Source organism: bacterium, from assembly GCA_035419245.1.
GTDB lineage: Bacteria > Zhuqueibacterota > Zhuqueibacteria > Residuimicrobiales > Residuimicrobiaceae > JAKPUX01.
Genome location: DAOLSP010000001.1, coordinates 236,787 through 467,472, shown reverse-complemented (window position 1 = coordinate 467,472; position 230,686 = coordinate 236,787). Strand labels below are relative to the sequence as shown.

General features: G+C 58.1%; 188 protein-coding genes (1 of these 188 running past the window's edge). 100 read left to right on the top strand and 88 right to left on the bottom strand.

The features are described 5' to 3' along the window. Positions 1 to 250: 250 nt before the first annotated feature. Positions 251 to 394: a 50S ribosomal protein L34 gene (gene rpmH, locus PLH32_01855; GenBank protein HQJ63336.1), complete on the bottom strand. Its 144-nt coding sequence runs from the start codon at positions 392 to 394 to the stop codon at positions 251 to 253. A 511-nt stretch (positions 395 to 905) separates the two neighbouring features. Between rpmH and dnaA the strand changes: the two genes are divergently transcribed. The 7 genes from dnaA to PLH32_01820 all read left to right on the top strand — a co-directional run bounded on the left by dnaA (position 906) and on the right by PLH32_01820 (position 10,394). Beyond that, on the top strand, positions 906 to 2,267 hold the full coding sequence (gene dnaA / locus PLH32_01850; GenBank protein HQJ63335.1) for a chromosomal replication initiator protein DnaA: 1,362 nt from the start codon (positions 906 to 908) through the stop codon (positions 2,265 to 2,267). A gap of 329 nt (positions 2,268 to 2,596) precedes the next feature. Further along, positions 2,597 to 3,757: a DNA polymerase III subunit beta gene (dnaN, locus tag PLH32_01845; GenBank protein HQJ63334.1), complete on the top strand. Its 1,161-nt coding sequence runs from the start codon at positions 2,597 to 2,599 to the stop codon at positions 3,755 to 3,757. Positions 3,758 to 3,771: 14 nt separating this feature from the next. Further along, positions 3,772 to 4,914 carry a DNA replication/repair protein RecF gene (gene recF, locus PLH32_01840; protein HQJ63333.1) on the top strand — a complete coding sequence of 381 codons (1,143 nt, stop codon included), beginning with the start codon at positions 3,772 to 3,774 and terminating at the stop codon, positions 4,912 to 4,914. Continuing rightward, positions 4,901 to 5,191 carry a DUF721 domain-containing protein gene (locus PLH32_01835; protein ID HQJ63332.1) on the top strand — a complete coding sequence of 97 codons (291 nt, stop codon included), beginning with the start codon at positions 4,901 to 4,903 and terminating at the stop codon, positions 5,189 to 5,191. The genes recF and PLH32_01835 overlap by 14 nt, the downstream gene beginning before the upstream one ends. 19 nt (positions 5,192 to 5,210) lie before the next feature. Next, positions 5,211 to 7,127, top strand: a complete 1,917-nt coding sequence (gyrB, locus tag PLH32_01830; GenBank protein HQJ63331.1) for a DNA topoisomerase (ATP-hydrolyzing) subunit B — start codon at positions 5,211 to 5,213, stop codon at positions 7,125 to 7,127. A gap of 30 nt (positions 7,128 to 7,157) precedes the next feature. Then, complete coding sequence (gene gyrA / locus PLH32_01825; protein HQJ63330.1) at positions 7,158 to 9,590, top strand: DNA gyrase subunit A; 2,433 nt, start codon at positions 7,158 to 7,160, stop codon at positions 9,588 to 9,590. A gap of 39 nt (positions 9,591 to 9,629) precedes the next feature. Beyond that, positions 9,630 to 10,394 carry a FecR family protein gene (locus PLH32_01820; protein HQJ63329.1) on the top strand — a complete coding sequence of 255 codons (765 nt, stop codon included), beginning with the start codon at positions 9,630 to 9,632 and terminating at the stop codon, positions 10,392 to 10,394. Here PLH32_01820 and PLH32_01815 read toward each other — a convergent pair whose 3' ends face one another. Then, a complete protein-coding gene (locus tag PLH32_01815; protein HQJ63328.1) occupies positions 10,395 to 13,097 on the bottom strand; it encodes a patatin-like phospholipase family protein in 2,703 nt (900 codons plus the stop codon). It lies immediately after the preceding gene. A 266-nt stretch (positions 13,098 to 13,363) separates the two neighbouring features. Between PLH32_01815 and PLH32_01810 the strand changes: the two genes are divergently transcribed. Both PLH32_01810 and PLH32_01805 read left to right on the top strand, forming a co-directional pair. Continuing rightward, positions 13,364 to 13,930, top strand: a complete 567-nt coding sequence (locus PLH32_01810) for a biotin transporter BioY (protein HQJ63327.1) — start codon at positions 13,364 to 13,366, stop codon at positions 13,928 to 13,930. After that, positions 13,923 to 14,894, top strand: a complete 972-nt coding sequence (locus tag PLH32_01805) for a BadF/BadG/BcrA/BcrD ATPase family protein (GenBank protein HQJ63326.1) — start codon at positions 13,923 to 13,925, stop codon at positions 14,892 to 14,894. The genes PLH32_01810 and PLH32_01805 overlap by 8 nt, the downstream gene beginning before the upstream one ends. Before the next feature lie 41 nt (positions 14,895 to 14,935). On the opposite strand, the gene PLH32_01800 is transcribed toward PLH32_01805, so the two are convergent. The 3 genes from PLH32_01800 to PLH32_01790 are packed head-to-tail and all read right to left on the bottom strand — an operon-like array spanning position 14,936 to position 17,249. Further along, on the bottom strand, positions 14,936 to 15,775 hold the full coding sequence (locus PLH32_01800; GenBank protein ID HQJ63325.1) for an LEA type 2 family protein: 840 nt from the start codon (positions 15,773 to 15,775) through the stop codon (positions 14,936 to 14,938). A gap of 13 nt (positions 15,776 to 15,788) precedes the next feature. Further along, positions 15,789 to 16,487, bottom strand: a complete 699-nt coding sequence (gene deoC / locus PLH32_01795) for a deoxyribose-phosphate aldolase (GenBank protein HQJ63324.1) — start codon at positions 16,485 to 16,487, stop codon at positions 15,789 to 15,791. 9 nt (positions 16,488 to 16,496) lie between these two features. Next, complete coding sequence (locus PLH32_01790) at positions 16,497 to 17,249, bottom strand: hypothetical protein (protein ID HQJ63323.1); 753 nt, start codon at positions 17,247 to 17,249, stop codon at positions 16,497 to 16,499. Between the two features lie 186 nt (positions 17,250 to 17,435). Between PLH32_01790 and gpmI the strand changes: the two genes are divergently transcribed. Next, a complete protein-coding gene (gene gpmI / locus PLH32_01785) occupies positions 17,436 to 19,064 on the top strand; it encodes a 2,3-bisphosphoglycerate-independent phosphoglycerate mutase (GenBank protein HQJ63322.1) in 1,629 nt (542 codons plus the stop codon). Between the two features lie 81 nt (positions 19,065 to 19,145). Here the strand turns inward: gpmI and PLH32_01780 are convergent, their stop codons facing one another. Continuing rightward, on the bottom strand, positions 19,146 to 21,062 hold the full coding sequence (locus PLH32_01780) for a transketolase (protein HQJ63321.1): 1,917 nt from the start codon (positions 21,060 to 21,062) through the stop codon (positions 19,146 to 19,148). A 197-nt stretch (positions 21,063 to 21,259) separates the two neighbouring features. Here PLH32_01780 and PLH32_01775 point away from each other — a divergent pair, with 197 nt between their 5' ends. Together PLH32_01775 and PLH32_01770 are read left to right on the top strand one after the other, a co-directional pair. After that, on the top strand, positions 21,260 to 22,012 hold the full coding sequence (locus tag PLH32_01775; GenBank protein ID HQJ63320.1) for an ATP-binding protein: 753 nt from the start codon (positions 21,260 to 21,262) through the stop codon (positions 22,010 to 22,012). A gap of 6 nt (positions 22,013 to 22,018) precedes the next feature. Further along, positions 22,019 to 23,383, top strand: a complete 1,365-nt coding sequence (locus PLH32_01770; GenBank protein HQJ63319.1) for a sigma-54 dependent transcriptional regulator — start codon at positions 22,019 to 22,021, stop codon at positions 23,381 to 23,383. Between the two features lie 30 nt (positions 23,384 to 23,413). Here the strand turns inward: PLH32_01770 and PLH32_01765 are convergent, their stop codons facing one another. The 6 genes from PLH32_01765 to PLH32_01740 form a co-directional block, all read right to left on the bottom strand. Next, positions 23,414 to 23,920 (bottom strand): hypothetical protein, encoded by a 507-nt coding sequence (locus tag PLH32_01765; protein HQJ63318.1) that lies wholly within the window; start codon positions 23,918 to 23,920, stop codon positions 23,414 to 23,416. Between the two features lie 318 nt (positions 23,921 to 24,238). Then, positions 24,239 to 25,678: an RtcB family protein gene (locus tag PLH32_01760; protein HQJ63317.1), complete on the bottom strand. Its 1,440-nt coding sequence runs from the start codon at positions 25,676 to 25,678 to the stop codon at positions 24,239 to 24,241. 60 nt (positions 25,679 to 25,738) lie between these two features. Next, positions 25,739 to 26,182, bottom strand: a complete 444-nt coding sequence (locus PLH32_01755; protein ID HQJ63316.1) for an archease — start codon at positions 26,180 to 26,182, stop codon at positions 25,739 to 25,741. A gap of 61 nt (positions 26,183 to 26,243) precedes the next feature. Continuing rightward, a complete protein-coding gene (locus tag PLH32_01750; GenBank protein HQJ63315.1) occupies positions 26,244 to 28,634 on the bottom strand; it encodes an ATP-binding protein in 2,391 nt (796 codons plus the stop codon). 23 nt (positions 28,635 to 28,657) lie between these two features. Then, entirely contained in the window at positions 28,658 to 30,019 is a 1,362-nt protein-coding gene (glmM, locus tag PLH32_01745) for a phosphoglucosamine mutase (GenBank protein HQJ63314.1), read from the bottom strand. A gap of 11 nt (positions 30,020 to 30,030) precedes the next feature. After that, on the bottom strand, positions 30,031 to 31,611 hold the full coding sequence (locus PLH32_01740; GenBank protein HQJ63313.1) for a glycosyltransferase: 1,581 nt from the start codon (positions 31,609 to 31,611) through the stop codon (positions 30,031 to 30,033). 214 nt (positions 31,612 to 31,825) lie between these two features. Between PLH32_01740 and PLH32_01735 the strand changes: the two genes are divergently transcribed. From PLH32_01735 to PLH32_01595, 29 genes are all read left to right on the top strand, one after another. Next, positions 31,826 to 33,118: a glucose-1-phosphate adenylyltransferase gene (locus PLH32_01735; protein ID HQJ63312.1), complete on the top strand. Its 1,293-nt coding sequence runs from the start codon at positions 31,826 to 31,828 to the stop codon at positions 33,116 to 33,118. Between the two features lie 129 nt (positions 33,119 to 33,247). Further along, on the top strand, positions 33,248 to 34,654 hold the full coding sequence (locus PLH32_01730; protein HQJ63311.1) for a hypothetical protein: 1,407 nt from the start codon (positions 33,248 to 33,250) through the stop codon (positions 34,652 to 34,654). Between the two features lie 40 nt (positions 34,655 to 34,694). Next, on the top strand, positions 34,695 to 36,509 hold the full coding sequence (locus PLH32_01725; GenBank protein HQJ63310.1) for a DegV family protein: 1,815 nt from the start codon (positions 34,695 to 34,697) through the stop codon (positions 36,507 to 36,509). 28 nt (positions 36,510 to 36,537) lie between these two features. Beyond that, positions 36,538 to 37,170, top strand: coding sequence for a glycerol-3-phosphate 1-O-acyltransferase PlsY (plsY, locus tag PLH32_01720; protein ID HQJ63309.1), 633 nt, complete (start codon positions 36,538 to 36,540; stop codon positions 37,168 to 37,170). A 15-nt stretch (positions 37,171 to 37,185) separates the two neighbouring features. Then, positions 37,186 to 38,079, top strand: coding sequence for a DMT family transporter (locus PLH32_01715; GenBank protein HQJ63308.1), 894 nt, complete (start codon positions 37,186 to 37,188; stop codon positions 38,077 to 38,079). Between the two features lie 78 nt (positions 38,080 to 38,157). Next, positions 38,158 to 40,164 (top strand): tetratricopeptide repeat protein, encoded by a 2,007-nt coding sequence (locus PLH32_01710; GenBank protein HQJ63307.1) that lies wholly within the window; start codon positions 38,158 to 38,160, stop codon positions 40,162 to 40,164. Between the two features lie 4 nt (positions 40,165 to 40,168). Continuing rightward, the gene (locus tag PLH32_01705; GenBank protein ID HQJ63306.1) at positions 40,169 to 40,981 is read left to right on the top strand and encodes a DUF4292 domain-containing protein; all 813 of its coding nucleotides are present in this window, start codon (positions 40,169 to 40,171) and stop codon (positions 40,979 to 40,981) included. A gap of 59 nt (positions 40,982 to 41,040) precedes the next feature. Next, positions 41,041 to 42,045 carry a glycosyltransferase family 2 protein gene (locus PLH32_01700; protein ID HQJ63305.1) on the top strand — a complete coding sequence of 335 codons (1,005 nt, stop codon included), beginning with the start codon at positions 41,041 to 41,043 and terminating at the stop codon, positions 42,043 to 42,045. Between the two features lie 48 nt (positions 42,046 to 42,093). After that, the gene (locus PLH32_01695; protein HQJ63304.1) at positions 42,094 to 43,077 is read left to right on the top strand and encodes a Gfo/Idh/MocA family oxidoreductase; all 984 of its coding nucleotides are present in this window, start codon (positions 42,094 to 42,096) and stop codon (positions 43,075 to 43,077) included. Between the two features lie 55 nt (positions 43,078 to 43,132). Beyond that, entirely contained in the window at positions 43,133 to 43,705 is a 573-nt protein-coding gene (locus tag PLH32_01690) for an isoprenylcysteine carboxylmethyltransferase family protein (protein ID HQJ63303.1), read from the top strand. A gap of 7 nt (positions 43,706 to 43,712) precedes the next feature. Further along, the gene (lpxB, locus tag PLH32_01685) at positions 43,713 to 44,864 is read left to right on the top strand and encodes a lipid-A-disaccharide synthase (GenBank protein HQJ63302.1); all 1,152 of its coding nucleotides are present in this window, start codon (positions 43,713 to 43,715) and stop codon (positions 44,862 to 44,864) included. A 51-nt stretch (positions 44,865 to 44,915) separates the two neighbouring features. Beyond that, positions 44,916 to 45,575, top strand: a complete 660-nt coding sequence (locus PLH32_01680; protein ID HQJ63301.1) for a lysophospholipid acyltransferase family protein — start codon at positions 44,916 to 44,918, stop codon at positions 45,573 to 45,575. Then, a complete protein-coding gene (lpxK, locus tag PLH32_01675; protein HQJ63300.1) occupies positions 45,559 to 46,599 on the top strand; it encodes a tetraacyldisaccharide 4'-kinase in 1,041 nt (346 codons plus the stop codon). Before PLH32_01680 ends, lpxK begins: the two co-directional genes overlap by 17 nt. A 112-nt stretch (positions 46,600 to 46,711) precedes the next feature. Next, a complete protein-coding gene (locus PLH32_01670) occupies positions 46,712 to 48,100 on the top strand; it encodes a sigma-54 dependent transcriptional regulator (GenBank protein HQJ63299.1) in 1,389 nt (462 codons plus the stop codon). A gap of 188 nt (positions 48,101 to 48,288) precedes the next feature. Further along, entirely contained in the window at positions 48,289 to 49,548 is a 1,260-nt protein-coding gene (locus PLH32_01665) for a hypothetical protein (GenBank protein HQJ63298.1), read from the top strand. A 99-nt stretch (positions 49,549 to 49,647) separates the two neighbouring features. Then, the gene (locus PLH32_01660; GenBank protein HQJ63297.1) at positions 49,648 to 50,292 is read left to right on the top strand and encodes a hypothetical protein; all 645 of its coding nucleotides are present in this window, start codon (positions 49,648 to 49,650) and stop codon (positions 50,290 to 50,292) included. Between the two features lie 157 nt (positions 50,293 to 50,449). Then, positions 50,450 to 52,639, top strand: a complete 2,190-nt coding sequence (locus tag PLH32_01655) for a response regulator (protein ID HQJ63296.1) — start codon at positions 50,450 to 50,452, stop codon at positions 52,637 to 52,639. 8 nt (positions 52,640 to 52,647) lie between these two features. Next, complete coding sequence (locus PLH32_01650; protein HQJ63295.1) at positions 52,648 to 53,733, top strand: DUF4388 domain-containing protein; 1,086 nt, start codon at positions 52,648 to 52,650, stop codon at positions 53,731 to 53,733. Positions 53,734 to 53,907: 174 nt separating this feature from the next. After that, positions 53,908 to 54,411, top strand: a complete 504-nt coding sequence (locus PLH32_01645) for a hypothetical protein (protein HQJ63294.1) — start codon at positions 53,908 to 53,910, stop codon at positions 54,409 to 54,411. Positions 54,412 to 54,426: 15 nt separating this feature from the next. Continuing rightward, the gene (locus PLH32_01640; protein HQJ63293.1) at positions 54,427 to 54,795 is read left to right on the top strand and encodes a hypothetical protein; all 369 of its coding nucleotides are present in this window, start codon (positions 54,427 to 54,429) and stop codon (positions 54,793 to 54,795) included. Then, a complete protein-coding gene (locus tag PLH32_01635; protein HQJ63292.1) occupies positions 54,795 to 55,868 on the top strand; it encodes a peptidase MA family metallohydrolase in 1,074 nt (357 codons plus the stop codon). The genes PLH32_01640 and PLH32_01635 overlap by 1 nt, the downstream gene beginning before the upstream one ends. Before the next feature lie 156 nt (positions 55,869 to 56,024). Then, entirely contained in the window at positions 56,025 to 56,951 is a 927-nt protein-coding gene (locus PLH32_01630) for a lysophospholipid acyltransferase family protein (protein HQJ63291.1), read from the top strand. Continuing rightward, positions 56,938 to 57,957 carry a lipopolysaccharide heptosyltransferase II gene (gene waaF, locus PLH32_01625; GenBank protein ID HQJ63290.1) on the top strand — a complete coding sequence of 340 codons (1,020 nt, stop codon included), beginning with the start codon at positions 56,938 to 56,940 and terminating at the stop codon, positions 57,955 to 57,957. Before PLH32_01630 ends, waaF begins: the two co-directional genes overlap by 14 nt. A gap of 13 nt (positions 57,958 to 57,970) precedes the next feature. After that, entirely contained in the window at positions 57,971 to 58,609 is a 639-nt protein-coding gene (locus tag PLH32_01620; protein ID HQJ63289.1) for an L-threonylcarbamoyladenylate synthase, read from the top strand. Continuing rightward, entirely contained in the window at positions 58,606 to 59,685 is a 1,080-nt protein-coding gene (locus tag PLH32_01615; protein ID HQJ63288.1) for a glycosyltransferase family 9 protein, read from the top strand. The genes PLH32_01620 and PLH32_01615 overlap by 4 nt, the downstream gene beginning before the upstream one ends. A gap of 2 nt (positions 59,686 to 59,687) precedes the next feature. Next, complete coding sequence (locus PLH32_01610; protein ID HQJ63287.1) at positions 59,688 to 60,464, top strand: DUF3108 domain-containing protein; 777 nt, start codon at positions 59,688 to 59,690, stop codon at positions 60,462 to 60,464. A 21-nt stretch (positions 60,465 to 60,485) separates the two neighbouring features. Continuing rightward, positions 60,486 to 62,762, top strand: coding sequence for a TonB-dependent receptor (locus tag PLH32_01605; GenBank protein ID HQJ63286.1), 2,277 nt, complete (start codon positions 60,486 to 60,488; stop codon positions 62,760 to 62,762). Further along, a complete protein-coding gene (locus PLH32_01600; GenBank protein HQJ63285.1) occupies positions 62,752 to 63,474 on the top strand; it encodes a DUF4249 family protein in 723 nt (240 codons plus the stop codon). The genes PLH32_01605 and PLH32_01600 overlap by 11 nt, the downstream gene beginning before the upstream one ends. Before the next feature lie 7 nt (positions 63,475 to 63,481). Then, positions 63,482 to 64,234 (top strand): hypothetical protein, encoded by a 753-nt coding sequence (locus tag PLH32_01595; protein ID HQJ63284.1) that lies wholly within the window; start codon positions 63,482 to 63,484, stop codon positions 64,232 to 64,234. Here PLH32_01595 and PLH32_01590 read toward each other — a convergent pair. From PLH32_01590 to PLH32_01580, 3 genes are read right to left on the bottom strand one after another with little or no spacing between them, the layout of a single operon-like run. Then, positions 64,231 to 64,986: an SDR family oxidoreductase gene (locus tag PLH32_01590; GenBank protein HQJ63283.1), complete on the bottom strand. Its 756-nt coding sequence runs from the start codon at positions 64,984 to 64,986 to the stop codon at positions 64,231 to 64,233. The genes PLH32_01595 and PLH32_01590 overlap by 4 nt on opposite strands. Then, entirely contained in the window at positions 64,983 to 66,176 is a 1,194-nt protein-coding gene (locus PLH32_01585) for a HAMP domain-containing sensor histidine kinase (GenBank protein HQJ63282.1), read from the bottom strand. Before PLH32_01585 ends, PLH32_01590 begins: the two co-directional genes overlap by 4 nt. Positions 66,177 to 66,223: 47 nt before the next feature. Then, a complete protein-coding gene (locus PLH32_01580) occupies positions 66,224 to 68,767 on the bottom strand; it encodes a YfhO family protein (protein HQJ63281.1) in 2,544 nt (847 codons plus the stop codon). A gap of 181 nt (positions 68,768 to 68,948) precedes the next feature. Between PLH32_01580 and PLH32_01575 the strand changes: the two genes are divergently transcribed. Next, positions 68,949 to 69,977: a glycosyltransferase family 4 protein gene (locus tag PLH32_01575; GenBank protein ID HQJ63280.1), complete on the top strand. Its 1,029-nt coding sequence runs from the start codon at positions 68,949 to 68,951 to the stop codon at positions 69,975 to 69,977. 39 nt (positions 69,978 to 70,016) lie between these two features. Here PLH32_01575 and PLH32_01570 read toward each other — a convergent pair whose 3' ends face one another. From PLH32_01570 to PLH32_01535, 8 genes are all read right to left on the bottom strand, one after another. Further along, the gene (locus PLH32_01570; GenBank protein ID HQJ63279.1) at positions 70,017 to 71,348 is read right to left on the bottom strand and encodes a glycosyltransferase family 4 protein; all 1,332 of its coding nucleotides are present in this window, start codon (positions 71,346 to 71,348) and stop codon (positions 70,017 to 70,019) included. Then, positions 71,333 to 72,139, bottom strand: coding sequence for a class I SAM-dependent methyltransferase (locus PLH32_01565; protein HQJ63278.1), 807 nt, complete (start codon positions 72,137 to 72,139; stop codon positions 71,333 to 71,335). The genes PLH32_01570 and PLH32_01565 overlap by 16 nt, the downstream gene beginning before the upstream one ends. 93 nt (positions 72,140 to 72,232) lie before the next feature. Further along, a complete protein-coding gene (locus PLH32_01560; GenBank protein ID HQJ63277.1) occupies positions 72,233 to 73,369 on the bottom strand; it encodes an AAA family ATPase in 1,137 nt (378 codons plus the stop codon). A gap of 29 nt (positions 73,370 to 73,398) precedes the next feature. Beyond that, positions 73,399 to 75,006, bottom strand: coding sequence for an L-aspartate oxidase (nadB, locus tag PLH32_01555; GenBank protein ID HQJ63276.1), 1,608 nt, complete (start codon positions 75,004 to 75,006; stop codon positions 73,399 to 73,401). A gap of 128 nt (positions 75,007 to 75,134) precedes the next feature. Continuing rightward, the gene (locus PLH32_01550) at positions 75,135 to 75,491 is read right to left on the bottom strand and encodes a response regulator (protein HQJ63275.1); all 357 of its coding nucleotides are present in this window, start codon (positions 75,489 to 75,491) and stop codon (positions 75,135 to 75,137) included. A gap of 83 nt (positions 75,492 to 75,574) precedes the next feature. Further along, complete coding sequence (locus PLH32_01545; protein HQJ63274.1) at positions 75,575 to 77,107, bottom strand: SpoIID/LytB domain-containing protein; 1,533 nt, start codon at positions 77,105 to 77,107, stop codon at positions 75,575 to 75,577. Beyond that, the gene (locus PLH32_01540; GenBank protein ID HQJ63273.1) at positions 77,100 to 77,927 is read right to left on the bottom strand and encodes a type II CAAX endopeptidase family protein; all 828 of its coding nucleotides are present in this window, start codon (positions 77,925 to 77,927) and stop codon (positions 77,100 to 77,102) included. Before PLH32_01540 ends, PLH32_01545 begins: the two co-directional genes overlap by 8 nt. Then, the gene (locus tag PLH32_01535; GenBank protein ID HQJ63272.1) at positions 77,917 to 78,720 is read right to left on the bottom strand and encodes an RNA methyltransferase; all 804 of its coding nucleotides are present in this window, start codon (positions 78,718 to 78,720) and stop codon (positions 77,917 to 77,919) included. Before PLH32_01535 ends, PLH32_01540 begins: the two co-directional genes overlap by 11 nt. Before the next feature lie 245 nt (positions 78,721 to 78,965). Here PLH32_01535 and PLH32_01530 point away from each other — a divergent pair, with 245 nt between their 5' ends. The 3 genes from PLH32_01530 to liaF all read left to right on the top strand — a co-directional run bounded on the left by PLH32_01530 (position 78,966) and on the right by liaF (position 81,365). Further along, positions 78,966 to 79,706: a Nif3-like dinuclear metal center hexameric protein gene (locus tag PLH32_01530; protein ID HQJ63271.1), complete on the top strand. Its 741-nt coding sequence runs from the start codon at positions 78,966 to 78,968 to the stop codon at positions 79,704 to 79,706. 85 nt (positions 79,707 to 79,791) lie between these two features. Beyond that, positions 79,792 to 80,727, top strand: a complete 936-nt coding sequence (gene trxB / locus PLH32_01525; protein ID HQJ63270.1) for a thioredoxin-disulfide reductase — start codon at positions 79,792 to 79,794, stop codon at positions 80,725 to 80,727. Between the two features lie 47 nt (positions 80,728 to 80,774). Continuing rightward, positions 80,775 to 81,365: a cell wall-active antibiotics response protein LiaF gene (gene liaF / locus PLH32_01520; GenBank protein HQJ63269.1), complete on the top strand. Its 591-nt coding sequence runs from the start codon at positions 80,775 to 80,777 to the stop codon at positions 81,363 to 81,365. Between the two features lie 91 nt (positions 81,366 to 81,456). On the opposite strand, the gene nfo is transcribed toward liaF, so the two are convergent. The 4 genes from nfo to PLH32_01500 form a co-directional block, all read right to left on the bottom strand. Continuing rightward, the gene (nfo, locus tag PLH32_01515) at positions 81,457 to 82,305 is read right to left on the bottom strand and encodes a deoxyribonuclease IV (protein HQJ63268.1); all 849 of its coding nucleotides are present in this window, start codon (positions 82,303 to 82,305) and stop codon (positions 81,457 to 81,459) included. A 96-nt stretch (positions 82,306 to 82,401) separates the two neighbouring features. Then, positions 82,402 to 84,282 carry a DEAD/DEAH box helicase gene (locus PLH32_01510; GenBank protein ID HQJ63267.1) on the bottom strand — a complete coding sequence of 627 codons (1,881 nt, stop codon included), beginning with the start codon at positions 84,280 to 84,282 and terminating at the stop codon, positions 82,402 to 82,404. 15 nt (positions 84,283 to 84,297) lie between these two features. Then, on the bottom strand, positions 84,298 to 85,788 hold the full coding sequence (gene rlmD, locus PLH32_01505) for a 23S rRNA (uracil(1939)-C(5))-methyltransferase RlmD (protein HQJ63266.1): 1,491 nt from the start codon (positions 85,786 to 85,788) through the stop codon (positions 84,298 to 84,300). Between the two features lie 38 nt (positions 85,789 to 85,826). After that, complete coding sequence (locus PLH32_01500) at positions 85,827 to 86,393, bottom strand: C40 family peptidase (GenBank protein ID HQJ63265.1); 567 nt, start codon at positions 86,391 to 86,393, stop codon at positions 85,827 to 85,829. 291 nt (positions 86,394 to 86,684) lie between these two features. On the opposite strand from PLH32_01500, the gene PLH32_01495 reads away from it, so the two are divergent. Genes PLH32_01495 through PLH32_01485 form a run of 3 tightly spaced genes read left to right on the top strand, consistent with a single transcriptional unit; the run spans position 86,685 to position 92,834 of the window. Continuing rightward, positions 86,685 to 87,620, top strand: a complete 936-nt coding sequence (locus PLH32_01495; GenBank protein ID HQJ63264.1) for an NHL repeat-containing protein — start codon at positions 86,685 to 86,687, stop codon at positions 87,618 to 87,620. A 50-nt stretch (positions 87,621 to 87,670) separates the two neighbouring features. Further along, positions 87,671 to 91,054: a hypothetical protein gene (locus tag PLH32_01490; protein HQJ63263.1), complete on the top strand. Its 3,384-nt coding sequence runs from the start codon at positions 87,671 to 87,673 to the stop codon at positions 91,052 to 91,054. A 13-nt stretch (positions 91,055 to 91,067) separates the two neighbouring features. Further along, entirely contained in the window at positions 91,068 to 92,834 is a 1,767-nt protein-coding gene (locus tag PLH32_01485; GenBank protein HQJ63262.1) for a BamA/TamA family outer membrane protein, read from the top strand. A gap of 45 nt (positions 92,835 to 92,879) precedes the next feature. Here PLH32_01485 and PLH32_01480 read toward each other — a convergent pair whose 3' ends face one another. The 11 genes from PLH32_01480 to PLH32_01430 all read right to left on the bottom strand — a co-directional run bounded on the left by PLH32_01480 (position 92,880) and on the right by PLH32_01430 (position 104,608). Continuing rightward, positions 92,880 to 94,586: an AMP-binding protein gene (locus PLH32_01480; GenBank protein HQJ63261.1), complete on the bottom strand. Its 1,707-nt coding sequence runs from the start codon at positions 94,584 to 94,586 to the stop codon at positions 92,880 to 92,882. Between the two features lie 54 nt (positions 94,587 to 94,640). Next, the gene (locus PLH32_01475; protein HQJ63260.1) at positions 94,641 to 95,771 is read right to left on the bottom strand and encodes a glycosyltransferase; all 1,131 of its coding nucleotides are present in this window, start codon (positions 95,769 to 95,771) and stop codon (positions 94,641 to 94,643) included. Continuing rightward, positions 95,768 to 96,775: a GHMP kinase gene (locus PLH32_01470; GenBank protein ID HQJ63259.1), complete on the bottom strand. Its 1,008-nt coding sequence runs from the start codon at positions 96,773 to 96,775 to the stop codon at positions 95,768 to 95,770. Before PLH32_01470 ends, PLH32_01475 begins: the two co-directional genes overlap by 4 nt. Then, positions 96,775 to 97,485 carry a nucleotidyltransferase family protein gene (locus PLH32_01465; GenBank protein HQJ63258.1) on the bottom strand — a complete coding sequence of 237 codons (711 nt, stop codon included), beginning with the start codon at positions 97,483 to 97,485 and terminating at the stop codon, positions 96,775 to 96,777. Before PLH32_01465 ends, PLH32_01470 begins: the two co-directional genes overlap by 1 nt. A gap of 62 nt (positions 97,486 to 97,547) precedes the next feature. Beyond that, positions 97,548 to 99,338, bottom strand: coding sequence for a M20/M25/M40 family metallo-hydrolase (locus PLH32_01460; GenBank protein HQJ63257.1), 1,791 nt, complete (start codon positions 99,336 to 99,338; stop codon positions 97,548 to 97,550). A 98-nt stretch (positions 99,339 to 99,436) separates the two neighbouring features. Next, the gene (locus tag PLH32_01455; GenBank protein HQJ63256.1) at positions 99,437 to 100,372 is read right to left on the bottom strand and encodes a hypothetical protein; all 936 of its coding nucleotides are present in this window, start codon (positions 100,370 to 100,372) and stop codon (positions 99,437 to 99,439) included. A gap of 4 nt (positions 100,373 to 100,376) precedes the next feature. Next, positions 100,377 to 101,510, bottom strand: a complete 1,134-nt coding sequence (locus tag PLH32_01450) for a KamA family radical SAM protein (protein ID HQJ63255.1) — start codon at positions 101,508 to 101,510, stop codon at positions 100,377 to 100,379. Positions 101,511 to 101,526: 16 nt separating this feature from the next. After that, complete coding sequence (locus PLH32_01445) at positions 101,527 to 102,000, bottom strand: GNAT family N-acetyltransferase (GenBank protein HQJ63254.1); 474 nt, start codon at positions 101,998 to 102,000, stop codon at positions 101,527 to 101,529. Then, positions 102,000 to 103,013 (bottom strand): ATP-grasp domain-containing protein, encoded by a 1,014-nt coding sequence (locus PLH32_01440; GenBank protein HQJ63253.1) that lies wholly within the window; start codon positions 103,011 to 103,013, stop codon positions 102,000 to 102,002. The genes PLH32_01445 and PLH32_01440 overlap by 1 nt, the downstream gene beginning before the upstream one ends. Further along, positions 103,010 to 104,026, bottom strand: a complete 1,017-nt coding sequence (locus tag PLH32_01435; protein ID HQJ63252.1) for a D-alanine--D-alanine ligase — start codon at positions 104,024 to 104,026, stop codon at positions 103,010 to 103,012. Before PLH32_01435 ends, PLH32_01440 begins: the two co-directional genes overlap by 4 nt. A 204-nt stretch (positions 104,027 to 104,230) precedes the next feature. Then, the gene (locus PLH32_01430; protein ID HQJ63251.1) at positions 104,231 to 104,608 is read right to left on the bottom strand and encodes an OsmC family protein; all 378 of its coding nucleotides are present in this window, start codon (positions 104,606 to 104,608) and stop codon (positions 104,231 to 104,233) included. A gap of 315 nt (positions 104,609 to 104,923) precedes the next feature. Here PLH32_01430 and pgsA point away from each other — a divergent pair, with 315 nt between their 5' ends. Further along, positions 104,924 to 105,514 (top strand): CDP-diacylglycerol--glycerol-3-phosphate 3-phosphatidyltransferase, encoded by a 591-nt coding sequence (gene pgsA / locus PLH32_01425; GenBank protein ID HQJ63250.1) that lies wholly within the window; start codon positions 104,924 to 104,926, stop codon positions 105,512 to 105,514. Between the two features lie 109 nt (positions 105,515 to 105,623). Here the strand turns inward: pgsA and PLH32_01420 are convergent, their stop codons facing one another. Next, positions 105,624 to 106,451 carry an HAD-IIA family hydrolase gene (locus PLH32_01420; GenBank protein HQJ63249.1) on the bottom strand — a complete coding sequence of 276 codons (828 nt, stop codon included), beginning with the start codon at positions 106,449 to 106,451 and terminating at the stop codon, positions 105,624 to 105,626. 271 nt (positions 106,452 to 106,722) lie between these two features. On the opposite strand from PLH32_01420, the gene nifJ reads away from it, so the two are divergent. The 5 genes from nifJ to rfbC all read left to right on the top strand — a co-directional run bounded on the left by nifJ (position 106,723) and on the right by rfbC (position 114,562). Continuing rightward, positions 106,723 to 110,310, top strand: a complete 3,588-nt coding sequence (gene nifJ, locus PLH32_01415) for a pyruvate:ferredoxin (flavodoxin) oxidoreductase (protein HQJ63248.1) — start codon at positions 106,723 to 106,725, stop codon at positions 110,308 to 110,310. A gap of 103 nt (positions 110,311 to 110,413) precedes the next feature. Next, a complete protein-coding gene (locus PLH32_01410) occupies positions 110,414 to 111,406 on the top strand; it encodes a dihydroorotate dehydrogenase-like protein (GenBank protein HQJ63247.1) in 993 nt (330 codons plus the stop codon). A 181-nt stretch (positions 111,407 to 111,587) separates the two neighbouring features. Continuing rightward, positions 111,588 to 113,303, top strand: coding sequence for an adenine deaminase (gene ade, locus PLH32_01405; protein ID HQJ63246.1), 1,716 nt, complete (start codon positions 111,588 to 111,590; stop codon positions 113,301 to 113,303). Beyond that, complete coding sequence (locus PLH32_01400; GenBank protein ID HQJ63245.1) at positions 113,290 to 113,919, top strand: class I SAM-dependent methyltransferase; 630 nt, start codon at positions 113,290 to 113,292, stop codon at positions 113,917 to 113,919. Before ade ends, PLH32_01400 begins: the two co-directional genes overlap by 14 nt. Positions 113,920 to 114,004: 85 nt before the next feature. Beyond that, positions 114,005 to 114,562, top strand: coding sequence for a dTDP-4-dehydrorhamnose 3,5-epimerase (gene rfbC / locus PLH32_01395; protein ID HQJ63244.1), 558 nt, complete (start codon positions 114,005 to 114,007; stop codon positions 114,560 to 114,562). A 3-nt stretch (positions 114,563 to 114,565) separates the two neighbouring features. On the opposite strand, the gene PLH32_01390 is transcribed toward rfbC, so the two are convergent. The 3 genes from PLH32_01390 to PLH32_01380 are packed head-to-tail and all read right to left on the bottom strand — an operon-like array spanning position 114,566 to position 117,474. Next, a complete protein-coding gene (locus tag PLH32_01390; protein ID HQJ63243.1) occupies positions 114,566 to 115,003 on the bottom strand; it encodes an SxtJ family membrane protein in 438 nt (145 codons plus the stop codon). Next, positions 114,990 to 116,807 carry a carbamoyltransferase gene (locus PLH32_01385; protein ID HQJ63242.1) on the bottom strand — a complete coding sequence of 606 codons (1,818 nt, stop codon included), beginning with the start codon at positions 116,805 to 116,807 and terminating at the stop codon, positions 114,990 to 114,992. Before PLH32_01385 ends, PLH32_01390 begins: the two co-directional genes overlap by 14 nt. A gap of 16 nt (positions 116,808 to 116,823) precedes the next feature. Continuing rightward, positions 116,824 to 117,474: an HAD-IA family hydrolase gene (locus tag PLH32_01380; GenBank protein HQJ63241.1), complete on the bottom strand. Its 651-nt coding sequence runs from the start codon at positions 117,472 to 117,474 to the stop codon at positions 116,824 to 116,826. A 179-nt stretch (positions 117,475 to 117,653) separates the two neighbouring features. On the opposite strand from PLH32_01380, the gene bshC reads away from it, so the two are divergent. Both bshC and bshB1 read left to right on the top strand, forming a co-directional pair. Beyond that, on the top strand, positions 117,654 to 119,273 hold the full coding sequence (gene bshC / locus PLH32_01375; GenBank protein ID HQJ63240.1) for a bacillithiol biosynthesis cysteine-adding enzyme BshC: 1,620 nt from the start codon (positions 117,654 to 117,656) through the stop codon (positions 119,271 to 119,273). A 23-nt stretch (positions 119,274 to 119,296) separates the two neighbouring features. After that, the gene (gene bshB1, locus PLH32_01370; protein ID HQJ63239.1) at positions 119,297 to 120,034 is read left to right on the top strand and encodes a bacillithiol biosynthesis deacetylase BshB1; all 738 of its coding nucleotides are present in this window, start codon (positions 119,297 to 119,299) and stop codon (positions 120,032 to 120,034) included. A 12-nt stretch (positions 120,035 to 120,046) separates the two neighbouring features. On the opposite strand, the gene PLH32_01365 is transcribed toward bshB1, so the two are convergent. Further along, positions 120,047 to 121,201: a homoserine O-acetyltransferase gene (locus PLH32_01365; GenBank protein HQJ63238.1), complete on the bottom strand. Its 1,155-nt coding sequence runs from the start codon at positions 121,199 to 121,201 to the stop codon at positions 120,047 to 120,049. Then, a complete protein-coding gene (locus tag PLH32_01360) occupies positions 121,201 to 122,502 on the bottom strand; it encodes an O-acetylhomoserine aminocarboxypropyltransferase/cysteine synthase (GenBank protein HQJ63237.1) in 1,302 nt (433 codons plus the stop codon). The genes PLH32_01365 and PLH32_01360 overlap by 1 nt, the downstream gene beginning before the upstream one ends. Positions 122,503 to 122,694: 192 nt before the next feature. Between PLH32_01360 and hutU the strand changes: the two genes are divergently transcribed. Genes hutU through PLH32_01340 form a run of 4 tightly spaced genes read left to right on the top strand, consistent with a single transcriptional unit; the run spans position 122,695 to position 127,720 of the window. Further along, positions 122,695 to 124,356 carry a urocanate hydratase gene (gene hutU, locus PLH32_01355; GenBank protein HQJ63236.1) on the top strand — a complete coding sequence of 554 codons (1,662 nt, stop codon included), beginning with the start codon at positions 122,695 to 122,697 and terminating at the stop codon, positions 124,354 to 124,356. Between the two features lie 15 nt (positions 124,357 to 124,371). Then, the gene (locus PLH32_01350; GenBank protein HQJ63235.1) at positions 124,372 to 125,568 is read left to right on the top strand and encodes a PP2C family protein-serine/threonine phosphatase; all 1,197 of its coding nucleotides are present in this window, start codon (positions 124,372 to 124,374) and stop codon (positions 125,566 to 125,568) included. Positions 125,569 to 125,571: 3 nt separating this feature from the next. Then, complete coding sequence (gene hutI / locus PLH32_01345; protein ID HQJ63234.1) at positions 125,572 to 126,792, top strand: imidazolonepropionase; 1,221 nt, start codon at positions 125,572 to 125,574, stop codon at positions 126,790 to 126,792. Beyond that, positions 126,773 to 127,720: a TIGR01212 family radical SAM protein gene (locus PLH32_01340; protein HQJ63233.1), complete on the top strand. Its 948-nt coding sequence runs from the start codon at positions 126,773 to 126,775 to the stop codon at positions 127,718 to 127,720. The genes hutI and PLH32_01340 overlap by 20 nt, the downstream gene beginning before the upstream one ends. Here the strand turns inward: PLH32_01340 and PLH32_01335 are convergent. From PLH32_01335 to PLH32_01295, 9 genes are all read right to left on the bottom strand, one after another. Continuing rightward, positions 127,702 to 129,225, bottom strand: a complete 1,524-nt coding sequence (locus PLH32_01335) for an N-acetylmuramoyl-L-alanine amidase (protein HQJ63232.1) — start codon at positions 129,223 to 129,225, stop codon at positions 127,702 to 127,704. The genes PLH32_01340 and PLH32_01335 overlap by 19 nt on opposite strands. 10 nt (positions 129,226 to 129,235) lie before the next feature. Beyond that, positions 129,236 to 130,060 (bottom strand): rhomboid family intramembrane serine protease, encoded by an 825-nt coding sequence (locus PLH32_01330; protein HQJ63231.1) that lies wholly within the window; start codon positions 130,058 to 130,060, stop codon positions 129,236 to 129,238. A 55-nt stretch (positions 130,061 to 130,115) separates the two neighbouring features. Next, positions 130,116 to 130,790: a hypothetical protein gene (locus PLH32_01325; protein HQJ63230.1), complete on the bottom strand. Its 675-nt coding sequence runs from the start codon at positions 130,788 to 130,790 to the stop codon at positions 130,116 to 130,118. 122 nt (positions 130,791 to 130,912) lie between these two features. Beyond that, complete coding sequence (locus PLH32_01320; protein ID HQJ63229.1) at positions 130,913 to 131,380, bottom strand: GAF domain-containing protein; 468 nt, start codon at positions 131,378 to 131,380, stop codon at positions 130,913 to 130,915. A gap of 4 nt (positions 131,381 to 131,384) precedes the next feature. Next, the gene (locus PLH32_01315; protein ID HQJ63228.1) at positions 131,385 to 131,885 is read right to left on the bottom strand and encodes a 3-isopropylmalate dehydratase; all 501 of its coding nucleotides are present in this window, start codon (positions 131,883 to 131,885) and stop codon (positions 131,385 to 131,387) included. An 11-nt stretch (positions 131,886 to 131,896) separates the two neighbouring features. Beyond that, complete coding sequence (locus PLH32_01310; GenBank protein HQJ63227.1) at positions 131,897 to 133,150, bottom strand: 3-isopropylmalate dehydratase large subunit; 1,254 nt, start codon at positions 133,148 to 133,150, stop codon at positions 131,897 to 131,899. A 192-nt stretch (positions 133,151 to 133,342) separates the two neighbouring features. After that, positions 133,343 to 133,813 (bottom strand): hypothetical protein, encoded by a 471-nt coding sequence (locus PLH32_01305; protein HQJ63226.1) that lies wholly within the window; start codon positions 133,811 to 133,813, stop codon positions 133,343 to 133,345. Positions 133,814 to 133,887: 74 nt separating this feature from the next. Continuing rightward, positions 133,888 to 136,629: a carboxypeptidase regulatory-like domain-containing protein gene (locus tag PLH32_01300; GenBank protein HQJ63225.1), complete on the bottom strand. Its 2,742-nt coding sequence runs from the start codon at positions 136,627 to 136,629 to the stop codon at positions 133,888 to 133,890. Between the two features lie 103 nt (positions 136,630 to 136,732). Further along, positions 136,733 to 137,971, bottom strand: coding sequence for a serpin family protein (locus PLH32_01295; GenBank protein ID HQJ63224.1), 1,239 nt, complete (start codon positions 137,969 to 137,971; stop codon positions 136,733 to 136,735). A 334-nt stretch (positions 137,972 to 138,305) separates the two neighbouring features. On the opposite strand from PLH32_01295, the gene PLH32_01290 reads away from it, so the two are divergent. From PLH32_01290 to PLH32_01210, 17 genes are all read left to right on the top strand, one after another. Beyond that, positions 138,306 to 139,166: a DUF1460 domain-containing protein gene (locus PLH32_01290; protein HQJ63223.1), complete on the top strand. Its 861-nt coding sequence runs from the start codon at positions 138,306 to 138,308 to the stop codon at positions 139,164 to 139,166. Between the two features lie 21 nt (positions 139,167 to 139,187). After that, positions 139,188 to 140,186, top strand: coding sequence for a lytic murein transglycosylase (locus PLH32_01285; GenBank protein ID HQJ63222.1), 999 nt, complete (start codon positions 139,188 to 139,190; stop codon positions 140,184 to 140,186). 32 nt (positions 140,187 to 140,218) lie between these two features. Continuing rightward, entirely contained in the window at positions 140,219 to 140,950 is a 732-nt protein-coding gene (locus PLH32_01280) for a ubiquinone/menaquinone biosynthesis methyltransferase (GenBank protein ID HQJ63221.1), read from the top strand. A 16-nt stretch (positions 140,951 to 140,966) separates the two neighbouring features. Next, entirely contained in the window at positions 140,967 to 141,878 is a 912-nt protein-coding gene (locus PLH32_01275; protein HQJ63220.1) for a prenyltransferase, read from the top strand. Positions 141,879 to 141,891: 13 nt separating this feature from the next. After that, positions 141,892 to 142,524 (top strand): type II CAAX endopeptidase family protein, encoded by a 633-nt coding sequence (locus PLH32_01270; protein ID HQJ63219.1) that lies wholly within the window; start codon positions 141,892 to 141,894, stop codon positions 142,522 to 142,524. An 82-nt stretch (positions 142,525 to 142,606) separates the two neighbouring features. After that, positions 142,607 to 143,779 (top strand): hypothetical protein, encoded by a 1,173-nt coding sequence (locus tag PLH32_01265; protein ID HQJ63218.1) that lies wholly within the window; start codon positions 142,607 to 142,609, stop codon positions 143,777 to 143,779. A gap of 30 nt (positions 143,780 to 143,809) precedes the next feature. Continuing rightward, positions 143,810 to 144,952 (top strand): hypothetical protein, encoded by a 1,143-nt coding sequence (locus PLH32_01260; GenBank protein HQJ63217.1) that lies wholly within the window; start codon positions 143,810 to 143,812, stop codon positions 144,950 to 144,952. Positions 144,953 to 145,082: 130 nt separating this feature from the next. Continuing rightward, positions 145,083 to 147,137, top strand: coding sequence for a hypothetical protein (locus PLH32_01255; GenBank protein ID HQJ63216.1), 2,055 nt, complete (start codon positions 145,083 to 145,085; stop codon positions 147,135 to 147,137). Beyond that, positions 147,134 to 149,683 (top strand): hypothetical protein, encoded by a 2,550-nt coding sequence (locus PLH32_01250; protein HQJ63215.1) that lies wholly within the window; start codon positions 147,134 to 147,136, stop codon positions 149,681 to 149,683. The genes PLH32_01255 and PLH32_01250 overlap by 4 nt, the downstream gene beginning before the upstream one ends. Positions 149,684 to 149,768: 85 nt before the next feature. Then, complete coding sequence (gene smc, locus PLH32_01245) at positions 149,769 to 153,353, top strand: chromosome segregation protein SMC (GenBank protein ID HQJ63214.1); 3,585 nt, start codon at positions 149,769 to 149,771, stop codon at positions 153,351 to 153,353. 9 nt (positions 153,354 to 153,362) lie between these two features. Then, a complete protein-coding gene (locus PLH32_01240; protein HQJ63213.1) occupies positions 153,363 to 154,808 on the top strand; it encodes a GWxTD domain-containing protein in 1,446 nt (481 codons plus the stop codon). Between the two features lie 23 nt (positions 154,809 to 154,831). Beyond that, positions 154,832 to 155,734 carry a geranylgeranylglycerol-phosphate geranylgeranyltransferase gene (locus PLH32_01235; protein ID HQJ63212.1) on the top strand — a complete coding sequence of 301 codons (903 nt, stop codon included), beginning with the start codon at positions 154,832 to 154,834 and terminating at the stop codon, positions 155,732 to 155,734. A gap of 10 nt (positions 155,735 to 155,744) precedes the next feature. Then, positions 155,745 to 156,197 (top strand): D-aminoacyl-tRNA deacylase, encoded by a 453-nt coding sequence (gene dtd / locus PLH32_01230; protein ID HQJ63211.1) that lies wholly within the window; start codon positions 155,745 to 155,747, stop codon positions 156,195 to 156,197. Then, positions 156,194 to 156,793 (top strand): Maf family protein, encoded by a 600-nt coding sequence (locus PLH32_01225; protein ID HQJ63210.1) that lies wholly within the window; start codon positions 156,194 to 156,196, stop codon positions 156,791 to 156,793. Before dtd ends, PLH32_01225 begins: the two co-directional genes overlap by 4 nt. Before the next feature lie 4 nt (positions 156,794 to 156,797). Beyond that, complete coding sequence (locus PLH32_01220; GenBank protein ID HQJ63209.1) at positions 156,798 to 157,670, top strand: helix-turn-helix domain-containing protein; 873 nt, start codon at positions 156,798 to 156,800, stop codon at positions 157,668 to 157,670. A gap of 13 nt (positions 157,671 to 157,683) precedes the next feature. Continuing rightward, entirely contained in the window at positions 157,684 to 159,093 is a 1,410-nt protein-coding gene (gene mpl, locus PLH32_01215; GenBank protein ID HQJ63208.1) for a UDP-N-acetylmuramate:L-alanyl-gamma-D-glutamyl-meso-diaminopimelate ligase, read from the top strand. Positions 159,094 to 159,123: 30 nt separating this feature from the next. Further along, complete coding sequence (locus PLH32_01210) at positions 159,124 to 159,588, top strand: R3H domain-containing nucleic acid-binding protein (protein HQJ63207.1); 465 nt, start codon at positions 159,124 to 159,126, stop codon at positions 159,586 to 159,588. 9 nt (positions 159,589 to 159,597) lie between these two features. Here the strand turns inward: PLH32_01210 and PLH32_01205 are convergent, their stop codons facing one another. The 13 genes from PLH32_01205 to PLH32_01145 all read right to left on the bottom strand — a co-directional run bounded on the left by PLH32_01205 (position 159,598) and on the right by PLH32_01145 (position 174,248). Continuing rightward, the gene (locus tag PLH32_01205; protein ID HQJ63206.1) at positions 159,598 to 161,235 is read right to left on the bottom strand and encodes a CehA/McbA family metallohydrolase; all 1,638 of its coding nucleotides are present in this window, start codon (positions 161,233 to 161,235) and stop codon (positions 159,598 to 159,600) included. Then, complete coding sequence (locus PLH32_01200) at positions 161,232 to 162,284, bottom strand: radical SAM protein (protein HQJ63205.1); 1,053 nt, start codon at positions 162,282 to 162,284, stop codon at positions 161,232 to 161,234. Before PLH32_01200 ends, PLH32_01205 begins: the two co-directional genes overlap by 4 nt. 15 nt (positions 162,285 to 162,299) lie before the next feature. Then, entirely contained in the window at positions 162,300 to 163,436 is a 1,137-nt protein-coding gene (locus tag PLH32_01195; GenBank protein HQJ63204.1) for a glycosyltransferase, read from the bottom strand. Between the two features lies 1 nt (position 163,437). Then, positions 163,438 to 164,220, bottom strand: coding sequence for a DUF3108 domain-containing protein (locus tag PLH32_01190; protein ID HQJ63203.1), 783 nt, complete (start codon positions 164,218 to 164,220; stop codon positions 163,438 to 163,440). Beyond that, positions 164,217 to 165,275 (bottom strand): radical SAM protein, encoded by a 1,059-nt coding sequence (locus tag PLH32_01185; GenBank protein ID HQJ63202.1) that lies wholly within the window; start codon positions 165,273 to 165,275, stop codon positions 164,217 to 164,219. The genes PLH32_01190 and PLH32_01185 overlap by 4 nt, the downstream gene beginning before the upstream one ends. Continuing rightward, entirely contained in the window at positions 165,272 to 166,426 is a 1,155-nt protein-coding gene (locus tag PLH32_01180; GenBank protein ID HQJ63201.1) for a glycosyltransferase, read from the bottom strand. The genes PLH32_01185 and PLH32_01180 overlap by 4 nt, the downstream gene beginning before the upstream one ends. A 5-nt stretch (positions 166,427 to 166,431) precedes the next feature. Then, on the bottom strand, positions 166,432 to 167,574 hold the full coding sequence (locus PLH32_01175) for a glycosyltransferase (protein ID HQJ63200.1): 1,143 nt from the start codon (positions 167,572 to 167,574) through the stop codon (positions 166,432 to 166,434). Positions 167,575 to 167,583: 9 nt separating this feature from the next. Next, entirely contained in the window at positions 167,584 to 169,158 is a 1,575-nt protein-coding gene (locus PLH32_01170) for a capsule assembly Wzi family protein (protein HQJ63199.1), read from the bottom strand. A gap of 103 nt (positions 169,159 to 169,261) precedes the next feature. Next, positions 169,262 to 170,410 carry a glycosyltransferase gene (locus PLH32_01165; GenBank protein HQJ63198.1) on the bottom strand — a complete coding sequence of 383 codons (1,149 nt, stop codon included), beginning with the start codon at positions 170,408 to 170,410 and terminating at the stop codon, positions 169,262 to 169,264. Then, positions 170,407 to 171,384 carry a lysylphosphatidylglycerol synthase transmembrane domain-containing protein gene (locus PLH32_01160; protein HQJ63197.1) on the bottom strand — a complete coding sequence of 326 codons (978 nt, stop codon included), beginning with the start codon at positions 171,382 to 171,384 and terminating at the stop codon, positions 170,407 to 170,409. Before PLH32_01160 ends, PLH32_01165 begins: the two co-directional genes overlap by 4 nt. Next, positions 171,359 to 172,372, bottom strand: coding sequence for a radical SAM/SPASM domain-containing protein (locus tag PLH32_01155; protein ID HQJ63196.1), 1,014 nt, complete (start codon positions 172,370 to 172,372; stop codon positions 171,359 to 171,361). Before PLH32_01155 ends, PLH32_01160 begins: the two co-directional genes overlap by 26 nt. Beyond that, complete coding sequence (locus PLH32_01150; protein ID HQJ63195.1) at positions 172,369 to 173,169, bottom strand: methyltransferase domain-containing protein; 801 nt, start codon at positions 173,167 to 173,169, stop codon at positions 172,369 to 172,371. Before PLH32_01150 ends, PLH32_01155 begins: the two co-directional genes overlap by 4 nt. Beyond that, positions 173,154 to 174,248 (bottom strand): glycosyltransferase, encoded by a 1,095-nt coding sequence (locus tag PLH32_01145; GenBank protein ID HQJ63194.1) that lies wholly within the window; start codon positions 174,246 to 174,248, stop codon positions 173,154 to 173,156. Before PLH32_01145 ends, PLH32_01150 begins: the two co-directional genes overlap by 16 nt. Before the next feature lie 155 nt (positions 174,249 to 174,403). Here PLH32_01145 and PLH32_01140 point away from each other — a divergent pair, with 155 nt between their 5' ends. Beyond that, positions 174,404 to 175,105, top strand: coding sequence for a transglycosylase SLT domain-containing protein (locus PLH32_01140; GenBank protein HQJ63193.1), 702 nt, complete (start codon positions 174,404 to 174,406; stop codon positions 175,103 to 175,105). 12 nt (positions 175,106 to 175,117) lie between these two features. On the opposite strand, the gene PLH32_01135 is transcribed toward PLH32_01140, so the two are convergent. The 9 genes from PLH32_01135 to PLH32_01095 all read right to left on the bottom strand — a co-directional run bounded on the left by PLH32_01135 (position 175,118) and on the right by PLH32_01095 (position 184,323). After that, a complete protein-coding gene (locus PLH32_01135) occupies positions 175,118 to 176,569 on the bottom strand; it encodes an MOP flippase family protein (GenBank protein HQJ63192.1) in 1,452 nt (483 codons plus the stop codon). A 151-nt stretch (positions 176,570 to 176,720) separates the two neighbouring features. Continuing rightward, positions 176,721 to 178,178, bottom strand: coding sequence for an ATP-binding protein (locus PLH32_01130; protein HQJ63191.1), 1,458 nt, complete (start codon positions 178,176 to 178,178; stop codon positions 176,721 to 176,723). Positions 178,179 to 178,181: 3 nt separating this feature from the next. Next, a complete protein-coding gene (locus PLH32_01125; GenBank protein ID HQJ63190.1) occupies positions 178,182 to 178,874 on the bottom strand; it encodes a response regulator transcription factor in 693 nt (230 codons plus the stop codon). A 146-nt stretch (positions 178,875 to 179,020) separates the two neighbouring features. Then, positions 179,021 to 179,677, bottom strand: a complete 657-nt coding sequence (phoU, locus tag PLH32_01120) for a phosphate signaling complex protein PhoU (protein HQJ63189.1) — start codon at positions 179,675 to 179,677, stop codon at positions 179,021 to 179,023. A 19-nt stretch (positions 179,678 to 179,696) separates the two neighbouring features. Continuing rightward, a complete protein-coding gene (gene pstB, locus PLH32_01115; protein ID HQJ63188.1) occupies positions 179,697 to 180,464 on the bottom strand; it encodes a phosphate ABC transporter ATP-binding protein PstB in 768 nt (255 codons plus the stop codon). Positions 180,465 to 180,484: 20 nt separating this feature from the next. After that, positions 180,485 to 181,357: a phosphate ABC transporter permease PstA gene (gene pstA, locus PLH32_01110; GenBank protein HQJ63187.1), complete on the bottom strand. Its 873-nt coding sequence runs from the start codon at positions 181,355 to 181,357 to the stop codon at positions 180,485 to 180,487. After that, positions 181,354 to 182,247, bottom strand: coding sequence for a phosphate ABC transporter permease subunit PstC (gene pstC, locus PLH32_01105; GenBank protein ID HQJ63186.1), 894 nt, complete (start codon positions 182,245 to 182,247; stop codon positions 181,354 to 181,356). The genes pstA and pstC overlap by 4 nt, the downstream gene beginning before the upstream one ends. Then, positions 182,247 to 183,131: a phosphate ABC transporter substrate-binding protein gene (locus tag PLH32_01100; GenBank protein HQJ63185.1), complete on the bottom strand. Its 885-nt coding sequence runs from the start codon at positions 183,129 to 183,131 to the stop codon at positions 182,247 to 182,249. The genes pstC and PLH32_01100 overlap by 1 nt, the downstream gene beginning before the upstream one ends. Before the next feature lie 34 nt (positions 183,132 to 183,165). Then, a complete protein-coding gene (locus tag PLH32_01095) occupies positions 183,166 to 184,323 on the bottom strand; it encodes a hypothetical protein (protein HQJ63184.1) in 1,158 nt (385 codons plus the stop codon). Between the two features lie 134 nt (positions 184,324 to 184,457). Here PLH32_01095 and PLH32_01090 point away from each other — a divergent pair, with 134 nt between their 5' ends. The 12 genes from PLH32_01090 to PLH32_01035 all read left to right on the top strand — a co-directional run bounded on the left by PLH32_01090 (position 184,458) and on the right by PLH32_01035 (position 203,879). Continuing rightward, positions 184,458 to 184,649 (top strand): phosphatase PAP2 family protein, encoded by a 192-nt coding sequence (locus tag PLH32_01090; protein HQJ63183.1) that lies wholly within the window; start codon positions 184,458 to 184,460, stop codon positions 184,647 to 184,649. 281 nt (positions 184,650 to 184,930) lie between these two features. Next, complete coding sequence (locus tag PLH32_01085) at positions 184,931 to 186,673, top strand: GNAT family N-acyltransferase (protein HQJ63182.1); 1,743 nt, start codon at positions 184,931 to 184,933, stop codon at positions 186,671 to 186,673. A gap of 153 nt (positions 186,674 to 186,826) precedes the next feature. After that, on the top strand, positions 186,827 to 189,097 hold the full coding sequence (locus PLH32_01080) for a hypothetical protein (protein HQJ63181.1): 2,271 nt from the start codon (positions 186,827 to 186,829) through the stop codon (positions 189,095 to 189,097). Between the two features lie 33 nt (positions 189,098 to 189,130). Beyond that, a complete protein-coding gene (locus PLH32_01075; protein HQJ63180.1) occupies positions 189,131 to 191,761 on the top strand; it encodes a FlgD immunoglobulin-like domain containing protein in 2,631 nt (876 codons plus the stop codon). 86 nt (positions 191,762 to 191,847) lie between these two features. Further along, a complete protein-coding gene (locus tag PLH32_01070) occupies positions 191,848 to 193,341 on the top strand; it encodes a hypothetical protein (protein ID HQJ63179.1) in 1,494 nt (497 codons plus the stop codon). 4 nt (positions 193,342 to 193,345) lie between these two features. Continuing rightward, positions 193,346 to 196,081 (top strand): TonB-dependent receptor, encoded by a 2,736-nt coding sequence (locus tag PLH32_01065; GenBank protein HQJ63178.1) that lies wholly within the window; start codon positions 193,346 to 193,348, stop codon positions 196,079 to 196,081. After that, complete coding sequence (locus PLH32_01060; protein ID HQJ63177.1) at positions 196,081 to 197,109, top strand: PorV/PorQ family protein; 1,029 nt, start codon at positions 196,081 to 196,083, stop codon at positions 197,107 to 197,109. The genes PLH32_01065 and PLH32_01060 overlap by 1 nt, the downstream gene beginning before the upstream one ends. Continuing rightward, positions 197,109 to 198,347, top strand: a complete 1,239-nt coding sequence (locus tag PLH32_01055) for a hypothetical protein (GenBank protein HQJ63176.1) — start codon at positions 197,109 to 197,111, stop codon at positions 198,345 to 198,347. The genes PLH32_01060 and PLH32_01055 overlap by 1 nt, the downstream gene beginning before the upstream one ends. A gap of 389 nt (positions 198,348 to 198,736) precedes the next feature. Then, the gene (locus PLH32_01050) at positions 198,737 to 202,024 is read left to right on the top strand and encodes a carboxypeptidase regulatory-like domain-containing protein (protein HQJ63175.1); all 3,288 of its coding nucleotides are present in this window, start codon (positions 198,737 to 198,739) and stop codon (positions 202,022 to 202,024) included. 133 nt (positions 202,025 to 202,157) lie between these two features. Beyond that, complete coding sequence (locus tag PLH32_01045) at positions 202,158 to 202,661, top strand: methylated-DNA--[protein]-cysteine S-methyltransferase (GenBank protein ID HQJ63174.1); 504 nt, start codon at positions 202,158 to 202,160, stop codon at positions 202,659 to 202,661. Further along, complete coding sequence (locus PLH32_01040; GenBank protein ID HQJ63173.1) at positions 202,658 to 203,434, top strand: hypothetical protein; 777 nt, start codon at positions 202,658 to 202,660, stop codon at positions 203,432 to 203,434. Before PLH32_01045 ends, PLH32_01040 begins: the two co-directional genes overlap by 4 nt. Positions 203,435 to 203,447: 13 nt before the next feature. Then, positions 203,448 to 203,879 carry a single-stranded DNA-binding protein gene (locus PLH32_01035; GenBank protein ID HQJ63172.1) on the top strand — a complete coding sequence of 144 codons (432 nt, stop codon included), beginning with the start codon at positions 203,448 to 203,450 and terminating at the stop codon, positions 203,877 to 203,879. Positions 203,880 to 203,974: 95 nt separating this feature from the next. On the opposite strand, the gene PLH32_01030 is transcribed toward PLH32_01035, so the two are convergent. Both PLH32_01030 and PLH32_01025 read right to left on the bottom strand, forming a co-directional pair. After that, a complete protein-coding gene (locus tag PLH32_01030) occupies positions 203,975 to 206,644 on the bottom strand; it encodes a putative LPS assembly protein LptD (GenBank protein ID HQJ63171.1) in 2,670 nt (889 codons plus the stop codon). Further along, positions 206,641 to 207,969 carry a replication-associated recombination protein A gene (locus PLH32_01025; GenBank protein ID HQJ63170.1) on the bottom strand — a complete coding sequence of 443 codons (1,329 nt, stop codon included), beginning with the start codon at positions 207,967 to 207,969 and terminating at the stop codon, positions 206,641 to 206,643. The genes PLH32_01030 and PLH32_01025 overlap by 4 nt, the downstream gene beginning before the upstream one ends. A 242-nt stretch (positions 207,970 to 208,211) precedes the next feature. Between PLH32_01025 and PLH32_01020 the strand changes: the two genes are divergently transcribed. From PLH32_01020 to larA, 7 genes are all read left to right on the top strand, one after another. Then, entirely contained in the window at positions 208,212 to 209,606 is a 1,395-nt protein-coding gene (locus PLH32_01020; GenBank protein ID HQJ63169.1) for a TolC family protein, read from the top strand. A 24-nt stretch (positions 209,607 to 209,630) separates the two neighbouring features. Further along, positions 209,631 to 210,761: an efflux RND transporter periplasmic adaptor subunit gene (locus PLH32_01015; protein ID HQJ63168.1), complete on the top strand. Its 1,131-nt coding sequence runs from the start codon at positions 209,631 to 209,633 to the stop codon at positions 210,759 to 210,761. Continuing rightward, the gene (locus PLH32_01010) at positions 210,758 to 213,898 is read left to right on the top strand and encodes an efflux RND transporter permease subunit (protein HQJ63167.1); all 3,141 of its coding nucleotides are present in this window, start codon (positions 210,758 to 210,760) and stop codon (positions 213,896 to 213,898) included. The genes PLH32_01015 and PLH32_01010 overlap by 4 nt, the downstream gene beginning before the upstream one ends. Before the next feature lie 247 nt (positions 213,899 to 214,145). Next, the gene (locus PLH32_01005) at positions 214,146 to 214,622 is read left to right on the top strand and encodes a hypothetical protein (protein HQJ63166.1); all 477 of its coding nucleotides are present in this window, start codon (positions 214,146 to 214,148) and stop codon (positions 214,620 to 214,622) included. A gap of 4 nt (positions 214,623 to 214,626) precedes the next feature. Then, positions 214,627 to 214,872 carry a hypothetical protein gene (locus tag PLH32_01000; GenBank protein HQJ63165.1) on the top strand — a complete coding sequence of 82 codons (246 nt, stop codon included), beginning with the start codon at positions 214,627 to 214,629 and terminating at the stop codon, positions 214,870 to 214,872. A 152-nt stretch (positions 214,873 to 215,024) separates the two neighbouring features. Continuing rightward, on the top strand, positions 215,025 to 215,489 hold the full coding sequence (gene bcp / locus PLH32_00995; GenBank protein ID HQJ63164.1) for a thioredoxin-dependent thiol peroxidase: 465 nt from the start codon (positions 215,025 to 215,027) through the stop codon (positions 215,487 to 215,489). A gap of 18 nt (positions 215,490 to 215,507) precedes the next feature. Then, the gene (gene larA / locus PLH32_00990; protein ID HQJ63163.1) at positions 215,508 to 216,779 is read left to right on the top strand and encodes a nickel-dependent lactate racemase; all 1,272 of its coding nucleotides are present in this window, start codon (positions 215,508 to 215,510) and stop codon (positions 216,777 to 216,779) included. Positions 216,780 to 216,825: 46 nt separating this feature from the next. Here the strand turns inward: larA and PLH32_00985 are convergent, their stop codons facing one another. Beyond that, complete coding sequence (locus tag PLH32_00985; protein ID HQJ63162.1) at positions 216,826 to 217,383, bottom strand: flavodoxin domain-containing protein; 558 nt, start codon at positions 217,381 to 217,383, stop codon at positions 216,826 to 216,828. A 117-nt stretch (positions 217,384 to 217,500) separates the two neighbouring features. Here PLH32_00985 and PLH32_00980 point away from each other — a divergent pair, with 117 nt between their 5' ends. From PLH32_00980 to PLH32_00970, 3 genes are all read left to right on the top strand, one after another. Further along, entirely contained in the window at positions 217,501 to 218,859 is a 1,359-nt protein-coding gene (locus PLH32_00980; protein HQJ63161.1) for a radical SAM protein, read from the top strand. A gap of 75 nt (positions 218,860 to 218,934) precedes the next feature. Next, complete coding sequence (locus tag PLH32_00975; GenBank protein HQJ63160.1) at positions 218,935 to 220,473, top strand: glutamine synthetase family protein; 1,539 nt, start codon at positions 218,935 to 218,937, stop codon at positions 220,471 to 220,473. A gap of 244 nt (positions 220,474 to 220,717) precedes the next feature. After that, positions 220,718 to 221,470: a hypothetical protein gene (locus PLH32_00970; protein HQJ63159.1), complete on the top strand. Its 753-nt coding sequence runs from the start codon at positions 220,718 to 220,720 to the stop codon at positions 221,468 to 221,470. Between the two features lie 91 nt (positions 221,471 to 221,561). On the opposite strand, the gene PLH32_00965 is transcribed toward PLH32_00970, so the two are convergent. The 10 genes from PLH32_00965 to PLH32_00920 all read right to left on the bottom strand — a co-directional run. Continuing rightward, on the bottom strand, positions 221,562 to 222,545 hold the full coding sequence (locus tag PLH32_00965; protein HQJ63158.1) for a polyprenyl synthetase family protein: 984 nt from the start codon (positions 222,543 to 222,545) through the stop codon (positions 221,562 to 221,564). A 122-nt stretch (positions 222,546 to 222,667) separates the two neighbouring features. Further along, complete coding sequence (locus PLH32_00960; protein ID HQJ63157.1) at positions 222,668 to 223,246, bottom strand: pentapeptide repeat-containing protein; 579 nt, start codon at positions 223,244 to 223,246, stop codon at positions 222,668 to 222,670. An 11-nt stretch (positions 223,247 to 223,257) separates the two neighbouring features. Then, the gene (locus PLH32_00955) at positions 223,258 to 223,596 is read right to left on the bottom strand and encodes an STAS domain-containing protein (protein HQJ63156.1); all 339 of its coding nucleotides are present in this window, start codon (positions 223,594 to 223,596) and stop codon (positions 223,258 to 223,260) included. A 27-nt stretch (positions 223,597 to 223,623) separates the two neighbouring features. Further along, a complete protein-coding gene (locus PLH32_00950; protein ID HQJ63155.1) occupies positions 223,624 to 224,850 on the bottom strand; it encodes an ABC transporter permease in 1,227 nt (408 codons plus the stop codon). Between the two features lie 21 nt (positions 224,851 to 224,871). After that, entirely contained in the window at positions 224,872 to 226,104 is a 1,233-nt protein-coding gene (locus PLH32_00945; protein ID HQJ63154.1) for an ABC transporter permease, read from the bottom strand. A gap of 12 nt (positions 226,105 to 226,116) precedes the next feature. Further along, positions 226,117 to 226,797 carry an ABC transporter ATP-binding protein gene (locus tag PLH32_00940; protein HQJ63153.1) on the bottom strand — a complete coding sequence of 227 codons (681 nt, stop codon included), beginning with the start codon at positions 226,795 to 226,797 and terminating at the stop codon, positions 226,117 to 226,119. 10 nt (positions 226,798 to 226,807) lie between these two features. After that, entirely contained in the window at positions 226,808 to 228,067 is a 1,260-nt protein-coding gene (locus tag PLH32_00935) for an efflux RND transporter periplasmic adaptor subunit (GenBank protein ID HQJ63152.1), read from the bottom strand. A gap of 36 nt (positions 228,068 to 228,103) precedes the next feature. Further along, positions 228,104 to 229,480, bottom strand: coding sequence for a TolC family protein (locus PLH32_00930; GenBank protein HQJ63151.1), 1,377 nt, complete (start codon positions 229,478 to 229,480; stop codon positions 228,104 to 228,106). Between the two features lie 40 nt (positions 229,481 to 229,520). Beyond that, complete coding sequence (locus PLH32_00925; GenBank protein ID HQJ63150.1) at positions 229,521 to 230,249, bottom strand: YIP1 family protein; 729 nt, start codon at positions 230,247 to 230,249, stop codon at positions 229,521 to 229,523. A gap of 69 nt (positions 230,250 to 230,318) precedes the next feature. Then, a protein-coding gene (locus PLH32_00920) for an HD domain-containing protein (protein ID HQJ63149.1) crosses the window boundary here: on the bottom strand, positions 230,319 to 230,686 show its final stretch. The gene runs 1,045 nt beyond the window's last position; only the last 368 of its 1,413 coding nucleotides appear in the window; its start codon lies off the right edge, out of view; the stop codon is at positions 230,319 to 230,321.

Below are 230,686 nucleotides of genomic sequence, written 5' to 3'. Positions count from 1 at the left end.
CAGATAGGGATCTGGAACTGCACTCGGCGCCATACTTCGCGTCCGAGGCGTCGCAGGCGGCATCTCTCCACTGCCTTGAGACCGCGTTTAGCGGAGAAGCCCATCCGGCGTTGAACGTTATCGCGATAAAAAATCGAGAAGCAGCTCCCCTGAAAGAGCTCGCCCCTGCGGATGATATCAGTAAACTCGGAGCTTTTTTTTATGATGGCTGCCCTGTCAAGTCTTGCGGTATGCGTAGGGGGCACGCGATTTATTCGTCGCTGACGCTAAGTTTCTTGCGGCCCTTGGCGCGTCGCCGCGCCAGAACGATGCGGCCATTTTTGGAAGCCATTCTGGATCGGAAACCGTGTTTGTTGATCCGCTTCCGTTTGCTGGGTTGAAAGGTCGGCTGCATGGGTCAAATCTCCTTTATATTTGGATATTAGCTTATATAATTACGAAATTTTATATAAAAAATCAAGGATTTATTTTCATTCGCTTTCACGCCGAGCCGGAGCAAGAGGGCGTGGCCTGTCGTTGTGGGAGTCCAACGCAGCCCCTGCGAGCCTCCCCGCCCTTCTCAAGGTACCCTTAAAAATATCAAATTTTGCTGTTGCAAATCATCGCGCTTTTGCTAAAATTAATAAGCGAGAGCAGCCTCTTGAGCAGATGTGGATAACTTGTAAAAGTCTTCCTTCTGGAGGGACTTGGTCTGGCGCTGTCACAAGCCCTGTGAAAAAACCATTCGTTGAAAATAGTACAATGTCTTGTATTTAAGAAACTTCTTCTCTATTATTCCTCTTCTGAATATGTGGATAACTTGATATCTATTGTGGATATCTTTCCGGAACACTCTTTTTTAGCATCCAGAGACGGGGCAGGACCATATGTTGACAAGTAACCCTCTATTACGCGACGGGAGTCCTATGCAGTACAATCATGTCGAAATTTGGGATAAGGTATTGGCCATCCTCAAAGAGGAGGTGCATCCCAATACCCTGCTCACCTGGTTTCGTCCCATCCGGCCTCTTAAAATGGATGAAAAATCTTTGACCATTCAGGTACCCAATCAGTTTTCCTATGAATGGATCGAGCAGCAATACGGTGTCATGATGAACCAGGCGCTCTCTCAAGTGATGGGCAACGGTTTTAAACTGGCCTATTCAATCCGTATGGATTCGCCGCTTCCCGCCGAACTCACGGTACCACCGCCTTCCTATACCAAACCGCTGCCGGTTGCCTCTGGGCCGCGCCATCCGGACAATCTCAATTCGCGCTACTGTTTCGACAGCTATGTCGAGGGCGAATGCAACAAATTTGCCAAGGCCGCCGCGCTGGCCGTGGCTAAATCTCCGGGTTCGACCACCTTCAATCCGCTGGTGGTTTATGGCGGCGTGGGACTGGGTAAAACCCATCTGATCCAGGCGATTGGCAACTATGCCAAGGAACAGAATCCGGCAACCCGGGTGCTCTATGTCGATAGCGAACGCTTCACGGCTGATTTCATCAATTCGATCCAGAAAAACAAGACCACAGAATTCAGCGGCCTCTACCGCAATGTGGATATTTTGATGATCGACGACATCCAGTTCTTCGGGAATAAGGAGCGTACCCAGGATGAATTTTTTCATACTTTCAATGCGCTCCATCAAAAAGGCAAGCAGATCATCCTCTCCTCGGATCGCCCTCCCAAGGATCTACTCGGCATGGAGGAGCGCCTTAAGTCGCGCTTCCAGTGGGGACTGGTTGTCGATATTCAGCCCCCCGATCTTGAGACGCGTCAAGCCATTCTCCAGAAAAAGGCTGAAGAGAGCAACATCGAACTACCACCGGAGATTTTTCATTTCATCGCCACCCATATCACCTCGAACATCCGTGAGCTAGAAGGGGCGATGATCCGCCTGCTCGCCTATGCCTCGCTGAATGGTATCGACATCACACTTGAAGTGGCCAAGAAGGTTCTGCGCGATGTTTGCATCAGCAAGACCAAAGCGATCAGTATCGAGTACATCCAGAAAATCACCGCTGAACATTTTTCCTTTCCGGATGATTTGTTGCGCTCCAAAACGCGTAAGAAGGAGATCGCCCAGGCCCGGCAGATTTGTATGTATCTTTGCAAGCTGCTCACCGACAGTTCTCTCAAAACCATCGGCCTTCACTTTGGCGGACGTGATCACAGTACCGTCATTCATGCCATCAACTGTACCGAAGAATTGATTGGCAGCAACGTCAAATTTCGTCAGGATGTTGAAGCCATTCGCAACCGGATCGAGATTTCCCAGCTCTAAGAGCAGGTGCACAAGATGTGCATGGCCTGTGGACAACGCTTTAACCGGTGTTGAAAAGTCTGGAGTAAATGGGAGTTGTTTTTTGCTCCGCCCGTATTTGTGGATAAAGAGCCCGTTATCACCACGGCATTCACAAGCGTTTGTTCAAAATTCCACAGCATTGCATGCCTTCTTATCCCTTGTTTTCACGGTGCGGCGCTGTATAAAGAGCGGGTTTGTGCACCGTTATCAACATATCCACGCCGCCTATTACTACAATTATCTTGATATATATTTTTTTATTATATAACTTAAATGATTAAACCAGCCTTTTTCGCATGGAGGGACACATGAATTTTTCGGTTTCTAAAAAGGAGTTCTTCGACGCCCTGCAGAAAGTGATCGGAGTGGTGCCGCCGAAAACGACGATTTCCATTCTCACCTGCATTCTGCTGGATCTTCGCAACGGCAAGCTCTCCCTGACGGGAACGGATCTGGAAATTTCGATTACGACGACTCTGGATGTAGACGGGAACGAAGAAGGGTCGGTAGCCATCCCTGCCAAGATCCTTGTCGAAATCGTACGCGAACTGCCCGATGTTCCCTTGAATATTTTTTCCGAAGCCGATAACAAAGTCACCATCAAGACCGATAAAGGCGAATACAAGCTCGCCACGCAGCCCCGGGAGGATTTTCCGCAGATCAGTGTCGAGGAGGGTGAACTGGTTTTTCAGCTCGATGCCGCCCTGCTTGGGCGCATGGCGGAACAGACCATGTTTGCCGTCTCCGCCGATGAACTGCGTCCGGCCCTGACCGGGATCAACATGGAATTGATACCCGGAGAGATTCGCTTCGTGGCCACCGATGGCCACCGCCTTGCTAAAATTACGGTCAGCAACGGCATGTTGAAGGAGGACGTCCGCCGCAATCTGATTATCCCCACCAAAACCCTGCATTTGCTGTTACGCAATCTCCAGGAGAATGCACCGGTAGGAATCCAGATCGGCGAGGATCACATTGTTTTCACTCTGGAACGCGCCGTGGTCTATTCGAAGCTGATCAGCGGCACTTATCCCAATTATGAACGGGTTCTACCCAAGGATAACGACAAAAGGCTCCAGGTCAACCGTGATCAGCTTATCGCCAGCCTCCGCCGCGTCGCTATCTTTTCCAGTTCGCTGACGCATCAGGTGCGGCTGATGATCGCCGCGGATGAGATGACGATACGCTCCGAAGATCTGGAATTCGGTGCAGAAGCCAAGGAGGTCATTCCGGTAGCCTTCAACGGGGAGTGGATGCAAATCGGCTATAACAGCACCTATTTGATGGATGTCCTGCGCCACCTTGAGGGCGAAGAGGTGGTTTTTGAACTCAAGGATGCCACCAGCGCTGCCATCCTCAAACCGATCGAAAAACGCGAGGGTGAAGAAATCATCATGCTGTTGATGCCAATCCGCATCAACGAGGCCGCACCGGCGACGGGAACGGAATACTCCTATAGTGCGGAGTAAGAATCGGATGGGCCATGGTCCTGCGCAGCCTAGTTATTGACGGTTTCCGTAATCTGGGTTTTCAGCGCCTTGAATTTTGCACTCATAAAAATTACCTTTTCGGCGAAAACGCTCAGGGCAAGACCAACCTGCTGGAAGTGATCTATCTTCTCTGTCTCTGCAAATCTTTTCGCACCAGCAGCGATGTCGAGATGGTTCGCACGGGAGCGGAGGGTTTCAGTATCACCGGCCATTTCAGCGGCGAGAAGGACATTGAGCACGAGATTCAATTGCGGTTTCAGACTGCATCCGGAAAACAGCTCGTCCTCGATGGCAAATCCGTGCATCAATTCTCACTCCTGGTGGGGCAATTTCCAGCAGTGGTTCTTTCTGTCGCCGATTATGACATCACGCATGGCTCCCCGCAGCAGCGCCGGCGCTTTTTCAATATTCTAGCATCCCAGTGTTCAGCCCGCTATCTGAACGATCTCAAAGAGTATGATAAAATCATCAAGCAGCGCAATCGCCTTCTCTGGCTTGCTCAAAGCGGCAAGACGCGGATGCGGGATGATCTATCGGTCTGGGATGAACAACTCATTGCCAGGGGGTCTGCCTTGATGCGCTTCCGCAAGGCTCTGGTCGAAGAGATGGCCGAGGTCCTCTCTGCACGGTATCAGCAGATTTCCGGCAGCGGCAGCGACCGCCTGACCATCACCTATCAACCCAATGTTGATTATCAAAATGGGACGGCGATCGAGGGGCTTTTCAGCGAGCAACTGCGTCGCTTACGCCACGCGGAAACTGCACGCGGCCTTTCTCTGGTGGGACCCCATCGTGATGAATTCCAGTTCTCTATCGGCGCGCGGCCGCTGCGGCACTATGGTTCCAGAGGGGAGCACAAAAGTGTCCTGATCAGCCTTAAGGCGACCGAACTGGAGGTGCTGCAGCGCCACTTGCACCGGACGCCTCTGTTGCTGCTCGACGATCTCTATGCTGAACTGGACCAGCGGCGCGGCGAGCGGGTCGTCGATCTCTTTTCCGAAGAGGGTCAATGTTTCATCTCCGGTACTTCCGCAGATTACGCGGCCGTGCAGCATCAGGTACACCGTGCGGAACAACAGCAGGTGTTTTTTGTTCGAGCAGGACAGATAGAACAGGCCGGCGATGGCCAAGGATAATACCCGGCATATCTCCCAGGATCTGGCGCAGCTGGTGCAAAAGCTGGGACTCGGCGAGCGGCTCCGGCAGCAGCGGGTGATCACGGAATGGCCGCGGCTGGTGGGGGAGCGCGTTGCCGCCATTTCCCACGCGGAACGATTACAGGATGGTGTACTCTTTGTGCGGGTTGCCTCCGCAACCTGGCGGACAGAACTGCTCTTTCAAAAAGCGCTGATACTGGAAAAAATACGCAGCACACTCGGAGAAAATCTCGTCAGGGAGATTCGTTTTATCTAAACTGGACAGTGCGAACAGCATGAACAATGCCAAAACCAGCAAATACGACGCCAGTCAGATTCAGGTCCTCAAGGGACTGGAAGCGGTGCGGATGCGGCCCGCGATGTACATCGGTGATGTCGCCGTGCGTGGCCTTCACCATCTGGTCAATGAGGTGGTAGATAACAGCATCGATGAAGCCTTGGGCGGCTTTTGTGATGAGATCGACGTGATCATCAACCAGGATGAGAGTGTATCCGTCATTGATAACGGCCGCGGCATCCCGGTGGACCTGCATCCGGAACAGAACCGATCCGCCCTCGAGGTGGTGATGACCATGCTGCACGCGGGCGGCAAGTTCGATAAAAAGGCCTACAAGGTTTCCGGCGGGCTCCACGGCGTCGGCGTCTCGGTGGTCAATGCCCTCTCCGAATGGTTGGTAGTCGAGGTCGCCCGCGATGGCAGCCTGTACCGACAGCGCTACCAACGCGGCGTCCCCGAAGGCCCCGTCAAGAAGGTGGGTTCGCGCAAGAGCACGGGTACCAAAGTGACCTTTCTGCCTGATGGTGAGATTTTTAAAAAACGCAAGTTCAGCTTCGAGATCCTCTCGGAACGGCTGCGCGAATTGGCCTTTCTCAATCCCAACCTGAAAATTTCCATTCTCGATGTCAAGAGCGGCAAAAGCAACAGATTCAAATATAAAGGCGGCCTGAGCGCTTTCATCGAGTACCTCGATCAGGGTCACAACACCATCACCAAGAGGCCCATTTTCCTGACCGGCGAGCGCGATAACATCCCGGTGGACATCGCCTTCTCCTATAATGATTCGTACAATGAGAATATCTATTCCTACGTCAACAACATCCACACGGTTGAGGGCGGGACGCATCTGGTAGGCTTTAAGGCGGCGCTGACGCGCACACTGAATAATTTTGCGGCCAAGAACAAGCTGCTCAAGAACGGTGATAATTCCTTGAGCGGCGAGGATGTGCGCGAGGGTTTGACCGCGGTCATCAGCGTCAAGATAACCGAACCGCAATTTGAGGGTCAAACCAAGACCCGTCTCGGCAACAGTGAAGTCAAGGGCATCGTCGAGGCCCTGGTCAATGAGCAGTTGGGCAAGTTCCTCGAGCAGAACGGTTCGATCGGTAAGCGCATCATCGAAAAATGTGTGGTGGCGGCGCGCTCGCGCGAGGCCGCCCGCAAGGCGCGCGAGCTGACCCGGAGAAAATCGGCGCTCGAAAACGACAGCCTCCCCGGCAAGCTGGCCGATTGCTCCTGGGCCGAGCCGGAGCGGACCGAACTGTTCATCGTGGAGGGCAATTCGGCCGGTGGCAGTGCCAAACAGGGACGGGACCGCCGATTCCAGGCCATCCTTCCCCTGCGGGGCAAGATTCTCAATGTGGAGAAGGCCCGCTTGGATAAAATGCTCTCCAACGAGGAGATCCGCACCATTGTCTCCGCCCTGGGCACCGGCATCGGCCGCGATGATTTTCAGGCGGAGCGGATTCGTTACCACAAGATCATCATCATGACCGATGCCGATGTTGACGGATCGCACATCCGCACTCTCTTGCTCACCTTCTTTTTCCGACACATGCGGCCGATCATCGAACAGGGGTATCTCTACATTGCCCAGCCGCCGCTCTACCGCATTGCCAGCGGCTCCGAGGAGCAGTACGCGTACGATGAAGAGGAAGTACAAAAGATCCAGGAAAAATACCGGCAGCAAAACAAAAATGCCGCGATTCAGCGTTACAAGGGGCTGGGCGAGATGAATCCGCCGCAGCTCTGGAAGACCACCATGGATCCGCAAAACCGCACGCTGCTGCAAGTAACGGTGGAGGAAGCCTTCGAAGCGGATCATATCTTCTCGATGTTGATGGGCGACGATGTCGATCTGCGCCGCCAGTTCATCGAGGAGAATGCCCGATACGTGCGCAATCTCGATGTTTGAGGCACCGTCCCATATAAATGACGAAAAGAGATGACACAATCTAGCGAAAAGATCCTCCCGGTATTTATCGAAGAGGAGATGAAGAGTTCCTACATCGATTATTCGATGTCGGTCATTGTCGCCCGCGCTCTACCCGATGTGCGTGATGGCCTCAAGCCGGTGCACCGCCGCGTGCTCTTTGGCATGCTCGGGCTCGGCATCCGCTCCAATTCAGCCTACAAAAAGAGCGCGCGTATCGTCGGTGAGGTGCTCGGCAAGTACCATCCCCACGGCGATACGGCGGTATATGACGCCATGGTGCGCATGGTGCAAGATTTTTCCCTGCGCTACCCCCTGGTCGATGGGCAGGGCAATTTCGGCTCGATCGACGGGGATGCCCCGGCGGCGATGCGGTATACCGAAGCCCGCCTGGCGCCCATCGCAGACGAGGTGCTGCGCGATATCGAGAAGGATACCGTCGACTTCGTCCCCAATTTTGACGATTCGCTCAAGGAGCCGCTGGTACTGCCGGCGCTGCTGCCGACGCTGCTGGTCAACGGGGCGGCGGGCATCGCCGTTGGCATGGCGACCAACATCCCGCCCCACAACCTTCGCGAGGTGGTCGATGCCCTGGTCGCGTTGATCGAGAAACCGGACTTGAAGCCGGAGGAGATCCGCAAGTTCATGAAAGGCCCCGATTTTCCCACCGGGGCCATCATCGCAGGTGATGAGGAGATCGCGGCTTATTTCAAGCATGGCCGCGGCAAACTGACGGTACGCGCGCGGGTTCATGTGGAAGAAGTCAGCGGCGGCCGCCATCGCATTGTCGTCACCGAGATCCCCTATCAGGTCAATAAGACCTCCCTGATCGAGCGCGTCGCCGAGATGGTGCGCGAAAAGAAGATCGACGGACTTTACGACATCCGCGATGAATCGGACCGCGATGGCATGCGTATTGTCTTCGAGTTGCGCAAGGAGGCGGAGGCCGAGACTGTGCTCAAGGATCTCTTCCGCTATACCCAGATGCAGACCACCTTCGGGGTCATCCTGCTGGCGCTGGTCAACGGGGAGCCAAAGGTCCTCAACGTCAAACAGATGCTGGCGGAGTTTCTTAAATTCCGCCATGAAGTGATCCTGCGCCGCTGCAAATTCGAATTGGAAAAGGCCGAGCAGCGTGCCCATATCCTGGAGGGGCTGAAAATCGCGCTCGACAACATCGACGCGGTCATTGCTTTGATCAAAAAAGCGAAAGATGTGGACACCGCACGCACGGGGCTGATGAAGAATTTCAGGCTCTCAGAAATTCAAGCCCAGGCCATCCTCGATATGCGGCTGCAGCGCCTAACCGGTCTGGAGCGCAAAAAGATCGAGGATGAATACAAGGAGCTGATCAAGCTGATCCAGAAGCTCAAATCCCTTCTCGCGAGTAAATCCCTGCGCATGCAGCTGATCAAGGAGGAACTGCTGCAGTTGAAAGAGCGCTATGGCGACAACCGGCGCACCCAGATTCTCAGCCGCAGTTCTGGCGGCGAGCAGTCGCTGCAGGAGATGGTCTCGGATGAAGAGTTCATCGTCGCCCTGACTCGGCGGGGAAGGATTGGCCGCTTCAGCCCGGCCGATTACAGTGCCGAAGCCGTAGCCGGCCTTCTCGCCGAAAAGGATTATCTCCGCTTTGCGCTGCGCGCACTCAACAGTCAGCTCCTGCTTTTCATCTGCCGTTCCGGTCGCGCCTATCTCTCACGCACCAGCTTTATTCGCCTTGCATCGGAGGCGGTCAAGGACGGAGAGATCGAACGACTGCTCCACTTCAAAGGGGCTGAAGAGATCATCGCCTGCTTCGAGTTGCCGAAACCGGAGGGGGAGCGATTTCTTTTTCTCGCCACCCGGCAGGGTCTGGTGAAAAAGGTCAATCTGGAGGAGTTGTTGCGGATCCGTGAGGGTGGCTTGCCGGTGATCGGGCTGCGTGAAGATGATGTATTAGCCGGAGCAGGTATGACAGACGGCAAGGCGCAACTGCTGCTGGCGACGCAGCAGGGCAAGAGCATCCGTTTCTCGGAGGAGGATGTCCGCGACATGGGAGCTGCCGCAGGCGGCATTAAAGGGATCGAATTGGATCAGAATGATCAGGTGATCAGTCTGGTGGTACTGCAGCACGAGGAGGCGGCGGTGATGAGCGTGACCCGTCTCGGTTTCGGCAAGCGCAGCGCGCTGGAGGAGTACAGCGTGATCAAGCGCGGCGGCAAGGGCATCGTCAACTACAAATGCTCGGAAAAAACGGGTGAGGTGGCCGGAGTGCTGGAAGCCAGGGCACAGGATCTTTTCCTTGTCGTGACCAAAAAAGGCAAACTGAAACGGATCAAGGGCAAAGAGATCAAGATGGGCAGCCGGTCGGCCCAGGGCGCCGCGCTGGTCAACATTGTCAAGGGCGACGAAATCGTCGAGGTTTTTGCATTGCCGGATCCGCAGGGCAAAAAGCGTTCCTGATCGGGGTTGTTCCTTTCACGCTTGTTTGGAGGTGTGAACATGGGAGGCACCACACGATGTGGCAGGATGGTGCGGGCCGGCCTATTTCTTCTGGCCGCTGCAGGGTTTCGCTTCGTCTTGAGCGGGGAGCAGCCCGTCGGCGCCGGGGTCGTTACGTACGTTGAAGGATCGGCCAAGAAGCAGAAGCGGGCGGAGAGCGACTGGTACAGTGTAATCAAGGATTCGCCGGTCGTCTCCGGGGAGCGGGTGCGCACCTTCGCCGAATCGCGCGCCGAATTGGAGATCGCGCACCTGGACCGGATCCGGATGGCGCCGCGCACAACGATCGATATCCTGAAGCTCTATGAAGAATCGCGGGAGCAGCAGCGCGAGTCGCAGATCCTGCTGCAATCCGGGGATCTGTGGGCGCACATCGGCAAGAAGGATGAAAAGCACGTTTTTTCCATAACCACCCCGGTAGCCGCCGCAGCCATTACCGGGACGACCTTGCGTCTCAGCGTTGCCGCCGACTCGAGCGCCGAACTTCGGGTCTACTCCGGAGAGGTGGTGTTGCAGCGGGTCGCGCCAGTGCGTGCGGCCGTGCAGGGAGGGGTGGCGCCGCAGCAGGTTCCCGGTCCGGTCGAGGTGGCAGCGCCGCACGCAGTCTCTCTGGAGGAATGGACGCTGATCGTAAGGAGCATGCAGAAGGTTCGGGTCAACAGTGGCGGGCAGGTGGTCCAGAACAGCGCTTTCAACCGCAGCGACGCGGATGAGCAGAGCGCCTGGGTGCAGTGGAACCTGGAGCGCGATCAGGCGCGGCGCTGATTAAAAGTTGTATCCCGCGGAAAAGTAGAAGCGTTTGCTGCCATTGCTGGCCCGGCCATAGGCGATGGAAATGGGCCCGACCAGGGTACGCGCGATTAGGGCCACACCGCGGCCAGAAATGAAGTCGCTGCCCTTGACATCGACGGAATTCTGCCAGACCGCACCGAAATCGAGGCGGGTGGCAAAGTAAATACTGAGGTAATTTTTCCACGGCAGCAGGTATCGATATTCCAGACTCCCCAAAATCAGATTACGCCCGCACCATTCCTCCTCCCTCAAACCATAGAAGGAGTTCTCCCCTCCGATTTTATACTGTTCTGAGAAGGGTGTGGTCAGATCCGCTGTAGACCAGAAGAGACGGGGTGAGAAGGTGCTGCGGCTATGCCAGGTCCAGTAGCTGGTGAACTGGTTCTGTACCTTGAAATAGGAGATATCGGAGCCGAGAAAGGTGCCGGAAGAGAGTTCATAGCTGAAGGAAAAATATTTACCCTGTTTGGGAAATAACGCCTGATCGCGGGTATCGACGACGCTGGTGAGACCTATGGAATTAACCAGCAGGCGACCGGAGGAGGGGCCGATGCCGGAGAGGGTGTGGAGATGGGTTTTCTCCAGGCGCATGAAACCGGAGAGCTGGCCGAGGCGGGCGAGCTGCATGCCCAAACTGAAGAAAGCGCCACGAGTGTGCCGTTCATACTCGCCGACGCCGGTGAAATTCAGATAATGAAAGCGCTTGGCGTACTCCTTCTTGATAAGGATCTGGCTGGTGAGATTGGATTTGAAGAGGCGGTTGGTGTTCAGCTGCAAAAATGTTTTTTGATCGCGCCCCCCGTACTGTCCGTGCCAGGTCAGATCATTGGCGGTACCGAAGATATTGTCGTTGGCGACTTCAACCAGCGCGCGGCCGTTGCGTTCCACATCATAGTGGCCGCCGAGCCGCAGGATGGTGTACTGCTTTTCTGTCAACCGCACGACGATCTCCCAGCCCTCAGGGCCGGATTGAGGCAGGAGGGTGACCGCGTTGAAGAGGCCCGTGCCGAACAGATTGTTGACAGCGACCTGTGCCTGCTCCCGCTGAAAGAGATCACCCCTTCTGACGGAAAAGTCGCGCTCAAGCACCCACGACTGGGTGACCTCGGCCCCTTCGAAGAGAACGCGGGCGATTTTCCCTTCGTCGATCCAGAGGTCGGCGATTCCGCTCGTTTCCTCAAAGCGGACCTTTTTCACCTCCGCCAGGGAATAACCGCCTTCGCGGTAGCGGTGGATCAGTTCTGTCAGGGCTTCACGTGCCTGATGCCGATTGAGCGGCCGGCCCATTTGCAGGGCGAAAGGGAGGAGGAGGAGACTGTCGGGCATGACCGTATTGCCATGGAGGCGGATCTCCTTGAGTTCCGGATAGGGCAGCAGGTCATAGATCAGGGTGGTGTCCGGACCATCGACCTGGATGCGCGCGGTCACATCGCGGAAATAGCCCGTTTCGTACAAGGTGACGAGGTTGGCCTGGATGTCCGCACGCGTATAGGACCGGCTGGTCCTGGTATCGATGAGTTCGGAATAGCCGAGCCGGAGAGTGCTCTCGAAAGCAATTTTGTTCAACTTGAACGAGTCGGCATCGGGCGGGGCCATGGCTTGGGCTTTTTTCTCGATCAGGCTTTGCAGCTGCGGAATGATCTCCAGAGTCTGGGCGCGCGCCTGTTCGTAAAGGAGCTTGATGGCCGCTTGGTGGGTCAGGGAATCGGGAAATTGGCGGAATGAAAGGACCAGATCGGCTTTATCGAGTTGTGCGAGATTGTGTTCCTGCTGCATGATGGTTGTGACCTGATCCAGCAGTTTCCATGGCAGTTTGATATCGTCGCGGCGGCGCAGGTTGGCGGTGCAATCGACGGCGAGAACGATATCGGCACCCATGGCGCGCGTTTCCTCGACAGGCAGGTTATCGAGCAGACCGCCGTCGACAAGGAGCGAATTTTCATATTCCACCGGAAAGAGCAGTAGCGGTACCGCGATAGAGGCGCGCATGGCCTCGATCAGATTGCCGCGCTGCAGGACGACCTTTTCGCCCTTGAGCAGATCGGTGGCAATGATTTTCAGAGGTACGCGCAGCCGGCTGAAATCGGATTGATGCAGCGGGGCGTTGAGGAGCAGATCGGATAAGGTATTGGTGATATTTTGACCCGGCGTTACGGCTTCAGGAAGGGTAAATTTGCCACCCGCCATTCGCAACTGCAGAAAGGCCCGGCTCTGCTTTTGCTTCTCTGCCAGAAATTGGCTGGAGCGGTTGGGAGTATCGTCGAGGAGATCGGCGATATTAAGGCCTTGAAGGATCTTCCATAACTCCGCAGGCGAGTATCCGGAGGCGTAGAGGCCGCCGATGATCGAGCCCATGCTGGTGCCGGCGATATAATCGATCGGGATGTTGTGCTCCTCGAGAACCTCCAGTACCCCGATCTGAGCGAGGCCGCGCAAACCACCGCCGCTGAGGGTCACTCCTACAGTCGGCCGGATTGGCCGCTCCTCATCGACAAAGGAGAAAGGCGAAAATGCGGCCTGCCGCTGCAAGGTGATGGTCGTCAGGGTTTGCGGCCAGACCGGCCCAGCGGCGAGGAACAGCAGGATGAAAAGACCCATAACGCGGCCCATCTCGCGAGCCGGTGACATTCCCGGCGCAGCATATCGACAAGGGCCGAGCAGTGTCATACCCATCATGCGGTCACCTGAGTGCGCTAAAAAAACCGGAGGAGTTCCGGCATCGTCTATTAATAAATAAGGTGCAAAGCCTTCCCCCGGGCTACAACCGTCCGGAGAATGCGCTGCACCTTGAACGTCCATTCATCGCTTGAGGATAATATATCAAAGCGGCGGGGTAAATGCAACAGCAAAATGGCTCAATGCCATTAAAACCGCACCGCCGGAGGCGCCCTGGCCCCGCCGGCACAGCGGGTCAGGAGGAGGGCTTGCGCGGGAGGAGACCCATGATTAAACCCTCGACGCGTACCCTGGCGGGGATGGCGTTTATGACCGCATTGACCTGCTTTGGTTCTTTGTTGCGCATCCCCTTTTATCCGGTGCCGGTATCGCTGCAGAGTCTCTTCCCGCTCCTGGCGGGCACTCTTTTCACCCCTGGGGCAGCGGCGGTGACGCAGGGGATCTATCTTTTGCTCGGCCTGATGGGCTTGCCGCTTTTCAACCAGGGAGGGGGTCCTTCCTACCTCTTGCAGCCCACTTTTGGCTATCTTGCGGCGATGCCGCTTGCGGCAGCCCTGGTGGCCACAGGCAGGGCCAGACTGAAGCGCGTCCATTTCTCCGCGCTCCTGCTGCTGATGGCAGCTACGACGCTTTTTTTGCTTGTCTTTGGGACTTTATGGTTGTATTTTTCTTTCAGGTGGTTCACAGGCAAGGCCCTGCCGTTTTCTGGTGCCTTGATGGCAGGAATGGTCCCTTTTCTGCCGGTAGAGGCGCTTAAAGTGGCCGCGGCCGCCCTGATCGGCTGCAAACTGGAGACACGGATCGAACGACAGAGGAGGGAGGGTCATGGCTAAACGGATCATCGGTTTGGACGGCGGCGGTACAGCGACCAAAGGCATTATGATCGATGCGCAGGGTAGGTTGCTGGCGCGCGCCACTGGCAAGTCGTCCAATATTCAGGCCATCGGTTTCGAGCGCCTCGGAGAGAACCTGGCCGCGCTGGTCCATAACCTGGCAGCTGCAGCTGGATGTAGTGCAGCGGAGGTCGATCATCTCTATGCCGGCCTGGCCGGCGCGGGCCGGCCGGCGGACCGCGAAGCCATCTCCCTCCAATTCCGCTCGCGAGGATTGGCCCGACATCACACCATCGACACGGACGCGGCTGCGGCTCTGGCTGGCGCCTTTGGTGGCGGTCCGGGAATTATTGTCATATCTGGCACGGGTTCCATCTGTTTTGGCAAGGACGAAAAGGGGACACTCTACCGCTGCGGAGGCTGGGGATTCAAGCTGGGCGATGAGGGAAGCGGCTATTATATCGGACAGCAGGCCTTGATCGCGGCGTTGAAGGATCTGGACGGCCGTGGACCGAAAACGGTGCTGCGGGAACATTACGAGAAAAAATATGGCTTGAGCAGCATCGATCTGATCATCTCGCAAATATACGCCGATAAAATCGACCGCACCGAGCTTGCCAGCAATGCGCCGGCAGTTTTTGCGGCCGCCGAGCAAGGGGATGTTGCAGCTCGGGGGATCATTGAAAGCGCCGGCCGTGAGATTGGCAGGTTGGTGGCAGGTGCTGCGAGGCGGATGGACCGCGAGGGTCGGGAAGTCGATGTAGCGTTGATCGGCAGCATCTTTCATCAACGCCAGGTCCTGCTGCCTTTCATGGAGGAAGAGGTTCTCAAGGTGGTTTCCAGCGTCCATTTTATTGATCCCCGCTTCGAGCCCGCTGCAGGCGCCTGCATTTTGGGGCTGCAAAAGGAGGAGATCCCGATCACACCCGAACTTCTGGAGCGAATGGAAAAGGCCCTCAAGTGAGGGCCTTTTTAATGTATGCTGTCTTGCGCGGAGAAAGTGCTCTATTTGAAAATGGTCACCTTTTGCGCGGTCTCGAGCGGGAGATTCAGCAGTCCGAAGGGGGTATTGAGGCCCGCCCCGCCGGAGATCGCGCAGTCGATGACGCCACCTGTCAGGGCATTCTTCAGCGAGGCAGCCGCTCCGGCGAAATCGATTTTGATGGGCAGAATGATCTCCCCCGATCCCTTTTGCGGGACCGAGACCATATTCTGGCTCACGCCTGATGCCACCAGCTGACGGGCGAGCTTGACGGCATAATTCAGCTTGCCGATATCAAAAGCGAAGGCGTTGGGATTTTTCATTTTTAGGGCGAGATTAAGGTCGATGCCGCTCAGGTCGAGCTTATTAACCGTGAGGCTGCCGAGCGATACTTCGGGGATGCGCAGATTCGGCATGGTGCCAGTCTTGGAGAAAGGAATGGACATGCCGGCCAGCAGGCCACCGGGATTAAGGGAGCCGCTGATATGGTATTTGAGCGAATCGAGAGATTTAGTATTCTGGGCCAGCCGGTAGATCTCGTTGAAATTAAGGGTGATCGGTATATGGGCGTGTCCGTCTCCTTGAGCGGGCACCGCAAAGCTGGAGGTGTTGTTACCTGAAAAAAGTTCCTTGTCCTCGAGGAGAAATTTGTAGCTGAAGCCCAGGAGGGAGACGCCGAAGGCGTTGGGATTGTGCACCTTGAGGTCGAAATCGAGGGTCACAGCATCGAAGGAAAGACTTTGCAGGCCGACGTTGGCGATGCTAACGCTGGGGGTACGAACCAGTTGCTGTAGTCCGGTGCAGGCCAACAATAGAGCGAAGGCAGGGATGATGAGACAGAGGACAAGTCTTATGGTCTTCATAATGGAGTTCCTGTTATGATTTCATGGCGGTGATGATGTCGATGCTCGCGCTGGCACCGATGCGGTTAGCGCCGGCGCCGATCATCGCCAGTGCGGTTTTCAGATCGCGGATGCCACCGGAGGCTTTGACTCCGAGGGCATCGCCGATGCAGCGGCGCATCAGCGCGACATCGGCGACGGTGGCGCCGGTCTTGCCAAACCCGGTCGAGGTTTTAACAAACCGCGCGCCTGCGGCGCGGCTCAGTGCGCACGCGGTTATCTTCTCCTCCTCGCTGAGCAGACAGGTCTCGAGGATAACCTTCACCGTATGGGGTGCGGCCGCGCGGACAACGCTGGCGATGTCGTTCAGCACCTGATCCTGGTATCCCGATTTCAGCCAGCCTGCATGAAGGACCATATCGATCTCTGTTGCCCCCTCCGCAATCGCTCGGTTGGTCTCCTCGACCTTGCTTTCGGTCTGGATGGCGCCGAGGGGAAAGCCGACCACGGTGCACACCGGTATGCCGGAACCGCTGAGACGTGCCGCACAAAAACGGACCCAGGAGGGATTGACACAAACCGAGGCGAAGCGATAGGTTGCCGCTTCGCGGCAGAGTTGTTCGAACTGAGATGCAACCGCTTCCGGTTTGAGCAGGGTATGATCGATAAGTCCGGCCAAGGTCGCCGGAGTCAGGGATTCGGGATGAGGTGGAAGATAGGAAGGGGTAGGCATGGGTTCCTCTCAAGAGGCGGGGGCCAATCTGCCGGCGCTACCGAGCAGCAGCGGCAGCAGCGCAGTTATCGGGAGTGACCCGAGCGCGCCGGTGCTGCATGCTATTTCATCGTAAGTTTGGACCATATCATATCGGGTCGTGCTGCTCTGGATCATCACCGGCACGGGATGCCAGCTGATCGATCCCAGGGCACTCGGACAGGAATGGTCGCCGCAGACGGCGAGTACCGCCGGCTCGGGTTGCAGCAGCTGTGAAACGCAAAGATCGAATTCTTCGATGGTTTTGATCTTTTCATAGTACCCGCCGAGGAGTCCCTCTTTTTCAGGGGCGGCGTAATGGATGATGATAAAATCCCGGCCGGCCAGTTCTTCACATCCGCGGCGGATCAACTCAGCGGGATCATCAGGCGTGTGCAGCGCGGTGATGCCCGCCCGGGAGAAGAGCTCAAGATAATCGGCGCGGGAGGAGATGGCGCAGGCCTGGAGGCCAAGTTCGCTTTTCCAGTCTGGGGCTTTTTCCCCCTGCCAGCCGAGCAGCCTTTTGAGGGCGGCGTGTGGTGCTGGGGTTATGCCCACGGCGACCGGATGAAGCAGGCCACACTGGGACTTGCGCGCCAGGGCATTCAGGTGCGGCCGGTGTGCCTGTTGCAGTTCGGTGAGCAAATTGGGGCCTGACTGGAGGCCGCCGATGCCGCCAAGAAGAAGCAGGACAATTTGCTGGTCACTGGGCTGAATGAGGGGAATCCATTCCGGATAGAGCATGCGGTAATTTCCCGTGGGCTGTTGGCCTGATCGATTGACTCCTCAAGATAAACTTTTTTAACTATTATATCAATTAATTTCTTGGGCGGACGACGGCGCGCGAAGAAGCGCTTTTACCTGAACAAAATTATTGTTATCTTGTACTTTCAATCCTGATCGAATGCAATGAAACGAGAGGTGAAAACCATGTCGCTCGAATTGAAGAAATTGGCCCATTTTAGCGGCCGGCCCGGTCCCCTCCTGCTGATCATCATGGATGGTATTGGTCTGGGGAAGCAGGATGAATCCAATGCCGTTTATCAAGCAAAAACCCCGCTTTTGGATCGGCTCTTCAGCAGTCGTTTTTTTACTTCCCTTAAAGCCCATGGTACGGCTGTCGGACTGCCGAGCGATGAGGATATGGGCAACAGCGAAGTCGGCCATAATGCCATCGGCGCCGGGCGGGTCTTCGCCCAGGGCGCGAAGCTGGTGGATGCCTCGATCGCCAACGGCAGGATTTTTTCAACACCCATCTGGCATAAACTGCTGGAGAGGGCGCATCACGGAGGCACCCTCCACTTCATCGGTCTGCTCTCCGATGGCAACGTCCATTCGCATATCAAACAGCTCTTTGCCCTTCTGGAAAATTGTGCCGCGAGCGGCGTCAAGCGGGTACGTTTACACATCCTTCTGGACGGTCGCGATGTTGGCGCCAAAACCGCACTGACCTATATTGAACCGACCGAAGCGCTGCTTAGCCGCCTTAATAGGCAATCGGGCTGTGATTACCGCATTGCTTCCGGGGGCGGGCGCATGGTAACGACCATGGATCGTTACAACGCCGACTGGAGCGTTGTCCAGCGCGGATGGGATGCCCATGTCCTCGGCCAGGGCCGCGGCTTCGTCTCGGCTGCTGCAGCGGTGGAGACCTTCTACCGCGAAGATGCCCAGATCACCGATCAGTATCTTCCAGCCTTTGTTATCGTCGATGAGGCTGGCAAGCCGGTCGGCACGATAGAGGATGGCGATGGAGTTGTCGATTTCAACTTTCGCGGCGACCGGGCGATTGAGATCTCGCGGGCTTTCGAGGAGAAGGATTTCTCGGAATTTGACCGCCAGCGTTACCCTGATGTCCTCTATGCAGGGATGATGGAATATGACGGCGATCTGCATATCCCTCGCAACTATCTGGTCTCTCCCCCCGAGATTGATCAGGTCCTCTCGGAGTACCTTTGCGCCAACGGGATTTCCTCCTTCGCCCTTTCGGAGACCCAGAAATACGGGCATGTTACCTACTTCTGGAATGGCAACCGCTCCGGTTACATCGATGACAAGCTCGAGAGATTCGTCGAGATCCCCTCGGACAAAGTCCAGTTTGACAAGGCTCCGAATATGAAGGCCTTCGAGATCACGGATGAGGCGGAGAACCTGCTGCGCAGCGGCCACTATCGATTCGGCCGTGTCAACTTTGCCAACGGCGACATGGTCGGCCATACCGGTGTGATGGAGGCGGCGATCACAGCCGTGGAGACCGTCGACCACTGCGTCGGCCAGCTGATCGAGGTAGTCCGGGCGCTCAAAGGGATCGCGGTGATCACGGCAGATCACGGCAACGCCGATGAGATGTTCACGGTCAAGAATGGCATCAAGTCCGTCAAGACCGCACACACGCTTAATCCGGTCCCCTTCGTGATCGTCGATCCCCTCTATGCCGGCGAGTATGAGATGGCTGCGGTCGCCCATCCCGGGCTCAGCAATATTGCGGCAACCCTCCTCAATCTGCTCGGTTATGAAGCGCCGGCGGATTACGATCCCGCGTTGATCCGCGTCCGGTAAAAATACCGCCTTGCAACGGCAAATATAAAAGCCTCTCCGATCCTGCACCGAAGAGGCTTTTTTAGTTTGGGACGAAGGCGGTTATTTCAGCGCCGTTCGGATGGTATGAGCGACGTTTTCCGGATCAAGACCTTGGCTTTTGTAGAGTTCATCAGGGATGCCGGAGCTGCCATAGCGGGAGATGCCAAGCTTGACGAGTTTGCAGCCGATTCCCGCGGCAGCAAGGCTGTTGGCCACGGCGCTGCCGAGTCCGGTATGGACATTATGGTCTTCATAGGTCACGATCAGCCCGCTCTTGGCGGCCAGGGTAATGGCTTCCAGATCGGGATCAGTCGGACAAGACATGGAGAAGACCATGATATCGATCCCTTCGGCCTGGAGGAGCTCCCAGGCCTTTACAGCGCGGCCGACCATCCCGCCCATGGCGATAATGGCGGCCTGAAGGCCATTGCGGATCAAGTCGGCCTTGCCGTATCTAAAGGTGTAGCCCTCTCCATAAAAAGGCTGGCCTGCTTCGTTGAGCACCATCCCCATTTTTGAACGCCCCATGGCGAGCAAGAAATTGCCCGGCGTGGCGGAGAGGTAACGGGTCGCCCGGTCGGTCTGGTTTGGATCGGCCGGGACGATGACCTTGAACCCGAAGAAATTCTGGAACGCCCCGACATAGTCGATGCTCTGGTGGGTTTTGCCGTCTTCCCCGACATCGAGACCGACATGGGTGCAGATCACTTTGTAATTGGCGCCATTGATGTCATTGAGGCGGTGCTGATTGAAGGTTTCCGCAACGCCAAAGACTCCAAAATCGGCGAAGTAGGTCAAGACTCCTTCGGCTGAGCAGGCTCCGGCGATGGCGGCGGTGTTGTGTTCCTGGATGCCGCCCTGGAAGAAAACATCCGGAAAGTTCTTGGCGATTTGCGTGGTTTTGACGGAAGGGCCCAGGTCGCAGTCAAAAACCGCGATCGGCAAGCGGCCGTGGTTGGCGGCGACGAGATCATCCAGGGCGCTGCCCCAGCCGCTGCGATTGTCGGTTTTTTCAGCCGCGCCATAGGTGCGGGGTGTGCCTGGATCCGCCGTCGCTGCCAAGTGGGGTCGCCGCGGCAGTACAACTGCCGGATTGTGCTCCTTGCGGCGCTGCGCCAGCATATCGAGATCGTCGGGCAAGCCGAGCAGTGCGAGGGCCTTGCGGCACTCCTCGAGGGGCAGGGCCTGACCGTGCCATTTGTGGTCATTTTCCATGAAGGGGACGCCCTTGCTCATCACCGTATGGGCGAGAATCATCACCGGCACCGGGAGGCGGTGCGCCTCGCGGAGGGCCTGATAGATGGCCTGAAAATCGTGTCCGTCGATCTCAAGAACGCGCCAACCATCCGCCTCCCAGCCGGCGCGGATGTGCTGGGGCATCACTTTTTCGATGGATCCGCTGATCTGCAGCCGGTTGTAATCGACGATAACCGTGGCGTTATCAAACCCGTATTTAACAGCAAAGCGCCGCGCCTCGGCGATCTGGCCTTTCTGTTGCTCGCCGTCGCCCATGAAGCCGTAAAGCCGGACCTGATGGCCCTGCAGGCGGGCGCCGAGGCCGAGTCCCAACAGGGCTGAGAGACCCTGACCGAGATTACCTGTGCCCCAATCGACGCCGGGGACCTCGCGTTCGACGTGGCCTTCAAAGGGGGAGTTGGTCTGCCGGAAATGGGCGACGGCATCCTCGATATGGAAAAAGCCGAGACGGCCCAGCGCGGAGAAGACGCCAGGCGAGGTATGACCGTGGCTGGTGACGATGCGGTCGCGCGCCGGTGCGAAGGGATCCTGCGGATCGACGTGGGCCATGGAAAAAACGGTCAAATAGAAATCGATCGAAGACATGCTGCCGCCGGGGTGGCCGCTAGCCGCCAGTGTCGTCATCTTGAGGATATCGCCGCGGCACTGACGGGCAAGTTCTTGCAGCTCCGCCAGCGTGGATGCTGAAAGGGCTTCCTGGTCAAAGGATCTCGGGATCATGGTGTTCTCCTGAAGAAAGTTGAAGATGCAAAGTATTAAAAAAAAGTATTTGTTGCAAGGTAAAAACGAGGAATCCGGCTTGGGCTCTGTGGCTCTTTTCAATTGCGAATCCGTGCGGTTTTCGCTAATTTATGGCACACCCAGCAATCAACTGCGATGAGACTGGAATGCTGTCAGAAGAAGGAGGATAATCGCGCATGTCCGATGAAGACCTGGATCACCACCAGCAAGGACTGCCGGTGCCGGACGACTATTTGCTGCAGGCCGAAAAGATGAGCCTTATAAGTCTGCTTGCGCCTGGATTGGCCCATGATGCCGGCACTCCCCTGATGGCCATCACGTCCATCACACAATATCTCAAAGAAAAGAGCGGTGATCCCATGCTGGCAGAAAAGCTCACACAGATCGAGCGTTCGGTGGACCAGCTGTCCCAGATTTTCAGGATCTTGGTTGAGGTAACGCGTCCGGTCCTTCCGGGACGCCAAAAACTCTATCTCAACAGCCTTATCCTCGAGGCCGTACGTATGATCAAGCATGACCGGCGCCTCAAATACCGTGAGGTGAAAACCGAGTTGATGCCGGAGATTCCGCAAGTACTGGCCAGTGCGGACCAATTGCTGCTGGTCCTTCTCGCCCTGTGCATGAATGCTGCCGATGGCCTTGAAGCGGTGCCGGAGGGGAGGGTGGTGATCAAATCCTGGCAAGAGGCGGACCGCGTCTTGGTTTCGGTTGCCGATAGCGGTGCCGGTATCAGGCGTGAAATCCAACCCCGTCTTTTCTCCCTCGGCGTCACGACTCGATCGTCGGGAGTAGGCCGCGGCCTTGGACTCCATGTCTGCCGGGCGATTCTGACTGCGCATGGCGGGACGATCGCGCTTTCCAGTGAAGCAGGACACGGGACGACCGTCACGATCGCCCTCCCGGCGCTTCTATCCGGATCGGAGGAGTAGGCCATTATGGCGCAACGCGTGCTGATTGTCGAAGATGACGATATCACCCGGCATCTACTGGCCGCGGTGCTGGCCAACCGTGGCTTCCGTTGCGATCAGGCGAGCAATGGCCGCGAGGCTCTGGAGATGCTGGGAGGGCAGGATTATGATGTCGTGATTACCGATATTGCCATGCCTATAATGAACGGCATCGAACTAATGGAAAAGAGCGCCGAATTGAATCTGCGCGCCTCGTTCATCATCATAACCGCTTTCGCCTCACTGGAGACTGCACTGGAGGCCCTACGCAAGGGGGCATATGATTACCTGCTAAAGCCCCTCAATTTTGAGGATGTGGCCATCAAGGTCAAGAAACTGCTTGAGCACAAGGAACTGGTGCAGGAAAACCAGGCGCTGCGTCAAGAGATCAACGCCCAGTATGATTTTTCGAATATTATCGGGAATAGTCCAGCCATCCGCAAGGTATTTGCCACCATCCGTAAGGTGGCAGACAGCGATAGTCACGTTCTGATCACCGGTAAAAGTGGTACGGGCAAGGAGTTGGTAGCCAAGGCCTTGCATTACAGCAGTCCCCGGCGCCGGGGGCGTTTTGTAGCGATCAATTGCGGAGCCATAACCGAAACCCTGATCGAGAGCGAGCTGTTCGGTCACAAGCGGGGGAGTTTCACAGGTGCGGTCACTGATAAGGAGGGGCTGTTCAAGGCAGCAGACAACGGGACGCTTTTTCTCGACGAGATCGGCGAGATGTCATTGACCGGCCAGGCCAAACTGCTGCGGGCGCTCGAGAACCGTGAGATCCTGCCGGTAGGAGCGACGGCCGTGGTGCCGGTTCACGTGCGGGTCATCGCCGCCACCAACCGCGAACTCTGGCAGGAGGTACAAGCCGGCCGGTTTCGCGAGGATCTCTATTTCCGGCTCAATATCATCGAAATTCATCTCCCCTCTCTGGCGGAACGGCGCAGCGACATTCCTCTTTTGGTCGATCATTTCATCGCGAAGTATAACCGCCAGATGAACAGGCACGTCAAAGGGGTTGATCCAGCGGTTCAGAGCTATCTCAGCAAGCGGGAATGGAAAGGGGAGGTGCGAGAGCTTGAGAATTACATCGAGCGTTTGATGATCTTTGCGCAGGGGGAGGTCATCCGGTTGGAGGATCTGCCGGCGGAGCTGCGGCCGGTGGAGCACACCGTCTGGCAGCCGGAAGCAGAGGAGAGCCTGAAAGGTGCTGTGGCCCATTTTGAGCGCGAGTACATCCGCGAGCAGCTGATCCGCAACGGTTACCACCGCGGCAGAACGGCGGCGGCTCTACAGATCGGCGAGGCGACTCTGTATCGCAAGATGAGTGATTATGGTTTGAACGATCTGGAGTAGCCCGAGTGCGGCTACTTCGGTAAGCGATAGTCACTGGTTGCCCAGAATAAGGCTTTCGCGCTCGAAGAGGGCCTGATTCATGGTGTCGATGAAATCGGCGATGTGTAAAAAGTGGTCTTCGATCATTTCTTTCCCGAGTTGTGTTTTCTGCAAGCTGATGACCTCCGCCTGAATGCCATCCAGTTTCTCGAGCATTTCCTGTTCATGATCGTAGATTCGCGAAAGACGTTTGTCCGCGATCTGCTCCCGAATGAAAAAATCTTGGCCCTCATAGGTGGGATCCTGCAGGCTGGCGCTGATGGTCGCGAGTTTGCGACGGGTGCTGTGTACGGCTTCCGCTAAAAGCCGCTGCTCCTCTTCCGGGGCAGGAGGGAGCGATGCCAGGCCGGCCAGAATGGTGTCAATTCTGGTCACCAGGTAGTTGCGCAAGTGCTGGTCCGAGGGTTTGCGGTCTTTGCAGGATTGATAGCCGCAGAATCCCCCCACCTTGGCTGAGAGGGATTCCAGCGCTGTTACCGGTGTTGAAGGCAGGGTCATGCTTAAAGCTCCTTGAACTGCATTGGATACGATCCCGCTGCCGTCCGGGCACAAGACTATGCGGGCATCAAGATCGCCTCTCAGGGATCAATATGAATAGGATGATCGATTATATGGACAGGGACCCTAGCGAAAGAATGGGGATTTCAGGCTTTATCATGAGCGAAACACGAAGCCTGATCTCTGCGAGCGTGTATATGGAATCGGCCGCCCGCCGGAAGGGATATTCCGAAAGCGTTGCGGCGATATGTACGCGGTCTAATAAAATATAGGGCGTTGTGGTGTAAAAGTCAACAGCTATTTCGTTTCACGCGGATATCAGCCTTTGACCACTGCCAGGGGTCGCAGTTTCGCCACTTTTTTGGCCAGTCCTGCGCCGACTACGGCATCGACTACTCGGGTGACGTCTTTGTAGGCTTCCGGAAGCTCTTCAGCCAGGGTCTCGGAACTGGCGGCGCGAATCTGGATGCCGCGATCCGCGAGCTCCCGCGTCAGCGAACGGCCTCTGGCGCTCTTGAGGGCCTGGGTGCGGCTCATCAGCCGCCCGGCGCCGTGACAAGCCGATCCGAAGGTTTGCTGCATTGCGCCCTCGGTTCCGGTGAGAACATAGGAGCAACGTCCCATATCCCCCGGTATAAGCACCGGTTGACCGATCTCGCGGTAGACGCTCGGGAGTTCGGGATGATGCGGGCCGAAGGCCCGGGTAGCCCCCTTGCGATGTACGCAGACCCTACGTGGTTGGCCCCGAACCAGATGCTTTTCAATTTTGGCAATGTTGTGTGCGACCTCATAGACCAGCTGCAGGTTGAGGGCACGCGGTGTAATCCCCAGCGCTTGCACCAAGGCCTCGCCCGCCCAGTGTGCGATCATCTGGCGGTTGGCGAAGGCGAAATTGACCGCTGCGGCCATGGCCGCCAGGTACCGCTGCCCCTCCGGGGAGGAGAGCGGCGCGCAGCAAAGCTGCCGGTCCGGCAGTTCGATCCCGTATCTGCGGGAGGCCTGTAGCATTTCCCTGATGGAATCTTCGCAAACCTGATGTCCGAGACCGCGGGATCCGGTATGGATCAGCAGCGTGATCTGGTCGATGTGCAGGTCCATGGCATCGGCCGCCGCGGCATCATAGATCTCCACGACCGCCCCCAGCTCAACAAAATGGTTGCCCGATCCCAGCGTGCCCAATTGCCCGCGTCCCCGCTCACAGGCGCGGGCGCTGACCTGATCGGGATCAGCGCCGGGCATCTCGCCGTTCTCCTCGATTTTTTCCAGAACCTCAATATTGCCGAAGCCCTTCTCTACGGCCCAGCGGGCGCCCTGCTGCAGGACGCGCCGTTCCTCTTTGTCGTTGAGCTTGAATTGGCCGGTGGAACCCACACCACTGGGAATGGCGCGAAAGAGCGCCTCGACAGCTGCCGGCAGCCGGGGGAGGATATCTTGGCGCTGAAGGTCGGTGCGCAGCAGCCGGACACCACAATTGATGTCATAGCCGACGCCGCCGGGAGAGATGATGCCCTCGTCGAGGTCAAAGGCGGCCACACCCCCGATGGGAAAACCATAGCCCCAATGGATATCCGGCATGGCGAAGGAGTAGCCGATGATGCCGGGAAGCCAGGCGACCTGTGTCGCTTGCTCAGCGGCCTTGTCCTTGAGAATGTCGGGAAGCATGGCCTCACTGGCATAGATGCGCGCCGGAACGCGCATCTTGCCGGTACGGGGAATCTCGAAGAGGTAGTCGGAGACCGTTTGCAGGGAGGAATTCATATGGCCCCTCCTGCCGCGGCAATCTGCCTCGGCCCGGGCAGATGGGGGCGGAGGGCGGGATCAGATATCGAAAAAGACCCGCCCCCGCCATTGGTTTGCGGTTTCATGGCGCACCTCGATGCGATGGTAGGTTACCGCTTTGATCTCTCCGCGCACCGTGTGGCGCAACGGATCGCAGCGTTCGCCCAGCACATCCGCCTGCAAAAAGCGATCGTGGATTTCGCGTACCTCGACCCGGGCTGTGAGGAAGCGCTGTACCTGGCAAAGGTAGTTCAGCTCGGAGAGCCAGTTGACCAAAAGTTCCTCGAGGTTCTCCCCGCATACTTGGAGGGCATGGGACTGAAGCGGTTTGATTTGGCAATGCGGGCAGATGAGGTGCATCAGGCCGTCGGCTGCGACGGTGAAGAGTTCCGGGAGAGAGCCGGCCTCGAACTCGAGGCCGACATCCGCTGTGTGGTCGAGGATTCGATATCCCGGGGTAAGAGAATCATGGATACTCTGCATACTCTGCCCTCGCAAAAAGGGTGTTGCTGCAAAACCGGCCTGGACTCCCTGAACGGCTGTACTACAGGTAACAGGGCTCCCGTTTGCCGTCACTGCTCTGCCAATAAGGCAACCATACCAGGGCCGTGAGACGGACGGTGATGTCACCTTTTTTCGGCCGCAGCGCGGTGGTCTCCAGGGGCTGCTGCATCGGATCGGTCTGCTCATCGATCTGAGCGATCTCCTGATTGAGCTCCTGTTCCATTTCATGCAGCCGTCCCTTGAGGACATCCAGGGATTCTTCGGCATTAGTGATGTCGCCATGTTCCTTGGCGGTACGCATGCCGCTGCGCATGGCGCTGCCGGCCCGGCTCAGGGTTGAGGAGGAGAGGCTCTTGCGGCCGAAGAAAGCCCCAAGGATGGTCGCCCCGACCGAGACGGCCGTGGACATGGTCTGAGCGCGGTAGTCGCTTTTTTCTTTTTCCACTTTTTGTTCCGCCCGCATGATGCGGTCCTGAAGGGCGGCCATTTTGCTCTCGTAGCGTTTGCGCAGCTGATCGACCGCTTCATCGCGCCGCTCCCGGGCGAGCTGGCTGATGCGGATGCGGAAATCGCGCTCCGATTCCCCGGGCTGGGAGGTCAGCTTGAGCGAGGCGCTGGTATAAAGATCGATCTTGGCTGTGCGGTAGAGGGTATCCGCGAAATTTTTGCCCCAGAGGGCATAATTCTCGGGTCGAGTTGCCGCGGCGGCCAACCGGGCAAATTCGGCCTTTTCCTCAGGCGATTTTTCAAGGTCATTTTCAGAAAAGGGGGTTTCGACCGCCTTCTCCCAATCAACCGGCACCGGCCCCTCATCGATCCAGGCGATACGGCCGACTCGCTGGGATTGACCCGGGGCGAAATTCACGTCCGCCAGGCCGAGCACACCCGGGCGGTAGATCAGGCGGGCGTCGGCCTTGAGGGCTCCGCGCAGGGGAGCGAAATACTCCACGATCTGCGGCGGCAAAGCCGGGCGTACCTCTGCATCGGGGCCGAATGTGGCCTTGGCTGAGGCCGCTGCCGGTGTCCGGGCATTGCTTGCAGGGGCTGCCAGTTTTTTGATCTGGGCCAGGGTCAACGGGCCGCGCAGATAGGAGAGCGCCCAACGCGACTGAAAGATCACCGGCTCGCTCTCATGGATGTTCTTCATGAGAAAAACCCGTTTGCCGAGGGCAGAAAGGGCTTTGCTCACCCGTGGATCGAGGTCTCCGGCGCCGCTGCGCAGGCCCTCAATCACCTTATCGATATCCTGTTGGGTCTGCAACCGGCCAATGAACCAGGTCCCGGTGTTGGAGAGGGCTTTGTAATCGAGATCGACGGGGTTCTGGGTGGCCAGCATCACTCCGACGCCGAAGGCGCGTGCTTGTTTGAGCATGACCATCAACGGTTTTTTGGAAGGCGGCGCCGCCACCGGGGGCAAGTAGCCGGCTACCTCGTCCATATAGAGGATGGCACGCAGGCTGGTGGTGCCGGGCTGGCTGCGCATCCATGAAACCACCTGATTGAAAAGAAGGGTGACGAAAAACATCCGCTCCGAATCGCTGAGATGGGCGATGTAAAAGATCGAGTGGCGCGGTTTGCCATCTTCGGCATAGAGCAGGCGGCCGATGTCCATGGGCTCACCCTCCATCCAGGTGGAGAAGCCGGGGGCGGCCAGCAAGTTGTTCAAGGCCAGGGCCAGCTCGAAGCGCTCCTTGGCCGGGAAAAAGGTATCCACTGCGAAGGCGCCCACCCGTTCGAAGGGGGGATTCTGGATGGCGGTGATCAGGGCCGCCAGATCGAGGTCCTTGCCATTCTGCCACGCCTGATTGAAGATGTTGGAGAGGAGAATGTGCTCCCGGCTCTTAACCGGATCGGCATTGATGCCGATGAGGCCGAGGAGGCTGGTGACAGTGGAGGAGATAAGGTCGCCGGTGGCTTCGGAATCGAGCAGGAGATCTTCGGCCGGCCGGGCGAAGCTGCTGAGGATGGAGATGGAGGTGCCGGCGGTGCTGCCCGGTGTAAAAATGGTGAATCGGGCGGCATCGCGCAAGCGTTGAATCCGCGCACCGTCTTCACCCCACTGGGCGAGACCGGTCTTCCAGAGCTCCGCCTGCGCCGCGGCATAGGCTTCCGGGGTCTGATTCTCGCGTCGGGCATCATCCTCATTGATCCAGGGGGCAAATTCAGCCGGCAGGAGCCCGGGGAAGGTAAGCAGCAGATTGGTCATGTCGCCTTTGGGATCGATGATAAGGGCGGGGATATTGTCGATGGCCGCCTCTTCCAGCAGCGAGATACAGAGTCCGGTCTTGCCGCTGCCAGTCATGCCGATACAGACGCCGTGAGTGACCAGATCTTTGGAGTCATACATAACCAGGGCATCGAGAAGCGCCTTTTTTTCGGGATCATACTCTTTGCCTAGGTAGAACATACCCAGCTTTTCAAAATCAGCCATACCAGATCCTCTCGTTCTCAAGCTTATAATGCAGCGAATTCCTGTTTAAGGGCCTCGACCCGCTCATGGGCTTCGGAATCGCTCCGGGCTTCGGCGATGACGCGAATAATCGGCTCGGTATTGGAGGCCCGGATATGGACCCAGGCGTGATCATAAAGGAATTTAAGTCCATCGGTTCGATCGATCCGTTCCCCTGCATGACGCGATGCGAGCCGGGCCACAAGGTTTCTGGCATCGGCGTCAAAGGGGAGATCGATCCGGTCTTTGACCATGACATACTGCGGCAGGCGGGCCTGCCGTTGAGAGAGTGTTTCATTATTTTCGGCCAGCAACTGCAGGATGAGGGTGATGCCGACCAGAGCATCGCGGCCGAGATGGAGCGCTGGATAGATCACCCCGCCGTTGCCTTCGCCGGCGATGACGGCGTGGACCGCCCGGGCTTGTGTCGCCACATGGATCTCCCCCACGGGAGTGCGGTGTACCCGGCTGCCATGTTGCAGGGCCGCTTCCTCGGTGGCCAGAGAGGTCGAGGCGTTGATGACCACATCTCCGGGCGTATGGGAAAGGACAAAGTCGGTCACCAGGGCCAGGGTGTATTCCTCACCGAGCGGAATGCCCTGCTCGGAGACTAGGGCCAGGCGGTCTACATCGGGATCAACGGCGATGCCAAGATCGGCGCCATGGGTTTTCACTGCTGCGCAGAGTTCGCCGAGGTTGGCTGCGACCGGTTCTGGACTGCGTGGAAAGCGCCCGTGGGGCTCGAGGTTGAGGAAATGGGTTTCACACCCGAGGCGTTCCAGCAGTTGCGGCAGAATGGTGCCGCCAGCGCCGTTACAGGGATCGGCGACCACCTTGAAGTGGCGACGGCGGATCAGAGCGGGATCGACCAGTGCGAGGCGCTCAATGGCATCGAGATGCTCGGCCGCCGCGGTGGTATGGGCAATGACCCGGCCCACCCGGTCCCAGGCGGCAAAACAAAAGTCCTGATTGCGGACCCGCTCCAGAATCCGAGCGCCCTCCTCGGAGCTAAGAAACAGGCCATCCGCTGCCAGCAGTTTCAGCGCGTTCCATTCGCGCGGATTGTGGCTGGCGGTGATGATGATGCCCCCGGCGTTGGCGTCGTGTCCCGTGGCCATGGCTGTGGTCGGAGTGGTGGTCATGCCGATGTCGACGACGTCACAACCGGTCGCCAGAAGGCCCGCCCACACCGCATACTTGATGAGATCGCCGGTGACCCGGGAATCGCGGCCAACGACAATGCGTCCGGGGCCATACTGGGAGCCGTAGGCCTGGGCAAAATGCAGGGCGACCGCAGGTGTCAGCCCGTCCCCGACGATGCCGCGCACCCCGGAAACCGAGATCATCAGGTTTTTCAGCTCGGACACGTCCCCCCTCCCTATACGGTTGGTTCAAGGCCATTCAGTTTCTGACGGCGCCGCAGTGCCACCAGACGCATGTAATCCTTGGCATTCTCGTTGACATCAATCGTCACCTGATCGATCATGTGGTCGGTGCCGCCGCTGTGGCGCACGACTTTGTAAATGGGATCCCAGACACGGCCGATCCGAAAGCGTTCAGCGCACTTGTTGACCAGTTCATAATCCTCGCCATAGTTGCGCGAGTAGGGGGCATCGTTCATTCCGAACCAGCCCAATTCCTTGAGAACCTTGATTTTAATAGAACGGGGAGCGCCGGCGCCGCCGATTCGCAAAAGGTTGTTGCGGCCGTTCTCTTCGGTCCATTCATCATGCGTCACTATAAAGGGCTTGCCGTCGACCAATACGGGTTCAATCCGGCCATCAGCCTTTTTTTCAAAGACCTGATAAGAGCCAATCACCATTCCGATCCGCTCGTCCTGGTCATACACCCGCAGGATTTTTTCGATGGCTTCTGGGAAGAGGAGATCATCGGAGTCCAGCTGGACATAGTATTTGGCACGGGAGGTTTGCAGGGCATCGTTGAAACAGAGCCCGAGGACATTCATATCGTGGATGATGAGGCGCACAGGCGGTTTGTGGGCCGAGTAGTGATCACCACCGGGCTGGTAGCGCCGGATTTCTGCGATGGTGGGGTCTTGCTCGCCTCCGTTGCAGACGACGACGATCTCGATATTCTGTACCGTTTGCGCCTGCACCGACTCGATCGCCGGACCGATGAACTCGGGGCGGTTGTAAACCGGGATCACGACCGCAGCGATGCAGGTTTTAAAGGTGGCCTCTTCCTCCGGGGTATACTCCACCTTGTGATAATGCGCTCCCGGGGCCAGGTAGGCCTTGATGCGTTTCAGATGTTCGGTGAGGATCTGCTCATTCTCCAGCTGCACCTCTTTGCCAGCCTTGAGGTAGGCAAAAACATCAAGTCCCTGTTCCGCGGCAAAGACGAGATAGGGGACGCCGTTAAATCGGTTGGAGATGTGCAGGATCTTGCCGGATTCCATGGCCTTGAAGCGGAGATCGTTGAGCGGATTGAAGCGATAGCGCTCATCACAAAATCCGGCGGACTCGAGAAACCGGCGGCTGTAGAGGAGGCAATAACCGGTGTCCCAGGCCTCGGTGAGGCGGCCAGGGTGCCACTCCTGCAGTTTGCGCTCCTTGTGAATACCCTTGTCGATCAGGTCATAATCAGAATAGAGCAGGCTGGTTTCGGGATGGCGGTCCATGGCCATGGCGTAGAATTTGGTCGCGGAGCGCTTGAATTCCAGGGCGTTGGTTTCATTGCTGCAAATTAGCACATACTCGCCCCGGCACTGGCGCAAGGCGACATTCAGGGCTTTGGCCTTGTGGTCGAGAACGGAGGGCAGGAAGGTATAGCCGGCCTTTTCGGTGATGGCGCGCGCGTCGGCGTGGTCGCCAAAAACGAGCACCTCAAAATTTTGCTCATACTGGTTCTGCAAGGAAACGATCATTCGGGCGAAGGCCGGGATCTCATAAGGCATCCTGGGATGGGCATAGAGGATGATGGAGAGTTTTGGCGTCATACCGGAGACTCCTTTAATGCGCTGCAGGCGGCAGCATGGGGCAAGCGTTATTTCCAAGTCTAATATAATGAGTACCTGTCATTCATTCAACCTTTTTTTAAGTTAACTGATAGCGCCGAAGCGGTTCAACTAGATATTGACATTGAGATGGCAAATGTGTAAGTTACTACAAATTGAACCGTTGCGCGAGGTCGTTTTGACTAGAGGGCCGATCATGCAAAGCGTCCTGGCCATCATTCTTGGTGGAGGAAGAGGGACCCGTCTTTACCCTCTAACCAAGATGCGTGCCAAGCCGGCAGTGCCCTTGGCCGGAAAATACCGGCTCATTGATATCCCGGTGAGCAATTGTATCAACTCCGGCATCCGGTCGATCTATGTCCTGACGCAATTCAACTCCGCTTCCCTTAATCGCCATATCAATCAGACCTATCACTTTTCCCTCCTGAGCGATGGTTTTGTCGAAATCCTCGCGGCACAACAGACACCCGAGCATTCCCAGTGGTTTCAGGGCACGGCCGATGCGGTGCGGCAATATGTGTCCACCATTCAGGAACAGAAAGTGGACGATATCCTTGTGCTTTCGGGGGATCATCTATACAGCATGGACTATGGACCTTTTCTCGAGGCGCACCGCTGCAGCGGCGCTGATTTGACGATATCAGTGGTGCCGGTTGCAGCGGAAGCGGCGCCCGGGTTTGGTATTTTACGGGTGGAGGGCAAGGGCCGGGTGGTTGAATTCCGCGAAAAGCCCAGAAGCAGGGAGGAGTTGGAGGGCATGTCCATGGCCGGCGGGGCGCCGGGACTGGCCGGTGAGGTTCCGGCCGCGACGCCGTATCTGGCTTCGATGGGTGTATATCTTTTCCGCAAAGAGGTACTGATCCGGTTGCTGCAAGAGAAAAGCGGTCTTGCGGATTTCAGCAAGGAGATTATTCCCTCCAAGGTGGATGAGCTGAACATTCAGGGCTATCTCTACAACGGATACTGGGAAGACATCGGCACGATAGAGTCGTTTTACCACGCCAATATGGCGCTGCTGGCGCAGCCACGCCCCAGTTTTGATTTTTTTGATGCCCGGCATCCGGTTTATGCCCGACCACGGTTTTTGCCGCCCACATCGATCGCACAAAGCACGGTTGAAAATTCGATGCTCTGTGAGGGCTGCCGCATCGCCGGTGCGCATATCATTCATTCTATCGTCGGCATCCGCAGCCAGATCGATGCCGACGTGCGCATCGAGGATTGTCTGCTGATGGGGGCGGATTACTATCAGACCGCGGAGGAGCGTGCGGCCGACCTGGCCGGCGGGAAGCCGCCGGTGGGCATCGGCGCGGGCAGCGTCATCAAGCGTGCCATTATCGATAAAAATGCGCGCATTGGCAAGGAGGTACGGATTGTCAACCGTGCCGGAATCAGTGAGGCAGAACGCGAAAGCGAAGGCATCTGGATCAGCAAAGGTATCATCATCATTATGAAAAATGCCGTCATCAAGGATGGTACGCAACTGTAAGGGGGACCTTCATCCTGGCCCGTTTTTCGTAGCGCCGTGCCCGGACCCCGGCTGAACCGGAAACTGAAGGCTTCCCGGTTTTGCCGGTCAGGTGCGTTAAATCTAACCGATAGGAGCGACAATCACGCTATGGCTGAAATGGTACTCCCTTCCGATCAGCTCCAATTTCAGCAGTCGTTGCAGAAAAATCTGGGAGGCATTTTTTCACCAAACCGGCCGCTCTTTATAGCGCGTGCACCCGGCCGTCTTGAGGTCCTCGGCCACATGGCCCAGCGGACCGGCGCAATGGTTCTGCACTATCCACTCGGCAAGGGCGTGATCGTCGCTCTCCAGCCGCGCACGGACCACCGTATCGTCCTTCGCAACCTCAACTTCGTCAAGGAGCGTGTGCTGACTGTCGAATATCGGCTTGATGAGATTCTCGATCCGATGCGGCGGAACGATTGGAGCAGCCTACGCGCGAATTTTGGGGCAGGCGAAAAGCGATGGCTCGGATACCTGCTCGCTGCCCTTGCCATGACAGATGCAACGCTGCAGGAGAGCCGTCCCATGCCGGGCCTCAGCCTGGCCCTTCAGAGTTCACTGCCGATTGGGGCGGGATTGGGTTCCTCGGCGGCCCTGGTTACCGCCCTGTTGTTGGCGCTGCGTGATGCCTTGAATCTTTCCCTGGAAGACCGGGAACTGGTCGCCATTGGCGGGCGCGTCGAGCATGAGGTCTGGATGCGCCGCGATGCGGAGGAAGATTTCCTGACGGCCTTGCTCGCGCAGCGGGAGCAGATTGCCCTGTTGCAAGGCCGCCCGGTCGCGATCACCGGGAGCCTGGCGTTGCCGCCGCAGCTCCAGTTGTTGGCCATCGACACCGGCGTGCGCCGCGTCGAAGATAGCCAAAGGCGGCAGGAACTTGAAACCGCGCTGGAGATCGGTGCCCAATTCCTCAAGGATGTTCTGAGCGAAGGGAATTTGCTGCCATACGGCAGCGTTAATCTGGAGCAGATCGCTAGTGAGGAGTGGCAGCGCCGTCTGAAAAAGAGGGTGCCCTATCGTTGCTCTGGGGCACTATTTTTGCAGAGCCACGCGGCGGAAGCGGGAAGTTTCATCGAACCGGATAGACGCTACCTGCCGCGCAACGTGCTGGAATTTTTCATCGAAGAGGCTGCGCGGGTGCAGGCTTTTATCCATATTCTGCAAGAGGGTGCCTTCAGCCATGAGGAGGAGAGTTTCCGGCGTCTCGGGGAACTGCTGATCGCCTCCCATGCGCACTACAGCCAGACCTGCGGTATGGTGAGCATGCAAGCCGAATGGCTTGTAAATGCGGTTTCCCTGATGGGGACGGACTCCGGCCTGTATGGTGCGCGGGCCATGCCGCAGGGCGAGGCGACTCCAGTGGTCGTCCTGGCCCGACGGAATGCAACCGACCGGTTGCACAACCTGCTAGCGCGATACGCGAGTCTCTTTGAGAATCCGGCGCGCCTGGTCGAACAGAGTTCGGACGGCGCTGCTGCCGCCGGTGTGATCAGAACCACCTTTGCCCTTTAATGCTTGTGTTTTCTTTCGTGCCGTTCTCGGAGTTGAGCCGATGCAAATCAAAATTCGATATATTGATGGCGGGCGCCTTAGACGCGCCATCATCGGCTCTGCCGGCCGCATCATTGAAATGCAGGAAAAACTTAATAATATCAATGTTTTTCCAGTAGCCGATGCCGACACTGGGACCAACATGGCCCTGACGATGAAGAGCATTGTTGCGAGCGCCCAATCCTGCGCCGAGTCCTCGCTGACGCAGGTATGCCGCTGCATTGCGGAGGGGGCAATGACCGGAGCGCGCGGCAACTCGGGAGCCATTCTGGCGCAATTTTTTCAGGGCCTGGCCGAAGGCGCACACGGGCGGGAACGCCTCGCTCCCGCGGAATTCGCGCAGGCCGTGGCGTTGGCCGCAATTCGCGCCCAGGAGGCGCTGGCGAATCCACGCGAGGGGACGATCCTCACGGTCATGCAGGACTGGTCTGAATTCCTCAAAGCGCAGGCGATCGGCGAGGAAGATTTTACACGGCTTCTGCAGAAAGGCCTAACTCGGGCGAAGGAATCGCTGGCGGATACGCCGAACAAATTGCAGGCGCTGCGAAAAGCCGGCGTGGTCGATGCAGGGGCGCAGGGATTTGTGCATCTGCTCGAGGGGCTGAGCGATTTTATTGACTCGGGCAAGGTTGCCGCACTCAGAGCCGGAAGTCATGTCGCCGAAAAGATCCGTCATTTTCATTTTCGCAAAACCGATGAGGAAATCCACTTCCGCTATTGCACGGAATGCCTCATCCAGGGTGAGGAGCTCGATCGTGCCCGCATCCAGGAGCAGCTAATGCCCCTGGGGGATTCGCTGATTGTGGTCGGCGGCGCGCACAAGGTTCGCATTCATATCCACGTCAATGATCCGCAGGCTGTCTTTGATCGAGTGGCTGCGTTCGGAACGCTGCTGCAGACCAAGGCTGAAGATATGAAAAAGCAGAACGAAGAGGCGGTCAACCTGGCGCCGCGCCGTGGAATAGCTCTGGTCACCGATTCCTCATGCGATCTGCCTCCGGCGTGGGTCGAAAAGTATCACATCCACCTGGTTCCGGTCCTGATCCATATCGGCGAAGAGAGCTACCGCGACCGCGACGAGATCAGCTCCCGTGATTTTTACAAACATCTTGAGAGCGGCAAGGTGCGCCTGCGGACCTCACAACCGCCTGTTGCGAGTTTCATCAACCTGTATAAAAAGCTGGCGGAGCAATACGAGTCGATCCTTTCCATTCATCTGTCCGAGGCGTTAAGCGGGACCATCCAGGGGGCGCGCCTGGCGGCGCGGGAGCTGGCCGCAGAGGTGCCCATTGCCGTGGTCAACAGCCGCACGACCTCTGCCGGACTCGGACTCGTTGTCCATGAAGCGGCGAGGATGATCGAATCGGGATTGTCCCTGGCGGAGCTCAAGGAAAGGATTGAGGAGGTAGCGCTCCGGGTGCGCTTTTTCGTCGCCATCCCCACCCTGAAGTATCTGGTTCGAAGCGGGCGCGTCCGCAAGAGTCAGGGTTTCCTGGGCACCCTGTTGCACATCAAGCCGCTGATCTCGTTAAACAGCGAGGGGCGGGTGGTGGAAGTCGCCAAGGTTATAGGCCGAAAGCGGATCGCCGAGAAGACGGTGGAGCTGACGTTGGCGTATGCGCGGCGGGTTCTCAATCCGCGCTTTATCGTGGTTCATATGCTGGCGCAAAACCTGGGCGAATCCATGCGCCATGCGATTGAGCAGGAATTCGCGGGGATCGAAATCCCGGTCCTTGATGCTTCTCCGGCGTTGGGACTACATGCCGGCGTCGGCGCGGCGGCCATCGCCGTTCTTGGCGATCCCCTGCCTGAGTAATCGATCCCTATCGGGAGAATCTGTGACTATGATTGTTGCGATCATCGTTCTGGTTTTGGCATATCTGATCGGTTCCTTCCCCACCAGCATCATCGTCGGGAAGCTGCTGCGCGGAATCGACATCCGCGAACATGGATCCGGCAATGCCGGCGGGACCAACGTATTCCGGGTGCTGGGTTGGAAACCGGGGCTTTTCGTCACTCTGGTGGATGTTCTCAAGGGGTTCATCGCTGCTTATGCCCTGCCGCATTGGATTACACCTGGTCATCCCCAGTTTCACCTGCTGCAGCTGGGGGCGGGCTGCGCCGCCGTGCTGGGGCACATCTGGACGCTCTTTGCCGGCTTTCGCGGTGGCAAGGGAGTGGGCACAGCCGCGGGCATGCTGCTGGCGCTCTTTCCTCAGGCCGCGCTCTATTGCGTCCTGGTCTTTGCCATTGTCCTGGTGACGACCCGTTATGTCTCTCTCAGCTCCATCAGTGCTGCGATCGCCTTTCCCGTCATTCTCACACTTTTCCGCTACCGCCTGCACCAGGAGGTGCCGCTGCCATTTTACCTCTTCGGCTTCTTCGCTGCGGGATTGATCCTCTATACCCATCGGGCCAATATCGGCCGGCTCCTCAAGGGCACGGAAAACCGCATCGGCCGGCGCAGGGCTTCATGAAGGGAGGGTGCTGCAATGGGTGACCGCCTGCGGCTGGTGGTCATCGGGGCGGGCCTGGTTTCAATCTCCCTGGCTTCAGTGCTGATCAAACTCTGCCCGGCGCCACCCTTCACGATCAGCAGCTACCGTTTATTTATTGCCGCCGTGATTTATCTGCTGTTCGCCTGCCTCCGTGGGCGGCCGGTTTGGGAAGCCTTTACCCCTTCCGGACGACGCTGGGCACTCTTGTCCGGCCTTTTCCTCGGGATTCATTTTCTCTCCTGGATCTCTTCGCTGCGATATACCTCGGTCGCTGTATCGGTGATCCTGGTGCAAACCTTTCCGGTCTTCGTCGTCATCGGCAGCTGGCTGTTTTTACAGGAACAGCCATCGCGGCGCACCGCGGTAGGTATGATTCTAGCACTGGCCGGCGGTGTGGTCATCACCCTGGAGGCTGGCCGGAGCGGAGAGATCCGGCTGGCCGGCAACCTGCTTGCCCTGACCGGTGCTCTCGGCGCGGCCGGCTATTACCTGATCGGCCGGAAGCTGCGCAGCGCGGTGGATACCGTTCCCTATGTCGGTTTTGTCTATAGCGTGGCAGCGGCAGTTGCCTTGACGGCAACGCTGGGCAGTGGCGCCCCGATGGCGGGATTTGCCCTCCGCACCTGGCTGCTGCTGATCGCTATCGCCCTGCTGCCGCAGGTGATCGGACATACCAGCCTCAATTGGGCGCTGAAGCACTATTCAGCCACAACCGTTTCGATCCTTACACTCGCCGAACCGCTCGGCGCCACGATTCTGGCTTTTCTCATTCTACATGAAAAGGTGGGCAGTCTAACGCTGTTTGGCGGGCTGATCATTCTGGCGGGAGTCGCACTCACCCTCCTCGCGGAGCATGGCCGCTCCGGCGGAAGGGGTAAAGTGGCGTGAGGGAACCGCCGGATTTTTCTCTTGTGATTAAGCCGGAATAACGTTAAATTTTATTTTTAATTTAATTGCGGTTTGAAAATGAAACGTATCACTTACCTATTAGCCTGGTTGAGCCTGGCCGGCGTCTTCGGATGCACCGGCAGCCGCGAACTCTCCGAACGTGCGCCGGAACTGCGCCACTATAATCGCGAGGCCATGCGCCATATCATCAATGGCACTATCGAGGATGTGCTGGGTGATCCCAAGAGCGCGTTGGTAGAGTATCATCAGGCCGCCGAGATTGATTCCGCCTCGACCGGGATCTATCTGGCGCTCGCAGAGAATTATTTTTTTCTCGAGGAATTCAACTCCAGTATCCGGATGGCCCGGAAAGCGCTGCTGCGGGATGACAAAAACCGCGACGCGCTCGAACTGCTCGCCGCCAATTATGAGAAGCAGCGACTCTTTAATGAGGCGGCTCAAGTTTATGAGCAGATGGACAAGCTGGTGCCCAACAACCTCGAAACCCTCTACAGCCTTACTACCCTGCAGATCATCAATAAAAACTATGACAAGGCGCTGCTTTCCTACCACCGTCTGGTCGCTGCCGGGCTGGTGGACCCCGAGTACCGGCTGCGCATCGGTCATCTTTTCTTCCAGCATCAGGCCTATGACCAGGCGCGCGCCATCTACCAGGATGTGCAGAGGAGCGATCCCGATTTTGAGGGCGCCTGGCTGGCCCTGGGCGCAGTGAGCACTGCAAAAAAGGATACAACGGAAACCATCCGCATCTACCGCAGCGCGCTGGAGCGGCAAAACGATTTTGAAGAGGTGAAGGCCGGATTGCAGCTGCTCTATGAGCGCAGCGGACGCCTCGACGAGGCCATCGCCCTGTTTCAGGACCTGGTGCGCCGCGATTCGACCAATCTAGGCGACAAGGTGCAGCTGGGTCAGTACCTGTTCCAGAAAAAGGACACTCTGGCAGCCGCCCAGTGGTTCGAAAAGATCGTCGCGGAGCATCCCCAGAGTGAACGAAGCTATCTGGCTCTCGGCGCCCTACGCCGCGCCCAGCGGGATACCGCCGCCGCCATCCAGGTCTATGAGACCGCCATCAAAACCAACCCGCTGTTCCTCGATGCCCGGCGCCGGCTCCGCGATCTCTATGTCGCTCGCAAACGCTGGCCGGAAGCCATCGCCCTCTACGAAGCCCTGACCAGCAATGACTCCACCTATGTGGGCGCGCGTATCGAGATCGCCAATCTCCTGGCCCAGAAAGGGGATACCCTGCAGGCAATCGCCACCTGTGAGGCGCTGGAAAAGGATCATGGCGAGGACTGGCGGGTCCCGGTCACCCTCGGCCGCCTTCTGATGGTGCGAAGCCAGAACAGTCAGGCCCGGCTGCGTTTCGAGAAAGCCCTGGCCCTGCGCAAGGATCTCTCTCTGATCTGGGTGCTGGCCGGTGTCAACCTGGCGCAAATGGACAGCCTGCAAGCTGCCGAAAAGCATTTCACAACCGCCGTCGGGCTTTTCCCCGAGGATCCGGAGATTAACTACTATCTCGGCTTCATCAGCAACCAGCTGGGAAAACGTGAACAGGCCCTCCGCTATCTGGAAAAGGCGCATGAGCTCGATGGCAATAACCTGCAGACCATGCTCGCTCTGGCCGCTCTCTACGATGAGGTACAGAATCCCGAGCGTGCCGCCAGACTCTATCAAGCCTTGCTCAAAGATAATCCCGAAAGCGCGATTGTCCTCAATAATTATGCCTATCATTTGGCTGAACGTAAATTGCAGCTGGATGATGCCCGCACGATGGCCGAGAAGGCCTTGTCGCTGGATCCCGAGAACGGCGCCTATTGGGACACGCTTGGCTGGATTCTTTTCCAGCAGGGGGATTTTGCTGGCGCGCGTGAAAAGGTGGAAAAAGCGGTCGCCCTTTCGCGTAAATCGGCAGAGGTTTGGGAACATCTCGGCGATATCCTTTCCCAGTTGAATCAGCAGGAATCCGCCCGCAATGCCTATCAGCAGGCCCTGGCTCTGGAGCCGGAGCGGCAGGAAGTCAAGATGAAACTGCAAAAGCTGGTGGTGCAGGAAGAGAAGCGCTGAGCCTATGGCTGTTTTCACCGGGAGCATTACCGGCACCGTCCTGGCCCAGGGGAGAGTAGGGATTCTCTTGGCCGCGATACTCCTTTGCAGCGGTTGTGCCGCACTGCGGCAACCCATGCTCTTTCCCGCCGACAGCGAAGCGCTGGACCTGGTACTGCGGACTCTGGAGAACAACTACGCCCGAATCGATCATTTCGAGGGCGAGGGGCGTCTCTCGGTCGCGATTCCTGGACGTTCGGTCTCCCTGATGGCCCACCTGCTCATCGATCGCCCTGACACGCTTTATGTACGCCTCGAAGCCCTTTTCGGGCTGGATGTGGGCTGGTTATTTTGCAACCGCCAACACTACCGGTTCTATATCCCGATGGAGAATCTCTACGGTGCGGGTCCGGTGGACTCGTTGCTATCCGGGAGCGCGTTCCGTCTGGTTCCCGACTACGATGAGCTGTTGAGCACCCTTTGCGGCCTAGAACGGGCCAGGGGGTTGACCGGACTCGAGATCAACCGTGTCGAGAGCCGGCTGATCCTCACTGGCGCAGGGCCGCTGGGACGGCACACCTACTGGATCGACCCGAAGCGCGGGGTTGTCCTCCAGGGTCAGGTTTGCGACAGCAGTGGGCAGGTTCTTCTCCGGCAAAAGTATGATCACTTCAAGCGCATCAATGGGGTGCATATTCCGCAAGCGATTCGTGTGGAGCGGCCGGCGGCACGAGAAACCCTGGCGCTCCGCTATGAAGCGGTTCGTATCAATAAAAAGTATTCCACCAAAGAGATAAAAACCAGAATTCCCGCGAGCGCACGCAAGGTCAGGCTTTGAAGGGTTGGGGCAGGGGGTTAAGACGATAGAACGCCGGGTCCATTCCTCTGAGGACGTCTATGAACGCCATTGCCAAATTACCAGCGGTCGATTTTTCACTGGTCATTCCCTGTTTTAATGAGGCAGAATCTCTCCCGGAGCTTTACCGGCAAATTACAGCGGTGATGGCCCGGATGCAGAAGGGCTACGAGATCATTTTTGTCGATGATGGCTCGACGGATGAATCCGCCCAGGTGATCGAGGCGCTGAACCGCAGCGATGACCGGGTCAAGCTGATCCAGTTCAGCCGCAACTATGGCAAGTCGGCCGCGCTGGCCGCCGGATTCCGCGCGGTCTCGGGGCGTTATGTGGTCACCATGGATTCAGACCTTCAGGATGATCCGGAGGAGATCCCCCGTTTACTCGAAAAGCTCGAGAGCGGCTTCGATCTGGTCTCCGGCTGGAAAAAGGTTCGCCATGATCCACTCACGAAACGTCTGGCCTCCAAGGTTTACAATTATTTCACCTCGATCTTCAGCGGCATCCGCCTGCACGATTTCAACTGCGGGCTCAAGATTTACCGTCGTGAGGTGATCGCCTCCATGCGGGTCTATGGCGAGCTGCATCGCTACCTGCCGGTGATCGCCTTCCGCAACGGCTTCCGCGTAACCGAACTGCCGGTCCGGCATCATGCCCGTCAATATGGCGTCTCAAAGTTCGGCATGGCGCGTTTTGCGCGCGGCGCCTTCGATTTGATGACCATCTCCTTTCTCACCCGCTACAAGATGCGGCCGCTCCACCTTTTTGGCGTGATTGGTTTTATTTGCTTCCTCGGCGGTTTTTTCATCTCACTCCTGTTGGCCTATGAGCGTTTATTCGAGAACAAATATCTCAGTAACCGTCCCCTGCTTTTTCTTGGGGTGCTGCTGATCATCGTCGGCGTCCAGTTTTTTTCTATAGGTCTTTTGGGTGAGATGATCACCTCGTTGCGCAAGGAGAGCGATGCCTTTCTGGTGCGGCGCTGCATTGGCTGCCCGGAAAAATTTACGCGAACGACGCTGGATGACCATTTTTTCGCGGCTTGAGCAACGCACGGCGGGAAAACCTGTCAATACGTGAACGTGGAGACCTGTATGGACAAGATCAGGATCGGGATTGCCGGTGTCGGCAAGCTGGGCACTTTTCACTGCAATACCCTGAGCCAAATACCGGAGGCCGAACTGACTGGCGTTTATGATATTGATCCCGGACGTGCCCGGGAAGGTGCGGACCGATTCCGCTGCGCCGCCTTCGGCTCTTTCGAAGTGTTGCTCGAGCAGGTCGATGCCGTTGGCATTGCTGTCCCGACGACCCTGCACCATGCCTATACTCTCCCGGCTCTGGAAGCGGGCAAGGCGGTCTTTGTCGAGAAACCCATCGCCGCGACGATAGCGGAAGCGGCGGAGATGGCGTCCTTGGCGGCGGCGAAAGACGCCATCCTGCAAGTGGGCCATATTGAGCGCTTTAATCCAGCGATCCGCGCCCTTGAGCATTTGATGCCCGATCCGCGTTTCATCGAATCGCACCGCCTGGCTCCCTTTGACCCCCGTGGCACCGATGTCGCTGTGGTTCTGGATCTGATGATCCACGACATTGATATCATCCTCAGCCTGGTGCCCAGCACGGTTTGCCAAATCGAAGCCAGCGGTGTCGCGGTGGTTTCCGAAGAGGTCGACATCGCCAATGCAAGGCTGCAGTTTGAAAACGGCTGCGTCGCCAACGTCACCGCCAGCCGGATTTCGCAGCGCAAGATGCGCAAGATGCGGCTGTTCCAACGCGATGCCTATATTTCGATCGATTTTCTGCAACGTCTCTCTGAGGTTTTCCGCATTGTCGCACCCGAGGAGGGGAGGCCCAGCACGGTGGTGCTGGGGCAGATCGACAAGGGGCTACGCAAGCGACATATCATTTATGAGCAGCCGCAGCCTCCCGAGGGCGATGCGATGCGTGCGGAGTGGCAGGCGTTTATAGCCGCAGTGCGCGATCATACGCGCCCGATCGTCAATGGCGAGGATGGTCTCAAAGCCTTGCAGGTGGCGGAGGAGATCACCCAGATCATTGCGCAGAATTCGCAGTAGCAGCGTGCCGGCGGACGGCACCATGGTATGAACTCGCATAAAGCAGGACAAAAACATGGCCTGGCGTGAAACCTTTTTCAAATATCGTAGCTTCACCCCGATTCCGTTGATCATTGCGGCCCTGATCCTGGCCGATACGAAGCTCTGGACCTTTTTTTCCGGTCTGTTGGTCGCCTTTTTCGGCGAAGGCATCCGTCTCTGGTCGGTCCGTTATGCGGGCAGCGCCACGCGTACCACTGGTGAGGTGGGCGCCGATGTTCTGGTGACCGACGGGCCCTATGGTCACCTGCGCAATCCGCTTTATCTGGGCAACTTTTTGCTCAGCCTTGGGATCCTGATCATGGCGTGGCCCTGGATGCCATGGCTGATGCTGATTTTTATCCTGCTCTTTGGGCTCCAGTATGGCGCGATTATCAGCCTGGAAGAGGACTTTTTACGTAACAAGTTTGGTGCGGTGTATGCTGAATATGAGCAGCATGTCCCCAGCATCTTACCGCGGCGGACGTCATGGGGTAAGGGCTTGCGCCAGCCCACCTCTCTGCGCAAGGCGCTGCGGACCGAACGCAATTCCCTGCAGAGCTTCACTGTGGTGACCATCCTGATCCTGCTGCGTTGGTGGCTGTTTTGAGGTTGCCATGCCGGCCAAGGTAATGCTGATAGCAGGGGAGGCTTCCGGAGATCTCCATGGAGGCAAGCTGGTCGCCGCCCTGCGGCAGCAGCAGCCGGACCTGGAGGTATTCGGGGTTGGCGGGGAGCGCATGGCTGCCGCCGGGATGGAGCTCTTTTATCATGTCAACGATCTGGCCTACATCGGTTTTGTCGAGGTCGCGCGCCACTATTTTTTTTTCCGCAAGGTCTTCAACCGGCTGCTTGAGGTAGTGCGGGAGCGCCGCCCGGATTTGGTGGTACTGATTGATTATCCCGGCTTCAATCTGAAATTCGCCAGGGCGGTCAAATCCTTGGGGGTTGGCACTTTCTACTATATCGCCCCCCAGGTTTGGGCCTGGGGCCAGGGCCGTGCCGCCAAAATGGCCCGCTTCATCGATCAGATGGCCGTTCTGTTCGATTTCGAGGTTGATTTTTTTTCCCGCTATCATATCCAGACCAGCTTCGTCGGTCATCCCCTGCTTGAAGGGATGGAGGTCCCTCTCAGCCGGGCAGAATTCATGGCCAAGCACCAATGGTCCGGGAGCGCACCTCTTCTGGCTTTAGTTCCCGGCTCCCGCAATCAGGAGGTAGGCCACCTTCTACCGGTGATGCTCGAAACGGCTGGCCGGCTGCGTCGTGCTCATCCCGAGTTGCAGGTGGCGGTGAGTCACTCCCCCACTATTGCTTCCGAACGGCTCATGCCGTTGCTCGCCGCGGCGCCCTGGGCCACGCCGGTTCGGGATGACTATTATCCGCTGCTGCGTTTTGCCACTGCGGGTATAGTCGCATCCGGCACCGCCACACTGGAGGCGGCCTGTTCCAATCTTCCCTTTGCCCTTGTCTACCGGGTTTCCCCCCTCTCCTTTGCGATCGGCAAGCGTGTCGTCCGTATTCCCCATATTGGCCTGGTCAACATCGTCGCAGGTGCGGAGGTCGTACCGGAATTTCTGCAAGACGAGGTTCAGCCAGAAAAATTGGCGCCGGCGATGGAGCCGCTGCTTTTTGATCCGCAGATAAGGCGGTGCATGCAGGACAAGCTGACCGGCGTGCGCCAGAGCCTGGGCGAGCCTGGCGCCTCGACGCGTACGGCCGCGCTGATCCTGAAGCAACTCGATTTGCATCAACTTGAGACAATTTAGGGTTGTGTGATTCTTCGCACAGGCGATCCCGCAAAAAATCAGTATACTCTTATGGATAAAAAAAACAAAGATAAAGTGGTTTTTTATCTGGCAACCCGGCTCGCCTGGCTGCTGCTCCTGTTCTTTGGAAATATCGGCCGGATCAGCGTGCGCAACCGCCGCTTCTGGAACCAGCTGGTGGCCAGCGGCGAGGGCTTCATTGCGGTTCCCTGGCATGGCAAGATGGTGGCGCCGCTGCTGCTGCACCGTGATCTCGGGGTTGTGGTTATGGTCAGCGAGCATCGCGACGGCGAGATGATCGCACAGACCGTACATCGTCTCGGGTACCGGACGGTGCGGGGTTCGAGCACGCGCGGCGGGCGGCAGGCTTTCCGGGAGATGCTCAGAGCGCTGCGCGACCGCAAGGTTTGCTGCATTCTTCCCGATGGTCCGCGCGGTCCGCGTCAGGTTCTCAAGAGCGGGGTGCTGGTGCTGGCCATGCGCAGCGGCTGCCCCGTATTGCCGATGACTTTTGCGGCATCCAGACCAATCGTCCTGCGTAGCTGGGACCGTTTCACGCTGTGGTGGCCTTTTTCGCGGGTTTGCCTGATCTATGGCAAACCCTTCCGGGTGCCAGCCGGTCTAGATGCAGAAGAATTAGAAAGGTTCCGGGTCGCCGCGGAGCATCGGATGCTGCAACTGGAGGAGGAGGCCGATGGCTTTTTTCGCTGAGCGCTGGCCCGCCGGCCTGCTCTGGCCGCTCAGCCGTCTGTATGGACGGGCGGTCAATCGCCGCAACCGCCGCTATGACAGCGGCGCGGCCCCCATCTGGCGTTTGGAGTGCCCAGTGATCAGCGTCGGAAACATCGTCACCGGCGGCACAGGAAAAACCCCTACCGTGATCTTTTTGGCGCGCTGGCTGCAGAAGAGGGGAAAAAGGATTTGCATCCTCAGCCGAGGCTACCGCCGGCGCAGCCGGGGGCGGGTGCTCGTCAGCGACGGCGAGCGGATCCAGGTGACAGCGGCTGAGGCCGGGGACGAGCCCTTGCTGCTGGCGCAACAGCTGCCGGGAGTAGCCGTTGTGGTCGAGGCGGATCGGGTCGCAGCCGGGCGCTGGGCCTTGGGCATGCTCGGACCCGATATCATCCTGCTCGATGACGGCTTTCAGCACCGCCGGCTGCATCGCGATCTGGACATCGTGACCTTCAAGGGATTGCAGGATTTCGGCAATGGTTGGCTGCTGCCGGCGGGACCGCTGCGCGAAGACCTCGCGGGTTTAAATCGGGCCGACCTGCTCTGGTTCAATGGGCCGGCAGCGGCGCTGCGCACGGGCCCCCTGGAGGCCTGGCAAGAGAAGCCGCAAGTCGAGGCCGGCCTCGCTATAACGGGGTGCAACAATATGGAAAACCGGGCGTTGGAGAAGACCGAGGGGGTGCGGGCGATTCTTTTCTGCGGTCTTGCCGATCCTGAGGGATTTCTCCAAACCGCCCGGATGACGGGGCTGCAGATCGTCCGGTTTTTCAGGTACCCTGATCACCATGCTTACAGGTATCGGGATATCTTGGAGTTGGAAGAAGCGAAGCGGACCCTTGAGGCGAAGGTGATCATCACGACCGACAAGGACTGGGTCAAGTTTCATCCCTCGTTTCAACTGCCCCCCTATTGGTATCGTCTTACCGTTTCTGTCCAGCCGGACGATCCCGTCCGGGCCGATGGCGTCCTGCAGGCGGTATGTTGCAGCAGCGGGATCCTCTAAGTGTCTCAAAGTAAGACAAAAATATCTTGCAAATTAGGGAAAATTTTGGTATGATACTCTAAGCAGCGCAAGATAAAGCATCTATACCTCTCAGCCAAGTTTGGAGAGTGGCATGGTGGATGAAAGCATGAGCAAAGCGACTATTCTTATCGTTGATGACGACAAGAATATTTGCAAGATGATTGAGGCCAGCCTTCGCAAGGAGAAGCGGTACGAAATAGAGACGGCACTGAGCGGTGAAGCCTGTCTGCGCATCATCAAGGAAAACCCGCCTGAATTGGTCCTTCTTGATATTCAGATGCCGGGCATCGATGGCATCGAAACCCTGCACAAGATCCGCGACGAGAATCCCTTTATCCCGGTAATCATGATGACGGCGCATGGCACGATCGAGCGCGCCGTACAGAGCATGAAGGCGGGGGCCTACGATTTTCTCACCAAACCCTTTGCTCGCGACCGATTGCTGGTAACCGTCAACAACGCCCTGATGAACAGCTCGCTGCGCCGCGAGGTGGATGAGCTGCGTTCGGAACTCAAGAGCAAATATGCCTTTGCCAATATCATCGGCCAGAGCGGGGTGATGCAGGATGTCTTCCGCGCGGTCGAGAAGGTATTCAGTAGCAATGTGACCGTTTTAATCCAGGGAGAGAGCGGCACCGGCAAGGAGCTGATTGCCCGGGCGATCCATTATAACTCCGCCGCGCGCGCGAGCAAGCCCTTTGTGGCGGTAAACTGTTCTGCGCTGCCTGAATCCCTGCTCGAAAGCGAATTGTTCGGCCATGAGAAGGGCGCCTTTACGGGCGCCCTGGGGCGGCGCATCGGCAAGTTTGAGCAGGCGAACGGCGGGACAATTTTTCTCGATGAGATCGGTTTGATGACGCCGGCAACGCAGTCCAAACTGCTGCGGGTTCTGCAGGAGCGCGAGTTCGAACGGGTTGGCGGCAACGAACTGGTCAAAGTGGACGTTCGGGTGATCTCCGCCACGAACAAGGATCTTGAGGAGGAGATGAAGAAGGGCGAGTTCCGCGAGGACCTCTATTACCGGATCTCGGTCTTTCCGATCAAGCTGCCCCCCCTCCGGGAACGCCGTGAGGACATCCCTTTGCTGGCCGGACATTTTCTACAAAAGTTCGCCCGGCAGGAGGGGAAGAGCATAGAAGGGATCACCCCCGATGCCCTGGATCTGATGATGGCCTATCATTGGCCGGGGAATGTGCGCGAGCTCGAGAATGCCATGGAACGAGCGACCGTCCTGGCCAACGGGACCGAAATTTCCGCGAAAGATCTTCCTGCAGCGGTCCGCTCCCTCGGGGAGAAGCGCATCTATGAATCGGACAACACTCTGGCCAGCTGGATTGAGAAGCTGGAGGAAGAGGCTTTGCGTCAGGCCCTGCTGGAGTGCGAGGGCAATATCTCGCAAACGGCCAAGAAGCTTGGCATCGGCCGGGCGACCATTTACCGCAAAGCCAAGAAATACGGGCTGCCCATGGTAAAGAGTTGAGCGATTTTATGCTTTTGTGACAAGGCGCACAGCAAAATTGCTGGGCGCCTTTTTTGTCTGTTTCATCCCGGCACAATGTCTCAGGCTGTCACATCCCTTTCTGCCATTTCCCCTGATTCCCCCGATTTTTACACAATAAATTCAATGGCTTACAAAAAGGCTGCCGCGTTAAATTCTTGGTACACGATTTGCGCAGGCTGTTTGAACCCTGGTACAGGCGTGTCCATGCCGGGGACTACCCCGGCCGTGCTTCGGGCGGGGTGATGATGCCCCTCGAAGACGGTGAGATCGCGGGCGGCATGGACGGTGGTGTGGCGGTTGGATCTTGGTGGCCAAGGATGAACAAGGAAGTGCGACGCGACTTTATGAAAAATGCAAATTTGACGCAACTCGTTTACAGCATTTGCGACGGGAGCTACACCCAGGAGGGATTGATCCATTACATTGACCTGGCGCAGAAGATCTCCCTGAGCTATCTCAAGTACCAGGAGATGTTGGGCAAGCGCATCAGCGGCGATGCCTGGGAGGCAGATCTCGAGCTGGCCGATTTGGCGATGGATTGCATTGCCGAACTCTTCGGCCGCGATGATTTCGGGCGATTTCCGCAGCTGAAAAAGTATTACGAGGGCAAATTCGCCGAAATGCCCTATATCAACGACGCCGAGGTGCTGATCCTAACGCGCCGGTTGATCGTGCGCAAGACCAAACAGGAACTCTCGCGCATTTTTCGCGAGCGCGATCCTGAGGGGGCCAAGATCGTCCGCAACATCAAGGTGGCGATTCGCATGGCGCCAGACCTGCACCTCTTCCGCGAATTGGGCAAGGAGTTCGTCTATCACGGTCCCCTGATCCAGGGCGACCAGAATAGCCCCGCAGACGACTCGCTGGCGCTTTATCTGCGCCGGTCCCAACCCCCGCTTCCCGAGGAGATCCTCCACAAGCTCTTTCTGGACAACTTTCATTCCGGTGACTCGGTTTCGGTCTCCATCCGCCGCCTGTTGGAAGCCCTGCATGAACGATCGGAGTATCAGAATTTCTGCGCGCTCGATGCCGTCGTCAAACTGGTACGGTATGTAAAATTCGATGTCTGCCGCGAACGGATCGCGGCAGGGGAATCGGTCAACACGCCCTTGGATGAACTCGAGAGCAAGGAAATGGAGGAATATATTGCGGTGGTGATGGACAGCATCTGGTTGCGGCTCGATTCGCAGTATCTGCGCACCCGCAAGCTCGCTCTGGACAAGGCGAGAATCTATCATCGCGCCTTGCGCGATGTCCTCTATGACCTCATTCAAAAACGCGACACCTCCTCCTATTATCGCAATCTCAAATTTTATATTCCCGAGCTGACGCAAAAGGAATACCGGCAGCGGGAGCGTTCAGTTTTTGAATACCTGGCCAAGCTGGCCAAGAAGGAATTCAGAAAATATTTGTGTGAAATGCTCTAATTTTTCCGTATTCGCTCGCCATTGTCTGTATGTTACATATTAGTAATAGGAGGGTGTAACAAACAGGGAGCCAGGCCTGAGCCTGGATAAGCACAGACCATGAGCGAGCGATACAGACCCGTCGGTTGCCCCGGCACCAGAGAGCTTGAGCTGTTTTGTATCGGAGGACTGGCCGCTGTAAAAAGCAGAGCGTTGCTGCAAGCCCACATCGAAGAGTGCCCCCGCTGCGCCAAGAGAGTACGTCATCTGCACCTCTTTTATTCCCTTTTCGCCAAAGAACTCGATCGTCCAGTTCGGCCGGCCCTGCTCGATTTCTGTAAGAAGCGCGCCTATCCTTCAGTAAAATATGGTCTTTTGGTTTGCCGCCCCGTTCCTGAGAAGGATCGGCGGACGGCGAAGGCGTACCTGGCCACGCTGGCCTTTTCGGCAAATGGAGACGGCAGCAAACGCACTCTAGCGGATTTCGAATTGAGCCGTGATCAGATTGGCGTCATGTTGTATAGCGACCCGCTGCGCAACCAGATTCTGCTGTTTCTCTGGGGTGAGGGGGATGGACGTGCTGCCCCCTGCACGCTCGAAGCGCCGGGACTTTTTGATAAGGCCGAGTTCACCCCCACCGGCGCGGCACGAATTCCCCTGACCAATTTTGAGTTTTTGAACAATCGTCTGCTCTATTTTGGCATGCAGGGCAGGAGCCGCAGCGGACGATCGATCCTCGCCCGGGTTCAGGAGCGGGTGGCTTAGAGGGTTTCAGTCAGCGAGCAGAACAGGGGTGGCTGGAGAGCCGGGATTTTCCCGGCTCTCTTTTTTATAGAAAAACCTTGACATAGGGCATATTTTTAGATAAATTTTTATCGGTTTAATATATGCTCACTGTAGCGGCAACCTGGAAAAGCAGCTCATGAATCCGCCTAGAATACTTCTCGTCGATCCTGACCCCAAGAATGTCCGCATCCTGCGCAATAACTTTCTCGATTTGCATTTTGAGGTGGATGCCGCTGCGAACAATACCGAAGCGCTTGACAAGATCTCCGGGCAGGCATTTGATGCCATCCTGGCGGAAGTGGCCGCGCCGGGTATCGATGGATATGCCCTCTTGGATCAAGCCCAGCAGTCCTCCCTCAACCACACCTGTGCGGTCATCTTTCTAACCCAGAAAAGCGATGTATGGAATCGAGTCAAAAGCTTCAAACTGGGTGCGAAGGATTACATCGTCAAGCCGATTCATGTACGCGAGATTGTTGGCCGCGTCCAGATGGTCCTCAGGCGGCGCGAACGCAATCGGCAGGCGAGGAAGCGCAGTCGCAACCGGTTCAGCGGCCGGTTGGCCGATCTCGGTGTCAGTGAACTGATCGAGGTCTTCGGGGCGGAACGCAAGAGCGGCATCCTTTCGATCCATAATGAGAATGGGGTCTCAGGGCAAATCCTTTTCGACCAGGGCGCGGTCGTCCGGGCATCGGTCGGCCGGCAGCGCGGCGAGGAGGCCGTTTTCAGGATGCTCGCCTGGGACAAGGGACGGTTCACCATGGTATTCGCTCCGGTGACGGAGCAGAGCGAAATCGGTGTCAGCAATATGGGTTTGTTACTGCAAGGAGCCAAAAGAATGGAACAACGCGAGGAGATTCTGCGGCATCTGCCAGCGCTTGAAACCGTGTTGGTGACCACGCAGAATTTTAAAAAGATCATCGCCCGGAAGGCTCTTGCAACCGATCTGGAGTACTTCGTCTCTCTTTTTGACGGCGTCCACTCCCTGGGACGCATCATCGATGAGAGCAAATACGATGAAATCACCACGCTGCAGCGGATTTTGAAGCTTTACGAACTGGGGTTCTTGCATGTGCTGCGGGATTTCGGCACCAGCGGCAGCGCGGCGGGCAGCACACCGCAAGCCGGCACCGGGACAGCGCCGATCATCACGGAAACGGCGGGGAGTGTCGACCGGCACCCATCCGCTCCTGCCGCACTCGAGCATGTCGAAAGCGCGCTCGGTGCCGCGAGTGCGGAGGATCTATTGCATGAGGAGATCGGTGCAATAGCTTCGGCCCCGATTGAACCCCCAATGACCGGGCTGCAGAAGCCGGAGGTGGAGGCCTCAAGCCCCGAGGCATCTATGGTAGAGCGACCGCTCCAGCCGGAGAGAAAATCGGCCTTGCCGCCGGTCCAGGAGCCGCCCCGGTGGGAGTCCGAGAGCAGTTTTGACCATGATCTCTTTTACGACCTGCGCCATGCCGGAACCGAAGAGCAGGATCTCTTCGGGGGCAGCAAGGGGGAGGATGGCGGATTGGTCCTGAGCGATCTCGGGCGCGTGATCCCGCAGCATCCCGCTGATGCGCTACTGAAGCTCGAAATGGAAGATGAATTGGCAGAAAGCCCCGGTCCGGAGGAAGCCTTTGGCGGCGTCATCGCCAAGACCGGAAACGAACCGCCCCCCGCGGTCATAAAAGAAGAGCCGCCGCTGTTTGCTCCTGCCGCGCACGAGGAAGCTGCGAACCGCGCCGAGGTCCAGGAACTGGAGCGTACCCTGCGGCTGCAGCAGCGCTTCCGTCGCGCGCACGGCGTCATCCTGGTGCTCGGCAATAACCGGGAATTATGCCGGCAGATGGTCGCAAGTCTCTCGGCCGAGCAGATTCAGGAAAAGAGCGCCTTTCAGCCGCAGGATTCGGATCTTCTCTTCGGCACGGCGGAATTCCGGGGAGGGCATCTGCTCAATCTTGTCGCCTTGTCACTGGAGCGCGAATTTGCGCCGGTCATCGATTTTTTCGCCGGTTCGCTTCTGGGCTTCGTCATCCTCATGGATGGCCGTCAAGTGGAATGGGGCTATCAGCGCTATCTGCAGAACGTGCTGCGGGCCAAGGCTGCACTGCCCCTGGTAGTGGTATTCGCTTATAATGAGTATCTGCAAAAACCGCTGGAGGAGCGGATTATCCGGCAGCGGCTGGGGCTGCGCGAACGCGACGGATTGCTGCTGGTAAGCGATCTATCTGTGGTCAATTCCCGCCGGATCATCTTCCGCCTTTTTGAGACGTTGTATCGTCCCAAATCCCGGCCAGGACAGCCGGCTGAAACCCTGCATCCGTCGACGATGAAATAGACCCCTCGATGATTGATAATCGCACTCAGAATCCCTTGATCCTCATTGTGGATGGTGATGGGGCTGCAACGGCCGCGCTCGCCAGCGCCTTGAACGATCATCATCTCTCTAGTCTGATCCTGCAGAAGAGCAGCGCTGCACTGGAGCGCGCTGTAGCCGACCACCCGGTGCTGATCCTCAGCGAAGTTGATCAGGAGGGGATAGACGGACTGGCTCTTTTTCAGCAGGTGCGCAGCCATCCCGCGCTTAAAGAAACGCCTTTTGTCTTCATGACCCGTCAGGTGGAGTTGGAAGAGCGGCTCAAGCTGCTGGCACTCGAGATCGACGATCTTATTACCAAGCCCTATGCACCGGAGGAGGTCGTTGCCCGCGTAGAGTCGATCTTGCAGGAGGGCGCAGCGGCCCTGATCGGCGAGCCCACCATGACGCAGGGATTTACCGGCAGCCTGGAGGAGATGTCCCTGATCGACTTGATCCAGACACTTGAGCTCGGTAAAAAGTCGGCCATGGTTCACCTGGTTCAAGAGCCCGAGGAGGGATTTGTCTATGTCGACCAGGGTCGTATCGTCGATGCCGTGCTCCGGGAGCAGGCCCCCGAGGAGGCGCTTCTGAACATGATGATCTGGTTGCAGGGCTATTTTGAACTGACCATACAGCCGGTCCAGCGAGAGATCCGGATTACCCGATCCAACGGGGACTTACTACTGGCCGGGGCGCAGCGTCTGCAGGAGTTCAAAAATCAGGCGGCCCAGCTCGCTTCGCTGGATCGCTATGTGGCCCGTGCGGAGGGGATCTCTTCCCCGGAGCTCAATGAAGCTGAGGCGCGGATCTGGACCCTGCTCGAAAAACCGCAGCCCCTGCGCTTGCTGATCGCGGCCATGCAGAAGGATGCGTTGCAAACGCTCGAGATCATTCAGGGCTTGATGGCCAACCATCGCATCGCCCTTGTGCCCGGAACGGCATCCGAGGCCGACCTCATTGCACAGGATATCTCGCTCAAGCGTGCGGCGGCGCAACAGGGGAGTGCCGACTCGTATTCGCGCATTGCGTCCTTTTTCACGCGCAACGGCAGCCAAAAAAAAAACCTCAACTGACTTCTGATGCAGCGGCCGTTCTAGCTGCCACCCCGGTGTTGGGGCCACACAGAATTTTTCTGCATCGGGCGGATCTTTTGCTCATAAGGCAGAGATTGACAGCCCTACGGCCCTGACCCTGCTTCGCGGGTTGCGGCAGCGCGGCGGAAAACCGGCATTTTGAAGGCTCCCCCTATGCACCGAACACTGGACGAAGGCGCTATTCAGCGCACAGCCGAAATTATTGTCCTTGGCCCTGGTGGAGCGGGCAACCGTGAGTTTCTTCAGGCCTTCTGCCCCGATCTCCGGCAGGGCTGCGGTGATCTGCTGCTGGGTTCACTCACTGTCCATCGCGAACTGGTGCTCTACTGCTACAGTATCGGCTTCGGGCAAGAGTTCGCTTGGGATCTGGTGGGCGGAAAGATCCTCGGTTATATTGCCCATTTTGACTGGTTCGATGGCGCTTCCTACAATGCCTGCCGCGATTTGGTTAATGATACCTCTTCCGACTTTACAGCCCCCTTTGTGGTCGCAGCCGACCTCGGACTGCAACCGCCGCCGGTTGTGGAGAGTGCGATCAAATTGGATATCGCCCTCTCCCCTTCCGCTCGCTTTCTTTTCTTCCAGAAGCACAAACCGGCCAGCGTCCGCAGGGTGGTCATCACTCTTCTGGATCTTCTGCTTGAGAAACTGGAGTGAGAAAGTAGGTCGATCATGGTGCTGCGGATAAATCGGAAACTGGATCTGGTTAGGGCGCTCCTGTCAGGTGACGGGCTGCAGGAGCTGCTTGGCCTGCTCTCGCCGCTGGAGTTGCTCGAGGCATATCGTTTTGTGCAGGAGAAGACCATTGAGTTTGGGGTCCGGGTGCGCGGAAAAAAATTTGCACAAGAGGAGATGCTGGCCGAACTGCGCGCCCTGGGCGAGGCCCATGCCGCCAGAACCTGCCCGGACCAAAACCGGCAGTGCCGGCTGGAACAGTGTCTGGAAGGACACCCGCAGTGTTTGAGGGAGGCGGCGGTCACCCAGATCCTGGCCATGGCCTCGGTTTGCCGCTCCTTTCTGCATCCGCAGGAGACGTCCTGATGCGGCGTCTTGCGCTCCCCTTCCTGATTTTGCTTTCCACGCTCGCCGGCGCCCGGACACCCTCTCCAGTTCTTGCGCGCCACTGTCAGGCGCGGATCTGCCTCTATGCCAGCGCAGAGGATGCACGATTCGTCGATGAGAGCCTCGCCGTGTTGCGGCAAGCACGCGAGGAGATCGAGCACGATCTGGCCCTCGTGCGGGAGGAGACGCTGCGGGTCATCATCGCGCCGAGCCGCGCCTGGTTCCGGGACTATCTTCGCGGTGAGCTGCCCGAGTGGACCCAAGCTTTTGCAATTCCCGCAGTCTCTACCATGATCGTCCGTTCGCCGCGATGGGACCGTCCGGAGTCTTCTCTGCGGCAGAGTTTGGTCCACGAACTGCTGCATCTTCTCCTGCATCAGCGTATCGGCAACCGAGAGCTGCCGCGCTGGCTCGATGAGGGGATGGCGGTGTTTTACGCCGAGCACGCCGACTTTGAGAACAAAAGCATCCTCTCTCGCGCGCTGGCCACTGGCTCGCTGATCCCTTTGCAGGATATCGATCGCGTGCTGGAATTTGACCCCAATCGCGCCCAGCTCGCCTATCAGGAAAGCTACTCCGCCGTCCGCTATCTGCTCGCCACCTACGATGCCGAGGCGCTACGCACCCTGCTCGCCGGTATTGCGGTAGGGGAGGATCTGGATCTCCTCTTCCTGCGCGCCACCGGCAGTACGGTTGCGGGATTCGAACGAGAATGGCACGGTTACCTGCAGCGGACACAGAGGTGGCTCTGGCTGAGCGAGATGGATGAGCTGATCTGGCTGGTGCTTCCCCTGCTCTTTATTCTGGTCTTTTTAATCATTCGTCACCGCAACCGCCGCAAGATGGCGGAATGGGAGGGTGCGCAGCCAGGGCTGGAGGCGGGAATGCCGGAGGAGGATCGCGAAGCGGACCTCGCCGGGACGCCCTGGGTGGCGCCTCACGTGATGCCGCGCCGCTCGCCTGCGGCGCCGGAGGAGTCGCCGTCCGGACCGGAGGAAAAGCAGGATGAAGAGGAGGAGGATGGCAATAACCTGATACCCCCAAAGACCTGAGTCCCACCCGGAGGCCATTCAGGGATATCCAGATTCGACTGAACCCGCTTATTTTTAGAGCGCCCGGCTTGAGGCGCCGGATGGGCCCCGGATTTTGGGGGTACCCGGAACGGAATCAAATCTTGAATTTCTCGCTGGATTGTTTTACATTGTAAGATGAAAAAGATCCAGAATGTCATTGAATATGTACTCGCCCAGCTTTTTGCCTTCCCGATCCGGCTGCTCCCGCATCGTGTCGCCCTGGGGATGGGTGCAGGACTGGGATATTTCGCCTATTATCTCGTGCCGATCCGCAAGCAAGTGGCACTGAGAAACATCGCCGCCGCCTTTCCGGAAAAGCCGTCGCAGGAGGTCCGCCGGATCGGTCGCCGCACCTACTGTAATTTCGGCCAGAACATTGTCGAATTCATCCGCATCCCCAAGATGGATGAAGCGTTCTATGCCCGGCACATTCAGGTTAACGGCGGAGAGCGGCTTGAGGCGGCGGGACGCGGCGGGCGCGGAGCGGTGTGCGTCTCCGGCCATTTTGGCAATTGGGAGCTTTTCCCCGCAGTCATTCATCGCATGGGATTTCCGATGGTGGGACTGGCGCGGGACCAGCGTAATCCCTTTGTCAATAAGATGATCAACCAAAACCGCGTTTCCTGGGGGGCTGAACTCGCCCGGCTGGGGATGGGGGTGCGCTCGGTCTTCCGCGCTCTGGCGGCCAACAAGTTCATCACCATCCTGGCGGATCAGGATGCGCATACTGAAGGGGTTTTTGTCGACTTTCTCGGCCGGCCTTCCTCAACCGCCGCAGGTCCGGCACTGTTCGCGCTTAAAACTGGAGCCCCACTGATCTTCGGCGTCGTGGTGCGGGGTGATAAGGGCAATCATAGTGTCATTCTCGAGGAAATCGACCATAGCGACCTCGAAGGGGTCACTCCGGAGAATATCCGTATCCTGACACAGCGCCATGCCAGCGCCCTCGAGACCTATATCCGCCGGTATCCCGATCACTGGCTCTGGATGCATAAACGATGGAAGACCCCGCCTCCCTCGACATTGGCAAGAGAGGATTCGCCCCCGGGTGTGCAAAACTGACCAGATACTGATCATTCAGACGGCTTACATCGGCGATGTTCTGTTAACAACGCCGCTGATCCAGGCCTGCCGCGATCATTTTCCGGATGCAGCCATCGATATCATGGTGATCCCGGCGGCGGGCCCGCTGGTTGAAACCCATCCAGCGTTGCGGCAGGTCATTCTCTATGACAAGCGCAAAAGCCAATCGGGCTGCCGGGGCGTCATCGCCATGGCCGGGCGGTTGCGGCGGACGCAATACACGCTGGTCCTGACGCCGCACCGCTCCCTGCGAAGTGCCGTATTGGCCTGGTGCAGCAGGGCCAGGATTCGCATCGGATTCGACACCAGCAGCGGGGTCCTCCTGCTGACCCACCGGGTGCGCTATGACCGGACGCGGCACGAAGTGGAGCGCAATCTCTCACTGCTGACGGCGCTGGGCATCGTCACCGGCCCGAAACGGCCACAGATTTACGCCACAGCGGCGGACTGCAAGGTGGTGGATCAACGCCTCGAAGGCCTGGCGGCGCCAGGGCAGCCCTTGATCGCCATCGCACCCGGGTCTATATGGGCGACAAAACGGTGGCCGGCAGCCTCGTTTCGTCAACTGGCTGAGCGCATCGTCGGGGCGGGCTGGCCGGTGGTCTGGATTGGCGGAACGGAGGATCGCCCGCTGTGCGAAGAGATCAGCCGGGGGCTGGCGGGCCGCTGGCTGAATGGCGCGGGGCAGTTTTCTTTTCGTCAGTCCGCCGAGGTGATCCGGCGGGCAGCCCTGCTGGTGAGCAACGACAGCGCCCCGCTTCATGCCGCCTCGGCGATGGGGACGCCAACCGTCGCGATTTTTGGCCCCACCGTCACGGAATTCGGCTTCGGACCCCTGAGCGAGGTTGCCACGGTCGTGCAGCGGGATCTCGCGTGCCGACCCTGCTCGATCCACGGCGGCCGTACCTGCCCCATCGGCACCCACGCATGCATGACGGGTATAACCGTTGAGCAGGTTTTTAACGAAATTGTGCGCATGGTTTAACGAAAGAGCGAAGATGAGTGAACTCCTCAAGATCGATCCCCGGCAGCCAGAGGACGATCTGATCAGTCGAGCCGTCCGCGTTTTGAAGCAGGATGGTGTCATCGGCTATCCGACCGAGACGGTCTACGGTATCGGTTCGAATATCTTTTCCTCCGCTGCTGTAGACCGAATTTACTCCCTCAAGAACCGGGACCATAGCAAGGCCTTGATCGTTATCACCGCGGACCTCATCCAGATCAGCGACCTGGTTGAGGAGATCCCGGAGTCGGCCGAGCGTCTCATGGAAAATTTTTGGCCGGGCCCGCTGACGCTCGTTTTTCGTGCGGGGAAAGGGCTGCAAGGTTCTCTTTTTTACCATTCGCGCACCATTGCCATCCGCATCCCGGACTGCCCCATCTGCCTGGCTCTGCTCAAGAGCAGCGGTTTTCCGATCATTTCGACCAGCGCCAATCGCAGCGGAGAACTGCCCGCGACTACGGCGGCGCAGGTGCAGGAGATGTTCGGCGACCAGCTCGATATGATCATTGATGGCTCCCGGACCCTGTCGACGACACCCTCCACCGTCGTCGACGTGACGCGCTTGCCGGTGCGGATTCTGCGCGAAGGCGCCATTTCCAAGCTGGAGATCGATACCGTACTGGAATCGGTTTGAGTACCCGAAAGTTGCCTCCCTCCTTTGAACCACAGCGGATCCTCGTCCTGCGGACCGACCGGATCGGGGATGTGGTCCTCTCCACGCCGGTGCTGACTGCCCTGCGCGGCCGCTATCCTGGTGCCCATATCGCCATGCTGCTGCGGCCTTATACTGCCGACCTGGTGCGCGGCCATCCCCACGTCGACGAGGTACTAACAGAGGAACGCACAGGGCTGCATGCCGGACTCAGCGGTTTTCTGCGGTTGCTGCGGGAGGTGCGCCGTCGCCGCTTCGACACGGCGCTCGTCCTGCATCCCTCTCTGCGTCTGGCGCTCCTCTGTTTCATGGCCGGTGTTGCCCATCGGGTCGGCACGGGGTACCGGGCCTACGCCCTGCTTTTTAACCATCGGGTCTATCAGCATCGCAAAGGATCGGGACGGCATGAACTTGATCTTAACCTCGATCTGGCTCGAGCGGTCGGTGCCGGATTGCAACCGGTTCGTTTTTACCTTGCCATACCCGACTCCGCCCGAAAACGGCTGCTAGAACTGCTGCAGCAGCGGGGGCTGAACCCGGAGGCGCCCTTTATTGTCCTCCACCCCGGCAGCGGCGGGTCAGCCCGGGATTGGCCGCTCTCCGGCTTCGCGTCCCTGGCAGACCGTATTCAGGAAGAGCTGGGCCTTCCGGTCGTGCTGACTGGAAGCCCGGCCGAAATTCCGCTCGTCGATGACCTGTGCCGCCGGATGCGAACCCAACCCGTGCGGCTGGATGGGCAGCTTAGCATCAAGGAATTGCTTGCCCTCCTCAGTCAAGCGAGGGTGCTGGTGGCCAACAGCACGGGGCCTTTGCACATGGCGGTGGCGGTTGGCTGCCGCGTCATCGGTCTATATTGTCCGCTGCAGGCCTGTGCTCCGGAACGTTGGGGTCCCTATGGGCAGCTGGACGCGGTCCTGTTGCCCCCCGTGCCTCCGTGCCCCGCCTGCACCGGGGCGCGCTGCCCGAGAGGCGAGTGCATGGAATTAATCTCACTCGATGAAGTGTTTGCGAAAGTAAGGCATCAGTTGCTCAATCGAAGAGAGTTTGAGGAGGGGTGACCATGCAGGGCTTGAAATGGATGGCCGGGATGGTGATACTGCTGGCAGGTGTGCTCCCAGCCGCGCGTGCGCAGGAGATCCCAGCGAAGGCGGTACCGCTGCTGCGCGAACTGGCCAACCATGAGATGCCGGTTGGTGAGTATCTCGAGTATTCGGTCCATTTCGGCAAGCTGAGCGCCGGCTGGGGGGCCTTGTCGCTGGAGGCAGGAGACAGTCTGAATGGCCGCGCTGTATATCTGCTCACCTCGCGGTTGTGGACCAATGATTTTTTTTCCGGTTTTTACAGGGTGGACGATGTTATGAAAAGCTGGCTCGATCGCCGCGGCGTCTTCCCCTGGCGTTATGAACGGACCTTGCGCGAAGGCAAATTCAAAGCGTTCCGCAAGGCGGTCTTCGATCCCCTGCACCAGTGCGCCTTCGAGGGCAAGGATACTCTTGCGGTTCCCGCATACAGTCAGGACCTCCTCTCGATTATTTATTATGTGCGGACTCTTGATCTGGAGGTCGGGAATATCATCGACCTCAACAGTTATGTGGATAAAAAGGTCTACCCCTTGCGCCTCACCGTGAAAAAAAAGGAGATGGTGAAGGTCCCGGCGGGGAAATTTGAATGTTTTCTTCTTGTGCCCGGCAAGCAGCCTGGCTCCAAACTAGAGCCCAAGGGTGAGATGTGGATCTGGCTCACCAGCGATCAGCGGCGTCTACCGGTGCGGATACAAAGCAAGGCCGAGCTGGGTTCGGTGACCATGTCTCTGGACATCATGAAGATCATCAAGTAGGATCGACTGTCAAGATATTGTATGAAGCGATCTTGTCTCTCCTTCGTTGCCGCTCTGCTACTGGCGGCGCTGTCGGCTGGCCCTGGATCGGGCAACACGACCGCCGCCAAGGAGATCTTGGCCTCCATCAGCGGTTTTGTCCGCGACGCCACCAATGGTGAGCCCCTCCCTTATGCCAATGTCTATCTGGCCGGGACAAAGCTGGGGACGCTTACTACCCTGCGCGGCTATTTTGTCATCCCCCATCTGGAGGCGGGCCGCTATCTCTGCACCGTCTCGCTACTGGGATATCAGCGCTGGCAAAGTGAAATTTTGCTGCGCGCCGGAGTGGACACGCTCCTAGCGGTTACCCTACTTCCGGGATCGATAGAGATGGGTGAGGTGACCAAGACGGCGCAGCGCGAGCGCTTCGAGCGGGAAGTTCACATTTCCACCGCCTCACTGACGATGCGTCAGCTGCAACTGGTGCCGATGCTGGCAGAAGCCGATGTCTTCAGAACCCTGCAGTTGTTGCCCGGGGTGGTCAGCCGCAGCGATTATTCCAGTCAGCTCTATGTGCGCGGCGGCAGTCCGGATCAGAATCTGGTTCTCCTGGATGGTGTCAGTGTCTATAATCCCTTCCATCTAGGCGGCGTCTTCAGCACCTTCAACGTGGATGCGATCAAGGAACTGGAATTTCTCAGCGGGGGATTCCCCGTGGAGTACGGCGGCCGACTCTCTTCCGTGCTTGCCATCACCAACCGGGAAGGAGACACCAAACACTATCGCGGCGCGGGCAGCATCAGCCTGCTGTCGGCCCGCGCCCTCGCCGAGGGGCCCTTACCCTCCGGCTCCTTCCTGATTGCCGGCCGCCGGACCTATTTCGATCAGGTCTTCAAACATACCCGGTATGCTTTCCCTTATTATTTTTATGATTTTCAGGGCAAAATCAATCTCGATCTTTCGCAGCGCCACCGCCTTACGCTGAGCGGTTTTTACGGCGACGATGTTCTCGATTTCTCCGCCGAAGGAGACGACGAATCCGAGGTGGATGTCGACCTCGACTGGACCTGGGGCAACAGGACCACCAGCCTGACCTGGCGCTGGATCATCCGCCCCGATCTTTTCAGCGAGACGATTCTATCCCGCAGCCGCTTTGACAACGACCTCGATGCCGCCGTGGAGGGCAGCGGAACCGCCTCGTTAACCCTGAACAACCACATCACCGACTACAGCGCCAAAGCGGATATCAACTATTTTGGCATCCACGGGCACAGCATTAAAGCGGGAATGGCCGCCTCCGGCCTGGAATTTCGTTATGGCATTGCCATTGATGAGTACCGACTGTTTGCCTATACCGCCCAGCCCGCGCTTCAGGCGTTCTATCTGCAGGACCACTGGCAGCCCCGGCCGCGTCTCCAGCTCAATACCGGGGTGCGTCTTGAACACTATACGCTCGGCGATCGCTGGAGCCTTGCACCACGTCTGGGGCTGCAGTATCAACTTGCCCCCAATCTCGCCCTTAAAGCCACCTATGGGCATTATGCCCAGTATCTTACGACGGTCGCCAGCGACGAACAGAATTTTTCGCTGATGGATCTGTGGATGCCCATCAGCAAGAACTACAAACCACAAACCGCCAACCACTATGTGGTGGGAGTGGAATGGTGGCTGCCGCACGATCTCCTCTTCACACTCGAGGGGTATTTGAAAACCTTCAACGGCCTGCTCGATCTCAACGAAAACGGGATTGCCTCTGATCCGTCCGACGATTACTTCGTCGCCGAGGGAACGGCACGCGGCATGGAGCTGTTACTAAAGCGGCAGCAGGGGCCCCTGCAGGGTTGGCTGGGATACAGTTGGGGCATCACCAAGCGCCGGATGGGCCAGCAGAGTTATTATCCCAAATACGACCGCCGCCACTCTTTTCATGTTGTTCTGAACCGGACCCTTGGCAGGAAATGGACCCTCGGAATGGTTTTTTCCTACGGCTCCGGGATGCCCTATACGCCCAAACCCGGTAAATATGTGCGGTACGAGTGGGATATCGAGCAGAATATGCTTTCGGGCCATCTGGTGGATCGTCCCGGTGCGAAGAACAGCGCCAGATTTCCGCTCTATCACCGCATGGATGTCAGCCTGCGCCGGGAGGGACGCCTCTTCGGCGTCTCCGCCTCCCCTTATTTGCAGGTCATCAACCTCTACAACCATAAAAATGTCTTTTATTACTTTTGGGACCATGACGCCAATCCCTCGCGATTGACGACGGTCTCGATGTTCCCCTTGCTGCCGACGCTGGGAGTGGATTTTGCCTTCTAGATTACCACTCGGGGTCCTGGCGGCCGCCCTGCTGCTGGCCGCATGTAGCAATGGACCCGATGTCAACGAATTCAATTACCAACCCGAGATCAACCTCTTCGGGCTGCTGATCTATAACTCCGGGCAGACGATCATTCGTCTGGAGGAGACCTATCGCGCGATGGATCGGGTGCCAGCGGACCGGGGCATAGCAGGGGCTCAGATGATAATCAGTGGGGCGGGTCAGGCAGTAACCTTCACAGACCGGGGCGAAGGCCGGTATGCCACGGAGGGACCGGACTTATGTTTGCAGGCGGGTGCGACCTACACCCTCTCCGTCCGACTGCAGGATGGCCGCCGGATAGAAGCGCACTGTACCATGCCAGCACCGCCGCGCTTGATCTCGCCAGCCGATCATCAGGTGGTCGCAGCCAACGCTGCGCTGCCGATCGCTTGGGAGCCGGGCACACCGGACAGCCATTTTCTGGTCAGTGTGCGCGGCAATGTCCATACCTACAGCGCCGAGATGTGGAGCGATTCCACGGCGACCAATTTCTATCCGTTTTATCTCGCCCAACCTGACATCTATGTGCTGAAGGTGACCGCATTGGATCGCAATTATTATAATTACTTGCTCATGCGCGACGACGAAGAGCCGGTCTGGCATATCCAGGGCGGGATCGGCGTGTTCGGCGCCATCGCGTATGATGAAAGAATTATCCTGGCGAAATGAGGAGAGGATGAACCAATTACTTCCCGGTGACTCGAACGCCGTCTATCTGGTTTTGTTTTTGGTCAGCCTGGTTGCGGCTTTTATCCTTTTGACCATCTTTGGCGGCAAAGGCGGCAGCAAGACGCCGGCGCGAAAAAAAAGATCCGGGTCGCTCTCTGGGCTGACGATGCTGCTGCTTACCCTTTCCGCCCTCCTCTTGGGGTATTTTATCATTTATCTTTATTACTTCAGTCCACTCCAAGGCGAAAGACCGGTGGCCCACGTCGAATTTCAGAAGAGCGGCGCCGCATCAAGCGGATTCAAGGTGATCGTGATCCCTTACGAAAGTGGTAAGCCCGGACCGGCAAAAAACTGTTCAGTGAAAGGCGACTGGTGGGCACTTCAGGGAGAAGTGCTGCAATGGAAAGCCTTTCTCGGAAAGGTGGGGCTGCGGACCATGTTTCGTTTGACTGCTGTTGAGGGGTATAGCCGTCAGGATGGTGCGATGCGCAAGGTGAGCTCGGTTGCGTTGGCCAGCAATACGGGGCAAATACTCTGGAAAGCGGCGCAGCGGCTCAATGGTCTTCTTGGATGGGCGCGAGTCGTTTCGTACCGCAGCGAACGTGCCGAACCGGTCTGGTCAGGGGGATACGACCTGGTTGCGGATGATACGGGCTTGCGGATCGCCAGCCGCCGGCCGGCTCAGCTGCCGGCCAAAAGTGAAGGCATTCCGGAACGGGAGCGGCGTTATCCGCGCCGTCCGGAGGAGGTGCGGCACTAAAGGCCCCAGCCGCCGCTGACGGGGATTTGGGCGCCGGTGATATAGGAGGCGGCCTCGCTGCAAAGAAAGGTCAGCGCCGCGGCGAGATCGGTACTGGTTCCCGGTCGTCCAGCGGGCACTTGTTGCGTTGCAGTCTGGCGGGCGGTCGTGTCGAGGGTTCCATTATCCATCAATCCGGGTGCCAGGACGTTCACGGTAATCTGGTGCGGAGCACCCTCTAAGGCCAGGGATTTGCTGAGGATGAGCACGCCGGATTTGGCGATGGCATAGGGCAGGATATTGCGATAAGCATGGATGCGGTCGCTGTTCGCGAGCCCAATATTGATGATGCGGCCCCATCGCTGTGCCACCAGCCCCGGCCAGAAGGCCTGACAGGTATAATAGACGCTCGTGAGGTTGCTCGCCAGCATCTCCTCCCATTCTGCCGGTGTGAAAGATCCCCAGGGTTTTTCGAAGAAAGTTCCCACATTGTTCACCAGAATGTCGAGGCGGCCGAAGTGTTCCAGCACGGCGGTGCGCAGATCGCAGACCTCCGCCCATCGGGTCACATTCGCTTGGAAGGTCGCCGCGGTCACTCCCTGATCTTGAAGTTCCTTAGCCAGCCGCTCGGCCGCTTCCCGGCTTTTGCGGTAGTGGATGGCAACAGCGGCGCCCTGTGTCGCCAAGGCGCGCACCATGCCCGCGCCCAGGCCGCGCGCGCTGCCGGTCACCAGGGCGATCCGGCCCTCCAGGGATTTACGGATCTCCGTCATAGAATCATCCGCATCGTGGTCCCCTTGCCGATATGGCTCTCCTTGATGATCAGCCGTCCGTGATGATACTCCTCGATGATCCGCTTGGCAAAGTTCAAACCCAGACCCCAGCCGCGTTTCTTCGTGCTGTAGCCCGCCTTGAAAATGTCGTTGCGCCTTTTGGCGGTGATCCCGGCGCCGTTGTCGCTGATGTCGATCACGATGCGGTTTTTGCCATTCAGGGGTTTCGTGATGATTTCGATGATCCCTTTTTTACCTTTTACGGCGTCAATGGCGTTTTTCAGCAGATTCTCGACCGCCCATTCGAAGAGCTCGCGGTTCAGGGGTACGGGTTTGCACGCCGCATAGGTTTCGATCAATTGAATCTGATTGCCGGTTTTAGGCAGGCGCTTGCGCAGATATTCGCAAACATCATGGAGGATCGGCTCTACCTCCTGCGGATCGAGCAAGGCTTCGGAACCGATATGGGAAAAACGTGCGGCGATTTTTTCCAGCCGCTTGAGATCGGTCTCCATATCCGTCAGGGTTTGCTCGCGCTGGGCGGCACCAAGATGGGGCATTTTGAGGAGCTCGAGCCAGCCCATCAGCGAGGAGATCGGGGTGCCAAGCTGATGGGCGGTCTCCTTGGCCATCCCCACCCAGATGAAGCGCTGCTCACTGCTCTTGATGCTGACGAAGCTGAGAAAGGCAGCCAGAACCAGGAGGCCGATGCCGCTCAGGGTAACCCAAGGCAGAAATTGGAGGCGGCTGATCAGGACCGAGTCGCCGAAGTAGAGATAACTGAGGACAATCTCGTCGTAGGTTATCGGGATGGGATCATTTTCCTGCCGCATCTTGGCCAGAACCTTGCGTACCTGTTTGAGGGCTTCTGGCGAGCGGGCGGTGTCCGGGACTGTCAGGCCTTGCCAGGAGCTGGGATTGCCCTGGCGGTCGGTCAGGATCAGGGGGAAGGTGGCACGGCTGATGATGTTGACGAAAAGCCAGTCGAGCACCTCCGGCTGGTCGGCGGCTACCGCCAGGCGCTGGTAGGTGAGGGCGTAGAATTCTGCAATATCGCGGGATTGTTTGCGCAAATCCTTGACCAGCCCCTGGACGTAAAAATTAATTCCGGCGATGCAAAGTATAACCACGACTACGAAGAGGTAGCGTAGGGTACCCGAGGACATGTAAAGCGTTTTGCGAAAAGACATAGGTTCTTTCTATCAAAAAAGGGTGGGCGAAAGGCCCACCCTTGAGATCAGGCAGTCGCCGGTGATTTGCGGCGGTTCCGGTAAACCATCCAGAGTGAGTGACCCAGGAGGCCGATCAGCAGGAGCAGCACTATCCCGGTGATCCACTCGCCGGCCTGGTATGAGGCGGGGTTGAATTTGAAGAGAATCTGGTGATCGCCGGCCGGGAGGAAGAGCCCGCGCAGAAGGTAATTGGTCTTGAAGATCTTGCTCTCTTTGCCGTCCACAAAGGCTTTCCAGCCGGCGGGGTAATAGATCTCGCTGAGCACCAGGATTGTCGGAGATTTAATCTTGGCGGAGATGACGATCTGGTGCAGGTCATACTTGACGATATCGGCCGTATTGCCGGTGGCGGCCGACACGGTAAACGGTGGATTCTCCTCGATCACGGCCACCCGGCGTGGGTTGAAACGGCCGCTCTTCATGTAGTCAAAAATGCTCTTGCGGCCTTTGAGGACGAGGACCGAATCGGCGAAAAAGGCGCGCGGCAACACCGTCGTATTGCGGTAAAGTGGAATCGTTTTTGGATCGCCTACCGGCTGGTAGCGCGGATCGTTGCAGGGCAACTCCATCTGAACCAGATATTTGACGTTGAGCATATCCAGCATGGCCGAATCAAAGGCCAACCGCTCCGGGGCGATTTGCTGCAGCGGCACATCAATCCATGCATAGCGATTACCCTGCATGCCCACCCGCCAGTACTTGGAGAGAAAACTGTTCAGGCCATAGCGATCCTGTGAACCGAAACCGGTTTCGTCGAGGAAATCCTGATAGAGGCGTAGTTTAGCGGCGCTGTAGCCGGAGATGTTATGAATGAAGTGGTACATGTACCAATTGCCGCTCTTGTCATCCAGCACTGGAAAGATGCGATAGAGCTCTTTGTCTTTCTGTAAAAACTGCACGGCAGGCGTCGCCGCAAAAAAGGCCTTTTCGTCGGACTTGTCCTGAGGCTGGATGATTTTGGCATCCACGGCCCACAGATCGAAAACTACCATGGCGCTCAGTAAAAGGGTCAGCGCCATCCGGGATAGGCTGTTTTTAAGGAACTGGAGGATGAGCACAACCGCGATGGCAACCAGCCCGATCGATTTGAGGCTGTCAAGGACCGCTTGGTTATAGGCAGCGACACGCTGGGCATCATTCAGGGTGTGGCCGCCGCTGCCAGCCATTTCCATATAAAGGGCTCGTCCCAAAAGAACCATCAGTCCCAACACCGCAACCACACCGGCAAAAGTATAGAGGAAGCGTTTCAACGATTTGATCCGGCGTGTGCGTTCAAGCGGTTTAAGCTGTGGCAGCTGGGTGCGCAGTTCGAACAGGGCTTGCAAGCCGATACCGGCGAGGACGAGCATGCTGATATCCAGAATGATATGAATCATGCTCGGGACGCGGAACTTGTTAAAGTAGGGCAGAATCTTGAACAGCGGGGCATAGAGCACACCGAAATGTTTGCCGAAGGAAACCAGCAGTGAAAAGAGCGCGACAGTCGTCATAATCCAGGTCGTGCGATCACGGCGTAGGGCGAGGGCGAGACCCGCCAGAAGAAAAACAACGACGCTGAAATAGAGCGGGTAATCGGTGAAGGGCATCTTGCCCCAATAGGTGGCGCCGCCAAAGCCCATGAAGGAGGGAATGAAGAAGGTCACCATCTCCAGAGGATGAAAGGACCAGTTGGCGGCGTAGTCAAAATCAAGTCCACCGCCTTCGGTGCTGCCGCCGCGGATGGAGTAGCGCTGGTAGTCGAGAACCGAGGTATAGAGAATCATCGAGAGGAGCACACCCGCGGCAATGGCGCCAGCGAGCAGCCCGGCGGAGTGCAGCAGCGGCTTGATCTCGCGGCTGCGGCGGAAATCGGCGATCTCCTTATAAAGGAAGTAGATTCCGAGAAGAATGAAGGTGTAGTAGGAAACCTGGATGTGCGCTCGCACCATCTGGAAGCCGATGGCGAGGGCGGTGAGGCTGAACCAGAGCCCGTTTTTCTCCTCCATCATTTTTTTGGCGCAGAGAAGGATGACCGGAATCAGCACTGCGGCAAGAAATTTGGTATTGTGTCCATAGGCGGTGAAGGCGACGAACTGGGGGATGAAGATGACCGCCAGCCCGGAAAAGAAAGCCGGGAGCGGCTCTACGCCCAGTCCGCGCATGAGCAGGAACATGAAGAGAGCGAAGAGCAGATAATTGAAGAAAATGAAGGTAAAATCCGGCAGAGCGAGAAGGCGGAAGAAGCCGATGAAGAAGTCATCCAATCGGTTCACATGAGGTGCGCTGAGCAGGGAGCCAAAAGAGGGCATGCCGCCGAAGATATAGGGACACCAGAGGGGCGTGATGCCGCGGGAGAGGGCTTCCTTGACGAAGGGGGCTGTGGCGCGCGCGCTTTGCTGATCCGGCATTTGAAAGGTTTTTCCGGCCAGCATGACCTGATTGTACAAAATGAGCAGGAGCAGGAAAGAGAGGACCAGGAGTGCGGCCAGGGGGTAGCGGGTGAGAAGCGTCTCTTTTTCCGCAGATGGCGGCGCCCAGCTTTTTTCCTGTGCGACTTTTTTCTTTTTCACGACAGCCTCGTTGCATGACAGGGTTGAAAGCAGATTATTGGTTATTATATGACAATTTTTTAAGAAAGTCCAGCGAATCTTTATACTTTTGTTTTGAAGTTTTTTGATCCTATTCGCGGATTATTTATATTGGTATCACTATGCCCTGATTCCATGGTCTGATTGTAGAGAGGGTTTCGTCATGCCACCACGGCCCGCGCAATTGCTTTTTATCCAGCCCAGCCAGGCGCCTTTTGTCCTTGCTGACGCCGATGGCTTGCGTCGACATTTTCGCTTGCGGATGCGTCGCTTTCATTTCAAACCCTTTCTGCGGCAGGCATGGGATCAATGGGCGCAGGGCTTCTGGCTGTTGCGCCATCTCCCCGGCTCGGCAGCGCTCTTCACCTGGTTCGCCGATTATCATGCGTTGGTACCGGTCGTAGCGGGTCGGCTCTTCGGCAAGCCGGTCGTCATCGTCGTGGGCGGCTACGATGTCGCCCGGATGCCCGACTATGGTTACGGCGCCCATCTGCAGGCGGTGCGCTCCTTTTGCAGTCGGATGAGCTTGCGCTATGCCGCCCTTTTGCTGCCGGTTTCAAAGGCCACAGCCGATGAGCTGGCGGCCTTCGCTCCGCACGCGCCGTCGCGGATTTTGTATAACGGCGTCGACACGGAATTCTTCGACGCGGAGACGGAGAACATGAGGGAGAGGGGGGTGCTTACGGTTTGCGGGGCTCGAGACCGGCGTGCGGCCGCCATCAAGGGCATCGGGTTGTTTCTGGATGTGGCGCGGGAGCTGCCACAGGTTCCTTTTGTCGCGGTCGGCCTGGAGGGTGAGGCGTTGGACTGGATCCGCTCACGGGGTGTGCCTGAGAATGTGCGTTTGCTGGGCCGCCTCGAACGCACGGCGCTGGCAGCCCTGTATGCGCGCACACCCGTCTACTGCCAGTTTTCGCACCACGAATCGTTCGGCATGGCCCTGGCCGAATCCATGGCGTGCGGATGCGTGCCGGTGGTGACGGCAACCGGAGCCCTGCCCGAGGTGGTGGGTGAAGCGGGCTGGGTGGTCTCCGAGCGTTCCGCTGCCCCGCTGGCTGCCGCAGTTGGACAAGCCCTACAAGCCGGCTCGGAACGGCGTCGGGCCGCACGACAGCGGATTGTAACGCTTTTTGCGCTCTGCAAGCGCCAATCCGGACTGGCCTCGCTCCTCCTTGACCTGGTGCAGGCCTGATCCGACAACGCTTTATTCCCCCGTTCGCCTACTCTACGCTCATTCCCTTTCATCTGGTTCAGCGATCATCTCGTCAAAAAGTGCGGCAAGCTGGCGGGTCTGCTCGCGACGCTCAAAGAGCCGCCGGGCGTCCTCCCCTTGCTCCTGATGACGCGGATATTCCTTGCGGAGCAACCTACGCAGGACAGCAGCGATCCCTTCACTGTCTCCAGGCGGTATACAGAAACCGAGGCCGTGGCGGCGGATGAGGGTGGAGGCCTCGCCTTCGGGCGCCAGGGCGAGAATGGGAAGGCGCGCGCCGATGTATTCGAAAAGCTTGCCGGTGAGAATGCCGCGGTTGGCCGGGGAATCGTCGATGATCAAGAGAGCGGCATCGGCGGCAAGGAGGTACTGCAGACTTTCGGCATGGGAGACGTAGGGGATATGGTCAAAGAAGCGGCCAGCTGGCGAGGCGGCGATCTCCTGCAGGATCGCCTCGCCGACCCGCCCCACCAGCCGGATATGGAGCGCCTCGAGGGGAGCGAACTGTTCTTCGACCAGCTGTTCGAGGGCGCGCAACAGCGAGCGGGGATTACGGTTGCCATAGAGTGAACCGGTATAAATCAGGGTGAATCCTGGCGCTTTGGGTTTGGGCGGAATGCCCGCCAGATCCGCAGCGTCGAATCCGTTGGGGAGGTAGCACCAACGTGTATCGCGTAAATCAGGATGGCGGCTCAGCAAGTCCTCTTTTACACCGGCGGAGACCGTAAGAATGTGATCTGCTTCTGTCAGAACCTGTTTTTCCATTCGGAACTCGAGCGCCCGGGCGGGCGCCGGCCGCCAATGCGGTGTTGAGAGCCAGCCAATCCAAGAATCGCGGAAATCGGCCACCCAAGGCAATCCGGAAGCGCGTTTCAGCCGGCGGCCGATGAGATGCGTCGTGTAGGGCGGGGCGCTTGAGAAGATCAGATCGATCTTCTCCGCGTTGAGGATCTTGCGGCCGAGATGAAGCGCTGGAAAGAACCAGGTCATGCGGGCATCGGGGACGAACAGGGCAGCGCGTATGCCCTCTGAAAGCCGTTCGCTCCATTTCCGGTCTTCCTGCGCATCCCGGGTCAGGGTGGCGATATCGGTGGCGGTGCCGGCCGGCTTGCCGGTGAACCAGCGGTAAAGACGATAGGGCTCGAAAAGTGGAGCCCGATAGATTTTTATCCCCTCCGGGATCTCCTGCAACAGGGTTTCATCGCGGGCTGGATAATCGGCATCCCGGGCGGTCAGGACGACCGGCTCCCAGCCGAATTCGCGCAGATATTTGACGAACTTGAGCGTCCGCTGCACGCCGGCGCCCCCGGCAGGGGGAAAATAGTAGGTGGTGATCAAGACTCTGGGCATGGCCTGCTCATCATAATGAGGGCGCCGGTGATGAGGAACTCGCGCAGTACCGGGATGTGGCCCAGGGTCTGCGCCCCGATCACCGGCCAGCCGTAGCGCAGTTGATAGCTGGGACGGCTGAGATAATAGCGCTCCCCCGAAACCGTCAGCTGGTACTTTTTTGCCAGCCGATGACAAAGGGCGATCGACATGCGGTGGTGGCGGAGTTTTTCCATTTCTTCGAGAAAGCGGGGATTGGGATCGTGCGCCACGATATATCGGGCTATGAGACGCCACAGGGCCTGTGGAAGGATATGGAACCAGGGGATGCGGCGGAGGAATCCGCCCAGCATCTGCTGGTGTCCCCCGAAAGGAGAATAAAAAGGAGGAAAGGTCAGAATCAGACGCGTTCCGGGTTGCATCAGGGCGGCCAGGGCGGCAAAGGCGCTGTTCTTGTCGGGCAAATGCTCGAAGACATCGCGGAGCAGGATCAGGTCAAAGCGGCCCTGTTCCTTTCTCAGGGGCATATGAAAAAAGTCGGCGGCAATCAGAGTCATCCTGGCTTGCTGTGCGGGTGAGGCAAAATGCCGGGCAAAGTGCAGGCGGCTGGGGCTCAGTTCCAACCCGATCGCGCGGCCGCCCGCCTCGGCGAAGGCGCAGAGGATGCCCGCCTCCGCACAGCCGATGTCGAGCATCCGGGCCCCCTCGAGGGGAACCCCCCATTCCATCAACAAGGGTAAAAGATACTGGCTCCCGAGTCGGTATTGGTAGAGCCAGTATTTTTCTTTGCCGGAGAGGTCGCCACTCAACATGCCTGGACTCCCGCAGGCGAGAAGGGGTGGCACTGCGCCCGTGAGAAAAGCCGCCGCCCGCTGCGGATATGGACCTTCGTTTCAGGCATATGGCTACTCGGATTTTGCCTTGAATTTTTCCAGGATCCCTGACTTGCGCGTGGGCAGTTCGACGATGATACTGGAATCACTGAAGAAGAAGAGATCGCCCACCTTGAGGCCGATCTCGTCGCGCAGGGGTTTCCAGTGCTCGCGATAGGCCTGATTGTCGATGCGAGTGCCGTTTTTGTCCTTGACCACGAGAATGACCCGCTCGGGAAACTGGCGGTTGATCATAAAGGGGGAGTGGGTGCTGAAGATCACCTGGTTTTTCAAGGCCAGGTCTTCGAGGACCTTCATCAAATCCTTTTGGCCGGAAGGATGAAGATGGATGCCGGGTTCATCGAAAAGAAAGAGATATTCGTTGGCTTGGGCTTCAAAGGTTTGGGCGAGAAAATTGACGTAAAAGGAGAGGTACCATCGGAACCCCAGGCTGCGGGATTCCGGGGTATCGAAGACGGTGGTGCTGTCGCTGAAATCGATATAGAGGGCGCGGCCGTTGACATTGAGTTTGACTTCGATGGTGGGTTCCTGTGACCAAACGCGGCGCAGCTGCTCGGTGATGATCCGGCCGGCCTCCTCAAGGGCGCGGCGGCCGCGAGCATTGTCTTCAAAGATGGTCTCGTAGCGATCGACCCCGCCGATCTTGAGCAGATTACGTTCAGTGGCGCACTCCGGCAGGTTGGCGATGAGATCGTCGTAATCGACGCGGTTTTTGAGCAAACGGATGTCGGGAAAATAGAGGATCTTGGGGAGAATGCGCAACAGCCGGGCCATATCGATCGACTCGACCGGATTGACATTGATCAACAGATGATAATCGTTGAGGGTTGGTCCCTCCTTGCGGATCTTGAAGCGCTCCACCTCCTTGAAGGACTCCGAGACCGCCTGCAGGAGGCGCCGATTTTCGTTGGTGAAACCGGAGAACTCCAGGGTCAATTCGGGAGGTTTGGCCATGTAATAATGGTTCGAGTACTGGCAGGTGAACGAGGCATCCAGGGCGACTTTTTCCCTGAAGGCTTCGAGCGCTTTGAGGATGTTGGATTTGCCGCTCTCGTTGGCGCCTATGAGCACATTGATATGCGGATCCAGGGGCAGTGCGAGTTCATAAATCGACTTGAAAGCGCGAATTTCAATCTTCGAGATGATCATCTGCGCACTCCATCGAAGTCAAGGGATCACTAGACAGCTGAATGTTCGATGAGGGTATCGTGGCGAAAGGCATCGTCGCTATTGGGATAGTCGGTTGTGTAATGGAGCCCGCGGCTTTCCCGGCGCATCATGGCGGACTGGATGATCAGCTGGGCCACTGTGGCCAGGTTGCGCAGTTCGAGCAGTCCCTCGGTGATCCGGGTGCGCTTGTAATAGTTTTCGATTTCTTGACGGATCAACCGGATCCGGCTCAGCGCCCGTTCAAGGCGGGAATTGGAGCGCACGATACCGACATAGTCCCACATGATGTTTTGAATCTCGAGGCGGTCATGGGAGATCAGGACCCACTCCTCCTGATCGAACGTGCCGGTATCGTCCCAGAGGGGAATGCCGCTGGGGATCGGTTTGCGCGTTGCCACAAAGCGGATGGCGGCCTGACTGGCTTCATGAGCGAAGACGACGGCTTCGAGCAAGGAGTTGGAGGCCAGGCGGTTGGCGCCGTGGACGCCGGTGCAGGTCACCTCGCCGCAGGCAAAAAGTCCGTTGATGCTGGTACGCCCCTGCAGGTCGGTCCGGACACCGCCGCAGGCATAGTGTGCCGCGGGGACGACCGGGATGGGTTCTTTGGTGATGTCAATTTTATACCGCAGGCAGTTTTCGTAAATATTGGGAAAACGGGCCCGGACGGCGTCGGCATCCAGATAACTGACGTCGAGATAGACGCAGGGGACGCCGCGTTTTTTCAGCTCGGCATCGATCGCGCGCGCGACGATGTCGCGGGGCGCCAAGGCCCCCATCGGATGGTATTTCTCCATGAAGGATTCGCCATCCTTATGGATGAGCTGGCCGCCGAAGCCACGCACCGCTTCGGAAATCAGGAAAGAATTGGCTTCGGGATGGTAAAGTGAGGTGGGGTGGAACTGCATAAACTCCATGTTGGCGATGGTGGCTCCGGCCCTGTAGGCGATCGCCATGCCGTCGCCCGTGGCGATCGAGGGGTTAGTGGTATGCAGATAAACCTGTCCGCAGCCGCCCGATGCAAGAATCGTCGCTTTAGCGATGAAGGGTTCGACCCTCTCGGCGTTGATATCCAGGACGTAAGCACCCCAGCAATTGATCGAGAGATCCGGAGCCAGGCGGGCACTGAAGACCTGGTGCTCGGTAATCAGTTCAACCGCCATGTGGTGTTCATAGATGGTGATGCGCGGATTGCTGCGCGCAGCTTCCAGGAGCGCGGCTTCGACGTCGCGGCCGGTGTGGTCCTTGACATGAACGATGCGGTTATGATGGTGACCGCCTTCGCGGCCGAGGTCGAACTGCCCGGTGTCGTTGCGGGTGAAGGGGACGCCCAGCTCGAAAAGCTCCCGAACCCGGTCAGGCCCTTGACTGACGATCAGGCGGACGGCATCTTCATGGCACAACCCGGCACCGGCTGTCAGGGTATCCTGGATGTGCTCTTCATAGGAATCGCCTTTATCGAAGACCGAAGCAATCCCACCCTGGGCATAATTGGTGTTCGATTCGGACTGGTGCTTTTTGGTGATGATAGCAACGGAGCCGTGGTTTGCCAGCTTGAGAGCTGTGGAGAGCCCGCCGATCCCGCTGCCGATGACGAGAAAATCGGTTTCTATGCTCATGCACCCTTCTTGTTTTTAGTAAAGTACATCATATCCATATAATTTGCAACAGGTTTGTTAATAAAAAGGCCGGCACGAAAGTGCCGGCCTGAAGCAAGGGCGTAAGCCCACCGTAATGAAACAGCCTGTTATTTTTCGATCAGTCCCAGCAGTTCTCGGTTCTTGATCGGCCGAGCGATCAGTTCGGCGATACCGCGGGCGCGCGCCTTCTCGGCCAGGTCCGGATTGTCCTGATCGTATATGCCGACCAGCTTGGTCTGAGGATGTTTGGCGTGGATCCGTTGGGCGATATCAAATCCGTCCAACGGCTCATCCCGGGACTCCGGGAAAGCGAGGTCGAGGATGGTCAGGTCCGCTGCGGCCTGATCCAGCATAGCAAAGAGATCATCCGCGTCGCGGGCGACGCGTACTTCGTGACGGTTGCTCAGCGCCAGATACATCTGCATGCCGGAGCGTAATTCGTCGTTATAAATGACTATTTTCATACCATTCCGCGGTCTCTCATCGGGCCTGCATTGTGTTAACCTGTTATAAGATAGTGGCAACAGGCCCGCTCTGCGGAAAGCTTTTAGTAGAGTTTTACCAGCTGGCTGTGTTTGTAATAATGCGCTAGAATGGCGGCATGGTCGTAGCCCTGCTGCGCCATGACAGTAGCTCCCACCTGGCACAGTCCGACCCCATGACCCCAACCGGCGCCGATCAGATGAAACCGCTCCACCTGGCCGGATGCATTCCGATCACGCTCGATATAAAAACAGGCGCTGTAAAGGTGACTCTCGGAGAGGGCGCGCCGGATGACCAACTCCTTGCCGATCCTGACGGTGCGCTCGCTGCCGACAATATCCAGGAAAATCAGGCGGCCGCCGGGCGCGCGATCTCCCGGCACAAGATCGACGAGCTCGCCAAACTGAATTCTCAACCGCCGGCTGATCAGCTCGCTCAACTCCCGGCGCGGATAAGAAACCTTCCAGCGGAAGAGATCCCGGGTGTTGTACGGCAAGGAGGAGAGGATAGCATATTTTTGGGTATTGCACCAGACATCGGGTGAACTGTCGATATAGGCACGCGTCTGCTCCTCGTCAGCTAGCGGGAAACTCAGCTTTTCGCGCCCATCCACACCCGGAACCAGATAGGGGACGTCGCGTTCATCCCAGATATGGGCGTAATCCTCCATGATCCCGCCGCAGATTTTGGCATAACGCGCATCGCAGACCCGCCCCTCATGCAGCAGGGTGACCCCTTCGGTCTCCACCGCGGCGGCCCGGGAGAATTCGGAGATGTTGGCCACGCCGTGGTAGCACTGACAGTGATCGTCGGAACAGAGGTGGAACTTTTCGTCGTAGTGATGTTTGCCCATGGTGGCGAGAATAGTGCTGCGCGCGGCGATGGTCTGAGCTTTGAGCAGCTCGACCGGATTATCCCGGGTCATCTCCGAAGAGTTGACGCTGATGAGATAGGTCTCGATGTCCAGCTCGTTGACCGCCAGCAGCCGCCCGGCATTGTTGAACCCGATTTCGAGAATCCCGGGCAGCACCTGGGTGCGCTGGTGCTGCCAATGGAACTCGATGCCGACCGTGACATCAAAGAGCTGAATGCGGGCCTTTGGATCCGCGGGGACAATCCGGCATCCATCGACGAAAGGCTGATTCATCAGCTGGAGCGTCCCAGAAGGCTTGCGGACGATTTCCTTGACCACAACGGCCTCGCCTACCGGCTCGTATTCCAGGGCGAACTGCTTCGCCGCCGCTTCATCCGCAAAGGCTTCCGTGACGATCCAGTATTCACGATTGTCCATGGTAAATCCGTGCAACGTCAGCACGACCCCCGGCCGCCACAGGGTGGTGGCTATACCCCGCGACTTGAATTTTCTTCGCCGCTTCTCAGCTTCTTCTTCGGTCAGGGCGATCGCCAAGCGCACACGATAGCGCACCCCGGCGGCTTCGGAGAACTGGATGACCGCCTCGCAGGGGGTGTTGGCTTTTCCATGAGCCATCCGGTTTCCCTGCAGATCGAGAACATCGAAGGCGCTCTCGCACTGAAACCGGATGGTTTCGGCCGACTGGATCATGCCGATACGGACCTGGGGTACAGGGTTATTCATGGTCTTCTCCTATCATGCGATCTTGCAGGCGTGCCGCCGCGGAGGTGTCGCACGCCTTGTGAAATCCAGAAAGTGCTGGAAACAAGAGGATGAGGGCGGCGGCAATCCAGATCCATTTGACATGGACTTCCCCGGCATACCAGCTTAGCTTCTCCGGCCCGGCATTGTTCACCAGGATGGAGAGCAGGTTATTGAGGCCATGCAGCATCACGGCGGGCCAGATGCTGCCGCTTTTCCAGGTGATGTAGGCTAATACCAGCCCGAGCAGGGTGATCTGAATCATCCACCAGATATTGAAATGGAACATGGCGAAGAGGATGGCAGAGAGGGCCATGGCCGTTGCAGCCTCATTGAGATGTTCCAGGGTGCGCTGGACCAGGCCGCGAAAAAGCATTTCCTCTGCAATAGCCGCAACGACGACGCCGTTGCCGATAATCAGCAGGGCATCGGTCAGGGAATCAATCGCCAGCAGATCGCCGACATCAAACCACGAGGGGAGGGGGAAGAAGAGGGCGATGATGCGGTCCAGTTCGTCGCCGAGGATCATGACCGGGATAGCCAGCAGCAAGGTGCAAAAAAGGATGGGCAGGGTCACCGGATTGAGGCGAAAGGTCCGCCGAAATGGCAGTTTGCGTTTCAGGACGTATAGAATGGCCGGAATGATGAAGAGGGTTTCAGCCAGCAGGCCCCATTTCGGGCCGCCCAGCAGGATCAGAAGCGAGCCGGCGAAGAGACTGAGGATGAACATGGCCAGCGTCCAAAGCAAAACCCTGGAGAGCTCTTTGCCATCTAGATAGAGATTGTCGTCATCAGGGCTCATGGGCACCCGTCTGCAAATGAGGAGTGGTCAGCTGATAGAGTACGATTGCGGTAGCGATGGCTGCATTGAGCGATTCCGCCCCCCCTCCGGGTATGGTGATTCGCCGGTCAATCAACTCCTGCAGGGGGGTTACCAAGCCGTGGGCCTCGCTGCCGATGAAGAGCAAGTCGCGTCCTCCGGCGGCGAGCGTAAACGATGGATCGCCGCCGGCCGCTTCAGCGCTGAGCAACCGCCAGCCCGTAGCCCGAGCTGCAACGGCCGTCTGCAGCAGATCGTGATCCTCATACACCCGCAGCCGGAAGAGACTGCCCATGCTGCTGCGTACCACCTTGGGATTGTGCAGTTCCACGGTGGCCCGGCTGAGAAGAATCGATCGAACGCCAAACCATTCTGCCGTACGCAAGATGGTGCCCAGATTACCGGGATCGGCGAGGCCATCGATGGCCAGGATCAGCGGGTCCCTGCAGGCGGCCGGATCGAAAGCGGGCAGCTGTTTTTTGCGCACGAGAGCGGCGATCCCCTGGGGCGCTTCGGTCTCGGCCAGCAGGGAGAAGGCGGCGTTTTCCATGAGCTCGAGCGGAACATCGTGCCGGGAGAGCTCCTGCAACAACAACTGGATACGCCTGTTTCGCGTGGCCTCTGGCGTATGAAAGGCGCGCACCAGAGCGGCTTCCGCCCGGAGGGCCTCCTCGCAGAGCCGGACGCCTTCAATCAGAAAGGCCTGCTCCTGCTCGCGGAATTTTTTCAGCCGCAGGCGGCGCAGCGCCCTGAGTCGCTGCTTCGAGATGGGCATGAGAGGATTTCCGGAACCGGCTGAGATCGGCGGGCGCCCACCTGGTGGATGTCGCCGCAGCCATGCGTGTGAATTGCCTTCAATATAGGACAAAATGGTCATAATGACAAATGCTTTTTAGCCTGATGGTGATGATCGGCCCGCCTTACACCCTGCCCCCACTGCTGATGATTTTTCTTGCGTTTCAATTCTTGCGCCCTATATTACGGGAGACAAATCACCCTGTAAATCCTCGAGAGGTCACCATGGTCCTGCGTGAAGAATTGGTCAGCTATCTCGACGACTATCTGGGCGTAAGGTTGATCCCCGATTACGGTCCCATGGGCCTGCAGGTCGAAGGTCGAAGGCCGATCGGGCGCATCGTCACCGGTGTCTCCGCCTGCCTCGAACTTTTCGAGGCGGCGGTGCAAAAGGAAGCCGATCTGGTCATAGTCCACCATGGCCTGCTCTGGGACCGGGACAGCCGGGTTGTGCAGGGGCCCCTCCGCCGACGCCTTAGGTTTCTACTTGAGCATGATCTCAATCTGCTGGCGTATCATCTCTGCCTTGATGTGCATGAGGAGGTGGGTAATAATATTCTGGCGGTCAAGGCCTTGGGCCTGCACAACATTGCGCCGCTGGGCCGGATCGGTCTGATGGGTACGGCCGAAGAGATGGAGTATACGGAACTGGTTGAACTGGTCCGGTATACATTCGATCGCGAACCCTTCGCATTTTCCTTCGGACCGGCCAGGATCCACCGCATCGGCTACTGTTCCGGAGGGGCTCCGGACGACCTCGCTCTGGCCATTGCGGAGGGGCTCGATGCCTATATCACCGGAGAGGTGCAGGAAAAAACCATGCACATGGCCAAGGAGGCGGGAATTCATTTTATTGCCGCTGGTCACTACGCGACGGAACGGCTGGGCATCCGCGCCCTGGGCGAACATCTGGCGCACAAAATGGCCGTGGAGGTGGAATTCGTCGATATCCCCAATCCCGTCTGAGATGGAACGGATAAAGTTTGAATACTTTATGGAGTTGGTGAATCTAATTGAATAAAAAAACGTAAGAGAAGACAGGAAAATAACCATGCGTGATGTGATTATCATCGGCTCGGGTCCAGCCGGATTGACGGCGGCGATCTACGCCGGCCGTGCCAATCTGAAACCACTGCTGATCAGCGGAATGGAACGGGGGGGACAAGTCACCCTGACCAATGATCTGGAAAATTTCCCCGGCTTTCCGGAAGGATTGAGCGGTTTTGAAATGTACCAGTTGTTTGAAAAGCAGGCCCTGCGCTTCGGGATGGAGGTCATCTACGATGTGGTCGTAAGTGTCGAACTGGAGGGACCCGTCAAGCGCGTCCGGACGCCTACCCAGACACATGAAGCGCGGTCGGTGATCATTGCCACCGGCTCGACCCCGAAACGGCTCGGCGTCCCCGGAGAAGAACGCTACATCGGCAAGGGGGTTTCCTACTGCGCTACCTGCGACGGTTTTTTCTTCAGCGGCAAGCAGGTGGTGGTAGTGGGTGGGGGCAACAGCGCACTGGATGAGGGCCTCTTCCTCACGCGTTTTGCGGAGAGAGTGACCATCATTCATCGCCGCGACCGGTTGCGGGCCGACGCCATTCTCCAGGAGCGGGCGCTGCATCACAACAAGATGGCCTTTATCTGGGATACGATCGTGGAGGAGATTGCTGGCAGCACGACGGTGACCCATTTGCGGCTGAAAAATGTCAAAACCGGGGCCTCGTCGGAGTTCCCGGTCGACGGGGTATTTGTCTTCATCGGCCACAAACCCAACACCGAACTCTTTGCAGGCCAGGTCACGCTGGATGGCGGCGGCTATATCGAAACGGATCGTCGCACGCGCACCAATTTGCCTGGTGTTTTCGCCTGCGGGGATGTCCAGGATTCCATCTATCGCCAGGCGATTACCGCTTCCGCCTCCGGCTGCATGGCGGCCATTGAGGTCGAGAAATACATTGCAGAACTCGAGGGCAAGGCTTACCCCGGGCGATGAGTGAGGGCTGCGCCGAATCGGGCGCAGGATTAAGATACAGGAGGACTATGGATTCTCAATCAAATCGCGGTTCGACCCTGTTGGGGGTGGTCCTGGTCGTTATTGGCTGCCTGCTCCTCTTCAATGGGCCCTCGTTGTTTGACATCATTCGCTGGTTCTTCCGCTTCTGGCCGGTCGCTCTGATCGGGCTGGGTCTCTACCTCGTGCTGGGAGGGCGGCGTGGGGACGAGCAAACGCCCGGCACCCTTCATGAGGACGAACCCGAATTTGCGGGGACGCTGTCGAGGGACTCGGCCATCGGCGACCTGCGGATCAAGCTGCCGGCGCGGGGCTTCAACGGTGGCAGCGTCAAGACCCTTGTGGGTTCGGTGGTGATTGACGCCTCCCAGGTAGCGATGGAGCCGGGGGAACATCGTCTTTATCTGCGCAGCGGCGTGGGGGATGTGCACGTCGACTTGCTGCCGGGGCTGCCCGTGAAGGTCAAGGCCAGGGTGTCGTTGGGGGATATCAAGGTTTTCGATCAGAAGGCCGAGGGATTCAATCAGGCGCTGTTTTACCAGACGCCCAAATACGAAGAGATGCCCGCCAGGCTGCTATTGATCTGCAGTGTCGGGTTGGGGGACATCAAGGTCTTTTGAGAGGCATTCGGTTCGGATTTCAGCGCCGGAGGAGCTGCCGCAGTTCCTCCGGCGCTTTTTTTTATGGCAGAACGCGGTCTGTGTGCGCAGGTTATTCTGCTGCGGCGAAAGTGTAGAGAAGACGGATCTCATCCGCCCAGCGGTCGGGTTCCGGGGTTTCGAGGATGAGGGGGAGATCGTCCAGTCGGCTATCCTGCATCAGGAGCCGGAAGGCATCGAGGCCGAGAAGGCCATCGCCGATGGGGGCATGCCTGTCGACACGGGAGCCCAGTTCTTTCTTGGCGTCGTTGAGGTGGATCCCCCGGAGATAGGAAAAGCCGACCGTCGCATCGAAGAGACGCATGGTCTCGGCATAGGCTTCGGGGGTGCGTAAGTCATAGCCGGAGGTGAAGAGATGGCAGGTATCGAGGCAGATGCCGACGCGGCTTTTATCCTCCACCGCCTCGATGATGGCTGCGAGCTGTTCGAAGCTGCACCCTACATTACTGCCCTGTCCGGCCGTATTCTCGATGACAGCGATCACCCCGTTGGTCCGCTCCAGGGCGAGATTGATGGAAGCTGCGACGCGCTGCAACCCCTCTTCCAAAGCGATCAGTCCGAGATGGGAGCCGGGATGGAAGTTCAGCATTTTCAAACCAAGCTCCTCGCAGCGTTTCATCTCGTCGATGAAGGCGGTTTGAGATTTGGCCAAGCCGGCCGCTTCAGGATGGGCGAGATTGATCAGATAGCTGTCATGGGGCATGATATAGTCCGGCAAGAAGTGTAGCTCTTCGCAACGGACCTTGAACCGGTCGATCTCAGCGGTGTCGAGGCTTCTGGCCAGCCATTGGCGTTGGTTTTTGGTAAAAAGGGCGAACGCCCGCGCGCCAATGGCGCGGGCGTTTTCGGGCGCATTTTCCAGACCGCCTGCAGCGCTGACGTGAGCTCCAAGGAATTTCATGGCGCGAAGACCTTTCGTTGAATGCAAAGCCGGAGGCTCCGCAGCATGGATCACAGGGCCTCCGGCGCTATCGATTGGATCCGGCTGAGGGTTGTATCAGGAACGGCTGCCCGGTCGGCGGTGGCGGCCGCCGCGACGCCGCGGCCGGTTGTTCCGCGGCGGCTGGTCCTCGTTGCTCTCCGAGCGCTTCTCCACCAGCACGTTGGCTGTGGTCGGCACTGGGGCATGGAGGGTCTGTTGATAGAATTCGTCGAGCAGCATGGCGATGACATTGTTCAGGTCGTCATTGTCTGCAAGGCTCTGGGCCAGAGGCTGAAAGCGGCGCAGCCGTTCTTTTTCGACATTGTCCTTTGCGCGATATTTAGCCTCGAGCAGAGCGGTGACGCGCTCGGTGACCAGCGCCGCAACGTCCTCGTTCTGCGGCAGGACGTTCTGGATCAGGGTAAGGTTGAATTTCCGGGCGATGCGGTCGAGATCGATCTGCTCCACTTCGGTGACCAGCGAGATCGCTTCACCACTGGCGCCGGCTCGGCCGGTGCGTCCCGCTCGGTGGATATAGGCCTCCGGGTCCTCGGGCGGTTCATACATGATCACCACAGGCAACTGCGGAATATCGATGCCGCGCGCGGCCACATCGGTCGCCACCAGAAAGCGCAGACTGCCATCGCGAAGGCGCGCCATCACCTTCTCACGCGCATTTTGCGGCAGATCCGAGGAGAGTTCATCGGCATTATAGCCGAAGCGCTGCAGGACGATGGCCACATAATGGACCTGGGAGCGTGTGTTGCAAAAGATGATCGCCTGAGCCGGGTTTTCCATTTCGATGATGCGGACCAGAGCGCGGTCTTTGTCCATGGGAGGGACGACATAGAAGGAGTGCTCGGTCTCGGCGACATAGACCTGGTCGCCGCTCAGGCTGATGAGTTCCGGATCGTCGAGGAACTCAGCGGCCAGATGGAGCACGAAGGGGGGAAAGGTGGCGGAGAACATATAGGCATTGATGCCTTGCGGCAGATACTGTTGGACCTCCTTCATGTCGGGATAAAAGCCCATGGAAAGCATGCGGTCGGCCTCATCGAGGATGAGCAGCTGCAAGCTGCGCAGGTTCAGCGATCCTTTGAGGAGATGATCGAGGATGCGGCCCGGGGTGCCGACCACCAGATGGGCGCCGGCGCGGAACGCGTCGATCTGGCTGCCATAGCCGACGCCGCCGTATACCGCTGCGACGCGCAAACCCGAATCACCAAAGAGGATTTGGGCTTCGCTGCTGACCTGTTTGGCCAGTTCGCGGGTAGGTACCAGGACCAGGGCCTGGGTTTCGGGCAGGGATGCATTGAGACGTTCGAGCATTGGCAGGATGAAGGCACCGGTCTTGCCGCTGCCGGTGCGCGATTGGACCATCAGGTCGCGGCGGGCCAGCAGATAGGGGATGGTGCGTGCCTGAACCGGCATCAGATCTTCCCAGTTCGTGCGGGCGAGTCCAGCCAGCAATGCGGGGGAAAGCTGGTCACGGGAGATTTCCGGTAGCGGTTCCTTGGGAATGCGAATTGGCGTCTCGATTGCGGGCGCCGGCGTCTCGCGGGGTTCGCTGATGGCTTCAGGCTTGATCTCCGGCGCAGACTGCGCGGCAACCTGCTGCTGGAGATCCGGCTGCGGCGGGCGGCCCTGGGGGTGGCGGGATCTTCTTCTGCGGCGCGAGCGCGAGCTGCCGCCCTGGGGCCGCCCTTCAGCGCTTTCCTGGGGGCGCGCATCCGGTCGGGCGGGCACACTGCTCTGCGGCCGCGGCGGTTGGCCGCCGGGACGCTGCGGCGAGCCCCCCTGCGGTCTGGGCCCTGGGCTGCCTCCAGGGCGCTGATTCTGCTGATAACGGGAGCGGGAACGTCCCGCGCCGTAGCGATCCTGATCGGATTGCGGGCGGGGCGCAGGTGTACTCTTTTTTTCAGTTTTACTGCCAAAAAGCTTTTTAAAGAGGTTCATAGCTCATTTCCTGTGTTAAACTTTGGCATCCTGAAGAGATGAGGGATTTCGCTGCAACAGCACAACCACCTCAATATGGGCGGTGTGCGGAAACATGTCAACCGGCTGGATCTTCATCAACCGGTAGGGCCCGGCGCAGAGCACCTTGAGGTCTCGCGCCAGAGTAGCGGGGTTGCAGGAAACATGGACTATGCGCTCAGGGGCAAGCCGTGAAACGGCCGCCACTGTTTTGGGGTGCATGCCGCCGCGCGGCGGGTCGATGATCAGGACGTCGGGCCGGCCATGACGCGCGATGGTCTCTGCGGTGTTTTCGAGGAGGTCTCGAAGATCACCCCAAACAAACGAGCAATTGCCTATGCGATTCAGTGCGGCATTTTGTTGGGCATCTTCCACGGCGGATCGAACCGATTCGAAGCCGACCACCTTGTGGGCCAGGTGGCTGACATAGAGCGAAATGGTGCCTGCGCCGCAATACAGGTCGTAGACGGTTTCGTCCGGATGGATCCGGGCATAGTCGACGACGACATCGTAGAGCCGTTCAGCCTGGAGCGTGTTGGTCTGAAAAAACGAATTGCTCGAGATTTCAAACGTGAGGTTGCCCAGTTTTTCGGTAATGGTCGATTTGCCGGCGAGCCGATACTCTGCTTCGCTGAAGGCCACACCGGAAAGACTTTGCGTCGTGCTGAACAGCAGGGAGGTGATGCCAGGGAAATGCGCTTGCATCCGCGCTGAAAAGTCGCGGGCCAGCGCCGGGTCATACTCGGAGGCGACGAGATTGACCATAATTTCACCTGTTTTTCTGGCATGCCGCATCACCAGAAAGCGCCAAAAGCCGTGGTGGTCACGGGCGTGATAGGCCGGACGCCCGGAGTCAATGGCGAATTGACGCACGTGATGAAGAATAGAATTGGTCACCGGCGTTAAAAGGTGGCACGTCTCTACGTCGATGATCTTGTCGAAAAATCCCTTCGCATGCAAGCCGAGATAGAGCGCGGGTTCCTCCGCTGGAGGGACGCCCAGCTCATGCCGGGGGACCCAACGCTGCGGCGAAAAAGAGTACTCCATTTTATTGCGGTAGGAGTAAATCTCTGGAGAGGGCAGCGTAGACTGGACCTCCAGACCTGAGAATCCGCCGATATGGGTCAGTGCTTCCTCGACCTGCCTCTGTTTGTAGTGCAACTGCTGTGCATACGGCAGATGCTGCCAGCGGCAGCCCCCGCAATGGCCGAAATGCAAACAGTGTGGCTCGGCTTGATCGGGTGCGGGCTGCAGAACCTCCTGCAGCTGCGCTTCGGCGAAGTTCTTTTTCCTCTTGCTGATTCTCGCCAGAACCTTTTGCCCGGGCAGGGCATGCTCAACAAAGATCACCAGATCATCCAACCGGGCTACGGCAGCCCCTCCCAGGGCGAGATCCGTCGGAAGGAGTTCGACGAGATCGCCTCGGCGCAGGCCGGCAGCGGTTTTTTTAATCTCCGGTGTGGTGCTTTGTGTGCAGGCGATGTGCATTTCGAGTCCGTTTGCCTGGTTCAGTTACGCATTCGCCCTCACTGGAGCAGCCGGCGAGCCCCCGCATAGCTCTCGCGATAGGGGGTGTCCGTGATCAGTGACAGGGTCACACCGCGGGTGACTGAGGCATGGATGAAATACCCCCGGGCCACGTAGAATCCTACATGATCGGGCTGGCTGGCATGACCGAGCTTGAAAAAGACCAGATCGGCGAATTGCAGCGGTTGGTTTTCCACGCTCATGCCAAGGGCAAAGAGCTTGAGGGTGGTTCTCGGCAGATCGATGGCTGCAGCACGTTTATAAATCTGTCCCACCAGGCCCGAACAATCGATGCCGGATGGGGCATTGCCGCCCCATAAATAGGGGGATTCCCAATAGCTGCGGATTTCGGCCTTGAACCGTTCCTGCAGTTCCGGCGTCATTGCACCGAACCGCTCCCCGCGCGTATTTTCCGCCGTGAGCTCTTCCTGCCCCGCTTGCACGGGCCTGCGAAAGTCGGGATTCCAGGCACATCCCGATACCAGCACCAGAAGAAGCAGGATGATCCATGCGGACAGACGCCTCGGCACGCTCTTGAGGGCGTGTGCTATCTCTTTTTTCGGCATAGTTATTGCAAATCTATTATGGTGCGGATAGCGCCGCAAGGCCTTGTCCCAATTGTGCCAGAACCGGGATTAATCGCGGGTCCTGTCGAGACCCTTGCATAAAAATTACGGTTATTTCGAACAAGTTCCAAGTGTAATTTTCGGTCGGTCGACTTTTCCCTTGACTTTTGCCTTGTTTACCTTTAATTTAGCTAAAGATTTACGTTTGGAGGAGGACGCTGGCTGACCGAGGCGCCGCTGGAGCGAACGCCAGGTGTCTCTGGCGGCCCGGACAGGTTCGTGGAGCGGGATGTGAGCAGGATATTCAAAAGAGGATGGGTTTTTCTGCTGCTGGCGCTCGCGGCCGGCAATGCGGTGGCCGGCGACAGCCTGATGGTGCGCTTGCTTTATGCCTTCGGCCGGGAGGGTGATGGTCCCGGCCAGTTCCGCTCGCCCCGAGCGCTCTCCCTGGACCCAGAAGGCGCCCTCTATATTGCTGACACCGGCAATAACCGCATCCAAAAATGCACTGCAGCCGGCGCTGTGCTGGCCATGGTTGGAGGATTCGGCTGGGGGGAAAACCAGTTTCAGCAGCCCGTCGATCTTTACGCCGGCAATGGCCTGGATCTTTTCATCGCCGACTACCAAAACCGACGCATTGTCCGCTGCGACCGGCAATTGCATTGGATTAGCGCCTATTCTTCTCCGCAGGGCACGGCTAACAAGCTGAGTCTGGGTTTTCCCGCCGGCCTGGCCCTCTCCATCCATAACGATCTCTTCATCGCTGATGCGGAGAATCTGCGTATTCTCAAGCTGAACGCCTTGCGTGAAGCGGTGCAATCCTTCGGCGATTTCGCCGAGGGCGAAGGAGAGCTGGCTGAGCCGAATCAGGCCGCGCTCGATACCAAGGACCGGCTCTATGTCTCGGACCGGAGGCGCGGCTGCGTCGTCGTCTACGATTACTTCGGCAATTATCTTGAGGAGATCGGTAGCAGCATTTTGAAAGAGCCGGTGGGTCTCTGCCTGACCCGGGAAGGCCTGCTCCTGGTGGCCGACGAGGGGCGTGACCAGGTCCTCATCTTTAGCCAGAAAGGCCGACTGATCCGCAGCGTGGGAACTACCGGAGAGAAACTGGGCGCCTTGAACGATCCCGCTGATGTCGCGGTGCAAGGAGACCGGATGTACATCGTGGAGTCGGCCAATCACCGTGTGCAGGCTTTCGAACTTTCATGGCTGCACATTCCTTGAGAAGGCAGCCGATGCGGTGGTCCGGCGTGCAGGGGTGGAGGATCCTGTTTTTGCTGCTGGCGTGCTGGCCCGTGCAAGCCCAGGTCACCGGCAAGATCGAGCGTATGACCTTGCTGGAGAAGGACCTGCTCTTCCTCGGTGAAGGACGAAGGGGACCTTATTTCCTGCCCGACACGCTTATCCTCGCGCAGTCCGAGCGCGTCTTCCTTGACAACAAGCCACTCTCCCGCGATCACTACACCCTGAATTACCTCAAGGGAGAGATCCGTTTTGCCGATCCGGTTCCTCAAGGTGCCGCCATCCGGTTGCAGTATAAGATCTTCCCCTCCCCGCTTGCCCGGGTCCGTCAGCGACACCCGCTCGTACAACGCATGTTCGGTGCCACCTCCCCCGGGGAAAGCCTGCCTCGCGAAATGGGCAGCGAAGAGATCGATTATGCCGCACAGCTTAATAAGAACGGCAGCATCACCCGCGGGATTACCGTGGGAAGCAATCGAGGCCTGAAGGTCAATTCGAGCCTCAACATCAACGTCTCCGGCAAAGTGGCTGAAAATGTCGAGGTTGTTGCCGCGCTGACCGACCAAAGCACGCCCATTCAGCCTGAAGGGACCACCCAAAACCTTCAGGAGATCGACAAGGTTTTTGTCCAGATCAATGCGCCCCATCTCTCCGCCATTATGGGGGATTATACGCTCGATTTCACGGGAGCCGAGTTTGCGCAATACAGCCGCAAGCTGCAGGGTGCGATGGGGAGTGTGCGGTATCAGAATCTACAGCTCTCGGCTTCAGGGGCGGTTTCGCGGGGCAAGTATTTTTCCTATGCCTTCACAGGCCAGGAGGGTAACCAGGGGCCGTACCAGCTGGTGGGCGATCGGGGACAGATCGACATGATTGTGATGGCCGGAACCGAACGCGTTTATCTCGATGGGCAGACACTGGTCCGCGGTGAAACCAACGATTATATCATCGATTACGCTGCCGCCCAGATTACCTTCACCCGGCGGCGGCTGATCACGGCCGATTCGCGTATCGTCGTCGACTTTCAGTTTTCCGATGAGCAGTACCGCCGCAGCATCTATGCCGCCCAGGCATCCGGCACATTATGGAACGGACGCTTGAAGCTCGGTAGTGCGCTGATCCGCGAAGGGGATGACAAGGATAATCCCCTCGATTTCACGCTCGATGACCAGAAACTGGCGATCCTGCGCGCGGCAGGCGATAATGCTTCGCTTGCCGCCGAGGATGGCGCGACCTATGTAGGCCAGGGCAAGGGCCGATATCGCAAGGCTGCGGCGGGGTATTATGTCTATGCCGGTGCGGATTCGGGCGACTATTCCGTGATCTTTTCGGATGTTAGCGAAGGCAAGGGGGCGTATAAATATACCGGCGCCGGCGCCTATGCTTATGTGGGCGCCGGCCTGGGCCGGTACCAGCCGGTTCAGCTCCTTGTCACCCCCGAAAGTCACACCTTGATGGATTTCCAGCTGGCCGCTGCGCCGAACCGAACCTGGCGGTTGAACGGCGAGATTGCCGTGAGCAATCTCGACCGGAACACTTTTTCGTCCCTTGGCGATGGCGATAATCAGGGGGCGGCGCAGAGCTGGCAGATCGCCTTTACGCCCGACACCCTGCGTTTCCTGAAGCGACACCTGGGTGTGCTGCAGTGGTCAGGGCGATACCGGCGTGTGGAAGACCGCTTTAGTGACATCGATCGTACCCAGGAAGCGGAGTATAACCGCCGCTGGGACCTGGGTCGCAGCGCCGCCCGCGGCGAAAAGGTATGGGAGATGAGCGGCGACTGGGCTCCCTTTACCGGCGCGCGACTGAGCGGTGAGTATGGCGACAACCACAAGAGCGGCGGCTTCCAGTCGCAGCGCTGGCAGCTGGAGCATGCTCTCGACCGGCCTTCATTGCCGTCCTATGCCCTGCGAGTAGAACACATCACCAGAGCGGAGGGATTTGGCGGCAGCCGCAGCGAATGGCTGCGCGCCCGCGGCCAAGCCCACTATAGCCTCTGGCGGTTCAGACCCCTGGTTGAATATGAGGGCGAAGAGAAAAAGGAGAACTGGTCGGCCTCCATGGCCACGGGTTTTCGCTTCAATGCGCTCACCGGCGGGACAGAGATCCGTCCCTCCAGAAAAATCAGCGCCCAGGCCCTCTACTCCTGGCGGGATGACCAGACCTATGCGGGAGGCAATGCCTTTATTGGCCGATCGACGGCGCGGACCCAGCAGGTCAAGCTCCGGGCTCAGCAATTGGGCGCCCTCTCCGGTTCGCTCGAATTCACCCATCGCGAGCGCACTTACGCCGATTCGGCCATCAGTAAAAAGAATACCGATCTCGCCGAGATCAGACTGCTGGCGGTCCCTTGGAAGAGCGCAGTGAATGCGGACGTCAATTATCAGATCTCCAATACCGCGACGGCCAGGAAGGAGCGTATCTATATCAAGGTCAATCCTGGTGATGGCACCTACCGCTATGACAAAGATCTGAATGAGTATGTTTTAGATCCCCTGGGCGATTATATCGTCCGCATCCTCACCACCGATGATCTGGTCCCTGTTGTCGAGCTGAAAAGCAGCGCACGTCTGCGCCTCGATCCTGCCCGCTTCTGGAGCCGCAGCAAGGGGGTGAACCCCCTCACGAAATGGAAACGCTGGCTGAGCGCGCTCTCCTCCGAAACCTATGGAGCAATCGAGGAGCGGACTCAGGAGAAGAACGTCTGGCAAATCTATCTGATGGAATTGGACAAATTTCAACGGCCCGAAGTCACCCTCTTTGGCGCGATGCAATGGCGTCAGGATCTTTTTCTCTTTGAAAACCGGCGCGATCTCTCCCTGCGGCTGCGTTACCAACAGAAGAATGAAATGAACAACCAGTATCTTGAGGGCGGACAGGAGCGTGGAGACCGGGAAGTTAGCGCCCGCCTCACCGGCCGCATGGGAAACCGCCTCTATGGCCAATCCGATCTGATGCGCAAGTGGATCAAGCGGAGCTTTACAGAGCATTCGCGTCAGGATCGGGACATTCTGTCGAATCAGGGTCGCCTCGAGCTCTCGTACCGCCCCCGACCAACGCTGGAGTTAGCCCTAGAGGGGCGGTATGCCCGTGAGGCGGACCGTTCTTATCTGCCGGAGACCAGGGTGCACTATCTGGCTCTGACTCCGCGCGCCACCTATTCCTGGCGCACCAATGGCCGGCTGCAGGCCGAGTTGGAGTGGAATCAGGTGGGGGTTGCACCGCAGGGACGGATTATCCCTTATGAGATGGCCGATGGCCGCAGCGCCGGGCGTTCGATGCGCTGGGATATGCGGTTCGAATACCGTCTTTCGCAGACGATTCAGGCTTCGGTATCCTACACCGGACGTAACGAGCCGGCGCGGCAAGGCGTGACCCATACCGGGCGCGCCCAGGTGACGGCGGCGTTTCGTTGAGCGGAAGGCACTGATGGCAGAGAAAATCCGAGCTATAGCGCTTCTGCTTGCGGTTATTTTTTCAGGGCTTGCCGCCCAGCCGCGGCGTGTTCCCCTCGGCAGCATCACGCTCGAGGGGCGATACCGCTGGCCGCGCGAAAAAGTCCTGCAGGAATTTGGCCTTGCCCCCGGAGCGCCCTTTTCGGCGGCCGAGCTGCCGGAGCACGGCAAAAAACTGCTGCAGAGCCTGGCTGCCGCCGGCTATTGGTACGCCCGGCTGGATTCCATGGTCTATACCATTAATGCCGATAGCAGCCAGGCGCAGCTATGCATCTATCTCGATCAGGGGCGGGAAATCCGCACAGAGGGCATCACTCTCTCCGGGATGGACAGCGTACGGGCGCGGGCGCTCCTCGGCCGTTTCAATACCCATCCAGGGCGAATGCTCGATGCAGGTCAAATTGAGGCGGACCTCGATGATGCGCTCCTGCAATTGGATAAAGAAGGGCTTCCTTTTGCACGATTTGAACTTGAATCTCTGCAGCTCGACTCCTTGACGACGGAAAGAGATGGCCTGGCGCTGGAATACCGGGCTACTCCGGGCCCGCGGCTGATTCTGCGCGATATCCAGATTTCTGGCAACCACCTGACCCGACCCGGTGTCATCCTCAAGGAGATCCGCATCCGCCCCGGCGAACCCTATTCCCAGCAAAAGGTTGCCCGTATCGTCAGCCGTCTGATGAAACTCGGCTATTTCAAGAAAGTCGAGGAGCCCGTGCTTTTTTATACCGCCGGGGAGGAAGGTGGTCTGTTGCTGCGCGTGGAGGAGGGACAGAGCAGCCGATTTGACGGGGTTCTGGGCTATACCCCCGGCAGCGTGGCGGGGAAAGGTTATTTCACCGGTTTGGTGGATATTTCCTTAGGCAATCTGCTTGGCACAGGCCGGACGCTCTATGCCCACTGGCAGAAAAAGGACCGACAAACCCAGGATATCAGTTTGCGTTACCGCGAACCTTGGGTTGCCGGCTGGCCGGTGCATCTGGGGACCGGATTCACTCAGCTAATCCAGGATACGACCTATGTACAGCGGGATCTGGTCTTGGAGATCGTGGTGCCTTTGCTCGAGAATTTTGCCGTGCAGGCGCAGGCCAGCCGGTCCGAGATCGTCCCCGATTCTCTCGGAAGCTACCTTTTCGGGCTGCTGCGCAGCAGCACCCTGAACGGGTCCCTGGGTATTGAATACGACAGCCGGGATGATCGCCTCAATCCGCGACAGGGGGTCTATTATGCCACTTCCTACCAGTCCGGCCGCAAGCGCAATCTGGGCCCGGAAGAATTGCTGACCGCGGCGGTCCGGCGGCAAACGATCACCAAACGGATCGCCCTGGATTTGGAGGTCTATACACCGCTCTTCAAGCGCCAGATCCTTGCGGTGGCGCTGCACGGCCGGCAGATTAAAAGCGGCGAGCCGTATATTCCGATTCCGGATCAGTATCGCCTCGGTGGAGCGAAAACCCTTCGCGGCTATCGCGAGGATCAGTTCCGCGGTAGTTCGGTCGCATGGTCTTCCCTCGAATATCGCTACTGGATGGGGCGGCGCTCCCGCACCTTTCTTTTCGCGGACTATGGATACTACAGCGCGCCGTCCAGAGGCGAACACCACCAGGCTTTCAAGCTTGGCTATGGTTTGGGATTCCGCCTGGAGACTGGACTGGGGATCATGAGCCTGGACTACGGTCTCGGGCGGGGGGATGACCCCATGGCTGGCAAAATCCATGTCGGATTGATTAATGAATTTTAGCGGTGTAGGCAAAAAAAAGCCCCGGACTGATACCGGGGCTTTTTTTTATTGCGCGGCGTGGATATACAAATGCCGTTTGATCTTGTTGGTAGGGGTCTTTTCGAAGGGCTCGGGATGTTCTTCAAAGGCTTGAAGTCGGCTGAAGGTGGGTAGACGCAGGTTGACCTCCTGGCGGATCTGTTCGAGAAGATCCCGCACCATTTTGCTAGCGTCGTTGGGATCCATATTGTTGCGTGAAAAATTCTGATCGATGAAATCGTAATCGAGGTAGACCTTAGCGATCAGCTTGTTTTTATCCATATAGACCAGGGCTTCCTGGATGTAAGGGGATTGCAGGATCTCCTGCTCCACGACCTCAGGATAGATATTCTCGCCGGAGGGGCCGATGATGACATTTTTCGAACGCCCCTTGATGAAGAGATAACCGTCTTCGTCGAACAATCCCAAATCACCGGTTTTGAGCCAGCCATCCTCGAGGAAGGCCTCCCGGGTGGCCGCTGCGTTTTTGAGATAGCCTTGCATGACAATATCGCCCTTGACGATGATCTCGCCAATGCCGGTCTGGGGATCGGGATGGTGGATAGAAATGGTGATGCCGGGAATCGGTTTGCCGCATGAGCCCATTTTCACAGTGCCGAAGGGATTAATGGTCATGATCGGCGAAGTCTCCGTCATGCCGTAGCCGGAGGAATAGCTGATATTTGCATCGCGGAGAAAGATCTCGGTGTCGGGATTGAGGGCGGCGCCGCCGAACATAAAGAAGCGCAATTTTCCCCCGAACGAGCGGATGAGTTTTTTCCCCGCCATTTTGTGCAGTTTTTTACGGAAAAAGGAATTTTTGAAGAGCGAGTTGAGCACTTTTTTGCTCTGAATTTGCGGGACGATTTTCTTGCGATAGATTTTGTCCACAACCAAGGGCACGGTGAGCACGCCGGTCGGATGAACGGTAGACATAGCCGACAGCAACTTGGCTGGCGTGGGCAATCCCTTGAGATAATAGATGGAGATGCCGACGGCCAGCGGGCAAAGCATTCCACCTGTAGCCTCATAGGCGTGAGCAAGGGGCAGGATGCTCAGGAAACGGTCGTTGCTGTCAATGGGGAAGCGTTCGATACTGTACACAACATCAAAGGTGATGTTGCGGTGGGTCAGCATGACCCCTTTGGAGTTGCCCGTCGTACCGGAGGTATAGATGATTACCGCCAGATCCTCCTCCTGCGGTGGGTTCACCTGATCAAAGGCGGCGGCAGGGGAGAACGGCAGCGGTTTTTTCTCGGCAGGCAGAAAGTGGGTCTCTTTTCCGAGCAGCGAGGCGCGTTGTTTCCTGGCCTCCTCTACGCTCCAGTCCTCGAGAGAAAAGAGGGCGCGGAGTTCTGAATTTTCCAGATCCTCCAGCTTGCTGCGCATCTTGGCGGCGACGAAGGCGGCGACCGCTTCGGAGTGGCGGATGATATGTCGTGTATCCTCATCGGAGAAGCCGGTGAGAATGGGGACAGCGATGGCGCCCATGCAAGTGACAGCGAGGTAGGCGATGACCCAATGGGGGCTGTTGTCGCCGAGAATAACCACCCGGTCGCCCGGCTTGATCTCGTAAGCCAGCAGCAAGGTGATGATTTCCGCGATCTGCGATTTCATCTGGCTGTAGGTGATCGGATGTTCGTCGACGCTTGCGAGGGCGGGCAGGTTGCCGTACAGCTGAAAGCTGCGCTCCATCAGATCGCGAATGGTCAGCTGATTCAGTTCAACAATCATCGCATAGTCCTTTATTTAATGATGCACGATCAGTCGCGGCAGCGGCCACATTTGTTATTTAGTGATAAACCCGGTGATCGCCTTGGCAAGATTCTCCCAGGAGTAGTTCCTCTTGTGGAGGCGGATGCATTCCTGGAAATCCACTTGGTCGCGGATTTGGAAGAAATGCAGGATGGCGTTCGCCAGGGCATGGCTGTCGCGGGCTGGCACGGTGAAGCCGGTCCGGCCTGCATCGATCACCTCAGGCAGGCCGCCGACATTTGTGGTGATCACGGGTTTGTCAAAGTTATAGGCGATCTGAATGATCCCGCTTTGAGTGGCTGAAATATAGGGCAGCACGACCACATCGGCCGCAGCGAAGTAGAGGCCGACTTCTTCATTGGGGATATAATCGGCCTTGAGCAGAATGGCCTCTTCCAGATGGAGCGTGTGAATCTGCTGACGGTATTTTTCTTCTTCTTCGTAAAACTCGCCGGCGACGAGGAGCCTAACCGGCAGCTGACGGCGAACCTCTGCCAGCGCATCGATGAGGTATCCCAGGCCCTTGTAGGCGCGGATATAGCCGAAGAAGAGAAGGACCTTTTCATCCGCGCCCAGATGCAGCCGGGTTCGGGCTTCGGTAGAGGCGTAGTTGGCGGTGAAGATCTCGAATACCGGGTGGGGAACCTGTCGAAAGGCCGCCCGTGGTTTGTACTTGAGCAAATCGTTCTTGACGGTTTGCGACTGGACGATGAAATAGTCGACTTTCCACAAGCCCCAACGGGTGAGCAGCCAGTCGATGACCGGGATTTGCTCGTGTGGGATGATATTGTCGCTGATATAGAGGGATTTGGTCCGGGTGAAGAGCCGGGTGAGAAGGACAATGGTTCCGTAAGCGGGGGCGAAAAAGGGCATCCAGTATTTGTAGACGACCAGGTCGGGCGCCTGTTTTTTGATATAGAGAAAGGTCCTGATCCAGGAAAGCGGATTGATCGAATCGATCAAAGGCAGCGATGGCAATTCGATGATTTGCTGGCTGGTATCCTGTTGGGTTTTGCCGGGGAAGAGGAAAGCGGGATATTGCCGTTTGAAGGAGACGATCTCGACGGTATGGCCCATCTCGGTGAGCTTTTTATAGAGTAGGGCCATATAGTGGGCGATGCCGCCGCGCATGGGAAAGGCGGTGCCGACCAGGATGATCTTCATCTTTTCTCCCAGATTTGCAATCCACGCGGTTCAAAGCTGAACTTGACGACCTGTCCGCCCGCTTTTTCGAGGGCTGCGGCGACATGATGTTTTTTGTCAAAGGGGCAGTAGAAGAGGAGGTAGCCGCCGCCGCCGGCTCCGAGAATTTTGCCGCCCAAGGCGCCGGATTTCCGGCCGATATCATAGAGCTGATCGATCTGGCCGGTGGAGATATTGGCGTCGAGATTTTTTTTGTACAGCCAGGCGGTGTGCAGGAGATGGCCAAAGTCATCGAGTTCTCCGCGAAGCAGACAATTCTTCATAGCGATCGTCAGCTGCTTCATTTGATCCAGTGCTTCAACGACCGCCGGGTTGCGCTCCTGATACGAACGGGTCTGGTTGGCGACGATGTTGGCGGAGAGGCGAGTCTTGCCGGTGAAACAGAGGAGGAGATTGTATTCCAGCTCATTGATTATGGAATCGCTGATTCGCAGGGGATTGACGACAACGGCCTTGTCGTAGAACTCGATAAAGTTAAATCCGCCAAAGGTCGCGGCATATTGGTCCTGTTTGCCGCCGGCGATCTGGAGGTCGATACGTTCGATCTGGTAGGTCAATTCGGCGATGTCATAATCCGTCAGGGGGCGGTTCTGCCACTGCTTGAACAGCCCGACCATGGCGACAGTCATAGTCGAGGAGGAGCCCAGGCCCGAACCGGGGGGGGCATCCGAATGAAGAAAGAGCTCGAGTCCCCTGCGGGGCGAAAAGTGGCGCAGGACCGCTTTGGCCAGATCCAGCTCGCCGTTGAAGGGCGGCACTTCATCGAGTTGATACCGGGCGACCAGGTCATAATCCAGCGACCGGATGCAGATCTGCGGCTCTTCGCTCTCGACCATAGAGGCATAGGCGAAGCGGTCGATGGTGGCGCTGAGCACCGCACCGCCCTTTTCCCGGGGATAGGGATCGACGTCGGTGCCGCCTCCGCAAAAACTAATGCGCAGGGGCGCTTTGGCACGGATGATCATCACGTCTCTTTGATGTTGAAGAATCCAGGCAGTATCTTGCGGGCGACTGCCAGGCGTTCAGGGGTTCCGATATCCAGAAAAAAACCGGTAGTGTTGCAGGCATAGCAGCGCCCGGTGGCGACCAGCTGAGGAAAGATCTCCTCTTCGATGGAAACCGGGCGTCCCGCCGGGATCAAGCTGAATATTTCGCGATTGAAAAGATAGATACCTCCATTGACCCGGCCGTGCCCGCCCGGAACCTTTTCGGAAAAGGCAAGGATCCGACCTGTCCGGGCGGTTCGAATAGCGCCGTAATCATCGCGAAGCGGCACGGCAACGGTGGCGATGGAAGCGAGGGCTGCATGCCGGTGGTGAAAGGCGGTGAATGCAGCCAGGTCGATTTCCAGGAACGAATCGCCATTGAGGACTAGATTCTCCGCCGCTGCATGCGTTTCCGCATTTTTAAGCGCGCCGGCGGTGCCGAGGGGCGCGGTCTCCTGGGAGTAGGCAAAGGCAGCACCCCAGTCGTGGCCATCCCCGAAAAAGCGGCGGATCTGTTCCGCACCATAGCCCACGCAGAAAACCAGGTCGCGCAGGCCCTGGCGCAACAGATCGCGCACAAGATATTCGAGGAAGGGGCGGCCACCGATCTCGATCATTGGTTTGGGACCGGTTATCCCCAGACTATGCAACCGCGTGCCCAGTCCGCCTACCAGGATAAACGCCTTCATAAAGATCGTCCCTGCATGGGAAGTGCCAGGCCTGGAAGAGACGCGCCGGCACCGCACGCATGCTAAAGCTCCACGATCAGGATCTGTTGGACTCCATCGCGGAGTACTTCAATGCTGATGCGCTGACCGACCCGAAAATCGGCCAGCCGGTTCATGTATTCATAAATATCCCCCACCGGCTTTCCCTCCATGGCAACGATGATATCGCCCTTTTTCATGCCGGCCCGGGCAGCTGGGCGATCCGGCATGACTGCATCGGCGCGCACGCCCTTGATGCCGGTGGTGGCGAAGTCGGGCATGATCCCCAGGGTGACCTTGAAGCGGCGCATGTTCGTCGGGGGCGTCTTGGGCCCCGCCTCCTGAAAGGCCAGGCGATCGGCGCGATCGGCCGCTTCCCGGCTGACGTCAAAAGCCAGCTGCGTCACCGCTTGTTCTCCCGGTGCATTGATGCGGAAGGCATCGTCGTCCGGGGTGTGGTACTCCGGCGAGATATTGGTCCAGAGGAAGAGGACGGGGATATCCTTGCCATAAAACGAGGCATGATCGGAGGGGCCATAGCCCTCCGGCGACAGGCCGACCCGCAGATCATAGGGAGCGGCCAGCCGCTGCACCATCTCACCCAGGCCGGTGGCGGTACCGCTGCCCCCGCAGGTTAAGGCGCGGGTCTCCGGATGCAACCGTCCGACCATATCGAGATTGATCATCAGCTGCACACGGCTGAGATCGATGAGGGGGTGGTTGACGAAGTATTTGGAGCCGAGCAGCCCCATCTCCTCTCCCGAGAAGGCGACAAAGAGGAACGAACGTTTGGGCTTCTGGCGTTCGGACGCCCATTTTTCCGCCAGTTCGAGGAGGGCTGCCACGCCCGAGGCGTTGTCATCGGCGCCGTTGTGTATGGCCAGGGTATCCGGACGGCGCGAACCAGAGCCCGGTCCTCCCATCCCGAGATGGTCATAATGAGCGCCGATGATCACATACTCCTGTTTCAGAGTGGGATCGCCGCCGGGCAACAGGGCAACCACATTGCTGGTGCGGCCCAGGTGGCGGATGACTTCGGCTTGGCCCTCCACCTTGCAGGAAAGCGGCAGGCGGACCGGCTGCAGGCTGGCATCAAGTTTTTTCTGGAGTTCCGCCAGGGTTGTACCGCTTTTTTGCAGGATACGCTCTGCGAGGGCGCGGTTGATCTGCAGAACCGGAATGCCGATGCCGGTGACACCTTGTTCGGCGCGCAGGGGTATGAGCGCTTCCTCCTTGCCCTGCACCTCTCCGGTAACGAAGAGGATGCCGCCGGCGCCGCTGTCCTTGGCATTTTGGGCTTTTTTGCGCAGCAAGCGGGAGGCCTCAAAAGGATCCTTTCCCGATGGCAGCGGCGGGCCGTCCGGAAGGATGAGCGCCCATTGGCCTGCAGCATCCGCTGAAAAATCCTGCCAGGTGAGCGTGTCGCTCTGGATGGAAAAGCCATACCCGGCGAAGTAGACCCCGGCGGAGAGCGCCTTGTTTTCGCTAAAGTCGAGGGGGATGAATTCGGCGGGAGCGGCTGTTGCGCCGTCGATCTTGAGCCGGCTATTCGCGCCGACCGAGAGACTGTTGAGCACCTCGAAGGACTGGTATCCATTTTCGCCCAGGAGGGAGAGGCCATCGCCGCGGAACTGCTTTTTAATATAAGCGGCCGCCTCCATGGCCTCGGGGCTGCCGGCGCGACGGCCCTTGAGTGCATCGCTGGCCAGCCAGGTGACATGTTCCAGAATCTCCTGGCTGGTAATATCCGGTTGCGAAATTCTGGAGGGCCTATGGGCCGTACAGGCAAGCTGAATTGCCAGAAGACTGATCGCCAGAGTTTTTATCATTTTCATCAATAAATTCCTTTGCCGAATATTAATAAGTTACGCACGAATGGGGAAAAGGGCAAGCGTTATTCGTTACGCCGGGACAAGATCCAGCAAACGGCGGGTCAGAGGGTGGCGCAGTGGTCGACCAGGCGGTTGACAATTTGCATCACCAGGACATCAGGGACTCCGTTGGCATGGCGAGAGCGCATGCGCATGTCGCAGATCTCGTTGACAAAATCGATGACCTGCAAGGAGCCATCGCGGTCAATGGCGATTTCCGTCGAGAAGAAATGAATCCGCGTCGTGGCAGCGATGTGGTTGACAATCTGGCGGATCTGTTCGAGGCTTTCCGCCGGGATATCGCCGGTTGTGCAAGGACCGTATAAGTGGGTGAGGTCGTCCCACCAGCAAAATATGATGGCCTCCAGGATGTAAAAGACGCGGAACCAGGCGCGTTTTTCATCGAGGATCTGGGGTATGATCTTTTTTTGCAGGACAATTTTGCCGGTCGGACTTTTTCTCAGGGCTTCGGCGATGTGAAAGGGCGTGGTGGCATCGAGTATCACTCCCTCGCCGCCACCGCCTTCCGAAGGTTTGATCACAAAAGGGAGTCCCAGCTTTTCCAGGGCGAGAGCGAACGTGTGGTCAGGCGAATCGCTACGGGAGGCGATAATGCCGTAGGGGACAGTGATGCCGCTGGAGACCAGCTCCAGATGCATGGTGGCTTTATCGCGGCACCATTCGACACGCTCGGGGTCGTTGATGATGAGGGTTCCGCGCCGGGCGAGTTGCTCGAGGCTTTGGCGCAGGGTGCTGTGCACATCCGAAGCGCGGTCGATCACCATTTTAGGGGCGTAGGATTCCCGGCTGCTGGCATGTAAAAAGGTGGCGAGCTGCGTTGGCGCGTAGCTCGCCACCGTCAAACCGCGACGCCTGGCTGCGGCAGTTAGATAAAAGATGAAATCGTCATCATATTCCCATTCCCAGAGGACGACCAGATCCGGGGCTGGGTCATAAAAGGGAATTGCACTCGGTGTGCTTTTTCTTTTTAGAATCACGAACCTAGCAGATAATTTCTTCCAGTTCCGGAAAAGCCTCCCGTACCGGAGATCTCGGGCCCTTGCAAGCGGCAGCGGGAATTTTAGCCGCCTTGCCGCTGCTGGTCTGGGGATAGACAAACAATTCGCCCTGATAGTTGCGCATGACCACCTTTTCGTCGTCGATGGACTGAACATAGGCTGGAAGCAAAGGAATCTTACCACCGCCGCCGGGGGCATCAATGACAAAAGCCGGCACAGCCAGGCCCGAAGTCCAGCCGCGGAGGGCTTGCATGATCTCCAGTCCCTTTTGGACAGGGGTTCGCAGGTACTCGGTGCCCTTGACATAATCGGCCTGATAGATATAATAAGGCCGGACCCTCACGGTCAACAGCTTTTGCATCAGGCGTTTCATGGTCTCGGGATTGTCGTTTACGCCCTTGAGCAGGACCGTCTGGTTGCCGAGAGGAATTCCTGCATCCGCCAGCAGGTTCAGGGCGCGTGCTGACTCCTCGGTGATCTCATCCGGGTGATTGAAGTGAACGTTTATGAAGAGCGGGTGATATTTCTTAAGCATGTTCACCAGAGCCGTCGTGACGCGCTGCGGTAGGAAGCAGGGCACGCGCGACCCGATGCGGATGATCTCTATGTGTTTAATAGAACGCAAAGAAGAGAGAATATATTCTAATTTACTGTCGGCGAGCATCAAGGGATCGCCGCCGGAGACAATAACATCGCGAATTTCGCTGTGTTGACGGATGTAATCAAGGCCGGCATTGATGTGGCGGGGATTGATCTTGTCCGAATTGCCCACCTTACGCTTGCGGGTGCAGAACCGGCAGTAGGACGCGCAGCTGTGCGAGACCAGAAAGAGAACCCGGTCCGGGTAGCGGTGCACAATCGAGGGCACCGGTGAATCATGGTCTTCATCCAGGGGATCAGTGATGCCGCTGTTCTCCGCCAGCTCCTGGGCGTCCGGGACGATCTGGCGATAGATGGGATCCCCTTTCTCCTTGATCAGATTGGCATAATACGGCGTTATGCGGAATTTGAAAACCTCCGCAACTTTTTTAACCTCTTCGACATTCAGATCGAAGCGTTTGGCAATCTCTTCGGGCTTGGTGAGACTGCCCCTGAGGAGTTGCTGCCAATCATCCATTTTCTCATTAATCCTTTCACGCAAAATATTTAGCGTAGATGACGCGGTCATCACCGGGTTTGTAATAACCGGCAATGCGCACGACTTCCTGGTACTGCTGTTTAAGGTAGAACTGCCGGGTACCTTCGTACATCGGCTGGGACGAAGTCTCGATGATCAGTACTCTTCCCTTATCCTCCTTGATTTTATCCTCAACCCAACGCATTAGCCTTGTCCCGTACCCTTTACCCTGGGAGCGAGGTGAAACGGCAATCCAATAGAGATCGAAGGTGCCGTCGGTAAGGGGGGTTGGACCCCAGGTGACGTACGCCACGATGGCGCCATCTTCCTCCTCGAGTACCTCGATTCGATAATCTTTTTGCTCGCGGCGGTTGAGGAAGAAATCCACAAGCTCCTCCGCGACCTTGACCTCAGCGGCAGTGAACATGCCGGTCTCCCGGATCAGCTCCATTACCGGATCCTTGTCCGCAGCCCGTAACGGACGAATCATCACCGAACCCCGCGCCCGAGGGCATTGGACATCATGATCCGCCAGAAGCCGGCATAATCGAGGCCTGCTGCCTTGAGAGCGCGGACATAACCGGCAGCGGGGCTGATATCCGGATTGGGATTGACTTCGAGAATGTAGATCTCCTGTTCCCCTGCGACCCGGAAATCGACCCGGGCATAATCGCGGCAACCCATGGCCCGGAAGGCGCGAACGGCCAGGCTCTGCAGGGCCTCCTGAAGCGCTTTCGAGACCGGCGCGGGGCACTGGGGTACCGTTGCCTGATAAAGCGGATGCTCTTCGAACCATTTCGCCTCGTAGCTGACAATATGCGGCATCCCGTCCGGCATGCCTGAAAAGCTGATCTCGGAGACGGGCAGGGCGCGCACTTGCGCACCTTCCTGGAGCACCGCGACGTTGAACTCGCGGCCGTCGACGTAGCGTTCAACGAGAGCGGCCTGATGATAGTCCGACCAGATCTTTTCCACCTGCGGCCGCAGACGGCTTTTCTCGAAGATGACGGAATCGGCGTAGATGCCGAGACTGGCGTCTTCCGCATTCGGTTTGACGATCAACGGTGTTTCCATCTCAGGGAGATCATCCCCAGGCTCGACCAGAAAGCCGGGGGCGCAGGGCAAGCTGCAGGCCTTGAGCAGCGCCTTGCTGGCAAATTTCTGCTGGCAGAGCGCCAGAGTTGCGGGGCCGTTGCCGGTGAAGCGCCAACCCATGGCTTCAAAAAAGGCCGCCACGTGAGACTCGAGCTGCGGAATGCCACGAAAGGCCTCGCAAAGATTAATCAAGAGAGCGCAGGGCGTTTGCTGTAGACGAACGGCCAGATTGAGGAGGTCATCATGCACGGGCAGGAGCACGGCGGTGTACCCCACGGCCGTGAGGGCGGCATGCACGGCTGCAGCGGTCTCCTGAATGGAGGTTTCGGAGATGGTTTCGTCGCTGCGGCCGGCTGCCGGTTGAGAGGCGTTAAATACAATGCCCACACGCGGGCTTGAAGGGGTCATGAGACCAGCCCGTAGCGCGCCGCGGCGATCTCCACCACCCGATTGATCAGCTGGTTGTAAGAGTAGCCGGCAGCGCGCGCCGCTTTAGGGAGACATGAATTGTCATCCGGATTGGGCAAAATCCCTGGGAGCGGATTTATTTCGATCACCTGCGGTTCTCCCTGCTCGTCGAGACGGAGATCAATACGACCCCAGTCGCGAATCCGGAGAATCTTGACGACCCTATGAATCAGAGTGTCAATTTTTCCTTGCAGGTCCGCATCAAGATCCGCGGGGCATTGGAATATCGCCAACGGTTTTTCGGTCGTATCCCAGATCCATTTGGCCTCGTAGGAGTAGATCGGCGCAGCACCCGCAGGCAGCTGCGAATGGTCGATTTCAACGACCGGGAGCACCTCGAGTTCGGGAGGATTGCCGAGGATGCCGACGGTGAACTCGCGTCCCGGCAGAAAGCGTTCGACGATGACCGGCTGGCGATACCGCCGGATCACCTCGCCGACTCTTTCCTGGAGCTCACTGCGGCTGCGGACCAGGGAATTGTTTTTGATCCCTTTGCTGGAGCCTTCATAGAGGGGTTTGACCATCAGCGGCAGGGGCAAATCGCTGGGAAGGGCATCGCCCTTATCGAAAATCCAGAAGGCTGGATTGGGAATGCCATAATAGGAAAGGATCTCCTTAGCCCGTGACTTGTCGAGGCAGATGCCCAGGGTGAGGGGATCGGATCCGGTGAAGGGGATGTTCAGGTATTCACAGAGAACGGGGATATGGCTCTCCCGGTTGGGACCGGAGAGCCGTTCGGCCATATTGAAGACGAGGTCTGGATGCAACGTCTGGAGGCGAGAAAAAGCCTCTTCGTCCGATTCAATGGAAAAAACAGTATGCCGTTCAGCGAGCGCGCGCTGAACGGCGCATATCGTATCATCGGAATCGCACTCTGCGAGTAGATCTGGAGGAGGCTCTTCTTCCTCTTCGGCGATCTCTTCGATGAACTGCCGCGAAACCATGTTCGCCATGCCGCTTTTGGAGCTATGTATCAGGCCAATTTTCAAGTAAAACAACTCTCCCGGTTTTTACAATAGAACGATGGCCGGCTATTAAAGTTTCGCTGCCGCAAAAAATTTTTCATTAAATAATTTGGGGATAAATATAACTTTTTTTAAACAAATGTCAATACTTATTTATTTTATTTTGCGTAGCGTCAATATATTGGGGCATGTTCAGGCCTGGAGGGTACGGATAGCGAATTCCGGCGGTTGTGCCAGATGTTTTTTAACGGCGCATTGATCCGCCGCGCGGATAACCGCCTCCCGGTACTTCTCAGGAAAATCTGCAGGCAGTTTGATGTCGAGGTCGATTTTTTTAATCAAATGGGTAAGCGGATCAGCGGACATGCGCTGGGTGATCTCCAGCCCTTCAGTATTGAGGCCGCGCTGCTGGCAAAAGCTGAGAACATAAATGCCGGCACAGGTTCCAATTGAAGCCAAAAAGAGAGCGAAGGGGGCCGGCGCCGAACCATCCTGGTTGGTCTTGATCGTCATCGGGCCGTAATGGGCGGTAACGGCCTGGCCGCCGGGAAACGTGATTTTCATATCCATGGTACCTCCGGTTGTTTCGGGTTCCTTTTACGCTGGTCTGCTGCAGAGGATAGCAGCGCTATTGGGAGTTATAGCGGTTAGATGAGCGAATGGGGGCAAAGATTCATCCGGGTCCGGTTTGGTGGTCAAGCGATGGGCCCGGGCACCAGCCGCCACTGGCCGGAAATGAAACGGAGGCAGTGGAGCACGCGGCGCGAGGTATTCGGTGGGAACCCGATTTCGGGGGGTGTCCTGACGATAAAAGTGCTTGAAGGTTGGTTTTTTTTTGTTTAATTTATCTTGAATCAAATTACTTACCTAACGCGATGATCGAACATGAAACTGCCTAACATCCTTACCGTAAGCCGAATCTTTTTGTCGCCGGTTTTTATCATCGCTTTCCTGTTTCATTCTCTGGGATCCTATATCCTCTGTTTCTTCCTCGCTCTGATCATCGAGCTCTCGGACTTTTTTGACGGCATGCTCGCGCGGCGCTACCAGCAGATCTCCGATTTTGGTAAGCTGATGGACCCCTTTGCGGACAGCATCTCGCGTTTCAGCATTTTCCTCTGTTTTCTCAGTGACGGTCTGGCTCCGCTTTGGGTCATTGCGATCTTCTTTTACCGTGACACCCTGGTATCGATCATTCGGGTCTTCGCTGTCCGGGAGGGTTTTGTCGTGGCGGCGCGTCCCAGTGGCAAGACCAAAGCCTGGGTGCAGGCGGTCAGCATCTGGGTGGTTCTGATGATTATGATTATTCACAAAGCCGGCTGGTGGCTGCCCCTGCGCGATGTCGCCCAGTTCCACACCCTCACTTCGATCGTCATTGCGATCTCGGCCGCGGTGACGCTCTGGTCGGGGATCGACTACTGGAATTCCAACAAACAAGCGGTCTATAATGCGATGAATATCAAGCCGACGGCATAGAACCGCGCAGGCGCCTCAGCTCCATCCCCGTCCGGATTATTCTGGATGGGGATTTTTTTTCCGGGCATGCGGCGGCGTACATTAGGTGAATGAGTGCGCATAGCCCGATTCAGCGGCGGAGGAGGGGGATGAGATCGGCCACGGAGTCGGCGGTCACCAGGGGTTTGTCCGGGGAGGCCGCGGCCATTTCCGGGCTGGTCTCGCCGCTGAGGACGAGGACTCCCGCCATGTCAAAGCGCCTGGCCATGCGAATGTCGGTGTAGAGGCGGTCGCCGATGAAGGCAATCTTGTCGGGAGGGAGACCGGTGCGGGCGCAGATCGCTTCAACGGCGGGCTGATTGGGCTTGCCCATCACCTGAGGCTCGATGCCTCCGGTGGCGGTAGCGAATAGCGAGATGAAGGAGCCAACGTCCGGGATAAAGCGGCCGCCGGCGATGGGGCAAAGGAGATCGGCGTGGGTGGCGATGTAGGGCACGCCGGCGACGATCAGATGATAGCCGGTTCTGATCTTGGCGTACGTCAGCTCGGTATCAAAGCCCAGAACCAGAGCCTGGGGCCGCTCGCGGGTGCAGCGATCGTCGTCCCAGCAGTTAAAGCCCGCCTCTGCGAATTCCTGCTGGAGGTCGCGGTTGCCGATGAGAAAAATGTCGGGGTGGAGTCCCCGGCGGCGGAGGTACGTGGTGGTGCAGTCAGTGGCGGTGATGATAAGCTCGGCAGAGACGGGGAAATGCAGCCGCTCCAGTTTTTCGATATAGCTCCGGCGGGAGCAGGAGGTATTGTTGGTGAAATAAAAGAGCTGGCGGCCACTGGCGATCACCGTCTGAAGGAATTCATGAGCGCCGGGGAGTGGAATCCCGTCAAGATAGAGGGTGCCGTCAAGGTCGCAGAGGATCGCCTCACAAGCGGTGAGGCGGGAGATGGCTTCGGCGCAGGTCATGGACACAAGGCTCGCATCAATACAAGGAAAGACGTGATATATGGCCCAATAAACGGAAAAAAAGCGAGAAAAGCAAGATCAATGTCCGTTCGGGCTGGCAGCGTGATGCCTCGGAAAGGGATCAAGGGTCGGGGGGTACACTGGTGATTCTAAATGTCTTGCTTTACACTAAATTTTTCTTTAATTTATTTGCTGATCAGAGGCCGCTGGATCCGGCACGTTTTTATTGATATGCAATATAGAGTAATCAACATGTCCATGGAGGTTAGTAATGGCTAGAGAAAAGATCCTGGTCGACGGCAACGAAGCCGCTGCCCTAGTCGCCCACAAGGTCAACGAGGTCATCGCAATCTATCCCATCACCCCCTCGTCGAATATGGGGGAGTGGGCGGATGCCTATTCCGCTGAAGGCCGCAAGAACATTTGGGGCACCGTGCCGCAGGTGGTGGAGATGCAAAGCGAGGGCGGCGCAGCCGGTGCCGTGCATGGGGCGCTGCAAACCGGCGCCTTGACCACCACATTCACGGCCTCCCAGGGATTGCTCTTGATGATCCCGAACATGTTCAAGATCGCCGGTGAACTGACCTCCACGGTTTTTCATGTCTCCGCGCGCACCGTCGCCGCCCATGCCCTTTCGATTTTCGGCGACCACAGCGACATCATGGCAGTACGCTCCACCGGCTGGGGGCTGATCGCCTCCAACTCTGTCCAGGAGGTACACGACTTCGCCCTGATTGCCCAGGCCGCGACGCTCAAGGCCCGCGTTCCCTTCGTTCATTTTTTTGATGGTTTCCGTACCTCGCATGAGGTGCAAAAGATCGAGGGGCTCACGGATGAGGATTTGCGGGCGATGATCGATGACGAGCTGGTGATGGCGCATCGCAGCCGCGGTCTCACCCCGGACCGTCCGGTGCTTCGTGGCACCGCCCAGAATCCCGATGTCTATTTCCAGGGCCGCGAGGCCTGTAACCGCTATTATGCCGCCGCCCCGGCTATCGTCCAGGAGGCGATGGACCAATTCGCCAAGGTCGTCGGCCGTCGCTATCAGCTCTTCGATTATGTGGGCGCGCCGGAGGCCGAACGCGTCGTGATTATCATGGGCTCGGGCGCGGAGACCACCGAAGAGACCGTCGAATATCTCAACAAGAAGGGCGAAAAGGTCGGCCTGGTCAAGGTCCGTCTCTTCCGCCCCTTCTCGGGCGCGCATCTCCTCAAGGCCTTGCCCAAGAGCGTCAAGCAGATCGCCGTGCTGGACCGGACCAAGGAGCCCGGCGCCAGCGGCGAACCCCTCTATATGGATGTGGTCACGGCCTTGACGGAGGCCTTCACAGCCGGAACCCTGCCCTTTGCCCAGCTGCCCAAGGTGATCGGCGGCCGTTACGGACTCTCCTCCAAGGAGTTCACGCCGGCCATGGTCAAGGCGGTATTTGACGAGATGAAAAAGCCGGCCCCCAAGAACCATTTCACAGTCGGCATTCAGGACGATGTCACGCATACCAGCCTTGATTTCGATCCCGCCTTCTCGATCGAACCGGACGATGTCTTCCGCGCCCTCTTTTACGGCCTTGGCTCCGATGGTACGGTCGGCGCCAACAAGAACTCGATCAAGATCATCGGTGAAGAGACCGATAACTACTCCCAGGGCTATTTCGTCTACGATTCAAAAAAAGCGGGCACCGTAACGGCCTCGCATCTTCGTTTCGGGCCGCGTCCGATCAAGTCGATCTATCTCGTGGACCAGGCGCAATTCATCGGCTGCCATCAGCAGTTCATCATGGAACGCTTCAATCTGCTTGAAAAGGCGGCACCGGGGGCGACCTTCCTGTTGAACAGTCTCACCGGTCCGGCGGAGGTTTGGGATACCCTGCCGCGAGTCTATCAGGAAGAGATTGTCAAAAAAAAGATGAATTTCTACGTCATCGACGCATACGAAGTCGCCAAGAAGACCGGCATGGGCGTGCGCATCAACACCATCATGCAGACCTGCTTCTTCGCTATCTCGGGCGTTCTGCCCCAGAAAGAAGCGATTCAGTATATCAAGAAAGCGATCAAAAAGACCTATGGCGCCAAGGGCGATGCCGTGGTACAGAAGAATTACGAGGCGGTGGATGCGACCCTGGCTCATCTCCACAAGGTCAACGTCCCCGGCAAGGTGACCAGTACCAAGGAAATGCCGGCTGTGGTTCCGGCCGATGCCCCCAAGTACGTTCGTGAGGTGGTCAGCAAGATCATCATTGAAAAGGGCGATCAGGTGCCGGTGAGCGCACTCCCGGTCGATGGTACGTTTGAGACCGCAACGACGCAGTATGAGAAGCGCAACATCGCCCTGGAGATTCCGGTCTGGGATGCCGAGATCTGCATCCAGTGCGGCAAATGCGCCATGGTCTGCCCGCACGCGGCCATCCGCCAGAAAGCCTACGATCCCAAGCATTTGACCAAGGCCCCGGCCACCTTCAAGTCGATCGATTCCCGAGGTAAGGATTTTCCGGAAGGCTGGAAGTACACCGTTCAGGTCGCTCCGGAGGATTGTACCGGCTGCTCGCTCTGCGTCGAAGTCTGCCCGGCCAAGAACAAGACCGAGGTGGGCAAGAAGGCGATCAATATGGCCGCGCAGCCCCCGATCCGCTTCCAGGAGCGCGAGAATTACGAGTTCTTCCTTAATATTCCCGATGTGGACCGCCGCGAACTCAAGATTGTTTCGGTCAAGGGCAGTCAGCTGCTCCAGCCGCTTTTTGAGTATTCCGGCGCCTGCGCCGGTTGTGGTGAGACGCCCTATCTCAAGTTGATGACCCAGCTCTTCGGCGACCGCATGGTGGCTGCCAATGCCACCGGCTGCTCCTCGATTTACAGCGGCAACCTGCCGACAACCCCGTATGCCAAGAACAAGGACGGCCGCGGGCCGGCCTGGAACAACTCCCTCTTCGAGGATAACGCCGAGTTCGGCATGGGATACCGTCTGACCATTGACAAGCATACCGAGTTCGCCCAGGAACTGGTCAAAGCCCTGGCCGGCGAGATCGGCGAGGATCTGGCTACCGCCCTGCTGACGGCCGATCAAAGCACCGAGGCGGGCATCTATGATCAGCGTGAGCGGGTCGCGATCCTCAAGAATAAGCTGGCTGGCACCCGATCGATGCAGGGCAAGCACCTGCTCTCGCTGGCGGACATGCTGGTCAAGAAGAGCGTCTGGATTATCGGCGGCGACGGCTGGGCTTACGACATCGGCTACGGCGGCCTCGACCACGTCCTGGCCTCCGGCCGCAACGTCAACGTGCTGGTGCTCGACACCGAGGTCTACTCCAACACCGGCGGCCAGATGTCCAAATCGACCCCGATGGGTGCGGTGGCCAAGTTCGCGGCTGCCGGCAAGCCTCTGCCCAAGAAAGACATGGGCATGATCTTTATGAGCTATGGTAATATCTATGTCGCGCGCGTGGCCATGGGCTACAACGATCTGCAAGTCGTCCGGGCGTTCGCTGAAGCCGATGCCTATAACGGCCCGAGTATTATTCTGGCCTATTCGCACTGTATCGCCCACGGTATTCCGATGCACAAGGGGATGGAGGAGCAGAAAGCGGCGGTCGAGTCGGGTCATTATCCTCTCTTCCGCTTCAATCCGGAGCTGGCTGCCCAGGGGCAAAATCCGCTCAAGCTCGATTCCAAAGCGCCTTCAATCAGCTTCGAGGATTTCGCTTACCGCGAGACCCGATTCAAGATGCTGACCAAGAGCCATCCCGACCGCGCCAGGATGCTGCTGGCTGAAGCGACCAAGTCGACGCGTGACCGCTGGCATCTCTATGAGAATTGGGCCGCCATGCAGTACGGCGACGGTGCCGCGAAGAGCGCTGCTGCCGAATAGCGAGGTTGGGGCACTCTCGACTCCTGATGCCTATGATCCGCCCGGCGGGCTTGAATGAGCCCGCCGCGGCGTTAACCGATTTGACAAGAAAGGAAAGGCCGATATGGATTTGTCAACCACCTATATGGGATTGAAATTAAAGAATCCGTTGGTCCCCTCCGCTTCTCCGCTTTCCAAGGAACTAGACACCATTAAAAAACTGGAAGACGCCGGTGCGGCGGCGATCGTCCTCTATTCGTTATTCGAGGAGCAGATCTCCTATGAGGCCGAGGAACTGGACCATTTTCTCACCTACGGCACCGACAGCTTCGCCGAGGCCCTGAGTTATTTTCCGCAGGCCCAGGAGTTCAATCTGGGTCCGGAGGGCTATCTCGAGCATATTCGCAAGGCCAAGCAGGCTACCGGGATTCCGATCATCGCCAGCCTCAACGGCGTCTCCACCGGCGGCTGGATCGACTATGCGAAAAAGATGGAGCAGGCCGGCGCTGACGGTCTCGAACTCAATGTCTACATGCTGGCGACCGATCCGGCTCGTTCGAGCGCCGAGATCGAGGAAGTCTATGTTGAGGTGCTCAAGGCGGTCAAGAGCAGCGTCAAGATCCCGGTTGCCATGAAGCTGAGTCCCTACTTCAGCGCCATGGCCGCGATGGCCAAGCGTTTGGACGAGGCCGGTGCCGATGCCCTGGTGCTTTTCAACCGCTTCTATCAGCCCGATCTCGATCTGGAAGCGCTCGAAGTCAAACCCGGCATCACCCTGAGTACCCCCGCCGACCTGCGCCTGCCGCTGCGCTGGATTGCGATTCTTTACGGGCGGATCAAGGCGAGCATGGCCGGGAGCAGTGGTGTCTATACAGCTGCGGACGCCCTCAAGCTAATTATGGCGGGTGCGGATGTCGCCAACCTGTGCGCCGCCCTACTGAAAAACGGCCCCGCCCATCTGGGGAAGGTGCTAGACGAGATGAGCGCCTGGCTCGAGGAGCACGAATATGCCAGTCTCAAAATGGCACGAGGCAGCATGAGCCAGAAGAATGTGGCCGAGCCCGCCGCTTATGAGCGCGCCAACTATATCAAGGCCCTCAACAGCTATACCCGCTGAGGCTTGTTTGACAATGCAACCGGAAAGCCGGCTGTCCACCGCGACGACCGGCTTTTTTATACCCGGTTGGCTGGTTACGCTGAATAGGCCTTGATTATTATCCATCGAATCGCTAAACTTGACAAGGGGTACCGATAACGCCGGACCGTAGCCACGCTTTCCACCCACGGGAGGAACATCCATGGTTAGGGAACTGATAAAGGCCGCACGCCAGCAAATCAAAAGCACACTGGTGTTGCGCAACGCGCGGGTCGTCAACGTCTATTCCGGCGAGATTATGGCGACCGACGTGGCTGTCTACAAGGATACCATAGTCGCTCTGGGCAGCGGCTACCGCGGCGAAGAGGAGATCGATCTTAAGGGAAAATATCTCGCTCCCGGATTCATCGACGGCCATGTCCATATCGAAAGTTCGATGGTGGAGGTGCCACAGTTCGGCCGCGCGGTGGTCCCTCTGGGGACGACTTCGGTGGTCGCCGACCCGCACGAAATTGCCAATGTCCTCGGTTATGAAGGTATCCGCTATATGATGGATGCCAGTAAATACAATCCCTTAAACGTTTTCTTTATGCTCTCTTCCTGTGTCCCAGCATCACCGCTGGAGTCCGCGGGCTCGGAATTGCGGGCGTTCGATATTTTCCCCTTTTTGGGCGAACGATGGGTGCTTGGCCTGGGTGAGATGATGAATTATCCCGGTGTGCTTAATGCCGAACCGGATGTGCTCGACAAGATCAACATTGTCACCGAAAAGCGCATCGACGGCCACGCCCCCGGATTGAGCGGGCCGGATCTGGCTGCCTATATTGCCGCGGGTATCGAGTCGGACCATGAATGTACCACTGTCGACGAGGCCCGTGAAAAACTCGCCATGGGCATGCACATCATGATCCGCGAGGGATCGGGCACCAAGAACCTGCACGACCTGCTCCCCCTGATCACCCGGGAGAACGAACGCCGCTGCTTTTTTTGCACCGACGACCGCCATCCCGATGACATCCTGCGCGAAGGACATATCAATTTTATAATTAAAAGCGCCATCAAGGAGGGGCTCGATCCCGTCACCGCGGTGCGGATGGCAACCCTCAACCCCGCAGAATATTTCGGGTTACGCAAGCTCGGAGCGATCGGACCGGGAAAACGGGCGGACATGGTGGTTTTTGACGATTTTGACGCCTTTCATATTGGTCAGGTCTATAAAAACGGGGTGCTGGTGGCCGTGGATGGCGTTCCGGTTTATGATTTGCCGGTGCGTAAACCGGCCATGCTGCGCAGCTCGGTGAACATTAAATGGCTGGAGGGCGGCGAGTTCAAAATACCGGTAACGGGCAGCCGCTGCCGGGTTATCGAAGTCATTCCGGATCAGATCGTGACCCAGATGATCGAGATCGAGCCGACCACCCGGGATGGCCATGTCGTCTCGGATCCTGGCCGTGACCTTCTACGGATTTATGTGCTGGAGCGCCATCGCGCATCGGGCAATATCGGCAAAGGTCTGGTGACCGGGTTCGGCTTGACACGCGGAGCGATCGCCTCCTCGATCGGTCACGATAGTCATAACATCATTGCCATCGGCGTAGGGGATCGCGATATTATGAAGGCGGTGACGACGATCAACAAGATGGGCGGTGGCATCGCTATCGTCGCTGATGGAGTGGTGATGGAGTCCCTCGAGCTTCCTATTGCCGGTTTGATGTCCAACAAGCCCATCGAGTTCGTCAGCAAACGCACCCGTGACCTGATCACCGCGTGCCGCAATCTTGGCGTCTCTCTCAAGGATCCCCTGATGACCCTCTCCTTCATGGCCCTGCCGGTCATTCCGCGCCTCAAACTAACGGACCGTGGGCTGGTGGATGTGGAAAAATTTGCCCATGTGAATCTTTTTATTGATTCCGACTGAGGCGGTGCGGATCTTACAAAATATCAGAGAAGGGGTGTTGCTGATGCTGTCGTGGGGACGCCGGCATTGGCCACTCAACCTTATCGCTCGGAGGGAGAGTGAGGCAGCGGGCAAGCTGCTGGCCCAAATCCCTATCTCGCGCCACTGGATGGCCGACATCGGCAGTGGATCGGGCTCAGCCGTTGTCGCGCTGCGGTCGGAGCGCTGCATCGGCGTGGACCGCTCCTGGCGAATGGCGCGCCGGGCGATCCAGGGAGGCTGCCTGCACGCGGTTTGTGCCGATGCAGAAGTTCTGCCTCTGGCATCTGACCGTTTTGGGCTCTTGCTTGCTATTGGTGTGGTGGAATACCTCAGGGATCCAGCACCCCTTCTTAAAGAAGCTGCGCGGATTCTCCAGTATGACGGCTGGATGCTTTTGACGGTCACCCCCGAGGGGTGGAACCTGCCTTTCCGCAGGTTGGCCGGCTTACCTGTATATATCCACCATGAAGAAGATCTAACCCTGCTTTTCCAAGAGTATCAGCTGCAGGTCAAGGCATGGGCGCGAACTGCAACCCAGATCTTGTATCTCCTGCAAAAAGTGCACGCCGCCGGGCCTGACCTGTCACCGCCGTGAACGGATGCGGTTATGCGGCGCGGGATCCTGGACGATCAACCCAGCCGCAGAGAACCCAATCGGTACTTTCCAGAACGGAGTCGGAGTGAAGTTTATACCCTGTGCCATACCAGATCTGGTGCTCATTGAATTCGATGTCCATGCCGACGCACGTGGTTATTTTATCGAAAGTTACAACCAGAGGACATTTCACCAGGCGGGCCTCCAGGTCGAGTTTATCCAGGACAACATCAGCGTCTCTGCAAGAGGAACGCTGCGCGGCCTCCATTACCAGCTCAATCCCCATGCCCAGGGCAAGCTGGTCCGTGTGACACAGGGTCAGGTCTTCGATGTCGCGGTGGATATCCGCAGGGGATCACCCTGGTATGGCCAATGGGTGGGGGTGGAGCTCTCGGAGGAGAACAAGAAGGCCCTCTACATCCCTCCCGGTTTTGCTCATGGATTTTACGTTCAGAGCGAACGGGCGCAGTTCATGTACAAATGCACCCAATTGTACAGCCCCCACGTGGATCGTGGCATTATTTGGAATGATCCGGAGATCGGTATTGCCTGGCCGCTTTCGGGCGAGCTGATCCTGTCGGAGAAGGACAAAGTGCGGCCGTCCTTGGCCGCGGCCGACAATAATTTCACCTACGTCGGGTAGAAGCTAGAACAACCGCCGATATGACGCTTTATTTTTTTCCCCTTTCGGGCGCCGGATCCAGTATCCGGCGCCATTTTTTTGCGCCTTGCGTTGCATGAAATCCTTGCCGAATAGCCGCAGCACCAGCCCCAGGGGGGTCAGGACCACATAGAAGAGCAGAGTGAGCAGGAGGCGGGAGATCAGGCCGCCGAGGGCGAAAGCCAGTACCATCCAGGCGACATGGAGCGGGCGCAGCCACTGCGGGCGGAGGAGGGCGACAGCGAGCAGCATCAGGATGAGTGCGACGATCCACAGGGTAGTGCCGGCATCTGTTTTGAAAAAGAAGAGATAGGCGCCGACCAGCAGCAAGGCGCTCGAAAGGACCGCGGCGAATTTCTGAAGAGAGCGGTTGTCCCGCGGCAGCCGTCTGATTCCATCCCGGATATCGCTAATCCAGCTCATGATGTTTTCTCCACGCGTCGCTCTCTGTGTAGGGGGGTTGTTCCTTTTTGTCCAGCAGAAAGTGTCCCATAACCAGATAATCCATTTCGGTCCGCATAAAGCAACGCCAGGCCTCTTCGGGGGTGCAGACAATGGGTTCGCCGCGCACGTTGAAGGAGGTGTTGATGATCACCGGGCAGCCGGTCTGCTGAAAAAAGTGCTGGACCAGGCGGTGGAGGAGGCCATGGTCGCGGGCGGAAAGGGTCTGCACCCGGGCCGAAAAATCGACGTGGGTGACGGCAGGGATCTCCGAGCGCACCACCTTGAGTTTATCCATGCCCCAAAGCTTCTCCTCGCCGTCAGGGATGGTGCGGCGTTTTTCTGCGCGCACGGGTGCCGTCAGCAGCATATAGGGACTGGGCTGGTCGAGGTCAAACCACCTGGAGCATTCTTCCTCAAGCACGGCCGGCGCGAAGGGGCGAAAGCTCTCGCGAAACTTGATCTTGAGGTTCATGCGCGATTGCATCCGGGGGGAACGGGCGTCGCCGATGATCGAACGGCTGCCGAGGGCGCGCGGCCCGAATTCCATGCGGCCCTGGAACCAGCCGATGACTTGTTCATCGGCGATAAGCCCGGCGACGCGCTCGAGCAGCTTCTCCGTGGCCAGCTTGTGATAGGGCACCTTTTTCTCTTCAAGTAAAGCCTGGATCGCCTCATCCGCGAATTCGGGACCGATCAGGGAGCCCTGCTGGCGATCATGAGAGCCGCGCAGGGGCCGGCCGTTATCGAGGATCTGATGCCAGGCGAAGAGGGCCGCTCCGAGCGCGCCGCCGGCATCCCCGGAAGCGGGCTGGATCCAGAGCCTAGCGAAGGGGCCTTCGCGCAGAATGCGGCCGTTGCCGACACAGTTAAGGGCGACGCCCCCCGCGAGGCAGAGATGTTTGCTTTTGGTTTCGCGGTGGACATGTCTGGCCATGCGCAGCATGACCATCTCGGTCACCTCCTGGATGGAGCGGGCGAGATCCATGTCACGCTGTGTCAGGGGGCTTTCCGGCTTGCGCGGAGGACCGCCGAAGAGCTTGTGAAAGCGGCGGCCGGTCATGGTCAGCCCCGCTCCGTAATTAAAGTAGGCCATATTAAGGCGGAAAGAGCCATCCTCACGGAGGTCGATGAGATGGTCGAGAATGGTCTGGACATAACGCGGCTCGCCATAGGGCGCCAAACCCATCACCTTGTACTCACCGGAATTGACCTTGAACCCGGTGTAGTAGGTGAAGGCCGAATAGAGCAGGCCAAGCGAGTGCGGGAAGTGGATATCGGCGTTGAGGACGAGATGGTTGCCGCGGCCGCTGCCCCAAGAGGAGGTGGTCCATTCGCCAACGCCATCCATGGTCAGGATCGCGGACTCCTCGAAGGGGGAGGGGAAAAAGGCAGCGGCGGCATGCGCCTCATGATGTTCGGTGAAGAGAATCTCGCCGGCATAGTCGAGTTCCTTGCGAATGAGATCGGGAATCCAGAGTTTTTTTTTCAGCCAGAGGGGCATGGCCTTGAGGTAGCTGCCCAGTCCGAGCGGGGCATAGCTTAGGGTCGTCTCGAGGATCCGCTCGAACTTGACCAGGGGCTTCTCGTAAAATACGATATAATCAAGGTCTGCAGGTCTAATGTCCGCCGCCTGCAGGCAGTAGCCGATAGCCTGGCGGGGGAATTCGTGATCGTGTTTGATGCGGCTGAAGCGTTCCTCTTGGGCGGCAGCGAGGATGGCTCCATCGCGCACAAGGGCGGCGGCACTGTCGTGATAATAACAGGAAAGTCCGAGGATATTCATGGCGAATAAGGCCCGGTTAATTATGATTATAGGCTGCCAGGACCGGCAGAAGTTCCTCCGGCGTTTCGATGAAGTGGTCCGGACGCAGGGACTTGAGAAAATCCGAGTCTGCATAGCCCCAGCCGACGCCGCAGCAGGCGACACCGGCAGCCTGGGCAGCGAGGAGATCGTTGTCAGTATCCCCCACCATGAGCGCCTGATCCGGGTCGATGCCAAAGTGGTCCAAGGCATGCAAAATCATATCCGGGGCAGGCTTGATATGATGGACCAGCTCCGGTCCAACCAGTAATTTAAAGTATTTGTCGAGATCGATGGCTCTAAGCAGCGCCCGGCTTTGCACGAGCCGTTTGTTGGTCACGACTGCCAGACGATACGCCCTGAGGGATTCCAGCAGAGCCACAATGCCGGGAAAGGGACGGCTGCGTTCCGCGCAAATCCTGAGGTAATAGGGGCGGAAGATCTCGAGGTAGGGTTCGAGCAGGTGGGCCTGTTTTTCGCCCAGGACTGTGGCGGCAAAGCGGTCAGCTCCGGGGCCGATCGCCTTGAGGGCCTCTTCCAGGGGCAGGGGGGGCAGACCCAGCTGTCCCCGGGCATAATTGATGGCGCGGTGCACATCCGGAGCGGTATCGACCAGGGTGCCATCGAGATCGAAGAGGATCGCCTGCACGTTGAATTCCTTAAAGAGGGTGAGCGGATTATAAAAATAAAATTTACGAAGCCTATTCCAGAAGTGCAACGGATTAATGTTGGAGCCTCGAGGGGGACCGTAATTTGAATTTGCTTTTGCCGGGCAATTTGCTAAATTACTCCGGATGTCAAGCCGCGTCGTATTAAGGAAGCCAAAGCGTGAATTCCGTGGTCCCGTTGCCGCCGGATCGCCTGCCCGGCTTGAGCCGGTTGGCTGTCGATTATCTGATCCATTCCCCGCGTTTGCTGGATTTTTTTGCCGGTGATTACAGCAGCCCGGAAGCCTGGACACAGCGTGCCGCCGTGGTGCTTGCAGCGGAACATGCGGACCGGCGGCAAGTCGTCGAGGTTTTACGCCGGCAGAACCAGGATCTCGGCGGCAGCGACCCGACTCTGGCCGCCCTCCGGGCCCTTGAATCTCCGGATGCCTTGGCCATCGTCACTGGCCAGCAGGCCGGGCTTTTCGGTGGACCCCTCTATACCCTTTACAAAGCGCTGACCGCCTGCAAGCTGGCGCATCACTGGTCCAGGGAGCTGAACCGGAAGGTCGTGCCGGTCTTCTATGTGGTCTCCGAAGATCATGATTTCGTCGAAGTTCAGAGCGCCGGCTATCTGGACAAGGACCACCACTTTCGAAAGGTTCTCTATGCCCCGGCACTTCCGGGGGAACGCATTCCGGTCGGTCAGATTGTGCTCGAAGAGGGGATCGCAGCGCTTATTGCGGAGCTGATCGGCACCCAGTCCGGCGGCGAGTTCAAGGCCGAGATCTCCGGTAGACTGGCAGCCTGTTACCAGCCAGGAGACATGTTCGGCCGCGCCTTCCTCCGCTGGTATGCCTGGTTACTGCAAGATCAGGGGATGATTTTCCTGGATCCTGCCGATCCGGAACTCAAACGACTGGGATCTCCCGTATTTCGGGCTGAACTGGAAGGCGATCTCACCGCCATGGGGATGCAAAACGCCAACGCCCGGCTGCAGGCCCTGGGGTATCATCAGCAACTCCCGGTGCAGCCACAGCGTCCGAGCATCATGCTGCTCCGCGATGGCCGTCATGGACTGGAACGGGTCGAGGGGGGATGGCGGAATCTCAACCGGGGGGAGATCCTGACCTTTGACGAATTGATCGGTAGTCCCGAGCAACTCAGCCCCAAAGCGGCCTTGCGGCCGGTGTTCGAGGATTACCTGCTGCCCACGCTTGCCTATGTGGGCGGTCCAGGCGAGATCGCCTATTGGGCACAACTCAAGGAGGTTTATGCCGGCTTTGGCTTGCCCATGCCCCTGGTGGTGCCGCGGGCGGGATTTACCCTTGTTGAAGGAAAAAGCCGGCGGGCGTTGGAACGTTTTGTGATCGATCCGGCCGCATTTCTGGCGGAACCCGAAGCGACTCTTGCGGTGGCGCGCGAGCGCCTGTTGCCTTCGGCGTTGGCCAGCGAGTTGACCCAGTTCAGGGATCGCGTCCAGAAGAGCTGGCCCTTGTTGCTGGAGCACATCACCGCCCTTGATGCCACCTTGCAGAGCCCGGCGGAGAAGACCCTTCAGCAAATACTCAATGGTCTGCAGCAGTTGGAGCACAAGGTGACGCGTGCCGCCGAGGAGAAGCAAACCTCGGCGCAGGCGCAGTTACAGGCCCTGACGGAGGCCCTCCTCCCCGGCGGGCAGCTCCAGGAACGGCAGCTCAATGCCGTCCCCTTTCTCTGCCGCCACGGGCGTGGTCTGATCGAACGGCTCTACCAGTCCATAACGGCCACCGATCCGGGACATCAGGTGTACGAAATCTGAGTGCTATGGAATGCGAGGAGAAAATGAACAAGGCCTTGGATATATTGGCATTTGGCGCCCATCCCGACGATGTTGAGCTGATGGCGGGCGGGACCATCATCAAGCTGGTGCAGCAGGGATACCGGTTGGGGATGATCTCGCTGACGGCGGGCGAAATGGGCACCCGCGGCACTCCGGAAATTCGCCGCAGTGAGTTCGCCGCGGCGGCGGAGATCATGGGCTTGGCGATGCACCGGATGCTCGACATCCCTGATGGCGGGGTCTCCGAGAGTGAGGAGAACAAGCGCAAGGTCATCGAGTCGATCCGGACTTGGCGACCGGCCCTGCTTTTTGCTCCCTATTGGGAGACGCGCCATCCTGATCATGCCCACTGTTCGAATCTGGTGCGCGAAGCGGCCTTTCTGGCGGGCCTGAAAAAGATCGAAACCGGCCAGCCTCATTTCCGCCCCCAGCGGCTGGTTTATTATTGTGAGCATTATCACTTTAATCCCTCTTTTGTGGTCGATGTCTCCGATACCTTTGAGCGCCGTCTGGAGGCGATCCGCGCCTATCAATCGCAGGTGTTCAATCCGGACGCCGTCCTGGCGGATGCGGACGAGAGGACCCATATCAGCAGCCCCGAGTATTTCCGCTCGATTTATGCGCGGGCCGAGTATTGGGGAGGACGGATCGGGGTGCAGTATGGTGAGCCATTCCTGATCCGCGAGACGCTCGGGGTGAAGGATCCCTTTTCGCTGTTGATTGGCGCGCGCGGGGCGTGAGAGGTTCATGCGTTACCGCGGCAGCCGGCTGGAATAGACTTCGGCGAGAAAGCGGGAGATGGTTTGCATCATCTCGGGATTGGGAAGCAAAAAAGAGTCGTGACCATACCAGGTGTTGAACTCCCTGAAGGTTACGGCTTTTTTGTTTTTTTCGAGGAGGTGGAGCAGCTCGAGGGATTGCGAGGTGGGATAGAGCCAGTCCGAGGTGAAGGAAAGGATGAGATAGCGCGCACGGACATTTTGGAAGGCCTGATCAAGTGAGCCGTAATCGCGTGCCAAGTCGAAATAGTCAATGGCTTTGGTGATGTAGAGATACGAGTTGGCGTCGAAGCGGGCGACGAAGCTTTCGCCCTGGTGGCGCAGGTAACTCTCGACTTCGAAGTCGATACCGAAATCGAAGCCGTAGTCTTCCTTGTCGCGCAGCCTGCGACCGAATTTACGCTGCATCGACTCCTCGCTGAGGTAGGTGATGTGGGCGAGCATGCGCGCCGTCGCCAGGCCCCTGGCGGGATTTTTCCCATGACGCTGATAGTCGCCGCCGCACCAGTCCGCATCCGCATAAATGGCCTGACGGCCGACCTCGTTCCACCCGATCTGCATGGCGTTTTGGCGGCAGGTAGTGGCAATGGGGATGACGGCAGCCACACGTTCCGGGGCGGCGATGCTCCACTGCAAGGCTTGCATGCCTCCCATTGAGCCCCCGACCACACAGAGCAGGCGCTTGATCCCGAGGTAGTCGATCAACTGTATCTGGGCGCGGACCATGTCGGCGATAGTCACCACCGGAAAGCCGAGGGCATAGGGTCGGCCGGTGGCGGGATGGATTGAAGAGGGGCCGGTCGATCCCTGGCACCCCCCGATGACGTTGGAACAGATGACGCAGTATTGATCGATATCGAAGGGACGGCCGTGCCCAACCATGAAATCCCACCAACCCGGCCGGTGGTCGTCGGGATGGTGCCAGCCGGCGACGTGTGCATCCCCCGAGAGGGCATGCAGAATGAGAATGGCGTTGTCGCGCGCGGCATTGAGCGCGCCATAGCATTCATATGCGAGGGTGATCGGACCAAGACGCCCACCATTGTCCAGCGCCATTTCGTGCGGCGGCTCGGCGAAGGTGAAGGTTTGGCGCTGGACGACGCCGACGGAATCTGCTGGGATCACCATCAGGACCTCTGGACCGCGGCATCCAAGGCCTGGTCGAGATCGGCCTTTAGATCCTCGAGATGTTCGAGGCCGATGGAGAGGCGGATCAAATCGGGGGTGATCCCGCCTGCGACCTGCTGCGCCGTAGTGAGTTGGGAGTGAGTTGTGCTGGCCGGGTGGATCGCCAGACTTTTGGCATCGCCGACGTTGGCGACATGAGAGAAGAGTCCCAGATGGTCGATGAAGGCCGCTCCGGCCTTGAGGCCGCCCCGGATTCCAAAAACCACCATGCCGCCGAAGCCCCGGCGCAGATACTTCCGGGCTGTGGCATGGGTGGGGTGATCGGGCAACCCGGGATACCGGACCCAGGCAACTGCCGGGTGTTGCTGCAAATATTCGGCAACCGCCAGGGCATTTTCGCTATGGCGCTGCATCCGCAAGGGGAGCGTCTCGATGCCCTGGAGGAAAATCCAGGCGTTGTCTGGCGAGATGCACGCCCCGAGATTGCGCAGGGGCACCAGGCGCAGCCGCATGATGAAGGCGAGGGGATTGAGCTCGCCCAGATCATGGGCGTAGCGCAAACCATGATACCCGGGATCCGGCTGGTTGAAGAGCGTGAAACGGGGATCGCTCCAGTCGAAGGTTCCTTTATCGATGACGATGCCGCCGATGCCGGTACCATGGCCGCCGAGCCATTTGGTCAGGGAGTGACAGACGATATCCGCGCCATGATCGAGCGGGCGCAGCAGCCAGGGGGTCGTAAAGGTCGAGTCGACAATAAAGGGCAGGTGGTGGCGGTGAGCGACCGCGGCGATCTCTTGCAGGTCGATGACCTCCAGAGCGGGATTGCCGATGGTCTCGGCATAGAGGGCCCGCGTCCGGTCCGTGATCGCTGCTGCAAATTGAACTGGATCCCCCGGATCGACAAAGTGGCAACGGATGCCGAATTGCGGCAGGAGGGTGTCGAACATGGTGTAGGTACCACCATAGAGATTTCTGGCCGCGACGATCTCATCCCCGGCCTGGCAGATATTGATGATGGCATAAAAGATGGCCGAGGTGCCGGAGGCGATAGCAAGAGCGGCAGCGCCGCCCTCGAGGGCGGCCATCCGCTGCTCGAGGACTTCCTGGGTGGGATTGCCGAGGCGCGTATAGATGTTGCCCATCTCCTTGAGTGCGAAAAGATCCGCGGCGTGGGCCGAATTACGGAAAAGGTAGGCACTGGTGCGATGGAGCGGCACGGCCTGCGCGCCGGTAAGCGGGTCCGCCTGTTGTCCGGCGTGAAGGGCTAATGTTTCGAAATGGAGGGTAACCTGTTTCATCATTTTCGCCTTGTTGGTTATCATTCCCGGAATATGGCGTAATATACAACAATATGTGCTAATTCACCAGAGCGAATCGGCGGGAAGGCGGCTTTTATTTATTTTGCTTCCCAGTTAAAAATTCGATATTTTGTTGTTTGTATAATGGTTTTCCGCGCCCGGCCACGCCGTGGCGCAATTCTGAAAGAAAGGATGCAAAGCGAAATGGAAACTGAAATCCGCGCGCCCCGGGGCCGGACACTAAGCTGCAAGGGCTGGATCCAGGAAGCCGCCTTGCGTATGCTGATGAACAACCTTGATCCGGATGTGGCCGAACAGCCTCAGGATTTGATCGTCTACGGCGGCACCGGCAAGGCCGCGCGCAATTGGGACTGCTACCATGCCCTGGTCCGCGCGCTGCGGAGCCTGGAGCATGATGAAACCCTGCTGGTGCAGTCGGGCAAGCCGGTGGCTGTCTTCCGGACGCACGAGAATGCGCCCCGGGTGCTGATTTCTAATGGGATGATCGTGCCGCGCTGGGCTACCTGGGATGAATTCCGCCGCCTTGAGGGTCTGGGCTTGACTATGTATGGCCAGATGACGGCGGGGAGCTGGATTTATATCGGCTCGCAGGGGATCCTTCAGGGAACTTACGAAACCTTTGCCAGCTGTGCGGAGCGCTATTTTGGCGGAACGCTGGCAGGCCGGCTGCTGGTGACCGCCGGTCTGGGGGGGATGGGCGGCGCTCAGCCGCTGGCGGCGACTATGAATGGCGCCGCTTGCTTGTGCGTCGAGGTGGACCGGCATCGTCTTGAGCGGCGTCTCCAGACCCGCTATCTGGATGTCTTCTGTGAGACCCTTGATGAAGCCTTGGATCGGGTCCTGGAAGCGCGCCGCCGTCAGGAACCGCTTTCGGTGGGTCTGCTGGGCAATGCCGCGGAGGTCCTGCCCGAGCTGGTGGTGCGCGGCCTGGTTCCGGATGTGCTCACCGATCAGACCTCCGCCCACGATGTCCTGAACGGCTATGTCCCGCATGGTCTTCCCTTCGCGGAGGCACTGGCGCTGCGGAGTACCGATCCTGGCCGCTATCAGGCCATGGCGAGGGCTTCCATTGTCCGACAGGTCGAGGCGATGCTGGCGCTGCAAAAGGCTGGTGCGGTGACCTTCGATTATGGCAATAATATCCGCGGCGAAGCCTTTGCCAATGGCCTGCACAAGGCCTTCGACATCCCCGGTTTCGTTCCGGAGTTCATCCGGCCGCTTTTTTGCCTGGGAAAGGGGCCCTTCCGGTGGGCGGCGCTGAGCGGCGCGCCAGAGGATATCTATGCCACGGACGCCGCGCTGCTCAAGGCTTTCCCTGAAAACACCGCATTGCAGCGCTGGATCACCCGGGCGCAAAAGCAGGTGCAGTTTCAGGGATTGCCTTCCCGTATCTGCTGGCTGGGTTACGGCGAGCGCGCCCGGATGGGGAAGATATTCAATGATCTGGTCGCTTCCGGCGAGGTCCAGGCGCCTCTCGTCATCGGTCGCGATCATCTGGACGCCGGGTCGGTGGCATCGCCCAACCGCGAGACCGAACGGATGCGCGACGGCAGTGACGCCATCGCCGACTGGCCGATCCTGAACGCGCTTATCAATGCGGTCGGCGGCGCAAGCTGGATCTCCGTCCACCATGGTGGCGGCGTGGGCATCGGCAATTCGCTGCATGCAGGGATGGTTATTGTCGCCGACGGCACGCGCGAAGCCGCTGTTCGGCTGGAACGCGTACTCACCACCGATCCCGGCCTGGGAGTGGTCCGCCACGCCGATGCCGGATATGAGCTCGCGATCGAGGCGGCGCGATCAATGCATATTAAAATGCCAATGCTGGATTAACGGAGAGACCCTGGCATGACCGATCCTAAGGTATTTTACCGCGAGCTGGATGCCCTGCTCGCCAAGATCCGCTTGGTGGCCGCTGGAGAGCAACTCCTTCCTTCGATTCTGCAGGAACTGGCGGAGAACTTTCATCAACGGCTGCATATTGCCAATGCCCGCTATTATCTGCTGCTGGATGACACCTTTGTCCTGCAATATCCTCAGGATGGGGCGAGGGTGTTCAGTTATGCCGAGGAACTTGAGGTTGAATCCGAGGTCGTGCAACTCGCTTCGCGCAATCGCAGCTATATCTATGATTCCGATTTCCTCAACAGCCAGTTTTTCAGTGCACCCAAGCCGGACTATCCCTTTCATGCCGCTATCTGGGTGCACAGTCCGGAGCGGCAGTGGCTGGTGATCTTTGAACTGGAATCGGGATGGGAGCGGGAGGAGATCAACTTGTTCCTCAACAGCGTGCGCACCAGTCTCAATTACCGCTTTTTCTCAGATGCCATCGGGGTGCGGCTGGAGCAGGCGGTCGAGATCCAGAAAAGCCTGCTGCCACAAAAGTCCCCGAAGATCAGCGGTTATGACATTTCCGGATTCAGTCAGCCCGCGGAACTGGTTGGCGGCGACCTTTTCGATTATTTTGAACTGAAGGATGGAACCCTGGGGGTTTCCATCGGTGACGTCAGCGGTCATGGACTGCCTGCCGCGCTGCTCATGCGCGATGTGGTGATCGGTCTGCGCATGGGACTGTCGATGGAACTGCGCACGGTGCATACGGTAAAAACCCTCAACCGGGTGATCCTGCGTAGCACCTATGCCGCCAATTATGTCTCGCTTTTCGTGACCGAGATGGAGGGGGACGGGCATCTTTTTTTCGTCAACGCCGGACATCCCGGCCCCTTGCTGGTGCATGGTCAATCAGTGAAGCGATTGGCGGCCACCGGCACCACGCTGGGATTCCTACCGGAGATCGATCTGCATCGTGATTATGCCCACCTCAAACCCGGCGGCGTGCTGGTGCTGTACAGCGATGGCATCACCGAACGGCAAAATTCGGAAGGCGAGATGTTCGGCCTGGAACGGCTGACCGAGTGGATCATCGCAAATCAGCATCTCGATGCCAATACCCTCCTCCATAGGACCTTTGCGCACGTCTATGAGTTTGGTCATTCGGCCGCCTGGGACGATGACGTCACCCTGGTGGTCATCAAGAGGCGCTGAACCATGGCTTCGCTGCTGATCGTGAATATCGGGGAGACTGTTTCTGCAACGGCCGCGCCGGCGCGCGGCGCAGCGATGCGTGCGCTGGAATGCCATCGGAATGCAGCGATCCATATCCAGGGGGGGATCATCCGGGCCATCGGACCACGCACGGCGGTCGAACGTCAAATAACGGATGATCCGGTTCTGCTCGATGCCGAAGGTGGGGCAGTCCTTCCCGGATTCGTCGACAGCCATACCCATCTTCTCTTCGCCGGACGGCGTGAGGACGAATTCGACCTGAAGCTTGCCGGGGCGAGTTATCAGGAGATCACCGCGGCGGGCGGCGGGATCATCAGCACAGTAGCGGCGACGCGCCGAGCGACCAGCGCAGAACTTGTGGAAATTGGCCTCGGCTATTTGGCCGCTGCATTGCGGCAGGGCACTACCACCTTGGAGATTAAAAGCGGTTATGGCCTCGATCTCGAGCATGAGATCAAACTGCTGGAGGTCATCGCCGAACTCGGCCGGCGCCAGCCAGTCGAGGTGGTGCCGACTTTTATGGGGGCCCATGCGGTTCCCCCGGGCGTCTCGTTGCAGGAGCAGACGGAGCGCCTTCTCGCCATGCTGCCACGGCTGAGAGGGATGGCGGAGTTCTGTGACGCCTTTTGCGAGGTGGGCTATTTTGGAATCGAAGAGACGCGGGCTATTTTCACGGCCGCACGTAAAGCGGGCATGGGGCTCAGGCTGCACGCTGCGCAGTTCACCAACGCCGGCGCGGTGCAGCTGGCCCTTGAGATGAGCGCGCGTTCGGTCGATCATCTGGAGCAGATCGGCCCTGAGGAGATCAGCCTGCTGGCGGAGGCGGAATGCTGCGCCACCCTGCTGCCCGGGGTCTCTTTTTTCATGCACTATGGTTATCCGCCCGCACGGGCGTTGATTGACCAGGGCGCTGTTGTCGCCATCGCCACCAACTTCAATCCCGGCACCTGCATGTGCCTCAATCTACAACTTATCTTCGCAATCGCCTGCACTCAGATGCGGATGACCACTGCGGAGGCCCTTACCGCACTCACAGCCAATGCCGCCTGGTCGCTCGCCAGGCCGCAGATAGGGCGGTTGCTCCCCGGCATGCAAGCCGATTTACTCCTGCTCGATGCTCCCAACTACCGCATCATTCCCTATTTTTTTGGCGAGAATCATGTCAGAATGGTGGTGAAAAAGGGTGAGGTGGTCATTGGTTGAGCCGCCGGAACGCTACCGCACCTTTTCGCGGTTTCTGCGCGAACGCTACGGTGGAAAAGTGTGGAAGATCCCGGTGGATGCCGGATTTTCCTGCCCCAACCGGGACGGCACCCGGGGCCATGACGGCTGCACCTTTTGTCGCCAGGAGAGCTTCAACCCGATGCCCTCGCGGCAGGCTATCGAGGTGGCGGCACAGATCGAAGCGGGCATCCGCCTGGCGCGGCAGCGATTCGGCATCGACAAGTTCATCGTCTATTTTCAGACCGCAAGCAATACCCATGCCCCGGTAGCAACGCTGAACAGGCTCTTTGAGCAGGCCATTGCCTTTCCCGGTGTGGTCGGGCTCGATATTTCAACCCGCCCCGACTGCCTCGGGCCGGAAATCCTGGAACTGCTCGCCGGGTTTGCAGCCCGTACTGATCTTTGGGTTGAGGTGGGATTGCAGAGCATCCATGACCGCACGCTGTCAATAATTCATCGCGGTCATACCTATCAGGAGTATTTAGATGCGGTTGGTGCCCTGCAGCGCCTGCCGGTGCGGATCTGTACCCATCTCATCCTCGGTCTGCCCGGGGAGGATGCGGAGATGATGCGGCAGACAGCGACAGCCGTGGCCCGTGTACCGATCCACGAAATTAAACTGCACCCCTTGCTCATCCTCGAAGGGACAGCCATGGCGGCTGCGCTGCAGGAGGGCCGAGTCGAGCCTCTCTCATTGGAAGACTACGCCGCGCTGGTGGTTGATTTCATCGAACGAATGCCGGAGGATCGGGTTTTGCAGCGGATGACGGCGGAGGCACCGGCTGGGATGTTGATAGCGCCGCGCTGGGCGCTGGAAAAGCATCAGGTGCGCCGGGCTGTCAATGTAGAGCTGGTCAAACGGGGTAGCCGGCAGGGATGCCGGTTTCATCAGAAGGCGCTTTCGTAGCGCTCCTTGAAGGTCTTGATGCTTGCGCAGACGGCGTCGGCGATGCCAAGGTGAAAGGCCCGGCTCCCCAGCAGTTTTTCGTCGGCTTTATTGGAGATGAAGGCGGTTTCGAGAAGAACGTTGGGCATGGAGGTCCCGTGCAGGACGTAAAATCCGGCCTGGCGCACCCCGAATCCGTCCGCAGCCTGGCGCGATTTCAGCTCGCGATCGAGGAGGGCGGCAAATTCTTCGCTCTCCTTATTGTAGCTGTTCTGGGCGTTGGCCGCCAGGATGAAAGAGGTTTCTGAGAGGTTGGCGTATTTGCTGTTGGCATCCTCGAATTTGATTACCGAGTTTTCAAATTGGGCCACACGCCGCGCCTCCTCGGTCTTGGCGGGACCCATAAAGTAGACGGTATGACCCCGCAAGCTTTTCTTGGGATTGGAATCGGCGTGGATGCTGATGAAGAGCTTGCCGCCCGCGCGATTGGCGATATTGCCGCGTTCTTCGAGAGGGATAAATCTGTCGGCGTCACGGGTCATGATGACCTTGATCTTGAGGTCGCGCTCGATTTTGTTGCGGATCTCCCGAGCGATCTTGAGGGTGAAATCCTTTTCCCGGGTGCCATCCGCTCCTAAGGCTCCGGGATCCCGGCCGCCATGGCCGGGATCGATAACGATCAGATCGATCTTCCACTTTTCCCGTTCCTTGTCCAGTTCATCCAGCAGCGCTGCCGGCACCTCCGCATGGGTGCGCAGGGCGATCTGTATCTCCGGCGGCGATGCACTCACCTTGACTTCCCGCTCCTTCACCTTTTTCAGCAACCGAAAGCCCAGTCGCGCTGTATCCCGTGAAAGCTGAATCGTGCTGATGCGGTCGATGGTCCGGGTGTTTTTACGCGCTGCAGCGGGCTTGAAGCTGGCGATGGTACCGCCGTAGAGGTCCGCATAAAGCCAGCCATTGCTCTCGCTGATGAAAAGGTTCGATTCCTGGATCGGCTGGTCGAGTCCGATGCGGATCAAGGTGCCGTTTTCCATATCATCGATCTGGATGGCGGCGACACCCCGGGCCGATTTGGTGATCCAGATGGTGGCCTGTGCGGGATCATACTCGAGAACGAAGGGCAAGGCGGTGCGAATGAGATCGAGGAAGTAATCGATCGGGGCATAATATTCGCCATCGATGATCAGGGCAGCAACGGGCATTTGCCGCCACTGCGCTCCGACGCGAATGAAGGGATTGATGGCATGGACGATGACGGGGTTATGGGGAATTTGCAGGATGAACTGCTTGCGCGCGGAATCGACCTCGTACGGAAGCTGCAGGGTCTCCGCGAAGGGACGCAATGGAATAAATTCATAACGGCCAGCCTGAATGGTAGCGAGGCGGTTCGTCACGGCTCGGGATTGCCGTTCCTTGATCACCACCTCCCGGCCCTCGAGGGAGGTCGTGAGAATGAGGAAAAGGGTCGCTCCAATCCACAGGAGGAGGCGCCATCCGGTTGTCAGGTCAGGCCCGGGCTGCATGCGAGGTCGTTCAATCCTTGATCTTCTTGCTGTGCTTGAGCAGTGTCTTTTTTTCTTCTCTGGTAAGGGACTCATAGCCAACTTCATTTATCCGGTCGAGGAGGCGATCGATCTCCTCCCGTTGGGCTTTTTCCCTGGTGCGGGACCGGTTTTTTGCAGCCATCTGCCGCCATTCACGGCGTTTGCGCCATTCGAACCGGGTTGCACTAAGGGCCGGCAGGCTGCGGAGCAGCAAGAATCCCGTGAGGGCCCCGCCAAGGTGAGCCAAGTGCGCAACGCCGTCGTTGAGGCCGAAGAGGCTGCTCTCGATGCCTGAAAAGATCGAAATGCCGATGAAAAGGGCCACCAGATACTTCGCCCGCAGGGTAACCGGTAGGATGAAAAAGAGCAACAGGGTGACCGACCGTTCCGGGAAGAACAGAGCGAAGGCAACCAGTATCCCGTAGATCGCTCCGGAAGCGCCAATTACGGGATCGGCGATGAAGAAGAGATGGCATACCCCGGCGCCGATCCCACAGAGCAGATAATAAGCCGCAAACTTTTTGCTGCCGAGCATCCGCTCCACGTCACAGCCGAATATCCACAGTGTGAAAAGATTGAAGAGCAGATGCCAAAGACTGCCGTGTAAAAACTGATAGGTGATGAGTTGCCACAGCTGGAGGTCCGGCCAGATCGAAGTGCGGTGGAGGGCAACCGCCGCAATCAGGAGCGAACTCCCGCCCGAATACCGGAAAAACAGTTGCGCGAGATAGACTACCGCATTGACAATCAGCAGCGTGCGAACCATCGGCGTCATCGCCTGGTTCAGACCGAATGATACTCTTCTCTCGATCATCAGAACAGGGCATCCGTGACGAACAAGGTGATGGCGCTCTCTGCAGCCTGACGGATCATTGTAGATCGATCAGGACGCCGATGCGCAGGCCGAGGCCCGAAAGATTCACCCGCTCGAATATCGGCAAGCCCGCTTCACTTTTGGTCACTTCACTGCTCACTTCGCTGCTGTTGTAAAAGAGGTCCGCGACCAGGGTGGAACGGGAACCAATCTCCGAATAAAGGCCGGCGCCGAGCTGCCAGCAAATCCCGCCGAATCGGCGATTTGAGCTGATGTCCTTGAGGTAATTGTTGTATTTGCTCCAGAGAAAGGTATAGCCGATATTGCCGCGGACCGTGTAGCCTGTGTAGCGCGCGAGCGGCACCTTGGCGCCGATTTCCAGGGTCACGGGCATAGCCCAATCGGAGATCTCCAGCTCGGTGATGTAAGTTTTGACGTTGCGATCGGGCCGGGATTGTTCCGCGACGGGCTTTTCGTCACGGTAAATCTTGTGCCAGATATCGATGCCGAGGCCGATGGTCACCGACTCATCGACAGAGGTGCCCAGGGTGCAACCCGCCAGCATGCCCCCTTCCGGATCCTTGGGATTGAGATAGCCGGCGTGAATGCCGAGCTTGCTTTTGATATTCTGACGGTAGCTATCCTGGCTGCGGCGCTGCGCGATGCCGGGTACGGCCGTCAGCAGGGCGAGGGCGACGATCCATCCTGCATAAAGGTTTTTGGCTTGCATCTTTTGCCTCCTTGTCAAACCCGACCAACCGAGAAACAATCCGGGCCTCTCCAGCCGGAGAGAGGGTTTCTCATTGAACGATCAAACAACCAATAAAGTTGCCTGCAGGGCCGCGGGGCGAATCATGCCACCGGCCAGACGGCCTGCAGCAGCGCAGCGATCTGTTCCAGCCCGGCGGCATCCTGCTCGTCAAAGGCGGCGAGGCTTTCGCTGTCCACATCAAGCACAGCCCGCAGGGCGCCTACCTTGTCGTAAACCGGAACGACGATCTCGGACCTGGAGCGGGTATCGCAGGCCACATGTCCGGGGAACTCGTGCACGTCCGGGACCAGGATGGTCTGCTCGCGGGCGGCCGAGGCCGCGCAGACGCCCTTGTCTCGTGCCAGTTTGACGCAGGCTGGCGGACCCTGAAAAGGGCCGAGGAGCAGATACTCCTCCCGGACGAAATAGAATCCCACCCAAAAGAAGGCGGGAAAGTACTCCTTGAGAATAGCGGCCGTATTGGCCAGCGTGGCGACGGGATCGACGTGGCGTTCGACTTGGGCGCGCACCCGCTTGGCCACCCATTTGTAGGCTTCGCGCTTCTCCATGGAATCAGGAATCGAGGCCCAGCACCTTGCGGGTATGCGGGATCAGTCCGCCGTCATTGAAAATGCCGATGACCGCTTCTGGAAGGGGGGGAAAATGGTAGAGGCCAGACTGGCATTGAATGGTGCCCACGCCAAGGTCGATTTCGATGACCTCACCCGCAATGAAGAGGCCGGCCGATTCTGGCAGGGTCAGGGCGGGGAGACCCGCATTGATGCAATTGCGAAAATAGAGCCGGGAAAAGGAACGCGCGACGACTGCACCGACACCGGCATATTTCAAACAAAAGGCGGCTTGCTCGCGCGAGCTGCCACAGCCGAAGTTCTTGCCCGCCACAACGATATCGTTGGGCTGAACCTTTTTGGCGAACTCCGCGTCGAGATCCTCCATGGCGATTTTCGCCATCTCCGCAGGATCGGTTACGGTATAGGTGTATTTACCGGGAAAGATGACATCGGTGTTGACATCATCACCATATTTCCACACCCGGCCGACGATTTTTGCCATTACTGCTCTCCTTATAGACGCTCACGAAAATCGCTGATCTCGCCGGTGAGGGCACTGACAGCGGCGGTGAGAGGACTACACAGATAGATTTCGGAATCCTTGCAGCCGAAACGGCCCTTGAAATTGCGGTTCGAGGTGCTCAAGACGCGCTCGCCGGGGGCGAGAATCCCCTCGTGGTTGCCCATGCAGGGGCCGCAGCCCGAGTTGACGATCGTCGCGCCGGCTTCGGCGAGAATCTGAATGTAGCCTTTGGCGAGGGCTTCGAGCAGGACCTGGCGGGAAGCGGGGATGACGATCATCCGGCAGGAGGGATGGACCCGCTTGCCTTTCATGACCCCGGCGACGATCTCAAAATCCTCGATGCGGGCGTTGGTGCAGGAGCCGAAGAAGACCTGGTCGATTTTGGTCCCCTTAACCGCGGAGACCGGTTTGACGTTGTCCACACTATGCGGGCAGGCGATCAGAGGCTCGAGATCGCTGACATCGAATTCGTGGACGCTCTCCATCTCGGCATCCGGATCGGAGGCGACGACAGTGAAGGGTGCGCGCGCGCGCCCTTTGAGAAAGGCCAGGGTCTTGTCATCCGGCTCCATATAGCCGTTTTTGGCCCCGAATTCGACCGCCATGTTGGTCAGCACCATACGGCTCGAGACGCTCATCGCCGCGATGGCGGGCCCAGCGAACCAGACCGATTTGTAAAGCCCGCCGTCAGCGCTGAGATCGCCTATAATTTTGAGCATCACATCCTTAGATGAGATCCCCTTCGGCAGGTTGCCCTTGACCACAATCTTCATGGTCTCTGGGACGCGCAACCAGATTTTGCCGGTGGCGAAGATCACCGCCATCTCGCTGCGGCCGATGCCGGTGGCCAAGGCTCCGAAGGCTCCGTAGGTGGTGGAGTGGGAATCGCTGCCCACCATAAGATAGCCGGGAAGGGCAAAGCCCTCTTCGGGCAGGACCTGGTGGCAGATGCCGCGATCGATGTCAAAAAAGTGCGGAATGCCCTGTTCTGCTACGAAGGCGCGGATATCCTTGTGGTTCTGGGCGAATTTTTCGTTGGCCGCTGGCACGCAATGGTCAAGTACGATGACGTGCCGCTTGGGATCGTCGATTTTGGCTACGCCGATCTCCTTGAAGGTTTTGGAAATCGCCGCGGTGTTGTCGTGGCTCATGGCAATATCGGGCTTGACTTCGACGATCTCGCCTGGGACGACGTTCTTACCCGCTTTTAGTCCAAGAATTTTTTCGGCAAATGTTTTTCCCATAGCTCCTCATCCGCCTTTGGATGCTGATACAGATATAATTATCGTAAAAGTAATCAAAAATGTGCATGAATACAAGCGTTATTCCTGCTGGAAGGGAGATGATGTCCTCTGGGAATGGAAAGAAGGCCCCCGCAGCAACGGCGGAGGCCCGGGGCTAAAAAAGCGGCAGGGCGTAGAGTTCGCGCACCGGGGTCAATGCCGCGGTTGGCGGATTTGCACCACGTTGGAGGAGTAGATCGTCCTGGAGCGGCATTCCGCCTGGCTGAGAGGCAATCCGGATTTGCAGCCGCGATAGACCGGGACGACAAAGCGGACCATGGTGGCCTCGACCGCCAGCTGCACCGTTTCACGATAGACTGCACCGGCGGGCACCTCGCGCTCATAGCCCTCCCAGAAACAAAGGCGGAAGGGGTGGTCCACCCAGCCGGTATCCTTTTTGACGCTGTAATAGATGGGATTGCAGCCCTCCAGAAAGATGGGCTCTTCACTGTGGTTGTATAGGGTGACTGTGATCGAATCGCCCGGGGCGAGGGATTGCCGGTTCGTCACAATTTCGACGATGGATTGGTCCTTCTCCGGATCGACTAGGGAGTCGAAGAGATCGCATTGCGCCAGCAGCAGCGACACCAGCCCGGCAACAAAAAGGATGATTCTGGTTTGCATGGCTCTGTCCTTTCCGGGAGCACTCTGCGGTACTACATACATGGTGTTCCCGGGATTAAGGCCTTCTTGCGTGGTCATTTCATCAAAACCATCTTGCCGGTGCGGATGCCGGCAGAGGTTGTGAGCCGATAAAAGTAAACGCCGCTGCTCATCGCTTCCCCGCGGCCGTTGCGGCCGTCCCAGAGCATCCAGTGCTCGCCAGGTTTCAGGGGGCCCTGATAAAGCTGGCGCACCTGGCGTCCCAGCCGGTCGAAGATGGCGAGTGTGACTTGCATGGAGGAAGGAAGAGAAAAGTGGATGTTTGTCTCGGGATTGAAAGGATTGGGGTAATTGCCTAGAAGCTCGACCTTGTCAGGCAGGGTTCTAACAGCGATGCCGGTGTTCCGCACCGGCGGCAAGGTTATGTTCACCTCGTTAAGGCCGTTGACCGCGATCAAGGGCGTGGCGCTTTCCCGGCTGGCGGCGTTGCCGTTGAAGGTTGTGGCATAGCCGAGCTTGCCGGCCTGGAGATAATAGGGTCCACTGGCGATACCCAGAATCTCAAAATGGCCATTCTGGTCGGCGGTGGCCCAGCTGACCGGCTGACCGGCACTGTCCAGGAGGAAGACGGCGGCGCCGGCGACGCCCTGGCCGTTCTCGTCGGTGACGGTGCCGGAAAGGGTGGTGTTCAAGGCGTTGCGGCCGGCAGCGTCGCCTTCTTTCATGAAATACCAGGGATTGGCCTGGAGCGTGAAATCGATACCGCTGATTACCTGGCCCGCTTGGGCCTTAACCAGGACGGCTTCAGCCGGATCGAAGGTCTCCTTGTAGTATTGCAGCAAATGGCCTGGGGCGAAACTGCAGAGATAATACTCGCCATCGGGCAATCCCTTGAGGATGTAGCGGCCGTCGGGATCGGTGACGGCGGTGTAAAACCGCTCGGAATCGGGCCAGAGCTGAATGGTGACGGCGGGTTTGGCCATGACGACGGCGATCTCGGGAATATAGTTACCGAGGACCGCTTCGAGCCGGGCATTTCTGGCGCCGGCTCTGCCGCGCATGGAAACGAAACCATAGTCCGCGTGCACCTGACCTGAGATGGCCGCGGTGCCGTCCTGGTGCGGAGTCAGGACGAAGTCGGCCTCACTCTTGCGGCCGCCGATCACTTCAATCGGGGTGGCCTGCTCTTCCACAACAGCATCTGGATACCAGGCGAAGGCGCCATTGGCGTAGACCGAGAGCTTGTAGCTCCCCTCGGGGAGCGATTCGAAGACGAATGCGCCCTGGTCATCGGTGATCTGGTAATAAGGCCACCAGGCGAAACGGCGGATGGAGAGGTCGGCCGAATCTTGGCTGTAATTGACCTGCACATAAGCGCGTGGGATAGGCTGGCCGGTGAGTCCATCGATCACCGTGCCGACGATAGCGCCGTAGATCGGATGAACCCGCAGCGTAAAATCGATGTCGGAGCGGCTTTCGCCCTCTTGCAGTGTGATGGGCAGAGCCGATTCGAGAGCAGCGGCATCTTTGTACCAGCCCTGACCATAATTATCGCCCTCCCAATAGGTGGCGTAGGCAATATAACGCCCTGGAGAAAGGCGGTCGACCTTGTACAGGCCCATGCTATCGGTCGAAGTCCAGGCGTAAAAATAGCGTCCGGCGGCTGCATCGTATTCATTGTCCGCAGCGGTGATCTGGATATAGGCGTTGGCCAGCGCGCGGCCGTCGCTGCTGACGATACGGCCGCCGAGCGCAGCGGTGCCGGGCGTCAAAGGTAGGGTGAAATCAGCTTGCCAACTGGGATTCTCAGCGGAGATGGTGATAAATTTGGCACTCTCCATGCTCGTGGCATCCGGCCACCAGAGTTGCATGGATTCCCAGCCATTCTGTGCCCAGCAATAGGCGACGTAGATGCCATCCGGAACCGAGTCGATCTGATACTGCCCTTCGGCGTCCGTGATGGCATAGAGCCAGATCCAGTTCCAACGCGGGGCCTGGTCGGGTGCGGCCGTGACTTGAATGCCGGCACCGGCGATCGGATGGCCAAGGGCATCGACCACCTTGCCTGTGATACGGCCGCCCTTGGATGGCACTGGAAAGGTAAAGTCAATACCGCTGGTTTCGCTCCCTTCGTTCACAGTCACCGCTTTGGCCTCCGCCGGGGTGACTGCTTGAGGATACCAGAGGGTCTGGTTGAACCAGGGACTAGAGTAGTAGGCACGGATATAGTATTCGTTCGTCGGCAGATTGCTCACCAGGTAGTTGCCGTTTCCATCGGTGGAGGAAAATCCGATATCCATAAATTCGCTCTTCCCGGGATCGGGAGTGAAGAGCGTCGAGGCCACAATATTGACAAAAGCCAGGGGCAGGCCGTCCGATCCTTTAACCTGACCGCTGATAGCGCCGCCGTAGACGACGGTGCCCGGTTTCAATTCAAAGGTGAGGCCGCCGGTCACTTCGCCGGGACGAACCGTTACGGGAGTGGCCGCTGTCCAGTCTGCAACCCCCTTGTAGTATTGGGGCAGATAGCCCGGGGCTTCGGCGACGACGTAATAGTCGCCGGGGGCGAGGCTGTCGATGCGGAAGGTAAAGAGGCTGTCGACCTCGGCGCGTCCCTTGCCCCATTCCATGATCACAGGATCGTTGGTCCAGGCCGTGACCGAGGCGATGCCGATGAGGCTGGAATCGATGCCGGTGACGCGGCCGCTGATGGAGCCCTTTTCCGGGAGCAGGGTCGGGCTGCCGCTCGCATCCTGGGCCGCTAACCGGGATGGTGTGCCGGGAAGCAGAAGCAGCATGGCGGCGAGCATGCTGGTAATTATCAATGATCGTTTCATAACAGTACTCCCTGGTTTGGTGCAGAGGTCAGAGCTGCTTGGCCTGTCCTGCGCCGCACGGTGACGAAAGCGGTTGGCCAACTCCGGAATCGAGTGCATGCAGCTAATCCCATTCTGGGCGATAGATGCGTCCGATAAAGAGAGCAGTCCGGCTGTGGTGATCATGAATGACCACTAGGAAGGGGCGGTCGATGCGCATGAAGAATCCGCCGGGCCCTCCGATCGAGGTTGTGCCGACGCCGACCACGGTCACGGCAGCGGCCTCGGTGCCCACCTCGTCTACCTGGACGAAGGAGCAGTGTTTCACATAACTGATAAACAACGGCATCATGGTGCTGATTCCGGAAAAATCGGCGCGTTGGTCGTCAAAGGCGACCGCCATGCCCATCGCTTTGAGGGCATTTTTCATGATGACCTCGCAGGAGAGCTTGAACTTGGGCAGCTGAAGGGTACCCTTTTGCCGGTTGAAGCGGGCGTGCCACTCCTCCCAGGCCGTGTTGTCGAGACGGCTGATGAGGTCGTCCAGTGAGGTCCTGGGCAGAAAGACAGCCATGGCGAACGGTCCGTCTCCATAGGGCAGATCCACCGCCTGGAAAAGTTCATTTTCGAAATAGGGGAGGGTTTCGGTCAATTGCATCATCCGGCAGGAGGTCTGGCTACTGTCGGCCAGGAAAAAATGGTCCGGCCTGGTTTCTGCGGGGTCGAATTCGGTGGTCCAGTCGCCCTTGAAATAGATTGCATTGAGTAGGAGCATCATCAAATCGGAGTCAATCGTGTCGATGACCTTCTGGATACGGCCGTTGGTCTTGTTGCTGACCCAGTCGTTGATGATCGAGAGCGCCTGTGGGGCGTTGAAATCTAGAGGTTCTATGGTTGCATTATAAGCGAGCCGGTTGCGGGAGATGAAATCGGGCTTGACCTGCACCCCCTGACGGTACCAGATGGCATTGGCGATCCGGAACTGGACCGACCAATCGAGGCTCATCAGCATGCTGGAGAGTCCGGAGAGGGCGGTATTGAGTTCATCCCGGCTATATCCGGAGAAGCCGAGGGTGGTGCGCATGGCGGTCTCGGTCTCGCCGCCGGCGCCGTTATAGGCCATAGCGAGAGCGAGGGTGACACTGAGGGGTGAGATGAAGGTGTTCTGCTGGTCGTGCTCCGCGGCGATCCTTTTGAGTAGGCGCCAGCCGAATTCGTTGCTGCTTTGCGAGAGTCCGGCCTCCTGTGTTGTGAGCGGCCGGCCGGGCGGATTCTGACGCGGCGCAACCGGGGCAAAATCGCGGGAACAGCTCCACGACGAGATGAACAATCCGCATAGAAAGAGGGCCGCATATCGGCGCATAGCAGGTTCTCCTTGTGATCCGGATACCAATTAGGAAGGTTGCAACCCAATGATTACAGTCACTGAAATGCAAATGACGTGCCATAAAGGCCAAATCCGTCAGCCAGAGGAAGGATCGTACTTGCACAAGTATAATAATTTCAATGCTAATTGTCGCTGATCCACAAGGCGGTTCCGCCTGGGCCGGGGACAAAGAGCGGGCTCTCAGAAAACTGAGGATGATAGTCAGTTTTTTAGCCAGGTGCCGCAGCGCAGTGGATAATCTCCTTGCAAAAAAGGCCAGATTTGAGTATTATGGAAAAATATATACAGGCGATTTTGTGAAAGGAAGTGCATGCGAATTCTGCCGGCTTTGCTGCTGCTGATGACTTGCGCGCACGCCAGTGACACGCTCTACTATACCCTGCCACCGGCGGCGATCGATCAGGATATCCGCCGCGTCGCGGGATATGACTGGTCTCATGCTGAAAAAATGGTCTACTTCTCGGAGCGCTTCCTGGGTGCACCCTATTCGCTGGTATGCGAAGGAGAGGGCGAGAACGGCCGGTATGAAAACGAACCCTTGTTGAATCTGCGACAGATCAACTGTATGACCTATTGTGAAATTGTCATCGCCATGGCCCTCTCGCGCAATTACGAAGAGATGTTCAACGTCCTGCAGCATATCCGCTACCGGAACGGTTATATCAGCATGGCGACGCGCAACCACTATACCATGGTCGATTGGTTGCCCGAGAACCGCTGGTGTCTGGACGAGGTGACCCGTCAGGTGGGCGGCGGCGACGTGGTTGAATCGACCCGGACGATCCGGCATGGGGCGTTCTTCCAACGCAAGGGCATCACCAACCTTCCGGCCGTCCTGCCGGACCGGACGGCGACCGTCCCCTATATTCCGCTCGACCGGCTGGCGGCGCATGAGGCAAACTTGAAGAGCGGCGATGTGGTCGCCCTCATCCAGGACAAGCCGGATATTTTTTCGGCGCACATGCTGCTGATTATCAAGCGGGAGGGCCGGACATGGTTCCGGCATGCCAGCATGAGCGACGGAAAGGTCATCGACGAACCCTTTGGGGAGTATATTGCCAAGCTTGGCAAGCGACCCCTCTATCAGGGCATGAGCTTCATGCGCATCAAAGAAAATGTAGACTGGGCATTGCCCGCGGCTACGCGCGGGAAAAATCCCTTACAACCGTAGCTGCATCGGTCGGGAGGCATCATGGGTGGGGTTTGGGAGCGCAACAGGTTTGTTTTTATATTTGTATTGTGCAGCCTGGCTCTGAGGGAGTCCGGCTGCGGCGGAGAGCAACTTTCGCGGACGGCGCAGTCGGCAATTGCGGGCTGGCGTTTGTCAGAGGCGGCCGTATTCGCCGGCGACAAGCCGGCCAATGCCGCGGTGGCGGCGCTGCTGAAGGCCCTGGCTTCCCCGAGCGGCAAGGGCCTGGCGGTCAGCGAGCAGGAATTTCGTGAGCAATTGGGCAAACTGCTTCCCGAAGTTTACGCCGAGAATGTGATCAAGTATGCGACCCCGCAGAGCGTGGCGATTCAGAATCGTGAGCATGCGGACTATCGCAAGATCTTTTTGAAACCGCGCCGGATCAAGGCCGGAGTTGAATTCCTCGCCGAGCAGCGGAGCATACTGGACAAAGCCGCTGCCGAATTTGGGGTAGCGCAAAAGGATATTGTCGCCATCCTGATGTGGGAATCGGGCCTCGGTGAATTTGTCGGCAACCATTTGATCTTTAATGTGCTGCTAGGGCAGATTCTTTATCTTGACCAGGCGCGTGATCTGGCGGTTTGTGATCTGATCAGTCGCGGCGAAGCGGATTCGTCGCTGCTGCGGATCAGCGAGGCCGAGGCGCGGCGTCTGGAACGACTGAAACGAAGTGCTGTGGTCAACCTCGCAGCCCTGCTGCGGGTGAGCAAGGAGAAGGGGGTTGATGCAACCCGACTGCGGGGATCGTGGGGGGGAGCGATCGGCTATGTCCAGTTCATGCCGAGTTCCATGCAATTTGCCCGGGATGGCAACGGCGATGGCCGGATCGATCTGTGCACCTGGCCGGATGCCATTTTCTCCATCGCCAATTTTCTCCACGAAAATGGCTATGGCACCCATGAAAAATCGCGGCGGCGCGCCCTTCAGGCCTATAATCCGCTCGACTCGTACGTCGATGGCGTCATCGAGTACGCCGAGGCGGTATCGAAAAAGCAGCCGTAATCATCAGGAGAAGAGAAGCACGAGGCCAGGGCATGCCCCCAAAAAGTCATTACACCCGTTTCAAATTCGAGGGGCCCTTCATCAGGGGGTATGATGCCTTCAACCACATTGCCACAGTGGGTCTGGACCTGCGCTGGCGCCGCAAGAGTGCTACGGTCGTCGTGCGGGAGATGAGGGGCTCGGCAGCGACCTTGGTGCTCGATCTGGCCTGCGGCACGGGGGATATGGCACGCGCCATCGCACAGGTGGCACCCGGGGCGCGGGTGATCGGTTCCGATCCCTCCCAGACTATGCTCTTCGAGGGGCGCGACAAGCTTTCGGACTGGAATGGGCGCATCGCCATGGTGCGCGCTGTCGGCCGGCTGCCGTTTCGCGACGCCAGCTTTGCAGCGATTACCTGCGCTTTCGGCGTGCGCAATTTCATCCATTTGGAAGAGGAGATGCGCGAAGCCTTGCGCCTATTGCAGCCCGGGGGATGGATTCATGTGCTCGAATTTTTCCTTCCAGGGAACTGGTTGACCAGGGCGGTGCTCAAGAGCTACAACGCCCTGGTCTTCCCCTTTCTCGGTTTCATATTGACGGGCCGGATTCGACCTTACCGTTATCTCTTCAACTCCATCTTCACTTTCCGCAGCGTGCCCGATTTCACTGAATTGCTGCAGCGTACCGGTTATGGGCAGGTCCGGGTTCGGAGGTTCTTTTTTGGTATGGTCCATCTGGTCAGCGCGAACAAACCGGCGGCCAGCCGGGCGTCCTCTCTTTAACGTTCAGGGAACTTTTATGGCGACGATCAAAACCTATTTTCTGGCCACGCGGCCCTGGTCCTATACGGTCAGCGTCTTGCCGCCCTTTTTCGGGCTGTTGACCGCTCTCAGCATCGCCCCCGGCCTGGTTGTCAACTGGCTCCACTTCGGCTTGACCGTGCTCGGGTGTGTTATCGTCCATTCCGGTGCCAACACCCTTTCGGATTATTTTGACTACAAAAGGCATGTCGATCGGGAGGGGACCTATGGCTCGAGCGGCATGCTGGTCTCCCAAAAGATGACGCCAACGGAGATGCTGCGGTGGGCCCTGATTCTTTATGCCGCGGCTGGTCTGATCGGCTTCTATCTGGTTCTTCATGTCCCCAATCCATTTCCGCTGCTCTGGCTGATTGCGGCCGGCTTTGTCCTGGGTTTTTTTTACACGATGGCGCCCTTCAATTTCAAGTATCATGCCCTGGGGGATATTGGGGTTTTTCTCGCCTTTGGATTGCTGATCCCCCTGGGCGCTTATACAGTCCAAACCGGCTATCCCTCCTGGACCCCGGTGCTTTATGGCCTGCCGGCGGCCTTGCTGGTGGACGCCATCCTGCACAGCAATAATTTACGCGATATCCCCTTCGATGCCGCGGTGGAAATCAAGACGGTGCCCATCATCATCGGCGAGCGCGGGGCGCAGTGGATGTATTATCTCCTGGTTCTGGGGTCTTTTCTGACCGTAGCCGGGCTCATCCTCTTCGCCGGCTTGACGCCCTGGGGCTTGCTCACTTTTCTTTCGCTGCCGGTCGCGCTGCGGAACATCCGCAGGGTGCATGCGAAGCCGCACATGCCGATCGAAAAATTCGCCGGCATCGATGCCGCCACGGCGCAGCACCATATGATGTTCAGCTTGCTCTTTATCGCCGCCCTGGCGATCGGGGTTCTCTTTTAAGGGAATTGCGCCGATGAAAAAAGGTGTTTTCTATTTTTCCATTGCCTTGGCGTTCTTGCTCTGGTATGTGATGTTTGTTCTCCGGCCCTTCAATTTCTGGTTGATGATGGCCTTCAGCACGAGCCTGCTCTCGCTGATCGTGCTCTGGATCGGCAAGCCTTTCGCGGAGAAGGGCGAGTGGCGCTGGAGCAACGTGCTGATTGGTGTGGTCTCGGCGTTGGTGCTTTACGGCGTGTTCTGGATCGGCAACCAGGTGCTCGTGCTCGGGGAGAGACTGCTGCCGCAGCTCATCTCCAGCCGGCCGGAAAACCTGGCGTCGATCTATGGCAACCGCGGCAGTCTGGCGCCGCACTGGATCGCCCTGCTGCTTTTTTTCCCGATCGGCTTCGGCGAGGAATTCTTTTGGCGGGGGCTGGTGCAGAACAGGTTCAGCACCCGCTTGGGCCGCTGGCGTGCTTTTTTCCTCACCACTTTTCTCTATACGGCCGTTCACTTCGCCACCGGCAACCTGGTCTTGCTCCTGGCGGCGGTTACTTGCGGACTCTATTGGGGGGCCCTGTATGCCTGGCGGGGTGCACTGTTGCCCGTGTTGATCTCGCATATGATCTGGGATCCCCTGATTTTTGTTTTTTTCCCGGTTCAATAGAGAAGCGAGTCCGGTTATGGGCGACAGGGAGAAAAAGACGCAGCGCGGTTGCAACAGCTGCCCAGATAGGCTTGAACGCTGCGTGCCCGCCCTTTTCCTCATGCTGATTTTCGCAGCCGCTCTTGCGGCAGCGCCCATCTCGGCCGATTCCGCCGCGACGGCACCGCCGCTGCTGGTCAGGCTGGATGGTGATATCGCAGATGGCCGTCTCGATGACTATTCGCTGATCCAGGCCGCTTTTATCCTCTCCGGGGCGACGGTGGAGGATAGCCTGCGAAGCTGTCTTTCCTGGTATGACGATTTGCTCGAACGGCTGCGAGGGTGCCACCTTGATCCTTTCCAGCGCCTCGAATCCGCCTCGACTATCTTCAGTTACCTCCATTCCTTCTGTCTGCGCGAGTACAAGGAGGAGGCGACGACGCTGCTGGATGTGGTGCGCCGCCAGAAATACAACTGCGTAGCCGGTACGATCCTTTACAATCTGGTCTGCGACGATTTGGGATTTAGAACCGAAGCCTTTGAGACCCCAAGCCATGTCTATACTATTTTTGCCGATTTCACCCAGACCGTCACGGTGGAAAACACCTCGCCCATGGGCTTTAATATCATGCGCAATCTCAGAGCATACTCCGCCTATCTGCTCGGGTATTATCCGAAGAACCGCGCCGCGCAGATTGGACTGGACCGCATTTATGCATACGAAAATTCCCGCGGCCGGCGCATCAGTAATACCGAGCTGTTGGGGCTGCTGGCCTATAATCGTGCCTACTTTGCACAACGCGAGAACGACTTTGCCTCGGCCTATGCCTTTGTTTTGCTGGCCCAGGCCTTCAACCGGGACTCGCGGTCCAACATCCAGTTCGAGCAGGATCTCTATTTCCGCTGGGGCCGGACGCTTTTTCAGAACGGGGAGTACGACAGGGCCTTTTCGGTTTTTGCCGACGGCACCTACCGCTATCGGGATATGAAAGAATTGGCGCAGAACTGCCGCGCGGCCTTCTTCCAGGGGCTGCGGAAGCACCGGATGCAGGGCGATTGGCCTGCGAGCCGCCGTCTGATCGAGGAAATGGCTGGCCTCGACCTTCTCGATCCGCCGCAGCAGGCTGAACAGACGGCCATCCTAGCGGAGTGGGCGGAGGATTTGTACCGGCGTGCCGACCGCAAATCACTGCTCGAATGCCTCGACCTGCTTTCTGCAGGCGATCAGGACCGCTGGAATGCATTGCGGCGCGCCGCAGAGGCGCTGCCTGAATAGGCAAGGGCATCACGTTCGCAGGAGATCAATATGATTCTTTACGATCTGAATCTCTTTTTAAGGCTGTCGGCCGATCTGAACTATTTGCTGGTCGTCAAACCGACCGATTGGCGCAGCGTCCTGGAGATCGTTCTCGGCGAGCACAAGCCGACCCGAGCCGTGCAGGAGATCATCATCGAGACCATGGCCTACATCGATCAGGTCTACGGCCGCAAGCGGCGGCGCTTGGGGGCACAGGCGATCATCCACCCCCTGCGTGCAACCGCCCTGCTCTCGCGTAGCATGACCTCCATCCTGCATGTGGATCTCATGGCCACCCTGCTCCATGATCGCTTCGAAGATTTTCCCCCCGCCAGCAAGCCGGCCGACTTTGGAGAATTGGTGGATGCCCCCTTGCGCAGCATCATGGCCAGGCTGCCAGAGGATGAACGCTGGTTTTTGACAGAGCGGTTGTATTGGCTGACCAAGCAGCCCGGCGAAAGCTATTACCGCTACATTGGCCGGATGCTAACACAGGCCTGCCGTACCCCGGAAGCCGTACGCGTCAAGCTGGCTGATCGGCTCGACAATACGCTCGATATGCGCATGGATTTGAAAGACACCTTCAGTCAGGTCGATTTTTTTGAGCAGCTCTTTCAAATGATGTTTCTGCCCAACTACCACCGTTATAGACCGGAGGCGCCACACGCTGTACGAACGGGGATGGATGGCTCCGAGCGCCTGTATCAACTTTATAAAAATATTGTGTTGATCTCCCTCGTTAGGCAACGGAAAGCGGCCGTGGATGATGCCATCAGCCATAACCTGTTTGAGGCGCTTTTGCGCGCCAGCATCAAGGAGGCCCAAAGAATAGCTCTGCACATTTTTTCCTACCATCAGACCGACATTAGCCGGATACGGGAGCTGATCATCGAAACCATGATCTATGTGCATGAAGGCGGGATCGATGCGGTTACCGCGCCGGTGCTGGGGAAGCGGTTGGATGGTTTGCTGGTGGAATATTTCCACGAGCCCGACCGCCAGATCCGCAGAAAAAAGTTGCATGAATTATACAAGGATAAGGACCTGATGGTGGAGGCGTCGATTGCGTTTATCGTCATCTTTTATTGTTTTCTAGACGATCCCGACTATTTTGTGCATGGCATCAGCGAGGAGGGCATCAGCCCCCGATAGCCTCCGCTTTTCCTGCCCCCTTTTCCGGTTCCGCCCGGAGCTGCCGATATTTTGTTTTGAAATGTCCCTGATTTTGAATACCTTTATGGTTATCTGATACAATTCGATGCAATCCTGGATGAGGATATCCATGTCCATGACCGCGAAGAAGAACGCCGCTGCGCTCCATCTGATGGTGGCGGGGATGATCGCAATGAGCCTGTTTGCACCGTTTGCCCGGGCGGCTGGGCTCTCCGACGCGGTGGTTGACCAAACCATCGCCCTCCTGAAAAGCCGGTACGATTCCGGACAGCACATCCGCATTGAGCAGGGGGTACGTCAGGCCGCCGCACTGTGGCGGGTCGATGACGGACAGGCCGCGGAATTCAGCAATTTCTGTCTCAACCATTTTGCTGCAGATTCCAGCGCACGCGCGGCTCTCCTTGCTCGTTACGAAGGTAACCTTGAATCACTTTACGGCCACGCACACGAGGTAGGCCGCGATTTCAGTCGTCCGCTGCAACTCGATTTCGGCCCCGTCTTGCCCGTCGATTACCTTTTCGCCGAATATAGTCCCTTTGCACACCTATCCGAGGATCTTTTTAGCAGCAAGATTGCTTTCGCGGCGCTGCTTAATTTTCCGCTCTATTCCCTCAAGGAACGGCTGCAGCAGGGCCCCGGCTGGAGCCGGACAGATTGGGCGCAGATGCGTCTGGTTAACCAGTTCAATACCAGGGTCCCTGCGGAGGTGCTTCAGGAGGCCACCCGTTCTTATGTTCAGGCCGATGACTATATCTCTAACTATAATATTTATTTGCACGGCTTGCTCGATGAGAAGGGGAATCACCTCTTTCCTGAAGGGCTAAAACTGATCACCCATTGGGGATTGCGCGATGAACTAAAAGGACAGTATGATGTGCCGGGGGGACTGGCACGCCAGCGCCTGATCACCAGCGTGATGGAACGCATCATCCGCCAGGAAATCCCCCAGGAGGTTATCGACTCCCCGACGGCGGTCTGGGCTCCCTACTCAAACACGGTGCTGGTGGATGGTCGGATGACGGCAACTGTTGCGGAGCCCGATGTGCGTTATGCCCATTTGCTGGCTATTTTTCAGGCGGAGCGTAAAAGTGATCCCTATTATCCTGGCGAGCCGACCAAAATCGTCCGGCGTTTCGATCGCGATCGGGAGATCCCGGAGGCGGAATTTGAGGCTCTGTTGACGCGGGTGCTCACCGATGCGGCCGCCCGGGAGGTGGCCCGGCTAATTTCTCGCCGTCTCGGCCGCAAGCTCGAACCCTTTGACATCTGGTACAATGGATTCAAGCCGAAGAGCATCTACGACGAAGCCCGCCTCGATCAGATCGTCAGCGGCCGCTATCCGACCACCGCAGCGTTTCAAGCCGACCTGCCGCAACTCCTGACCGGACTGGATTTTGCTCCGGCGACCGCGGCCTGGCTTGCCTCCAAGATCACAGTTGATCCCTCGCGCGGCGCGGGCCATGCCTTAGGCGCGATGCGCCGTGAGGACAACGCCCATCTGCGTACCCGGATCCCTGCTGAGGGTATGCGTTACAAGGGGTACAACATCGCCGTTCATGAGCTTGGCCATTGCGTCGAGCAGGTCTTTTCGCTCAACAGGATGGATCACACCCTGCTGGCCGGCGTGCCCAATACCGCCTTCACCGAGGCTTTTGCCTTTGTCTTCCAGCGCCGCGACCTCGAATTGCTCGGCTTGACCGCTGCTGATCCACAGGCCGGCTATCTGCACGCCCTCGACACCTATTGGGCCACCTGTGAAATCGCCGCGGTCGGTCTGGTCGATATAAAGGTCTGGCACTGGATGTACGATCACCCCGCCGCAACACCCGCGGAGCTGAAGTGCGCCGTTCTGGAGATCGCTGGCCAGGTCTGGAACCGTTATTTTGCACCGCTCATCGGCAGCCGCGATGTGGTGCTGCTGGCGATCTACTCGCATTTAATTGATAGCGGGCTTTATCTTCCCGATTACGCCCTTGGGCATATTATCAGTTTTCAGATTGAAGATTATCTGCAAGGCCGGAATCTTGGACAGGAGATGGAGCGGATGTGCCGACTGGGAATGCTGACTCCCGATGCCTGGATGCGGGCGGCTGTGCAGCGTCCCGTCTCGGCGGGACCCCTGCTTGATGCGGTCCATGCAGCGATCAAGGCGATGAAAATATGAAACGCATCGGTCAATATACCCTTTGGATCTGGCTGGTTTCGGGGCTGATCATTGCTGGAAAGAGCGCTGCGGTTGAAATTCGCTACGGCCTCTCGCAGTTGCAACAGGACACCTTGGGGCGCCGTGCCATGATGCCGCTCGACGGCGTCTGGACCATGCAGATTGGTGGCAGCGGCGAATGGCAGGGATTCCAGTTGCCGGCGCCCCTGCGGCTGCGCGATCAATTCATGTTTGTCAGAAGATTCTCGCTCGACAGCAGCATGATCGCCAATGCCTACGAGCTGGCTTTTAACGGCATAGACGGCTCGAGCACGATTTATCTGAACAAAAAGATCATCGCAATCCATTCCGCCGGCACAGCACCCTTAACGGTGACGCTGAGCGACAAGGATCTCTTCGTCAACGCGGAGAATGAACTGGTGGTGCAGATGGATTGCCGGCTGGATTATCGCCGCAGCGTGCCGTTGCTGGTGCGCAACCGCGGTATACCCCTTTCGGGTAATGGCCTCTTCCGGCCTGTCGTCCTGCGGAAGGGTGCAACTCCCTTTGTCGCTGCGATCACTCTGACTCCGGGGGAGAGCGCAGGGTTTGGGTCCCTGGATATCGCTGTCCGCGCAACGGTCTTGTTGGGCAAGCCGGACAGCCTCACGCTTGCTGCACTCTCAAAGCTGCGCGGAGCGGTGGAGATCCTCGACAGCCAAACCGCCCTGCCGGTCTACACCTCCCCGCTGCTGCCGTTGAATCCAGCTTCAAGCGACACGGCAACCCTTCAGGCTCCGGCCGTGATTCCCGACTTTCATTTCTGGCGGCCAGGTGCGCCTGAGCGTTACCGCGTTGTTGTGCAACTCCTGGAAGGTGGTGTGGTGGTGGACCGCGCATCCGTCTATTTCGCGCTCTCACAGCCCCGGCAATGGCTGGAAGCAAGCCGCGGCAAGAGTGGCGGCTTCCGTTACCGCGCCGTCGAATGGGTGGAGGATGCGACACACGTGCTGCTGACCCCGGCCCAGCAGGAACAGCAAATTGCACAGGACCTGCAGGGGATTACTGAACTTGGAGCCAATACGGTGCGTCTGCCCGGCGGCATTCCCGGCGAATCCTTTCTCCGCCGCTGCGACAGTCTCGGCTTGGCCGTGATGGCCGAGATTCCCATGGCCAATATCCCCTCGGCGCATCTCGATAATGATGTGATCCGGATGAAAGCTAAAAAGGCGCTCACCGATCTGATTCTCGCCTTCCGGGATCATCCCTGCATTGCCGCCTGGGGTCTGGGCACCGGATACAATCCCGGCGACCGCCAGGCGGAGACTTTTCTGCGCGAATTTGCCGCCATCGCCCGCACCCTCGATAGCCGGCCGGTTTATGCCGGTGTTCGCGGCCGCAATCGGAACACCGGCTCTCTGCCGGTTGATCTGGAAATCGTTGAGGTGCCTCCCGAAAAAATCGCCACCTTCAAGGCCGGTTCCTGGCGCGCGCCGGGAAGTTATCTGCTGCAGTTCGCTTCGCCCATGACGATCCGTAGTGCCAACGACCGCTCTGCGCAGCAGAACCAGGCTTATTATTTGAAAATGGCCATTCTCGAGACGGAACGGCTGGGTGAGGCGGCCGGGTTGCTGGTCACGCCCTGGCGCGACTGGAGCGGCGAGAGTCCGCATACCTACTGGGGTCCACGCCTGAACAGCCCCCTTTATCTTTGCGGCCTGCTAGATGCTGCAGGACAGCAGCGCCTGGCCTGGCAGGTGACCAAAGCGGCTTTCACCGGCACGGCCATGCCCGAGCTGTTGCCAGCCGATCTCACCGTCGACGATCCGGCGGTTTTTCAGATTGTCAGCATCGCCTTGATCGTTTTGCTGCTCTTTTATATTCGCCGCGACAAGCGCATGAGCCATTACCTGCACCGCGTGTTCGTCTATCCGCACGGTTTCTACATGGATCTGATCGAGAACCGCCAGGTCAACCCTTTTTTAACCGGGGTGGTAGGTTTGGCTTCCTTTTTGACGATGAGCACTCTTCTGGCAAGCCTGGTCTTTTTTCTGCGCGAGAACAGCCTATTCGATGAAATTCTTACCTGGTTCTTTCCGGGCGCAACGGCCAAAGATCAGGCCATCCTTCTGATTTGGCATCCCGAACGGATGATTTTCGTCTTCACCGGGCTGATGATCGGAATCGCACTGCTGCAGAGTCTGGTTTACAAAATGGTCGTCTTTGGACAGCACCGTTATCTGCGTTTCAGCCAGATTGTCACCTTTACTTTCTGGGTGCCAGCCAATTTCATCTTCGCCCTGCCGCTGGCGGTCGTACTGTTCCGGATTCTGACACAATCAAATCTGGTGATGGCGGCGCTGATCTACTTTGTGCTCATCCTGGTCTGGTTTTTCCTGCGCGCCCTGCGTGGCACGCGCGTGATTTTACAGATTTCTTTCCTTAAAACCCTGCTGGTGGTGATCGCTGCCGCCGGCATTATCGCCCTGGTGATCGGGCTTTACCTGGAGCAATCCCGTGCGATGCTTGCCTATGCCGCTTATTATCGGGCTCTCCTGGGACTTTAAAAAGCGCCCGGATCATCGCATGCTGGAGATGTAACGTGTTCAGGATTTATTCGATGACTAATCCAACCAATATTGACGGGGCCGTGTGTACCTTTCAGAACTAACTATAGTCGGTTTCAAGTCTTTTGCCAAAAAGACGCATCTCAAGATGCATGACGGCATAACCGGTATCGTCGGCCCAAACGGCTGCGGCAAGAGCAATATTGTCGATTCGATCCGCTGGGTCATGGGCGAGCAGAAGAGTGGCGCCTTGCGCAGCGAAGTGATGGGCAACGTGATCTTTAACGGTACCGCCACAGCCAAACCCGTCGGCATGGCCGAGGTCTCGCTGAAGATCGAGAACAGCGGCAACACCTTGCCGATAGATTATGCCGAGGTTATTATCACGCGCCGGCTGTTTCGTTCCGGCGAGAGCCAGTACCTCATCAACGGCAACAGCTGCCGCCTTAAGGATATTCTGGATCTTTTCATGGATACGGGAGCCGGTCCGCATACCTATTCCGTGATCGAGCTGCCTCAGGTTGAGCGCATCCTCAGCGGCAAGGAAGATGAACGGCGGCACATCTTCGAAGAGGCCGCAGGGATCACAAAATACAAGCTGCGACGCAAGGCCACCTTCCGCAAACTTGAATCGACCGAAAAGGATCTGATCCGCATCGAGGACATCATGTCCGAAGTGGAAAAGAATGTGCGCTCGTTGCGACGCCAGGTGGCCAAGGCGGAGCGTTATCAAGAGATTATCACCGAGCTGCGCGACCAGGAAATCAAGCTGGCGAATCACGACTTTAGCCAGATTCTGGATGAGCTCGAGCCTGCCGAAGTCAAGCTGGGCTTGATCAAGGACGAGCGGGAAGGTGCCTCGAGTTTGCTCGCCAGCCAGGATGCCGATTATGAGGCCACGCGCGCCCAGCTGCTTGAAATTGAGAAAAAATTGCTCGAAAACCAGCGCGCGGTCTCCGACCTGGCCCGTGAAATCCAGAAATTTGAGGAGCGGATTCTGGTCAACAAGGAGCGCATCCGCTCCCTGGAAGAGGCCGGTGTGCGGTCCAGCCAGGAGAAAGAGCTGTTTGAGGCCCGGCTGGTGGAATTGCAGGAAAAGTACAACACCACCCGGGAGCGGCTGCGTGTGGCAGAACACCATCTCGAAGAAAAGCGCGCGGAGTATGAGAAGAAAAACGCGGAGTATCAAGCGGTCCGCATCCAGTTCGAGACGCAGCGTGTTCTCGCCCGCGAAGCGGAGACTCAGGTGCTGCGGATCACCGAAGAACTGAGCCGGAAGCAGAATGAGGGGGAACGCCTCAAGGCAACCGAAGAAAACCTCAGCCAACGCATCAGGCAGCTGGAAAACGAAGCGGCGCGCGAAGAGGCCCGCGCAGCGGAGTTGACGGAGATCCTCGCCGCGAGTCGTGCAGAAGAGGCGGGTCTGGTTGAAACGCTCGGCAAAAGCAAGCAGCGTTTAGTTGAAATCAGCCGACGAGAGGAGGAGGCGAAGCGGCTCTTTGAGGCACTGCAAAAAGCTGAATCCCAGGATCGCAGCCGGATCGAGGTGCTCGGTCATCAAGCCGAGATGGTGCGCCGGCTGATCGATACCTTTGAGGATTATCCCGCCGGTGTGCGTTTTCTCGCAACCCTAAAGAAGGAAGGTTTTGCCACCCACGGGCCACTGGCCAATATCATCCGGGTCGAGAATCAGCATCGCACCGCCATCGCTGCGGCGCTGGCGGAGGCGGCCACCTATCTGGTGGTGGAGGAGTCCACCATGGCCTTCAACGGCATTGGGCTGCTGCGCGAGGAGAGGCGGGGCATCGTCACTTTTGCGCCGCGGCTGGAGATGGGCGAGAGTCTGCGCGAGCGGCCGACTCTGTCGGATTTGGGGGTGATCGGTTGGGCCGATGAACTGGTCTCCTGTGAAGAGCGGTTTCAGGGCCTGGTCCGTCATGTGTTGGGCCCCTTCATCGTCACCCAGGATCTGCAGACGGCGCATCGGGTCTTCGCGGCATTGCGGGGCCAGTCCTACAATGTCGTGACGCTGTCCGGCGAAGTTCTGGCGCATAGCGGTTTTATCCGCGGCGGAGTGCTAAGCAAGAGCCAATCCGATTTCGTCGGCCGGCAGGAGCAGCTGGGTGGATTGATCAAAGAGCTTGAAAAGTTGAACCAGGCTGCCGAGGCACGCCGGATCCAATTGGCTCAACGTGAAACCGAAATCCAGGAAAACAAGATCGAAGCCGAGAAACTGCGCAAGGATATCCTGGAAGCGGAACAGGCGCTGGGTTCGTTGCGGATTCAGCTGGGTCGCCAGACCTTCGAGGAGCAGGCGCTCAGCGAGAGCCGGGCCAAGCGCGAGAGCGAGAAACAGCGGCTGATCGGAGAATTGAGTCAGCTTGGCCACAATCTGGAGCTGCAAAGCCTGGGCGCCGATGATTTGCAGATGCAGCGCAAGGAGAATGCCCTCAAGGCTGCAGCATTGGGCGAGGAGATCAAGGGGATCGAGCAACGGGTCGATTTGGCTGCAAAAGAGGCACGCGAGTTGAACGTGGAGGTCGCCCGGCTACAGAGTGACTTTGAGGCAATGCGCCGTGAGAGCGATGCCCTCAGCCAGCAGATAGCCGAGACCGAGTCGTTGATTAAGTCGCGTCTCGAAGAGAGCCAAAAGGCGGCGGCCGAGATCCAGGAGTTGGGCGAGGTCAACGAGCACTACAACGAGGAGGTTCGCAGGCAGCAGGCCCGCCGGTTCGAATTGCAGGCGGTGCTCGACGAACTGGAAGAGCAGCAGTACCAGGCCAACACGCGGGTAGCGGAGGCGGAAAAGCTGATCCGTTCTTCGCGTAGCAAATTCGACTTGCTCTCCGAGTCTGCGCATCAGATCGAGTTGCGGGTTTCCGAACTGAAGCTGAAGGCGGAGAATCTGCAGGCACGGATGTGGACGGAATTCGAATACAAACCACAGCGGCAGGCAGCGGAACCTGAGTTCAATGCAGATACTGTGCGCCAGCAGCTCGAGAGTCTGCGTGAGCGCATCAAGGAGGTGGGACCGGTCAATCTCCTTGCCCTCAAGGAGTATGAGCAGGAGAAAGAACGGCTTGAATTCTTGCAGACCCAGCGCGATGATCTCATCAAGGCGCGAAAAAATCTCACGGACACGATTGAGATTATCAACACGACCGCGCGGCAGAAATTTCTCGAGACCTTCGAGCAGGTGCAGCGGAATTTTGCTGAGGTTTTCAGCAAGTTTTTTGCTGGCGGCCGGGCCAGTCTGGTATTACAGGAGACGGCTGATCCGCTCGAATCGGAGATCGAAATCTTCGCCACCCCGGGCGGCAAGAAGCCGGCGGCTTTGAGCCTACTCTCGGGCGGAGAAAAGTCGCTGACCGCCATCTCGCTGCTTTTCGCCATTTATCTAGTCAAGCCGAGCCCCTTCTGCATTTTTGACGAGGTGGACGCTCCGCTCGATGATCAGAATGTCCAGCGTTTCACACATGCCTTGCGTGAATTTTCCCAAAATACCCAATTTATCGTCGTGACGCACAACAAGCTCACCATGCGCGCAGCCGACCAGCTCTACGGCGTCACGATGGAGGAACAGGGCATCTCCAAACTGGTCTCCGTCCGTTTCGATCCAATGAAAAACGATCAATTGGTGCCTGAGGCCGGCGCTGCGCCAGTCAATTAAGGAGGAGTCATGCGGGTTAAGATCAAATGGCGTCCAGCCATCACAGGGATTTTTCTCGCTCTGGCTGCCTTGCTGCAGCCGGCTGCTGGTCAGGAGACGCAGAAGTCAGAGCCGCAATTCCGCTTCAACATCGATTATGCCCGCTCGTATTATTCGGATAGCCTTACCTATTGTGAGCTCTATGCAGTCATCCCGCGGAAGCAGCTGACCTACCTTCAGGATCAGGGGCGCTTTAAGGCGGAGTTCAAGGCGACCGCCGAGGTTTTTCGCCAGGACTCGCTGGTGGGTTCGAAGATCTGGCGGAATGTCAATTACGTCGACAGCCTGGCCGATATCAGCGGGGACCAGAGTCTCTTTTGCCTGAACCATTTTATCCTGCCGGACGGCGATTATACGCTCGCCTTCACGATCGAGGATCTCCATAGTGGAACCGCAAAGGGAACCTACCGCTTTCCCCTGCAAATTGCGGCCTTTAAGGGACCGGGCCTCGAGCTCAGCGATCTTCACATTAGTGGATCTATCATTCGTGATACCACCGCATCCCCCTTTTTCAAGAACGGATTTCAGGTTACGCCCAATCCCTCGGGACTCTTTGGTCTCGGGCTGCCCATTCTTTATCTTTATTCCGAAATCTACCATCTGGCTCCGGCCAGCAGTGACAGCGGGGGTAAATACCGTGTTGCCTATAAAATCTACAATGCCGAGGGTCAAGCGGTCAAGGAGGTAGCACCGCGGATGCGCAACAAGCCGGGCGATTCCGCCGTCGAGGTGACGGGGATCAACGTGGTCACCCTGGTCTCGGGCGCCTATCGGGTGGTGGAAGAGGTGACCGACCTGGAGACCGGGTTGAAGGCAACGGGTCTGCGTAAGTTTTTTGTCTATCGCGAGGGGGATTTTGCCGGAGAGGCAGCCGCCCCTCTGCAAAAGCCGGAGGAGATTAAGGGAGCAGGCAGCGCCGGCATCGATGCCGATCGTTATCAGACGATGGGCGAGAAGGAGATCAACCAGGAGTTTGACTACACCCGCTATATCTCGACCAAGGAGGAGCGCAACACCTTCAAGAAGCTCAATCTACCGGGCAAACGGGCTTTCATGAAGGAATTCTGGTCCGGGCGCGATCCCAGTCCGGGCACGCCAGAGAATGAATACAAGCAGGATTATCTTGCGCGGGTGCAAAAGGCCAACACCTCGTATCGCGGCTCATTTCGTGAGGGATGGCGCACCGACCGCGGCCGCATTCTGCTGGTTTATGGCGCTCCGGACGAGGTGGAACGATTCCCGTTCAGCAATGACAACCGCGCCTATGAAATCTGGCACTACTACTCCGTCCAGGGCGGGGTGCAGTTCTATTTTGTCGACAAGCGGGACACCGGCGACCTCGAGCTCGTCCACTCCACAGCCCGTGGCGAGATCTATGACGAGGATTGGGAACACTGGAAGAACCCCAGCAATTGATCCGCGAAAGAGGGGATGAAGCCATGCCACCGGGCGAATTCTCCAGCGCTCCGCGCAGCACGCGGTCGAGGTTCGAATTCCACCGTTTGACGGAGACGCTGAGCGCCTTTTATGCGCTCTCCCGGCCAATGAATGTCCTCATCGCCGGGCTTTCTATCTTTCTGGCGGGATCGGTATGCGGCATCGACGCAGCCTGGCGGCAGTTGATCCTAGCGTGTGCGGTCGGGGCGCTGATCACGGCTGCAGCCAACGGGATCAACGATTACTTTGACATCGAGATCGACCGCATCAACAAGCCGCATCGACCTTTGCCCTCAGCTCGGATCACCAAAGGCGAGTGTTTGCTCTTTGTGTTGCTCTGTTTTGCGGCGGCTGTGGTTCTGGCGTTCCTGATCAATTTCTGGGCTCTGGTCATCACCCTCTCCTCCAGCCTGCTGCTCTACTGGTACAGCGCGCGCCTCAAGCGCACGGTACTCTGGGGCAATCTGGCTGTGAGCCTGGTGACCGGGCTGGCTTTCTTTTTTGGCGGCGTCGCGGTTGGTCATTTCCAGCGAGCCCTGATCCCCGCGGTTTTCAGCTTTTTGATGCACCTCGGTCGCGAAATCATCAAGGATATGGAGGATGTGGAGGGAGATGCCGCTTTACAGGCGATGACACTTCCGGTGGTTTATGGCCTCCTCCCCGCGCGGCGGCTGGCCACTGCCGTGCTGCTGCTACTCCTGGTGGTAACCTGGGCACCCTGGACGCTGGGATTCTACGGCATCGGTTATCTGCTGATCCTGTTGGCGGGCGTCCATTCCGTGCTGCTGCTGGTGATTTGGGCGATATGGCGCCGGCCGGGTCGCGCCACCTGGGGGTGGACGAGCTCCGTGCTCAAGGCGGACATGCTGGTGGGGCTTCTGGCCATCTACGCCGGGCGCTGGTGAAGGAGAACTCATGCGGGCACTATTGCAGCGGGTCACCCATTCTCAGGTCAGGGTGGGTGACGAAGTCATCGGAGCGATCGGACGCGGCTTGACCATTCTTCTGGGCATCCACAGCGAGGATACCCCGCAGATCGCTGAGCGGATGGCTGAAAAGATCGCGCAGCTACGGATTTTTGCCGACACTGCGGGCAAGACCAATCTTTCGGCGGCGGAGGTGGGCGCGGAGATGCTGGTCATCTCCCAGTTTACCCTTTACGCCGACTGCCGTCGCGGTCGGAGGCCGGGTTTTTCCTATGCAGCGCGTCCGGAGATCGCGGAACCGCTCTACGAGCATTTTCTCGCAGTCCTGGGTCGGCTGGGATTCAGGACCGCCAGAGGCCGGTTCGGTGCCGAAATGGTAGTTGAGTTGGCCAATGAGGGCCCCTTTACCCTGTATCTAGACAGCGATGAATTTGAGGTATGACCATGTATCTTGAAAACCATCTACCCCATCGTCCATGTTATCTGGCTTCCCAATCACCGCGGCGCAAACAGCTGCTGCAGCTGATCGGCCTGAAATTTCATGTCATCCCCAGCAGCGTGGACGAGGCGGCCTGCACCGAGACTGATCCCGCCCGGCATGTGCAGACCCTCGCTCTGGCCAAGGCAGAAGAGGTCGGACGCCGCGTGGAGACCGGCCTGATCGTCGGCGCTGATACCATCGTGGTGCTCGATGAGGAAATTCTCGGCAAACCCGTCGACGAGGACGAAGCCGCCAAGATGCTGCGGCGGCTGAGCGGGCGCACCCATCAGGTCTATACCGGATTTGCCATTCACTACCGGCCAGAGGGAGAGAGCATCACCGGTTATGAGGTGACCAATGTCCATTTTCGTCCCCTGGAGGAATGGGAGATCCGCAGTTATGTCGATTCGGGTGGTCCGATGGACAAGGCCGGCGCTTATGGTATTCAGGACCAGAGTGCGCTGTTTGCCGACCGGATTGAGGGCTGTTTTTACAATGTCGTCGGATTTCCCTTAACCCGATTTTATTTGACCCTGTTGAATTTTAACAAAGAGTAAGCCTGTGAATGAAGAATTGAAATCCCTGGGCGAAGAGATCGCTCGACAGCGCCAGGAAAAGGGCATGACCATCGCCCAGCTTTCCGCCAGGACCAAGATCACCGAAGGGTTTCTGGAAAAACTGGAACAGGGCGATTTTGGCTTTTTACCGGTTGTCTATATCCGGGCCTTCATCCGTGCCGTGGCCGCCGAGATCGGTCTTGATCCGGAGGTGATGATGCGGCGTTTCGACAATGCCCGTGGTACTGCGGTCCCCGACCGTTCCACAGCCGAGACGGCGGCACAACCAGCACCGGATAAACCCTTTGCCCCGCCGGCCGAAAAGAGCCTGCGATTGGAGCCGGAGGAGCGGCGTGAACCCGATGATACCGGCCGCTTCAAAAGTCCCTTCACACTGGGTCTTATGCTTCTCGCGCTTCTCGCGCTGCTCTATGTTTTTTTCAGCCACAAACCAAGCAAGGAGCCAAATCCCATGGATGCCGGGATCTCCGTTGTCGCTCCGACGGCAGAGAACCAGCCCTTGCGGGATGCTCCCCTGGTGCCCGTGGATGAGCATAACAAAGTGGACAGCACGGCCGTTTCCCGGTTGATGCTAACCTTAAAGTCGGAGGAGACCGCCTGGGTCCGCATTGTCTACCAGGACAGTCTGGTCGAGGAAGGGGTTTTTACGGAAGGTCTGAGCCGGTCGTGGATCAGCCCGGAGAAATTCTACCTCAAGATCGGCAATGCCGGAGGGATCCGGCTGGCTCTGGATGGTCAGGACCTTGGCTATCCGGGCAAGAAGGGCCAGGTGGTGACGATCGTGGTGACCAAAGAGGGGGTGGCCCCGCTCGATCCCACCGCGGCGCCCGCCCTGCTCACCCGGATGCAACCCTGAGGGACGAAGCGCGATGAATGCCAGAAAACCGCAGCGTATCTATTTTCTCGCTATTTGTGGTACGGCCATGGCCTCCCTGGCGGCGATGCTCCAGCACATGGGGTACCGGGTCTATGGGTCGGATAGCGGTATCTATCCACCGATGAGCGATTTTCTTGCCACACTGGGGATTGAGGCGTTTTCCGGTTTTGACCCAGCCCATCTCGATCCCGCGCCCGATCTGGTGGTGGTCGGCAATGTTATTTCGCGCGGCAATGTCGAGATCGAGGAGATACTCGACCGACGCATTCCCTATATCTCGCTGCCGGACGCCCTGCGGGAATTTTGCATCCGCGGGCACCGCTCGATTGTGGTCACAGGCACCCATGGCAAGACGACCACGACCTCCCTGATCGCCTGGATCTTCGAGCAAGCCGGGCGTGATCCCAATTTCCTCGTCGGCGGTATCCCCAATAATTTTGGTCGCGGCTTTCAAGTTGGCAAGGGCGAGGAGATCATTCTGGAGGGAGATGAGTATGATTCGGCCTACTTTGACAAGGCCGCCAAGTTCTTGCGCTACCTTCCGGATATCGGTGTTATCAACCACATCGAGTTCGATCATGCCGATATCTACAATAATCTGGAAGAGATCCTGGTCGCCTTCCGCCGCTTCGTCAACCTGATTCCGCGCAGCGGCCTTCTGGTCAGTTGTGCCGATTACGAGACGGTTCGTGGTGTCAGCGAACGGGCTTTTTGTCCGGTTGAGAGTTTTGGCTTCTCTGTAGAGGCTTTATGGCAGCCTCGTGACCTTGTGCTGACCGGGACGGGAATCCGGTTCACCGTCCTGCACGGCGGTGAGGCCCTGGGGGAGGTGGAGGTTGACCTCCTTGGGGATCATAATGTGCGCAACGTGCTGGCGGCGATCGCTGTGGCCCGGCATGGCGGTATCGCCTTTTCTTCCATACAGGCCGCGCTGAAGAGCTTTACCGGCATCCGGCGTCGTCTCGAGTTCAAGGGAGAGGCCGGCGGTGTCGCAATTTATGATGATTTCGGCCATCACCCGACGGCTATCCTCGAGACTTTGCGGGGGTTTCGCCGCTGCCATCCGGACAGGCGGATCTGGGCGCTCTTTGAACCGCGCTCCGCCACGACTCGGCGCTCGGTTTTTCAAAACGAGATGGCCACAGCCTTTGCCGAGGCGGATGCCGCCCTGATCGCCCCGGTCGACCGACCTGATAAGGCCCCGGCGGGACAGCTTTTCTCCACCGAAACCCTAGCGGCCGACTTGCGCCGCATGGGTCGGGAGGCCGTTGCGGTGGCATCAGTCGATGAGATGCTCACATACCTCCTCAGCCGTATCCAGCCGGGAGATGTGGTCATTTCCTTCAGCAACGGTCCCTTTGGGGGCATTCATGATAAATTATTGACGGCATTAAAGGAATAGACGGCTTTTAAAGGTGAGAGGTCCCATTACATGGATAGAAGAAGCAGAACCCCCCGCGAGGAGTCGAGTCCCAAAATCATTGCACTGGTGAAGCAGGTCGAGGATAACCTGATGGATGCGCTCGCTCCCGTTTGCCTGACGCAACTGGATGCCAGCGAGCGGCGCCAGGTGCACCGCCATTTTGACCACAGCACGGAATACGCCACCAAGACCTACAAGATCACCGAAAACGAATACGAACTACGGGTCTATCCGGTTGGCAATCTTCGCCGTCTGGCCGAGCGGAGTGCCGAGCAGGCGATCAAGACCGGCCAGAAAGTGGCCCTGCCGCCCATGAGCAGCTATGAACGGTTTATCATCCACGAGGTGCTCAAGGGGAACGATGCGGTGAAAGGGGTCAGTCATGGCGAAGGGGCGGAGCGCCATATTGAGATCGAGCCGGAGCTCTACGGACGCAGCTTAAAAAAGATGATCAAGAAGATCAAGCTGATTTGACGCCGGGGTTCAATCTCGGCACAAAATGAGGGGATTGGTGAAGCAGCGGTAGACTGTGGCATCGCGCCGGCTACTCACTTCGAGACGAAGATAGCCGCGCGCAGGAAGCGCCGGGGCCGCCTCCTCCATATGGAACACCCAGGAACCCGCGGTTGCTTTGGTGAGCGACCGGCGGGTTTCTTTTTTCTGTCTCAGGTCGCCGATGCATAGCGTCACGGACTCGAGCGGGCCGAAAGCTGGGGCCGATTCCGCCCCGATCGACCATCTGAGCGGCGGTGCAGTGCAGGTGTCGCCGATCTCCATCACCGTGCCCCCGGCTGCGGTGAGTTCCAGCCACGCGGCGGGGCCGCTGGTGACCAGGCAGCGGCCCGCCCGCAACGCCTCCAGTAGCGATGACGGAGTCAACCGCCCTGGGGGACGCGCCACGCCGGTGCGGACCTGGCCGAAAAGATGCTCCTCCTTTTCCTTCAGGGTGAGGTGAGGAAAAGCGATCTGACGCCAACGCCCCCAGTCTCCGTGGGCGTCGTTGCCGCCGACCAGGACCGCGCGGCGGCCGGAGAGCAAGAGGTGCCTCCAAACCGCCAGGCCGCGCTCCAGGCTGGCGTCGTGGAGGCTGTTCCACATTTGCACGCCGTCGAGACGGGGATGCTCATAATCCGGGGCGCGCCAGTGATCACGGCCGAGGAAAAGGCGCTGCAACCGCGGCGGGCGCGACGCGGCATGACCGGCGAAGGCGAGGCTGGTTTCGCGCAGTCGCTCCAATACCTCGGAGATCCGCCATTGCGGCCGGCACCGCAGCCAATGCTCTGCAGAATCTCCCCAGCCAGGGTAAAAATCGGGCTCATTGAGCAGCAGAAAATGGACGTTCCGGCCACGGCAATTGCCCGCGGAGAGTTCCTCCCCTGCAAGGATGACCGGCAACTGGCCCGCCTCATTCCATTCCCTGGTGAATTCGAGCAACCAGTGCCACTTACCCAGGGTGGCATCCGCGTGGAGATAATCGTCCCAGCCGTCATCGAGATCGTAGGAATGGTCGGTGACCGCAAAGAATTCGAGTCCCATGGCCGTTGCGGCGGCAGCCGCAGCTTCGGGCGGTGCGCCGAATTCGACCTGGTCGGAGGTCAGGTGGCTGTGGTAATGGAGATCGCCAAAGCACCAGCGGCCGATACCGGGCAGGTCCCCGTCATCGTGCCAGACCTTCAAGGGGGCATGGCGGAGGGTGGGATAGTTATCGACCTGGACGCGATGCAGCCGGCCCCCCTGGCGGCAAATCAGCAGCGGTGTGACCTGTAAAGCGCCATGGACGGCCGGGAGCGTCAGCGGAAACGTGCGCCACCAGAGAGGTTGATGGACCTTCTCGCCGCCCAGCGCGATTGTCTCATTCACAAGGGTCTTCGCCCCCATGGTGATAGCCGTCTGGATTTCCAGGAGTTCGACCGGATACCGGTCGGCATCTTTGATCATCAGGAGCAAAGGGAGAGTACGTCCGGGAGCGATGCGATGCGGGAGGTCGAAAAGAATCTCCGCACGACGGCGGAAGTATCGGCTTGGCAGCCGGCCAATCCGATAATGGGTTTCGACGTAAAGCAGGAAGCCGGCAATAAGCGTGTTGGTCAGGGGATGGTCGAGGGACGCGGGCGAAATCATAACGCCTCCCGGAGGCTATCCTGCGATCCCTGGAGTTCAGCCATGATTGCGGCAGCGGGCCGCAGGTCCATCTGCCGGGCGGATTTCATCAGGGGATGGCGTAGGTATTTTTCGATACTGTATTTGGCTTTGGCGGCCAGGCTTTGGACGAAGAACCGGTCGAAGCGGTAGGTGAAAGAGGGATCGAAATAGCAGTTCAAGGTACAGCCCTCGCATTCGGATCGGCGTCCCTGCATGAGGCGTTGCCGGTACACCTCAGCCCCCTTCCAGACCGCCTCCAGCCCCGGATCCAGCGGGATACGCTCCGCTTCGTGATGAAAACAGGGCAGGATGAGCTCGTTTTGCGGCGAAATCACCACGACGCCGTCGACCACGCGGCAGCGCGGCGCAGTGGTGTGGTTACCGCCTTGCCGCCGCAGCCGGTGCAGGGCGCGGTTGACATAAACGAAGGGTTTACACGCGTACTGTTCGATCACCGCAAGATCCGCGGACGAAAGCTCGCGAAGCTGCCGGTGCGAAAATACCGGGTTAACGATGAGGATCAATCCTAGGCGTTGGCAGAATTCCGCCAGGTGGGGAAGATGGTGCAGCGTACTGGATTGTGCTGTGAAGAGAATATCCGGTCTCTCGCCGTACTGACGTGCCCGGTCGATGCTGGTCATTACGGCGGCGAAACAGGGAACCCCGCGCAGTTGATCGTGATCGTCTGCGGAGGCCGCATCAAGGGAGAAATGGAGAAAATCGACCAGGCCCGCCAGTTCTGCAGCGCGTTCCGGGTAGAGCAGTGTATTGGTCGTCAAGGTTGTGCGCAGTCCGGCACTTCGGGCCAGCTTGAGCATTTGCGCCAGATCGGGGTGCAGAAGGGGCTCGCCGCCGGTGAAATCGACGAAGCGGAGACCGAGGCGGGCTGCTGACGCGAGGTTGCGCGCCACATCCTCCAGCCGGGCGGATGCCCCGGTTGATTCACGCCAGATATCGCAGATGCCGCAGCGGCTGTTACATCGCCCGGTGATATAGTAATGGAGCAACAACGGAGGCAGCCAGGGCATGGTTCCTCCCGAGATTCAGGCCTGCGGTGGCCGGCCAGAGTGCGCCGGATAGTTCTGATCTTTCCAGCGGATGCGCCGGTCGAAGAGCATCAGCGGCGGCAGGATCAGACTATAGGTGAAATAAAAGAACTCAAAACCGGGGAAATGACGCAGCAGCTCATCATGGCCGGTCTTGCGCGTCATCGTGCAGCAGAGGGCGAAATCGCTTGCCAGGAGCACCGCGAGAGCCCAAAAACCGACAGGTTGGGCAAAGCTCAGCGCCGCCAGGATCCCGAGGTGACAGGTATAGCTGATCGACATCAGTACTTTGCCGAAGAGGCGCACCTGGCGGATACCGAGCGCCCAGCGGCGGCGCTGGCTATAGAAGGCCGGCAGTGTCGTCATCGGAAGGCTCGTGACCGCCGCGGTCCGGGCAGTTGTGATGCGTACCTGCCATCGGCTCCTGCGTGAGATCGCGTCGAGGAGGGCGAAATCCTCGATGAGGCTGGGGCCGAGGGCAGGATATCCGCCGACATCGAGATAGGTGCTGCGCCGGAAGGCCATGTTATTACCCATCCAGCTTAGAGGTTTGCCGAGGCGGATGGCGGCCGCCGCGATGCCCAGGAGATAAAGCCAGTCCAGGGCCTGGATGGCTGCGAAGCGGTGTCGCCGGACGGGCAGAAGATCCATAAAGGTAAAGCCGCCGACCAGGCCGACCGCCGGTGTGAAGGCGGCGAGCAACTGGCGGATCCAACCCGATGGAACGCGGCAGTCCGCGTCGGTGACGAAAAGGACTTCGCCGTGGCTTTCGAGTATGCCGGCATAGACGGCGCCGGCTTTGCCCGGCAACATTTTTTGGCCGCGCGCGAGGTGGATCGCGCGCACGCGCGGATGGGCCGCGCAAAAAGCCTGCAGTAGCTGCGTCGAGCCGTCACTTGAATCGTCATCGATGAGGAACACCTCGAGTTTTTCTTCGGGATACTCGAGCGCGGCGATCGAGTCAAGGCAGGCGGACAAGTGGGGCGCTTCGTTGCGGATGGCGATGATCACGCTCACCGGCGGCTCCCAGGCTTGCGGTTGCGAATCCTCCGCGAAAAGGCTACCGAGCTGACGGTGTAGCACAACAACCATGACGGCGTACAAGCCGCAAAGGATGAGCAGAAGCGTGGACAAATCACTTTCCTTCCTGAGAGCGCTTGAGGCGCATGATGACCCGCTGATCCGATGGTCCGAACTGCAACAGCAGGGGAAGATTGGCGGGTGGCGGACCGAGGTAGACGGTCAACAGGCCTTCTGGCCGGACGATGCGGTTGGTCAATAGATCGGTTTTCCATGCGCGCGCTGCTGCACCGCCTCTGCGGCTGAACCGCAGCACCACCTGCCGTGCGCGGATCCGGCCGGTGGGGCCTTTGACCTCACCACCCTCAAACACTTTGCCGCTGGCGATCCAGGCCTGACTTTCGATATCAAGGGGAAAAGCGATGGAATCCCCCGCCGCTGGGGAGAGCTGCCGCAGCTTGAAGAGCATGGTGAAGAGGTCCAGGGCGCCGGGCAGGATCGGCCAGGTGCCCAGGTGACCGCCCCGGGCCAGATGGACTGTCCGGTCATACTGGATATCGAGGGTCTGCTGGAGATTGCTTTGGTCGATGGTCTTGTGCACAACCAGTGGCAAGCCGGAAGCCGGATCCACTTCGGTCCAGTAGTGATTGTGGATGGAAAAAATGAGGCTGGTGAGTGTTTTGGTGTCGATGCGGGCCTCGATTTGCTGCGGATTTCCCGGCAGAAAACGGATGAACGCCTCGGCTGCACCGATTCCCTTGAAGGAGAGGGAAAAGCTCAGGGCTTCGTTGAAGGCGAGCGGCGGCGCGGATTGTGCCAGGCTGCGGAGGGGCAGCAAACCGAACGCAAGTCCGGTCAGCCGGGCAAACCGAATAAGTTTGGGCCGCAGCCGGTTCATGATCGCCGCCTTTGCATGCGGAGAATCTTGCGGCCATTGTCGAACGCTTCGCCCAGAGAACGCGGATGGACCAGTAGATAGCGTTGCGTGTAGCAGGTGGTCCAGCAGCCATGGCATCCCCGGTAGGCCTCCAGCCGCTCGCGGTAGGCTGGGCTCGAAAAAATCTCGCGCATCGGGGATTGGAAGAGATTGCCAATAGGACCTCCCCAGCAGAGGTGGAGATCCCCATTCTCCATTATGGTTGTCCGGCTGCTGAGCAAGCGCGAGGCGACAAAGGGGCACGGCGTGGTCTCGCCCCGCTGTACAAAGGGCTCCACCCCGCGTATCCAGGCATTGAGATTGAGGATGTCGGGATTGTGGTCGAGAAAAGCCATAAGCCGCGTGAGTCGTTCGCAAGCCTGTACCGCGAGATTGTCATCATCGCGCGTGGTTTCGGTCAGGTGGTGGTAGAGGCCAATGGTTGCCTTCCAGCCGATGCGTTTGGCCGTGCTGATGAGTTCCGGCACTTGTTCCAGGTTGAGATTGCTGAGGACGATGTTGCAGTAAAGCAGGGAGCGCGAACTGCCACGCATGGCGGCGATCATCTCCATGTGTTGCAGGACGGTACTGCTGAAATCCTTGGCGCCGCGCAACAAATCTCCGGTTTCGCCGAATCCGTCGAGGGAGGTCTGGATATTGATGTCATGCCTGAGACAGAAGCGGCCGATTTCGCGGATCCGGTTGCAGGTGTTGTAGAGTCCGGTGACCAGGGTGGTCGCTACCGGGAAGGTTCGCTTTGCCTCGAGGAGGATTTCCGGCAGATCGTGGACCAGAGTGGCTTCGCCTCCTGAAATAAAGCCGATATAAGCCCCATACTTCCGCAGCTCCCGGGCGAGATGGCGAAACATGGCGAGGTTCATGCTGGCGGGTTCGGTTGTGCGCTCGTACACCTGGCACTGGCGGCAGCGCTGGGTACAGAGCCGGGTGAGACGCACCTCGGTGCTCGTATTGAGCGGGCGCCGGCTGAGGGCGTGAGCGACGAAGAGAGGTCCTTTTTTCAGCAGATCAAGGCTCATAAAGCGGCTGTGTGTTTGCGGTCTTTCCATTTGAATTGGCCAAAGGTGCCCATCAACCCGACGAAGGTGATGTAGGGGATCTGGGCGACGAACCAGAGCGGGAACCAGCGGAGCAGGTCTGTGCGGCGGTAACGGCGGGCGCTGGTCCAACTGATAGCCCACTCGCCCACCAGTTTGCCGGCAAGGCAGAGGGCAAAAATACCGAGGTGCTGGTGCAGCACCACGGCGAGCGGAATACCCCAGAAGAGGCACGCGGTATAAAGATAGACCATCACCAGATAGGCGAAGAAGGGGCGGTTAAGGAAAAGCTGGAAGGAGCCATTGGAAGCCCAACGTTTGCGCTGGTTGATCAGTTCCCGCAAGGTCGGCTGGGGGGCCGAGCTGACAAAGGCCTCGGGATCCGCGGCAAAGACGATGCGGCAACCGCTCTGCCTACGCACGAGCTGCAGCAACAAGACGTCGTCACCGGAGACGCGGTGGGCGACCCGACTGTAGCCGCCGACCTTAAGAAAGGTCTGGCGGAGAAAGGCGAGGTTCTGCCCTGAAGCCGATAGCGGCAGTCCGAGGTTGCAGCTGCCCTCAGCGACTCCCATGAGCGGGATGAAATCCATGGCCTGCAGGCGCTCGATGGTGTTCTGCCGCTCGCCGTAGCGTCCGTACTGGGAAAAGCCGATGACAAAGCAGACACCCGGGAGAAAATAACGGACCATAGTTTCTGCCCAGTGTTTCCCGAGGCGGCAATCCGCGTCGGTGGCGAGGATGATCTCACCCCGCGCCCGGTCGATGGCCTGTTGCAGGGCATATTTTTTCGGGCTCCAGCCGGGAGGAGTCTCGGATATGGAGAGGAGCTGGATGAAAGGATATTTTTCCATGCGGCTGTGCACGATCTCCGCGGTGCAGTCGCTGGAGCCATCGTCGGCGATGATGACCTCGTAGCGCCCGGCGGGATAGGCCTGTTCAGTGAGGTCGTCGAGCAATGCGCCGATCCGCAGCTCTTCATTGCGGGCGGCGACGACGACCGTGACAGCCGGCAGATCCTCACAGCCGGGTAGGGCGGACCGGCGCAATCCAATTAAAAAGAGCAGGATGGTGAGAAAATAGACCACGGAAAGAGTGAGGGTGATAAAGGCGAAAAGGGACATGAGCGGCATGGTGTTTATGCTCCCGCCGGCGCTGTAGACGCGGCATTCTCTTTCCAGTGGATCCGGCTCAGCGGTCCAAGGGCGCCGAAGAGGACGACATACCCTACATGCAGGAGTTCCGCCAGAGGGAAAATCCCGAGAAACTGCAAGCGTCGCATCGGCTTCGCGAAGCGAATCAGCAACAGCAATTCGGCCATGCTTTTACCGGCCCAGGCCATCCATGGCCGGGGATCCATCGGGGATTGGCACAGACTCTGGATGGTACCGGCTACCAGAAGCAGGTTATAAAGCCAGGCTAGTGCGAGCAATGTGGTCATTTTGGGACCATAGTGGAAACCCTTGGAGGCGTGGCGCAGGCGCTGGCGGAAAAAAGCACGGCTGTTGGTGAGCAACCGGGTGGGTACGATCGCCTCTGGAGTGAGGGCATAGGTCACCTGCCAGCGGGTCCGTTCGAGGACTTGCTTGAGAAAGAGGTCGTCATCGCCGGAGATGAAGCCGGCGATCGCGGTAAAACCATCGACCTCTTTCCAGACCGTTTTTCGGTAAGCGAGATTGCGCCCGGTACAGGTTGCCGGCCGCTTCCAGCCGCTGGTTGCGGCGGCCAGAGCCGCCAGGGAGAGGGACTCCAGGGCGAGAAAACGCTCTAACAGGCTGCGCGGCGGGGGGATCTCATACGGGGAATAGCCGATCACCATGCCGACCTCCGGGGTGAAAAAGCCCTGCAGGGCAGAGATCCAGGTGGAGAGCGGCAGACAATCGGCATCCGTGAAGAGCAGGATTTCACCGCGTGCGGCGGCGATGCCCTGGGCCAGAGCGTGTTTTTTAGGCGAGATCACCTGGTCGCGTCCCTGGCTGTGTATCAGACGCAATGGGGAGCCGGGATGGGCACGCTGCCAACGGTCGATTTCCTTGACCGTGGTGTCGCTCGAGTCATCATCGATGATCAGAATTTCATGCCGGTCACGGGGGTAATCCTGGCGGTCGAGGGCCTCGAGCAGCGGCGTGATATGCGCCGCTTCGTTGCGCGCGGCAATCAGGACGGAAATGAAGGGCCGGCCCATCGAGGCGGACGGCGGTTTTAGCCGGCGAAAGCCCTGCAGGATGAAGAGCAGCGCGGTCATATAGAGGGCGGTGAGGGCGATCAGCAGGGGAATCATCGGAGGAGGCTAGTAATTATAGGCAACTTCGAAACGGGCCAAATGATCCCCGGCGGAGCGGTCCGCAACCCGTCCCGCGTTGCGGCTAGCGACGTAGGTGTAGGCGAGTGCGACGAAAAGATCGCGCCGGAGCTGGTCCTGGATGCGAAATCCGGTCAGGCATTTTTTCTCCACAAGGCCGTCGAGGAAATGCTTGGTTGTTCCCTTGCCGGGCCGGGCTTGGGTGTCAGCCGCGCCCTCCCCTTTGCGGATGCGCTCAAAACTGGCTTCCAGGCGAAGATCGCGTCCAAGCTGATATCCCGCCAGCAAATAGGCGGAGTCCGAGTTGGGGCCGAGCCAGTGACCGATAACCTTGTCATAGTGGGTATAGATATTGATAGAGTCGTGGTGGGCGTAGACGAAGGGTTCGACCCGGCTGTATTCCAGACGCAGGTCCAGATTGTCAGCCCCGAGCGGATCGCTCCACAGCGCGCCCGCTAAAAGGGCGAATTTGTTGCCATAATAGCGGGTTAGACTTTGCGTGGAGGTCATATCGTCAATAAAGTATTGCGCATAGAGCCGGGTGCCGGGAAGTGGGGTGCAGCTGAGATCCAGAAAGAGGGTGTTGTTGTCACGGTCGCCAAGATGGTGTTCGGCGATGTGGTAGAGCATGAGTGGATTGAGATAATCCATCTCGACATCACGGTTGCCATAAACAACGGTTTCGCCGCCGCCGAACTGGAGCCCGGGCTTGATGAGAAAATCGATCCGGTGTGCGGCAAGATACTTGGCGCCCAAGGGGCTGCGCAAAAAGAGATGGGCACTACTGAAAGCGACCCGGCGAAAGCGGCTTGAGAGTCGGATCATATCGGCAGGCGGCATGTTGCGGGTGAGGGCCAGGCCGCTGTGAAATCCTGGCCCCCAGTCGATTTCGTCCCGGCCCACCTGAATGCGAAGCCAGGGTTTTTCCCAGATGAAGTAGGCAAGGGCGCGGTCGCGAAATACATTGGGGCCGGAAACCGTCACGGGTGAGCCTTTCGAGACATCATAATTCTCGTCCTGGTCGCTGACGCTCTTTTCGCCTCGGGTGACAGCGTTCCGGGCATCGGCATAAAAGCCGAGAACGCCGCCAAGGTGGCCGCGCAGAATAGCGCCAAGCGTGCCCTCGGTGAGGAGATCGGCAGGCTGATAGCTCCCGCCGCGGTTGGAAATGACGTTGATACTGCTGTAAAGATCGAGGTAGGCCTGGCTGGTACCCTCCTGCCAGCGGGCGGCATGGAGTTCTCTTCGTTTGGGCGCTACGGCCCCGGTCATCGTACCGAGTTCATCGGCAAAATCGCCCCGAAGCTGTTCCAGAAGCCGCCGGTCCGTCTCCGTGAGCAGGTTGGGCTGTTGTGCCGACCGCAAATCGATTGCTGTAATCAGTCCGGCCACCTGGCTGCGATTGAGCGGGCGGTCAAGAAGCGCCAGGGATTTGAAGAGTCCCTTGGCCTCCATTCGCTCCAGAAATCCATATCCCCAATAGTCCAGTGGAACATGGACATTCTGCCCGAGTGCGGGGAGGGCGCAGAGGAAAAGAAGAAGGCTGAGACGTCTGGCTTTCATCGGACCAATCTCATCATGAGTGAAATGCGGGTGTGCCTGGCGGTGGAGCGTGCCGGAACCGGAAAAGAAATATATCAATATTGGATCTTAATTCAAACGATTTTCATCGCTTGGTCTGCTCGACACCGGAGAGACGGCCCTGGCGATAGCGGCGCCCCTTCCAGGTAAAACGGCCGCAGAGGCCGAGAAGGCCGACAACCGGGATGTAGATGAGGTGTAGCAGCGAGGCGAGGATGAACGCACCCCAGTCCCAGCTGCGGTGCACCATATGCACTCCGCGATGGATCAAGAAAGCATCGCCCATCGTCTTGATCAGCAGGGCGGCCAAGGGGATCCATAGCGGAAAAGAGAAGAGCAGCGCCAGAGGCAGCCCGAGAAGGAGGGCCAGATAGCAGAAAAAGAGGCCCGCTTCGACCGCCTTGATCCAGACGGGGTAACAGGCGGACTTGGAGGCCCAGCGTATCCGCTGCCGGAAAAAATCGCCCCAGGAACTGCAAGGGAAGGTGGTGACGCCGGCCTCGGGATCGGCATTGAAGTGGATGGCGCCTAGGCGGCCCAGTTTCTGCACCAGAAGATCGTCATCGCCCGAGCCCATTTGTGCAAAACCGTCATAGCCCCCGTTATCCAGAAAAAGGCGGCGCCGGAAGGCAAGATTGGCGCCGTTGGCGAGGAGGGGGCGGTTCCAACCGATGGCCGCGGCGCCGACGAGCTGGAGGGCCAGGGCGTCGAGGAACTCGATCCGCGCGGCCAGGCTTTTCTCCTCGGGAATCAGCACCCACGCGGCAACGGCAGCCGCCTCGCGGGAAAAGGCGGCGCACATTTTTTTCACCCAATGCGGCGGAGCGGAACAGTCCGCATCGAGGGTCAGAATGATCTCACCGCTTGCGGCTGCGATGCCGGCAGCCAGAGCGGCTTTTTTCGGGGCATACAATCCGTCCATAGCGGGTGCGCCAAGGATCCGGATGGTCGGGTATTTGGCGGCAATCCGCTCGACCACGGCCCGCGTGCCATCCCCCGATTGATCATCGACTACTACGATCTCCAGCAACTCGCGTGGACAACTCTGCTTCAACAGAGTCCCGAGGCAAAAGGGGATGTTCTGCTCCTCATTGCGCGCCGCGATTACCACTGAGGTGCGGAGAAGGTTCCCGTCGAACTGCTGGCGATGAAGCTGCTGTAGACCGCGTAGAGTCCATGCGATGAAGAGGAGATAGAGGATTGAAAGAAGCAGGTAGATGACCAGTGCGATCATGCCGGACCTCGCAAGCTGATGGAACGGGCCTTCCGGGCGGTGCTCCGGCGGAGGAGTAAGGCCAGCCCGGCCAGGGCGGGCACCAGGACATTGATAATAAAGAGCAGCAGCGAGCCATCGAAAGCCGGCGCCGCAGGAATCCCCAATTCGCCGAGAAAATAGATCGCCGCACTCTCGCGGATGCCCAGATCCCCGATCGAGATGGGCAGCATGGTCTTTACCCAGAGGGTGGCCATCAGGGCCTGTAGTCCGCGTAAGAGCGGTAGGAAGCAAAAGGCACGGATCAGGAGATAAAACTGAAAGAGGTAGGTCAGAACTTGCCCAAGGGCCAGCAGGCTAATGCGGAACGCCAGCAGCGGTGGAACATGCTCGAGGCTGGAGATGATCCGGGCGAGTTTATTGCGGTGCTCCCAGTGTTTGCGGAATTTTTTCAGGATCCCGGCCAGAAAGGGGGGATGGAGCAGCAGTAGAAAAAGTATCGCAAAAAAGGAGAGCGCGACGATAAAGAGCGGCAGCCAGACGAGCAGCTCGGTCTCTTTTTTCAGGATGGGCATCATACCCATCAGCCCGAAAAAGAGCAGGGTCAAGAAGGCATAGCATTTATCCAGCAGAGTGAGCCCCAGCAGCCGCGGCCAGTCACTGCCGGCAATGAGAAAGGCGCGGCCGAATTCACCGACCCGTCCAGGGGTGATGAATCCCAGGGTGATCCCGGAGAGCAGTGAGGAGAAGATCTGCCGCGCCGGGACCTCGGGCTGGACCTGGTGGACCAGCAGCGCCCAGCGGCGGAATTGAAAGAAAAGGTTGAGGCCCAGAAGTAGAACGGCGGGCAGGATCCACAAGATCCGTGCTTCAAGAAGGGCCGACTTGAGCTCGGCGGCGTGGATGCGCCGGACCAGCATCGCCACGACGATGACGGCGATTGCCACCTTGGCGAAAATCAGGGCACGCTTATGTCGGGTAAAGGGTAAGGCCATCGCTGCAATTCTGACAGATGTAAGGAGCCTTGCTGGAGCGCTGTTGACGGCGAAATGCCTGGAAAACCGGGCTGCGGAAGATCGTTTCCAGCGGTTTTGCGGCGTTTTCGAGCCGGTGCTCGCCGTTTTTATCAAAACAGCAGGGAACAATATTTCCATCCCAAAGGATGACGCAGGAATAGGCCAGACGTGCACAGGGATGCCGATGGCCGGTTTTGGGTACCCAGCGCCCCGCGTGCGAACGGTAACGCCGGAAGCGCGGATCAGCGGGCAGGAATGCCTCCGCCTTCATCCCGTCGTGCAGGTACAGCGATTTGAGGAGTACATGGTCTGCGCCCCATGAACGGGCGGCCTCCGCCATCATCGGCCGCTCGTGCTCGTTCTGGCGGGTAATCACAAACTGGAGGTATAGGCGTGGCGTCTTCCGGCCCATCGCTCGCCGCGCCTGACGCAAGTGGCACAGCCCTGCTCGCAGGTTTTCCAGAGAGCCGCCGCAGCGACTCACGGCATAGCTCTTCGGCGACACTGCATCGGCGGAGAGGATCAGACTATCCAGGCCGCTAGCAACGATCTCACGGGCCCAGGCCGGGTCCACCAGACGCTGACCATTGGTGCTGCTGGTGACGCAAATCCGGCGCGATTTGGCCAGCCGCACCATTTCGGGGAAACCGGGATGGAGGAGGGGTTCGCCTTGTCCATAGAGGAGCAGATAGAGGAGATGCCGCTGGTTCACATTGAGGATATGGCGGTAAAGCTCAAGATCCATAAATCCGGCGGGGCGCGTCAGCAGGCCGGCGCCGGTTTCGCAGTGCGGACAATGCAGATCACAGAGATTGGTGGGCTCCACGCTGACGACGTAGGGCGCTCTCCCGGCGCGAGGGTGCCCATCAAGGCGGCTAGCGGCAGCGGCTGCCAGCGCTTCGACTGCATTGAGCGTCCGCTGCGGCGTTAGAGCCATGAACAGCCGGGACCAGGGGATCTCTTTCATGACGCCTCTTTCCTGGCGAGGATAAAGAAGGTGGGCATCAGCCAGCGGTTGCCGAAGCTGTTCCGGTTGTCGACCCACTGCCCGAGGCGCCGGTCCCAGCCATATGACTGCAAGGTTTCCACTGCGTGCAGATGCCAGGGACGGTTCCAGAGGGCACGGGGCATGCGCATCGCTGCATAATAGGTCTCGCGGTTGACAAAACGCCAGGAAAAGCCGGAATCGCGGAAGAGACGGTCGACCGCTGCCAGCGAAAGCAGCTGCGGAAAATCGGGTTTGTCGGCTGGTAGCCAGCGCAGCCAGCCGGCGATGATGCGCGCTATGGCGCGGCGCGGCAGCAAGGAAAGCCCCGGCAGACCGTAATGGGGATCGCACAGGGCATTCGAGGGGGCATAGCGGTTCGGCGTGGCGACCAGCAGCAGGCCGCCAGGCTTGAGCGCACGGCTGATCTGCTGGAGAACCCGGTTTGGATCGGCAAGATGCTCGAGCACATCCCACAGCACCGCGGCCTGTAGCGGCACGTCATTTTGCCAGGTGGCGAGATCGGCGCAGACATAGCGCACCGGGCTTCCGGCGATTCGGGAAGGCGGTGTGCGCTGCAGATCCACCGCGGTCACCGCCGCGCCGGCCTCCGCGAGCGCCAGACTGGCGCCGCCCGCGCCGCATCCGGCATCGAGGACCACAGACCCGGGCAGGGTCACCCATTGCCGCAGCAGGGTCACAATCAGCTTGCCGCGCAGGCCGGCCCAGTCGTCATAATTGCGCCAGAGGCGCAGATGGCCGGTCATGGTTTTGCCCATGAGATTTCCTGCCCCGGCCGAGGCCAGGCAAAAAGATGGTAGAGGGGGAAGAGCCCCTCCCAGAGCAAAAAGCCGCCGGGATGAAAGGGCTGCTGCAACCGGATGCTCCAAACCAGGAGGGCCAGGCCATCCAGCAGGATCTTTGCAGCCAGAAACCCGAGCAGCCAGGGCCGGAAAAGGGGTGCAAGAAAAAGGAGCGACCAGAGCAAGGCATTGGCGCTGTGAAAAATGAAATACCCGAGTTGAACGGGGCGGGTATAGCGACTCCCCGCGGAGAGGTGGCGGCGTTTCTGGCCGAGGAGGGCGCGCCAGCCGGCAGGGCCGCGGGCTGGCACGGCGCCTTGCGGGGTCAGGAGATAGGTGAGCGTCTCCCCCGGGAGTTGTGCTATTTTCTGCAGGAGAAAGTCGTCATCCCCGGAAAGGGTATCAGGCAAGGCGGCGTAGCCGCCTATCCTGGACAGCGCCTCCCGGCGGCAGGCGAGGTTGCGGCCGGTGCAGGTGATGCCGCGTCCGTGACCTATCCCGCCCGCTGCGACCAGCGCTGCGGCGAGCGCGTCGGTGTGGAGGAATGCGCGCCACAACGGCGGCGCCCCCGAAGCTGTCAAGGGGGAAAAGCCTACGCATACGGCCGCTCCTGATGCGAGCACGGCTGCCATTTGCGCCACCCAGGCCGGCGGCGGCGTGCAGTCGGCATCGGTGAAGAGAAGATACTCGCCGCGGGCACGTCGCAAGGCGCTCTCCAGTGCCCCCTTTTTGCGACTACGCCAACGCTCGGGATAGTCGTTGCCGAGGAGTTGCCAGCGAGGGTGCCGCTCTACGCCGGCACGGGCAATCGCGCGGGTGGCGTCGCTGGAACCGTCATCGACGATCAGTACTTCCCAGTCGCCCGCATAGTCCTGCGCACTCAGTGCTTCGAGGCACTCACCGAGAAATGCACCCTCGTTCCGGGCGGCGACCATCACACTCAGGCTGGGCAACGAAACGGGTGCAGGCGGGCGGCGGAGCCGGAGGATGCCATACAGCAGCCACGCGATGATCAGGAGGTAAAGTGAAAATATTATTGAGATTGTCAGTATCATTCCAGGCAAATTATCCATAATTGGGGAAACAAGCAAGGAAATTTACGGCCGGAACGGAGCGCATGCGCCCGAGGCACGATAAAACCGTTGTTTGCGGTGGAATATTTGTGTATCTTACATCACATTACCGCACCCTATTTTAAATGGAGTTCGCCATGCCAACCAAACGGGACAAGGTCGCCAATTATCTCAGGACGGCGCTCTGGATCCTGTCCGTTCTGGCTCTGATCATCATCGTCGTCTCTGGCTTCAAGTACACCTACAACCAGCGGTATATTCGCAAGATTGCCGAACTCGAACAGGTGATCAAGGGCATGCGGTCGACCATGAGCGTCGAGAGCGTGCGTCAATACAACATCCAGCGCATCATTGCCATCATCAGCCAGTACAACCGGACCATGCCCACCCATTTGAAATATGAGATCGCCAAGGAGATCACCGATGCCTGTGCCAATTACTCCAGCCTCGACCCTGATTTTCTCTGCGCTCTCATCACCCGGGAAACCAACGGGACCTGGAATCCCGAATATATTTCGGATTACGGTGCGATGGGGCTGATGGCGATCACACCCACGATCGGCTCGTTCGTCGCCCGATCGGAGCATCTGAACTGGATCACGCCGGATGAGGTCCTGCTGAATCCGGTTTACAATATTCGTATCGGCGCGCGGTATCTTTCAGCCCTGATCGACGCCTATGATCTTGATGGCGCGTTGGTGGCGCGGAGCGTGGGAGAACGGCGTGCGGCGATGTGGGTCAAGAGCGGCCGCAGCAATGCCCTGCTGCCGCGCGATACCATCACGTTTCTTGCCGACATGCTGCAGCAGTATGACCAGATGAAGGCGCTGAAAATTTAGGGATGAATTCCGTCATTTGCTCCGCTGCGTCTGGACAAGGGCACGCAGTTCCTGCAGCAGCGGGCGAGCCACTCTTGAGAGCGTTAACAGGTACACGGCGCTGCTGAACACGACGCCCGCAATAAAGTGCGCCAGAAGGCTGAGGGGGATCAGGGGCAGCAGGTAGGCCTTGAACAGCAGGGTGGATAGCACCATCGCGGCACCGGCGAAGGCGGCCGGAGCAATCGAGACATAGAATTCCCGATCGCCGAGGCGGATGACACGGTCCGAGATGGTTTGCACCAGGGGGAAGGTGAGAACGAGGAGGAGGGAGATGCCGGCCGCAGCACCTTCGAGGCTGATCCGCGCTCCGAAATAGAGGGTGGCTGCCAGGGGCAGAATGTAGGCGAGGTTCCACTTCAGTTCGATGTCCGGCCGCCCGAGAGCCATCAAGGCTGGCCAGCGGATCACACTCACCGATTTGGCCAATCCGAGCGGCACCAGAAGGATCAGGGGCATCGCCATGGGCAGCCATTTGGCGCCGATGAAGAGCGTAATGAATTCCCGCGCATAAAGAGCGAGGCCGAGCAGCAACGGAAAAATGATGATGGAGAGCAGCGCCGACGATTTGAGAAAGCCCTTTTGCAACTTTTTACGATCATCCTGGATGGCAGAAAAGGCGGGGAAAGCTACCTTCGAGACCACGGAAGAGAGACGTGTGACCGGCATCTTGACCAGATTCAGGGCCAGGGTATAGTAGCCGAGGGCTTCGCTTCCCAGCAGTCTGCCGATGATCAGTATATCCATGTTCATGACCGCATAGGAGACGACGTCGTTACCAAGCACCTTGGCGCTGAAGGCGAAGAGTTCCTTGAATTGCGGCCAAGAGAAGAACCAGCGCGGCCTCCACCGGCAATAGATCCAGACCAGACCCACATTCACTCCATCCCGCACCAAAGCCCCCAACACCAGACTCCAGACCCCGAACCGCATCAGAGCCAGTACAATCGAGACCACACCGCTAGCCAGGGATGCGGTGACCTCCGCGATAGCCAGCTTCTTGAACGCCAGTTCCTTGTTCAGAATCGATTTTTGGATGATGCCAAGAGAGCCGATGACAAAGCCGAAACCGAGTACGGCGATAACCGGCTGGACAGCGGGATTCTTGAAGAAGATCGCCATGGGGTAAGAGGCTGCCACCGACAGGGCGAAGAGCAGGATTCCGAAGAGGAGACCGCCATAGAAGACCGAATTCAGATGGTCCTCGCTGACGTCGCTCTTTTGGATAATCGCCGTCCCGAGACCCCGGTCATTAACCAGAGAAATCGCTACCGTGACAATGGCAGCCATCCCGACAATGCCAAAATCCTGGGGACTCAGCAGCCGTGCGAGGACGAGCATGATCAGGAAGATCACACCCTGCATACAGGCCTTGGCCAGCCCCGTCCACATGATGCCATGGATTGCTTTTTGTTTGACTGACATGAGATTTCCTGGTGAACAGAGACGGCATGCGAAACGCCGGACGAAAACGATGTGTAATAATAGCGGTGGAATCTGCGGAATGCAGATGACTAAATAGAACAGCGCGGGGAAAACACAAAACCCCGCGGTTCCATGCAGGATGCGGCGCTTTTCACTTCAACGTAAAGCTGAAGCGGGAGCCTTGGTTGACCTCGCTTTGCACCTCGACGTGGCTACCGTGGGCTTCGACGATGTGCTTGACGATGGCCAGACCGAGACCGGTGCCACCGACGGCGCGCGAGCGCTCTTTGTCCACCCGATAGAAGCGTTCAAAGATGCGTGGCAGGTGCTCCCGCGGAATCCCGCGGCCGGTATCGGCGATAAAGATCTCCACCTTGTCCCCCAGCCGACGGCAGCCGATCTCCACTTTTCCACCCTGGATGTTGTATTTGATGGCATTCTCGCCGAGGTTGAGGAGGGCCTGCATCAACCGCTCCGGGTCGCCGTTGGCTAGCAGCTTTTCTTCGTCGTTGCTGGGGGAAAAAACCACGTTGACTCCGTAATCGCGCGCCTTGGTCTGCAGATCCTCGCACAGTCTAGCCAGCAGTGCCTTCACATCGAAGGGGCGGAAGATCATTTTCATCTCCCCGGATTCGATGCGGCTGATGTCGATCAGGTCGGCAAGGAGGTTGTTGAGGCGGACGGTTTGCTGATAGGCTTTGGTGATGAATTCCTTCTGCTGCTGTGGATCATCGAAGCGGATGTTGAGCAGGGTTTCGAGATAACCCTGCAGGGTGAAAATCGGGGTGCGCAGTTCGTGGGAGACGTTACCGAGGAACTGGCTGCGCACCTGTTCGAGCCGGCGCACCTGAACCAGATCCTCGCGCAGCTTCCCGAGCATCTGGTTAAGAAGCTCCGCAAGTTGGCCGAGCTCGTCGCGGCTTATATGCTCAAAGTTGGCGTCGAGATCGCCGCGCCGCACCTTCTCGGCGACAGCCGCAAGCTTTTGAATTGGATAAGTGAGCCGTCCCGACAGCCAAAGGATAAAGAGGCTGCTCAGGATCAGGGCCATCAGATTGGCGATGATGATCTTGAGGCGGAGTTCGCTGAACTGTTTTTCCACCTCTGTCAGCGGATAGGCGATCCGGACATAGCGCGCGGTTTCGCGCGAACTCTGCGGTTGATAGTCGGCCTTGAGGCGGATGGCACCGTAGTAGAAGGGCTGTTTGAGGGAGGCGCTGAGGCGTTTGTCGTGGCCGACGCCGTCGCGCATGGCCTGATAAATCTCTCGACGATTACGGTGATTTTCAAGCAGGGCGAGAGAATCGGCACCGACCTTGGAGTCGAAGCGCACTACGCCGGCGGAATCGACCAGGGTTAGCCGCAGGCCTGCGGCGCGGGCATACTGGCTCAGAGCGGCATAGTGGTCCCGATTGGTTAGATCGACCAATTCGGTCTGCTCTATCAGGACTTTGACCTGCACCAGCTGGGCATCGATGAAATGGTCCAGGCGCTTCTGGTAGAAGCGTTGACTGCTGATTACCGCGAAGAGTCCGCCGAACAGGGTCACCAGCGCAATCAGCAGAAAATGGATCAGCGAGAGCTTGCTTCTCAAGGAAAATTTCGTCATCATTCAGATCCCGGAAATGAAACGGTAACCTACGCCTTTGATGGTTTCAATGTGATGCATGTGGGATCCGCCCAGTTTTTCGCGGATCTTGCGGATATGGACATCGATGGTGCGGTCGATGACCACAACGCTGTCGCCCCAGAGATCGTTGAGCAGGGTTTCCCGGCTGATTACGCGTCCTGGACGCTGAATCAGATAGAGGAGGATTTCGAATTCGCGCTTGGTGAAGGATACCGGTTGGCCTGCAACCCTCACCTCGTACCGGTTGGCGTCGACGACGATGTCGTCCGATTTTATGACCGGTGCATCGGCCGGATGGTCCACCGCTATTTTGCGCAGGGCCAGTTTAATCCTTGCCAGCAGTTTGTTCATGCTGATGGGTTTGACCATATAATCATCGGCGCCGAGTTCGAGCCCTACGATTTCGTCCACCTCGGTATCTCTTGCGGTGAGAAAGATGATGGTCAGGCTGCGGGTCGCTGGGTCCTGGCGAAGTTCACGCAGCACCTCCCATCCATCCCGTCCCGGCAGCATGACATCGAGGATGACCAGGTCCGGGCGGGCGCTGCGGGCGAGCGTCAGGGCGGTGTCGCCATCGGCTGCGGACACGACGTCATAGCCTTCCCGCTTCAGGTTGAAGGAGAGCAGGTCGAGGATATCCTGCTCGTCATCGACGATCAGAATGGTTTTTGCCATGGGGATCCTTGCAGCGGCCGGAGAAATACCCTCTCTTTTTCTAAGATACTCCATTTTTGCGCGATACTCAAGGGTTATTTCGGTGACACGCGCGCCCTGCGACAGGCCGGCCGGAGAAGGCGCTGCACCGTGTGGTACGGAAACCGTCATGGCTGCTGATGAGCGACAATACGTGCCTCCACGCGAAAAAAGACATTCTCGGCGATGTTGGTGGCATGGTCGGCGAGGCGCTCGAGATGCCGGGAGAGGACGATGCAATGGGCGCCGGGCTCGACCAGCCGCGGTTCGCTTTTCATGCGCTCAATCAGGTGTGTAAAGATCTCCCGGCAGTGGTCATCTATCTGGTCATCACGGTCCCGCACCGACTGGGCGAGTTCGAGATTGCTGTCGATAAAGGCCCGGATCGCGTCTCCAGCCATGCGATGGGCCTCCTCCCCCAGCTGCAAAAGTCCTGCCTCCTGCAGCAGCGGCCTGTCCTCGACGGTTTTCTGCACCCGCTGGACGATATTGACGGCGATATCCCCGCAACGTTCGAGCTGGTTGTTGATCATAAGGGCGGCCACCACGAAGCGGAGATCGCCGGCTACCGGCTGAAAGAGGGCGAGGATGTTTTTGCACTGCTCCTGGATGAGGTTATCATAGGCATCGATTTCGCGGTCCCGGGTGCGCACAAACTGGCATAATTCCTGGTTGCCGCTCTGCAGCGCCTGGAAGGCAAGTTCCAGCTGGGTATCCACCATCTCGGCCATCAGCTGGATGTTCTTTTTCAGGCTGGCCAGTTCCTGGGAATAATGATTTTGCATGTGTGCTCCTTGAAAGGGGTCATCCGAACCGGCCCGTGATATAGTCCTCGGTCTGTTTTTTGCTGGGGTTGGTAAAGATTCTATTGGTTGGGCCAGCTTCGATCAACTGGCCGAGATAGAAAAAGGCGGTGGCATCGCTGACCCTCGCCGCCTGCTGCATATTGTGGGTGACGATAACAATCGTATAGTGTTCCTTGAGTGAAAAGACCAGCTCTTCGATCTTTTGCGTCGCCAGGGGATCGAGTGCCGAAGCGGGCTCGTCCATCAGTACCACCTCCGGCTGAACCGCCAGGGCACGCGCGATACAGAGACGCTGCTGCTGCCCGCCGGAAAGGTCCATGGCGGAATGACCAAGGCGGTCCTGCACCTCATTCCAGAGCGCGGCGTCCTTCAAACTTTGTTCTACGCGGGCCTCGATGAGCGCCCGGTCCTTGATGCCGTTGATGCGCAGACCATAGGCGACATTGTCAAAGATCGACTTGGGGAAGGGATTGGATTTCTGAAAGACCATGCCAACCCGGCGGCGCAGTTCGACCACATCCACGGAGCGGTCGTAGATATCTTCACTCTCCAGGGTAATGCGTCCTTCTACCCGGGTATTGGGCAGGATCTCGTTCATGCGGTTGAGGGAGCGCAGAAAGGTCGACTTGCCGCATCCCGAGGGTCCGATCAGGGCTGTGACGCGGTTCCTTTCGATCGTTAGGTTGATATCGCTCAAGGCCTTGAAAGAGCTGTAGAAGAAGGAAAAATTCTCTGCGGCCATTGCAACCGTGGACATGGCGGGCATCCTTTGAGTGGTGGTGTTTATTATGACCGTTTGAATTTTTTACGAAAACGGAAGCGGATCCAGGTGGCGGAAAAATTCATCGCCAGGACTAAAACCAGCAGCACCAAGGCCGTGCCATACGCGAGCGGCCGCACCTTGATGATCTCGTGATGCTGGGTCGAAAGAATGAAGAGATGGTACGGCAGGGCCATGAACTGGCTGGTCAACACCTTGGGAAATCCTGACAGTTGCGGCCAGAAGAAGGCTACGCCGGTGAAAAGAATAGGCGCCGTTTCGCCGGCCGCACGAGCCAGTCCGAGAATCATCCCGGTCAGCATGCCGGGGACAGCGTAGGGCAGGACATTCGTGCGGATGGTTTGCCATTTGGTCGCGCCCAGGGCAAGGGCACCCTCGCGGTAGGACATCGGCACGGTTTTAAGGGCTTCCTCGCTGGCCGTGATGGTCCAGGGGAGGGTCAGCAAACCGAGGGTGAGTCCCGAGGCGAGCACGGAAAGCCCGAGATTCATCATGTTGACAAAGAGCGTGAATCCGAAAAGGCCATGCACGATCGAGGGCACACCGGAGAGGTTATGAATGGCCAGACGGATCAGCCGCACCAGCTTCCCCTGCGTTGCATATTCGTTGAGATAAATGGCGCTAAAGATCCCGACCGGGACGGAAAAGATCAGCGTTACCAGGCTGACCCAAAAGGTCCCGACGATAGCCGGCCAGATGCCCCCCTCGGTCATCCCCTTGCGCGGTTTGGCGGTGATGAATTCCCAACTGATGACCCCGCCACCCCTGGTGAGAATGTCGTAAAGAATATAGAGGACCACCATAAGCACCAGCGCCACGGCCAGGTGCAGAAGCATGAAACCCAGCTGCTGGCGGATTTTACGCAGGTCCCATTTCATCGTGACACCTTCTGGTAACGTTGCAGAACGATATCGGAGATCAGATTAAAAACAAACGTGATAATAAAGAGGATAAATGCGATGATAAAGAGGGCATGGTAATGGGTACTGCCCTGCACCGTCTCGCCTAACTCGATGGCGATGGTTGCGGTCATCGTGCGCACCGGATCGAGATAGCTGTGCGGCATCGCTGCGGCATTGCCGCACACCATCAGCACGGTCATGGTTTCGCCGATGGCCCGCCCCATCCCGAGCATGATCGATGCGATGATGCCGGAGAGGGCGGAAGGCATCGTGACGCGGACCAGGGTCTGCCACTGGTTCGCCCCCAATGCAAGGGAAGCGCTTTTAAGCTCCTGCGGCACCGAGATGATGGCATCCTCGGAGATGCTGATGATGGTCGGCAGGGCCATGATCGCCAGCAGGATCGAACCATTAACCCCATTCAGGCCGCTGGAGGTATGGAAGAGCCGGGCGAGGAGGGGATTCAGGACGACCAGTCCGAGGAAACCCACCACGACCGAGGGGATGGCGGCCAGAATTTCAATGACCGGTTTGACGATTTCGCGAACCCGGCTGTCGGCCACATCCGCCAGCCAGGCGGCGGTGGCGATGCCGACGGGCACGGCGATGACCATGGCGCCTATGGCCACCATCAGGGTTCCGGTCAGCAGGGCCAGCATGCCATAGGTCTCCTTCTCCGGCGAGGTGGGATCCCAGGCTGTCCCGGCGAAGGGATTCACGCCCAGCTCCTTGACCGCCGGCCAGGCCTGAATCATCAGCAAAATGAAAATCCCAGCCAACACCAGGATGGCGAAGAGGCCATTGAGAAGAAAAAACTTCTCGATGGCCCGCTCCTTGATTCGACTGGCGAATCTGCGCTTCTGCATCAAAAACCGGCTTTTTTGTTGTTCTCGAGGTATTTGCCGGAGACCGGATAAAAGCCCATCTCCTCGACCACCTTTTGGCCTTCGGGGCTGAGAATGAAAGCGATGAAATTCTTCACACTGCCCTTGGGCTTGCCGTTGGTGTACTGATACAAGGCGCGGGCGATGGGATAAGCACCGCTTTTGATCTTTTCCCGTTCCAAGGGGCTAATCGCTTTGCCGTTTCCGGCAGAGATGTCCAGCACCTTGATGCCGTTGAGTATCTGACCCTTGTCATCGTAGACATAGCCCACGCCCACATAGCTGATGCCTGCTTTGTCCGCACTGACCGCTTCGATAATCTGGGCGTTGCCGTTCATCTGTTTCATTCTGGGTGAGTAATTCTTGTTGCCCATCACATGTTCCTGGAAGAAGACATAGGTGCCAGAGCTGGGTTGACGGCCATACAGGGAGATGGGGCTGTCGGGTCCACCCAGCTCTTTCCAGTTGGTCACTTCGCCGCGGAAGATGGCGCCCACTTGGGCCATACTCAGCGTCTGAATCGGATTGGCAGCGTTGACGACCACCGAAAGGGCATCGATACCGATGGCAATCTCAGTGGCGACCACGCCGTTTTCTTTCGCGGCGGCGTATTCCTTGTCCTTCATCGGCCGGGAGGCGTCGGCCACATCGACCTTGTTGGCGATGAGGGCAGCTATGCCGACACCTGACCCGCCGCCGGTGACGGCGATGGCTGTATTCGGGTCTTTTTCCATGTAGACTTCAGCCAGGCGCTGGACCAGATTGACCGAGGTGTCAGAGCCCTTGATCTGGATCATGCCCTGTGCAAAGGCCGAGACCGAGAGGGCCATCAGGCTGGCGAGGGCGATGAGAATGTTCTTTTTCATGGGGGTGCTCCTTTATGGCATGAAGAGGGTATCGTTATTCGCCGATGATCTTGCCGGAGTCGAACTTGGCGTACAGAGTAAGGCGGGCGGTAACGTCGTTTTTCACGGCCTTTTTGGTGTAATTCTTGATCATCACGTTGGGCATTAGGTGCATGTTCGAGACGGGAATGTAGTCCAGGCCGGCGATAATGAGGGTGTTCTCGTCATCCACGCCGTCGCCGCTCACCTTGCCGCTGGCGAACTTGGTGTAAACGGTGCTGCTGGTGTTGGGGTCATAGGAGTCATAGCGGGCAAAGGCTTTGAGCTTGGCCAACGGCGTGATCCAGGAACCGAAAAGCGAGTAACCGGTCTTGATTACATCCGCTTTCTCGTAGCGGGCCAGCTTGTCATTCTGGATGACCGGGCTGGAGATGCCGGACTTGTTGTTGGTGCGCTGCAAGTATTCCGCGCCGATCGAGAATCGCGGTTGGTCATAGCCGACGAAGCCCTTCAGGGTCCTGTACGAGGTGCTGCCGACATAGTCCTTGCCTGCGCTCATGGCTGTGGCCGTCTGGGGATCATTCGGATTTTGTTTTTCATAATCGGCATACCCTTCGATCATCAGGCCTTTGAACGGAGTGATCCAGAGCGCATACCCAAACTTCTTATAGCGGTCGCCTTCAGCGGCGCCATAGCCCGGTCCGTTCATGATGGTCAGCCAGTGGTGCAGCGTTTTGGTCAGATCACCCTTCACGGCAAGGCCCAAATCGGCAGAGGAGCTGATCTTGTTGAGATCCATGATCGTCTTTTCGACTGAGCGGTAGCCCCAGAGTTCCTCGGAGTTCTTGAAGGCGTTGGTTTCGGAGATGCCCAGATAGAGCTTGTGGTTGGGGATCAGATTGCTCCATTCGATGTAGGCATGTTTGACGAAGGGATTGATCTTGCTGGTGCTGCCGTAGCCGTTGCTCTCGGACTCGAGACGGAAACGGACCTTGATGGCGTCGGTGATGTTATTCTCGAAGGTGAAATAGATGCGTCGGAACTGGAAGGCGTTGCGGTCCTTTTCCGCCGGGACACTATGGTTAAGGTTATAGTAGTAGTCGCTATAAACAACCCCAGAGAGGTTAGAAGTGGTTTGGCCGAAACTTGAGACCGGAAGCAGGACAGCCATGGCCAACACGGCCAGCACAACGGCGGATACCGCTTTTTTCATTTTTCCTCCTGAAGTAAGATGCAGTGTACTTCCAAATGGATAGCCCATTTTCACGGTATAATTTAGCGTCAAGTTGTTAACTGGAAATAAAGGGCAGGTTAAGAAATCGTTAAGAGAAGAATAGGCTCCTGCCGATCCCGCGTGACCGCCCCTGCGCAATAGACCCCGCCAAACGCTACCATATCAAGTCTCCCGATCCGTTCAGCTTTCCTTCCGGTCATACGGCTGCGGCTTTTCTAATGGCGACACTGATCAGTTTTTTCTGGCTATCGGCAGTTTTAGCTGCGTTTGGATGGGCCAGTCTGACCGGATTTTCACGTGTCTAAAATGGGGTTCACTACATCGGTGATGTTATCGCCGGCACGATACTCGACGTGCAGTGCGCCCAGGCGGGCTTGTCCTGGGTCCAGAGCCATGCAGGCGGTTCTTCTCTTCTGATGTCAGCCGTCTGCCGGCTTAATAAATCTTTTGACTCAAAGGAAAATATTGTTAGATTAGTCAGAAACAGTTAGACGCCAGCCGACGCAAGTCACAGGGCCCACGCCTCCCCTTGTCATAGATGTACTGATCGAACCCTATTCCAGCCCACCAAGTTGAGGAGGATGGAATGAAAGAGCTGGATGTACGTGAGATTATTACCGCCAAAGCCCCCAACTATTTTTCCCGATATCCACGCTTCGTTGAACCGCTGCTCGTCCATTGTCTCTCCCGGCTTTTGCGGGTGGAGGAGATCAATCGTCAGATCCGCAAGAATGCCGGTGTCAAGGGTGTGGCCTTCATCGATGAGGTATTCGAGGACCTCGATTTTTCCTACTATTTGTCCAGTATCGACCGTAATAAAATCCCCTCCGAAGGCAAGCTGGTGGTGGTTGCCAATCATCCTCTGGGAGCCCTGGACGGTCTGGCGCTGCTGCGAGCGATCAGTGAGGTCCGGCCGGATGTGCGGATCATCGCCAATGATGTGCTAATGAATTTTGAAAATCTGGAAGAGCTCTTCCTGCCGTATGATGTCTTTTCCAGGCATATGCAAAAAGAGCATATTGCGCGCATCGGTGCGGAGCTGCTGGCAGAGAAGGCGATCCTCTTTTTCCCGGCGGCGGAGGTTTCGCGCCTGACCTGGAAGGGCATCCGTGATCCGCAATGGCTGAACGGGCCGGTTTTTTTCGCCAAAAAGTATGATGCCCCGGTCCTGCCGGTCTTCATCAAGGGCCGGAATTCGATCCTCTTTTATGCGGTCTCGCTGCTCTACAAAAGATTCTCCACCTTGCTCCTGCCCCGCGAAATTTTCAACAAACGCGGCAAATCGCTGCGTTTTGTGATCGGTGATCCCATTCCCGGCGCCGTCTTTACGGCCTCTTATATCAAGACCAGGGTCATGAGCCGCCTGCTGCGCAAACAAACCTATCTTCTCGCTCGAAAAAAAAAGACCACACTTTTCCGGACTGAAAAAACCATCATCCATCCCGTTGACCGCCGGCAGCTGAAGGAGGAACTGGCAGCCTCCACGCTCCTGGGTCAGACCAGTGATGGCAAAAAAATCTATCTGGTGGAATTCGAGCGGGCGCACCGGGTCCTGCGAGAGATTGCCCGGCTACGCGAGCAGACCTTCCGCAAGGTGGGAGAAGGGACGGGACTCAAGCTTGATCTCGACCGCTTCGATCGCTATTACCAGCACATTGTGCTTTGGGATGACGCCCCGCTGGAGATCATCGGCTCTTACCGCGTGGGCAGCTGCCAGCGGATCCTGGCCGGGCATGGCGTGGAGGGGCTCTACACCCATACCCTCTTCAAGTACAGTCCCGCAGCGCTTCCGATTCTGAATGAAGCCCTGGAGCTGGGACGCAGCTTTGTCCAGGTCAAATACTGGAAGAGCAATGCCCTGGACTATCTCTGGCAAGGGATTGGTGCTTACCTCGCCCATCATCCGGAGATCCGCTATCTGATCGGCCCGGTGAGCATCAGCAATACCTACACCGAGCGTGCCAAGGAGCTCCTGGTCTATTTTTATCAGACCTGGTTTCCCGGCGATCCCGCTTTGGCCCCTCATGTCAGCCCCTTCCGCATCTCGCTGCACAATCAAGCCGAGCTCGCCCTTCTCTTTCCGCACATCGAGTATCGCGAGGAGTTACGCAAACTCAAGGAGGCCCTCAAGATGCTTGGTTTTTCTATCCCGGTTCTCTACAAGCAGTATTCAGAGCTGTGCGAGGAGGGCGGGGTTGCGTTCATCGACTTCGGCGTGGACAAGGATTTCGCCGATTGCATCGATGGATTGATCCTGGTCCGCATTGATCTGCTCCGCCCCAACAAACGGGAGCGCTATATCACCATCAACCAGGTGCTCACCACCTGAGGCTGATCCGGATTGATCGGCGGAGATCCTGGGCTCTTGCCGGACCGGCTGCGGATTGGAGGGCTCCCGTATTGATGGAATGGGTTGACATTGTGTAAAAATATTGGTAAGTTATTTGACAAATGTTATTGCGGCCCAAAAAGGACCCCCTCCTTGTCACGATTTTTGCACTACCCCTTGCTGGTTCTGCTCGTATTCGGTTTGATCCTCCCGGCAGCGGCACAGCGTGCCCGCGACGGCCAGCCGCATGCCGCCCGGCTGCAAAAGAGCGCTGTGGACGATTATTGGCATTACCACAATGCCGGCAACCTGGGATTGACCGTAACCAACTATGGCGTGATCGGGGAGGGGTATAACAATGCCAAACAGCCCTCCTGCCTGTACAAACTGCATGCGGATAATCCCCGCGATCAAATCGAACACATGTCGTTTGGCGGGCTCTGGGTCGGCGGCCGCAGCGGAGCCGATGGTCTTGCGCACGTCTCCACCGCCATAGTCGACGGGGTTTTCAATTCCGGCGAGGAGGGTTTTGAATTCACCAACACCGCAGATAAAGCGGATACCATCCGCGAGCGCTCCACCATCGTCACCTCCCGCTACTTTTCTCCGGATGCCGTTTCTCACCAGGATTTTGTATGCAACTTTACCGATCTGAACACCCGTGTCCCGGGCACGGATTTCGAAATTCCCAACCATACGCCTCTGGGATTGAAGGTCCACCTCGAGACCTACGCCTGGAATTATCCCTACACCGATGCTTTTGTGATCCTCAACTATACCATCACCAACGTCTCCCGCTATACAATTTCTGATCTTTATGCCGGCATCTGGGCGGATGCCGCCGTCGGCAATATGAACTATACCAGCATTTATGTCTCCGGCGGCGGCTGGTCGTGGTACGACAATTTCAATGGTTTCGACATCGATTATAACATGGCGTACCAGTTCGACGTCGACGGCGATGATGGCTTCGCTGAGAGCTACTTCGGACTTCGTTACCTCGGTTCTTCACGGCGCCAGGATTCGGTCCGTGTCAACTACGATCAGTGGCGCTGGTCGGCCAGCTCAGCCATGGATTTTCCGGAATATGTGATGCCAACCGATGACGCCGGCCGTTATGAAGTGCTCAAAGGACGGCATGCCGGCAAATACCTGAATGCTGCCAGCGATGGCGGCATCCCCACCAACCTGGCCGACCGTGGCAGCTGGATGTTGGTGCTGAGTGCCGGTCCGCTTGGAGATCTGAAGCCAGGGGCGTCGGCAACCGTAACCTTCACTGTGGTTTGCGGACTTTGGGCCACCCAGGAAGGCAGCGATACTCCGGCCCGCCGCGCCAACCTCCGCCTCAATTCCGACTGGGCCCAGATCGCTTATAACGGCGAGGATGTCGACGGAGACGGCAAGCTCGATCCCGATGAGGATACCAACGGCAACGGCCTCCTCGACAGCGGGGAGGATACCTATCGCGCCGATCTCGATCTCAATGGCAACCATCGCTGGGATCCGGGCGAAGCGGTTTTCGGCGATGGAGATGGCCATCTGGATGTCTATGAAGACAGCTATGCCAATCGCCTCAAAGGCATCACGGCTGGTAATGGCGTCATCGACCGTTTTATCCTGCCCAGTCCGCCACCGTCCCCCAATCTGCTCCTGGTGCCGGGCGAGGGTGAGGTGACCCTGTTTTGGGATAATGTGCCGGAGCTCACCGAGGATCCGATCACGCGCGAAATTGATTTTGAGGGCTACCGCATCTTCAGCTCACCCAAAACGGCGGGATCTGCGGAAGAAAGCACCCTGCTGGCGGAATTCGACCAGATTGACAACCAATTCTATGATACCGGATTCGATGCCATAAGGGCCGACACCGTCATCGCCGGCCACCGCTATTACTACCGTTTCACCAACAAAAACCTACTCTCCGGCTGGCCGGGTGAGTACTGGTTCGCCGTCACCGCCTTTGACCGGGGCAATCCCAAGAACAAGCTGCCCAGCCTCGAAAGCTCCATCCTCGAGAACAAGACCTATGCAATCATCGGATCACCGTCACGTCCGGCTGGCAGCAAACTTGCGGCCGGGGTCTTTCCCAATCCCTACCGGGCCCAGGCGCGTTGGGATGGCGACAGCGAGCGGGACAAGATGATCTGGTTCTTCAATCTTCCGGCCGAGGCCGAGGTGCGCATCTATACCCTGGCCGGTGACGTGGTCGATCAGTTCACCCATCATGGTGCCAGCTACAAGGGAGAGGATGTCGAGCTAATGCAAAAACGGATCGGCGGCAGCCATACCGTTCTACCGGGCGGCCTCCATGCCTGGGATCTCATCTCCACCTTTGATCAGGCCATCGCTACCGGCCTCTATTTCTTCAGCGTCAAGGATCTGGCGACCGGCGAGATCCAGACCGGGAAATTCGTCGTCATCAAATAAAATACATCCCCTCTAATTAATGCAGGAGTTGACTTGAAAAAACAGATACTGCTTCTCGTGCTGCTGGCCGTCCTGGGAACCTCCTGGGCTGCTATCACCCCCATCCGGGATATTCAATACACCACCGACGCCTCGGGCGATTCTCCGCTCAAGGGCCAGGTTGTGACGATCAGCGGCGTGGTCACCGGCGAGATCTACGCTTTCAAAAACAGCTATTACTATCTGCAGGACGCCAATGCCCCCTGGTCCGGCGTCAAGATCTATGACAAGACCCATTTTGCAGCCCAAGGCGACAAGGTAACCCTGACCGGCAAGGTGGAGGAATACAAGGGGGTCACCGAGATCACCGCCGTCACCGATTTCAAGATCGACTCGACCGGCACCCAATGGATCCAGCCCATGGCTGTGACCACCGGCGAGATCGCCACCGGGGCAGCCAACGCCGAGGCCTATGAGGGCTGCCTCATCCGGGTTGGCGCTTCGACGATCACCAATCCCGCGCTCGGGTACGGCGAATGGCAGATCGATGACGGCTCCGGTCCCTGCCGCGTCGACGATGAGACCAAGTATTATTTTACCCCGGCCAACTATACTGCGGTACAGTCGGTCACCGGTATCCTCGATTTCGCCAACGGCGATACCAAGATCGAACCACGCTTGGCCAATGATGTGGTCGAAGAAGGTCCTTATACCCGCATCCAGCGCATCCAGCAGGTCCGCTACAGCGATTTGCTCAAGGCGCCCACGGTTTATGCCGCCGACAAAAGCTATATGAACGGCGATACGGTGACCGTCAAAGGCATTGTCACCATGCCGACCGGTCTCTGCTATGCTGGGGCTGGCATCAAGTTCACCTTTGAGGCCGCGGAAGGCGGTCCCTGGTCCGCCCTGCTCTCCTATCATCGCGATTCGACCGCCTATCCAACCCTCTACGAAGGGGATGAGATCGAGATGACCGGATATATTTCGGAATACACGACTTCTCCTTCGAACATGACCGAATTTTTTATCACCAGCCCCATCAACATCCTGGACGCCGGTAAGCCGCTGCCTCCAGTCGATTCGATCAAGACCGGAGATTTGCGCTGGCCGACCACGGCCGAGCAATGGGGCACTGTGATGGTCAAGGTCGGCAATGCCATGGTGACCAACGTGACGCAGCAATATGAGCTTTTTGAAGTCGATGACGGCAGCGGCGGTGTGTTGATCGACGACGAATCGGATAGTCTACGCAATTATCCGGACCCACCGCTCAAATCACTGTTCAAATCCATCGAGGGGTGGGTTTACAACCATTACGGCTATTACACCGATTCCACCACCTACAAGCTGGAGCCGCTCTTCCGCACCCGGGTCCTTCCTGGCACGGCAGGTCTAGCCATCAAGAACACCACGCGCAGCTCTGCGGCTCCGACTCCGGTTCAGGCCGTCACTGTTACCACAACCCTTGATCCCATCATCAGTGCCGTCGGGGCCAAACTCTATTACAAGGTCAATGACGGGGCCTATTCCGTGGTGGAGATGAAGGCGAACGGTGCGACTTTCAGCGCTGAAATCCCGGCGCAGCCGCTCAACAGCCTGGTCAGCTATTACATCGAGGCCACCGATAAAAGCGGCAAGGTGAGCTACGATCCGCCCGATCAGGTGGTCGCCAATTATTCCTATGTCGTGCTCGAAGGCCAGCCAACCCTGGCTCAGATCCAGTACACCCCCTGGGCTGTTGGCGACAGTCCCTTCCAGGGCTGCAAAGTGGCGGTCGAGGGCGTGGTCACGGCCGACACCCTCTTTTTCAAGAAATATGGCGCCTATCCCATCCAGGATGCTGCCGGCGCCTGGAACGGTCTTTATATTCTCGGCAAGGTGCCCAGCCTTCTGCAGGGCGATCGTGTGCGCGTCTATGGCACCGTCGAGGACCACAACGCCGACTATCTCTACAAATGGGAGGGCAACACCCAGATCAAGGCCGACAGCGTCAAGATCCTGAGCCGGGGGGCAGCTCTGCCCGCCATCACCAGCGTCTCCACCAATGCGCTGAAAGACAAGAGCAAATCCGCCGAGTCCTATGAGGGCGTGCTGGTGCGGATCCAGAATGCCACGCTCATGGCCGTCAATTCGTACGATGTCACGGTGGACGATGGCAGCGGCCCCTGCCTGCTCGATGCCGATGGTTTTGTCGGCCGTGACCAGGATGCCAATCCCTACTTTTATATCAACAAGAGCGCGCAGTTGCTCATCGTCGCCGGCGACACGGTCAGAATCGGCGAGCAGATCAATGTGGCGCAGGGTGTATTCCTTTATAGTTTTGGCACCCACAAGATCGAGATCCGCAATCTGGGCGATATTGGCACGGTGACCGGGGTCCGGAATGCCGTGGCAGCGCAGCCGCTGCGCTTCGACCTCGGGCAGAACTATCCCAATCCCTTCAACCCCGAGACACGTCTCTATTTCGAGCTGCCGGTTTCTGAAGAGGTCAAGCTGGTGATCTATAACGCCCGCGGCCAGATCGTCCGCAATCTGGTGACGGGGCGCTACGATGCCGGCCATCATGTCATCAACTGGGACGGCCGCGACAACACCGGCCAGTCGGTTCCGACGGGCATCTATATCTACCGCATCAAGGCGGGTGATTATATCGCCGCGCACAAGATGACCCTGGTCAAATAACCCTAATTCATAGGCTGGGCCAGCCCGATCACGGGCTGGCCCAGCTGAGCGGTCCGGAATCAAGCGCATTATACTCCATGATAAAAATGTATAGACAGCCTCTGATCCTGCTGCTGCCGCTTCTGGCCAGTTGCGGGATCAAGGACCCCTTCGGTGATGATCGCGCTGCCAAACCGGTGGGCAACCAGCCTCCGGAGACCCATCTTTTCCTTCAGGTGAGCCAGGAGCAGATCACCCGGGCCGATACCCTGCTCGATGGCAGCATCGTCACCCGGCTCTACACGACCGGACTCGACACCACGCCGAGCAAGCAGATCATCCACTGGTGGGGCGATGATCCCGATGGTAAGGTGGTGGGCTATTATTTCCAGTGGGACTACATGAGCGCGCCGGTCTATACTATTTCCGAGTACGACACCTTTTATGTGCCGATCCGCAGCCATTACGACGAGTTCTCCTTCAAGGTCTGGGCGGTGGACGACCAGGGGCTCCAGGACCCGACCCCGGCGCAGCTGCGCTTCCCGGTCTACAACACCCCGCCGTCGATCGCGTTCCGGCTGAACTCCAATCCCAGCGTGACCGGCAACACTAATGTCATTGCCTATACCTTCCCCACCCGCACCTTTTTCTGGGATGCGGCGGATGATGACGGCAAGGAGACCATCACCCATATCTATTACGCCCTGGATGACACGGCGAACTGGACGGCCCTCGCGGGGGATGCCAGTCAAATCACCCTGCAAGGGCTGACCCCCGGCGAACACCGCTTCTTCGTCAAGGCCCAGGATATCTCCGGGGCTACCAGCCCGGCCATCTCCTTTCCCAATCCGGCCAGCTCAACCTCACCGCAGCATTGGGTGGTCAAGCCCGTTCAGGGCGAGCTGCTGCTGGTCAACGATTTTGCCCAGGATCAGAGTCTCTATCAGGTGCAGAAATTTTACACCCAGATTCTCGACCAGCTGGTCGGCCCGGGGGGCTATTCGGTTTGGGAGATCGGCTCGAACGCCGAACCCTTGATCAACGCCCAGAACGCTCTGCCCTACGCCTCCATCGATATTGAAGCCAATCTGGCCTATTTCAAAAAGGTGATCTGGTTCGCCCACCTCGGCCGGCCGCATCTGACCGCCGCGGGCCAGGGGATCACCCGGTTTGCTGGACGCGGCGGCTGCATCTTCATCAGCAACGGCAACGAGGAGATACCCGACAGCACCTGGACCTTCACCAACCTCGATTCGGTCTATCGCCTTAATCCTGGAGGGCGTCTGCTGGCGGGGATCCGGGTGCTCGCGAGCTTTGGTACACCCAGGGATCCGCAGCTTGATCTGAAGCTGGAAAAGCTGATCGGCAACCGGGTCTCCGGCCTGGTTCCCGGTGCCGGGGCCGAGGTGGTTCTGCGCATGGAGCCCGATACCGAGGCCTCCGTCACCGTACCGTACAAAGGGTCGCCTCCCGTCGCCTTGCGCTATGCGATCGGTCCGGGGGAGTGCATCTATTTTTCATTGCCTCTCCATTTGTGCAACGGCAACGGCAACATGACAGAATTTTTCCGTTACCTACTTTTTGAAGAGTTCAACCGATAACCGCATGAAAACTACCGGAAAATTGGCCCTGCTCACGCTGTTCTTCATTCTTTTCGCTGCCGGCGTCCGGGCGCAGGGTTCGCTGATCCGCGGACGGGTTGTCGACAAGCGCACCAATGAGGCCCTACCAGGTGTCAATATCTCCGTGCCTGGCACCTACAAGGGTGCGGTGACCAACGTCGAAGGCTTGTTCGAGATCCGCGGTCTCGCCCCCGGGGATTACGATCTCAAGGCCTCGATCATTGGCTACACCGTGCAGATGCGCACAGGGATCCATGTCGTCGCGGACAAGACTACCCAGGCCGATTTTGCCCTAGAATCGACCGTGCTAGCCCTCGGCCAGACCGTCGAAGTGATCGGCCAGAAGCCCCTTTTCGAGACCGACATCACCGCCTCTCAGCAGCATATCTCCTCAGACGAGATCAAGCAGAAGGTGGTGGAAAGCGTCAACGACTTGGTCGGTGAACAGCTCGGTGTGGTGGTGCAGGACAACAAGATTCACATCCGCGGCGGGCGTGCCGACGAGAGTCTCTATATCATCGACGGTCAGTCGGTCAAGGATCCCCTCTCGGGCTATTCCAATACCCTCTATGTCAATGCCGCGGCGGTCAAGGAACTCAAGGTTATCACCGGCGGATTTGATGCCGAGTACGGTCAGGCTATGTCCGGCGTTGTCGATATCGAGACCAAAGAGGGTGAGGAGCATTATTCGGGCGGCGTCACCTTCAAATCGGACAATTGGGCCCGGGGGCTTTTTCCCTCCTTCAATACCGACATCCTCCAGGTCACGCTCGGCGGACCGGAACCCCTCACCGGCCGGCTGCTGCCGGCCCTAGGCCTCCGCTTGCCAGGCAAGACTACGTTCTTCGTCAGCGGTTACGGCAATGTCACCGATACTTATCTGCCGCACGCAATCAAGCTGTACCCCGCCAAAGCTGCCTATGACAAACTCGCTCCGCGCCAGGAGAACGACTGGCATCTTATGGGCAAGCTCTCGTGGGAGATCCGCGCCGGTCAAAAGCTCTCGATCTCGCATGACCGCTCGCTCAATATTAACCAGGGCTACTTCACCTCCCTGGCCACGGATATCGGCGGTTTCCCCTGGGCCTACTCGAAGATGCTGGACCATTACAATACCCTGACCAAAGAGGCTAACCTGACCACCCTACAGTGGGTACACACTCTCAACCGCCGCACCTTTTACCGGCTCAGCCTCTCGCGTTTTTTTACCAGCATCCACTCCGCGGTGCATAATAAAAAGTGGAGCGAGTATCAGGAGGTTCTCGATCTCGAACCCATTCTCTACATCCCGGACTCGGAGGGCAACATTCGCACCCAATACGGCGATGGATTCTATGACACCGGCGACGCCGAGGGATGGTATGATTATTTCAGCGATAACTGGACCCTCAAGGGCGACTTGACTACCCAGCCGAATGAGAAACACTCGATCCGCGGTGGGTTCGAAGGACGCTACACCGATATGCAGGTGGTCGATATCAACGCCCCCTGGTACGGCGAGAGCGGTCTCGGACGCAATCATGACTATTTCCGGGTCTATCCCAACGATGGCGCCTTCTTTCTTCAGGACCGGATTACCTATGACGGCATGATCGTCAACATCGGGCTGCGTTATGATTATTGGTTTCCCGGCAAGTATGTCGACGAGGCGATCCGGGACTCCAATACCGTGACCATCACCGATGCGGCCCGGAGCAAATATCTGGACGAAACTTTCGAGCTTTTCGGCATGCGCGGTAAAAGCCATCTTTCGCCCCGCCTTGGCATCAGCCACCCGGTCACCGACAATGACGTCCTCTATCTCCATTACGGCCACTTCTCGCAGCAGCCCAAGGGGCAGTATGTCTATGCCAAGTTGCGCTCCACCTCCGAGGCCACCTATCAGCTTTTCGGCAATCCCAATCTCAAGCCGACGACGACGGTCGCCTACGAGATCGGTATCAAGCACCGTTTCAATGCCAACCAAACCCTGGAGATCAAGGCCTATTACAAGGATATGTTCGATTACCCCACCTCGATGACGGTGAAAAAATACAGTCCCAGGTATGGCAACATCAGTTTTCTGATGTATGTCAACATGGATTATGCCCGCTCGCGCGGCATCGAGATGCGGTTCCGCCGCCGTTACAGCCAGTTTCTCAGCGGCAATATTGACTTCACCTATGCCCTGGCCACGGGCAAGAGCTCGACACCGAACACCAACCTGCTGGTTGTCGCCGGCAAGGTGAGCGAAAAGCCGCTGGGGGAGAGCCGGCTAAGTTGGGACCGCCCCTACCGTCTCTCAACGGATCTCTATTTCGATATGCCGGAGAAGGCGAACATCCGGTTTTTCGGCCTCCGCCTGCCAGAGAAATGGGGCTTGACGATGCGTTGGGAATATGAGTCGGGCAAGCGCTACCGGCGCATCATTGATGTGGCGAACAATATCTACCAGAAGGATGAGTACGGGTCGCTTTCCGACCCCTGGATGCGGATGGATCTGCGCTGGTACAAGGAATTTCAGATCATGAAAACCCGGCTGGCCCTGGTGGTCGAAGCCGAGAATCTTTTCAATACCAAGGTTCCGCGCATCATCAATCCGGTCACCGGCCGGCCCTATCAGCCGGGCGATGTCATCCCGGTCACTTGGTATGATGACCCCAAGGACCTGCCGGCCGACAATCCCGCGCGCTATGACTGGCCGCGACGGGTGATGACCGGGGTGGAGGTACGGTTCTAGTGACGACACGACTACCTCTATATGCGCAAGCTGGCCGTGCGGCCCGCATCCCTGCGCTGCTGATGAGTGTTCTGCTGTTGGCCCTTCAGGCGGGCGCCCAGGGTCTGTTACCCAAACTCGGCGAGCAGCGGGCCGGGACCGCGTCGATGACTTTTCTCAAGATCGGCGTCGGAGCGCGCGCCACAGCGATGGGCGGCGCTTATGTCGCCATGGCCAACGATGCCTCCTCCACCTACTGGAACCCGGCCGGGCTCGTCCAGACCGGCCGCAACGAGCTGATTGTCTCCCATCTCGACTGGCTGGTCGATGTTGACTATGAATATCTCGGTTATGTGCATCAGGCAACCCGCAATCTCGCGCTGGGCGGCTTTGTCGGCTATCTCCACTTCGCCGATATGCCGGTGACCACCGAATATCATCCCTATGGCAACGGCGACTACTTTTCTTACAGCGACATGGCAGCCGGGCTCAGCGGTTCCCTCAAGATGACCGACCGGTTCTCTTTTGGAATCACCCTCAAGTATGTCCGTGAAGAACTGGCGGAGTTGCGCATGGGTGGGGTGCTTCTAGACCTTGGGACCTACTACTGGACGGGCTACAAGACCCTGCGGATTGCCGCAGCGATGCGCAATTTTGGCAATGATGTTCGTCCGGGCGGCACCTACCTGCGCCGGGGATCGGGCGGGGAGACTGCAACCGCCTATCAATCCTATTCTCCGCCGACGCTCTTCACCCTGGGAGCCGCCATGGATCTGCTCACACGCCCGCGTCATTGCGTCACCGGCACTCTGCAAATGAACCATCCCATGGATGACCAGGAGAATCTGCTGCTGGGCTGCGAATACCGCTACCGCACCCTCTTTTTCCTACGCAGCGGCTATCGCGCGAATATGGATGAAAACCAGTGGACTTTTGGCGCCGGGGCCAAATTCATCCTCAAGGGGGTGCGGCTCAAGCTCGATTATGCCTATTCCGACTATACCCATCTTAATGTGGCGCAGCAGTTTACCTTTGGATTTGAATTTTGATGAAAAGCCTTTATCTCTTACTCATCGCCGTGCTTGTGGCCATTCTGGGTGGATGCGAAGAGAGCAAGATGCCCCTTCCAAGCCCGCGGACCGTTAGCACCTCGTTCGGAGCTAATGATACCAGCTATGTCGAGCTCAATCCGGTCTGGAACAGCGCCCAACTCGGTCTTGCCCTCGCTGCCCCCGGAGACCTCACCATTGGCGCTGACGGTACCCTCTTTCTTGCTGACGAGGGGGCCGGACGTATTTATGCCCTAAACAGAGCGGGACAGGTTTTGAGCGGTTACGGCCTCGATCAAATCGCCCTTCCGGCTCCGCGTGCCCTGGCCATGGACAGCAAACTGAACCTGTTCATGGTCAATGGCACCAACCGGCTCTTCATCTGGAATCAATACCTTAACCGAATATCCATCGACTCCGTTGCCGAAGCCGGCGTCTATTTTGACCGGGAGAGCCATCAAGAGATCACCCTCACCTTTGCGCAACTGCGGCAGCGTGTCGCCGCCGGCGGCTCGGCACCCATGCTGCGCCGCTATCTCTTTTACAGCGACCCGGAGCGCATCGCAGCTGCCAAGGCAGTCTATCCCGTCTGGCAGGACCCGGAAGCCAGCGCGCAGTACAATGGCGTGGCGGCCGGAAAGTACGGCCAGGAAACCGTCTATGTGACCGAGTCGGCCACCGACCGCATCCTACAGCTCCTGCTCGTGCCTGATCTGGCCCTCAAGGGCAGGGAACGCACGGTGCTCTTTCACTATACCGCCGAACTGCAAACTACCGTGGCGGTCTATGGTTCCGGGTCCGGCACCGTCGATGACCCCTGGGCTATCACCACCGACAGTGATGAGAATCTCTATTTTACCCAGCTGCGGGGAAACTTCCGCGTGCAGAAGCTCGCAGCGGGGACTTTTATCCCGCGGTACATCCTCTATCAGCACGCCATCATGGACCTGGATCGTTTCCAAAGGCCCTTTGACCTGGCGCTGGATGGTTCGGGCAATATCTTTGTCCTTGATAACGGAACCGGTACCGTCAGCAAATTTGGCAATGCCGGCGCGCGGGCCGGGCAGCTGCTGCCCCTGGGGAAGAAAGGATTGGCGTTGGCCGCTTTCTCCGATGGACGCGGTATTCTTGTCAGCGACGATGTGGTCTACGTCGTGGAACGCGGCACCAAATCCCTGCGTCGTTTTCAATACTCGGTCTCGGAGTCCGATCTACCGGATGATGAGAAGAATCCTTGATTTGCAAATTAAATAAAACAAGCACTTATTTCAGAAAAAAAATCGCCAGAGATCGCATCTTCACCTTAAATTCATTTGCGTATTTGGCCGCGATTTTGTATTATTTCCCCGTCGTGTTGGGGCGTTTTGGGATTTCCAGGATCCACTATACAGGATGTCGATTTTCCTGAGCCTGCTCACGAGCCGATGGATCAACCTTATGAACTGTTGTTCTTGGCCTGCCTCTTTACAGCTCCTGCGTGTCTCGATCACTCTTGCTCCCACTTCATTTCGGCCTCTCGGCCGCCTTGTTGCTGTCGTCTCTTCAAAAAAATCAGAACATTCATCGGCATCTATTTCACAAAGCACCGCAGAAAACGATGCATAACGCTTCAAAAAGGAGGAGAAGTATGAAGCAAACCGCTACCAAAGGACTGGTGTTCCTGTTGCTGCTGCTCGTGCCGGTTGGCGTTTGGGCCCAGGGCCTCACCACCGCGGCTCTGAACGGCCGGGTTGTTGACAACAACCAGCAGCCGCTGATCGGCGCCAACATTATGGCTGTCCATCAACCCAGTGGAACGACCTTCGGCATTAATTCCCGCGCCGACGGCCGTTATAACATCCCCGGCATGCGCGTCGGCGGTCCTTACACCATCACCGCCCGCTTTGTCGGTTACAAGACGGAAAAGATCGAGAATGTCTACTTAACCCTGGGTCAGGACATGAGGATCGATTTCATCTTGCCGCAAGAGAGCATCGATTTTGGCCAGGTGGTCACGACGGCCGAGCGCGATCCCATCATGAGTGCCTCGCGCACCGGCGCCGCCACCACCATCAGCACACAGACCATGCAAATGCTGCCCACCATCAGCCAGAGGATCGAAGATTTCGCCCGGCTGACCCCGCAGTACAATCCCTCCGGCTATGGCTTTTCATTCGCCGGCCAGGATAACCGCATGAACAATGTCACGGTGGACGGCTCCTACTTCAATAACTCGTTCGGTCTTTCGGGCCAGCCTGGTGACCGCACCGGTGTCGCCCCCATTTCTCTGGAGGCGATCGAGCAGCTTCAGATCAACATCGCCCCTTACGACGTCCGCCAGGGTAATTTCGTCGGCGCCGGCGTCAACACCGTAACCAAGAGCGGCACCAACGAGTTTTCCGGCTCCATCTACGGTCTGACTCGCGACCAGAGCCTCGTCGGTACCAAGGCGCGGGATCTAAAATTCGACCCGGGCACCTTCAGCTATAACCGCTATGGCGCCCGCCTCGGCGGCCCAATCATCAAAAACAAACTCTTCTTCTTCGTCGATGCCGAAAGCGACAAGCTGACCCAGCCGGGCACCACCTATACGGCCAGAACCGATGCCAGCCAGGCCGTCGCCGGAATGACCACCCGCGTTCTCGCTTCGGATCTGGACGCCCTGAGTGCCTATCTGAAGAAGAATTTCAATTACGAGACCGGTCCGTACCAGGGCTATGATCATGAGACCCCGGCTTTGCGCTTCATCGCCAAGATCGATTACAACCTCAACAACCGCAACAAGCTGAGTCTGCGGTACAACCACCTGAATTCGGACACGGACGTGCTGCTCTCCAACTCCTCTTCGCTGGGATATGGCTCACGCCGCAGCAACTCAACCGGTCTGAACTTCCAGAACTCGAATTACAAAATCAAGGAAAACATCCGCTCAATCGTCGGCGAGTGGAATGCCATGATCGGTGCCAACATGGCCAATAACCTCATCATCGGCTATACGTACAACGACGAAAGCCGCGATTCGCGCGGCGAGCTCTTCCCGATGGTCGACATCCTCGAGGGCGGTTCGGTTTATACCACCTTCGGCTTCGAACCCTTCACGCCGAACAATGAACTGCGCTACAAGACCTTCCAGCTGCAGGACACCTGGACAATCTATGGTCCCAAGCACAACTGGACCTTCGGCGCCAGCCTCGAGCGCTACTATTCGGAAAACGTTTTCTTCCCGGGATCTCAGGGCATTTATGTCTACAATTCGCTGGCTGATTTCTACACCGATGCCAACGATTACCTTGCCAATCCCAATCGCACCGTCTCCCCGGTCAAGCTGGCGACCTTCCAGAAGCGCTGGATCAACATCCCCGGCATGAAGAAGCCGATCCAGCCTCTCAAAGTCTGGTATGCCGGTATCTACGGCCAGGATGAGATGCAGATCAACAAGAATATCCGCCTGACTGCTGGTCTGCGGCTGGATGTGCCCTTCTTCGAGAAGACCGGCTTTGACAACGTCAATGCCGACACCACCCACTTCCTCGATGAGAACGGCGACGTCGTCCAGTACAAAACCGACAAGCTGCCAGACGCCAACATCCATTTTTCGCCGCGTTTTGGTTTCAACTGGGATGTCAAGGGCGATCGATCGACCCAGGTCCGTGGCGGTACCGGTATCTTCACCGGCAAACCCGCCTACGTCTGGATCTCCAACCAGATCGGCAACACCGGCATGCTGACCGGCTTTGAAAAACTCACCAATACCACAGCGCGTCCTTTCAATCCCAATCCCCACGCTTACGAGCCCGCAAATGTGACCGGAGCGCCTGCCGCGAGCTACGAGCTGGCTCTGACCGATCCCAATTTCAAGTTCCCGCAGATCTGGAGAAGCAACCTCGGTGTGGACCAGAAGCTGCCCTGGGGCCTAATTGGAACAGCTGAAGTCCTGTATGGCCGCGACGTCAACGGCATCTACTACATCAACGCCAATCTGCCGAAAGCGCAGACTAATTTCAACGGCGCTGATAACCGGCCGCGCTATACCAGCAACCGCATCAACAACACCAAAGGCAACGTGGTTGAGAATGCGATCGTCCTGAAGAACCAGAATGTCGGCTATTCCTATAACATCATCGCCGCCCTTGAAAAACCCTTCAGCAATGGTTTCTATGGCAAGGTGGCCTACAGCTACGGCATCGCCAAGAACACGGTCGATCCGGGCTCCATCGCCTCCGGCTCCTGGACGGGCAATGCGATCAACTGGGATCCCAACAATCCTGTGAACGCCTATTCCGCTACCTCCGCCGGATCGCGTATTATCGGCGCCCTTTCCTACCGCTTCGAATATCTCAAGATGGGTGCCACGACGGTGGCCCTCTTTCTGGATGGGTTCTCGGTCGGTAACGCCAGTTACATTTTCAGCGGCGATTTGAATGGCGACGGTGCCACCGGCAATGATCTGATCTACATCCACAAAGACAAGTCCGAGATGAATTTCCAGGAATACAAATCGGGCAGTGTCACCTTCACTGCGGCCCAGCAGGCGGACGCCTGGGATGCCTACATCAAGCAGGACAAGTATCTGAGCAAGCACCGCGGTGAGTATGCCGGCCGCAATGCGGTCCGGTTACCGATGGTCTATCGTGCGGATCTCTCGATCTCCCAGGACCTGTTCACCGACTTCCTCGGCAAGCGCAACACCCTGCAGTTCCGCGTTGATTTCATCAATTTCACCAACATGATCAACAAGAACTGGGGTGTGAGTAAAAAGATGGTATCCAACTCGCCGCTGGTGGTACCGAAAACCGGCGCTGCGGATTCCGAGGGCAAGGCGACCTATACGCTGCGCAGCTTCAGTGGCAAGCTGATGGATCACACCTTTGACTACAACGCGACCCTCAGCGATGTCTACAGAGTCCAGTTCGGTTTGCGCTATAATTTCAACTGAGCTCAACCAAAATTATTAGCCCCACCGGATCTTCGAGAAAGGGTTGCCGGGTTTTGCCCGGCAACCCTTTTCCATGTGCAGACCCGGCAACATTTAACTTGACAAAAAGCATAAATATGGATAAGTTTTGCCCATGAAAGAGATCTTGTATACGATCATCCCCTGGGCTTCAGGGGATATCCTGATTGCCGGACCGGAGGGGGCGCTGAGCCGACTCGGTTTCATGCGCGGGCGGAGCGAAGCCGAGTTGCTGCTTCCCTTCGGGGGGCAGTGCACCGTGCGCAAGGCGCCCGGTTTTCTGCCAGAGGTGCAGGAACAACTACGGCGTTACCTTGCCGGCGAGAGGGTGGAGTGGCGGGTCAAAATCGAACTTCCCTATGGTACCGCCTTTCAGCGCTCGGTCTGGCAGGAGCTGCAAAGAATCCCCTGGGGCCAGACCAGTACCTATGGTGAATTGGCCGCCCGGCTGGGCAAACCGCAGGCGATGCGAGCGGTCGGGGGCGCCAACGGTGCCAATCCAGTGGCCATCATCATCCCTTGCCATCGAGTCGTGGCGGCCCATGGCCGTCTCGGCGGCTACAGCGGCGGGCTCGAGGTGAAACGGGCGCTGTTGCATCTCGAGGGGATTGCACTTTGAGTGTACAAGCCCATCTCCCGTATATTCCCCTGGTCACCGGTCATTTCTCCGCCCCTGAGGTTCAGGTTTCGTGGAAAAACGGGGCCGAAGCCCGGCCGCCACAATTGCAACGGGCTGTCGATGCCGCCTGGAAGGGACTCCAGCCCAATCCACACTTCAACGGCCGGATCGCGCGGCTAGAAGCTTGGGCGGTGGAACGGGGCACGCTCGAACTGCAGCTGCGCCCGACCGACTACAAGACTCTGCTCTATTCCAACGGGCATGTCGAGGAGATCGTCGCACAGTGGGGGGAAGAGGCGTTGGCAAAAGCCCTGGGCATCAGCGCGGTGGTGCTGAGCGCGGACGGGCTGCTGATTCTGATGCAGCGAAGCGAGCTGGTGGGAGAATATCCTGGCTGTTTTGATGTTTTCGGCGGCCATATTGAAGCGCCCGCGCGCAGCGGACGGCCCGATCCCTTCGCCAGCATGGAGAGAGAGCTCGCCGAGGAGCTGGCCCTGGCTGCAGAGGACTACGTTCTGCGCTGCATAGGACTGCTGCTGGCGCGCCAGACCCGCAAGCCCGAGCTGATCTTCCGCGCCCACAGCCGGCTGCACAGCGACAGGCTGCTGCAGGCTGCAGTAGAGGCACAGGACCGCTACGAATATACCCGGCTTTTGACTCTGCCTGCAGAGGCGGTGGAGATCGCGGAATTTCTGAGGCAGCACAAGTCCCGGGTCAGTCCCTCGGCTTATGGTGCCCTGGACCTGTTCGCCGCGACCCTACTGACTTTTTAGTGAGGTTATCTTGATGAAGAATGGAATGGAAGTGCACCCCCGTTCAACCGGCGTAGTTGTGGACTCCAAGGAGTATGCCTTCCCCAGCGTCAACCGTGTGGCTATCGCCGGCCGCCTGATTCAGGATCCGCCGCTGCGCTGGACGACACGAGGCGTGCCGGTCACCAACTTTGTCATCGTCACCTCGCCAGAAAGCGAACCCAATCTGCCCGAGGGCTTGGAACGGCCGCCCTGCTATATCAGCATTGTCGTTTGGGCCCAGCAAGCGGTGCAGTGCAATAAATTTCTGCGCAAGGGGAACTCGGTAATGGTCATCGGTGAGTTGCAATCGATGCCGAACCATGCCCCTGAGCGCAATTATTTCCCCGTTCAGGTCAATGCCCAATGGATTCAGTATCTGGAAAAAGGGGAGGCTTCGCCCGGCGAGGCGGAATTCAGCGATTAGGAACAAAAAGAGAGAGCGATCTCGGACCAGAAGGATTGACCGATCCGCAGCTATGACAACGCGTCCTTCATGGGCACGTTTTTTGGGGGGATGTCTCAGTATCCCAGCACACTGCCAGCGCCGCCGAAACGCTCGAGCTTGATGTCGCTGAGGCTCGGGGATTTGATGTTGATGCGGAAATAGACGCGTTTTCCAGGTCCGGAAGGCACCCAGTCGACGGAAGCCTCCCAGCAGTGCAAATCGCGATAAAAGGTCATGCGATGGTAGGTGACACTTCCCTTTTCGAGGTCAAGATGGGCGCTGTAGCCGATGCGGAGGTTCCGGCTCAGGCTTAGTTCAGCCCCTGAAATATCCAGATAATAGCGTTTTACCGGGCGGTCGGGGTTGGATTTGTCGAGGGAGAAGTTGAAGGTTGTGTTGAGACGCCACGGGATGCTCTGCTGGGAGAAGGCCCGGTCGTCCTGAAACCTCCGGCCGCGCCGGAGCATGTTCTCTTCCTCCACCGTCAGATTGTCGTCCCACCTCAGGCTGTCGCCTGCCGCACGGCTGGAATCGGCGCCGGCCCCTGGTTTCTGCTTTTTATCGCCCTTGCCTTCAAATCGCAGCGAAAAATTCAAATTTAGAGCGGTCAGCCGCGCCAGATCACCGCTGCGCCATCCGCCGGACTCGAAGAGATAGCGGTTAACGCGGCGGGCGATGTTCTTATCCCATGCATAAAAGGAATGGGTCGTTCCGGCGCTGAGGCTGAAATTGCGCGCCGGATTGGCCTGCCAGGAACTGCGCAGATCGGAGAGACGGTATTGCTCCGCCCTGAAATTGTAACTTGTGCTGAAATCCATATTGAAAAGATCGACTTTTTTAGTCTTCTCCCCGCGTCCCCGTTTCATCTGGAAGAGGTTGCGTACGCTCATGCTCACCATCTGTGAACCGCCGCTGCCGGTGCTCCCTCCGAAGCGGTCCCTTTTGACTGTTTTTCCTGAGGCATCCTTGAGATAAACATAATAGCCCCAGCTGCGGTCGGAAAAGTCCGGACGATAGCTGAAGGAGACCGAGGGAGTGATGACGTGGCGGATGGCCTGGATATCGCCGATTCCCGGTGCGATGACGCCGTAGATTTTGGTATTGGCCGAAGCGCTATAATTGAAGGTGTGGCGAACCGCCAGCCGGCTTTCCTCCTGGTCGTCGATCCCGCCGGTCGCTGGATTGAGGGCAAAGGTGTGGATCCTATCGTACCAGTCCTGCTCGACGCTCAAGGCATGGTTGATCGCGAGAAAACCGAAGTATTTATTGGGGCTGGACAGAGAGAGATCAAGGGAATTATTGAGCGAACGGTTGACATCCGCCTTTTTGGTGGTGTCGGAGCTGGTGATCACCAGGTACTCCCGGCGCGTATTGCTGTAGTTGGCCCCATAGGAGAGATAAAGGTTGTTGTACCATTTGTTCATGCGGCGAGTTCCGGCACCTGATTTGGCTTTGCCGGGCTTGAAGAGCTGGGTTTGGCTTTTACGCAGCGAGAGTTGCGGTAGCGTGGTCTGGGTGACATCTTCCTGGAGGTCGTGTACTTGTGAGAGGTTGACGCTGAGGCTGAGTTTTTGTTCCGCCCAGTATTTGCTGTAGGTGGCGTTGGAACGGAGTTCGCGGGTCAGCCGGGTATAGAGACTGGTGCTGAGATCCTTGTAGTAGCTGTTGTCGCTGATGAAATAGCCGCTGGCGCTCAAGCGCGAGCTTGGGCTGAACTCCTGGCTGTGACGAACGGTCAGGTCCCAGCGCCGGTCGTTATATCCGGAGGTAAAATTCTTGCGGGTGAAAGACCCCTCGATGCTGCCGTTCAGAAGATAGCGGACGGCGTAATTGGTCCCCAGTTCCATCAGCCAACCCGATTTTTCGAAAAAATCCACGGTGGCGCGGGCGTCGAAATAGTCGTTTGGGGCCCAGTAATAGCCGAGGCCGCGAAGGTGGCGCCCCTCCTGGGTGCTTTCGCCATAACGGGGGATGATGATGCCGGAATGGCGGCCGGTTTTGGTCGGGAAAAATGCGAAGGGAAGGGCCGCCACCGGGATATGGCCGAGATAGAGGACGATGGGCTTGGCGATGACTCGTTCATTGACGATCATCTTGAGCCGGCGCGCCTTGAAATGAAAATGGGGGTTGCTGTCGAGATCGCAGGTGGTGTAGATGGAGTTGGAGACGTTAAAGGTCTTGTTACCGACCAGTTTGATCTGTGCACCGAGGTAGCGGCCATCCTCGAAGGTGGTGCGGCCGCGGAGGACCCGCCCGCGTTCGGTCTTGTAGTTGTAGATCATTTTGTCGCCGGTCATTTCCGAGCCGTTCTCCACCAGGACCGGCAGACCGCGGAAAGAGGTTCGGCGTGTGGAGTCACCCCCGGCCGGATTTTTGACCCAAACGGTGTCGGGGATTCCTTCGGCGGTGAGGGTCTGAGTGTCCCAATCGATAGTGATTCGGCCGGCCTTGAGGGTCATGTTCTTGTAATGGACCTGAGCATCGCCAGTGAAATAGCTCTTGCGGGCTTGGACATCGTTGTCGATTTGCTGGGCCTGGTAAATGATGGTGGTATCAATGCCGGATGCCGGCCTAGGCTTGGCCGCCTTCTGTGAATCGGCGGTCGGGACCGGCTGCGCCGAGGGCAGGGCGGGGGTGCTGGCACGCCTGGTTTGCGCCTGCGGCTGATCCGGCAGCAAAACAAGGAATGTGCTCAAGAGCAGCGTGATCCAGCCGAATGCAAAGAGGGGGTGCTGCCGCATCATCGCTTTCGCCCCGGCCAGAGCTGCAGCAGCCGCTCTTTGATTTTCTTCTCGATGCCGTTTTCTGTAGGATGGTAAAAGACGGTGCCCTTGAGTGCTTCCGGCAGATAGTTCTGGTCGGTAAAGCCGCCGAAGTCGTGGGGGTAATGATAACCGCTGGCGTAGCCGAAATCCTTCATCATTTTGGTTGGTGCATTGCGCAAATGCAGCGGGACGTCCACGGAATCGCCCTGGCGGACGCGCTCGCTGGCTGCCTCCAGTGCCAGGTAGGAGGCATTGCTCTTGGGGGCGCAGGCGAGGTAGGTGGCCGCCTGCGCGAGCACGATGCGGCCTTCAGGCATGCCGACAGCATGCACGGCCTGAAAAGCGGCCGAGGCGACCATGAGACCATGGGGATCGGCATTGCTGATGTCTTCGGAAGCGAGAATGATCAGGCGTCGAGCGATGAAGAGGGGGTCCTCGCCAGCGTCGAGCATACGCGCCAACCAGTAGAGTGCGGCATCGGGATCGGAGCCGCGGACGCTCTTGATGAAGGCGGAGATGACATCATAATGGTATTCGCCCTGGCGGTCATAGAGCAGGGTTCGGCGCTGCATCGCTTCCTGGACCAGGGCGCAGTCGATGGCGCGGATACCCGCCTCGTCGGGATGGGCGAGGCGGCCGGCGAGTTCGAGGGCGGTGAGGGCATTGCGGGCGTCGCCGCCGGCCAGGGTGATCAGCATGGCGCGGGCCTCCGGGTCGAGGCGCAAATTCTGCGCTTTCAAGCCCTCCTCGGCGGTCAGAGCACGATCGAGGATGCGGCCCAACTCGTCGGGGGTGAGCGCTTCCAGTTTGTACACGCGGCAGCGCGAAAGCAGGGCGGGAATCACCTCGAAGCTCGGGTTCTCGGTAGTAGCGCCGATCAGCAGCAGTGTCCCATCTTCGACACTGTGCAGCAGGGCGTCCTGCTGCGATTTGTTGAAACGGTGGATTTCATCGATGAAGAGGATCGTGCCGCGGCTGCCGATGCGCCGCCTCTCTCTGGCCTGAGTGATGATCTTGCGGACATCGGCCACCCCGGCGGTGACGGCACTCAGGGCGCTGAAATGGGAGTGGCTCTCCCGGGCGATGATCCGCGCCAGGGTGGTTTTTCCGGTACCGGGCGGACCCCAGAAAATCATCGAGACCAGCTGGCCGCTCTCGATGGCGCGGCGGATGATCTTGTCCGGCCCGAGAAGATGCGCCTGCCCGACAAACTCATCCAGGGAAGTAGGACGCAGACGCTCCGCCAGGGGGGCATCGCTTCCCGCACTCTTTGTTTCCGGCGCCGCCTCTTCGAAAAGATCCATTGCTCACCCACATCCAGTTTTTATTTATTAAATGTAGCTAAAAAGAGAGGGAATTGCAAGCTGCAAAACAGGGGCCGTTGGGCAGGTATCAAAATCGTTGAGCACTGTGCGTATTTTTTGTAACAATTGAGCATGAAAAAGAGTATATTAGAGATTGTATACCCGGGAAACCCGTGCCGGCAAACCTTATTTTTTGCCCGATGCCTGTTTTCCTATTTCACGCATGCCCTTTGGAGGAATTGATGAGGAGAAATAGAACTGCTCCCGGGATCGCCATCCTGATCCTGGTGGCTGCTCTGAACCTGAGTGCGCAAGAGCGTGTGACGCTGACCATCCAGGAGAGCGTCGATATGGCCCTGGCCAAGAACCCCGAAATCCGGATGGCCGAAAAAGAATTGGCCAAAGCCCGTGCCGGGGTCTGGGAGGCAACCTCGAATATCCTGCCACAGGTGAACGGTTACGCCAATTTGCAGCACGCCTGGGACATTCAGCGGCAGACGATCCCCAATTTTCTCAAGCCGATGCTCGGTCCCCTGGTGAATATGATTCCCGAGCTTTCGGGAATGCCCGACTACGTCCAGCTCTCCTTCGGCATGGAAAATACCCTGACCTATGGTGCCACGCTGACCCAGCCGCTTTTTCTCGGCGGCGCCGGGGTATCGGCGATCAAGATGGCTGCTGCCGGCAAACGGGCCGCTGAGCAGAACCTCGAGTCAAAACGCCAGAATTTGATCTACCAGACCGCCAGCGCCTTCTATGCCTGCCTGCTGGCCCAGGAATTGGCCGCTGTTCAAGAGGAGGCCCTGGGGCAGGCCCAGGCCAATCTCGATGTGGTGACGAAAAAATTCAGTGTCGGTTCGGCCTCCGGGTTTGACAAGATGCGCGCGGAGGTGGAGGTCGCCAATCTCAAGCCCGAGGTGATCTCGGCGAAGAATAATCTTCAGCTGGCGGTCACCGGATTGCGCACGGTGCTCGGTCTGCCGCGCGCGACTGAAATCCAGATGGAAGGGAGCCTGGCCTATGCCGAGGATGATTTCAGTAACATGACGCTTGAGGAATTTCAGAACCGCGCCCTGACCGCCCGGCCGGAGATCCTGGCCATGAAGGAGCAGAAGCTCATCAGCAGCAAGGGGGTGACGGTTGCTGCAAGCGCGTTCATGCCCAAACTTTTCTTTCAGACCGATTATTCCTATATGGCGATGAAGAACAGCATGAGGTTCACCCAGGGAGATTTCAGCAAAGGCTTTACTTCGGCGGTGAGTCTGCAGCTGCCGCTCTTCACCGGATTCAAGAACAGCAAGCAGTACCAGAAGGCGCGGCTGGATCAGAAGATCATGGGCGATACCGAAAAGCAACTTTTCGACGGCATCGCCGCCGATGCCGAGGTGAGTTACAACAAGTTTCAGGAGGCGAAGCAAAAATACCTCGCGGCGAAGGAGTCTTCCAGCCTGGCCCAGGAGGCCTTGCGCCTCGCTAACCTGATGTACGCAGAGGGTGCTAATACCCAGCTGGATGTGCTCAATTCCCAACTGGCGGTCAATCGCGCCAAGCTGAATTATGTCTCCTCGCTCTATGAATATCAGATGGCCCGCTACCAGTTGCGCCGGGCTGTCGGCAAACTAACCGCCGTTCTCTAGACTACCGTGAAAAGGAGAAACCCCATGCAACGTCGTTTGGTATATGCATTGCTCCTTAGCGCCATCCTGTTGTTGTGGGGCGCGGGATGCAACAACAACAAGGGCAAAGCTGAAGAGGTCATGCGCGTCCCAGTGGAGGTGGCATCCGTTCAGAAAAGCAGGGTCGTCCAGTCCCTGAACTTCAATGGCGATGTCGAGGCGGAATTCGAGGTCAAGGTTTTTTCCAAGATCCCCGACCGGATTGAGAAATACTATGTCGACGAAGGAGACCTGGTTCGCCAGGGCGCTCCCATCGCCCGCATCTTTGCCGCCACCATTGAACAGGGGGTGCGTCAGGCCGAAGCGGGGCTCAGCGCCGCCAGAGCCCAGGAGGCCAATGTCGCCGTCGAATATGAACGCGCCCAGCGGCTTTTTAAAGAGAACGCGATGAGCAAGCAGCAATATGACCTGGTGGTGACGCAATATGAAGCGGCCAAGGCGGCCCTGGAGCAGGCGCAGGCCGGTCTGCTTACAGCCCGGAGCACGCTTGCCGATGCGACCATCACAGCCCCGATCTCCGGCATCATCGGTAAACGCTATTACGAGGCAGGGGATATGGCCAATCCGGCCATGCCCGTGGCCACTGTGGTTCAAATGGAACGGGTCAAGATTTCCATTGATGCGACTGAAAATGATCTGGGCAAAATTCGTCTCGGGCAGGATGCAGAGATTCAAGTGCGCAGCTTTGAACACGAATCCTTCAGCGGCAAGATCAGCAAGATCAGCCCAGTGCTCGATCCGCTGACCCGCATGGCCACGGTGGAAGTTCTGGTCAACAATCCGGAGCGCCGTCTGAAACCAGGCATGTTTGCGCGCGTCCGGATCGTCACCGGCGTGATCGAGAATACGATTGCCGTGCCGCGGTATGCAACCGTCGAGAAAAGCGCCATCGAGATGATCGACGGTGAGGAGAAGGTAGTTACCCATTACTTGGTTTTTGTCGTCCAAGGAGACAAGGCGGTGCAGCGCCAGCTGCAGGTCTCTTATGTGGATCATCTGCAGCTGGCCGTCACCGGCGGCCTGACTATAGGCGATCAGCTGGTTACAGTCGGTCAAGGCAGTCTGCGTGATGGTACCCCGGTGAAGATCATCTCCAAGGGGGAGGCCAGTCTATGAAGATAACCCAGGTCTCCATCAAGCGCGGGGTGACCACCGCCATGATTTATATCATTGCGGTAGGCTTTGGCCTTTTTTCCCTGGCGCGCCTCAACCTCGATCTCTACCCCAAGCTTGAATTCCCGATGCTCGCGGTGATCACCCAGTACACCGGGGTCAGCCCGGACGACCTGGAGACCGTCGTTACACGGCCAATCGAGGAAGCGGTCGCCTCGGTGGAGAATGTCAAAACGGTCAGCTCCACCACCCAACAGGGTCTTTCGTTGATCATGGTCGAGTTCACCTGGGGCACCGATATGAATCAGGCGGAGATCGATGTGCGCAACAATCTCGAGTACATCCGCGACTATATGCCCGCCGATGCCTCGCAGCCGATGGTCTTCGCCTTTGACATTTCGGCCCAGCCGATCCTCTATTTGACCCTCTCCTCGCGTGATCTCAGCCAGGCTGAGCTGCGCTATATCGGCGAGCATGACCTCGAACCGCGCCTGGAGCGTATCTCCGGAGTCGCTTCGGCCTCAACCATGGGTGGAATGAAACGCGAGATCAAGGTTTTTGCGGACCCGATGCGCATGCGCGCCCATCGTATCTCCCTGCAGCAGATCACCAGCGCGCTGCAAGCGGGCAATCTGCAGATCCCGTCCGGAATGGTCGAGGATGACAAGCTCGAATTCTCGGTCAATACCTCAGGGCAGTACAGCAGTGTCGACCAGATCGCCAACACCAGCGTTGCGACCTACAACGGCACCGTGATCCGCCTCAGCGATGTGGCGCGCGTCGAGGATGGATTCAGCGAGCAGCGTCAGCGCGTCTGGAACAATAACAAGCCCGCGGTGAGCGTGATGGTGCAGCGCCAGTCGGATGCCAATTCGGTTTCCGTCTGCCGTGAGGTGGCCAAACGCCTTCCCGCCATCGAGAAGGAACTGCCCGCAGGGGTCAAGATCGAGACGATGATGGATCTCTCCAAATTCATCACCCAGTCCATGTCCAATCTGAACGCTACTGCCTGGCAGGCGGTGTTGCTCACTTTTCTGGTGCTGCTCCTCTTTCTCCGTAATATCCGCAGCTCGCTGATTGTGGCGATTTCGATCCCGACTTCCGTGGTTACTACTTTTGCCGTTATGGACCAGGCCGGCATCTCCCTGAACATTATCTCGATGGCGGGCCTTGCCCTGGCGATCGGCATGCTGGTTGACAACTCGATCGTCGTCCTGGAGAGCATCTTCAGGCGCCACGATGAACTCAAAGAAAAACTGGTCGATGCCGCCAATAACGGGACGCAGGAGGTGGCCATGGCGGTCACCGCCTCTACCCTGACGACCCTGGTGGTTTTTGTCCCGGTGCTTTTTGTGCCCGGCATGGCTGGCATGCTCTTCCGCGACATGGTGATCACCATCTGCTTTTCGCTGACCATCTCGCTGGTCGTTGCCTTGACCCTGATCCCGCTTCTAGCTTCGCGCATCCTGCGCATTCAGAAAAATCTCGATCCCAAGGGTTTGACCATGCGGGCGCACCGGCTGATCACTGCATGGCTGGATAGCCTGCACAGCTTTTACGCGCGCAGCCTGGCTGGCGCCATGCGGCACAAAAAGTCCGTTCTGGCGGTCACCATTCTTGCATTCATCCTGGCCGTGACCTGGATGTTCCTGGCCGGCGGCGATTTCATCCCGAAAACCGACAACGGATTTATCGCCGTCTCGGTCGATCGTTCACCAGGGACCAGTTTGACCGCTATGGACAAAAGCATGCAGGAACTGAACCAGATCCTCAAAGAAAAGATACCGGAAGCGGAGAATATTTATGCCAATTTCGGCCAGGGGGAAGGGATCATGGCCCTCTTCTCCTCGAAGAGCTCCGCCGAAGGGGACATCACCATCCGCCTCAAGGATAGGACCCACCGCAAGCGTAGTTCCTTCGAGATCCAGGATGCTGTGCGGGATGAGCTGAATGCCCTGCCGGATATGACAGTCAAATTCGCCGATCGCGGCGAGCAGCTCTTCAGCGGCGCCGATATCGCGGTAAAAATCTTCGGACACGATCTGGAGAAATCCGAGGCGATCAGCAACGAGCTTGAACCCAAGCTGGCTAGGATCAAGGGTGTTGCATCCGTCACCTCCAGCATCCGTAAGGCGACACCGGAATTGCGGATCCATCTCGACAGGCAGCGCATCGCCGACCTGGGATTGAGCACCGCCCAGATAGGCCAGGTGGTGAGCACCAGTATCTTGGGGTCCACGGTCACGCAGTTCCGCGACAGCGGCGATGAATACGACATCAAGCTGCAGCTGGATAAAAAATTTCGCACCAGCAAGGAGGATCTCGAAAACATCCTCATCATGGCCCCCACCGGCAGCCAGATCCCGTTGCGAGCGTTGGCGAACGTGGAATATACCCGGGCCCCGCGCGAAATCCTCCGGGAGGACCAGGAACGCATCGTAACCCTCAGCCTCGATGTTTCAGGACGGGATTTGCGCAGCGTCACTGGAGATGTCAACAAGGTCATTAAGGAAGTGGCGCTGCCGCGCGATTTTCGCACCGAAATCGGCGGCACAGCGCAGGATCAGCAGGAATCCTTTATGTATCTCGGCATTGCCCTGCTGGTGGCGATCATCCTGACCTACATGGTGATGGCTTCGCAGTTCGAATCGCTGGTGGATCCCTTCACCATCCTTTTCACTGTTCCACTGTCGATGATCGGTGTCGCCCTCGGTCTGATGGTGACCGGGACGGATATGAACGTCATGGCTCTTGTTGGGGTGGTCATGCTGGTCGGCATCGTGGTCAACAACGGCATCGTGCTGGTCGACAAGATCAACCAGCTGCGGCACGAGGGTTGGGAACTGGAGGCGGCGATCCATGAAGCCGGCCGCGTGCGTCTGCGCCCGGTTCTGATGACCGCTCTGACCACCATCCTCGGCATGCTGCCGTTGGCCCTTGGTGCAGGCGAAAGCGGCGAGATCTGGGCGCCAATGGGACGGGCGGTCATGGGTGGCATGACCGTGGCCACAGTTCTGACCCTGGTGATTGTGCCGATCATCTACTATTATATGGAATTCATCGGTTCGCGGGCCAACCGCTTCCGCAAGGCGCGGGAGCAGCGCCGTCTTGAAAAGGGTATTGTCCACGCCGAAGAGTAATCGCACAACCGGGAGAAGGGGCCGCATCGCAAGATTTGGCCCCTTCTCCGATTAATTTGCGAATGGGAATATCCCGGACATCAACCCGTGTTACCCGAATAGATGGCATTCCCCGTTGTCCCTAGTAGTACTGCCACAGCACTCCTCAATTTTTTATCCGAATTTGCGGGAAATTTCTTCTGCCATCACCGGTTCATTCCTGTTGGACGAATCCAACTGCAGGCGTTTATGGCCTGGGGAGGTTCCCATGAACTCTTTACCCTGCCGGCGGGTGCTTTATCCCTATGAAACCCGCGTCTTTTTCATCCTGGTCGGGGAGGATCAGGCCGACAAGGCGCGCGAGATTGGCGAGCTGCTCAAGCAGAGTGACGTCGCCATCGACCGCCTCTATACGACACCGGAAACCCATACCCTCGGCAGCCACTTCTGGCATGGCCTAAATCCCGAGGCGGCGGATGAAAATGACCGGATCTGTGAGGTGGAGGAGGATGAGACCATCGAGAGGGTACTGGAGGATAAAGCGGATGGACAGGTCTGCGATGGCGGTCCGGAGCTGCTGCCCCTCATTCCGGCGGAGATCCGTGGTCATCCCGGGTGCCACACTTATGCCGTAGCCCCCAAGCGTCCGCTCCGGATTCGCGATGCCAGCAAGGTCCCAACCCATCTTGGCGAGTACATCATTGATCAAAGGAGCGGCCAGACGCAGCTGCACTGGCTGATGTGATCGTATGAAGGATGAGCGGATCACCCTGGAAGATTATTGGGAGCGTGAGGGCGATGGCCGGCTGATCTATCACGCCGCCGCCAGCAGCGACGACATGGAGATCGAGCCCCTCGTTCAAATCACCATCGCCTTTTCCGCGGCGGCACGACGGCACTTGAATGACGCCGGATGTCGGCGCCTGGCTGCACGCCTCGATTGCAAAAAGATTCATCAGGCGCTGCTCCATCTGGCTGATCCGGCCATACCCTGATGGCGCGAACAAAAATAAGACCTCCAGCGGCCCGGCTCCCTGCCGGGCCGTGCTGTATGCCGCCGTCCCGCTCGGGATGGAATAGGCCGCGTCGTCCTGCTGTTGCTAAGAATGATATACACTAAAGATGCGATGTCACACGGGAGGTCTTTATGAAGGAGTTAAAAGCAGGCGACAAGGCACCGGAATTCACCCTGGCAGCGACAACCGGCAAGACGATTTCGCTCAGCGATTATGCGGGGAAAAAACGGGTTGTGCTCTATTTTTATCCCAAGGACGATACCAGCGGTTGCACCAAGGAAGCCTGCTCTTTCCGCGACACCCTGCCGCGTATTGATGCCCGGGATACTGTGGTGCTCGGCGTCAGCCCTGACGATCTCAAGTCGCACCAGAAATTCATCGAAAAGTATGGTCTCAATTTTCCTCTGCTTTCGGATCCCGATCATCAGGTCGCGGAGGCCTATGGAGCCTGGGGTGAGAAGTCGATGTACGGGAAAAAGTATTTTGGCATCATCCGCAAAACCTTCATTGTCGGTAAAGAAGGCACGCTCGAGAAGGTCTTCCACAAGGTTTCGCCCGAGGGACATGGCGAAGAGATCCTGCAGCTGATCCAGTAAATCCTGTTCAGGGCCGATATGCAGCTTTTATATGGTTCTCGCGGAGTTGAGTTTCGGCCTGACTCCGGCATCAGCTGGCGGGTGCTCCCCGAGGAGGTACCCGGTACGGCTGCACCCGGCCAGCCCGATGTCAGCGGCGCAGCCATCGCCGACCTGGTCCGGCAGCTGGAAGCGATGGGCGCTTCCCGAGGCGACACGCTGCTGCTGGTGGTCCCCGATCACACCCGGCGCTGCCGGCTCGATGAACTCCTGCCCCGGCTCCTTCCCGAACTCGAGGATGCCCTCTCTCTGCGAACCCGCATTCTGGTCGCCAACGGCAGCCATGTGCTGCAGCCGGAATCACTGGTGCGCGAGGTCATCGGCGCCGAGGTCTATGATGCCTATCCGGTGACCCAGCATGACTGCCGTGAAGAGAAGCGGCTCGAACTCCTCGGCACGACCTCCCGCGGCACCCCTATTACCATCAACCGCATGGCGCTCGAGGCGGATTGGGTGGTGACGATCGGGGGCATCCTTTACCATTATTTCGCCGGCTTTGGGGGCGGTCCGAAAATGCTTCTTCCCGGCATCGCCGGTCAGGAGAGCATCCTTCAAAACCATCGTTTCACTCTCGATCCGGCTACCGGCCAGTTCCATCCCGACTGCCGTGAAGGCGAAATCGATCGCAATCCGGTTTACCTCGATCTGGCTGAGATCTGCACTTTTTTCCCGCAGGCGCTCTCGCTGCAGCTGGTTCTCTCCCCTGAGGGGCAGATTGCTGCGGCGGCCGCCGGCCCCATCCTGCCGACGCAACGGCATCTTCTTCCTGTCGTGCGCCGTCTCTATAGTATCCCCATTTATGCCCAGGCGGACATCGTCCTTGCCAGCGCCGGTGGTTATCCAGGCGATGTCAACCTCATCCAGTCGCACAAGTCGATTCATCATGCCTACCAGGCTTTAAAGCCGGGCGGCACCCTTGTTATCCTGGCCGAATGCCGCGAGGGGATCGGTTCTTCCACTTTTTTGAATTACTTTACGGGGGGGACGGCTGCGGAGATGGGCAAGGAGCTGCTGCGTTCCTATCTGATCAACGGTCACACGGCTCTGGCAATGAAGAGCAAGACGGAGGCGGCGCGGATCATTCTGGTCTCTGCTCTGGCCCCGGAAGTGGTTCAGCGCATCGGGATGATCCCGGCGAAATCACTGGATGAGGCTTGGGCGCTGGCCCGGCCCGGTCTGCCGCAATGGCCAGCCGGCTATATTATGCCCAGGGCGGGCAAATACCTGCCGCTGCTCGTTCAGAGCCAGTAAAGCGCCTGCTGCCAGGCGCCAAAGCCTGCCGTGGAAGCATTACGATTCAGGGGTTTTCCACAGGGGAGGAGGGCTGTAGGGAGAGCAGTTTTTGCCGCAGATCGGCCGCCCATTGTTCGATGAAAGCCCAATCGCGGGTATCGACACTGCCTTCTGTAGGCAGGGCGGTTTGTTCAAGGACCCGGCGCATGAGACTCTGCATGACCGGATTGAGTCGGGCGAAGTCGATCTTGCCACCGAAGGCTTCCGCGGCAATGGGATGGATTGTTGGAAAGCGGTCCAGGAGTTGAGGCAGGTGCTCGTGTCGAACCTTGCAACGGCCTTCAGCGGAATTAGCTTCGAGGCAAACGAGAAAGAGCGCGACCTGCTTGTTCTCCAGTTCGTGGCGATGCAACGCCAAAAAGTCCACGACATTGGCCAAGGGATGGCTGGCGCGGACGGAACTGCCGAGGATGACCGCCTCATAGGGGCGAATCGAGGTGACCTCGTCGATCGAAACCAGCTCTACATGAAAAAGCGGTTCCACCGTAAGGACCTGGCCTATCCTTTCGGCGACTTCCCGGGTAGTTCCATACCCGCTGCTGTAGGTGATGAGAATCTGCATAAATTTTCACTATCATCTGGGCCGCTTGAGTGAGCGGCGGTTCTTTATCTGCGCCCCTCGCGTCATTTATCATAATAAACAAGCAATAACGGCCAAATAATTCCTGATAAATTAACAATGCGCATCTTGCTGCTGCAACCGCCTCTTGAGGATTTTTATACCACGCCCATCCGGCTCTATCCATTGGGATTGCTCTATACAGCGGCTGTGCTGCGCCGGGCCGGGCATGAAGTGACACTGGTGGATGCCCTCACGCCGCTGAAAAAACGCACCCTGGCGCTTCCAGCCGGCTTGCGCCATCTCCGACCTTTCCTGGGCGCCACGCCCCACTTTTTCAGCCATTACTACCGATTTGGCCGCGAGGATGAGGCGCTGTTGACAGAGATTGCAGCGGCACGCCCGGATGCGGTGGGAATATCCAGTCAGTTCACCGCCTATTATAAAAATGTGGACGATCTGGTGCCACGCATCAAGAGGGCTGTGGGGTGCCCGGTCTTCATCGGCGGCCATCACGCCACGGCCTTTGGCGCTGAATGCCTGAAACGGACCCCATCGCTCGATGCGGTCTGCATCGGCCCGGCAGAAACCGGGATTCGTCATCTGACGCTTGGCCGTGAGGGACCCCTCCTTGCGGAAGCAGTCGATTGGCGCACCCTGACACCCGCACACGATCTGGTCGAACCGGAACGCTACCTTATCGGACGGATTCCCTACGCCTCCCTGCAGTGCACCCGTGGTTGCCCCCATGGCTGCGATTTTTGTGGTGTGGAGAAGATGTTCGGACGGAGGTTGCGTTGCCGGAGTGTGGACCATGTGCTCTGGGAGATGCAGCTTCTCCATGCCCGGGGTGTCCGGATCTTTAATTTCGAGGACGACAATCTGACTCTGCGCCGGTCGTGGTTCAAGGCGCTGCTGCTCGCCATCCGTGCTACGCCCCGGCTGGCGGGCATTGAATTGACCGCGATGAACGGCCTCTGCTACCCTACCCTGGACGCCGAGATCCTGGAGCTCATGCAGACGGCGGGCTTCCAACGGCTCAATCTCTCCTTTGTAACCGGGGACCCTGGCCTGCGTCAGGCCTATAATCGCCCTCACGTCGGAGAGGGCCTCGATACGGTCATCACCAGGGCGCAGCGGCTCGGCCTCCAGGTCACCGTCTATATCATCCTCGGCCTCCCGGGACAGAACGAACGCGAGATCAAGACGAGTATCGACTACCTGCTGGATCTCGGTGTCCTGGTCGGCCCCTCCATCTTTTACATACCCCCCGGCACCCCTGTGTATGATCGCCTGGATCTGCCGGCGGCGACGCGCGCGGACTGGAATCTTTACCGCTCCACCGCCTTCGCAGTCGAAAGCGCTCTGCTGCCGCGCGCCAAGTTGATCGAGCTTTTTATCTACGTGCGCCAGGAGAATCTGCGACGTCTACGCCTGCCTTCCCTCAGGAAAAATGTGCTTGTTCCTGACGGCCTATAGCTGTAAATTGCACTCCCGGTTGCCTCGAAAACAGATGGATCGGTAACCGGCTCTTGCATGACCCTGGAGGTGGAGATGAATGAACCCTATGCCCTGGCAAATCCGGTTTCCGTGATCCTCGACAAGCCGCGGGAAGAATTCACGCGCCGAGATCTGATTCGCCTCATCGAAGAGCGCGGGATCGAACGCATCACCCTGCATTATACGGCCCTGGACGGCAAGCTCAAGGAACTCAAGCTCCCGCTCGCCAACCGGAATCAGGCTGAACATATTCTAGCCGACGGCGAACGCGCGGACGGCTCCTCCCTTTTCAAGGGCATGGTCGATGCCTCGGTCTCCGATCTCTATGTTGTGCCGCTTTACAAGACGGCTTTCCTCAATCCGTTCGATCCCAGCAGCCTCGATTTCATCTGCCGCTATCTGGATAGTAGCGGTGGATATGCCGCCTTCGCTCCGGACAATATTCTCCTCAATGCCCATGCTCACTTCCAAAAGAGAACGGGCTTTTCTTTAAATGCGCTGGGCGAGCTTGAGTTCTATCTTCTGGCCGAACCGGAAAGCCACATTTTTCTAGCTGGCAAACAACGCGGTTATCACGCTTCCGCACCTTTCATCAAGAGCGGCAAGGTGTTGGATGAGATGGTGCGGTATATCACCCAGATCACTGGTTCGGTCAAGTACGCCCATAGTGAGGTCGGATATCTCGAAACGGTTCACAGCAATCTAGCGGAGATCAGCGGCAAACGGGCCGAACAGCTCGAGATCGAATTTCTGCCAACCCCGATCGATGAGGCGGGTGATATCCTGGTGCTGGCCAAATGGCTGATCCGCAATGTCGCCTATCGCAACAATTGTGTCGCCAGCTTCACGCCCAAGCTGGAGGAAGGGATCGCTGGAAATGGGATGCATGTTCATGTGGAGCTGTGCCGCGATCATAAAAACGCGATGCTCGGCCCTGACGGACGGCTGACCCGAGAAGCCCGGCAGTTGATCGGCGGCTTCTGCACCTATGCCGATTCCCTCACCGCTTTCGGCAACACCATCTCTTCCGCCTATCTGCGCCTGGTGCCCAACCAGGAGGCTCCCACCCGCATCTGTTGGAGCGACTGCAACCGTTCGGCGATGATCCGCGTGCCGCTTGGGTGGGTCAGCGCCAACGACCTGGGGCACAAGCTGAATCCGCAGCAACAGGAGGAGAGCGGTACGGCGGCAGGACGGCAGACGGTCGAGCTGCGCAGCCCCGATGGCAGCGCCGCCGTTCATCTCCTGCTCGCGGGCATGACCATGGCCGCCGAATGGGGACTCACCCACCCGCAATCGGCGAAGTTGGCCGATCAGCTCTACGTCAAGGGGAACATTTTTGAAGATCCGGAACTGCTCAAACGGCTGCAGGCCCTGCCCAAGAGTTGTGTCGAATCGGCCAAGCTGCTGCTGGAAAAAAGGATGCTTTATGAGCGCGATGGGATCTTCCCGAGTAGCATCATTGACTACATGGCCAGGCTTCTTTTTGCCGAACAGGATGAGGATCTCAACAATCATCTGCTGCACCTGCCCGCCGATGATCGACTGGAGGAGACCCGCAAGTTGATGCACAAGGACCTGCACCGGCATTAGGATGTCGCCAGCCGGCGGCGGGTTTAAATAAATACAGCAAAAAGTATACGCAGTTTTACGCTTCTGCCGCTATACTTTACAAGTATGTGATAGGGCTTAATAAGGGCGCATTCTCGAGAGCATCGCCGTAGGGGATGGGAAGGACGGCTGTTATTCGGTTTCTTCGGGCACCATAGGTTTCATTTGAGGTGACCGGCGGGGGGCAACCCGCCGCGGTTGGGTGGAGGGATGAAGGGATGAGAGAATGAATCAGGAAACCGAGCCAATCCTGTATTACTGGCTCCAGAGTGCCAACAGCATGCGGGTGCGACGGATCCGCAAGGTGGAGGGCCGCCAACGGCTCCAGATTAACCTCGAAAATGCGGTCTTTTACCGTTTACTTTGGAGCGGCCGGCCGGATGGCATGTCCGCCAGGGGGTTCGGCAGCTATCTCCTGCTCTATCGCGAGGAGGTTCGGGCCTTGCATCGCCGGGGGGAGAGTAAAGCGCTCACTACCCAGGAGCAGCGCCATCTTGAGGAGGAATTGCTCAGTTACTTTCCGCGTGCGCTGGCATTTCTCAAATTGGGAGAGTACAAGGCCTGCGCGCAGGATCTGCACCATTGCATGGAACTGGTGCGGTTCTCCTATCGCTTCAGCAGAGGCTGTACGGCAGCGGAGAATGCGCTCGAAATGATGCCAACCCTGCATATGACCTATTACTTCGCTCTTTGCGCGATGAGTCTTGAGGCGGCCCAGACCCAGCGGGCTATCTATTATCTTGACCGCGGTGTGCAGAGCATAGCCGCAGATTATTTGCGCATCTCGCAGCGCAGCGCCGGCGGCCCGAGCGAAGAGGCCTTGCGGCTGAGCTCGTTCAAAGCGATCGTTCTGCGCGAAGAGGCGCGGCGCAGCCAGCGGCGCGGTCGTCCTTCCTCCGCTTTTTCGCGCAAGAGGTCGCCGCACGTGCCGATTTGCATGCTGCTCTCACAGCAGCGGCGACCCGCTGTGGAGTCCTGAAAGCTGTTCCGGCCGCCGTACGACCGCGTTCAGCCCCAAAAAAAGCCCTGGCATGCCAGGGCTTTTTTTAGATAACCGGGAACGGGCCGCGCTAAAAGGTCCGCCCGGCTATGGTTTCGAGCAAGCTGGTAAGATCGCGGGAGGCAGCGTTCTGCGGCAGCGGGCTCAGGGCGATTCGCGCAGCCTGGAGGGAGCGGCCGATTTCGGCGTGGGCGGCCGAGATGGAGCCGATTTCGTTAAAAAGGGCGATGATTTCGGCGAGCCGCTCCCGCGTGAGAGGCCTGGCCGCTGTCAGCTCATTCAGCCGCTCCCGCTGTCCTGGGCTGGCTGTACCCCGGGCGTGGGTGATGAGAAAGGTCTTTTTATTCTCCTCAAGGTCACTGCCGACATCCTTGCCAATTGTTTTTTCATCTCCGAGAACATCGAGCAAATCGTCCTGCAATTGAAAAGCCCGGCCCACCATGGCGCCATACGTCCCAAGTGCGGCGACCGTCCCGGCATCCCCGCCGCCCAGGATGGCGCCCGCCTCGCAGGCGAGCGCAAAGAGCCGTCCAGTTTTCTTGTGGATCATGCGGTAATAACTCTCCAGGGAAATTTCCGAACGTGTCTCAAAGGCCTTGTCGAGGGCCTGGCCCTCACAGATTTCGAGAATGGCACTCGAGTAAAGTTGCAGAATTTCCGGAACCCGGCGGGGTTCCAGGCGGGCGAGCAGCGCATATCCCAGAACCAAAAGGCCGTCTCCGGCGAGCAGTGCGACATTCTCATCCCAGCGACGGTGCACGGTCGGCCGTCCGCGGCGCAGTTCGTCATGATCCATGATATCGTCGTGGACCAGGGTAAAGGTATGAATCACCTCGATGGCCAGGGCGGCATCCAGGGCCTGTTCCATGCGGCCGCCGGCTGCTTCGGCACAAAGGAGCAACAGAGTCGGGCGCAACTGTTTGCCTGGCTGGGCCAGGGCGTAGCGCATGGGCTCATAAAGTTCAGGAGGATCGTCCTGCGATACAAGGTGCTGGAAGTGCTCCTGGATGAGAGCCCTGCAGGCGGCCAATCTTTCTTCAAGCGTCGGGATCACGGTTCAGCCTATGCTTCTTTTTAAAAAGGTACGACGGGCGGGGATGAGAATCAAGCAAAAAGTAAAAGCCCCGATACATCCGGGGCTTGGTGTAATAGAACGGAGCAGGCTGGTGTGGCCAGTCAGGCCGGAAGGCCGATGGCCCCTTCGCGCCGGGTCCCGGCCAGGTTGGCCTCCTGGATTTCGGCATTGATGAAGTTGGCATTGGAGAGATCGGCACCCTCGAGGGTGGCACCGATCAGAACAGCGCGCTCGAGGTGGACGCTTTGGAGGTTGGCGCGGTGCAGACGGGCATAGCGCAGATTGGCCCGTTTCATCCGGGCACGGCTCAGGTCGGCATCGGTGAGGTCGGCTCTCTCCAGGCTTGAACCGAAAAGAGAGGCATGACAGAGCTGGGCCTTGACCAGAGTGGCTTCGTCGAGATTGCTATCCTGAAGGTTGGCCTCATTCAGTATGGCGCCATTCAGGTTGGCCTTGTGCAAATTGGCCCCAAAGAGAAAGGCCTTCTCCAGGTTGCTGCCGGCGAGGTTGGCGCCTTCGAGGTTGCAGTTCTGCAAGTGGGCGTCATGCAGGTCGAGACCGGAGAGATCGATACCCTTAAGCGATTCATAGGAGAGATCGACACCGACCATGTTGACATCCGCCAGCGGCTGGCCGCTATGGAGCCTTGCGATGATTTCTTCCCGGCTTAGCTGGATCATACGCCCCTCCTTTATTTATAGCTATTGATGGCCTCTGTGACTGAATTGAAGTGATGAAAAACTGTATCCAGGCGGGCAATCTCCATGGTACGACGCACGCGCTCGGAGATGCCGGTGAGGCGCAGATCGCCGCCGCTGCTGCGCAGGCTGATCATGCCGCGTATCAGCATGCCCAGTCCCGAGCTGTTCATCCAGTGGACCTGGCTAAGATCGGCGATCGCCTGAACCTGTTCCTTTTCAATGGCCGACTCGACCGCTTTGTGAAAGGATTCGGCTTCCGGACCGCCCATCAGATCACCCCGCAGGGTAAAAATCAAGACGCCCGCTTCATTTTTCATATCGATTTCCATGAGACCTCCAGTCGAAAGAAGAACTACCTACTCGAATCGCAGTGCGACGATGGGATCCAGCTTGGCGGCTTTCATGGCCGGATAGACCCCAAAAATCAAACCCACAAAGGAGCAGAACACCAGTCCGAGGATGACAGTCCAGATGGGCACGGCTGCGGGCACCGGGGTGAAGGCGTCGACCAGCTTGCCGATGCCCAGTCCGAAAACAATGCCGATGATGCCGCCGACCTCGCTGAGGACGATCGCCTCGATCAGGAACTGCCAGAGAATATCGGAGCGTTTAGCGCCCACGGATTTGCGGATGCCGATCTCGCGTGTGCGCTCGGTCACCGATACCAGCATGATATTCATGATGCCGACCCCGGCCACCAGGAGCGAGATCGAGGCGATGGCGATGGCAACGATGCGCACATACTTGGTGAGATTGTCAAAAAAGCCGGTGATGGTGTCATTGGAATAGAGTTCAAAATCGTTTTCCACGCCGGGCTTGACCTTGCGTTGGGTCCGCATGACCCCGATAGTCTGGTCCATGGCGGTCTCGAGCAGCGCCGGGGTCACCGCCTGAACCGTGATGTTGACTGAGCGTTCCTTGCCGAAGAGCTTAACGAACTGGAAAAAGGGGATGGCCAGTTTGTTGTCCTGGCTCTGGCCGAAAACGCTCCCTTTCTTGGCGAAGATGCCGACCACTTCAAACCGCCTGCCCATGATCTTGATCTCTTTTCCCAGGGGGTCCTCGATGGGAAAGAGCTTGTCGACGACATCGGCGCCAATGACGGTAACCGCGACGTTGAGTTCGACATCCTCGGCGGTGATGAAACGCCCCTCAGCGATCTCCAAGCCATTGTTCTCAAGGAATTCAGGCGTCACTCCGGCGGTCTGGACGTTGGCCAGGGTTTTACGGTCTTTGTAGCGGATCTCCTGCCCCCAGTTCCAGACCTCGGCGCCAACCGCCCTCGCTGCGGAAACGCGCTCACGCACCGCTATGGCATCCTCATAGGTGATGTCCTTGCGGTTGCGATACTTGTCACGGTCATGTGGTCCCATGTTGATGGCCGGCCACTTTTGCACCTGAAAGACATTGTTGCCCAGACCGCTGACTTGCTGGTCGATGCTCTTGCGCAGTCCGGTGATCAGCGACTGCATGGCAATGATGGTCATTACGCCGATGATGATGCCCAGCAGCGTCAGGATCGAACGCATCTTGTTGGTGCGGAAGGCTGCCAAAGCCAGATTGAGGGTGTCGGTGAAAATCATGGATCAACCTGCCTGCAAGAGTTATTCGTAGCGCAAGGCTTCAATGGGATTGAGCCGGGCCGCTTTGCTGGCCGGATAGATCCCGAAGAAGAGCCCGATGGCGACGACAAAAAAGAGACCGAGAATGGCGACCCACCACGTAATCGCCGCAGGGACCGGCGTGGTGGCCGCGACGAGCTTGGCGATGCCGACGGCCAGGGCGATGCCGATGAGAACGCCGAGGGCGCAGATCATCATCGCCTCGATCAGAAACTGCCAGAGGATGTCCGATTTACGCGCCCCCAGGGCCTTGCGGACGCCGATTTCGCGCGTCCGTTCGGTCACCGAGACCAGCAGAATGTTCATGATGCCGATGCCACCGACCAGCAGGGAAATGGCACCGACCCCGATGGCGACCGCCCAGAGGGTGCCCGTCAACTGGTTGTAGGTATCGAGGAGCATGCTCTGCTTGTTGATGGCGAAATTGTTCTCTTTGCCTGGGGTGAGCTTGCGGATATGGCGCATGAGTCCGGTGAGTTCATACTCGGCTTCCTCGATCTGATCCGGCGAATTCAGCTTGACCTCGATCTCGATCGAGCGGCGTTGGGCGCCGAAGGCGGACTTGAACGCCCCGATGGGAATGATCGCCAGGATATCCATGTTCCAGCCGAAAAAGGAGCCCTTTTTATCGAGAACCCCGATGACGCGAAATTTGCGCCCGCCGATGATAATGCGCTTGCCGAGCGGATCGGACTGGCCGAAAAGCTTCTCGGCTACCTCATAGCCGAGGACACAGACCCGGCGGTTGCTGTTGACATCGTTCTCGCTGAAAAAGCGCCCGTATTCCGGATTGGCATTCGAGGTGTAAAGATAATCTGCGGTGGTGCCGGTGATGATGACCCGTTCCACCGCCTTTTCTCCGTATTTGACCGTGCGGGCGGTATTGATTTGGGGGGCGACGGCGATCGCCAGGCGCGAGGCAGACCTGATCTTGTTGGACTCCTCCAGGGTGAGATTCGGGCGATTGCGGTATTTGAGCCAGTCATCCTCCTTCATCACCCACGGGAATTTCTGGATGTAGACCGTATCGGTGCCGATGGAGGAGATCTCTTTGGAGAAAGCCCCGTTCAATCCCTGGATGAGGGCGACGATGGTGATGACGGTGGTCACCCCGATGACGATGCCCAAGGTGGTCAGGATGGATCGCATCTTGTAAGAGCGCAAGGCGTCGTAGGCGATGCGGATCCCTTCCCACATGTAGATCAGAATGCGCATAAGACGGCCCTGTCAGTGGATCGATTCGTCACGTTCGATGAGTCCGTCACGCAACCGGACGATCCGGTTGGAATGCTCGGCGATATACTCTTCATGTGTGACCAGAATGATGGTATTGCCCTGTTCGTGCAGGTCCTCAAAGATCTCCATAATCTCGTCGCCGGTGCGGCTGTCGAGGTTTCCGGTCGGCTCGTCGGCGAGGATGATCGAGGGGCGGTTGACCAGGGCGCGGGCGATGGCGACACGCTGGCGCTGGCCGCCGGAGAGCTCATTGGGTTTGTGGTGCATGCGATCGGCCAGCCCCACCTTTTCCAGTGCCTCCTCGGCCATTTTACGCCGCATAGCCGCCGGGGTGCCGTTGTAGATCATCGGCAGCTCGACGTTGTGGAGGGCGGTGGCGCGCGGCAGTAGGTTGAAGGTCTGGAAGACAAAGCCGATTTCACGGTTGCGGATCCCGGCCAGCTCATCATCATCCATGGTACTGACATTGTGCTGGTTGAGCAGATAATCGCCGCCCGATGGGGTGTCCAGACAACCGATGATATTCATCAGGGTCGATTTTCCGGAGCCGGAGGGTCCCATGATGGCGAGGTATTCGTTCTTATCGACATTGAGATTGATGCCGCGCAGCGCCGCCACCTGCACGGTGCCGACTTCATAGACCTTCTCTATCTTGTCAAGCTTGATTAGCATGGGGCATTCCTCACTTTTTCGCTTCCTCTTCCTCGACGCCGGTGCTCTTTTTCTCCTTGACTTGGCTGCCGTCCTTGAGGAGTTTGGAGAGCGCTTTGTAGCTGCCGGTGACGACCTTTTGGCCTTCGGTCAAGCCGGAGATGATCTCGATATTGTTGTCATCGCTGATACCAGTCTTGACCGGGACGGCTTTGACGGTACCGTTTTGGACGACGAAGACGATCTCGGTCAGATCGGTTTTGCTCTCTTTTTTGCTCTTTTTAGCCGCGTTCGTTTCGCTGCTGGCCGTGTCCTTCTCCGGCTTTTTCTGGGCGGTATTATTCTTCAACGAGTCCGCCTTGAGATCGCGCGCAGTGACCGACTGGATCGGCACGTAGAGGACATTGGGCCGGGTTTCGGTCAGGATATCAACGGTGGCGGACATTCCCGGCCGCAGCTTGGCGACATCCGAGGTGACGCCGATCTTGACCTCAAAGTTGGTCACCTGTTCCTGGGTGCCGGCGTTGGTCGTCGTGGCGACGTGGGCGATCTCGGTCACCCGGCCTTGGAAGGTGGTATCTGGAATGGCATCCACCTCGATCGTGGTTTTATCACCGAGATGCACTAGAACGACCTCGTTTTCATCGATATCGGCGAGAACCTCCATATCCTTCAGGTTGGCCAGGTTCATGATGATATCGGCCTGAAATTGCGAGCCCACGGCAATCTCCCCCTCTTCCTTGTTGAGTTTTGTAACCGTGCCGTCAATCGGGGAGAGCAGTCTAGTTTTATCGAGATCATCATTCGCCTGCTTCAGCGCGGCGCGCGCTTGATCCAGGCTGGCTGCCGCCGACATGCGGGTCGCCTCCGCCGCGTCCAGTTCCGCCTGGGAGGCGAGGTTTTTGTCGAAGAGCCCCTTGATGCGGGCATAGTCGGCATCCGCCTTTTTCACCGCTGCTTTGGCGGAACTCAGTTGCGACTGGATCTGTTCGGCATAGGCGGCATAGCTCGCACGATCCAGCTCTACCAGCAGCTGGCCCTGTTTGACTGCATCCCCCTCCTTGACGTGGATCTTTTTAATCTCGGCCGAAATGCGGGCGGCGATCTTGATGTCGGTGACGGGCTGAACCTTGCCCGAGCCGGAGACGGTCCGGCTGATATCTCCGCGTTTGACCTCCGTGGAGGTGATTTCGATCACTTCACCTCGGCTCTTGCGCAGGTTGACCACGACCATGGCGGCGATGATGGCGATGGCGGCAAGGCCGATGATGATCTTTACTTTGTTGGACATGGAGTTACTCCCTCTTGGATTGGCATCTGCTCTGCGCTATAGTCCCGCTTCAGCTACACCCATGGCGGATTCGAGCCGGGCTCTGGCGATCTTGGCTTCATATTCGGCATTGACCAGATTGGCCAAGGCTTTGGTCAGTTCGACCTGCGCCTGGGTGACTTCCAGCTCGGTACCGGAACCGACGCGGCGTTTTTCCTGCTGTAACCGCAGGCTTTCACGAGCCGCCTCGATGTTCTGCTGATTGATCTCGAGAAAATCCTTGTAGGCCTCGAGCTGCAGAAAATACTGTTTGACCTGGGCGGTGAGAAGGCGTTTCTGCTCCGCCAGATTTTCCTCATCGATCTGATGATTCAATTTGGCGCGCTGCACGCCCGCTTTGTCGGAGAGGCCGTTGAAAATATTGAGATCGATGCCGAGGCCCAGGGTGGCGCTGAAATCCTGATCCAGTTTGGAAGAAAATACACGGCCGATGTCTTCGTTGGAGCGGGAGTAACTGACACTACCGCCGATGCTCGGCATGTAGCGCATCTGGGCCATGCGCAGGGAAAAGAGGCTCGCCTTGGACTGGAGTTCATAGGCCTTGAGGGCGGCATTGTTCTGGATGGCGGTCCGGGCGGCTTCCTCAAAGGAGATTGTCGGGAAGATCGTCTGGCTCTCCTCCTCACGCACCCCTACCGGGGTGCTGGGATTGCGGCCGAGCGCATTATTGAGGTCGGCCTTGGCGGCCTCGACCGCATTCTGCTGTGTGATCAGGGCGGTGCGGGCGGAGCCGAGCGTGACTTTGGCCTGATAGACCTCTGATTGCGAGGAGATGCCGATATCCATCATAGTCTGCGCACGGTTGACTTCTTCTTCGGCCAGCTTGGCGGCATCCTGATAGACCTGTTCGAGGTGGATCGCCTTGAGCAGTTCGTAATAGGCGCTCTTGACGTTAAAGATCACCGCCTGGCGGGTGTTCTCGACATTTTGGGCACTGGCTTGCTGCTCCGTTTTGGCCGCCTTGATGCTGTTCAGGGTTTGACCGAAATCAAAGATGTTCTGATTCAGCGAGAGCCGCATGGAATGCGAGTTGCGCTCGATCTGTTCCTGATAGATCGACTGCTGCTTGTAAATGACGCGTCCGGTCACCGGATCGATCCCGGACGGCACATCGGTCTTGTCGACGCGCGCGCCCTGGATGAATTTGCCGGTGCTGAAGGAGCTGTTGATCTGCGGTAGCCAGGCCGCCGTGGCCGTCGTGACACTGGTTCCGGCGATGGCGAGGTTTTTCTGCGCGACGCGCAGGGTAGAGTTGTTTTCCAGGGCGATGGCGATACACTCCTGCAGGGTCAGATCCGCCGGGGCGGTTTCCTGGGCGAGGAGGGCGCCGGCGCCGAGAAGCAGGGTCAAAATCAGAGCCGTGCACTTGTTCATGAAACGCTACTCCTGTTGAGATCCAATGCGTGGGGGGACATCAGGCGAAGAGGCCGCCGATGGCTGCGGAGGCCAGATACCAGACGACCAGCAGGCCGACCACGACCGGCCAGACCTTCTGCACCTTGAGACCAGAGACGACGGCGATGCCGATGCAAAGCACCGCGATGAACCAGATGTTGAAAAAATCGCTGTTCATGAGAAATTTGTAGAGAAAGCTGTCGCGGCTTGAGTCCGGCATGAAGGTGGCCAGGCTGAAATGGACGTTCATCGTCTCCTTGTAATGGATGATGGGCGCCTTGAATAACATGCCCAGCGTCGGAATGATCATGCTGAGGGAGACAACCTCCAGCATGTGCGCATAACAGGCCTCGCCGCCAAGCACGCTCTTGGCCACCAGGAGCCAGATGCCCGCCATCGCCAGGATGACCAGCAGGCTGCCGACGACCGCGGAGCCGAGCATCATATACTTCATCCAGGGCTTGTTGATCCCCTCGACGGCCGTGGCGATTTGCTCCTGATCCATACCGCGCTTTTCCATCTGCGCGGTCATGCGCTCACGTTGCTCCTTCTGGATGGCCGGGGTGAGATACCAGGTCATTCCCGCTGTGAGCAGCAGCACCACGATCGCGGGGGTGATCCAACGCGGATTCTGGCGCACGGCCGCAAACGCCGCACTGGGCTTGATGAAGAGCTGGATGAGCCGCTGCAGAAAACTCAGGTTGCCTTCGGTTGTGGGGGGGACACCGGGAGTCGAATTGGGCTGCATTGTGATGCCTCCTTCATGATGTAAAAAGCAACTAATACAAAGACGAATTAGGGATGGAAAAGTTTCGGATTATTCCGTCTGCCCGGTCAGGAGCCGGTCCTTGACCTGCAGCATGTAGGCAAAGGCGGCGTCGTGTTCGTTGGGGATCAGACCATCGAGGATGGCTTCCTCGAGCGCCTTCTTGATCGTGCCGACCATTGGACCTGGTGCCAGACCGAGCGTGGACATGATCTCGTCGCCGCGGACGGGGGGCTGGAAGGCGCGCAGCCGGTCCCGCTCTTCCACTTCCTGCATGCGTTTGACCACGATGTCAAAGTTGGCGAGATGGCGGGCGACCCGCCCGGCATTGCCGGATGTGATATCGGCACGGCAAAGGGTGATCAGATCGTCCAGGTCCGCTCCGCCGAGAAAGATCAGACGGCGGATCGCTGAATCGG

Bases quoted from the DNA above. Each gene is read 5' to 3' on its own strand.
- rpmH (HQJ63336.1), bottom strand. From the start codon at position 394: ATGCAGCCGACCTTTCAACCCAGCAAACGGAAGCGGATCAACAAACAC.
- dnaA (HQJ63335.1), top strand. From the start codon at position 906: ATGCAGTACAATCATGTCGAAATTTGGGATAAGGTATTGGCCATCCTC.
- dnaN (HQJ63334.1), top strand. From the start codon at position 2,597: ATGAATTTTTCGGTTTCTAAAAAGGAGTTCTTCGACGCCCTGCAGAAA.
- recF (HQJ63333.1), top strand. From the start codon at position 3,772: ATGGTCCTGCGCAGCCTAGTTATTGACGGTTTCCGTAATCTGGGTTTT.
- PLH32_01835 (HQJ63332.1), top strand. From the start codon at position 4,901: ATGGCCAAGGATAATACCCGGCATATCTCCCAGGATCTGGCGCAGCTG.
- gyrB (HQJ63331.1), top strand. From the start codon at position 5,211: ATGAACAATGCCAAAACCAGCAAATACGACGCCAGTCAGATTCAGGTC.
- gyrA (HQJ63330.1), top strand. From the start codon at position 7,158: ATGACACAATCTAGCGAAAAGATCCTCCCGGTATTTATCGAAGAGGAG.
- PLH32_01820 (HQJ63329.1), top strand. From the start codon at position 9,630: ATGGGAGGCACCACACGATGTGGCAGGATGGTGCGGGCCGGCCTATTT.
- PLH32_01815 (HQJ63328.1), bottom strand. From the start codon at position 13,097: ATGATGGGTATGACACTGCTCGGCCCTTGTCGATATGCTGCGCCGGGA.
- PLH32_01810 (HQJ63327.1), top strand. From the start codon at position 13,364: ATGATTAAACCCTCGACGCGTACCCTGGCGGGGATGGCGTTTATGACC.
- PLH32_01805 (HQJ63326.1), top strand. From the start codon at position 13,923: ATGGCTAAACGGATCATCGGTTTGGACGGCGGCGGTACAGCGACCAAA.
- PLH32_01800 (HQJ63325.1), bottom strand. From the start codon at position 15,775: ATGAAGACCATAAGACTTGTCCTCTGTCTCATCATCCCTGCCTTCGCT.
- deoC (HQJ63324.1), bottom strand. From the start codon at position 16,487: ATGCCTACCCCTTCCTATCTTCCACCTCATCCCGAATCCCTGACTCCG.
- PLH32_01790 (HQJ63323.1), bottom strand. From the start codon at position 17,249: ATGCTCTATCCGGAATGGATTCCCCTCATTCAGCCCAGTGACCAGCAA.
- gpmI (HQJ63322.1), top strand. From the start codon at position 17,436: ATGTCGCTCGAATTGAAGAAATTGGCCCATTTTAGCGGCCGGCCCGGT.
- PLH32_01780 (HQJ63321.1), bottom strand. From the start codon at position 21,062: ATGATCCCGAGATCCTTTGACCAGGAAGCCCTTTCAGCATCCACGCTG.
- PLH32_01775 (HQJ63320.1), top strand. From the start codon at position 21,260: ATGTCCGATGAAGACCTGGATCACCACCAGCAAGGACTGCCGGTGCCG.
- PLH32_01770 (HQJ63319.1), top strand. From the start codon at position 22,019: ATGGCGCAACGCGTGCTGATTGTCGAAGATGACGATATCACCCGGCAT.
- PLH32_01765 (HQJ63318.1), bottom strand. From the start codon at position 23,920: ATGACCCTGCCTTCAACACCGGTAACAGCGCTGGAATCCCTCTCAGCC.
- PLH32_01760 (HQJ63317.1), bottom strand. From the start codon at position 25,678: ATGAATTCCTCCCTGCAAACGGTCTCCGACTACCTCTTCGAGATTCCC.
- PLH32_01755 (HQJ63316.1), bottom strand. From the start codon at position 26,182: ATGCAGAGTATCCATGATTCTCTTACCCCGGGATATCGAATCCTCGAC.
- PLH32_01750 (HQJ63315.1), bottom strand. From the start codon at position 28,634: ATGGCTGATTTTGAAAAGCTGGGTATGTTCTACCTAGGCAAAGAGTAT.
- PLH32_01740 (HQJ63313.1), bottom strand. From the start codon at position 31,611: ATGACGCCAAAACTCTCCATCATCCTCTATGCCCATCCCAGGATGCCT.
- PLH32_01735 (HQJ63312.1), top strand. From the start codon at position 31,826: ATGCAAAGCGTCCTGGCCATCATTCTTGGTGGAGGAAGAGGGACCCGT.
- PLH32_01730 (HQJ63311.1), top strand. From the start codon at position 33,248: ATGGCTGAAATGGTACTCCCTTCCGATCAGCTCCAATTTCAGCAGTCG.
- PLH32_01725 (HQJ63310.1), top strand. From the start codon at position 34,695: ATGCAAATCAAAATTCGATATATTGATGGCGGGCGCCTTAGACGCGCC.
- plsY (HQJ63309.1), top strand. From the start codon at position 36,538: ATGATTGTTGCGATCATCGTTCTGGTTTTGGCATATCTGATCGGTTCC.
- PLH32_01715 (HQJ63308.1), top strand. From the start codon at position 37,186: ATGGGTGACCGCCTGCGGCTGGTGGTCATCGGGGCGGGCCTGGTTTCA.
- PLH32_01710 (HQJ63307.1), top strand. From the start codon at position 38,158: ATGAAACGTATCACTTACCTATTAGCCTGGTTGAGCCTGGCCGGCGTC.
- PLH32_01705 (HQJ63306.1), top strand. From the start codon at position 40,169: ATGGCTGTTTTCACCGGGAGCATTACCGGCACCGTCCTGGCCCAGGGG.
- PLH32_01700 (HQJ63305.1), top strand. From the start codon at position 41,041: ATGAACGCCATTGCCAAATTACCAGCGGTCGATTTTTCACTGGTCATT.
- PLH32_01695 (HQJ63304.1), top strand. From the start codon at position 42,094: ATGGACAAGATCAGGATCGGGATTGCCGGTGTCGGCAAGCTGGGCACT.
- PLH32_01690 (HQJ63303.1), top strand. From the start codon at position 43,133: ATGGCCTGGCGTGAAACCTTTTTCAAATATCGTAGCTTCACCCCGATT.
- lpxB (HQJ63302.1), top strand. From the start codon at position 43,713: ATGCCGGCCAAGGTAATGCTGATAGCAGGGGAGGCTTCCGGAGATCTC.
- PLH32_01680 (HQJ63301.1), top strand. From the start codon at position 44,916: ATGGATAAAAAAAACAAAGATAAAGTGGTTTTTTATCTGGCAACCCGG.
- lpxK (HQJ63300.1), top strand. From the start codon at position 45,559: ATGGCTTTTTTCGCTGAGCGCTGGCCCGCCGGCCTGCTCTGGCCGCTC.
- PLH32_01670 (HQJ63299.1), top strand. From the start codon at position 46,712: ATGGTGGATGAAAGCATGAGCAAAGCGACTATTCTTATCGTTGATGAC.
- PLH32_01660 (HQJ63297.1), top strand. From the start codon at position 49,648: ATGAGCGAGCGATACAGACCCGTCGGTTGCCCCGGCACCAGAGAGCTT.
- PLH32_01655 (HQJ63296.1), top strand. From the start codon at position 50,450: ATGAATCCGCCTAGAATACTTCTCGTCGATCCTGACCCCAAGAATGTC.
- PLH32_01650 (HQJ63295.1), top strand. From the start codon at position 52,648: ATGATTGATAATCGCACTCAGAATCCCTTGATCCTCATTGTGGATGGT.
- PLH32_01645 (HQJ63294.1), top strand. From the start codon at position 53,908: ATGCACCGAACACTGGACGAAGGCGCTATTCAGCGCACAGCCGAAATT.
- PLH32_01640 (HQJ63293.1), top strand. From the start codon at position 54,427: ATGGTGCTGCGGATAAATCGGAAACTGGATCTGGTTAGGGCGCTCCTG.
- PLH32_01635 (HQJ63292.1), top strand. From the start codon at position 54,795: ATGCGGCGTCTTGCGCTCCCCTTCCTGATTTTGCTTTCCACGCTCGCC.
- PLH32_01630 (HQJ63291.1), top strand. From the start codon at position 56,025: ATGAAAAAGATCCAGAATGTCATTGAATATGTACTCGCCCAGCTTTTT.
- PLH32_01620 (HQJ63289.1), top strand. From the start codon at position 57,971: ATGAGTGAACTCCTCAAGATCGATCCCCGGCAGCCAGAGGACGATCTG.
- PLH32_01610 (HQJ63287.1), top strand. From the start codon at position 59,688: ATGCAGGGCTTGAAATGGATGGCCGGGATGGTGATACTGCTGGCAGGT.
- PLH32_01605 (HQJ63286.1), top strand. From the start codon at position 60,486: ATGAAGCGATCTTGTCTCTCCTTCGTTGCCGCTCTGCTACTGGCGGCG.
- PLH32_01595 (HQJ63284.1), top strand. From the start codon at position 63,482: ATGAACCAATTACTTCCCGGTGACTCGAACGCCGTCTATCTGGTTTTG.
- PLH32_01590 (HQJ63283.1), bottom strand. From the start codon at position 64,986: ATGACGGAGATCCGTAAATCCCTGGAGGGCCGGATCGCCCTGGTGACC.
- PLH32_01585 (HQJ63282.1), bottom strand. From the start codon at position 66,176: ATGTCTTTTCGCAAAACGCTTTACATGTCCTCGGGTACCCTACGCTAC.
- PLH32_01575 (HQJ63280.1), top strand. From the start codon at position 68,949: ATGCCACCACGGCCCGCGCAATTGCTTTTTATCCAGCCCAGCCAGGCG.
- PLH32_01570 (HQJ63279.1), bottom strand. From the start codon at position 71,348: ATGCCCAGAGTCTTGATCACCACCTACTATTTTCCCCCTGCCGGGGGC.
- PLH32_01565 (HQJ63278.1), bottom strand. From the start codon at position 72,139: ATGTTGAGTGGCGACCTCTCCGGCAAAGAAAAATACTGGCTCTACCAA.
- PLH32_01560 (HQJ63277.1), bottom strand. From the start codon at position 73,369: ATGATCATCTCGAAGATTGAAATTCGCGCTTTCAAGTCGATTTATGAA.
- nadB (HQJ63276.1), bottom strand. From the start codon at position 75,006: ATGAGCATAGAAACCGATTTTCTCGTCATCGGCAGCGGGATCGGCGGG.
- PLH32_01550 (HQJ63275.1), bottom strand. From the start codon at position 75,491: ATGAAAATAGTCATTTATAACGACGAATTACGCTCCGGCATGCAGATG.
- PLH32_01545 (HQJ63274.1), bottom strand. From the start codon at position 77,107: ATGAATAACCCTGTACCCCAGGTCCGTATCGGCATGATCCAGTCGGCC.
- PLH32_01540 (HQJ63273.1), bottom strand. From the start codon at position 77,927: ATGAGCCCTGATGACGACAATCTCTATCTAGATGGCAAAGAGCTCTCC.
- PLH32_01535 (HQJ63272.1), bottom strand. From the start codon at position 78,720: ATGCCCATCTCGAAGCAGCGACTCAGGGCGCTGCGCCGCCTGCGGCTG.
- PLH32_01530 (HQJ63271.1), top strand. From the start codon at position 78,966: ATGGTCCTGCGTGAAGAATTGGTCAGCTATCTCGACGACTATCTGGGC.
- trxB (HQJ63270.1), top strand. From the start codon at position 79,792: ATGCGTGATGTGATTATCATCGGCTCGGGTCCAGCCGGATTGACGGCG.
- liaF (HQJ63269.1), top strand. From the start codon at position 80,775: ATGGATTCTCAATCAAATCGCGGTTCGACCCTGTTGGGGGTGGTCCTG.
- nfo (HQJ63268.1), bottom strand. From the start codon at position 82,305: ATGAAATTCCTTGGAGCTCACGTCAGCGCTGCAGGCGGTCTGGAAAAT.
- PLH32_01510 (HQJ63267.1), bottom strand. From the start codon at position 84,282: ATGAACCTCTTTAAAAAGCTTTTTGGCAGTAAAACTGAAAAAAAGAGT.
- rlmD (HQJ63266.1), bottom strand. From the start codon at position 85,788: ATGCACATCGCCTGCACACAAAGCACCACACCGGAGATTAAAAAAACC.
- PLH32_01500 (HQJ63265.1), bottom strand. From the start codon at position 86,393: ATGCCGAAAAAAGAGATAGCACACGCCCTCAAGAGCGTGCCGAGGCGT.
- PLH32_01485 (HQJ63262.1), top strand. From the start codon at position 91,068: ATGGCAGAGAAAATCCGAGCTATAGCGCTTCTGCTTGCGGTTATTTTT.
- PLH32_01480 (HQJ63261.1), bottom strand. From the start codon at position 94,586: ATGATTGTTGAACTGAATCAGCTGACCATTCGCGATCTGATGGAGCGC.
- PLH32_01475 (HQJ63260.1), bottom strand. From the start codon at position 95,771: ATGAAGATCATCCTGGTCGGCACCGCCTTTCCCATGCGCGGCGGCATC.
- PLH32_01470 (HQJ63259.1), bottom strand. From the start codon at position 96,775: ATGATCATCCGTGCCAAAGCGCCCCTGCGCATTAGTTTTTGCGGAGGC.
- PLH32_01465 (HQJ63258.1), bottom strand. From the start codon at position 97,485: ATGAAGGCGTTTATCCTGGTAGGCGGACTGGGCACGCGGTTGCATAGT.
- PLH32_01460 (HQJ63257.1), bottom strand. From the start codon at position 99,338: ATGAAAATGATAAAAACTCTGGCGATCAGTCTTCTGGCAATTCAGCTT.
- PLH32_01450 (HQJ63255.1), bottom strand. From the start codon at position 101,510: ATGGATGATTGGCAGCAACTCCTCAGGGGCAGTCTCACCAAGCCCGAA.
- PLH32_01445 (HQJ63254.1), bottom strand. From the start codon at position 102,000: ATGATTCGTCCGTTACGGGCTGCGGACAAGGATCCGGTAATGGAGCTG.
- PLH32_01440 (HQJ63253.1), bottom strand. From the start codon at position 103,013: ATGACCCCTTCAAGCCCGCGTGTGGGCATTGTATTTAACGCCTCTCAA.
- PLH32_01435 (HQJ63252.1), bottom strand. From the start codon at position 104,026: ATGGCGAACATGGTTTCGCGGCAGTTCATCGAAGAGATCGCCGAAGAG.
- PLH32_01430 (HQJ63251.1), bottom strand. From the start codon at position 104,608: ATGGATATGAAAATCACGTTTCCCGGCGGCCAGGCCGTTACCGCCCAT.
- pgsA (HQJ63250.1), top strand. From the start codon at position 104,924: ATGAAACTGCCTAACATCCTTACCGTAAGCCGAATCTTTTTGTCGCCG.
- PLH32_01420 (HQJ63249.1), bottom strand. From the start codon at position 106,451: ATGACCTGCGCCGAAGCCATCTCCCGCCTCACCGCTTGTGAGGCGATC.
- nifJ (HQJ63248.1), top strand. From the start codon at position 106,723: ATGGCTAGAGAAAAGATCCTGGTCGACGGCAACGAAGCCGCTGCCCTA.
- PLH32_01410 (HQJ63247.1), top strand. From the start codon at position 110,414: ATGGATTTGTCAACCACCTATATGGGATTGAAATTAAAGAATCCGTTG.
- ade (HQJ63246.1), top strand. From the start codon at position 111,588: ATGGTTAGGGAACTGATAAAGGCCGCACGCCAGCAAATCAAAAGCACA.
- PLH32_01390 (HQJ63243.1), bottom strand. From the start codon at position 115,003: ATGAGCTGGATTAGCGATATCCGGGATGGAATCAGACGGCTGCCGCGG.
- PLH32_01385 (HQJ63242.1), bottom strand. From the start codon at position 116,807: ATGAATATCCTCGGACTTTCCTGTTATTATCACGACAGTGCCGCCGCC.
- bshB1 (HQJ63239.1), top strand. From the start codon at position 119,297: ATGAACAAGGCCTTGGATATATTGGCATTTGGCGCCCATCCCGACGAT.
- PLH32_01365 (HQJ63238.1), bottom strand. From the start codon at position 121,201: ATGGTGATCCCAGCAGATTCCGTCGGCGTCGTCCAGCGCCAAACCTTC.
- PLH32_01360 (HQJ63237.1), bottom strand. From the start codon at position 122,502: ATGAAACAGGTTACCCTCCATTTCGAAACATTAGCCCTTCACGCCGGA.
- hutU (HQJ63236.1), top strand. From the start codon at position 122,695: ATGCAAAGCGAAATGGAAACTGAAATCCGCGCGCCCCGGGGCCGGACA.
- PLH32_01350 (HQJ63235.1), top strand. From the start codon at position 124,372: ATGACCGATCCTAAGGTATTTTACCGCGAGCTGGATGCCCTGCTCGCC.
- hutI (HQJ63234.1), top strand. From the start codon at position 125,572: ATGGCTTCGCTGCTGATCGTGAATATCGGGGAGACTGTTTCTGCAACG.
- PLH32_01335 (HQJ63232.1), bottom strand. From the start codon at position 129,225: ATGCAGCCCGGGCCTGACCTGACAACCGGATGGCGCCTCCTCCTGTGG.
- PLH32_01330 (HQJ63231.1), bottom strand. From the start codon at position 130,060: ATGATCGAGAGAAGAGTATCATTCGGTCTGAACCAGGCGATGACGCCG.
- PLH32_01325 (HQJ63230.1), bottom strand. From the start codon at position 130,790: ATGCAAGCCAAAAACCTTTATGCAGGATGGATCGTCGCCCTCGCCCTG.
- PLH32_01320 (HQJ63229.1), bottom strand. From the start codon at position 131,380: ATGGAGAAGCGCGAAGCCTACAAATGGGTGGCCAAGCGGGTGCGCGCC.
- PLH32_01315 (HQJ63228.1), bottom strand. From the start codon at position 131,885: ATGGCAAAAATCGTCGGCCGGGTGTGGAAATATGGTGATGATGTCAAC.
- PLH32_01310 (HQJ63227.1), bottom strand. From the start codon at position 133,150: ATGGGAAAAACATTTGCCGAAAAAATTCTTGGACTAAAAGCGGGTAAG.
- PLH32_01305 (HQJ63226.1), bottom strand. From the start codon at position 133,813: ATGCAAACCAGAATCATCCTTTTTGTTGCCGGGCTGGTGTCGCTGCTG.
- PLH32_01300 (HQJ63225.1), bottom strand. From the start codon at position 136,629: ATGAAACGATCATTGATAATTACCAGCATGCTCGCCGCCATGCTGCTT.
- PLH32_01295 (HQJ63224.1), bottom strand. From the start codon at position 137,971: ATGCGCCGATATGCGGCCCTCTTTCTATGCGGATTGTTCATCTCGTCG.
- PLH32_01290 (HQJ63223.1), top strand. From the start codon at position 138,306: ATGCGAATTCTGCCGGCTTTGCTGCTGCTGATGACTTGCGCGCACGCC.
- PLH32_01285 (HQJ63222.1), top strand. From the start codon at position 139,188: ATGGGTGGGGTTTGGGAGCGCAACAGGTTTGTTTTTATATTTGTATTG.
- PLH32_01280 (HQJ63221.1), top strand. From the start codon at position 140,219: ATGCCCCCAAAAAGTCATTACACCCGTTTCAAATTCGAGGGGCCCTTC.
- PLH32_01275 (HQJ63220.1), top strand. From the start codon at position 140,967: ATGGCGACGATCAAAACCTATTTTCTGGCCACGCGGCCCTGGTCCTAT.
- PLH32_01270 (HQJ63219.1), top strand. From the start codon at position 141,892: ATGAAAAAAGGTGTTTTCTATTTTTCCATTGCCTTGGCGTTCTTGCTC.
- PLH32_01260 (HQJ63217.1), top strand. From the start codon at position 143,810: ATGATTCTTTACGATCTGAATCTCTTTTTAAGGCTGTCGGCCGATCTG.
- PLH32_01255 (HQJ63216.1), top strand. From the start codon at position 145,083: ATGTCCATGACCGCGAAGAAGAACGCCGCTGCGCTCCATCTGATGGTG.
- PLH32_01250 (HQJ63215.1), top strand. From the start codon at position 147,134: ATGAAACGCATCGGTCAATATACCCTTTGGATCTGGCTGGTTTCGGGG.
- PLH32_01240 (HQJ63213.1), top strand. From the start codon at position 153,363: ATGCGGGTTAAGATCAAATGGCGTCCAGCCATCACAGGGATTTTTCTC.
- PLH32_01235 (HQJ63212.1), top strand. From the start codon at position 154,832: ATGCCACCGGGCGAATTCTCCAGCGCTCCGCGCAGCACGCGGTCGAGG.
- dtd (HQJ63211.1), top strand. From the start codon at position 155,745: ATGCGGGCACTATTGCAGCGGGTCACCCATTCTCAGGTCAGGGTGGGT.
- PLH32_01225 (HQJ63210.1), top strand. From the start codon at position 156,194: ATGACCATGTATCTTGAAAACCATCTACCCCATCGTCCATGTTATCTG.
- mpl (HQJ63208.1), top strand. From the start codon at position 157,684: ATGAATGCCAGAAAACCGCAGCGTATCTATTTTCTCGCTATTTGTGGT.
- PLH32_01210 (HQJ63207.1), top strand. From the start codon at position 159,124: ATGGATAGAAGAAGCAGAACCCCCCGCGAGGAGTCGAGTCCCAAAATC.
- PLH32_01205 (HQJ63206.1), bottom strand. From the start codon at position 161,235: ATGATTTCGCCCGCGTCCCTCGACCATCCCCTGACCAACACGCTTATT.
- PLH32_01200 (HQJ63205.1), bottom strand. From the start codon at position 162,284: ATGCCCTGGCTGCCTCCGTTGTTGCTCCATTACTATATCACCGGGCGA.
- PLH32_01190 (HQJ63203.1), bottom strand. From the start codon at position 164,220: ATGAACCGGCTGCGGCCCAAACTTATTCGGTTTGCCCGGCTGACCGGA.
- PLH32_01185 (HQJ63202.1), bottom strand. From the start codon at position 165,275: ATGAGCCTTGATCTGCTGAAAAAAGGACCTCTCTTCGTCGCTCACGCC.
- PLH32_01180 (HQJ63201.1), bottom strand. From the start codon at position 166,426: ATGCCGCTCATGTCCCTTTTCGCCTTTATCACCCTCACTCTTTCCGTG.
- PLH32_01175 (HQJ63200.1), bottom strand. From the start codon at position 167,574: ATGATTCCCCTGCTGATCGCCCTCACCGCCCTCTATATGACCGCGCTG.
- PLH32_01170 (HQJ63199.1), bottom strand. From the start codon at position 169,158: ATGAAAGCCAGACGTCTCAGCCTTCTTCTTTTCCTCTGCGCCCTCCCC.
- PLH32_01165 (HQJ63198.1), bottom strand. From the start codon at position 170,410: ATGATCGCACTGGTCATCTACCTGCTTCTTTCAATCCTCTATCTCCTC.
- PLH32_01160 (HQJ63197.1), bottom strand. From the start codon at position 171,384: ATGGCCTTACCCTTTACCCGACATAAGCGTGCCCTGATTTTCGCCAAG.
- PLH32_01155 (HQJ63196.1), bottom strand. From the start codon at position 172,372: ATGAAAGAGATCCCCTGGTCCCGGCTGTTCATGGCTCTAACGCCGCAG.
- PLH32_01150 (HQJ63195.1), bottom strand. From the start codon at position 173,169: ATGGGCAAAACCATGACCGGCCATCTGCGCCTCTGGCGCAATTATGAC.
- PLH32_01145 (HQJ63194.1), bottom strand. From the start codon at position 174,248: ATGATACTGACAATCTCAATAATATTTTCACTTTACCTCCTGATCATC.
- PLH32_01140 (HQJ63193.1), top strand. From the start codon at position 174,404: ATGCCAACCAAACGGGACAAGGTCGCCAATTATCTCAGGACGGCGCTC.
- PLH32_01135 (HQJ63192.1), bottom strand. From the start codon at position 176,569: ATGTCAGTCAAACAAAAAGCAATCCATGGCATCATGTGGACGGGGCTG.
- PLH32_01130 (HQJ63191.1), bottom strand. From the start codon at position 178,178: ATGACGAAATTTTCCTTGAGAAGCAAGCTCTCGCTGATCCATTTTCTG.
- PLH32_01125 (HQJ63190.1), bottom strand. From the start codon at position 178,874: ATGGCAAAAACCATTCTGATCGTCGATGACGAGCAGGATATCCTCGAC.
- phoU (HQJ63189.1), bottom strand. From the start codon at position 179,677: ATGCAAAATCATTATTCCCAGGAACTGGCCAGCCTGAAAAAGAACATC.
- pstB (HQJ63188.1), bottom strand. From the start codon at position 180,464: ATGCCCGCCATGTCCACGGTTGCAATGGCCGCAGAGAATTTTTCCTTC.
- pstA (HQJ63187.1), bottom strand. From the start codon at position 181,357: ATGAAATGGGACCTGCGTAAAATCCGCCAGCAGCTGGGTTTCATGCTT.
- pstC (HQJ63186.1), bottom strand. From the start codon at position 182,247: ATGCAGAAGCGCAGATTCGCCAGTCGAATCAAGGAGCGGGCCATCGAG.
- PLH32_01100 (HQJ63185.1), bottom strand. From the start codon at position 183,131: ATGAAAAAGAACATTCTCATCGCCCTCGCCAGCCTGATGGCCCTCTCG.
- PLH32_01095 (HQJ63184.1), bottom strand. From the start codon at position 184,323: ATGAAAAAAGCGGTATCCGCCGTTGTGCTGGCCGTGTTGGCCATGGCT.
- PLH32_01085 (HQJ63182.1), top strand. From the start codon at position 184,931: ATGAAAGAGCTGGATGTACGTGAGATTATTACCGCCAAAGCCCCCAAC.
- PLH32_01070 (HQJ63179.1), top strand. From the start codon at position 191,848: ATGTATAGACAGCCTCTGATCCTGCTGCTGCCGCTTCTGGCCAGTTGC.
- PLH32_01065 (HQJ63178.1), top strand. From the start codon at position 193,346: ATGAAAACTACCGGAAAATTGGCCCTGCTCACGCTGTTCTTCATTCTT.
- PLH32_01055 (HQJ63176.1), top strand. From the start codon at position 197,109: ATGAAAAGCCTTTATCTCTTACTCATCGCCGTGCTTGTGGCCATTCTG.
- PLH32_01050 (HQJ63175.1), top strand. From the start codon at position 198,737: ATGAAGCAAACCGCTACCAAAGGACTGGTGTTCCTGTTGCTGCTGCTC.
- PLH32_01045 (HQJ63174.1), top strand. From the start codon at position 202,158: ATGAAAGAGATCTTGTATACGATCATCCCCTGGGCTTCAGGGGATATC.
- PLH32_01035 (HQJ63172.1), top strand. From the start codon at position 203,448: ATGAAGAATGGAATGGAAGTGCACCCCCGTTCAACCGGCGTAGTTGTG.
- PLH32_01030 (HQJ63171.1), bottom strand. From the start codon at position 206,644: ATGATGCGGCAGCACCCCCTCTTTGCATTCGGCTGGATCACGCTGCTC.
- PLH32_01025 (HQJ63170.1), bottom strand. From the start codon at position 207,969: ATGGATCTTTTCGAAGAGGCGGCGCCGGAAACAAAGAGTGCGGGAAGC.
- PLH32_01020 (HQJ63169.1), top strand. From the start codon at position 208,212: ATGAGGAGAAATAGAACTGCTCCCGGGATCGCCATCCTGATCCTGGTG.
- PLH32_01015 (HQJ63168.1), top strand. From the start codon at position 209,631: ATGCAACGTCGTTTGGTATATGCATTGCTCCTTAGCGCCATCCTGTTG.
- PLH32_01010 (HQJ63167.1), top strand. From the start codon at position 210,758: ATGAAGATAACCCAGGTCTCCATCAAGCGCGGGGTGACCACCGCCATG.
- PLH32_01005 (HQJ63166.1), top strand. From the start codon at position 214,146: ATGAACTCTTTACCCTGCCGGCGGGTGCTTTATCCCTATGAAACCCGC.
- PLH32_01000 (HQJ63165.1), top strand. From the start codon at position 214,627: ATGAAGGATGAGCGGATCACCCTGGAAGATTATTGGGAGCGTGAGGGC.
- bcp (HQJ63164.1), top strand. From the start codon at position 215,025: ATGAAGGAGTTAAAAGCAGGCGACAAGGCACCGGAATTCACCCTGGCA.
- larA (HQJ63163.1), top strand. From the start codon at position 215,508: ATGCAGCTTTTATATGGTTCTCGCGGAGTTGAGTTTCGGCCTGACTCC.
- PLH32_00985 (HQJ63162.1), bottom strand. From the start codon at position 217,383: ATGCAGATTCTCATCACCTACAGCAGCGGGTATGGAACTACCCGGGAA.
- PLH32_00980 (HQJ63161.1), top strand. From the start codon at position 217,501: ATGCGCATCTTGCTGCTGCAACCGCCTCTTGAGGATTTTTATACCACG.
- PLH32_00975 (HQJ63160.1), top strand. From the start codon at position 218,935: ATGAATGAACCCTATGCCCTGGCAAATCCGGTTTCCGTGATCCTCGAC.
- PLH32_00970 (HQJ63159.1), top strand. From the start codon at position 220,718: ATGAATCAGGAAACCGAGCCAATCCTGTATTACTGGCTCCAGAGTGCC.
- PLH32_00960 (HQJ63157.1), bottom strand. From the start codon at position 223,246: ATGATCCAGCTAAGCCGGGAAGAAATCATCGCAAGGCTCCATAGCGGC.
- PLH32_00955 (HQJ63156.1), bottom strand. From the start codon at position 223,596: ATGGAAATCGATATGAAAAATGAAGCGGGCGTCTTGATTTTTACCCTG.
- PLH32_00950 (HQJ63155.1), bottom strand. From the start codon at position 224,850: ATGATTTTCACCGACACCCTCAATCTGGCTTTGGCAGCCTTCCGCACC.
- PLH32_00945 (HQJ63154.1), bottom strand. From the start codon at position 226,104: ATGCGCATTCTGATCTACATGTGGGAAGGGATCCGCATCGCCTACGAC.
- PLH32_00940 (HQJ63153.1), bottom strand. From the start codon at position 226,797: ATGCTAATCAAGCTTGACAAGATAGAGAAGGTCTATGAAGTCGGCACC.
- PLH32_00935 (HQJ63152.1), bottom strand. From the start codon at position 228,067: ATGTCCAACAAAGTAAAGATCATCATCGGCCTTGCCGCCATCGCCATC.
- PLH32_00930 (HQJ63151.1), bottom strand. From the start codon at position 229,480: ATGAACAAGTGCACGGCTCTGATTTTGACCCTGCTTCTCGGCGCCGGC.
- PLH32_00925 (HQJ63150.1), bottom strand. From the start codon at position 230,249: ATGCAGCCCAATTCGACTCCCGGTGTCCCCCCCACAACCGAAGGCAAC.